Origin of the sequence: Cupriavidus pauculus, from assembly GCF_002858765.1 — a bacterium.
Lineage (GTDB): Bacteria > Pseudomonadota > Gammaproteobacteria > Burkholderiales > Burkholderiaceae > Cupriavidus > Cupriavidus pauculus_B.
Map to the genome: position 1 here is coordinate 56,139 of NZ_PJRP01000010.1, position 186,036 is coordinate 242,174.

At 64.7% G+C, this 186,036-nt stretch carries 191 protein-coding genes, 5 tRNA genes and 1 riboswitch (1 of these 197 cut by a window edge); of the genes, 96 read left to right on the forward strand and 100 right to left on the reverse strand.

The window, feature by feature from the left end; translation table 11 throughout:
* The 20 genes from CYJ10_RS20220 to CYJ10_RS20315 form a co-directional block, all read right to left on the reverse strand.
* Nucleotides 1-170: the beginning of an NADH-quinone oxidoreductase subunit M gene (locus tag CYJ10_RS20220; RefSeq protein WP_101683256.1), read on the reverse strand. It extends 1,297 nt beyond the left edge of the window; only the first 170 of its 1,467 coding nucleotides appear in the window; the start codon lies at nt 168-170; its stop codon lies off the left edge, out of view.
* 27 nt (nt 171-197) lie between these two features.
* Nucleotides 198-2,282, reverse strand: a complete 2,085-nt coding sequence (gene nuoL, locus CYJ10_RS20225; protein WP_101683257.1) for an NADH-quinone oxidoreductase subunit L — start codon at nt 2,280-2,282, stop codon at nt 198-200.
* Between the two features lie 59 nt (nt 2,283-2,341).
* Nucleotides 2,342-2,647 carry an NADH-quinone oxidoreductase subunit NuoK gene (gene nuoK, locus CYJ10_RS20230; RefSeq protein ID WP_029050842.1) on the reverse strand — a complete coding sequence of 102 codons (306 nt, stop codon included), beginning with the start codon at nt 2,645-2,647 and terminating at the stop codon, nt 2,342-2,344.
* A gap of 17 nt (nt 2,648-2,664) precedes the next feature.
* A complete protein-coding gene (locus CYJ10_RS20235) occupies nt 2,665-3,306 on the reverse strand; it encodes an NADH-quinone oxidoreductase subunit J (RefSeq protein WP_101683258.1) in 642 nt (213 codons plus the stop codon).
* 164 nt (nt 3,307-3,470) lie between these two features.
* Nucleotides 3,471-3,962 carry an NADH-quinone oxidoreductase subunit NuoI gene (gene nuoI, locus CYJ10_RS20240; protein ID WP_101683259.1) on the reverse strand — a complete coding sequence of 164 codons (492 nt, stop codon included), beginning with the start codon at nt 3,960-3,962 and terminating at the stop codon, nt 3,471-3,473.
* A gap of 73 nt (nt 3,963-4,035) precedes the next feature.
* Nucleotides 4,036-5,100, reverse strand: a complete 1,065-nt coding sequence (gene nuoH, locus CYJ10_RS20245; protein WP_101683260.1) for an NADH-quinone oxidoreductase subunit NuoH — start codon at nt 5,098-5,100, stop codon at nt 4,036-4,038.
* Between the two features lie 18 nt (nt 5,101-5,118).
* Entirely contained in the window at nt 5,119-7,491 is a 2,373-nt protein-coding gene (gene nuoG, locus CYJ10_RS20250) for an NADH-quinone oxidoreductase subunit NuoG (RefSeq protein WP_101683261.1), read from the reverse strand.
* 13 nt (nt 7,492-7,504) lie between these two features.
* Complete coding sequence (nuoF, locus tag CYJ10_RS20255; protein WP_101683262.1) at nt 7,505-8,800, reverse strand: NADH-quinone oxidoreductase subunit NuoF; 1,296 nt, start codon at nt 8,798-8,800, stop codon at nt 7,505-7,507.
* 1 nt (nt 8,801) lies between these two features.
* On the reverse strand, nt 8,802-9,302 hold the full coding sequence (nuoE, locus tag CYJ10_RS20260) for an NADH-quinone oxidoreductase subunit NuoE (protein ID WP_066739034.1): 501 nt from the start codon (nt 9,300-9,302) through the stop codon (nt 8,802-8,804).
* Nucleotides 9,303-9,525: 223 nt separating this feature from the next.
* Nucleotides 9,526-10,779, reverse strand: a complete 1,254-nt coding sequence (locus CYJ10_RS20265) for an NADH-quinone oxidoreductase subunit D (protein ID WP_101683263.1) — start codon at nt 10,777-10,779, stop codon at nt 9,526-9,528.
* Nucleotides 10,780-10,789: 10 nt separating this feature from the next.
* A complete protein-coding gene (locus CYJ10_RS20270) occupies nt 10,790-11,389 on the reverse strand; it encodes an NADH-quinone oxidoreductase subunit C (RefSeq protein WP_101683264.1) in 600 nt (199 codons plus the stop codon).
* 1 nt (nt 11,390) lies between these two features.
* On the reverse strand, nt 11,391-11,873 hold the full coding sequence (locus tag CYJ10_RS20275; RefSeq protein WP_008643342.1) for a NuoB/complex I 20 kDa subunit family protein: 483 nt from the start codon (nt 11,871-11,873) through the stop codon (nt 11,391-11,393).
* 6 nt (nt 11,874-11,879) lie between these two features.
* Nucleotides 11,880-12,239, reverse strand: a complete 360-nt coding sequence (locus CYJ10_RS20280) for an NADH-quinone oxidoreductase subunit A (RefSeq protein ID WP_029050851.1) — start codon at nt 12,237-12,239, stop codon at nt 11,880-11,882.
* 170 nt (nt 12,240-12,409) lie between these two features.
* Nucleotides 12,410-12,494, reverse strand: a tRNA-Leu gene (locus CYJ10_RS20285).
* A gap of 209 nt (nt 12,495-12,703) precedes the next feature.
* Entirely contained in the window at nt 12,704-13,072 is a 369-nt protein-coding gene (gene secG / locus CYJ10_RS20290) for a preprotein translocase subunit SecG (protein WP_101683265.1), read from the reverse strand.
* Between the two features lie 50 nt (nt 13,073-13,122).
* Nucleotides 13,123-13,860: a triose-phosphate isomerase gene (tpiA, locus tag CYJ10_RS20295; RefSeq protein WP_101683266.1), complete on the reverse strand. Its 738-nt coding sequence runs from the start codon at nt 13,858-13,860 to the stop codon at nt 13,123-13,125.
* Between the two features lie 144 nt (nt 13,861-14,004).
* Entirely contained in the window at nt 14,005-15,009 is a 1,005-nt protein-coding gene (locus CYJ10_RS20300) for an NAD(P)H-quinone oxidoreductase (RefSeq protein WP_101683267.1), read from the reverse strand.
* A gap of 157 nt (nt 15,010-15,166) precedes the next feature.
* Nucleotides 15,167-17,335 (reverse strand): polyribonucleotide nucleotidyltransferase, encoded by a 2,169-nt coding sequence (gene pnp, locus CYJ10_RS20305; protein ID WP_101683268.1) that lies wholly within the window; start codon nt 17,333-17,335, stop codon nt 15,167-15,169.
* A 444-nt stretch (nt 17,336-17,779) separates the two neighbouring features.
* Complete coding sequence (rpsO, locus tag CYJ10_RS20310) at nt 17,780-18,043, reverse strand: 30S ribosomal protein S15 (RefSeq protein WP_101683269.1); 264 nt, start codon at nt 18,041-18,043, stop codon at nt 17,780-17,782.
* A gap of 165 nt (nt 18,044-18,208) precedes the next feature.
* Nucleotides 18,209-19,477: a branched-chain amino acid ABC transporter substrate-binding protein gene (locus tag CYJ10_RS20315; protein WP_180862998.1), complete on the reverse strand. Its 1,269-nt coding sequence runs from the start codon at nt 19,475-19,477 to the stop codon at nt 18,209-18,211.
* A gap of 130 nt (nt 19,478-19,607) precedes the next feature.
* Between CYJ10_RS20315 and CYJ10_RS20320 the strand changes: the two genes are divergently transcribed.
* Nucleotides 19,608-20,147 carry a hypothetical protein gene (locus CYJ10_RS20320; protein WP_101683270.1) on the forward strand — a complete coding sequence of 180 codons (540 nt, stop codon included), beginning with the start codon at nt 19,608-19,610 and terminating at the stop codon, nt 20,145-20,147.
* Between the two features lie 140 nt (nt 20,148-20,287).
* Here the strand turns inward: CYJ10_RS20320 and CYJ10_RS20325 are convergent, their stop codons facing one another.
* From CYJ10_RS20325 to CYJ10_RS20355, 7 genes are all read right to left on the reverse strand, one after another.
* Nucleotides 20,288-21,829 carry a 2-isopropylmalate synthase gene (locus CYJ10_RS20325; RefSeq protein WP_101683271.1) on the reverse strand — a complete coding sequence of 514 codons (1,542 nt, stop codon included), beginning with the start codon at nt 21,827-21,829 and terminating at the stop codon, nt 20,288-20,290.
* Nucleotides 21,830-22,113: 284 nt separating this feature from the next.
* Nucleotides 22,114-22,617, reverse strand: coding sequence for a peptidoglycan-binding protein LysM (gene lysM / locus CYJ10_RS20330; protein ID WP_101683272.1), 504 nt, complete (start codon nt 22,615-22,617; stop codon nt 22,114-22,116).
* 71 nt (nt 22,618-22,688) lie between these two features.
* The gene (gene pssA, locus CYJ10_RS20335) at nt 22,689-23,591 is read right to left on the reverse strand and encodes a CDP-diacylglycerol--serine O-phosphatidyltransferase (protein ID WP_101683273.1); all 903 of its coding nucleotides are present in this window, start codon (nt 23,589-23,591) and stop codon (nt 22,689-22,691) included.
* Between the two features lie 31 nt (nt 23,592-23,622).
* Nucleotides 23,623-24,276, reverse strand: coding sequence for a phosphatidylserine decarboxylase (locus CYJ10_RS20340; RefSeq protein ID WP_066738990.1), 654 nt, complete (start codon nt 24,274-24,276; stop codon nt 23,623-23,625).
* A gap of 277 nt (nt 24,277-24,553) precedes the next feature.
* Nucleotides 24,554-25,570 (reverse strand): ketol-acid reductoisomerase, encoded by a 1,017-nt coding sequence (ilvC, locus tag CYJ10_RS20345; RefSeq protein ID WP_101683274.1) that lies wholly within the window; start codon nt 25,568-25,570, stop codon nt 24,554-24,556.
* Nucleotides 25,571-25,702: 132 nt separating this feature from the next.
* Nucleotides 25,703-26,194, reverse strand: a complete 492-nt coding sequence (ilvN, locus tag CYJ10_RS20350) for an acetolactate synthase small subunit (RefSeq protein WP_008643328.1) — start codon at nt 26,192-26,194, stop codon at nt 25,703-25,705.
* Nucleotides 26,194-27,957 (reverse strand): acetolactate synthase 3 catalytic subunit, encoded by a 1,764-nt coding sequence (locus CYJ10_RS20355; protein ID WP_101683275.1) that lies wholly within the window; start codon nt 27,955-27,957, stop codon nt 26,194-26,196. The genes ilvN and CYJ10_RS20355 overlap by 1 nt, the downstream gene beginning before the upstream one ends.
* A gap of 388 nt (nt 27,958-28,345) precedes the next feature.
* Between CYJ10_RS20355 and CYJ10_RS20360 the strand changes: the two genes are divergently transcribed.
* The 8 genes from CYJ10_RS20360 (at nt 28,346) to CYJ10_RS20395 (ending at nt 34,635) form a co-directional block, all read left to right on the forward strand.
* Nucleotides 28,346-28,912 (forward strand): RNA polymerase sigma factor, encoded by a 567-nt coding sequence (locus tag CYJ10_RS20360; protein ID WP_101683276.1) that lies wholly within the window; start codon nt 28,346-28,348, stop codon nt 28,910-28,912.
* Nucleotides 28,909-29,352, forward strand: a complete 444-nt coding sequence (locus CYJ10_RS20365) for a DUF3619 family protein (RefSeq protein WP_101683277.1) — start codon at nt 28,909-28,911, stop codon at nt 29,350-29,352. Before CYJ10_RS20360 ends, CYJ10_RS20365 begins: the two co-directional genes overlap by 4 nt.
* Before the next feature lies 1 nt (nt 29,353).
* On the forward strand, nt 29,354-30,154 hold the full coding sequence (locus CYJ10_RS20370) for a DUF3106 domain-containing protein (RefSeq protein ID WP_101683278.1): 801 nt from the start codon (nt 29,354-29,356) through the stop codon (nt 30,152-30,154).
* Between the two features lie 130 nt (nt 30,155-30,284).
* Entirely contained in the window at nt 30,285-30,824 is a 540-nt protein-coding gene (locus tag CYJ10_RS20375) for an RDD family protein (protein ID WP_101683279.1), read from the forward strand.
* On the forward strand, nt 30,821-31,822 hold the full coding sequence (locus CYJ10_RS20380; protein ID WP_101683280.1) for an esterase/lipase family protein: 1,002 nt from the start codon (nt 30,821-30,823) through the stop codon (nt 31,820-31,822). The genes CYJ10_RS20375 and CYJ10_RS20380 overlap by 4 nt, the downstream gene beginning before the upstream one ends.
* A gap of 109 nt (nt 31,823-31,931) precedes the next feature.
* Entirely contained in the window at nt 31,932-32,927 is a 996-nt protein-coding gene (locus CYJ10_RS20385; protein ID WP_101683413.1) for a UDP-2,3-diacylglucosamine diphosphatase, read from the forward strand.
* 165 nt (nt 32,928-33,092) lie between these two features.
* Entirely contained in the window at nt 33,093-34,211 is a 1,119-nt protein-coding gene (locus CYJ10_RS20390) for a glycosyltransferase family 4 protein (RefSeq protein WP_101683281.1), read from the forward strand.
* Complete coding sequence (locus CYJ10_RS20395) at nt 34,138-34,635, forward strand: diacylglycerol kinase (RefSeq protein WP_101683282.1); 498 nt, start codon at nt 34,138-34,140, stop codon at nt 34,633-34,635. Before CYJ10_RS20390 ends, CYJ10_RS20395 begins: the two co-directional genes overlap by 74 nt.
* A gap of 96 nt (nt 34,636-34,731) precedes the next feature.
* On the opposite strand, the gene CYJ10_RS20400 is transcribed toward CYJ10_RS20395, so the two are convergent.
* From CYJ10_RS20400 to CYJ10_RS20435, 8 genes are all read right to left on the reverse strand, one after another.
* Nucleotides 34,732-35,316: an LOG family protein gene (locus tag CYJ10_RS20400; RefSeq protein ID WP_101683283.1), complete on the reverse strand. Its 585-nt coding sequence runs from the start codon at nt 35,314-35,316 to the stop codon at nt 34,732-34,734.
* A complete protein-coding gene (locus CYJ10_RS20405) occupies nt 35,313-36,023 on the reverse strand; it encodes a TetR/AcrR family transcriptional regulator (protein WP_101683284.1) in 711 nt (236 codons plus the stop codon). The genes CYJ10_RS20400 and CYJ10_RS20405 overlap by 4 nt, the downstream gene beginning before the upstream one ends.
* Before the next feature lie 94 nt (nt 36,024-36,117).
* Complete coding sequence (locus CYJ10_RS20410; protein WP_101683285.1) at nt 36,118-36,720, reverse strand: DUF924 family protein; 603 nt, start codon at nt 36,718-36,720, stop codon at nt 36,118-36,120.
* Nucleotides 36,707-37,126 carry a group II truncated hemoglobin gene (locus CYJ10_RS20415; RefSeq protein WP_101683414.1) on the reverse strand — a complete coding sequence of 140 codons (420 nt, stop codon included), beginning with the start codon at nt 37,124-37,126 and terminating at the stop codon, nt 36,707-36,709. The genes CYJ10_RS20410 and CYJ10_RS20415 overlap by 14 nt, the downstream gene beginning before the upstream one ends.
* A gap of 6 nt (nt 37,127-37,132) precedes the next feature.
* Nucleotides 37,133-39,688, reverse strand: a complete 2,556-nt coding sequence (locus CYJ10_RS20420) for an ABC transporter permease (RefSeq protein WP_101683286.1) — start codon at nt 39,686-39,688, stop codon at nt 37,133-37,135.
* A gap of 27 nt (nt 39,689-39,715) precedes the next feature.
* On the reverse strand, nt 39,716-40,327 hold the full coding sequence (locus CYJ10_RS20425; RefSeq protein ID WP_101683287.1) for a DUF4126 domain-containing protein: 612 nt from the start codon (nt 40,325-40,327) through the stop codon (nt 39,716-39,718).
* Between the two features lie 59 nt (nt 40,328-40,386).
* A complete protein-coding gene (locus CYJ10_RS20430; RefSeq protein WP_101683288.1) occupies nt 40,387-41,484 on the reverse strand; it encodes a substrate-binding domain-containing protein in 1,098 nt (365 codons plus the stop codon).
* Nucleotides 41,485-41,663: 179 nt separating this feature from the next.
* Nucleotides 41,664-42,614, reverse strand: a complete 951-nt coding sequence (locus CYJ10_RS20435) for a LysR substrate-binding domain-containing protein (protein WP_101683289.1) — start codon at nt 42,612-42,614, stop codon at nt 41,664-41,666.
* Nucleotides 42,615-42,892: 278 nt separating this feature from the next.
* Here CYJ10_RS20435 and xdhA point away from each other — a divergent pair, with 278 nt between their 5' ends.
* The 7 genes from xdhA to CYJ10_RS20470 all read left to right on the forward strand — a co-directional run bounded on the left by xdhA (nt 42,893) and on the right by CYJ10_RS20470 (nt 52,648).
* A complete protein-coding gene (xdhA, locus tag CYJ10_RS20440) occupies nt 42,893-44,407 on the forward strand; it encodes a xanthine dehydrogenase small subunit (protein WP_101683290.1) in 1,515 nt (504 codons plus the stop codon).
* 11 nt (nt 44,408-44,418) lie between these two features.
* Entirely contained in the window at nt 44,419-46,797 is a 2,379-nt protein-coding gene (xdhB, locus tag CYJ10_RS20445) for a xanthine dehydrogenase molybdopterin binding subunit (RefSeq protein ID WP_101683291.1), read from the forward strand.
* A 41-nt stretch (nt 46,798-46,838) separates the two neighbouring features.
* Complete coding sequence (gene xdhC / locus CYJ10_RS20450; protein WP_101683292.1) at nt 46,839-47,843, forward strand: xanthine dehydrogenase accessory protein XdhC; 1,005 nt, start codon at nt 46,839-46,841, stop codon at nt 47,841-47,843.
* Between the two features lie 43 nt (nt 47,844-47,886).
* Nucleotides 47,887-48,951, forward strand: coding sequence for an adenosine deaminase (locus tag CYJ10_RS20455; protein WP_101683293.1), 1,065 nt, complete (start codon nt 47,887-47,889; stop codon nt 48,949-48,951).
* Between the two features lie 83 nt (nt 48,952-49,034).
* On the forward strand, nt 49,035-50,378 hold the full coding sequence (gene guaD / locus CYJ10_RS20460) for a guanine deaminase (RefSeq protein WP_101683294.1): 1,344 nt from the start codon (nt 49,035-49,037) through the stop codon (nt 50,376-50,378).
* Between the two features lie 174 nt (nt 50,379-50,552).
* A complete protein-coding gene (locus CYJ10_RS20465; RefSeq protein ID WP_101683295.1) occupies nt 50,553-51,752 on the forward strand; it encodes a fatty acid desaturase in 1,200 nt (399 codons plus the stop codon).
* Between the two features lie 68 nt (nt 51,753-51,820).
* A riboswitch (yybP-ykoY riboswitch) is annotated at nt 51,821-52,042 on the forward strand.
* 30 nt (nt 52,043-52,072) lie between these two features.
* Nucleotides 52,073-52,648, forward strand: a complete 576-nt coding sequence (locus tag CYJ10_RS20470; RefSeq protein WP_066739011.1) for a TMEM165/GDT1 family protein — start codon at nt 52,073-52,075, stop codon at nt 52,646-52,648.
* Nucleotides 52,649-52,770: 122 nt separating this feature from the next.
* On the opposite strand, the gene CYJ10_RS20475 is transcribed toward CYJ10_RS20470, so the two are convergent.
* A complete protein-coding gene (locus CYJ10_RS20475) occupies nt 52,771-54,006 on the reverse strand; it encodes a urate hydroxylase PuuD (RefSeq protein WP_101683296.1) in 1,236 nt (411 codons plus the stop codon).
* Nucleotides 54,007-54,037: 31 nt separating this feature from the next.
* Nucleotides 54,038-54,391, reverse strand: a complete 354-nt coding sequence (gene uraH, locus CYJ10_RS20480; RefSeq protein WP_101683297.1) for a hydroxyisourate hydrolase — start codon at nt 54,389-54,391, stop codon at nt 54,038-54,040.
* A gap of 346 nt (nt 54,392-54,737) precedes the next feature.
* Between uraH and CYJ10_RS20485 the strand changes: the two genes are divergently transcribed.
* From CYJ10_RS20485 to CYJ10_RS20510, 6 genes are all read left to right on the forward strand, one after another.
* Nucleotides 54,738-55,481, forward strand: coding sequence for a GntR family transcriptional regulator (locus CYJ10_RS20485; protein WP_101683298.1), 744 nt, complete (start codon nt 54,738-54,740; stop codon nt 55,479-55,481).
* Between the two features lie 208 nt (nt 55,482-55,689).
* Nucleotides 55,690-57,096: a nucleobase:cation symporter-2 family protein gene (locus CYJ10_RS20490; protein WP_101683299.1), complete on the forward strand. Its 1,407-nt coding sequence runs from the start codon at nt 55,690-55,692 to the stop codon at nt 57,094-57,096.
* Between the two features lie 219 nt (nt 57,097-57,315).
* A complete protein-coding gene (gene puuE, locus CYJ10_RS20495; protein WP_101683300.1) occupies nt 57,316-58,260 on the forward strand; it encodes an allantoinase PuuE in 945 nt (314 codons plus the stop codon).
* Nucleotides 58,257-58,778 carry a 2-oxo-4-hydroxy-4-carboxy-5-ureidoimidazoline decarboxylase gene (gene uraD / locus CYJ10_RS20500; protein ID WP_101683301.1) on the forward strand — a complete coding sequence of 174 codons (522 nt, stop codon included), beginning with the start codon at nt 58,257-58,259 and terminating at the stop codon, nt 58,776-58,778. Before puuE ends, uraD begins: the two co-directional genes overlap by 4 nt.
* A gap of 206 nt (nt 58,779-58,984) precedes the next feature.
* Nucleotides 58,985-60,061, forward strand: coding sequence for a porin (locus tag CYJ10_RS20505; protein WP_101683302.1), 1,077 nt, complete (start codon nt 58,985-58,987; stop codon nt 60,059-60,061).
* A 241-nt stretch (nt 60,062-60,302) separates the two neighbouring features.
* Complete coding sequence (locus CYJ10_RS20510) at nt 60,303-60,548, forward strand: hypothetical protein (protein ID WP_029051014.1); 246 nt, start codon at nt 60,303-60,305, stop codon at nt 60,546-60,548.
* A gap of 176 nt (nt 60,549-60,724) precedes the next feature.
* On the opposite strand, the gene CYJ10_RS20515 is transcribed toward CYJ10_RS20510, so the two are convergent.
* Complete coding sequence (locus CYJ10_RS20515; RefSeq protein WP_101683303.1) at nt 60,725-63,046, reverse strand: NADP-dependent malic enzyme; 2,322 nt, start codon at nt 63,044-63,046, stop codon at nt 60,725-60,727.
* Nucleotides 63,047-63,254: 208 nt separating this feature from the next.
* Nucleotides 63,255-63,926, reverse strand: coding sequence for a DUF4136 domain-containing protein (locus CYJ10_RS20520; RefSeq protein WP_374703285.1), 672 nt, complete (start codon nt 63,924-63,926; stop codon nt 63,255-63,257).
* Between the two features lie 182 nt (nt 63,927-64,108).
* Between CYJ10_RS20520 and pepN the strand changes: the two genes are divergently transcribed.
* Entirely contained in the window at nt 64,109-66,802 is a 2,694-nt protein-coding gene (pepN, locus tag CYJ10_RS20525) for an aminopeptidase N (protein WP_101683305.1), read from the forward strand.
* A gap of 88 nt (nt 66,803-66,890) precedes the next feature.
* Complete coding sequence (locus CYJ10_RS20530) at nt 66,891-67,907, forward strand: class 1 fructose-bisphosphatase (protein ID WP_101683306.1); 1,017 nt, start codon at nt 66,891-66,893, stop codon at nt 67,905-67,907.
* A 117-nt stretch (nt 67,908-68,024) separates the two neighbouring features.
* Here the strand turns inward: CYJ10_RS20530 and CYJ10_RS20535 are convergent, their stop codons facing one another.
* The 6 genes from CYJ10_RS20535 to CYJ10_RS20560 all read right to left on the reverse strand — a co-directional run bounded on the left by CYJ10_RS20535 (nt 68,025) and on the right by CYJ10_RS20560 (nt 73,724).
* Nucleotides 68,025-68,948, reverse strand: coding sequence for an aldose 1-epimerase (locus tag CYJ10_RS20535; protein ID WP_101683307.1), 924 nt, complete (start codon nt 68,946-68,948; stop codon nt 68,025-68,027).
* A gap of 72 nt (nt 68,949-69,020) precedes the next feature.
* Nucleotides 69,021-70,304 carry a TRAP transporter large permease gene (locus CYJ10_RS20540; RefSeq protein WP_101683308.1) on the reverse strand — a complete coding sequence of 428 codons (1,284 nt, stop codon included), beginning with the start codon at nt 70,302-70,304 and terminating at the stop codon, nt 69,021-69,023.
* Nucleotides 70,295-70,867: a TRAP transporter small permease gene (locus CYJ10_RS20545; RefSeq protein ID WP_101683309.1), complete on the reverse strand. Its 573-nt coding sequence runs from the start codon at nt 70,865-70,867 to the stop codon at nt 70,295-70,297. Before CYJ10_RS20545 ends, CYJ10_RS20540 begins: the two co-directional genes overlap by 10 nt.
* Before the next feature lie 31 nt (nt 70,868-70,898).
* A complete protein-coding gene (locus CYJ10_RS20550; RefSeq protein WP_101683415.1) occupies nt 70,899-71,849 on the reverse strand; it encodes a TRAP transporter substrate-binding protein in 951 nt (316 codons plus the stop codon).
* A gap of 135 nt (nt 71,850-71,984) precedes the next feature.
* Nucleotides 71,985-72,872, reverse strand: a complete 888-nt coding sequence (locus CYJ10_RS20555) for an SMP-30/gluconolactonase/LRE family protein (RefSeq protein WP_101683310.1) — start codon at nt 72,870-72,872, stop codon at nt 71,985-71,987.
* A gap of 15 nt (nt 72,873-72,887) precedes the next feature.
* The gene (locus CYJ10_RS20560) at nt 72,888-73,724 is read right to left on the reverse strand and encodes an NAD-dependent epimerase/dehydratase family protein (RefSeq protein WP_101683311.1); all 837 of its coding nucleotides are present in this window, start codon (nt 73,722-73,724) and stop codon (nt 72,888-72,890) included.
* 693 nt (nt 73,725-74,417) lie between these two features.
* Here CYJ10_RS20560 and CYJ10_RS20565 point away from each other — a divergent pair.
* The 17 genes from CYJ10_RS20565 to CYJ10_RS20635 all read left to right on the forward strand — a co-directional run bounded on the left by CYJ10_RS20565 (nt 74,418) and on the right by CYJ10_RS20635 (nt 86,314).
* Nucleotides 74,418-75,479 (forward strand): porin, encoded by a 1,062-nt coding sequence (locus CYJ10_RS20565; RefSeq protein ID WP_101683416.1) that lies wholly within the window; start codon nt 74,418-74,420, stop codon nt 75,477-75,479.
* Between the two features lie 297 nt (nt 75,480-75,776).
* A tRNA-Thr gene (locus tag CYJ10_RS20570) sits at nt 75,777-75,852 on the forward strand.
* Nucleotides 75,853-75,925: 73 nt separating this feature from the next.
* The gene (locus tag CYJ10_RS20575; RefSeq protein ID WP_101683312.1) at nt 75,926-76,921 is read left to right on the forward strand and encodes a tyrosine-type recombinase/integrase; all 996 of its coding nucleotides are present in this window, start codon (nt 75,926-75,928) and stop codon (nt 76,919-76,921) included.
* The gene (locus tag CYJ10_RS20580; protein WP_101683313.1) at nt 76,918-77,367 is read left to right on the forward strand and encodes a hypothetical protein; all 450 of its coding nucleotides are present in this window, start codon (nt 76,918-76,920) and stop codon (nt 77,365-77,367) included. Before CYJ10_RS20575 ends, CYJ10_RS20580 begins: the two co-directional genes overlap by 4 nt.
* A gap of 185 nt (nt 77,368-77,552) precedes the next feature.
* Entirely contained in the window at nt 77,553-77,828 is a 276-nt protein-coding gene (locus tag CYJ10_RS20585) for a hypothetical protein (protein ID WP_146002080.1), read from the forward strand.
* Nucleotides 77,829-77,891: 63 nt separating this feature from the next.
* Entirely contained in the window at nt 77,892-78,743 is an 852-nt protein-coding gene (locus tag CYJ10_RS20590; RefSeq protein WP_180863000.1) for a toprim domain-containing protein, read from the forward strand.
* On the forward strand, nt 78,740-79,918 hold the full coding sequence (locus CYJ10_RS20595; protein ID WP_101683316.1) for an AAA family ATPase: 1,179 nt from the start codon (nt 78,740-78,742) through the stop codon (nt 79,916-79,918). The genes CYJ10_RS20590 and CYJ10_RS20595 overlap by 4 nt, the downstream gene beginning before the upstream one ends.
* A gap of 210 nt (nt 79,919-80,128) precedes the next feature.
* Nucleotides 80,129-80,317: a hypothetical protein gene (locus tag CYJ10_RS20600; protein ID WP_101683317.1), complete on the forward strand. Its 189-nt coding sequence runs from the start codon at nt 80,129-80,131 to the stop codon at nt 80,315-80,317.
* On the forward strand, nt 80,314-80,772 hold the full coding sequence (locus tag CYJ10_RS20605) for a hypothetical protein (RefSeq protein ID WP_101683318.1): 459 nt from the start codon (nt 80,314-80,316) through the stop codon (nt 80,770-80,772). Before CYJ10_RS20600 ends, CYJ10_RS20605 begins: the two co-directional genes overlap by 4 nt.
* A gap of 179 nt (nt 80,773-80,951) precedes the next feature.
* Nucleotides 80,952-81,449, forward strand: a complete 498-nt coding sequence (locus tag CYJ10_RS20610) for a hypothetical protein (RefSeq protein ID WP_101683319.1) — start codon at nt 80,952-80,954, stop codon at nt 81,447-81,449.
* 330 nt (nt 81,450-81,779) lie between these two features.
* Nucleotides 81,780-82,010, forward strand: coding sequence for a hypothetical protein (locus CYJ10_RS33825; RefSeq protein WP_146002081.1), 231 nt, complete (start codon nt 81,780-81,782; stop codon nt 82,008-82,010).
* A 58-nt stretch (nt 82,011-82,068) separates the two neighbouring features.
* Nucleotides 82,069-82,656, forward strand: coding sequence for a hypothetical protein (locus CYJ10_RS20615; protein WP_101683320.1), 588 nt, complete (start codon nt 82,069-82,071; stop codon nt 82,654-82,656).
* Nucleotides 82,653-83,168, forward strand: coding sequence for a hypothetical protein (locus tag CYJ10_RS20620; protein ID WP_101683321.1), 516 nt, complete (start codon nt 82,653-82,655; stop codon nt 83,166-83,168). The genes CYJ10_RS20615 and CYJ10_RS20620 overlap by 4 nt, the downstream gene beginning before the upstream one ends.
* 134 nt (nt 83,169-83,302) lie before the next feature.
* Nucleotides 83,303-84,598, forward strand: a complete 1,296-nt coding sequence (locus CYJ10_RS20625) for a phage major capsid protein (protein ID WP_180863001.1) — start codon at nt 83,303-83,305, stop codon at nt 84,596-84,598.
* Nucleotides 84,599-84,733: 135 nt separating this feature from the next.
* The gene (locus tag CYJ10_RS20630; RefSeq protein ID WP_101683323.1) at nt 84,734-84,988 is read left to right on the forward strand and encodes a hypothetical protein; all 255 of its coding nucleotides are present in this window, start codon (nt 84,734-84,736) and stop codon (nt 84,986-84,988) included.
* A gap of 85 nt (nt 84,989-85,073) precedes the next feature.
* Nucleotides 85,074-85,658: a hypothetical protein gene (locus tag CYJ10_RS33830; RefSeq protein ID WP_146002082.1), complete on the forward strand. Its 585-nt coding sequence runs from the start codon at nt 85,074-85,076 to the stop codon at nt 85,656-85,658.
* 32 nt (nt 85,659-85,690) lie between these two features.
* A complete protein-coding gene (locus CYJ10_RS20635; RefSeq protein WP_219621487.1) occupies nt 85,691-86,314 on the forward strand; it encodes a HEPN domain-containing protein in 624 nt (207 codons plus the stop codon).
* A gap of 449 nt (nt 86,315-86,763) precedes the next feature.
* Here the strand turns inward: CYJ10_RS20635 and CYJ10_RS20640 are convergent, their stop codons facing one another.
* The 4 genes from CYJ10_RS20640 to CYJ10_RS20655 form a co-directional block, all read right to left on the reverse strand.
* Complete coding sequence (locus tag CYJ10_RS20640; protein WP_101683325.1) at nt 86,764-87,153, reverse strand: hypothetical protein; 390 nt, start codon at nt 87,151-87,153, stop codon at nt 86,764-86,766.
* On the reverse strand, nt 87,150-87,491 hold the full coding sequence (locus CYJ10_RS20645) for a hypothetical protein (protein ID WP_257993434.1): 342 nt from the start codon (nt 87,489-87,491) through the stop codon (nt 87,150-87,152). The genes CYJ10_RS20640 and CYJ10_RS20645 overlap by 4 nt, the downstream gene beginning before the upstream one ends.
* A gap of 186 nt (nt 87,492-87,677) precedes the next feature.
* Nucleotides 87,678-88,109, reverse strand: coding sequence for a response regulator transcription factor (locus CYJ10_RS20650; RefSeq protein ID WP_180863002.1), 432 nt, complete (start codon nt 88,107-88,109; stop codon nt 87,678-87,680).
* A gap of 373 nt (nt 88,110-88,482) precedes the next feature.
* Nucleotides 88,483-90,096: a DUF342 domain-containing protein gene (locus CYJ10_RS20655; RefSeq protein ID WP_101683326.1), complete on the reverse strand. Its 1,614-nt coding sequence runs from the start codon at nt 90,094-90,096 to the stop codon at nt 88,483-88,485.
* 239 nt (nt 90,097-90,335) lie between these two features.
* On the opposite strand from CYJ10_RS20655, the gene CYJ10_RS20660 reads away from it, so the two are divergent.
* Nucleotides 90,336-91,181 carry a class I SAM-dependent methyltransferase gene (locus tag CYJ10_RS20660; RefSeq protein ID WP_101683417.1) on the forward strand — a complete coding sequence of 282 codons (846 nt, stop codon included), beginning with the start codon at nt 90,336-90,338 and terminating at the stop codon, nt 91,179-91,181.
* 30 nt (nt 91,182-91,211) lie between these two features.
* Here CYJ10_RS20660 and CYJ10_RS20665 read toward each other — a convergent pair whose 3' ends face one another.
* The 3 genes from CYJ10_RS20665 to CYJ10_RS20675 are packed head-to-tail and all read right to left on the reverse strand — an operon-like array spanning nt 91,212 to nt 93,785.
* Nucleotides 91,212-91,784 (reverse strand): DUF1415 domain-containing protein, encoded by a 573-nt coding sequence (locus tag CYJ10_RS20665; RefSeq protein ID WP_101683327.1) that lies wholly within the window; start codon nt 91,782-91,784, stop codon nt 91,212-91,214.
* Nucleotides 91,785-91,786: 2 nt separating this feature from the next.
* Entirely contained in the window at nt 91,787-93,409 is a 1,623-nt protein-coding gene (locus tag CYJ10_RS20670) for an NAD(P)/FAD-dependent oxidoreductase (RefSeq protein WP_101683328.1), read from the reverse strand.
* Entirely contained in the window at nt 93,393-93,785 is a 393-nt protein-coding gene (locus CYJ10_RS20675; RefSeq protein WP_101683329.1) for a hypothetical protein, read from the reverse strand. Before CYJ10_RS20675 ends, CYJ10_RS20670 begins: the two co-directional genes overlap by 17 nt.
* A 179-nt stretch (nt 93,786-93,964) precedes the next feature.
* Here CYJ10_RS20675 and CYJ10_RS20680 point away from each other — a divergent pair, with 179 nt between their 5' ends.
* Both CYJ10_RS20680 and CYJ10_RS20685 read left to right on the forward strand, forming a co-directional pair.
* Entirely contained in the window at nt 93,965-95,446 is a 1,482-nt protein-coding gene (locus tag CYJ10_RS20680) for an aminotransferase-like domain-containing protein (RefSeq protein WP_101683330.1), read from the forward strand.
* 162 nt (nt 95,447-95,608) lie between these two features.
* Nucleotides 95,609-97,102 (forward strand): sensor domain-containing diguanylate cyclase, encoded by a 1,494-nt coding sequence (locus tag CYJ10_RS20685; protein ID WP_101683331.1) that lies wholly within the window; start codon nt 95,609-95,611, stop codon nt 97,100-97,102.
* Between the two features lie 104 nt (nt 97,103-97,206).
* Here CYJ10_RS20685 and lpxO read toward each other — a convergent pair whose 3' ends face one another.
* From lpxO to CYJ10_RS20700, 3 genes are all read right to left on the reverse strand, one after another.
* The gene (gene lpxO / locus CYJ10_RS20690; RefSeq protein WP_101683332.1) at nt 97,207-98,109 is read right to left on the reverse strand and encodes a lipid A hydroxylase LpxO; all 903 of its coding nucleotides are present in this window, start codon (nt 98,107-98,109) and stop codon (nt 97,207-97,209) included.
* Nucleotides 98,110-98,254: 145 nt separating this feature from the next.
* Nucleotides 98,255-98,566, reverse strand: a complete 312-nt coding sequence (locus CYJ10_RS20695) for a hypothetical protein (protein WP_101683333.1) — start codon at nt 98,564-98,566, stop codon at nt 98,255-98,257.
* 44 nt (nt 98,567-98,610) lie between these two features.
* A complete protein-coding gene (locus tag CYJ10_RS20700; RefSeq protein ID WP_101683334.1) occupies nt 98,611-100,023 on the reverse strand; it encodes a DUF2252 domain-containing protein in 1,413 nt (470 codons plus the stop codon).
* Between the two features lie 256 nt (nt 100,024-100,279).
* On the opposite strand from CYJ10_RS20700, the gene CYJ10_RS20705 reads away from it, so the two are divergent.
* Together CYJ10_RS20705 and CYJ10_RS20710 are read left to right on the forward strand one after the other, a co-directional pair.
* On the forward strand, nt 100,280-100,570 hold the full coding sequence (locus CYJ10_RS20705) for a hypothetical protein (protein WP_101683335.1): 291 nt from the start codon (nt 100,280-100,282) through the stop codon (nt 100,568-100,570).
* 69 nt (nt 100,571-100,639) lie between these two features.
* Nucleotides 100,640-100,903, forward strand: coding sequence for a hypothetical protein (locus tag CYJ10_RS20710; protein ID WP_101683336.1), 264 nt, complete (start codon nt 100,640-100,642; stop codon nt 100,901-100,903).
* 114 nt (nt 100,904-101,017) lie between these two features.
* On the opposite strand, the gene CYJ10_RS20715 is transcribed toward CYJ10_RS20710, so the two are convergent.
* From CYJ10_RS20715 to CYJ10_RS20730, 4 genes are all read right to left on the reverse strand, one after another.
* A tRNA-Met gene (locus CYJ10_RS20715) sits at nt 101,018-101,094 on the reverse strand.
* 116 nt (nt 101,095-101,210) lie between these two features.
* Nucleotides 101,211-101,456 (reverse strand): hypothetical protein, encoded by a 246-nt coding sequence (locus tag CYJ10_RS20720; protein ID WP_101683337.1) that lies wholly within the window; start codon nt 101,454-101,456, stop codon nt 101,211-101,213.
* 185 nt (nt 101,457-101,641) lie between these two features.
* Complete coding sequence (locus CYJ10_RS20725) at nt 101,642-101,920, reverse strand: hypothetical protein (protein WP_101683338.1); 279 nt, start codon at nt 101,918-101,920, stop codon at nt 101,642-101,644.
* Nucleotides 101,921-102,125: 205 nt separating this feature from the next.
* A tRNA-Arg gene (locus tag CYJ10_RS20730) sits at nt 102,126-102,202 on the reverse strand.
* Nucleotides 102,203-102,326: 124 nt separating this feature from the next.
* Between CYJ10_RS20730 and greB the strand changes: the two genes are divergently transcribed.
* A complete protein-coding gene (gene greB, locus CYJ10_RS20735; protein WP_101683418.1) occupies nt 102,327-102,893 on the forward strand; it encodes a transcription elongation factor GreB in 567 nt (188 codons plus the stop codon).
* Between the two features lie 35 nt (nt 102,894-102,928).
* Here the strand turns inward: greB and CYJ10_RS20740 are convergent, their stop codons facing one another.
* From CYJ10_RS20740 to CYJ10_RS20755, 4 genes are all read right to left on the reverse strand, one after another.
* Nucleotides 102,929-105,352 carry a RelA/SpoT family protein gene (locus CYJ10_RS20740; protein WP_101683339.1) on the reverse strand — a complete coding sequence of 808 codons (2,424 nt, stop codon included), beginning with the start codon at nt 105,350-105,352 and terminating at the stop codon, nt 102,929-102,931.
* Nucleotides 105,353-105,665: 313 nt separating this feature from the next.
* Nucleotides 105,666-105,869, reverse strand: a complete 204-nt coding sequence (rpoZ, locus tag CYJ10_RS20745) for a DNA-directed RNA polymerase subunit omega (RefSeq protein ID WP_006578656.1) — start codon at nt 105,867-105,869, stop codon at nt 105,666-105,668.
* An 85-nt stretch (nt 105,870-105,954) separates the two neighbouring features.
* Nucleotides 105,955-106,605, reverse strand: a complete 651-nt coding sequence (gmk, locus tag CYJ10_RS20750; RefSeq protein WP_101683340.1) for a guanylate kinase — start codon at nt 106,603-106,605, stop codon at nt 105,955-105,957.
* Nucleotides 106,606-106,609: 4 nt separating this feature from the next.
* Nucleotides 106,610-107,545, reverse strand: a complete 936-nt coding sequence (locus CYJ10_RS20755) for a YicC/YloC family endoribonuclease (protein WP_101683341.1) — start codon at nt 107,543-107,545, stop codon at nt 106,610-106,612.
* Here CYJ10_RS20755 and CYJ10_RS34205 point away from each other — a divergent pair.
* From CYJ10_RS34205 to hemW, 6 genes are all read left to right on the forward strand, one after another.
* Nucleotides 107,532-107,729 (forward strand): hypothetical protein, encoded by a 198-nt coding sequence (locus CYJ10_RS34205; RefSeq protein WP_180863007.1) that lies wholly within the window; start codon nt 107,532-107,534, stop codon nt 107,727-107,729. The two genes, CYJ10_RS20755 and CYJ10_RS34205, sit on opposite strands and share 14 nt — an antisense overlap.
* A gap of 37 nt (nt 107,730-107,766) precedes the next feature.
* Nucleotides 107,767-108,858: a serine/threonine protein kinase gene (locus CYJ10_RS20760; protein WP_101683342.1), complete on the forward strand. Its 1,092-nt coding sequence runs from the start codon at nt 107,767-107,769 to the stop codon at nt 108,856-108,858.
* 27 nt (nt 108,859-108,885) lie between these two features.
* A complete protein-coding gene (locus CYJ10_RS20765; RefSeq protein ID WP_101683343.1) occupies nt 108,886-109,800 on the forward strand; it encodes a PP2C family protein-serine/threonine phosphatase in 915 nt (304 codons plus the stop codon).
* Between the two features lie 84 nt (nt 109,801-109,884).
* Entirely contained in the window at nt 109,885-110,601 is a 717-nt protein-coding gene (rph, locus tag CYJ10_RS20770; RefSeq protein WP_101683344.1) for a ribonuclease PH, read from the forward strand.
* Between the two features lie 19 nt (nt 110,602-110,620).
* Nucleotides 110,621-111,235 (forward strand): RdgB/HAM1 family non-canonical purine NTP pyrophosphatase, encoded by a 615-nt coding sequence (gene rdgB, locus CYJ10_RS20775; RefSeq protein ID WP_101683345.1) that lies wholly within the window; start codon nt 110,621-110,623, stop codon nt 111,233-111,235.
* On the forward strand, nt 111,232-112,482 hold the full coding sequence (hemW, locus tag CYJ10_RS20780) for a radical SAM family heme chaperone HemW (RefSeq protein WP_101683346.1): 1,251 nt from the start codon (nt 111,232-111,234) through the stop codon (nt 112,480-112,482). Before rdgB ends, hemW begins: the two co-directional genes overlap by 4 nt.
* A gap of 126 nt (nt 112,483-112,608) precedes the next feature.
* Here the strand turns inward: hemW and CYJ10_RS20785 are convergent, their stop codons facing one another.
* On the reverse strand, nt 112,609-113,148 hold the full coding sequence (locus CYJ10_RS20785; protein WP_101683347.1) for an outer membrane lipoprotein: 540 nt from the start codon (nt 113,146-113,148) through the stop codon (nt 112,609-112,611).
* Between the two features lie 357 nt (nt 113,149-113,505).
* Here CYJ10_RS20785 and CYJ10_RS20790 point away from each other — a divergent pair.
* Nucleotides 113,506-113,593 (forward strand) — tRNA-Ser (locus CYJ10_RS20790).
* Between the two features lie 251 nt (nt 113,594-113,844).
* A complete protein-coding gene (locus CYJ10_RS20795) occupies nt 113,845-114,741 on the forward strand; it encodes a DNA-methyltransferase (protein ID WP_101683348.1) in 897 nt (298 codons plus the stop codon).
* 1 nt (nt 114,742) lies between these two features.
* Here CYJ10_RS20795 and CYJ10_RS20800 read toward each other — a convergent pair whose 3' ends face one another.
* Nucleotides 114,743-115,495 carry a ScaI family restriction endonuclease gene (locus CYJ10_RS20800; protein WP_101683349.1) on the reverse strand — a complete coding sequence of 251 codons (753 nt, stop codon included), beginning with the start codon at nt 115,493-115,495 and terminating at the stop codon, nt 114,743-114,745.
* A 262-nt stretch (nt 115,496-115,757) separates the two neighbouring features.
* Between CYJ10_RS20800 and CYJ10_RS20805 the strand changes: the two genes are divergently transcribed.
* A complete protein-coding gene (locus tag CYJ10_RS20805) occupies nt 115,758-115,955 on the forward strand; it encodes a hypothetical protein (RefSeq protein WP_101683350.1) in 198 nt (65 codons plus the stop codon).
* A 246-nt stretch (nt 115,956-116,201) separates the two neighbouring features.
* On the opposite strand, the gene CYJ10_RS20810 is transcribed toward CYJ10_RS20805, so the two are convergent.
* Genes CYJ10_RS20810 through CYJ10_RS20825 form a run of 5 tightly spaced genes read right to left on the reverse strand, consistent with a single transcriptional unit; the run spans nt 116,202 to nt 118,245 of the window.
* Nucleotides 116,202-116,459: a hypothetical protein gene (locus tag CYJ10_RS20810; protein WP_101683351.1), complete on the reverse strand. Its 258-nt coding sequence runs from the start codon at nt 116,457-116,459 to the stop codon at nt 116,202-116,204.
* Nucleotides 116,459-116,635, reverse strand: a complete 177-nt coding sequence (locus CYJ10_RS34210) for a hypothetical protein (RefSeq protein ID WP_180863003.1) — start codon at nt 116,633-116,635, stop codon at nt 116,459-116,461. Before CYJ10_RS34210 ends, CYJ10_RS20810 begins: the two co-directional genes overlap by 1 nt.
* On the reverse strand, nt 116,632-117,078 hold the full coding sequence (locus tag CYJ10_RS20815; protein WP_101683352.1) for a hypothetical protein: 447 nt from the start codon (nt 117,076-117,078) through the stop codon (nt 116,632-116,634). The genes CYJ10_RS34210 and CYJ10_RS20815 overlap by 4 nt, the downstream gene beginning before the upstream one ends.
* Nucleotides 117,075-117,506 carry a DUF5681 domain-containing protein gene (locus CYJ10_RS20820; RefSeq protein WP_101683419.1) on the reverse strand — a complete coding sequence of 144 codons (432 nt, stop codon included), beginning with the start codon at nt 117,504-117,506 and terminating at the stop codon, nt 117,075-117,077. The genes CYJ10_RS20815 and CYJ10_RS20820 overlap by 4 nt, the downstream gene beginning before the upstream one ends.
* Nucleotides 117,507-117,540: 34 nt before the next feature.
* The gene (locus CYJ10_RS20825) at nt 117,541-118,245 is read right to left on the reverse strand and encodes a hypothetical protein (protein WP_101683353.1); all 705 of its coding nucleotides are present in this window, start codon (nt 118,243-118,245) and stop codon (nt 117,541-117,543) included.
* Nucleotides 118,246-118,473: 228 nt separating this feature from the next.
* Here CYJ10_RS20825 and CYJ10_RS20830 point away from each other — a divergent pair, with 228 nt between their 5' ends.
* Nucleotides 118,474-118,914: a hypothetical protein gene (locus tag CYJ10_RS20830; RefSeq protein WP_101683420.1), complete on the forward strand. Its 441-nt coding sequence runs from the start codon at nt 118,474-118,476 to the stop codon at nt 118,912-118,914.
* Nucleotides 118,911-119,231: a hypothetical protein gene (locus CYJ10_RS33835; protein WP_146002083.1), complete on the forward strand. Its 321-nt coding sequence runs from the start codon at nt 118,911-118,913 to the stop codon at nt 119,229-119,231. Before CYJ10_RS20830 ends, CYJ10_RS33835 begins: the two co-directional genes overlap by 4 nt.
* Nucleotides 119,232-119,434: 203 nt before the next feature.
* Here CYJ10_RS33835 and CYJ10_RS20835 read toward each other — a convergent pair whose 3' ends face one another.
* The 8 genes from CYJ10_RS20835 to gudD all read right to left on the reverse strand — a co-directional run bounded on the left by CYJ10_RS20835 (nt 119,435) and on the right by gudD (nt 127,601).
* Nucleotides 119,435-120,805: an AAA family ATPase gene (locus CYJ10_RS20835; protein ID WP_101683354.1), complete on the reverse strand. Its 1,371-nt coding sequence runs from the start codon at nt 120,803-120,805 to the stop codon at nt 119,435-119,437.
* 155 nt (nt 120,806-120,960) lie between these two features.
* On the reverse strand, nt 120,961-121,167 hold the full coding sequence (locus CYJ10_RS20840) for a helix-turn-helix transcriptional regulator (protein WP_101683355.1): 207 nt from the start codon (nt 121,165-121,167) through the stop codon (nt 120,961-120,963).
* A 261-nt stretch (nt 121,168-121,428) separates the two neighbouring features.
* A complete protein-coding gene (locus CYJ10_RS20845) occupies nt 121,429-122,685 on the reverse strand; it encodes a tyrosine-type recombinase/integrase (RefSeq protein ID WP_101683356.1) in 1,257 nt (418 codons plus the stop codon).
* Nucleotides 122,686-122,995: 310 nt separating this feature from the next.
* Nucleotides 122,996-123,652 (reverse strand): DUF799 domain-containing protein, encoded by a 657-nt coding sequence (locus CYJ10_RS20850; protein WP_374703287.1) that lies wholly within the window; start codon nt 123,650-123,652, stop codon nt 122,996-122,998.
* Nucleotides 123,649-124,092: a DUF4810 domain-containing protein gene (locus tag CYJ10_RS20855; RefSeq protein ID WP_101683358.1), complete on the reverse strand. Its 444-nt coding sequence runs from the start codon at nt 124,090-124,092 to the stop codon at nt 123,649-123,651. Before CYJ10_RS20855 ends, CYJ10_RS20850 begins: the two co-directional genes overlap by 4 nt.
* A 28-nt stretch (nt 124,093-124,120) precedes the next feature.
* Nucleotides 124,121-124,753, reverse strand: coding sequence for a CsgG/HfaB family protein (locus CYJ10_RS20860; protein ID WP_101683421.1), 633 nt, complete (start codon nt 124,751-124,753; stop codon nt 124,121-124,123).
* Nucleotides 124,754-125,146: 393 nt separating this feature from the next.
* Nucleotides 125,147-126,175, reverse strand: a complete 1,029-nt coding sequence (locus CYJ10_RS20865; RefSeq protein WP_101683359.1) for a Bug family tripartite tricarboxylate transporter substrate binding protein — start codon at nt 126,173-126,175, stop codon at nt 125,147-125,149.
* A gap of 67 nt (nt 126,176-126,242) precedes the next feature.
* Nucleotides 126,243-127,601 (reverse strand): glucarate dehydratase, encoded by a 1,359-nt coding sequence (gene gudD, locus CYJ10_RS20870; RefSeq protein WP_101683360.1) that lies wholly within the window; start codon nt 127,599-127,601, stop codon nt 126,243-126,245.
* Nucleotides 127,602-127,879: 278 nt separating this feature from the next.
* On the opposite strand from gudD, the gene CYJ10_RS20875 reads away from it, so the two are divergent.
* Nucleotides 127,880-128,629, forward strand: a complete 750-nt coding sequence (locus tag CYJ10_RS20875) for a FadR/GntR family transcriptional regulator (protein WP_101683361.1) — start codon at nt 127,880-127,882, stop codon at nt 128,627-128,629.
* A gap of 214 nt (nt 128,630-128,843) precedes the next feature.
* Nucleotides 128,844-130,421 (forward strand): aldehyde dehydrogenase (NADP(+)), encoded by a 1,578-nt coding sequence (locus tag CYJ10_RS20880; RefSeq protein ID WP_101683422.1) that lies wholly within the window; start codon nt 128,844-128,846, stop codon nt 130,419-130,421.
* Between the two features lie 199 nt (nt 130,422-130,620).
* Here the strand turns inward: CYJ10_RS20880 and CYJ10_RS20885 are convergent, their stop codons facing one another.
* Genes CYJ10_RS20885 through CYJ10_RS20900 form a run of 4 tightly spaced genes read right to left on the reverse strand, consistent with a single transcriptional unit; the run spans nt 130,621 to nt 134,165 of the window.
* Entirely contained in the window at nt 130,621-131,841 is a 1,221-nt protein-coding gene (locus CYJ10_RS20885; protein WP_257993435.1) for an osmoprotectant ABC transporter ATP-binding protein OsmV, read from the reverse strand.
* A complete protein-coding gene (locus CYJ10_RS20890) occupies nt 131,838-132,488 on the reverse strand; it encodes an ABC transporter permease (RefSeq protein ID WP_101683362.1) in 651 nt (216 codons plus the stop codon). The genes CYJ10_RS20885 and CYJ10_RS20890 overlap by 4 nt, the downstream gene beginning before the upstream one ends.
* Nucleotides 132,489-132,498: 10 nt before the next feature.
* Nucleotides 132,499-133,440 carry a glycine betaine ABC transporter substrate-binding protein gene (locus tag CYJ10_RS20895; RefSeq protein ID WP_101683363.1) on the reverse strand — a complete coding sequence of 314 codons (942 nt, stop codon included), beginning with the start codon at nt 133,438-133,440 and terminating at the stop codon, nt 132,499-132,501.
* Nucleotides 133,441-133,448: 8 nt separating this feature from the next.
* Nucleotides 133,449-134,165, reverse strand: a complete 717-nt coding sequence (locus CYJ10_RS20900) for an ABC transporter permease (protein WP_101683364.1) — start codon at nt 134,163-134,165, stop codon at nt 133,449-133,451.
* Between the two features lie 291 nt (nt 134,166-134,456).
* Here CYJ10_RS20900 and CYJ10_RS33840 point away from each other — a divergent pair, with 291 nt between their 5' ends.
* The 7 genes from CYJ10_RS33840 to CYJ10_RS20930 all read left to right on the forward strand — a co-directional run bounded on the left by CYJ10_RS33840 (nt 134,457) and on the right by CYJ10_RS20930 (nt 141,332).
* On the forward strand, nt 134,457-134,684 hold the full coding sequence (locus tag CYJ10_RS33840) for a hypothetical protein (protein WP_146002084.1): 228 nt from the start codon (nt 134,457-134,459) through the stop codon (nt 134,682-134,684).
* A 147-nt stretch (nt 134,685-134,831) separates the two neighbouring features.
* On the forward strand, nt 134,832-135,740 hold the full coding sequence (locus tag CYJ10_RS20905) for a pirin family protein (protein ID WP_101683365.1): 909 nt from the start codon (nt 134,832-134,834) through the stop codon (nt 135,738-135,740).
* 299 nt (nt 135,741-136,039) lie between these two features.
* Nucleotides 136,040-137,608, forward strand: coding sequence for an ABC transporter ATP-binding protein (locus CYJ10_RS20910; protein ID WP_101683366.1), 1,569 nt, complete (start codon nt 136,040-136,042; stop codon nt 137,606-137,608).
* Complete coding sequence (locus CYJ10_RS20915; protein WP_101683367.1) at nt 137,601-138,695, forward strand: ABC transporter permease; 1,095 nt, start codon at nt 137,601-137,603, stop codon at nt 138,693-138,695. Before CYJ10_RS20910 ends, CYJ10_RS20915 begins: the two co-directional genes overlap by 8 nt.
* A gap of 18 nt (nt 138,696-138,713) precedes the next feature.
* The gene (locus tag CYJ10_RS20920) at nt 138,714-139,634 is read left to right on the forward strand and encodes an ABC transporter permease (RefSeq protein WP_101683368.1); all 921 of its coding nucleotides are present in this window, start codon (nt 138,714-138,716) and stop codon (nt 139,632-139,634) included.
* Between the two features lie 91 nt (nt 139,635-139,725).
* On the forward strand, nt 139,726-140,865 hold the full coding sequence (locus tag CYJ10_RS20925) for a BMP family ABC transporter substrate-binding protein (RefSeq protein WP_101683369.1): 1,140 nt from the start codon (nt 139,726-139,728) through the stop codon (nt 140,863-140,865).
* Nucleotides 140,866-141,038: 173 nt separating this feature from the next.
* Nucleotides 141,039-141,332, forward strand: a complete 294-nt coding sequence (locus CYJ10_RS20930; protein ID WP_101683370.1) for a YkvA family protein — start codon at nt 141,039-141,041, stop codon at nt 141,330-141,332.
* A 91-nt stretch (nt 141,333-141,423) separates the two neighbouring features.
* Here CYJ10_RS20930 and CYJ10_RS20935 read toward each other — a convergent pair whose 3' ends face one another.
* Genes CYJ10_RS20935 through CYJ10_RS20945 form a run of 3 tightly spaced genes read right to left on the reverse strand, consistent with a single transcriptional unit; the run spans nt 141,424 to nt 143,564 of the window.
* Nucleotides 141,424-141,843: a methylglyoxal synthase gene (locus CYJ10_RS20935; RefSeq protein WP_101683371.1), complete on the reverse strand. Its 420-nt coding sequence runs from the start codon at nt 141,841-141,843 to the stop codon at nt 141,424-141,426.
* Complete coding sequence (locus CYJ10_RS20940) at nt 141,843-142,631, reverse strand: SDR family oxidoreductase (RefSeq protein ID WP_101683372.1); 789 nt, start codon at nt 142,629-142,631, stop codon at nt 141,843-141,845. Before CYJ10_RS20940 ends, CYJ10_RS20935 begins: the two co-directional genes overlap by 1 nt.
* A 45-nt stretch (nt 142,632-142,676) precedes the next feature.
* Entirely contained in the window at nt 142,677-143,564 is an 888-nt protein-coding gene (locus CYJ10_RS20945) for a DMT family transporter (RefSeq protein ID WP_101683373.1), read from the reverse strand.
* Nucleotides 143,565-143,825: 261 nt separating this feature from the next.
* Here CYJ10_RS20945 and CYJ10_RS20950 point away from each other — a divergent pair, with 261 nt between their 5' ends.
* The 3 genes from CYJ10_RS20950 (at nt 143,826) to CYJ10_RS20960 (ending at nt 145,874) form a co-directional block, all read left to right on the forward strand.
* A complete protein-coding gene (locus CYJ10_RS20950; RefSeq protein WP_101683374.1) occupies nt 143,826-144,842 on the forward strand; it encodes a Bug family tripartite tricarboxylate transporter substrate binding protein in 1,017 nt (338 codons plus the stop codon).
* 103 nt (nt 144,843-144,945) lie between these two features.
* Nucleotides 144,946-145,596: a uracil phosphoribosyltransferase gene (gene upp, locus CYJ10_RS20955; RefSeq protein WP_101683375.1), complete on the forward strand. Its 651-nt coding sequence runs from the start codon at nt 144,946-144,948 to the stop codon at nt 145,594-145,596.
* A gap of 125 nt (nt 145,597-145,721) precedes the next feature.
* Nucleotides 145,722-145,874: a DUF3149 domain-containing protein gene (locus tag CYJ10_RS20960; protein WP_101683376.1), complete on the forward strand. Its 153-nt coding sequence runs from the start codon at nt 145,722-145,724 to the stop codon at nt 145,872-145,874.
* Between the two features lie 71 nt (nt 145,875-145,945).
* Here CYJ10_RS20960 and CYJ10_RS20965 read toward each other — a convergent pair whose 3' ends face one another.
* Complete coding sequence (locus tag CYJ10_RS20965; RefSeq protein ID WP_101683377.1) at nt 145,946-147,481, reverse strand: helicase HerA-like C-terminal domain-containing protein; 1,536 nt, start codon at nt 147,479-147,481, stop codon at nt 145,946-145,948.
* 282 nt (nt 147,482-147,763) lie between these two features.
* Between CYJ10_RS20965 and CYJ10_RS20970 the strand changes: the two genes are divergently transcribed.
* From CYJ10_RS20970 to CYJ10_RS21025, 12 genes are all read left to right on the forward strand, one after another.
* Nucleotides 147,764-148,489, forward strand: a complete 726-nt coding sequence (locus CYJ10_RS20970; protein ID WP_101683378.1) for a YebC/PmpR family DNA-binding transcriptional regulator — start codon at nt 147,764-147,766, stop codon at nt 148,487-148,489.
* An 85-nt stretch (nt 148,490-148,574) separates the two neighbouring features.
* Nucleotides 148,575-149,843, forward strand: coding sequence for a phosphoribosylamine--glycine ligase (gene purD, locus CYJ10_RS20975; protein ID WP_101683379.1), 1,269 nt, complete (start codon nt 148,575-148,577; stop codon nt 149,841-149,843).
* A gap of 145 nt (nt 149,844-149,988) precedes the next feature.
* Nucleotides 149,989-150,900: an oxygen-dependent coproporphyrinogen oxidase gene (gene hemF, locus CYJ10_RS20980; protein WP_101683380.1), complete on the forward strand. Its 912-nt coding sequence runs from the start codon at nt 149,989-149,991 to the stop codon at nt 150,898-150,900.
* A gap of 5 nt (nt 150,901-150,905) precedes the next feature.
* Entirely contained in the window at nt 150,906-151,640 is a 735-nt protein-coding gene (locus CYJ10_RS20985) for a nicotinate-nucleotide adenylyltransferase (RefSeq protein WP_101683423.1), read from the forward strand.
* Between the two features lie 20 nt (nt 151,641-151,660).
* Nucleotides 151,661-152,446 carry a ribosome silencing factor gene (gene rsfS, locus CYJ10_RS20990; RefSeq protein WP_180863004.1) on the forward strand — a complete coding sequence of 262 codons (786 nt, stop codon included), beginning with the start codon at nt 151,661-151,663 and terminating at the stop codon, nt 152,444-152,446.
* A 44-nt stretch (nt 152,447-152,490) separates the two neighbouring features.
* On the forward strand, nt 152,491-152,970 hold the full coding sequence (rlmH, locus tag CYJ10_RS20995; RefSeq protein ID WP_101683382.1) for a 23S rRNA (pseudouridine(1915)-N(3))-methyltransferase RlmH: 480 nt from the start codon (nt 152,491-152,493) through the stop codon (nt 152,968-152,970).
* Nucleotides 152,971-153,147: 177 nt separating this feature from the next.
* Complete coding sequence (locus CYJ10_RS21000) at nt 153,148-153,753, forward strand: Maf family protein (protein ID WP_101683383.1); 606 nt, start codon at nt 153,148-153,150, stop codon at nt 153,751-153,753.
* Nucleotides 153,754-153,859: 106 nt separating this feature from the next.
* On the forward strand, nt 153,860-155,317 hold the full coding sequence (gene rng / locus CYJ10_RS21005) for a ribonuclease G (RefSeq protein WP_101683384.1): 1,458 nt from the start codon (nt 153,860-153,862) through the stop codon (nt 155,315-155,317).
* Nucleotides 155,318-155,570: 253 nt separating this feature from the next.
* Nucleotides 155,571-156,425 (forward strand): phosphonate ABC transporter ATP-binding protein, encoded by an 855-nt coding sequence (gene phnC, locus CYJ10_RS21010; protein ID WP_101683385.1) that lies wholly within the window; start codon nt 155,571-155,573, stop codon nt 156,423-156,425.
* 61 nt (nt 156,426-156,486) lie between these two features.
* Nucleotides 156,487-157,482: a phosphonate ABC transporter substrate-binding protein gene (gene phnD, locus CYJ10_RS21015; protein ID WP_101683386.1), complete on the forward strand. Its 996-nt coding sequence runs from the start codon at nt 156,487-156,489 to the stop codon at nt 157,480-157,482.
* 78 nt (nt 157,483-157,560) lie between these two features.
* Nucleotides 157,561-158,373: a phosphonate ABC transporter, permease protein PhnE gene (gene phnE / locus CYJ10_RS21020; protein WP_101683387.1), complete on the forward strand. Its 813-nt coding sequence runs from the start codon at nt 157,561-157,563 to the stop codon at nt 158,371-158,373.
* Nucleotides 158,370-158,927, forward strand: a complete 558-nt coding sequence (locus CYJ10_RS21025) for a phosphonate degradation HD-domain oxygenase (RefSeq protein WP_101683388.1) — start codon at nt 158,370-158,372, stop codon at nt 158,925-158,927. The genes phnE and CYJ10_RS21025 overlap by 4 nt, the downstream gene beginning before the upstream one ends.
* A 329-nt stretch (nt 158,928-159,256) precedes the next feature.
* Here the strand turns inward: CYJ10_RS21025 and CYJ10_RS21030 are convergent.
* From CYJ10_RS21030 to phnF, 5 genes are all read right to left on the reverse strand, one after another.
* Nucleotides 159,257-160,425, reverse strand: a protein-coding gene (locus tag CYJ10_RS21030; protein WP_101680030.1) for an IS3 family transposase whose coding sequence is annotated in 2 segments (ribosomal slippage) — nt 159,257-160,158 and nt 160,158-160,425 — 1,170 coding nt in all. Because the reading frame shifts where the segments join, the coding sequence is not laid out codon by codon here.
* Between the two features lie 115 nt (nt 160,426-160,540).
* Nucleotides 160,541-161,107 (reverse strand): phosphonate metabolism protein/1,5-bisphosphokinase (PRPP-forming) PhnN, encoded by a 567-nt coding sequence (phnN, locus tag CYJ10_RS21035; protein WP_101683389.1) that lies wholly within the window; start codon nt 161,105-161,107, stop codon nt 160,541-160,543.
* Nucleotide 161,108: 1 nt separating this feature from the next.
* Nucleotides 161,109-161,858: a DUF1045 domain-containing protein gene (locus tag CYJ10_RS21040; RefSeq protein ID WP_101683390.1), complete on the reverse strand. Its 750-nt coding sequence runs from the start codon at nt 161,856-161,858 to the stop codon at nt 161,109-161,111.
* Nucleotides 161,855-163,057 (reverse strand): alpha-D-ribose 1-methylphosphonate 5-triphosphate diphosphatase, encoded by a 1,203-nt coding sequence (locus tag CYJ10_RS21045; RefSeq protein ID WP_101683391.1) that lies wholly within the window; start codon nt 163,055-163,057, stop codon nt 161,855-161,857. The genes CYJ10_RS21040 and CYJ10_RS21045 overlap by 4 nt, the downstream gene beginning before the upstream one ends.
* A 128-nt stretch (nt 163,058-163,185) precedes the next feature.
* Nucleotides 163,186-163,920 carry a phosphonate metabolism transcriptional regulator PhnF gene (gene phnF / locus CYJ10_RS21050; protein WP_101683392.1) on the reverse strand — a complete coding sequence of 245 codons (735 nt, stop codon included), beginning with the start codon at nt 163,918-163,920 and terminating at the stop codon, nt 163,186-163,188.
* A gap of 183 nt (nt 163,921-164,103) precedes the next feature.
* Here phnF and phnG point away from each other — a divergent pair, with 183 nt between their 5' ends.
* The 8 genes from phnG to CYJ10_RS21090 all read left to right on the forward strand — a co-directional run bounded on the left by phnG (nt 164,104) and on the right by CYJ10_RS21090 (nt 170,818).
* On the forward strand, nt 164,104-164,592 hold the full coding sequence (gene phnG, locus CYJ10_RS21055) for a phosphonate C-P lyase system protein PhnG (RefSeq protein WP_101683424.1): 489 nt from the start codon (nt 164,104-164,106) through the stop codon (nt 164,590-164,592).
* A gap of 22 nt (nt 164,593-164,614) precedes the next feature.
* The gene (gene phnH, locus CYJ10_RS21060; protein ID WP_101683425.1) at nt 164,615-165,235 is read left to right on the forward strand and encodes a phosphonate C-P lyase system protein PhnH; all 621 of its coding nucleotides are present in this window, start codon (nt 164,615-164,617) and stop codon (nt 165,233-165,235) included.
* Nucleotide 165,236: 1 nt separating this feature from the next.
* Nucleotides 165,237-166,376 (forward strand): carbon-phosphorus lyase complex subunit PhnI, encoded by a 1,140-nt coding sequence (locus CYJ10_RS21065; protein ID WP_101683393.1) that lies wholly within the window; start codon nt 165,237-165,239, stop codon nt 166,374-166,376.
* Nucleotides 166,373-167,296: an alpha-D-ribose 1-methylphosphonate 5-phosphate C-P-lyase PhnJ gene (locus CYJ10_RS21070; RefSeq protein ID WP_101683394.1), complete on the forward strand. Its 924-nt coding sequence runs from the start codon at nt 166,373-166,375 to the stop codon at nt 167,294-167,296. The genes CYJ10_RS21065 and CYJ10_RS21070 overlap by 4 nt, the downstream gene beginning before the upstream one ends.
* Entirely contained in the window at nt 167,293-168,069 is a 777-nt protein-coding gene (gene phnK, locus CYJ10_RS21075; RefSeq protein ID WP_101683395.1) for a phosphonate C-P lyase system protein PhnK, read from the forward strand. Before CYJ10_RS21070 ends, phnK begins: the two co-directional genes overlap by 4 nt.
* Nucleotides 168,070-168,071: 2 nt before the next feature.
* A complete protein-coding gene (gene phnL / locus CYJ10_RS21080; protein ID WP_101683396.1) occupies nt 168,072-168,800 on the forward strand; it encodes a phosphonate C-P lyase system protein PhnL in 729 nt (242 codons plus the stop codon).
* Nucleotides 168,801-168,845: 45 nt separating this feature from the next.
* The gene (locus tag CYJ10_RS21085; RefSeq protein ID WP_101683397.1) at nt 168,846-170,057 is read left to right on the forward strand and encodes an alpha-D-ribose 1-methylphosphonate 5-triphosphate diphosphatase; all 1,212 of its coding nucleotides are present in this window, start codon (nt 168,846-168,848) and stop codon (nt 170,055-170,057) included.
* 263 nt (nt 170,058-170,320) lie between these two features.
* Nucleotides 170,321-170,818, forward strand: coding sequence for a hypothetical protein (locus CYJ10_RS21090; RefSeq protein WP_374703288.1), 498 nt, complete (start codon nt 170,321-170,323; stop codon nt 170,816-170,818).
* Between the two features lie 66 nt (nt 170,819-170,884).
* Here the strand turns inward: CYJ10_RS21090 and CYJ10_RS21095 are convergent, their stop codons facing one another.
* Nucleotides 170,885-171,490, reverse strand: a complete 606-nt coding sequence (locus CYJ10_RS21095) for a peroxidase-related enzyme (protein ID WP_101683398.1) — start codon at nt 171,488-171,490, stop codon at nt 170,885-170,887.
* Between the two features lie 87 nt (nt 171,491-171,577).
* Nucleotides 171,578-173,347 (reverse strand): lipid A export permease/ATP-binding protein MsbA, encoded by a 1,770-nt coding sequence (gene msbA / locus CYJ10_RS21100; protein WP_101683399.1) that lies wholly within the window; start codon nt 173,345-173,347, stop codon nt 171,578-171,580.
* A gap of 89 nt (nt 173,348-173,436) precedes the next feature.
* Here msbA and CYJ10_RS21105 point away from each other — a divergent pair, with 89 nt between their 5' ends.
* On the forward strand, nt 173,437-174,210 hold the full coding sequence (locus CYJ10_RS21105; protein ID WP_101683400.1) for a glycosyltransferase family 2 protein: 774 nt from the start codon (nt 173,437-173,439) through the stop codon (nt 174,208-174,210).
* Here CYJ10_RS21105 and CYJ10_RS21110 read toward each other — a convergent pair.
* The gene (locus CYJ10_RS21110) at nt 174,152-175,402 is read right to left on the reverse strand and encodes a glycosyltransferase (protein ID WP_101683401.1); all 1,251 of its coding nucleotides are present in this window, start codon (nt 175,400-175,402) and stop codon (nt 174,152-174,154) included. The genes CYJ10_RS21105 and CYJ10_RS21110 overlap by 59 nt on opposite strands.
* Nucleotides 175,395-178,898, reverse strand: coding sequence for a DNA polymerase III subunit alpha (dnaE, locus tag CYJ10_RS21115; protein WP_101683402.1), 3,504 nt, complete (start codon nt 178,896-178,898; stop codon nt 175,395-175,397). Before dnaE ends, CYJ10_RS21110 begins: the two co-directional genes overlap by 8 nt.
* Before the next feature lie 218 nt (nt 178,899-179,116).
* On the opposite strand from dnaE, the gene CYJ10_RS21120 reads away from it, so the two are divergent.
* Nucleotides 179,117-179,974 carry a sulfurtransferase gene (locus CYJ10_RS21120; protein ID WP_101683403.1) on the forward strand — a complete coding sequence of 286 codons (858 nt, stop codon included), beginning with the start codon at nt 179,117-179,119 and terminating at the stop codon, nt 179,972-179,974.
* Nucleotides 179,975-179,977: 3 nt separating this feature from the next.
* On the opposite strand, the gene CYJ10_RS21125 is transcribed toward CYJ10_RS21120, so the two are convergent.
* The 5 genes from CYJ10_RS21125 to rpsP form a co-directional block, all read right to left on the reverse strand.
* Nucleotides 179,978-180,658 (reverse strand): CoA pyrophosphatase, encoded by a 681-nt coding sequence (locus CYJ10_RS21125; protein ID WP_101683404.1) that lies wholly within the window; start codon nt 180,656-180,658, stop codon nt 179,978-179,980.
* Nucleotides 180,659-180,806: 148 nt separating this feature from the next.
* A complete protein-coding gene (gene rplS / locus CYJ10_RS21130) occupies nt 180,807-181,199 on the reverse strand; it encodes a 50S ribosomal protein L19 (protein ID WP_101683405.1) in 393 nt (130 codons plus the stop codon).
* 68 nt (nt 181,200-181,267) lie between these two features.
* Nucleotides 181,268-182,050 (reverse strand): tRNA (guanosine(37)-N1)-methyltransferase TrmD, encoded by a 783-nt coding sequence (gene trmD, locus CYJ10_RS21135; RefSeq protein WP_101683406.1) that lies wholly within the window; start codon nt 182,048-182,050, stop codon nt 181,268-181,270.
* Between the two features lie 31 nt (nt 182,051-182,081).
* Nucleotides 182,082-182,750, reverse strand: a complete 669-nt coding sequence (gene rimM, locus CYJ10_RS21140; protein WP_101683407.1) for a ribosome maturation factor RimM — start codon at nt 182,748-182,750, stop codon at nt 182,082-182,084.
* Nucleotides 182,751-182,809: 59 nt separating this feature from the next.
* Nucleotides 182,810-183,061 (reverse strand): 30S ribosomal protein S16, encoded by a 252-nt coding sequence (gene rpsP / locus CYJ10_RS21145; RefSeq protein WP_101683408.1) that lies wholly within the window; start codon nt 183,059-183,061, stop codon nt 182,810-182,812.
* 175 nt (nt 183,062-183,236) lie between these two features.
* Here rpsP and CYJ10_RS21150 point away from each other — a divergent pair, with 175 nt between their 5' ends.
* From CYJ10_RS21150 to CYJ10_RS21160, 4 genes are all read left to right on the forward strand, one after another.
* A complete protein-coding gene (locus tag CYJ10_RS21150; protein ID WP_374703286.1) occupies nt 183,237-184,373 on the forward strand; it encodes a PQQ-dependent sugar dehydrogenase in 1,137 nt (378 codons plus the stop codon).
* A 186-nt stretch (nt 184,374-184,559) separates the two neighbouring features.
* Entirely contained in the window at nt 184,560-184,973 is a 414-nt protein-coding gene (locus CYJ10_RS21155) for a hypothetical protein (protein WP_101683409.1), read from the forward strand.
* Between the two features lie 236 nt (nt 184,974-185,209).
* Nucleotides 185,210-185,359: a hypothetical protein gene (locus CYJ10_RS34215; protein ID WP_180863005.1), complete on the forward strand. Its 150-nt coding sequence runs from the start codon at nt 185,210-185,212 to the stop codon at nt 185,357-185,359.
* 65 nt (nt 185,360-185,424) lie between these two features.
* Nucleotides 185,425-185,928: a TM2 domain-containing protein gene (locus CYJ10_RS21160; protein ID WP_101683410.1), complete on the forward strand. Its 504-nt coding sequence runs from the start codon at nt 185,425-185,427 to the stop codon at nt 185,926-185,928.
* Nucleotides 185,929-186,036 lie beyond the last annotated feature (108 nt).

A 186,036-nucleotide genomic window follows, 5' to 3' on the forward strand; every position in this document is an offset into this window, starting at 1 on the left:
GCAGCCGTCGACGTATCGAAATGGAAGACCAGCGGCAGCGTCACGACGAAGCTGGCGATGGCACCGAACAGCGACATCCAGCGCACGAAGCACTTGCTGTTGTCGGAGCCGAACATCAATACCAGCAGGCCGAAGAAGATAGGCAGCCAGATTGCGAGAGACAGAACCATTTGTTTGTTTTCCTTACTCGGTGCCTATCACTTGGTGCCTATCACGCCAGTGATCGTCAGCGTCAAAAGCACCAGCATGCCGATGATCATCGCGAAAGCGTAATGGTAGATGTAGCCGGACTGCAGGTAACGGCTGGCCGCGGCGAACGATGCCACCACGCGGGCCGAACCATTGACGAACAGGCCGTCGATGAGGCTCTGGTCACCGCCCTTCCACAGGCCGGTACCCAGCAGGCGCGCACCGCGGGCAAACACTGCCTCGTTGATCGCGTCCATGTAGTACTTGTTCTCGAGCAGGTTGTAGAGACCCGAGCAGCGTTGCTTGATGGCAGCCGGAATGTCCGGGCGCTTCATGTAGAAGAACCACGACAGCACCACACCGGCAATGGCCAGCCACAGCACCGGCGTCGTCAGCGAGTGGATCGCCATCGGCACCCAACCGTGGAACGCTTCCTTCAGCTCTTCCATGGCGTGGTGGTTCTCGCCGACGAAGATCACGTCCTTGAACGCCAGGCCATGCTTGAAGAAGTCACCGAAGAGCATCGGCTCGATGGCGATGGCGCCAATGATCACCGACGGGATGGCCAGCAGCACCAGCGGCAGCGTCACTACCCAAGGCGTCTCGTGCGGCTTCTCGCCCGGCGCCAGACCATGGTGGTGGTCGTCGCCATGCGATTCCTCTTCTTCCTCGTGGTGGTCGTGGTGCGCGTGCGGCTTGCCGAAACGCTCTTCACCGTGGAACACCAGGAAGTACATGCGGAACGAGTAGAAGGCGGTCACGAACACACCAGCCAGCACCGCGAAGTACGCGAAGCCCGAACCGGCCAGGTGCGACTCGGCCACCGCCTCGATGATCGAATCCTTCGAGTAGAAGCCCGAGAAGAACGGCGTGCCGATCAGCGCAAGCGAACCCACCAGCGACGTGATCCACGTGATCGGCATGTACTTGCGCAGGCCGCCCATGTTGCGGATGTCCTGGTCATGGTGCATGCCGATGATGACCGAACCGGCGGCCAGGAACAGCAGCGCCTTGAAGAACGCGTGGGTCATCAGGTGGAACACGGCCACCGAGTAGGCCGAAGCGCCCAGTGCCACGGTCATGTAGCCCAGCTGCGACAGCGTGGAGTAAGCCACCACGCGCTTGATGTCGTTCTGGATGATGCCCAGGAAGCCCATGAACAGCGCGGTGATCGCGCCGATGATCATCACGAAGGACAGCGCGGTGTCCGACAACTCGAACAGCGGCGACATGCGCGACACCATGAAGATGCCGGCCGTCACCATGGTTGCCGCGTGAATCAGTGCCGAAATCGGGGTCGGGCCTTCCATCGAATCAGGCAGCCACACGTGCAGCGGGAACTGCGCCGACTTGCCCATCGCGCCGATGAACAGGCAGATGCAGGCCACGGTGATCATCAGCCAGTCGGTGCCCGGGAAGATCACGGCTGCCAGCTGTTCACGCTGCGAGAACACATCCGTGTAGTTCATGCTGCCGCTGTACGCCAGCAGCAGGCCGATACCGAGGATGAAGCCGAAGTCGCCCACGCGGTTGACCAGGAACGCCTTCAGGTTGGCGAAGATCGCCGTCGGACGCGTGTACCAGAAGCCGATCAGCAGGTACGACACCAGACCCACAGCTTCCCAGCCGAAGAACAGCTGCAGGAAGTTGTTGCTCATCACCAGCATCAGCATCGAGAAGGTGAAGAGCGAGATGTAGGCGAAGAAGCGGTTGTAGCCGGGGTCCCCTTCCATGTAGCCGACGGTGTAGATGTGCACCATCAGCGAAACGAAGGTCACCACGACCATCATCATCGCGGTCAGGGAATCGACGAGGAAGCCGACTTCCATCTTCAGCGAGCCGATGGTCATCCATTCGTACACGGTGGCGTTGTAGCCGGCGCCGTTCATGACGTCGAGCAGCACCATCACCGAGAGGACGAACGAAACGGCGACGCCGAGGATCGTTGCCGAGTGGGCCATGATCCGGCCACCGCGCGTGTCCGAGGAGAACGTGCCGAAGAACTTGGTACCGAACAGACCGGCTATCGCGGCACCGGCGAGCGGTGCCAGCGCAATCGCCAGCAGCAGGTTGGGGTTGAGCGTGGTTGCCATAGGACGCTTAGTGGTGTGCGGTCGGGATGCAGTCTTGGTTCATGTCGCGAGCGTTCATGTCAGCCCTTGAGGGTATCCATGTCGTCCACATTGATCGTGTCCAGGTTACGGAACAGCACGACCAGGATTGCCAGACCGATTGCCGACTCGGCGGCGGCCACCGTAAGGATGAAGAAAACGAAAACCTGTCCGGCCAGGTCGCCCATGTAGTGCGAGAAGGCGACGAAATTCATGTTCACCGCAAGCAGCATCAGTTCGAGCGCCATCAGCAGCACGATGACGTTCTTGCGGTTCAGGAAGATGCCAACGATGCTGATCGCGAACAGGATGGCACCGAGGACGAGAAAGTGAGCGAGAGACAGCACAGCGGGGTTCTCCGGGCTTAGTTCTTGTTGGCGGACGCAGCAGCATCCGCTTCGGCCCGGCCCTCGGCCGGCATCTTCACCATGCGCACGCGCTCGTCGCGGCGCACACGCAGCTGGGCACCCACATCCTGCGCCTTGACGTCCTTGCGGCGACGCAGCGTCAGGGCCACGGCGGCCACGATCGCCACCAGCAGGATGATGCCGGCCACTTCAAAGGCGTACACGTAGTCGGTGTAGATCAGCTTGCCCAGCGCAGCGGTGTTCGAGTAGTTCGGGTCCTGCGCGCCCGGCGGCACCACGGCGTTGGTGGTGCCGATGAAGTTGCGCACCAGCACGATGGCCATTTCAGCGATGATCAGCGCGCCGACGATCGATGCCATCGGCACGTATGTCCAGAAGTCGCGGCGCAGGTGCTCGATATCGATATCGATCATCATCACCACGAAGAGGAACAGCACCATCACCGCACCTACGTAGACCAGCACGAGCAGGATGGCGAGGAACTCGGCCTTCAGGATCATCCAGATCGCCGCGGCGGTAAAAAACGCCAGGACGAGGAACAGTGCCGAATGCACCGGGTTCTTTGCCGTGATGACTTTCAGTGCGGAAAGCACCAGCACCAGGGCAAAGGCATAGAAGATGGCTGTCGTGAGTTCCATGGTCCCTATCGGATCCTCTTTGGGCCGCGCCGGTCCGGACTGCCCTTCGGGGCGCCCGCGCCTTGCGCGACTTGCTTCTCTTGGTTGTGCCCCTTGCGGGGCCACTTCAAATTCATTGCCGGGAACAGCACACCAGGTGCCCTGCTCCCGTCCTGCCGGTACGCTTAGCGGTACTTCGCGTCCGCGGCCTTGGCTGCGGCGATCTGCGGCTCGTAGCGGTCGCCCACTGCCAGCAGCATGTCCTTGGTGAAGTACAGGTCGCCACGCTTCTCGCCGTGGTACTCGAAAATATGCGTTTCGACGACCGCGTCGACCGGGCAGGCTTCTTCGCAGAAGCCGCAGAAAATGCACTTGGTCAGATCGATGTCGTAGCGCGTGGTACGGCGGGTGCCGTCGTTACGCACATCCGATTCGATCGTGATGGCCAGCGCCGGGCACACCGCTTCGCACAGCTTGCACGCGATGCAACGCTCTTCCCCGTTCGGGTAGCGGCGCAGTGCGTGCAGGCCGCGGAAACGCGGCGACATCGGCGTCTTCTCTTCCGGGAACTGGACAGTTACCTTCCGGGCGAAGAGATAGCGGCCGGTAAGTGCCATGCCCTTGAAGAGTTCCTTCAGGAGCAGGCTGTTAAAAAAGTCCTTGATGGCGATCAGCATGACGATTGCTTCCTAAGTATTTCCGCGCGGTGCGCGCTGCCCGTTCGGGCGGCGCGCACCGTCGCCTGGCCTCTTAGTGCCAGATGTTCCACGGCGACTTGATCCAGATCGCCACAATGATCAGCCACGCCACGGTCAGCGGAATGAAGATCTTCCAGCCCAGACGCATGATCTGGTCATAGCGGTAACGCGGGAACGACGCACGGATCCAGATAAACACCGACAGCAGCAGGAAAACCTTGAACACCAGCCAGAAAAAGCCCGGAATCGCATTGGTGATCGCGCTCGAGAACGGCGGCGCCCAGCCACCGAGGAACATCAGCGAGGTCATCGTCGAGATGATGATCATGTTGATGTACTCGGCCAGGAAGAACAGCGCGAACGTCATGCCCGAATATTCGATCATGTGGCCGGCCACGATTTCCGATTCACCTTCCACCACGTCGAACGGATGGCGGTTGGTTTCCGCCACGCCCGAGATGAAGTACACGGCGAACATCGGCAGCAGCGGCAGCCAGTTCCACGACAGGATGTTGATGCCCATGTCCGCGAAATAGCCCACGTTCTGGCTATTCACGATGGTCGACAGGTTCAGGCTGCCGGCCACCATCAGCACGGTCACCAGCGCGAAGCCCATCGCGATTTCATAAGACACCATCTGCGCCGCGGCGCGCATCGCACCGATAAACGCATACTTCGAGTTCGATGCCCAGCCCGCCAGGATCACGCCGTACACGCCCACCGAGCTGATGGCCATGACGTACAGCAGACCGGCGTTGACGTCCGCCATCACCACTTCGGGCTGGAACGGAATCACGGCCCAGACGGCTACTGCGGGAACCAGCACCATCAGCGGCGCAACCAGATACATCACCCGGTTGACCTGCGACGGGAACATCACTTCCTTCAGCAGCAGCTTCAGCACGTCGGCAATCGGCTGCAGCAGGCCCAGCGGGCCCACGCGGTTCGGGCCGATACGGACGTGCATCCAGCCAATCAGCTTGCGCTCCCAGAGAATCAGGTAGGCCACGCACAGCAGCACCGGCACCACAATGACCACGGCACGGATCAGGATCCAGATCAGCGTCCAAGCGCTGCCGAAAATGGCCTGGCCCTGCGAGGTAATGAGATCGATCATGTTGCTATCTCGCTCTTCTTATACGGTGGCCGTTGCGGCGGCACCCTGGCCGGCCGACAGGTCGATGGCTTTCTCAACGGTGACGGTCCCGAACAGCGCGCCCAGCGTTGCAGCGGCCACGGTGGCAGCCGGCACGCGCACGGCGTTGGCCGGCAGCGTCTTTTCCAGCGCCGCGGGCAGCACCACATTGGCGCCATCCTGCGTCACGCGCACCGGGTCGCCAGCCTGCACGCCCAGCTTCGCGAACAGTTCCGACGACAGACCCACCGTCATCGCGCGGCGCGCGGCAGCGGTCAGCTGCAGCGAGTCGGCACGACGCACGATCGGGTCGGCGTGGTAGATCGGCACATCGGCGATACGCTCGATACCGTTGGCGGCGGCTGCCGTCACACGGATCGCGGCGTCGGTGGCGTTGTTCAGTTGATCCGGGGCCAGCTTGACCAGCGCGGCATCGCGCACGGCTTCGGCGGTCTCGAAGTCAAAGCCCGGCACGTCGAGCAGATTGCCCAGCACGCGCAGCACCTTCCAGCCCGGGCGCGATTCACCCAGCGCACGCACCACGCCGTTGAAGCTCTGGGCACGGCCCTCGGCGTTCACGAACGTACCGGCGCTCTCGGTGAACGGCGTGATCGGGAGGATCACGTCGGCGTATTGCATGGCGGCTTCCGAGCGGAACGGCGACAGCACCACGACGGTACCGGCCTGCTGCAGCGCGGCCAGGGCCTTGCGTGCATCAGCGGTATCGAACTCGGCTTCGGCGTTCAGCACGACGTAGGCCTTGCGCGGCGCATCGAACATTGCCTGGGCGTTCGCACCACCCTTCTGCGGCAGTGCGCCGGCGATGTAGCCACCGACGGTGTTGGCCGCTTCGGTCAGGAAGCCCAGCGTGGCGCCCGTTTCCGTGGCGATCCACTGAGCCAGCGCGTGCAGCGCCGAGAATTGCGGGTGACGCACGGCTTCGTTGCCGAGGAACACCGCACGGCGCTCGCCCGACAGCAGCGCATCGGCCACCGCCTTGGCAGCGTCGCCGCCATCGAAACCATCGGTGCCAGCCGGAGCAGCCACGCCCTTGGCAGCAGCCACGGCACGTGCCACGCCTGCCAGTGCAGCAGTCCAGCCCGACGGCACCACGTCGATACGTGCGGCCACCGGCATCAGCAGGTCTTCACCGCCGGTGCCGATCACGGCCACGCGGGCACCCTTCTTGACAGCCTGACGCAGACGCGAGGCCAGCAGCGGCTGATCCTTGCGCAGCGATGCGCCAATCACCAGCGCGCGTTGGAGCGTGGTGACATCGGCAATCGGCATACCCAGCCACGGCGCACCCTTCAGCGCGGCCGAGAAATCAGTCTGGCGCAGACGGAAGTCCACATTGTCGCTGCCCAGGCCGCGCACGAGATTGCCCAGCAGGAACAGTTCTTCCAGCGTGCTGTGCGGGCTGGCGATGGCGGCGATCTGATCGGCGCCATGATCGCGCTTGATGCTCGCCAGGCCGTTGGCCACGTATTCGAGCGCGGTCTGCCAGTCCGTTTCCATCCATTCGCCACCCTGCTTGAGCAGCGGGCGGGTCAGACGGTCGGCGCTGTTCACACCTTCGTACGAGAAGCGGTCCTTGTCCGAGATCCAGCACTCGTTGACGTCTTCGTTTTCCAGCGGCACCACGCGCATCACACGCTGGTTCTTGGTCTGGACCACGAGGTTGGCGCCGACGCCGTCGTGCGGCGACACCGACTTGCGGCGTCCCAGTTCCCACGTACGGGCCGAATAGCGGAACGGCTTGCTGGTCAGCGCGCCAACCGGGCACAGGTCGATCATGTTGCCGGACAGTTCCGAATCCACGGTCTGGCCGACGAACGTCGTGATTTCCGAGTGCTCGCCGCGGTTCAGCATGCCCAGCTCCATCACGCCGGCCACTTCCTGGCCAAAGCGCACGCAGCGGGTGCAGTGAATGCAACGGGTCATCTCCTCCATGGAGATCAGCGGGCCCACGTTCTTGTGGAACACCACGCGCTTTTCTTCCTTGTAGCGCGACTCCGATGCACCGTAGCCCACGGCCAGATCCTGCAGCTGGCATTCGCCGCCCTGATCGCAGATCGGGCAGTCGAGCGGGTGATTGATCAGCAGGAATTCCATCACGGACTTCTGGGCCTTGACGGCCTTTTCAGAGTTCGTGAAGACCTTCATGCCGGGCGTCACCGGGGTGGCGCAGGCGGGAAGCGCCTTGGGCGCCTTTTCCACTTCGACCAGGCACATGCGGCAGTTCGCCGCGATGGACAGTTTGCGGTGGTAGCAGAAATGCGGGATGTAGGTGCCCAGCTTGCGAGCCGCTTCCATCACGAGGCTGCCTTCCGCAACCTCAACCTTCTTGCCGTCGATCTCGAGTTCAACCATGTTCTGCCACGCTTCAGGAATGGGCCGGGACCATGCACTGCTTGTGTTCGACGTGATACTCGAACTCTTTCCAGTAGTGCTTGAGCATGCCGCGTACCGGCATCGCCGCGGCATCGCCGAGCGCGCAAATCGTGCGACCCATGATGTTTTCCGCGACGTTATTGAGCAGGTCCAGATCTTCCTGGCGGCCTTCTCCGTGTTCAATACGATTCACCATGCGATAGAGCCAGCCGGTGCCTTCACGGCACGGCGTGCACTGGCCGCACGATTCTTCAAAGTAGAAATACGACAGGCGCAGCAGCGACCGCACCATGCAGCGCGTTTCGTCCATGACGATCACGGCGCCCGAGCCCAGCATCGAGCCGGCCTTGGCGATCGAGTCGTAGTCCATGGTCGACGCCATCATCAGGTCGGCCGGCACCACCGGTGCCGACGATCCGCCAGGGATCACGGCCTTGAGCGCCTTGCCACCGCGCATGCCGCCCGCCAGCTCCAGCAGCGTGGAGAACGGCGTGCCCAGCGGGATTTCGTAATTGCCCGGGCGCTCGACGTCACCAGAGATCGAGAAGATCTTGGTGCCGCCGTTGTTCGGCTTGCCCATCTTCAGGTATTCGTCCGGGCCCACGGCCAGGAGGAACGGCACCGCGGCGAACGTCTCGGTGTTGTTGATCGTGGTCGGCTTGCCGTACAGGCCGAAGCTGGCCGGGAAAGGCGGCTTGAAGCGCGGTTGGCCTTTCTTGCCTTCCAGCGATTCCAGCAGCGCGGTTTCCTCGCCGCAGATGTACGCACCGTAGCCGTGGTGGGCATGCAACTGGAAGTTGAAGCCCGAGCCCAGGATGTTGTCGCCCAGGAAACCGGCGCGGCGCGCTTCTTCGAGTGCTTCCTCGAAGATCTTGTATTCGTTCCAGATTTCGCCGTGGATGTAGTTGTAACCCACGGTGATACCCATCGCGTACGCCCCGATGGCCATGCCTTCGATCAGCGCATGCGGGTTGTAGCGGATGATGTCACGGTCCTTGAACGTGCCCGGCTCGCCCTCGTCGGTATTGCAGACGAGGTACTTCTGGCCCGGGAACGAACGCGGCATGAAGCTCCACTTCAGGCCGGTCGGGAAACCCGCACCGCCACGACCACGCAGGCCCGACGCCTTGACGTCGGCAATCACCTGCTCGGGCGTTACCTTCTGTTCGAGGATACGGCGCAGCTGGGCATAGCCACCGCGCTTGACGTAGTCCTCGAGGTGCCAGTTCTTGCCGTCCAGGCCGGCCAGGATCAGCGGCTTGATGTGACGGTCGTGCAGAGAGGTCATGTTACTTGTCCCCCTTGGCGGCGGCTTCGGCCTTGAGCTCGTCGACCAGGGCGTCGAGCTTCTGGTCGCTCATGAAGCTGCACATGCGGGTGTTGTTGACGATCATCACCGGTGCGTCGCCGCAAGCGCCCATGCACTCGCCTTCCTTCAGCGTGAAGCAGCCGTCAGCGGTGGTTTCGTTGTAGTCGATCCCGAGCTTGCGCTTCAGGTATTCGCCAGCCCGGTCGCCGCCCGACAGCGCGCACGGCAGGTTGGTGCAGACGGTGAGCTTGTACTTGCCCACCGGCTTGGTGTCATACATGTTGTAGAACGTGGCCACCTCTTCCACCCACACGGGCGGCATTTCCAGGTAGCTGGCGACGAACTGCATGACTTCGGGGGAAACCCAGCCCACCTCGCCCTGTGCCACGGCGAGTGCCGCCATCACGGCCGACTGCTTCTGGTCGGTCGGATACTTCGCGATCGCGCGATCGATTTCCTTGAGAGCTTCTGCTGATAGCATGGTCATTGCAGTAATACGGCGAAGACCTGCCCTTTAAGCCGGGCTTCGCTGGTTTGCAGCCGTCGCTGCCATGTTCTGCCGGCCCGGAACGCTCCAGCGCATTCCTTGCCAGTCCGTCGCAGGCCGGAGCCTGCTGCCACCATTACCGCCGGGGCCGGCCGAACACGCCCGGATCGTCGTCCGGACAACGGCCTGTAACGGGACACCTTTCTGCCGGTATCCCTTAGCGGTCGATCTCGCCGAACACGATGTCCTGTGTCCCGATGATCGTGACCGCATCCGCAATCATGTGTCCCCTGGCCATCTCGTCAAGCGCGGCCAGGTGGGCAAAGCCCGGAGCACGGATCTTCAGGCGGTACGGCTTGTTCGCACCGTCCGAGATCGCGTAGATACCGAACTCGCCCTTCGGGTGTTCCACTGCCGCGTAGGCTTCGCCCGGCGGTACGTGAATGCCTTCCGTGAAGAGCTTGAAATGGTGAATCAGCTCTTCCATGTTCGACTTCATGTCCACGCGCGACGGCGGTGCCACCTTGTGGTTGTCGGAAATCACCGGGCCCGGATTGCGGCGCAGCCAGTCGATACACTGCTTGATGATGCGATTCGACTGGCGCATTTCTTCCACACGCACCAGGTAACGCGAGTAGCAGTCGCCGGCCGTACCCACCGGGATGTCGAAGTCCATCTTGTCGTAGACCTCGTACGGCTGCTTCTTGCGCAGATCCCATTCGATACCCGAGCCACGCAGCATCGGACCGGTGAAACCCATCTGCAGCGCGCGCTCGGGGGTGACCACGCCGATATCCACCAAACGTTGCTTCCAGATACGGTTATCGGTCAGCAGCGTCTCATATTCATCCACGTACGTCGGAAAACGGTTCGTGAAGTCCTCGATGAAGTCCAGCAGCGAGCCCGAACGGTTTTCGTTCATGACCTTGATGGCCTTCTCGTTGTGGATCTTCGACGCACGGTACTGCGGCATCGTGTCCGGCAGGTCGCGGTAGACACCGCCCGGACGGTAGTAGGCAGCGTGCATGCGCGCGCCCGACACCGCCTCGTACATGTCGAACATGTCCTCGCGCTCGCGGAACGCGTACAGGAACACGGCCATCGCCCCAACGTCCAGCGCGTGGGCGCCGATCCACATCAGGTGGTTCAGCAGGCGGGTGATCTCGTCGAACATCACGCGGATGTACTGCGCGCGGATCGGCACCTCGATGCCGAGCATCCGCTCGATCGCCATCACGTAGGCGTGTTCGTTGACCATCATCGACACGTAGTCGAGACGGTCCATGTAGGGAACGCTCTGGATCCAGCTCTTCTGCTCGGCCAGCTTTTCCGTGGCACGGTGCAGCAGGCCGATGTGGGGATCAGCACGCTGGATGACTTCGCCGTCCAGCTCGAGCACCAGGCGCAGCACGCCGTGTGCCGCAGGGTGCTGGGGACCGAAGTTGAGGGTGTAGTTCTTGATATCTGCCATGACGCCGTTCTCAGTGCTTCGTGCCGCCGTAGTTTTCCTCGCGAATCACGCGCGGCGTGATTTCGCGCGGCTCGATCGTCACCGGCTGGTAGATGACCCGCTTCTGCTCGGGGTCGTAACGCATTTCCACGTAGCCCGAGACCGGGAAGTCCTTGCGGAACGGATGGCCCACGAAACCGTAGTCCGTCAGCAGACGGCGCAGGTCGGGGTGGCCTTCAAACACGATGCCGTAGAAGTCGAACGCTTCGCGCTCGAACCAGTTCACCGAGTTCCACACGTCGATCAGCGACGGCACCACAGGCATGTCGTCGTCCGGCGCGAACACGCGCAGGCGCAGGCGCCAGTTGTGCTTGACCGACAGCAGGTGCGTGACAGCCGCGAAGCGCAGGCCGTCCCAGGTGCCTTCGGCATAGTCGGAATAATCGACGCCGCAGAGGTCGACGGCCTGCTCGAAATGCAGCGACGGGTCGTCGCGCAGCAGGCGTGCAGCGTCGAGGTAGTCGGCAGCCTTGACGATCAACGTCAGTTCGCCCGTGGCCTCGGTCAGGTTCTGCACGCGCTTGCCCAGAACTTTCTCGAGGGCGGCCTTGAGGGTATCGAGGTTCGCCATGTCAGCCCTTGCGCGCGATGGTGTTGGTACGCTTGATCTTGTTCTGGAGCTGGATCACGCCGTAGATCAGCGCTTCCGCCGTCGGCGGGCAGCCCGGAACATAGATGTCGACCGGCACGATGCGATCGCAGCCACGCACCACCGAATACGAGTAGTGGTAGTAGCCGCCGCCGTTGGCGCACGAGCCCATCGAGATCACCCAACGCGGTTCTGCCATCTGGTCGTAGACCTTGCGCAGCGCGGGAGCCATCTTGTTGCACAGCGTGCCTGCCACGATCATCACGTCGGACTGACGCGGCGACGGGCGGAAAATCACGCCGAAACGGTCCATGTCGTAGCGTGCGGCGCCGGCGTGCATCATTTCCACTGCACAGCAGGCCAGACCGAACGTCATGGGCCACAGGGAACCCGTACGGGTCCAGTTGATCAGCTTGTCAGCGGTCGTCGTGACAAAGCCTTCGTTGAGAACGCCTTCGATTGCCATTTCACATCACTCCCAATCGAGCGCGCCCTTTTTCCAGATGTAGACGAAGCCCACGATGAATTCCAGCAGAAACACGCCCATGGCGATGAATCCCGGCCAACCGATGTCCTTGAGGGCAACGCCCCACGGAAACAGGAAGGCAGTTTCGAGATCGAACAGGATAAAGAGGATGGCGATGAGGTAGTAGCGCACGTCGAACTTCATGCGCGCATCCTCAAATGCTTCGAAGCCGCACTCGTACGGCGACAGCTTCGCTGCGTCAGGATTGTTTGGACCGAGAATCCGACCAATGGACATCAGCGCTACACCGAGCACGATGCCAAAGAGGATGAAGACGAGGACGGGGAAGTAGGCTTCGAGTGTCAAGGTACGGCCAGCCTTATCTGGAATGTTGTCAACAGCACCAGCTAGCGGCGACCTGTTGCCCACCCCAGGCGCCATCCCGTCTTAGCACGGCGCCGCCTTGCGGACTGCCGGAGAATCATGGTGCGATCCGTGCATGACACAGATGCGACAATGACTTCCGATCAATTGTTTGGTGCCGACGGCGAGACTCGAACTCGCACAGCTTTCGCCACTACCCCCTCAAGATAGCGTGTCTACCAATTTCACCACGTCGGCTGGGGGAGAAACAATATTGCCTTGCGCCGGGTTTTTACACCCTACGAAGCGTAGTCAGTGAAGTCTGTCCACTGGCTTTCGCCCCGCGCTGGGGAATCGTTTCAAGCCTTGCATTCTAACTCATGATTCCTGATTTGTTCAATGCACAACTGCAAATTAAATCAGGAATCCGCGAACACACTGTTCGATTATTGCGCTGATGCCGAAACTTACTTCGGCACTGCAGGCGCGGCAGGTGCCGAGGCGGCAGCCGCTGCAGGAGCCGAAGCGGACGGCGCCGAAGCCTGGGTAGCCTGGGGCTGCTGACCCGCGGCCATCACGCCCAGCGAAGCCTGCGGCTTGTAGTTGCCAAGCAACGTCAGGCCGAGCGTGCAAGCGAAGAACAGCGCCGCCAGGACGGCCGTGGTACGCGACAGGAAGTTTGCCGAGCCCGATGCACCGAACAGACTGCCCGATGCGCCGGAACCGAACGCCGCGCCAACATCGGCACCCTTGCCGTGCTGCAGCAGCACCAGGCCGATCACGCCCAGCGCGGACAGAACCTGCACGACGACCAACAGAGTCTTGAAAATTGCCATTTGGTTAAATTCGTTTCGTACTTGCCTGATCAGACAGTCGCATCCGGCATTCAGGCGTTGCCGATCGCGAGGAAATCATCCGCCTTCAGCGAGGCGCCGCCAATCAGCCCCCCGTCGATGTCGGACATGGAAAACAGTTCTGCCGCATTGTCCGGCTTCACGCTGCCGCCGTACAGAATGGCGATGCGTTGTGCCACGCCCGCATCCTTGCCAGCGACCTGCGCACGCAACACAGCGTGTACGGCCTGCGCCTGTTCGCTGGTTGCGGTCTTGCCGGTACCAATGGCCCAGACGGGCTCATAGGCCAGGACAATGCAATACAATTGCTCGATAGACAGCGCATCGAGCACGGCTTGCAACTGACGCCCCACTACGGCCTCGGTCTGCCCTGCCTCGCGCTCTGCCAGCGTTTCGCCGACGCAAACCACAGGGACCAGACCCGACTCCAGTGCACGCAGCGCCTTGGTGGCCACCGTCACATCGGATTCAGCGTGATAGGTGCGGCGTTCGGAGTGACCCACCAGCACGTAGGCGCAGCCAAATTCGGCCAGCATCGGCGCCGCGACTTCGCCCGTAAAGGCACCGCGCGTCTCCGCGGACGTGTCCTGGGCACCCCACGACACCTGGGTACCGGTGAGCAGCGACTGGCACTGGGCAAGATAGGGGAACGGTGCGCAAACGGCCAGTTTCGCCTTGGCCGGCGCTGCCTTGATGCCTTCCAGCAGGGCCGCGTTGGCGGTAAGGCTGCCGTGCATCTTCCAGTTGCCGATGACCAGCTTTTGTCTCACAAGGGTCCCCTCTCAAATCAAACCCGCTATTGTAGCGTGGTCAAGGGGGTGCCGCCAGCGCGTGGCGGACAATTGCAGACACCCAGTGGTCACCGGCCCACAATTGCACCGGCAATGGCGCAATTGCGGATCCACGAACGAAATTTACCAGGTCAGCACGATCTTGCCGGTGTGCTCGCTCGACTCCATCAGTCGATGGGCATCGGCAGCCTGCGCGGCAGGGAACACCTTGTAGATGACCGGCTTGATCTTGCCCGATGCCAGCAGCGGCCAGACGCTCTGATGCAGCGCCTGCGCGATCGCGCCCTTGAACGATGCCGGACGCGGGCGCAGCGTCGAACCGGTGACGGTGATGCGCCGACGCAGGATATCGCCCAGCGGAATCTCCGCCTTGCCACCACCCAGCAGCGCGATGATGACGATGCGACCATCGTCTGCGATGCACGACAGTTCGCGCGCCAGGTACGAACCGGCCACCATGTCGAGAATCACGTCGACGCCCTTGCCCTCGGTCAATGCCTTGACCTCGGCGGCGAAGTCCTGCGTCTTGTAGTTGATCGCGCGATCGGCGCCCAGCGCCTCGCAGGCCTTGCACTTGTCGTCGCTACCCGCCGTGACGAACACCTTGAAGCCCATCGCCTTGGCGATCTGGATCGCCGTGGTGCCGATGCCGCTCGAACCACCCTGGATCAGCAGCGTTTCCGCCGCGCCGCGCGGGCCCTTGCCCAGCTGGCCGCGGTCAAATACATTGCTCCAGACCGTAAAGAACGTCTCTGGCAAGGCCGCGGCTTCAATATCGCTGAGGCCCTCGGGCACCGGCAGGCATTGTTCGATCGGCGCCGTGCAAAGCTCGGCATAGCCACCGCCCTGCACGAGCGCACACACCCGGTCGCCCACCTTCAGCCCGAAGCGGTTCGCCGGATTCGACAGATCGCCACCCACCACCACACCAGCCACTTCCAGACCCGGCAGGTCCGAGGCACCCGGCGGCACCGGATAGTTGCCCGTACGCTGGAACACATCGGGACGATTGATACCCGCAGCCGCCACGCGGATCAGGATCTCTCCGGCCTTCGGCTCCGGGTCGGGACGCTGCGTTGCCTGCAGGACTTCAGGGCCGCCGTATTCACGGATCTCGATGGCTTTCATGATCGCTCCTCATCAATGTCGTATGTCGCATCGCGCGCCGCAAGAATGCGCGCGCCAAGCGCAGGTAAAAGACTGACCGGCAGTGTAAACAAAAAAGCGGCTGGACATCGCCAGCCGCTTTCACGGGTACTGCTATCGATACCGCGTACCGTTCAGCTTACTGCTGCTGCTCCGGCGAGGTCGGTGCAGCCGGCGCATCGCCTTGCGGGGCGATCGGGCTGATGCTGCCACCCTCTTCGGCCAGCGCAGCCTTCAGCGACAGACGCAGACGACCCTTCTCGTCGGCCTGGATCAGCTTCACGCGCACATGCTGGCCTTCCTTCAGCCAGTCCTTGATGTCCTTCACGCGCTCGTTGACGATCTCGGAGATATGCAGCAGACCGTCCTTGCCCGGCAGGATGTTCACGATGGCACCGAAGTCCAGCAGCTTCAGCACGGTACCGGCGTAGATCTTGCCCACTTCGGCTTCGGCGGTGATGCCTTCGATGCGGCGCTTGGCTTCGGCCATGCCGTCGGTCGAGGTCGACGCGATCGTGATCGTACCGTCTTCCTGGATGTCGATGGTCGTGCCGGTTTCCTTGGTCAGCGCCTGGATGGTCGAACCGCCCTTGCCGATCACTTCACGAATCTTGTCCGGATGGATCTTCATCGTGATCATGCGCGGTGCGTGCTCCGACAGCTCGGTGCGGGCGTGGCCCATCGCTTCCTGCATCTTGCCCAGGATGTGCATGCGGCCTTCACGGGCTTGCGCCAGTGCCACCTGCATGATTTCCTTGGTGATGCCCTGCACCTTGATGTCCATCTGCAGCGCCGTGATACCCGAATCGGTACCCGCCACCTTGAAGTCCATGTCGCCCAGGTGATCTTCGTCACCCAGGATGTCGGTCAGCACGGCAAACTTGTTGCCTTCCAGGATCAGGCCCATGGCCACACCGGCCACGTGCGCCTTCACCGGAACGCCGGCGTCCATCAGTGCCAGGCAGCCGCCGCACACCGAGGCCATCGACGACGAGCCATTGGATTCGGTGATTTCCGATACCAGGCGGATCGTGTAGGCGAATTCGTCTTCCTTCGGCAGCACCGGGATCAGTGCGCGCTTGGCCAGGCGGCCGTGACCGATTTCACGACGCTTCGGGCTGCCCACGCGACCCGTTTCGCCGGTGGCGAACGGAGGCATGTTGTAGTGGAGCATGAAGCGGTCGCGGTATTCGCCGGCCAGCGCGTCGATGATCTGCTCGTCGCTCTTGGTGCCCAGCGTGGCCACTGCGAGTGCCTGCGTTTCGCCACGCGTGAACAGCGACGAACCGTGGGCGCGCGGCAGTACCGACGAACGGATCTCGATCGGGCGCACGGTGCGCGTGTCGCGGCCGTCGATACGCGGCTCGCCGGCCAGGATCTGGCCACGCACGATCTTGGCTTCCAGATCGAACAGGACGTTGCCGACTTCCACCTTGTCGGCTTCCACGCCGGCTTCGGCCAGCTTGGCCTGCACGGTTGCGTAGACTTCCTTGAGCTTGGCGCTACGGGCCGACTTCTGGCGCAGCTGATACGTTTCCTGCAGCAGCGGCAGGCCGATCTCGCCGACCTTGGCGATCAGTGCCTCGTTCTTGGCGGCCGGCGCCCAGTCCCATTCCGGCTTGCCGCCTTCACGGACCAGTTCGTGGATCGCGTTGATGGCGGTCTGCATCTGCTCGTGGCCATACACCACGGCGCCCAGCATCACGTCTTCCGACAGCTGGTTGGCTTCCGATTCCACCATCAGCACGGCACGCTCGGTACCGGCGACGACGAGATCCAGTTCCGATGCGGCGATCTGCGAACGGGTCGGGTTCAGCAGGTATTGGCCGTCCTTGTAGCCAACGCGGGCGGCGCCCACCGGGCCGCTGAACGGAATGCCCGACACGGCCAGCGCGGCCGACGAGGCGATCAGGGCCGGGACGTCGGCCGGCACTTCCGGGTTGATCGACAGCACGTGGATAACCACCTGCACGTCGTTGTAGAAACCTTCCGGGAAGAGCGGACGCAGCGGACGGTCGATCAGGCGCGAAGTCAGCGTCTCGTTTTCCGACGGACGGCCTTCACGCTTGAAGAAGCCACCGGGGATCTTGCCGGCGGCGTAGGTCTTTTCGATGTAGTCGACGGTCAGCGGGAAGAAGTCCTGGCCCGCCTTCGGGCTCTTGGCTGCCACCACGGTGGCCAGCACCACGGTGTCTTCCACGTCGACGATCACGGCACCCGATGCCTGCCGGGCGACTTCGCCGGTTTCCATGCGGACCGTGTGCTGGCCCCATTGGAATTCCTTGACGATCTTGTTGAACATGGTCATGAGCGTTCCTTGATTCATGCTTGCCTGCCGTAAACAGATACGGCGGGCCGACGCCTGCGCTCGCAGCGGCAGGCGGACTGCCGGAATTTGCCCCGGGCCGCAGTCTCAGGGAAGTGCTATGCCATTCCATCGCGCCACCGTCCGGCCCAGCATGAGGACGATGCGATACGCGATGGAATGACACAAAACCCCGTTTCGTTGGCCGGTTCCGGTGTCAGAAAGAGCGAGGTAACTTACTCCGTCGCACGGCATGGCGCAACGGCGTACGGACAAATCGCCCGATTTTAATGTGAAATAAACATCACACTGAACGCTGCCCAGCCAAAAATCGCCGGTGCAGAAAAGCAAAATGCCTGCTCCAGCAGTGCTGGCGCAGGCATCGTGGCCTCACGTGAAATCGTGCTTGAACAACGCTTGCAGGATTCGTGCTGCCATCCGCAGACCTTACTTGCGCAGGCCCAGGGCTTCGATCAGGGCACGGTAACGATCAGCGTCGTTGGCCTTGAGGTAGTCCAGCAGACGACGACGACGGCTCACCATGCGCAGCAGACCGCGGCGGCTGTGGTGATCCTTCATGTTGGCCTTGAAGTGCGGGGTCAGTTCGTTGATGCGGGTGGTCAGCAGAGCGACCTGGACTTCGGGGCTACCCGTGTCGTTGGCGGCGCGGGCGAACTTCTGGATGACTTCGGACTTGTTGGCAATTGCCATGATGTTTTCCTTTCACTTGCGAACGCTGCAGCGCGGAATGCGCCACTTGCGTCGTGCCTTGCTTTGACTCGGCATCTGCCTTCCACAGCCAGGTGGCGTGCGGACGACAGCCGCGGATTATAGCTGAATTCCGCCCAGCGGCGAAGCCCGCCATCGGACAATGGCTCAATTCCGCGCCGGGCGCTCCATTCGGCAGGTGGTAGGCAGCGTGGTCTGGGCCGACTTCAGCTTCTTGACGGTCCGGAATCCGTATCCCGAGCCCTCGTTGTCGAATCGCACCTCGCCGCCCTGCTTCGCCATCATCGAGACATAAAGCGGCTGCAGCACCTGGTGGTCGTCGGCGCGCACCGTGGCCTCGTGGAACCCGTTCGTGAAGCGCATGTTCTCCAGCGCATAGGCCACCGCCACGGCATCGGTGCCGCCGGCCTGCTCGATCGCGCGGGCCAGCATTTCCACCATCATCTGCATGCGCAAATGCACGTAGTCGTCGCGCGGATCGGGATAACGGGCGCGGAACGCCTTGTAGAACGCATCGGACGCCGCGCCGCCCACGTTCGGATGCCATTCGGCTACGGCAAGCACCCTGCCCACGCCTGCATCGCCCATGGCGGCCGGCGCGCCAAGGCCGTTGCCGTAGAACGTATAGAAGCGCGCCTTGAGCCCGCCCTCGCGCGCGGCCTTGACCATCAGCGTCAGGTCGTTACCCCAGTTGCCGGTAATCACCGCATCGGCGCCACTGGCCTTGATCTTGGCGATATACGGCGCGAAGTCCTTTACCTTGCCGATGGGATGAAATTCGTCGCCCACGACCTGGATATCGGGCCGCTTGGCCGCCAGCATCTCGCGCGCCGAACGCGCCACCTGGTGGCCGAAACTGTAGTCCTGGTCGATCAGGTAGACCTTGCGCACCGCGTGCTCGCCACGGATGGCCTCGGTCAGTGCCTGCATTCGCATGTCCGCGCTGGCGTCAAAGCGGAAATGCCAGAAACTGCAATTTTCGTTGGTCAGCGTGGGATCGACGGCCGAATAGTTCAGAAACAGCACGCGGACATCGGGTTGGCGCTGGTTCTGGCGATTGATCGCCGCCACCAGGGCGCTGGCCACCGCCGAGCTGTTGCCTTGCAGGACAAACGGGATGCGCTTGTCGACCAGACCACGAAACTGGATCAGGCTCTCATCGACGTTGCCCTTGCTGTCGAACGTCACCAGTTCCAGCGGATGGGCACCATCGGGCAGCTTTACGCCGCCCTGGGCATTGATCCGCTCGATCGCCATCCGCAGGTTACGCACCACGGCTTCGCCGGCATTGGCGAAGGGGCCGGACAGCCCGTCGATCATGCCCAGCCGGATCGGCGCGCCCGACGGCTGCTGCGCCATCGCGGCCGTTGCGGCACAGCACAGGGCCGCAGCCAGCCAGGCCCGCAGCCGGCTCATGCACCCGCTTGTTCGGATTCCGCCCATTCGAGACTTCCCTTCTTCTGCGCAAAAGCCGCGATGGTACACACATTGCGCCCGTGCCCGCTACACTACGCCAAACGCACTTTTTTGCGATGGATCACTGAACATGACGACATTCCCGAAAGTCGCCCGGCACTGGATTGCCGCCGTGACACTGGCCGCCGGCGCCCTGGCCGGCTGCAGCGGCCTCGGGCCCGCACTGGCCCCCGTCAGCACGGGCCTCAAGCTGGTTGGCCAGCCACAGAGCGCCGTGGAAGCGACGTTCGGCAAGCCCACCGACGTGTACCGGCTCGACGACGGTACCACGCGCTGGTTCTACTCGAAGCAGCCGCTTGGCGAATATTCCTATGCGGCCGATTTCGATCGGGATGGCAAGCTGACGAATTTCCGCCAGATGCTGACCACGACCGAGCTCTACAAGGCCAAGATCAACGAGTGGACCAAGAAGGACGTGCTGGAGCACTTCGGCGCGCCGCGCGAGCCGATCGAGTACTACCCGCGCCTGAAACAGGAAGCCTGGAGCTACCGCTTCCTGCACGAAGACCAGTGGTACTCGATGTTCAACTTCATGTTCGACGATGCGGGCGTGCTGCGCCGGACGCTGGTCACCCCCGATCCGCTGCGCGACCGCCCCGACCCGCGTTGAGCGGCATCAGACCGGCATTGAGCCGCGCACAAACGACAAACCGCCCGGCCCCGCGGGATACGCAGCGGGCCGGGCGGTTCATGACAGCCGGGGCCTTGTAAGCCCCGCCATCGCATCGCAGGAATCAGGTCAGATAAAGGTCAGATCTGCGGATTGATCTTCTGCACGGCCTTGTCGTGCAGCTTGTTCAGTGCGGCCAGGTAAGCCTTGGCCGATGCGGCGACGATATCCGGATCGGTACCCACGCCATTGACGATGCGGCCGGCCCTGGACAGGCGCACGGTCACTTCGCCCTGAGCCTGCGTACCGGCCGTGATGGCGTTCACCGAATACAGCACCAGTTCGGCACCGCTGTTCACGCAGCCTTCGATGGCGTGCAGCGTGGCATCCACCGGACCATTGCCTTCGGCCTCGCCAGCGTGCTCGGAGCCATCGATGTTGAACACCACGCGGGCATGCGGACGCTCGCCGGTTTCCGAGCGCTGCGACAGCGACACGAAACGATAGTGCTCGTTGGCGTTTTCCTGCTCTTCGTCGGAAACGATCGCCATGATGTCTTCGTCGAAGATCTCGGCCTTCTGGTCGGCCAGTTCCTTGAAGCGGGTGAACGCGGCGTTGACTTCGGCTTCGCTTTCAAGCGCGATGCCCAGTTCCTGCAGGCGCTGCTTGAATGCATTGCGACCCGAAAGCTTGCCAAGCACGATCTTGTTGGCGGTCCAGCCCACGTCCTCCGCGCGCATGATCTCGTAGGTGTCGCGCGCCTTGAGCACGCCATCCTGGTGGATGCCCGAGGCGTGGGCAAACGCATTGGCGCCCACCACGGCCTTGTTCGGCTGCACCACGAATCCGGTGACCTGCGACACGAGCTTGGATGCCGGCACGATCTGCGTGGTGTCGATGCCAACGTCCATATTGAAGTAGTCGCGGCGCGTCTTCACGGCCATCACCACTTCTTCCAGGCTCGTGTTGCCGGCGCGCTCGCCCAGACCGTTGATCGTGCATTCGATCTGCCGCGCGCCGCCCAGCTTCACCGCAGCTAGCGAGTTCGCCACGGCCATACCCAGGTCGTTATGGCAATGCACCGACCAGACCGCCTTGTCCGAATTCGGAATCCGCTCACGTACCGAACGGATCAGTTCCGCATAGCCTTCCGGCACGGCATAGCCCACGGTATCGGGCAGGTTGATCGTGGTCGCACCTTCGGCAATCACGCCTTCGAGCACGCGGCACAGGAAGTCCATGTCCGAGCGGCTGCCGTCTTCGGGCGAGAACTCGATGTCGTCGGTGAACTGGCGCGCGAAGCGCACCGCCAGGCGGGCCTGTTCGTAGACCTGGTCCGGCGTCATGCGGAGCTTCTTCTCCATATGCAGCGCGGACGTGGCGATGAACGTGTGGATACGGAACGAGTTGGCCGGCTTCAGCGCCTCGGCCGCACGCGCGATGTCCTTGTCGTTGGCGCGGGCCAGCGAGCAGATCGTCGAATCCTTAACGACCTGGGCAATCGAGCGGATCGCCTCGAAATCGCCGTTGGAGCTGGCCGCAAAGCCGGCCTCGATCACATCGACCTTCAGGCGTTCCAGCTGACGCGCAATGCGGATCTTCTCCTCGCGGGTCATGGACGCACCGGGCGACTGCTCGCCGTCGCGCAAGGTGGTGTCGAAAATGATGAGTTTGTCAGACATTTTGTGGAGCTCCTGGGCTGTACTTATGTGCTGGTCCGCCGTCCCGCTATCACGACACCGGGCATTCAGATCGGAATGCAAAACGCCCCGGCGTGCATGAATGCAGGCCGGGGCGTTTTCAAAATCCTGGTGATTTCCGCGCCAGGGCGGTAACCGATTCCCTTAGCGCGCGCGCGTCCCGACCTGATGGCCTAGTAGGCCACCTAGGGTGGTGCGAGCGATTAGGGTCTGGCGCGAAATCATGTGGGCGACTATAGCCGGTTTGCCGTGGGTGCGCAACCGGGTTATTTCGGAGGAATACGCAGTTTTTGCCCCGGGTAGATCTTGTCCGGGTGCGTCAGCATCGGCTTGTTGGCCTCGAATATCTTGTTGTATTCGGCGCCATTGCCGTACGCGGCCTGGGAAATCGCCCACAGCGTGTCCCCCTTCACCACGGTATGCCACTGCGACTCGGCCGTCTCCACGTTGACCGACATCTTGTCCTCGACCGAATCCACGCCCTCCACATTGCCGCAGCACAGGATGATCTTCTCGCGCGTGGCCTGATCGGGCGCCACGCCGAATACGGAGACCTTGCCCTGCGAGCCGTCCACGGTCACGGTCAGGCCGGTGGCCGACAGCCCCATCTGGGCGATATAGGCCTCGATGGCATCGCCGGCCGCACGGTTCGCCGCCTCGGCCTTGTCCGCGGCCGACGGGTCCGCGGCGGCAGCTTCCTGTGCCGCCTTCGCCTCGCCCTTGCCGAACAGTTTCTCTCCCGCTTCCTTGATGAAGTCGAACATGCCCATGACATTCTCCTGAGGTTGTGGAACGGAAAAACAAAAGGGCGCCCGATGAGCGCCCTTTCTTCAAAACCCGGTCAGTTGCCGCTGCCCGCGCCGTTGCCGTTGCCACCGGCACGCGCCTTGGCCACCCCACCCGGATGGCCGTGCAGCGCACGCCAGGCCCATAGCAGGTAGCCCGAGATCGCGTAGGCCACGAACAGGCCAAACAACGCCACCGGCGGATCCGACGATACGATCACGAACAAGACCAGAACCAGCACCATCATGCCGAACGGCACGCGGTAGCGCACATCGAGCGCCTTGCCGCTATAGAACGGCGCGTTCGACACCATCGACAGCCCCGCATAGAGCGTGATCGCAAAGGCAACCCACGGCATCCACAGCTCCTTCACGGGCAGCTTGTTGTCGATGGCCAGCCAGACGAAGCCGGCTACCAGCGCGGCCGCGGCCGGGCTCGGCAGGCCCTGGAAGAAGCGCTTGTCGACCACACCGATATTGGCGTTGAAGCGGGCCAGCCGCAGCGCGGCGCAAGTGCAATAGACAAAGGCAGCAATCCAGCCCCACTTGCCCAGGTCGTGCAGGATCCACTCGTACATCACCAGCGCCGGCGCGACGCCGAACGACGTCATGTCCGACAGCGAATCGTACTGCTCGCCAAACGCGCTCTGCGTATTGGTGATGCGCGCCACGCGGCCATCCATGCCGTCGAGCACCATGGCCGCGAAAATGGCGATGGCCGCCACGTCGAAGCGCATGTTCATGGCCTGCACGATCGCGAAAAAGCCCGCGAACAGCGCCGCCGTGGTAAACGCATTGGGCAGCAGGTAAATGCCGCGCCGGCGCGGCCGGACGTACTCGATGTCGTGCTCGTCGCCCTCGTAGGCGGCGTCGTTGCGCAGCTGGTTATGACGGAACGGACGCAGGTGCGTCACGTTGCCATTGCTCACACGCTTGTTGCGTCGGTTGAAGGCACCCATGCCAGGTCTCCTGTCGCGGACCGGTCCGGCCTCAGGCCTGGACGTCCAGCTCGGCGAGCACGGTCGACGAGGCCGACACCTTCTCGCCGATCGTCACGCGCGGGCGGGCATCGACGGGCAGGTACACGTCAACGCGCGAGCCAAAGCGGATGAAGCCATAGCGCTGGCCGCGCGACAGCGTGTCACCCACCCGGGTGTAGCACAGGATACGGCGTGCCACCAGGCCAGCCACCTGCACCAGCGTGACGAGCTGGCCATCGGCCGCACGGCGGATCACCACCGCGTTGCGCTCGTTTTCCAGCGATGCCTTGTCCAGGTCCGCGTTGACGAACTTGCCCGGGAAGTATTCGAGCTTCTCCACCTTGCCGTCCAGCGAAGCACGGTTCGAGTGGACGTTGAACACGTTCATGAACACGCTGATCTTCAGTGCCTCGCGGCCAGCATACGGGTCCTGCGTCTTCTCGACCACCACGATGCGGCCATCGGCCGGCGCCAGGATCGCGTTCGGTGCCGACGGAATCGGCCGCGGCGGGTCGCGGAAGAACTGCAGCACGAAAATCGTGATGATCCACAACGGCAACGCCCACCAGAAGCCCGCGCTGACATGCACCAGCAGCGAGATGATGAAAGCGCCGGCCAGGAACGGCCAGCCTTCACGGGCGATAAGCGGATGAGGATAGTTCATGCAAGCGTTGTTCTGTTGTTCGCACAGCGTGTGCAAATCCTGTCGCAAAGCCAGCCCGCAGCGTACCGCGTGCCATGCATTCAGGATATGTCGGCGCGAGAGATAAGAAAAAATCAGGCCTGTGCCTGAAAAAGTCCGACAAGGATAACAAAAAGCCGCCCAGTCACCGCCGAAATGTCTTGTGCAATCACAAAAGACCGGCGGCCGACTGGACGGCTGCGGCACTGGCGGGGCACCTGGCCGCATCGGCCGGGTGCCCCGCTTCTGCCCGTACTGCTTAGTTCTTCGACTGGTCGACCAGCTTGTTCTTGGCGATCCACGGCATCATCGCGCGCAGCTTCGCACCCACTTCCTCGATCTGGTGCTCGGACGTCAGGCGACGGCGCGAGATCAGCGTCGGGGCGCCGGCCTTGTTTTCCAGCAGGAAGCTCTTGGCGTATTCGCCGGTCTGGATGTCGGTCAGGCACTGCTTCATGGCCTTCTTCGTCTCTTCCGTCACGACGCGCGGGCCGGTGACGTATTCGCCATATTCAGCGTTGTTCGAGATCGAGTAGTTCATGTTGGCGATGCCGCCTTCGTAGATCAGGTCGACGATCAGCTTCAGTTCGTGCAGGCACTCGAAGTAGGCCATTTCCGGAGCGTAGCCGGCTTCCACCAGCGTCTCGAAGCCAGCCTTGATCAGCTCGACGGTACCGCCGCACAGCACGGCCTGCTCGCCGAACAGGTCGGTTTCGGTTTCTTCGCGGAAGTTCGTCTCGATGATGCCGGCACGGCCGCCGCCGTTGGCGGTGGCGTACGACAGCGCGATGTCACGGGCAGCGCCGGACTTGTTCTGGTGCACGGCGATCAGGTGCGGCACGCCGCCACCTTGCGAGTACGTCGAACGCACCGTGTGGCCCGGGGCCTTCGGGGCGATCATGATCACGTCCAGGTCGGCGCGCGGGATCACGGCACCGTAGTGCACGTTGAAGCCGTGGGCGAAGGCCAGTGCGGCGCCTTCCTTGATGTTGGCGTGCACTTCGTTCTTGTACACGTCGGCGATCTGCTCGTCCGGCAGCAGGATCATGACCACGTCCGCGCCCTTCACGGCTTCGGCCACTTCCTTGACCTGCAGGCCTGCATTGGCGGCCTTGTTCCACGACGCGCCGCTCTTGCGCAGACCGACCGTCACGTTCACGCCCGAATCCTTCAGGTTCAGCGCGTGGGCGTGGCCTTGCGAGCCGTAGCCGATGATGGTGACGTTCTTGCCCTTGATGAGGGAGAGGTCGGCGTCCTTGTCGTAAAACACTTTCATGATAGTTCCTTCAATTTCTCAAATCTTCGTATTGGGGTGGCGGCGCAACGCCTGACTGTTGTTGGGGTCGTCGCGCCGCTTCGGGATACTGCGTGTCGGCTTGTGGCCGTGCTCTGTTGCCGGGGGCGCCGGTCAGACCTTCAGGATGCGCTCGCCACGGCCGATGCCGGAGCCGCCCGTACGGACGGTTTCCAGGATCGCGGTGCGGTCGATGGCATCGAGGAACGCATCCAGCTTGCCGCCGTTGCCGGTCAGCTCGATGGTGTACGTCTTTTCGGTCACATCGATGATGCGGCCACGGAAGATGTCGGCGGTGCGCTTCATTTCCTCGCGCTCCTTGCCCACGGCACGGACCTTGACCAGCATCAGCTCGCGTTCGATATGCGCGCCTTCGGTCAGATCCACCACCTTGACCACTTCCACCAGGCGGTTCAGGTGCTTCGTGATCTGTTCGATCACGTCGTCCGAACCGGTGGTGACGATGGTCATCCGCGACAGCGACGCATCTTCGGTGGGAGCCACCGTCAGCGTCTCGATGTTGTATCCACGGGCCGAGAACAGGCCCACCACGCGCGACAGCGCGCCGGGTTCGTTTTCCAGCAGGACCGAAATGATGTGACGCATTACAGGTCCTCCACGCCGAGCAGCATCTCGGAGATGCCCTTGCCGGCCTGGACCATCGGCCACACGTTTTCGGTGGGGTCGGTCTGGAAGTCCAGGAACACGGTGCGATCCTTCAGGCGGAACGCCTCGCGCAGCGCCGGTTCGACGTCTGACGTCTTCTCGATGCGCATGCCCACGTGGCCATACGACTCCGCCAGCTTCACGAAGTCGGGCAGTGCCTGCATGTAGGAATGCGAGTAGCGGTTGTCGTACTCGATTTCCTGCCACTGGCGCACCATGCCCAGGTAGCCGTTGTTCAGCGAGCAGATCTTCACCGGGGTGTCGTACTGCAGGCAGGTCGACAGTTCCTGGATGCACATCTGGATCGAGCCTTCACCGGTGATGGTGACGACTTCCTTGTCCGGGAACGCCTTCTTGATGCCCATTGCGTACGGCAGGCCCACGCCCATCGTGCCCAGGCCGCCGGAATTGATCCAGCGGCGCGGCTCGTTGAACTTGTAGAACTGCGCGGCCCACATCTGGTGCTGGCCCACGTCGGAGCAGATGAACGCGTCGCCCTTGGTCAGTTCCCAGATCTTTTCCACCACGTACTGCGGCTTGATGATCTCGGAATTGCGGTCGTACTTGAGGCAGTCCACCGAACGCCATTGCTCGATCTGGTCCCACCACTTCGCCAGCGCCTCGCGCTTGGGCTTGACGTCGCTGGTCTTGATCTGGGCGATCAGTTCCTGCAGCACGTCCTTGACGTTGCCGACGATGGGGATGTCCACCTTGACCCGCTTCGAGATCGACGACGGGTCGATGTCGATGTGGATGATCTTGCGTGCCTGCGAGGTGAAGTGCGACGGATTGCCGATCACGCGGTCGTCGAACCGGGCGCCGATGGCGATCAGCACGTCGCAGTTCTGCATGGCCATGTTGGCTTCATACGTGCCGTGCATGCCGAGCATGCCGACGAACTGCTTGTGCGTGCCCGGGAACGCGCCCAGACCCATCAGCGTGTTGGTCACCGGATGACCGGTCAGTGCGGCCAGCTCGCGCAGCTCGTCGCTGGCGTTGGCCAGCACCACGCCGCCACCCGAATAGATGTACGGACGCTCCGCGGCCTGCAGCAGTGCCACAGCCTTGCGGATCTGGCCCGAGTGACCCTTGTTCACGGGGTTGTACGACCGCATGTCGACGGCCTTCGGGTACTCGTACTTGCAGGCGTTGCGCGACACGTCCTTCGGGATGTCCACCACCACGGGGCCGGGACGGCCGGTGGCGGCGATGAAGAACGCCTTCTTGATCGTCGCAGCCAGGTCGCGCACGTCCTTCACGAGGAAGTTGTGCTTGACGATCGGGCGCGTGATGCCGACGGTGTCGCATTCCTGGAACGCATCCTGGCCAATGGCGTGGGTCGGCACGTTGCCGGTGATCACCACCATCGGAATCGAATCCAGGTAGGCGGTGGCGATGCCGGTCACGGCGTTGGTCACGCCCGGGCCCGAAGTCACCAGTGCCACGCCCACCTTGCCGGTCGCGCGGGCATAGCCGTCAGCGGCATGCACGGCGGCCTGCTCGTGGCGCACCAGGATGTGTTCGAATTTTGTTTGCTTGTGGAGCTCGTCGTAGATATAGAGCACTGCGCCGCCGGGGTAACCCCAGACGTATTCGACGCCTTCTTCGGCAAGTGCGTTGACGAGGATTTCCGCTCCGATCATTTCCCGACCGGAGGATGAATTGCTGTCTGCGTGGGAGAATTCCGCGCTGGGCATGTTCATTTCTGTCCTTTGCAATTTTCGGCAAAAAATTGTTTGGATGCTCTCTGCCGGGCTTGTGGCTCGGGTTCAAGCGGTGCGCGTCTGCATGAAGAGACCGCCTTATAAGCGGTCTGATGAGACAACCACTGATGTCGTGTGAACCGTCGATGATACTGCAATGCACCAGCGCGGTAAATGAATCGGCGGAACTTTTTGCAAGACCGCACCGGCACGGGGCAAACTCGCGACAATCGCGTATGGCGTCACGAAGCCAGCATGTCTGCACTTGAATACAGGAGTGGCAGAAGGCAGCTGTTTTTTGCTAGGATCGCAGACATTTCCGGGGTGCCACAGGACGAGTCCGGCACATTCGGCTTGGCCTGACCGCCCAACTGCTGTTTTCGCCTGCATGGCCACCGACAAGGAACTCTCAGACTTTCTCGCCAGCGTCGAACGTCGCGCCTTCAAACAGGCCGTGTTCGCCGTGCGTGACGATGAAGCTGCGCTGGACATCGTGCAGGACGCCATGATCAAACTGGCGGAAAAATACGGCGACAAGGGGGCCAACGAACTGCCGCCCCTGTTCCAGCGCATCCTGCAGAACACCATCCACGACTGGTTCCGGCGACAAAAGGTCCGGAACACCTGGGTCACCCTGTTCTCGAACCTCCGTGACGACCGCGACGGCGACGACAGCGACCTGCTGGACACGCTGGAAGCCCAAAGCGGCACAGAGATGGCTGAAAGCAGCGCCGACAAGGTCGAGCGGGCCCAGGTCATGCATATCATCGAGCAGGAAATCCAGCGATTGCCCACGCGTCAACGCGAGGCTTTCCTGATGCGTTACTGGGAGGATATGGACGTCGCCGAAACCGCAGCCGTGATGGGCTGTTCGGAAGGCAGCGTCAAGACGCACTGTTCCCGCGCCACGCATACGCTGGCGCAAGCGTTGCGTACGCGGGGAATCCGACTATGAGCAGAAACGAACGAGATATCCAGGAACGGCGCTTCGCCCATGAGATCCGGGTGGCACTCGATGCCTCCGCGGAGGCGCTGCCGCGGGACATTTCCGAACGGCTTGCCGCCGCGCGGCGCATGGCGCTGGCCGCCAAGAAGGCAGAAGTACGCGCTCACGTGCCGCAACTCGCGCTGCCGGGCGCACCGCATGGCTACGCCTTCGATGACGAGGACGACACCCCGCTGCACCGCGCTGGTGCGTGGCTGCGCAAGCTGGCGCTGGTGTGGACGCTGATCGCGCTGGGTGCCGGCCTGATGGGTATCTATCACTGGCAGCAGCAGAAGCGCGTCGAGGAACTCGCCGATGTCGACGCCGCGATGCTGCTCGACGACCTGCCTCCGACGGCATACGCCGACCAGGGCTTCCACGTGTTCCTGAAGCGGGACCGCGACCAATAAGATGGCCTGCGCACCTTCCCGTACCGACGCATTCCGTCGCCGGCTCGCCGCTCTTTGCGCTGCCGGCGCAACCCTTGCTGCACTTTCCATCCATTCCGTGATGGATGAGGCCCACGCACAGGGGCCGCAGGCCCAGTCGGCCAGCCAGCCGGCGGCGCGCCCGGTCATCAACGCCCACCCGACCTGGCAGGAACTGTCCGCATCGCATCGTCAGATCCTGGCGCCGCTGCAACCGCTCTGGGACACCATCCCGGAACTGAACCGCCGCAAGTGGCAGCGCATCGCCGATCTTTACCCCACGCTCAAGCCCGAAGAGCAGCAGCGGCTGCAGGAACGGATGACCGAGTGGGTCCGGATGACGCCGCAGCAGCGCCGCCTGGCACGCGAAAACTACCAGATCACGCGCCAGCTGCCGGCGGAAAAGAAAGCGGAAGCGTGGGATCGCTATCAGCAACTGCCTGAAGAGCAGAAGAAGAAACTGGCCGCCGCCGAAAAGGTGCCGCGCCGCCCGGGCGCCGTGAGCGCGTTGCCATCGGGCAAGCGCCCGCCGGCCGATACGACCCGGCAGCTCCATCATCAGGGCCGCCCGGCCAGTGCACCGGAAGCCACGCCGGCCTCCGCGCCTGCGGCACCGGCATTGGCGGGAGCATCGGCGGCAACCGCGCCGGTGGCTCCAGCCCCCGCGCCAGCCGCGCCGGTTGCCGCGATGCCGGCCTCGCCCGCCCAGGCACCGACGCTTTCGCCGCCCGTGACGGGCGAAGCGGCCACTGACTTCAACCAACCCGAATCGCAGCGCCCGTAATACCCCCGCCGGGCACCTGGCCCACCCTTGTCAGGTTCCGCGCCCCCTGGCCTTCCCCGCCAAGACATCCCGCAATGGCCAGCGATGCGCCGTTTGGCATAATGGCCGCTTCCCCGATCCGTCACGCGCCATGCCTGCCGCCACGCCAGCCGCTTCCGCCCAGACTCCAGCCACGCCACCACGCACGCCCCCGCTGGGCCGCCGCCTGCTTTGCATGCTCTATGAAGGCGTGCTGCTGTTCGGCGTGCTGATGCTCGCCAGCGCCGTCTCGGTCCTGGCCCGCCCGCTGCTGGTGCAGCTTGGGCTGAATCACGTGTACGTCGACCAGGTCTGGATGTTCGTCGTCCTCGGGGTCTACTTTTCGTGGTTCTGGCAGCGCAACGGCCAGACACTGGCGATGCAGACCTGGCGCATCCGCCTGGAGACGGGCGCCGGCCAGACGCCGGGCTGGCCCAAGGCGATGCTGCGCTACGTGCTGGCCTGGCTGTGGCTGCCGCCTGCGGCAGCCGTGGGACACGCGATGGGCCTCACCCTTTGGCCATTCATCGGCGTACTGACCGCCGGGCTGTTCATTTGGATGTCTCTGGCCTGGCTCGATCCGAGCCGCCAGTTCCTGCACGATCGCCTGGCCGGCACCCGCCTGACCGACCTGCGCCCGCTGCAGCCATGAGCCTGACGGCCGCCGCCCTGCGTCGCGTCGCCGTGCTGGTACAGACGACGGCGGCGTGCGGATTGGCGGCCTGGCTGGCACTGGGCCACGGCTGGGCATGGGCGCCGGCACTGGCCGCAGGTCTGGCCGCCGTCCTGCTGGCCTTCGGCGCCAGCGTTGCGATGGCATTCGGCACCACGCTTGGCGGCCTCGGCATCCCACGCAGAGACCGGCTACCGCTACCGGACCAGGCGCCCGCGCGTCACCGCCTTGGCACAGGCGCCGCGCTGCGCTGCTATCTGGCCGAATGCCGGGCTGTCTTCCGCATGTTCAACTGGCTGCAGCCATTCCGCTCGCGGCTGACCCTTGCGCAGCCGCCTCGGCCCCTGCCCGATACGCCTCACGTATTGCTGGTACACGGCTACGGCTGCAACCACGCTGTCTGGCTCGACATGGCGCCGGCGCTAGCCGCCGCAGGCTACTGCTGCGAAGCCATCGATCTGACGCCGGTGCTTGGCGACATCGACGACTACGCCCCGCCGCTGCTGGCGCGCATGCGCGAGATGCAGGCGCGCACGGGCCAGGCCCCACTGCTGGTGTGCCACAGCATGGGCGGACTGGCCGCACGCGCCGCGCTGGTGCTGGCGGAACAGGCCGGCGGCGGCGCGCCCTGCGCGGGCATCGTCACGCTGGGCAGTCCGCACCAGGGCTGCGCGCTGGCGCGCTTCGGCAGCGGCGTCAATGCGCGGCAGATGCGATGGCAGAGCCCATGGCTGACCACTCTGGCCGCCGCCGAGACCCCGGCGATGCACGCGCGCATCGTTTCGGTTTTCAGCTGGCACGATTCCATCGCCGGCCCGCCGGGCACGTCGTGGCTGGACGGCGCGCAGCACCTGGCGCTCGACGGCATCGGCCATGTGTCGCTGCTGCGCGACCCGCGCGCCACGCAGGCCACGCTTGCGGCGCTGGCCATGCTCCAGCGGCAACCCGCCGCCACAGCCATCGGCGCGACCCACTAGCCGTCGCGGCGCGCCACGGCCCGCAAGCTTCATGTGACATTCATGTTTCCGTCACGGCTCCGTCATGCGGCGCTGGCTCAATGCAGCCATCGCCGACACCGGGGCCACCATGGTTCAAGCCATCCGATCTGCACGCGGGAGTTTGTCGAGGGTTGCGCAGCGTTTGCGCGGCAAGCCTGACACGACGCTCTCGATGTCTGCCGCCTTTGCGGCGTTCATGCCGCCGCAAGCCGATCTGCCCCCTGCCCGCGCCACCCCCCTGCAAGACACCGCCGACGCCGGCACCCGCCCCGTGGCCGCCGGAGAACCTTCCGCGCACCGCTACCGCGCCATCTGGCTGTCCGATATCCACCTGGGCACGCCGGGCTGCCAGGCCACCTATCTGCTCGACTTCCTCAAGCACAACGACTCGGACGTGCTCTACCTGGTGGGCGACATCATCGACGGCTGGCAACTGCGCCGTGGCTGGTACTGGCCGCAGAGCCACAACGACGTGGTGCAGAAGCTGCTGCGCAAGGCGCGCAAGGGCACCGAGGTGATCTACATCCCCGGCAATCACGACGAAGGCGCCCGCCAGTTCGACGGCCTGGCCTTCGGCGACGTCAGCGTGCGCGAAGACGCCGTGCATGTGACGGCCACCGGCAAGCGGCTGTGGGTGGTGCATGGCGACCTGTTCGACGGCGTGGTCCAGCATGCCAAATGGCTGGCCTACCTGGGCGATTCGCTCTACACGATGATCCTGGCGCTGAACCGACACTTCAACCGCGTGCGCGCCCGGCTGGGATTCGACTACTGGTCGCTGTCCCAATACCTGAAGCACCAGGTCAAGAACGCAGTGAGCTACATCAACTCGTTCGAGCACGCGATGGTGGACGAGGCGCGCCGCCGGGGCTGCGATGGCGTGGTCTGCGGCCACATCCACAAGGCCGAGATCCGCGAGGTGGACGGCCAACTCTACTGCAACGACGGCGACTGGGTGGAAAGCCTTTCGGCGCTGGTGGAGACCATGGAAGGCGAACTGAAGATCGTCTACTGGACCACGCTGATCGATCCCCCGGAGCCGGCCACCCGCCGGCGTCGCCGGACTGCCGAGATTGCGGCCTGATCGCGGTCTGATCGCCGCCCGATCGATGCCTGATGAAGCCTGACGGTGCCGGGTGCACGGTCCCGTCAGGTACGCGAGCCACCGCCAGTCCGCAGCGCCCCGCGGCCTGCCTGGCGTGGGCCGCCACCCCACAACACCACGGCGCAGCCGCCCCAAGGAGCCTCAATGAGAGTCATGATTGTCACCGACGCGTGGGAACCGCAGGTCAACGGCGTGGTTCGCACGCTGAAGTCGACCCGCCGCGAACTCGAAGCCATGGGTCACACGGTGGATCTGCTCACCCCGCTGGAATTCCGCACGGTGCCCTGCCCGACCTATCCGGAGATCCGCCTGTCGATCCTGCCGGCCACCAAGGTCCGCCGCCGCATCGACACCTTCCAGCCGGATGCCCTGCACATCGCCACCGAAGGCCCGCTGGGGCTGGCCGCGCGCGCCTACGCCCTGAAGCATCGGCTGCCGTTCACCACCGCCTATCACACGCGGTTTCCGGAATACGTGCAGGCGCGCTTCGGCATGCCGCTGGCATGGACCTATCGCTTCCTGCGCTGGTTCCATGGCCCGGCGCGTGCCGTCATGGCCCCGACCCCGGTGGTGCTGAAGGATCTGCACGACTACGGCATCACGCACGGCGTACTGTGGACGCGCGGCGTGGACCTGGACGTCTTTACCGCGCAGCGAGCAAACGTTTTAAACACCGCACATCCGATCTTCCTTTACGTGGGCCGCGTTGCCGTCGAAAAGAACGTCGAAGCCTTCCTGCAGCTCGACCTGCCCGGCTCCAAGTGGGTGGTGGGCGATGGCCCTGCGCTGGCCACGCTGAAGGCGCGCTATCCCACGGCCAACTACCTCGGGGTGCTCAAGCAGCCTGAACTGGCGAAGGTGTATGCTTCGGCAGACGTCTTCGTGTTTCCCAGCAGGACCGATACCTTCGGGCTGGTTCTGCTGGAAGCACTGGCCAGTGGGCTGCCTGTGGCGGCGTACCCGGTGACGGGTCCGATCGACGTACTGGGTGACAGCCCCGCCGGCGTGATGCACGAAGACCTGCGGGAGGCCTGCCTGGAAGCGTTGCGCATCGACCGCGCAACCGCACGTGCCCATGCGGAGAAGTTCTCGTGGCGCGCGGCATCCGAGCAGTTCCTTGCGCATCTGCGTCCGTTGCCCAGCGCGGCGGACGAATCCGACCACCCGGAATCTTCCGTCGCACCCGCTCATGGCCAAACCCCAACCCACGCTACCGCCCGATCCGTCGCTGCATCGGCCGACCGCCACCCGGGTGGCGGCTGAAGTGGAAACCGAATATTCGATCGCCAACAATCCGCACAAGGGCAACCGCGGCCTGACGCGCGCCTGGCATGCCGCGATCAACTCGCTGTCGGGCCTGCGCTACGCGGTGCTCGAAGAAAGCGCGTTTCGCCAGGAACTGACGCTGGTGGTCATCCTGACGCCATGCGCGTTCATCCTGCCGGTGTCCGTGGTCGAACGCGTGATGCTGCTGGGCACGCTGTTGCTGGTGCTGATCGTGGAACTGCTCAATTCGAGCGTGGAAGCGGCCATCGACCGGATCTCGCTGGAACGCCACAGCCTGTCCAAGCGCGCCAAGGACTTTGGCAGCGCCGCGGTGATGCTGGCACTGATCCTGTGCGGCGGCACGTGGATAGCGATCGGCGGCCCGCACGTGGTGCGCTGGATCGGGATGCTGCTGAACTAGCGCGCCTGAACCGGCCCGTCTCAACTCGCTGTTTCGCCAGAAAGCAGAACGCCGCCATCGCTGGCGGCGTTTTCTTATCCGGATGGGCTGTCAGGCTTACGTCTTCTCGCGTCCTGCCTGCCACTTGTCCACGCGCACGCGCGGCGCGGCGGCCAGCTGGCCGAGCAGATCCTGCGACGATGCCGATACGTGCAGCATGTCGGCGTGTACCTGCTTCAGGAATCCCTCGCCCACGGCGTGATTCAGGAAGGCCAGCATGCCGTCGTAGAACCCGGCCACGTTGAGCAGGCCCACCGGCTTGTCGTGATAGCCAAGCTGGGCCCACGTGAAGGTCTCGAACAGCTCCTCGAACGTGCCCACGCCGCCGGGCATGGCGATGAAGGCGTCAGAGCGGTCAGCCATCATCTGCTTGCGTTCGTGCATGTTGCGCACCACGTGCAGCTCGGTCAGGCCGCGATGGCCCACTTCCTTCTGCATCAGCGCGTCGGGAATCACGCCGATGGCCGTGCCGCCGTGCGCCATCACGCTATCGGCCACGATGCCCATCAGCCCCACCTTGCCACCGCCGTAGACCAGCGCCAGGCCCTGCTCGGCCATGGTCTGCCCCAGTGCCTTGGCCGCTTCGGCATATTCCGGCCGGAAGCCGGGGCTGGAACCGCAATACACGCAAACGGATTTCACTTTTTGTCCTTTTCGGCCTTGGCCGCCTCGGCCGCCGCCTTTTCCGCGGCGTATTCACGCGCCAGCTGGTCGAACGCTTCGCGCGCCTTGCCGCGCAGGTACGGCGCCAGGATCGAGAAGATGTGATAGCTCGACCCGTGCAGGTAGCCACGAATCTGCTCCGGATCGTTGTACTGCCGCGGATGCTGCACGAACTGGAACGACAGCCAGTACGTGGCAATTACAACAATATTGGTACACACCGCGTCGACCTGCTCGGGCGTTGCTTCCATGTCGCCGTCCTCCTGGAACTGGCGGCAGATCTCCAGCGCGAAGCGCTTTTTCTGGTCGACGATGCGCTTGAAGTTGGTCTCCAGCATCCGGTTGCGCGCCAGCAGGTCGTTGATGTCGCGATACAGGAAGCGGTAATTCCACAGGAACTCGGACATGTACTGCAGGTAGCCCCAGCTCTCGCCCAGCGTGGCCTTGTGGTCTTCCGGCATCTTCAGGCGGCGCTCCATCTCCTGCTCGAAGCGCACGAAGATCGAGTTGATGATGTCGTCCTTGTTGCGGAAGTGGTAGTACAGGTTGCCAGGGCTGATATCCATGGCTTCCGCAATCGTCGTGGTAGTGACGTTGGGCTCGCCAAGTTCATTGAACAGGCGCAGCGACACGTCGAGGATGCGGTCTCGGGTACGGCGCGGACCGGCTTGCGGTTTGGCTTCCATGAGTATCGGAAAGACTGTGGATCGGCAGGATTGGGATTATAAGCACACCGGGCCAGGCACCCCCCAAAGGCGGCGCCCAAGGCACTCCATGCGCCTAGAAGCGCGATCCGGGCTGCTTCAGGAATGCCAGTTCTTCGGCGCTGCTCTCGCGCCCCAACATCGCGTTCCGGTGCGGGAAGCGGCCAAAGCGCGCGATGATCTCGTGGTGCTTGACCGCCCACTCCACGACATCGACCCGGCCTGCCGTGTCCACGCGCAGCGCGGTGGTTTCGCGCACGGAGATATTCTGGTCCGCCAGCGACTCGGCATGCTCGAACGGCAGATAGCAGAACTCGCGATGCCAGCCCGTGGGCAACTGCCGGTCCCAGCCTTCGGCCAGCATGCGCCGCGCCACGGCCAGCGCCTGCGCATCGGTGGCAAAGCTGCGCGCTTCGCCACGGAACATGTTGCGCGGGAACTGGTCCAGCAGCACGATGCGCGCGCAGGCGCCCTCGGGCGTCACCGACCAGTCATCGTCGGCCCCGTCATGCGCGGCCTGCCAGGCCGGCAGGAATTGCGCGCGGATCCTGGCATCGAAGTCGTCCGACTTGGCGAACCACTCGCGCCGCGACACATCCCATTCGGGCGACCCGGGCAAGCCGAACCAGAACGCGAGCACGGCCTGCGCCGTCGCCGGCAGCGCCTTAGCGCTGGACATTGCGCATCCAGTCGGCGGTCTGGAACAGCGCCTGCATCAGGCGCATCTGCAGCGACTCGGGCAGTCCCACGTCCTGCATGGCCAGCGCCATGCAGCGCATCCACTGGTCGCGCTCGCTGGTGCCGATCTCAAACGGCATGTGGCGCGCCCGCAGGCGCGGGTGGCCGAAGCGCTCGATAAAGTAGTTCGGGCCGCCCAGCCAGCCGCACAGGAACCAGAACAGCTTGTCGCGCGAGCCGTCCAGTGTCGGCGGGTGCAGCGCGCGCAGCCCGGCGAATTCGGTTTCCAGGTCCATCAGGTCATAGAAACGGTCCACCAGTTCGCGCACGCGCCCTTCGCCGCCAATCAGTTCGTAGGCGGTGATGTCTTCGCGGTTCTCTTCGGGTTCTGCAGGTTCGGTAATCATGGCCAATCAGTTCACATCGCGCAGCGTGGCCAGCGCCGGCTGCCGCAGCACCTCGCGCAAGCCGAGCCAGCCGCCGGCAAAAGCGCACAGCATGCCAGAAACCACGCCGACCGGCACAATCCACGCGTTGAAGCGATACGGGAAGTCGAACACGAACTGCGACAACCCCCAGCCTATGGCAATCGCGCCCAGGCTGGCCAGGAAGCCCGCCAGGCCGCCCACCACCAGGAATTCGGCATACTGGGTCTGCCTCACCAGCGACGCCGGCGCGCCAAGCGCCTTGAGCAGGCCGGCGTCTCGCTTGCGCTCGTCGCGCGCACCGGACAGTGCGGCATAGAGCACTGTCACGCCGGCCAGCAGCGTGAAGACGAACAGGAACTCCACGGCCGCGATCACCTGATCCAGCACATTCTGGATCTGGCGCAGGATCAGGTCGGTGTTGACCACGGTGATGTTCGGAAACGCGGCGGTCAGCTGGTTGCCCAGCGCCGCCTTGGCCGGCGGCAGGTAGAACGATGTGATGTACGTCTCGGGCAGCCCCTGCATCTTCGCCACCGGCAGGATCACAAAGAAATTGACGCGCATCGAGCCCCATTCGAGCTTGCGCAGCGATGTCACCGGCGCCTCGACGATCTGGCCCGCCACGTCGAAGCGCAGCGTATCGCCCAGCCGGATATGCAGCGTCTTGGCGATGCCCTCCTCCACCGACGCCCCGCCTTCCCACCGGCCGGCCACCACTTCGTTGCCGTCAGGCATCTTGTCCATGTACGACAGGTTGAACTCGCGCTCCACCAGATTGCGCGCACGGCCGTCGGGGTAGCTGCTGGCCTGCACCGGCCGGCCACCGATCTGGATCAGGCGCCCGCGCACCATCGGAAACAGCAGGTCATCGACGTCGCTCTTCGCCAGCATCGCGCGCAGTGGCTCGCGCTGGTCAGGCTGGATATTGATGATGAAGCGGTTCGGCGCGTCAGCCGGCGTGGCGTTGCGCCAGGAATCGATCAGGTCGTTGCGCGTCATGCCCAGCAGCAGCAAGGCCATCAGCCCCACCGCCAGCGCCACGGTCTGCAGCACGGTCACGCCACGGCGCCGCTCCAGCACCGCCAGCGCAAAGCGCCAGCCCACGCTGCCACGGGCGCGCCCGCGCATCGTGCGCGACAGCGCCATCAGCAGCCCCAGCGCCAGCAGCGCAAACACCACTCCGGCCCCGGCGAATCCGCCCGCCGTGGTCAGCCCCAGCTTGAGATCGCGCGCCGCCACCATCAGCAGCGCCACAAAGGCGCCCAGGCCCAGCGCATAAGCCACCCAGGTGGAAATGGGCGGCACGCCCACGTCGCGCCGCAACACGCGCAGCGGCGCGATGCGTGTCAGCGCCAGCAGCGGCGGCAACGCAAACCCCGTCAGCAGCACCAGCCCGGCCGCCACGCCCACCAGCGCCGGCACCCACGACGGATGCGGCAGCGACACCTGCAGCAGGCCGCCCAGCGACATCAGCAACCCGTAGTGCGCCGCGTAGCCCAGCGCCACGCCCACCAGCGCGCCACCCAGTCCCAACAACAGGAATTCGATGCTGAACGCCGCCAGGATCTGGCCGCGCGACAGGCCCATGCACTTGTACACCGCGCAGGCATCGGTGTGGCGCTGCATGTAGCGGCGCGCGGACATCGCAATGGCCACCGCGGCAATCATCGACGACAGCACCGCCACGAGCGACAGGAACCGCTCGGCGCGATCCAGCGTCGCGCGCATTTGCGGCTGCCCCGACTCCAGCGATTCCACGCGCGTATTGCGCAGGTGGCGCTGTTCGATCTCGGCGATGGCCCATTTGCGGTAGGCGTCGCCTGCGGCGTCGGGGCCCGCCACCAGCAGGCGATAGGTCACGCGGCTGCCCCAGCCGATCAGCTTCGTGGCATCCAGGTCCGACATCGGCAGCAGCACGCGCGGCGCGAAGTTCATGAAGCCGGCGCCCCGATCCAGTTCCTGCGTGATGATCCGGTCGATGCGGAACGTCTTGGTGCCAAGCTGCAGCCCGTCGCCAACCCGCAGGTTCAGGGCGATCAGCAGCGCCTCGTCCACCCACACCGTACCGGGTGCCGGCACACCTTCCGCGTTCGATTCCGGCCCGCCCGGCGTCTGCGTGACCTTGAGCCGGCCGCGCAGCGGATAGCCGTCGGTCACGGCCTTCAGCGCGCCCAGCTGGCTTGGGGCTTCGCCCTGCGCCGGCGCGCCGCTGGCGCGTGCCGTGGCCATGCTTGGGAAGGTGACGGTCTGCGCCACCTGCAGGCCGTCGCGCCGGGCACGGTCACTGAAAGCGGCGTCGAATGGCTGGTCGGAGATCAGCAGCACGTCGGCGGCGATCATCTGCCGCGCATCGCGCTCCAGGCCCAGGCGCATACGGTCTGCCAGGAAGCCGACGCTGGTCAGCGCGGCCACGGCCAGCACCAGCGCGAACAGCAGCAGCGTCAGTTCGCCGGCCAGCCAGTCGCGGCGTGCCATGCGCAGGGCCTGGCGCCACGCGGAAAACCTTGCTTGAGGAACAACGGAATCGGAGGCAGTCGACATGTTCGGCTGACAGTTGGAAAAAAGGGCTCAGGGACGATGCGGCGGCCGGGGCTCCGGTTGCGCCTTGTCGCGCAGGCTGGCATGCAGGCGCCGTGCGCCGCGCCACAGCTTGGGCACCAGCCATGCGGCAAGCACCAGGAACAGCACCAGCAGGATCAGGAAGACCACCGGCAGGAAGAACGCCAGCAACAGCCCGCCCACCGTGCCGACATCCTCGGTGAATGAGGCCACCCAGTTGGAAAAAGGTTCGGGCGACACATTGATCAGCGCCCGCGTGCCGGCCTTGGCGGCGTGGGCGGTGCCCGCCAGCGTGCCGCCGATCAGGCCAGCGGCGACCGTCCACTGCGGGTCCATGTGGCCAAACGCGGCGGCTGCCAGGATCGCCCCTGCCGGAATGCGGATAAAGGTCTGGATGCCGTCCCAGACGGTGTCGAAGCCGGGCACCTTGTCGGCCACGAACTCGGCCACCGTCATCGCCGCGGCAACCCCGATCACCCACCAGGACGACAGCACGTGCAGGCCCGATGGCAGGTCAAGCCAGCCCAGGCGGGCCAGCACGCCCGCCGTCAGCACGGCCAGGTACAGGCGCAGGCCACTGGCCCAGGACAAGCCCGCAGCCAGCGCAGCGGTTTCCAGCATGGAAGCTCCTCGCGATCGCGCGCGCGTTCAACTTCCGGTGAGTGTAACGCCAGCTGCGGTCAGGGGCCTTCCTTGCCGTCCGGGCCGTACCACGGCAGCGCCTCCTGCGGCGTCAGGACGCCCGTCGGCTCGGCCGCACGATAGCCGGGCAGCTGTTCCAGCCGCCGCGCAAAGGCCGGGTCGGACAGCAGCGACAGCAGCCCCTGCATCCACGGCGCGGTCTGGTCGTTCTTGCGGATGGCCAGGTAGTAGGCCTCGTGCGTGAGCGGCACGAACGTCAGCCCGCGTGCCTCGGCATTCATGCGCAGGCCAAAGCCCACCTGCGCACGCCCGGCATGTACGGTTTCGGCCACCTTCTCGTTGCTGAACTCGGTTTCGTCGTACCCGTTGATCTGGTCGGGATACAGGCCTTGCGTCGCCAGCAGCTGGTCGAACAGCATGCGCGTGCCCGAACTGCGCTGGCGGTTCACAAAGCGCGCGCCGGTACGCGGCAGGTCGCGCAGTTCCCGCAGCTCGCGGGCCAGGTCCGGCGCCACGATCAGGCCCTGCTCGCGCCAGGCCAGGCGCACCAGCCGCACGGTTGCCGGGCGCAGCCACTTGCGCAGCGTCACGTGTGCCACCGAGCCCGCCGTCTGGATTGGCGATACATAGAAGCCGGCCAGTTCGGACTGGCGCTCCTGCAGGCAGACCAGTGCTTCGACGCTGCCGCAGAACACGGTGTCCAGTTGCAGCGGCATGGGCTTTTCGCGCAGCGCAGCGGCCAGGGTCTCAACGGCCGGGTCGTGGCTGCCCGAAAAATGCAGCACGGTCTGCGGCGCCGCCGCGTCGTCGAGTTCGCTCAGGAATTCCACCATGGCCCGCTGCATGGCCGGATCGATCGTTTCGCGCAGGCGCAGTTCGGCTCGCAGCAGGCGCTCGCCGAAGCGCGTCAGCGATGCGCCCCGGCCGCGCTCCATGTCGAGCATGGGCCGGCCCAGCATGTCTTCCCATGTGCGCATCACGCCCCACGCGTGACGATAGGACAACCCGATTTCCTGAGCCGCGCGGTGCAACGACCCCGTTTCACGCACCGCCTTGAGCAGCTGGAACACCTTGCCATTGGCGCGCGGATTGTCGTCAGCGGCGATCACCGGAAACAGGTCGAAACGGAATGTCATATGTTCTGCCTTGCATAACTACGCGACTATGTGGCTCGATGACAAGCGTTTGCCCCGGTTTCCACGACGATTTTGGCCATTCTCCATGGCAATCGCCGCGATGGCAATTATGATACTTTCAGCATAAGTACAGACGCACCGGCCCCGCGCAAGTACAGCGCAAGGCACATCGGCCAGGCTTAGCTGGCCGGTGCGGATTCCAGGCGGGGAAGCTGGGGCAGGTCGGAGGCCACCTCGGCGATCATGCGGCGCAGCCACATCACGTCCGGGGCGGCATGGCAGCGCTCGTGCCAGAGCTGGTAGAAGCGCATGCGCGGGAACGGCACCGGCGTCGGCACCATGCGGATGGGCAGGTATTGCGCGTAATGGGCGGCAAACTGGCGGCCCGTGGTGAACACCATGTCGGTCTTCATCAAAACGTAGGGCACCAGGCCGAAATACGGCAGCGTGACCTGGATGTTGCGCTTGTAGCCCTGCTCGGCCAGCGCCTGGTCGATCATGCTGCGTTGCATCGACGCATACGGCGCGGGCGCCAGGTGCGGCATTTCCAGGTAATGGCGCAGCGTCAGCCCGTGGCGGGCCAGCGGGTGCTGGGCGCCCAGCATGCAGACCACCTCGTCGTCGAACAGCGGCGAGATGTGCAGGTGCTCGGGCGGCGACAGCCAGTTGCCGACCACGATGTCCAGATGGCCCTGCTCCAGCGCATCCAGGAAATCCGTGGACTGCGTCATCGGATGCACGAACAGCTTGGCGCCAGGCGCCAGCCGGCGCACGCGCTCGACGATATTGGGCAGGAAGAACGCGTCCAGGTAGTCGGGCGCGCCCAGGTGGAACGTGCGCGTGGTGGTAGCGGGATCGAACTGCTGCGGCGGACGGGCGATGCGATCCATCGCCGCCAGGCTCTGCTCGGCCAGCAACAGCAGTTCGCGGCCGCGCTCGGTTGGCACCATGCCGCTCTTGCCGCGCACCAGGATGGCGTCGCCGGTGATTTCGCGCAGCCGCTTGAGCGTGTTGCTGATGGCCGGCTGCGACTGGCCCAGGCGGACGGCGGTGCGGGTCACGCTCTGCTCGGTCAGCAGGGTGTGCAGTACCCGCAGCAAATAAGTATCGAGATGGTCGCGTCCGTGCATGGCAGATGCCACCGTGCTCTTTTGGCTGGGCGCGGGTGGCGTGGGGGAAGGGAACGGCGCATAGTGTAAGACAGCCACCCCCGCTGCGGTCAAATCCGGGCCCTCGTCCCAATGCACTACGGGTAGACCCGTAGATCGCCGCCAGGCCGCCCCGGGGCTGCGATTGCGGGGACGCGACGCCGATGGGCACGCGCCTTGATGGGGCATATCACATGGGCCAAATATTGCAGGAAATGGCCCGGTGCTATGTTTCCGCCATCCCCGAAAGAGAGAAGACCATGGAGACGCAAACCATCCGCTTTTTCCACCGCGGCCAGGTCCAGGAAGTATCCGACGCCCCCGTGACCCGTACCGTGCTGCAGTACCTGCGTGAAGACGTACGCTGCACGGGCACCAAGGAAGGCTGCGCCGAAGGCGACTGCGGTGCCTGCACCGTGGTGATCGGCGACCTGAAGGCCGACGGCAACGTCGAATTCAAGGCCGTCAACGCCTGCATCCAGTTCCTGCCGACGCTGGACGGCAAGGCCCTGATTACCGTCGAGGACCTGCGCCAGGCCGACGGCGCCCTGCACCCGGTGCAGGAAGCGATGGTCGAATGCCATGGCTCCCAGTGCGGCTTCTGCACACCCGGTTTCGTGATGTCGCTGTGGGCCCTGTACCAGCAGCACACGCCCGGCGGCGAACCGCCCGCGCGCCAGGAAATCTGCGACGCCCTGACCGGCAACCTGTGCCGCTGCACCGGCTACCGCCCGATCGTCGACGCCGGCCAGCGCATGATGGCCCTGCCTGCCCCGACGGCCAGCCGCCTGAACCCGAAGCAGATCGCCGACACCCTGCGCAACCTGAAGCGCGGTGAAACGTTCCACTACAACGTGGCCGGCCAGCACTTCTACGCCCCGCGCACCGCCGCCGAGTTCGGCGCGATCAAGGCCGCCGAGCCTAATATCCGCATCCTGGCTGGCAGCACCGACGTGGGCCTGTGGGTCACGAAGCAGTTCCGCGAGCTGGGCAACCTGCTCTACGTGGGGCAGGTGGAAGACCTGAACACCGTTGCCGAGCGCGATGGCTTCATCGAGATCGGCGCCGCCGTGACGCTGGAAAAGGCCTACGCCGCGCTGAACGACGCCCATCCCGAACTTGAGGAACTGTGGAAGCGCTTTGCCTCGCTGCCGATCCGCAATGCCGGCACGCTGGGCGGCAACGTCGCCAACGGGTCGCCGATCGGTGATTCCATGCCCGCGCTGATCGCGCTGGGCACCGAGGTGGTGCTGCAGCATGGCACCGTGCGCCGCACGATGCCGCTGGAAGACCTGTACCTGGCCTACCAGAAGACGGCCATGGTCGAAGGCGAGTTCGTGGCGGGGCTGCGCGTGCCGGTCAAGGGCCCGCAGCATTTCCGCACCTACAAGCTGTCGAAGCGTTTCGACGAGGACATCTCCGCCGTGTGTGCCGCCTTCGGTATTACGGTCGAGAACGGCATCGTCACCGCCGCGTGCATCGCCTTTGGCGGCATGGCCGCCACGCCAAAGCGCGCCGCGCTGGCCGAGGCCGCGCTGACCGGCCAGCCCTGGAACGAAACCACCGCCCGCGCCGGCATGGCCGCGCTGGGCCAGGACTACACGCCGCTGACCGATATGCGGGCCACCGCCGACTATCGCAGCCGTGGCGCCGCCAACCTGCTCTATCGCTTCTGGCTGGAAACGCGCGATGGCGCGCTGCCCGCCGCCATGGTCAACGTCCGCGCGCCGGGGGCCGGAAGCCCCATGGATGCCGGTGAAACCGTGAGCGCCTGAGGAGAGCCAGCATGAACAAGCAAACCGAACCCTTCCTGCTCGACGCCAGCGTGGCCGCCGAATCCACCCCGGTGGTCGGCATCTCGCGCCCGCACGAATCGGCCCACCTGCACGTGGCCGGCACCGCCACCTACACCGACGACATCCCGGAACTGGCGGGCACGCTGCACGCCGCGCTGGGCATGAGCACCAAGGCCCACGCCCGGCTGAAGACCGTCAACCTGGACCGCGTGCGCCGCGCGCCCGGCGTGGTGACCGTGCTGACCGTGGACGACATTCCCGGCGTCAACGACTGCGGCCCGATCATCCATGACGACCCGATCCTGGCCAAGGATCTGGTGCAGTTCATCGGCCAGCCGATCTTTGTCGTGGTGGCGACGTCGCACGACGCCGCGCGCCGCGCTGCCCGCCTGGCCGACATCGACTACGAAGACCTGCCGCCGGTGCTGACGCCCGAGGCCGCGCATGCGGCGGGCAGCTACGTGCTGCCGCCGATGCACCTGACACGCGGCGAGCCGGTCAGCCACCTGGACGCCGCCAAGCACCGCAACAGCGCGAAGGTCCAGCTCGGCGGCCAGGAACAGTTCTATCTGGAAGGCCAGATCGCCTACGCCGCGCCGCGCGAGAACGACGGCATGCACGTCTGGTGCTCGACGCAGCACCCGACCGAGATGCAGCACGCCGTGGCCCACATGCTGGGCTGGCACGCGCACCAGGTGCTGGTGGAATGCCGCCGCATGGGTGGCGGCTTCGGCGGCAAGGAATCGCAGTCGGCCATGTTCGCGTGCTGCGCGTCGCTGGCCGCCTGGAAGCTGCTGTGCCCGGTCAAGCTGCGCCCGGACCGCGACGACGACATGATGATTACCGGCAAGCGCCACGACTTCACGTTCGACTTCGACGTGGGCCATGACGATGACGGCCGCATCGAGGGCGTGCGCGTGGAAATGGTGTCGCGCGCCGGCTTCTCGGCCGACCTGTCCGGCCCGGTGATGACGCGCGCCATCTGCCACTTCGACAACGCCTACTGGCTGCCGAACGTACAGATCGACGGCTACTGCGGCAAGACCAACACCCAGAGCAACACCGCGTTCCGCGGCTTCGGCGGCCCGCAGGGTGCGTTCGCGATCGAGTACATCCTCGACAACGTGGCGCGCAACGTGGGCAAGGATTCGCTGGCGGTGCGCCGCGCCAACTTCTATGGCAAGGGCGAGCGCAACGTCACGCCGTACGGCCAGCTCGTGGAAGACAACGTCATCCACGAGCTGATCGACGAACTGGTGGCCACGTCCGACTACCAGGCACGCCGCGCCGCCACGCGTGAATTCAACGCGAAGAGCCCGGTCCTGAAGAAGGGCATCGCCATCACGCCGGTCAAGTTCGGCATCTCGTTCAACGTGGCGCACTACAACCAGGCGGGCGCGCTGGTGCACGTCTACAACGACGGCTCGGTGCTGGTGAACCACGGCGGCACCGAAATGGGCCAGGGCCTGAACACCAAGGTGGCGATGGTGGTGGCACACGAACTGGGCATCCGCATGGAGCGCGTGCGCGTGACCGCCACCGACACCAGCAAGGTGGCGAACACATCGGCCACGGCAGCATCCACGGGTGCCGACCTGAACGGCAAGGCCGCGCAGGACGCCGCGCGCCAGATCCGCGAGCGCCTGGCGGGTTTCGCCGCCCGCAAGGCTGGCGTGGACCCCGATGCGGTGCGCTTCAACGACGACCTGGTGATCGCCGGCGAACTGCGCCTGTCGTTTGGCGACCTGGCTCGCGAGGCCTACGTGGCGCGCGTGCAGCTGTGGTCGGACGGCTTCTACACCACGCCCAAGCTCCACTGGGACCAGAAGGCGCTGCACGGCCGGCCGTTCTACTACTACGCCTATGGCGCCGCGTGCTCCGAGGTGATCGTCGACACGCTGACCGGCGAATGGAAGCTGCTGCGCGCCGACGCGCTGCACGACGCCGGCAAGTCGCTGAACCCGGCCATCGACATCGGCCAGGTGGAAGGCGCGTTCATCCAGGGCATGGGCTGGCTTACCACCGAGGAACTGTGGTGGAACCAGAGCGGCAAGCTGATGACGCACGCCCCGTCGACGTACAAGATCCCGACGATCAACGACTGCCCGGAAGACTTCCACGTGCGGCTGTTCCAGAACAGCAACGTCGAGGACAGCATCCATCGGTCGAAGGCCGTGGGCGAGCCGCCGCTGCTGCTGCCGTTTTCGGTGTTTTTCGCGATCCGCGACGCGATTGCAGCCGTGGGTGACTACCAGGTCAACCCGCCGCTGCGCGCCCCCGCCACCAGCGAAGCCATCCTCGATGCAGTGGAAGCCGTGCAGGCCGTAATGGCCACGCAGGCCACCACCACCGAAGCCGTACCCGCCTGACGCCAGGCACGCCAGACAGCCAGAGAGCAAGAGAGATCACCATGCAGGACGCCCCGCTCAAACCGTTCCGCTTCGCCGATGCCGCCCGCTGGGTGCGCGCCGGCGTGCCCGTGGCGATGGTCACCATCGTCGAGGTCAAGGGGTCCGCGCCGCGCGAGCCCGGCATCCGCATGCTGGTCACGGCCAGCGATCTGGTAGGCACCATTGGCGGCGGCCATCTGGAATGGCGCGGCATGGATATCTCGCGGGCGATGCTGGCGAACCGCCATGTGCGCGGCAATCCGCATCGCCGCATCGAACGCATTCCGCTGGGCCCGGCCCTGGGCCAGTGCTGCGGTGGCGTGGTGAAGCTGGCATTCGAGGTACTGGGCGAAGCCGACCTGGCGTGGCTCGATGCCGTCGAGACCGCTTTCAGGACAGGCCGCGCGCTGCAACGCACGGTGCCGCCGGCCGGCGCGATCACGGTCGAAGCCAGCCGCGCGCTGTTGCCCACCGCCGTGCTGCGGGCCGACGATACATGGACCGACACGCTCGTACCCGACGACATGCACGTGGTGCTGTTCGGCGCCGGTCACGTGGGCCATGCGTTGGTCAAGGTGCTGTCGACGCTGCCGTGCCGCGTGCACTGGGTGGACGAACGCGACACGCTGTTCCCTGGCGGGCTGCCCGACAACGTGGAAGCCGAAGCCACCGACACGCCCGAGGCCGTGGTCGACCAGGCACCGGCCGGGTCGTACTTCATCGTCATGACGCACAGCCACGCGTTGGACCAGCAGCTCTGCGAGCGGATCTTCCGCCGCACCGATTTTGCCTATTTCGGCCTGATCGGCTCGAAGACCAAGCGCGCCAGGTTCGAGCACCGCATGGTGGAGCATGGCGTTGACCCGGCGCGCCTGCCGGAAATGACGTGTCCGATGGGTGTCGCGGGCATCACCGACAAGGCACCGGCTATGATTGCGGTTGCCATCGTCGCCCAGCTGTTGCAGGTTCGCGAGCAGCGCATCGCCGCGCTGCGTGCCAACCGGCTGGAGGCGGTGCTTCCGTAACAGCACAGCCGTGATCCGGCTGTCAGCATAGAAAAGAGGCCCCATGACCATCGATGCCGCGCTGGCGGACAAGATCCGCCGTACCCCCAAGGCCGAACTGCACGTGCATATCGAAGGCACGCTCGAACCCGAGCTGATCTTCCGGCTGGCCCAGCGCAACAACGTCAAGCTGGCCTACCCCGACGTGGAGGCGCTGCGCACGGCCTACGCATTCACCGATTTGCAATCGTTCCTGGACATCTACTACGCCGGCGCCAGCGTGCTGCTGACCGAGGAAGATTTCTTCGACATGACGATGGAATACGTCAAGCGCGCCGTTGCCGACAACGTGCGCCATGCCGAGATCTTCTTCGATCCGCAGACCCATACCGAGCGCGGCGTGCCGATCGGCACCGTGATCGACGGCATTGCCGACGCACTGGCGCAGGCGCGCACCGAATACGATTTCTCCAGCAGCCTGATCCTGTGCTTCCTGCGCCATCTGTCCGAGGAAGACGCGTTCGCCACGCTGGAAGCCGCGCTGCCCTTCCGCGACCGCTTTGTCGGCGTGGGCCTGGATTCGTCCGAACGCGGCAACCCGCCGGAGAAGTTCGCGCGCGTGTTCGCCAAGGCAAAGACGCTGGGCCTGCACCTGGTGGCGCATGCCGGCGAGGAAGGCCCGGCCCAGTACGTGACCGACGCGCTGGACATCCTCAAGGTCGAGCGCATCGACCATGGCGTGCGTGCCATCGACGACGAAGCGCTGGTGCAGCGGCTGGCGCGCGAACGCATCGCGCTGACCGTGTGCCCGCTGTCGAACCAGAAGCTGAAGGTGTATCCGGACCTGCGCGACCACTCGCTCAAGCAGCTGCTCGATGCCGGCGTGGCCGTGACGCTGCACTCGGACGACCCGGCGTACTTTGGCGGCTACATGAACGCCAACTGGGAAGCCACGTTCGACGCGCTGCCGCTGGATGCCGCCGATGCCCACAAGCTGGCCCGCAACAGTTTTGAAGCGGCCTTCCTGCCTGCCGTGCAGAAGGCCGAATTCCTGGCGGAGGTCGACCATTTCTGGTCGACCACGCCCATGTCCCCGCCCGCGACGGCCCACGTGAGTTCCACGAGCTAAGCGGGCGCATACCCAGAACGCCGGATGCCGCGCCCGCTGCCAGACAGGCACGGGCGGGGCGCCGGCCGCCCCGAGACAAGACGATGACGACGACTTCCCCTGCTTCCCGCACCAATGGTGCCGTCACCCGCGCCATCCGCGGCCGCATCCTTCATTTCCTGCGCGACCCGCAGTTTCATGACGATGCCTATCAGTATTGGGAAGACGGCCTGCTGATCGTGACGGCAGGCCGCGTTGCCGCCGTCGGATCGTACGACAGCCTGGCGGGCGAGATTCCCGCCGGTGCCGACGTAATCGACCATCGTGGCAAGCTGATCGTGCCGGGCTTCATCGACACGCACATCCACTATCCGCAGACCGACATCATCGCGTCGCCGTCGCCGGGCCTGCTGCACTGGCTTGACACGTACACGTTCCCCGAGGAGCGCCGCTTCAGCGACGCCGCCTACGCGCGCGGCGTGGCCGACTTCTTCACCGACGAACTGCTGCGCAACGGCACCACCACGGCGATGGTCTGGAGCACCGTGCATGCCGCGTCGGCCGACGGCCTGTTCGCCGCCAGCCAGGCGCGCAACATGCGCATGATCACCGGCAAGGTGCTGATGGATCGCAACTGCCCCGACTTCCTGCGCGACACCGCCGAGTCCGGCGCGCGCGAATCGGCCGACCTGATCTCGAAGTGGCACGGCAAGGATCGCCTGGCCTATGCCATCACCCCGCGCTTTGCCCCGACATCGACCGAGGCGCAGCTGGCCGCCTGCGGCGAGCTGGCCCGCGCCCACGACGACGTCTTTATCCAGACGCACGTGGCCGAGAACCGCGACGAGGTGAAGTGGGTGGCCGAGCTGTTCCCTGACGCGCGCAGCTACCTGGACGTCTACGACCGCTACAGCCTGCTGCGTCCGGGCGCGTTCTACGGCCACGCGATCTACCTGGACCCCGAGGACCGGCGCCGCCTGGCCGACAGTGGCGCGGCCGTGGCGCACTGCCCCACGTCGAACCTGTTCCTGGGCAGCGGCTTCTACGACTTCCACCAGTCCGACGCCAACCGCCTGAACGTGACGCTGGCCACCGACGTGGGCGGCGGCACCTCGTTCTCGATGTTCCGCACGATGAACGCGGCCCACAAGGTGGCCCGCATGGGCGGCTATCACCTGACCGCGCTGCGCATGTTCTACCTGGCCACGCGTGCCGCCGCCGAGGCGCTGGGCTGGCAGGACCGTATCGGCAGCTTCGAGCCGGGCTGCGAAGCCGATTTCCTGGTACTGGACCCCGAGGCCACGCCGCTGATCGCCCGCCGCAGCCACCGCTCCGAATCGCTGGAAGCGCAACTGTTCGCGTTTGCGATGCTGGGCGACGACCGCGTGATCGACAGCGTCTACATCATGGGCGAGCAGGCCACGGCCGGCGCGCCGGTGGCAGCCTGAGAACGGCTGTCCACTTCGACAAGGGGCTTTCCGGGCGCATGCGAACGAAAAGCCCCTTTTAGAGGTCTTGTATTGACCGGAATCAACACAATCGTCATCAAACCCTTCTAGCCTGTCGCATCCGTGCGCCCTCGAAGACTGGGCGCCACCGCACTCCGACTCGCTGGACCATCGATGACTGCCCGATCCGACACTCTTTCCGCTGCCGATGCCGACGCTATCGGCGCGGCGGCCGCCCCCGGCCAAGCCCGCCAGACCCACCAGGCGCGCCAGACGCGCCCTTCCGGCAACGTTCCGCTGCCCGAACCCATCGCCTTCGAGGCCCCGTTCCCCAATCGCAAAACCATCCGCAGCTGGCTGATCCCGCTGGGCCGCCGTAGCACGTCGCGCGCGCTGTTCCTGTTTGCGTTCGACTACGCGCTGTTCGCGGCCGTGCTGGCCGGCGTGGTGCTGCTCTCGGCGTGGTGGGCCAAGGTTGGCCTGGGCGTACTGGCTGGCCTGATCATCGCGCGGCTGTTCATCATCGGCCACGATGCCTGCCACCAGAGCCTGACCGACAATCGCGGCCTGAACAAATGGCTGGGCCGGCTGACCTTCCTGCCGTCGCTGACGCCGTACAGCCTGTGGGAAGTGGGCCATAACGTCGTGCATCACGGCTACACGAACCTGAAGGGCTTCGACTTCGTCTGGGCGCCCTACTCGCTCGAGGAATTCCGCGCGCTGCCGCGCCGTCGCCGCGTGATGGAGCGCATCTATCGCAACGGCTTTGGCGCCGGGCTGTACTACCTGATCGAGATCTGGTGGTTCAAGCTGTTCTTCCCGAGCAAGCGCCAGATGGCCACGCGTCGCGCGATCTTCATGTGGGACTGCGCGCTGGTGGCGGCCTTCGGTGCGCTGTGGATCGGCGCGATGGCGTGGCTGGCCATGGCCACGGACCAATCCGTACTGCTGATGATCGGCACCGGTTTCGTGCTGCCTTTCCTGGTCTGGAACACCACGGTCGGTTTTGTGCTCTATGTGCACCACACGCATACGAGCGTGGCCTGGTACGACACCAAGCCGGTGTGGGCCAAGGCCCAGCCGTTCGTGTCGACGACCGTGCATCTGCGCTTCGGCATGGGCATCGGCGCGGCACTGCATCACATCATGGAGCACACGGCACACCACGTGGACATGAGCGTGCCGCTGTACCAGCTCAAGCGCGCCCAGGCGCTGCTCGAACACGCGCTGCCGGGGCGCATCATCATCGAGAACTTCTCGTGGCGCTGGTACTTCCAGACGGCGCGCCGCTGCAAGCTCTACGACTTCAAGGCGCTCTGCTGGACGGATTTCCGCGGTCGCCAGACCAGCGAAAACAGCCCCGTGCCGGCCTGAGAATCATTCTCGAAAGCATCGTAAAAAAGCCAGATTTGTGGACATTGCCCACCGGTCTGGCTACAATGCGGGCTTCCATTGGGGAGTAGCCGCCCTGATCTCACCGCGCCGCGCAATGCGGCATCCGGAAGACAGGGGCGCACGTCAACAGACTTGACCAAATGCCAACGTGGCAGGCGGTTATGGCGTGCGCAGCCAAGGACCTTGTGTCCGACGCCTGGCGAGACCGATGACCATACCTTTCTGGCCGGGCCGGGAAAGGTGTGCGTCATTGGCATCTCGCGAGATGCGTTTGCGGCCCGGTTATTGCACCTATAAAAATGGAATCGTTCCTCGTCTCCACAGGTATCGTCGCGCTCGCCGAAATGGGCGACAAGACGCAGTTGCTGTCGCTCGTCCTGGCCGCACGGTATCGCAAGCCCCTCCCCATCATCCTCGGCATTCTGATCGCCACGCTGGTCAACCACGGCTTTGCCGGTGCGCTTGGCGGCTGGATCACCGGCGTGCTGGGTGCCAACCTGCTGCGCTGGATTCTTGGCCTTGGCTTTATTGCGATGGCGGGCTGGATGCTGATTCCCGACAAGCTCGACGACGCCGAGGAAGCCAAGCCGGTCAAGGGCGCACTGGGCATCCTGGGCACCACGATCGTGGCGTTCTTCTTTGCCGAGATGGGCGACAAGACGCAGATCGCCACGGTAGCGCTGGCGGCGCGTTTCCACGGTGAAGTGCTGGCCGTGGTGGCCGGCACGACATTCGGCATGATGCTGGCCAATGCACCGGCCGTGCTGCTGGGCGACCGCTTCGCGAACAAGATGCCGATCGCGCTGGTTCACAAGATTGCCGCGGCGATCTTCCTGGTGCTGGGCCTGCTGGCGTTGTTCAACGTTGGCGGCTGACCCATATCGGCAGCAGACATAAAAAAACGGGGCCGAAGCCCCGTACAAACCCTCGCCGGTCCGGTACAGCCGGCTGCTGACTGCGCAGCCTCCGGACCGTCGATCACCGATGCCCGGTCAAATTAGTTGGTCGTCTTGGCGCCGCCCTCGAACCACTGGCCCAGCAGCGCGCGTTCGTCGTCCGTGATCTGGGTGGCGTTACCCAGCGGCATGGTCTTCTGCTGCACGGCCTGCTGATAGATCAGCTGGGCGTGCGACTTGATGCTATCCGCGCTATCGAGCTTGATGCCCTTGGCGGCCGTCGGCATCATCTTCGGCTGCTCGGCATGGCACTGCACGCAGCGCGTGTTCATGATCTCCTGCACCTTCACGAAGCTCACGGCCGTTGCGGCGGCGTCGCCATCGGCGCCCTTCGCTACTTGCGGACGCGGCTGCGGCTGCGGCTGCGGCTGCGGCTGCGGCGCGATCATGAAAGCCACCAGTCCCAGGCACGCCACGCCGGCGGTCGGCCATGCGAAGTTGATCTTGCCCTTGTGCTTCAGGATGAAGAACTGACGGATCAGCACGCCGGCCAGCATGACCATGATCAGCACCAGCCAGTTGTTCTTGGCGGCGTAGGTCATGCTGTAGTGGTTCGACAGCATCGCGAACAGCACCGGCAACGTGAAGTAGGTGTTGTGCACGCTGCGCTGCTTGGCGTGCTTGCCGTGGATCGGGTCCACCGGCTGGCCGGCCTTCAGTGCCGCCACCACCTTGCGCTGGCCCGGGATGATCCAGAACAGCACGTTCGCGCTCATGATCGTGGCGATCATCGCGCCGGTCAGCAGGAATGCCGCGCGGCCCGAGAAGATATGGCAGGCCGCGAAGGCTGCCACGGCCACGTACACCGCCACCAGCATGCCCACGGTCTTGTCGCTCTTGCCGAAGATGCGGCAGATCGCGTCATAGACCACCCAGCCAACGATCAGGTACGTCACGGCAAAGCCCACGGCTGCGCCGGGCGACATGTCGTAGACGTTCTTGTCGATCAGGAACGTGCTGGCGTTGAACAGGTACAGCACCACCAGCAGCGCAAAGCCGCTCATCCAGGTGGAATACGACTCCCAGTAGAACCAGTGCAGGTTCTCGGGCAGCGACTTCGGCGCGGTCAGGTATTTCTGCGGATTGTAGAAGCCGCCACCGTGCACGGCCCACAACTCGCCATCCACGCCCTTGTCCTTCAGGCCGGTATCGATGGGGCGCGTCAGGCTGTTGTCCAGCCAGACGAAGTAGAACGACGAACCGATCCAGGCGATCGCCGTGATGACGTGCAGCCAACGCAACAGCAGATTGGCCCAGTCGAGAATGTAGCCTTCCATGACTTGTCTCCTTGTTCCCGTCCGCCTTGACTCAGCTGCCGCGGTAGGTCGAATACGACCACGGCGACACCAGCAGGGGCACGTGGTAGTGCGCGTTCGTGTCGGCAATGCCGAAACGCAGCGTCACCACATCAAGGAATGCCGGCTCGGGCAGCTTCAGGCCCTGGGCGCGGAAGTAGGCGCCTGCACCGAAATCGAGTTCGTAGACGCCGGGCTGCAGGTCGGCCCCCTCCAGCAGGGGCTGGTCGGCGCGGCCGTCATGGTTGGTCTGGATCGACTTCAGGGTCTCGCGCCGATTGTCGACAATTTTATGCAGGGTAACCGACATGCCGGCACCGGGCGTACCCGCGGCAGTGTCGAGAACGTGAGTGGTCAAGCGTCCCATCCTGTTCTTCCTTTGGAATGTGGGTTGTGAGGGGCGCCGCTGCCTTCACTAGCACCATTTGTGGGAAATGGTGCCCGCTCGGTACGTGTTTCAACGCATCCCGGCGCTGGATTGGTGCGAGGCGACAATGCGCCTGCCCTATCCTGATGACAACTCGGTAAATACCCGTAGTTGTCGAAAACCTGGGTCGGTTTTGTTGACAATGGTGCTTGCATATCCAAATAATTGTCAACAATTTTTAGATCGGCGCAGCCAAATGATCGACATCAAGACCCTTGATGTTGCTGCATGAACGGCTCGCTACGATCGCTGACCATTGCCTCTTCCGCTTTTACGAGTGCCCAGGATGTCAAAGAATCTCAAGCTGATTGCCGCCGCCGACGCGCTGCCCGCGTCCACCGATAACAAGCCCGCCCGCAAGGGGTCGGTGGAAGAGCGCATGTATCACGAGATCTACGACGCGATCATGGAGCACCGCCTGCCGCCGCGCACCAAGCTGACCGAGCATTCGCTTTGCGAAATCTATGCCACCGCACGTCACACGGTGCGCAAGGTGCTGTCGCGCCTGGCCGCCGACGGCATGGTCGACCTGGAGCCGAATCGCGGCGCGTTCATCGCCAGCCCGTCCACCGACGAGGCCCACGACATGTTCGAGCTGCGCCAGATGCTGGAACGCGCGGTGCTGGAAAAGCTGGCCGCCATGTCCAACGTGCGCAGCGTGATCGCCCCGCTGCGCAAGATGGTCAACGATGAGCGCCAGGCCTTCCTGACCCACGAGCGTCCGACCTGGATCCGCCTGTCCGCCGAATTCCACACCGCGCTGGCCGAACTTTCCGGCAACGAGCTGCTGGTGACGATGATGCGCCGGCTGGTGTCGCGCACCACGCTGATGATTGCCAGCGTCGAAGCGCCCGGCCACAACGCCTGCTCGTTCGACGAGCACGACGACATTCTCGACGCACTGGAACAGGGCGATGCCGCACTGGCCCAGTCACGCATGGCGCACCACCTTGGCGCCTGCGCGGACCGCGTGCAGCCGGACGAGCCCGGCAACTTCGATCTTCGCACCGTGCTGGGCCGCTCCACCTAGCACGATGTTCCCGCCGCCGGGCAACAGAGATTCCCTGTTGCCGATGCAGGCCCACCGGTTTTCCGTCGCTGATCAAGCCCGCCAGAGGCGCGACTGAAACCGGACAAGAACCGTCAACAAACGCCCACGACAAGAGGCAACGACAAGGCGGTCAAGGGTGGAACCCGGCGCGCGTTCCCATCGAAACCAAAGGAGAGGAGACACACCCATGAATTCCGCAAGCACCACGGTCCCCACGGATCTGACAAACGAGCGGCTGCCCTCCGGGCGGTTGCTGGCGCTGGGCCTGCAGCACGTGCTGGTGATGTACGCCGGCACCGTTGCCGTCCCGCTGATCGTCGGCGGTGCACTCAAGCTCCCCAAGGACCAGCTCGCCTTCCTGATCAACGCCGACCTCTTCGCGGCCGGCCTGGCCACGCTGATCCAGGCCATCGGTTTCTGGAAATTCGGTATCCGCATGCCGGTGATGATGGGCGTCACGTTCGCGTCGGTGGCGCCGATGATCGCCATCGGCAACGACCCCAACGTGGGCCTGCTGGGCATCTATGGCGCGGTGATCGCGTCCGGGGTGTTCGGCATACTGATTGCGCCGATGATGGGCCGCATGCTCGGGCTCTTTCCGCCCGTGGTCACAGGCACGGTGATCACACTCATCGGCGTGTCGCTGATGCGCGTGGGCATCAACTGGGCCGGCGGTGGCCAGCCTACCACCCGCGCCGTAATCGACGGCGTGGTCAAGGACGTGCCGAACCTGGCCTATGGCGACCTGGGCAACCTGGCCATCGCAGGCCTGACGCTGCTGGTCATCCTGGCGCTCACCCGGTATGGCCGTGGCCTGGTGGCCAACTGCGCGGTGCTGCTCGGCATCATCGTCGGCACGTTCGTGGCCATGGCATTCGGCAAGGTTTCGTTCGAGGGGCTCCATGACGCCAGCTTCGTGGCCGTCATCACACCGCTGCACTTCGGCATGCCGACGTTCCAGCTGACCGCCATCCTGTCGATGTGCATCGTCATGCTGATCACGCTTGTGGAATCGACCGGCATGTTCCTGGCCCTGTCCGACATCACGGGCCGCAAGCTGAGCACGAAGGACTTGACGGCCGGGCTGCGCGCCGACGGCCTGGGCACCGTGATCGGCGGCATGTTCAACACGTTCCCGTACACGTCGTTCTCGCAGAACGTGGGCCTGGTCACGGTGACCGGCGTGCGCTCGCGCTACGTGGCGGCGGCCGGCGGCCTGATCCTGATCGCCTTCGGCCTGTTCCCGAAGATGGCCCACGTGGTGGCCTCGGTGCCGCAGTTCGTGCTGGGCGGCGCGGGCATCGTCATGTTCGGCATGGTGGCGGCAACGGGCATCCGTATCCTGGGCGCGTGCGACTTCAACCGCAACCGCCACAACCTGTTCATCGTGGCGATCTCGGTCGGCTTCGGCATGATCCCGACCCTGTCGCCCACGCTGTTCCAGTACCTGCCCAAGTGGACCGATCCGTTCACGCACAGCGGCATCGTGCTGGGCACGATCGTGGCCGTGGCGCTGAACCTGTTCTTCAACGGCATCCAGTCGGCCGAAGAAGCCATGCGCAACGCCGCCGCGAACACCCACGGCACGGAGTAACGCCACACGCCAACGAAGAACAATCGGCCCTCGACAATCGGACTCGACAATTGCGCACAGACAATCCCACAACACGGTGCGCACGGTTGTCAAGTCCTTTGCCGGAACTCTGGCACGCGCTTTGCGTAAGCCATTGCGCTCCAGGTTCCGGCCAGGCCCTCGCCCGATAACGGTCGGGGGCAGCAGTTTGGATTTCTCTCCTGAAGCAAACACAACGAGATGACACACGATAACTATCCACGCGATCTTATTGGCTATGGCGCCCAGCCACCGCACGCCCGCTGGCCGGGCGGCGCGCGTATCGCGCTGCAGTTCGTGCTCAATTACGAAGAAGGCGGCGAGAACTGCGTGCTGCACGGCGACGCCGCGTCCGAGCAGTTCCTGTCCGAGATCGTCGGTGCCGCGGCCTATCCCGCCCGGCACATGAGCATGGAGGGCATCTATGAATACGGCTCGCGTGCGGGCGTCTGGCGCATCCTGCGCGAGTTCGAGCAACGCAAGCTGCCGCTGACGGTCTTTGGCGTGTCGATGGCCCTTCAGCGGCATCCGGAGTTGACGCGCGCCTTCGTCGAACTGGGTCACGAGATCGCCTGCCACGGCTGGCGCTGGATTCACTACCAGAACCTGGACGAAGCCACCGAGCGCGAGCACATGCGCATCGGCATGGACATCATCAAGGAACTGACCGGCGAGATGCCGCTGGGCTGGTACACGGGCCGTGACAGCCCCAACACGCGCAAGCTGGTGGTGGAACATGGCGGCCTGCTGTACGACGCCGACTACTACGGCGACGACCTGCCCTTCTGGACCGAGGTGGAAGTCACCGGCGGCGAGAAGAAGCCGCACCTGGTGGTGCCCTACACGCTCGACTCCAACGACATGCGCTTTGCCACGCCGCAGGGCTTCAACACGGGCGAGCAGTTCTTCCAGTACCTGAAGGACGCGTTCGACGTGCTGTACGCCGAAGGCGATCCGCGCGGGCTCGACCAGCCGAAGATGCTGTCGGTAGGCATGCACTGCCGCCTGCTGGGCCGCCCGGGACGCTTCCGCGCGCTGCAGCGGTTCCTGGACTACGTGCAATCGCACGACAAGGTATGGATCTGCCGGCGCGTCGACATCGCGCGCCACTGGATCGACACCCACCCGTACCGGAGCCAGGCATGAGCCAGAACACCTACACCATCACCCAGCTGAATGCGATGCCCGAAGCCGAGTTCATCAAGGTACTCGGTGGCATCTACGAACACTCGCCGTGGTTTGCAGAAGCCGCCGCGAAGCAGCGCCCCTTTGCCAACACCGCCGACCTGGCTGCCGCGCTGCGCGAGGCCGTCGACGCCGCTGGCCAGGAAGCCCAGATCAAGCTGGTGCGCGCCCACCCGGAGCTTGCCGGCAAGGCCGCCGTCCGTGGCGAACTGACCGCCGAATCCACGCGCGAACAGGCCGGAGCCGGCCTGGACCAGTGTACGGCGGAGGAATTCCAGCGGCTGCAGGACCTGAACACGGCCTACAACCGCAAGTTCGGCTTCCCGTTCATCCTGGCCGTGCGCGGCTATGACCGGCACGGGATCATCGACGCTTTTGCAAGGCGTATCGAGAACGAGCCGGCGGTGGAGTTGCAAACATGCATCAACCAGATTCATCGCATTGCGCAGTTCCGCCTGAACGACTTAGTATCCGCCTGAAAAAATCCACGGCAGTAAAGAGAGAGAGAAATTCAGGAACGTTCAGCGACCCAGCATCGCTGTAAAACAAGTACCCGGCCGCGCCGGTCCCCACTGCACTGACAGACTTCCGTGCGCGGCCGAGGGACAAAGCAGAAGAAGACCCCGCCAGGGTCCCGGCACACAAGAAAACGTTCTGAGCAGCATCACAACCACGGAGGTCTTACATGACGAAGCAGTACAAGCCGGCTCTCAAGCTGGCGGCAATCGCGGCCACCCTTTTCTCCGGCGCAGCCATGGCCCAGTCCAGCGTCACGCTGTACGGCATGGCTGACGCTTTTGTCGGAGGTGTCAAGGCACCGGGCTCGGGTGACCGTGCCTACGTTGTCAATTCGGGTGGCATGCAAACCTCGTACTGGGGCATCAAGGGTACCGAGGACCTGGGCATGGGCACGAAGGCCATCTTCGACCTGAACGGCTTCTTCCGCCCTGACACCGGCAGCACGGGCCGCTTCACCGGCGACTCGATGTTCAGCCGCAACGCGTTCGTCGGCCTGACGAACGACAACTACGGCACGCTGAAGCTGGGCCGCAACACGACGCCGTACTTCGTGTCGACGATCCTGTTCAACCCGCTGGTGGACTCGTACACCTTCAGCCCGATGATCTTCCATACGTACTTCGGTACGCCGGGCACGGGCCTGTACGATCCGGGCATCATCGGTGACTCGGGCTGGAACAACTCGCTGGTCTACTCGACGCCGAACTTCGGCGGCCTGACCGCCAACGTGATCTACGGCATGGGCGAGTCGGCCGGCAGCAACAGCAAGAACAAGTGGGGCGGCAACCTGACCTACTTCTCTGGCAACTTCGCCGCCACGGTGGCGTTCCAGCAGGTCAAGTTCGACGTTGCCCCGTTCGATCCGCAGAACCCGGCGCTGGCCAACCTCGACAAGCAGTCGGCCGTCCAGGCTGGCGTGACGTATGACTTCAAGTTCGTGAAGGCATACCTGCAGGGCCAGTACATCAAGACGAACTTCACGACCAGCACCACCGGCGACATCAAGCACATCGATGGCCAGGCCGGTGTGTCGGTGCCCGTCGGCGCGGGTAACGTGCTGGCGTCGTACACGTTCGGCCGCGTGCTGAACGAAGTGACCAGCATCAAGCGCAACACGTTTGGCGTGGCTTACGACTACAACCTGTCGAAGCGCACCGACGTGTACGCCGCGTACTACTACGACAAGGTCACGGGCGTCGAGCACGGCGATACCTTCGGCGTGGGCGTTCGCCACCGCTTCTGATCGCCGCAGTCGGTCACACCCGCGGAACTGAAGCCTGCCCTTGCGGCAGGCTTTTTTCTTGCGCGCGACAGTCACCCTTGCGCCACAATGCTGCGCCGCAGCGCGACCTTGCGCAGATGCAGCAGGATCGGAAGCCATTGCTCCATAGGCCGATTCAATTGGCGACTCCCCCCTGTTCTACCTAGATTGGTCTTCCGGACTGTGTGCCGGACCACGTAAACCAGGACGAGTGAGGTGACGCATGCGGCGCTATGTGAAATCCCGATCGGAACTGATGGCCATCCTGAGCCAGTGCCTGGATAACAACCCGGAATGCGGCGAGGTGGAATTGCATGCGATGCGCGTGCATTCGCCGGACCACACAGGTTGCAACTGGAGCGCTGAGGTTGATTTTCGCCAGGACACCTTCGACGATCTGGCACAGCAGATGGCCGCGGCCCGTTCGATCATCGTGGTGATGCGGGAGCAGTACAACGTGCTGCAATAGCCAGGAGAGTATTGGCAGGCGCGCACGAACCTGTGCGTACTGACCCGCCGACGCGCTGACACCCCGGCAGACGTGCCAGCGCACCGACAAAAAAACCGGGCCGCGAGAGTCTCTCGCGGCCCGGTTTCTTTTTCCGACCATCAGATCTGCAAAACGCTCAGATCTGGATGCAGTGCTTAGCGAATCGCACCAGCCTCCGCCACAGCCACGGCCGTCATGTTGACGATGCGGCGGGTGGTGGCCTGCGGGTTCAGGATGTGCACCGGCTTGGCGGCGCCCAGCAGGATCGGGCCCACCGTCACACCCTGACCGCCCGTCATCTTGAGCAGGTTAAATGCGATATTGGCCGAGTCCAGCGTCGGCATGACCAGCAGGTTGGCGCTGCCGGCCAGCTTGGTGGTCGGCAGGAAGTGACGGCGCACGTCTTCGTCCAGCGCGGCGTCGCCCTGCATTTCGCCTTCCACTTCCAGTTCCGGGGCCACGCGGGCCAGGATCGCCGCGGCTTCGCGCATCTTGCGGGCCGACGGACGATTCGACGAACCGAACATCGAGTGCGACATCATGGCCACCTTCGGATGCAGGCCGAAGCGTGCGATTTCCTTGGCGGCCAGCTGCGTGATCGCAGCCAGTTCCTCTGCGCTCGGGTCATCGTTCACGAACGTGTCGGTGATGAACAGCGTGTGCTTTTCCAGCATCAGCGCGTTCATGGCGGCGAACACCTTGGCGTCCCGGGCCAGGCCGATCACGTCGCGCACGTGTTCGAGGTGAGCCTCGAAGCGGCCGACGGTGCCGCACAGCAACGCATCGGCGTCGCCCATGTGCATCAGCATCGTACCGATCAGCGTGTTCGAGCGGCGCAGCGCCACCTTGGCCATGTCCGGCGTCACGCCGTCACGGCCACGCAGCGCGTGGTATTCCTCGTGATAGGCGCGGTAGCGCGGATCGTCTTCCGGGTTGATCAGCTCGAAGTCGACACCGGGGCGCAGGCGCAGGCCAGCCTTCTCGATGCGCATCTGGATCACGTGCGGACGGCCGATCAGGATCGGACGGGCCAGGCCTTCGTCCACCACACCCTGCACGGCGCGCAGCACGCGCTCTTCCTCGCCCTCGGCGTAGGCCACGCGCTTCGGCGCGGCCTTGGCGGCCGAGAACACCGGCTTCATGATCAGCCCGGTGTGGTAGACGTAGCTGGTCAGCTGCTGGCGGTAGGCTTCCAGGTCCTTGATCGGACGCGTTGCCACGCCCGACTCTTCCGCAGCCTTGGCCACGGCCGGCGCAATCTTCTCGATCAGGCGCTGGTCGAACGGCGTCGGGATGATGTAGTCGGGGCCGAACTTCAGTTCGCGGCCGCCATAGGCAGCAGCAACGGCATCGTTCAGCTCGGCTTCGGCCAGCTCGGCGATGGCCTTGACGCAGGCCAGCTTCATTTCTTCCGTGATCTTCGTGGCGCCGCAATCGAGCGCGCCGCGGAAGATGTACGGGAAGCACAGCACGTTGTTCACCTGGTTCGGATAGTCCGAACGGCCGGTGGCGATGATGCAGTCTGGACGCGCGGCCTTGGCCACTTCCGGGCGGATTTCCGGTTCCGGGTTGGCCAGCGCCAGGATGATCGGACGGTCTGCCATGGTCTTGACCATGTCGCCGGTCACCACGCCCGCGGTGGAGCAGCCCAGGAAGACGTCGGCGTTCTTGATGATGTCGGCCAGCGTGCGGTCCGTCGTGTCTTGCGCGTAACGGGCCTTGTTGGCTTCCATGTTCGCGTCGCGGCCCTGGAAGATCACGCCCTTCGAGTCGACCACGTAGACGTTCTCGCGCTTCACGCCCAGGCTCACCATCGTGTCCAGGCAGGCGATGGCAGCGGCGCCGGCGCCCGAGACCGCCAGCTTGACCTTGCCGATCTCCTTGCCTACGACCTTCAGGCCGTTCAGCAGTGCCGCGGCCGAGATGATGGCGGTGCCGTGCTGGTCGTCATGGAAGACGGGAATGTTCATGCGCTCGCGCAGCTTCTTCTCGATGTAGAAGCACTCGGGCGCCTTGATATCTTCCAGGTTCACGCCGCCCAGCGTGGGTTCCAGCGCGGCGACGATTTCAACGATCTTGTCCGGGTCGCGCGCATCGAGTTCGATGTCGAACACGTCGATGCCGGCGAACTTCTTGAACAGGCAGCCCTTGCCTTCCATCACCGGCTTGCCGGCCAGCGGACCGATGTCGCCCAGGCCCAGCACGGCAGTACCGTTGGTGATCACCGCCACCAGGTTGGCACGCGAGGTGTACTCGGCGGCCATGGCGGGATCCTTGTGGATCTCCTCGCAGGCGTAGGCCACGCCCGGCGAATAGGCCAGCGACAGGTCGCGCTGGTTGGACAGCGCCTTGGTGGCCGTTACCTGGATCTTGCCCTTGGTCGGGCTGCGATGGTATTCCAGCGCTGCCAGACGCAGTTGCGCTTCGGGGCTGTTCGGGGCATGTTGCGGTGCATCACCGCTGGTCTTGCTGCTCATTCTGCTTGTCCGGAAAGAGAAGGCGAAAAAATCGAGCAGCCATTCTATGCCCAGCCATCCCCTGCCGGAAGACCTTTGCAACGGTCCAGACAGTGTTTTTACGGCGCGGACTCGGAAAACCTGCCTTACCTCGCGGTAGCCCGTGCGATTCGTCCCCCGGCGCCCCCTGCCGGTGGACGAATGTCGACGAATGCATGCCGGTTTCTCGCTACTTTTGGTCCTTCTGGACTTCAAGCGTGATGCGCTGCGGGCGTCCGCTTTCGCCCGGGAAATTGGCAAACGCGCTGCGGATCATGTAGGGCATCACCGCCGTCAGGTCGCCGCCCTCGGTCGTGTTGCGGGCTGTCACCTGATACACCCGCTTGCCGCTTGCGGCATCCTTGAAGAAGACACGCAGGTTCGAGAACGTCACCGGCACGTCGCGCACCACGGTCTGCGGCGGCCAGTAGCCCGGGCCCCAGCCATACGGCCCCCACGGGCGATACCCGCCGTACGGCCCCCAGTACGGGCCCCACGGGCCATACCAGGGGTCGGGGTAGACGGTTTCCGCCACCCGTACGAAACCGGGGGCGGCGTCATAGTCCATCGTCACCAGGTAGCGCGCCTGCTTGGCAGGCGCCTGATCAAAGCCGATGCCGGACAGGACCTGGGACAGCCACAGCTCATAGGTCTGGCGATCGAGCTGCGCGTCCTGCTGCGGTGCGTGGTCGAATGCGTAGGTACGCGGCGCGTCGTTGGTCCAGCCTGCGTCGCGGAACGCGGTGACCTCGGTGGTGACGGTGCTGGCGCATCCCGCCAGCCATAGCGCGCCGAGCGCCATCAGCACACCCAGCCGATCCCGGCCACGCCGCTTTCCCCATGAAACCGCTGCTTGCCACATCGCGATACCTCGTTATTTTTGATTCGGTCACGTTTCCTCAGACACGATCGGGGCAGCCGGATTCCCTTGCCAGCCCTGGCGCAACGCAGGCCTGAAACCGCTTGGCTACAATGGGGGCTTCAGGGCCGGTTGTCACCGTTCACGGCCCGCCGCCCCCGGTCACCCGAAGACAGGATCTCCCCATGCTGCGTACCGACACGCCCGTTACCGTCTATCGCAAGGACTATACTCCGCCCGCGTTTGCCATCGACCACGTCGACCTTGTGCTCGACCTGGACCCGCAGCGCACCATCGTCACCAGCACGCTGAAGCTGCAGCGCACCGGCGCCGCCGATGCCCCGCTGGTGCTCAGCGGCGAAGCGCTGGAACTGGTCGGCATCAAGCTGGACGGCCAGCCGTTCACTGCCTATCGCGCCGAAGACGACACGCTCACGCTGACCGGCCTGCCCTCGCAGGGCACGCTGGAAATCACGGTGGCCTGCAACCCGGCCGCCAACACCACGCTGTCGGGGCTCTACGTCTCCAATGGCAATTTCTTTACGCAGTGCGAGGCCGAAGGCTTCCGCCGCATCACGTATTTCCTGGATCGGCCGGACGTGATGACCACGTACCGCGTCACGCTGCGCGCCGACCGCGCCGCCTGCCCGGTGCTGCTGTCCAACGGCAACCTGCTGTCGCAAGGCGACCTGCCGGACGGCCGCCACGAAGCCGTCTGGGAAGACCCGTTCCGCAAGCCTTCCTATCTGTTTGCACTGGTGGCGGGCAAGCTGGAACGCATCGAAGAGAAGATCCTGTCGGCGTCGGGCAAGGAAAAGCTGCTGCAGGTCTGGGTGGAGCCGCAGGACCTGGAAAAGACGCGCCATGCCATGGATTCGCTGATCCATTCGATCCGCTGGGACGAGCGGCGCTTCGGCCTGGAACTGGATCTCGACCGCTTCATGATCGTTGCCGTCGGCGACTTCAACATGGGCGCGATGGAAAACAAGGGCCTGAACATCTTCAACACGAAGTACGTGCTGGCCAATGCGCAGACCGCCACCGACGTGGACTTTGCCAATATCGAATCGGTGGTGGCGCACGAGTACTTCCACAACTGGACCGGCAACCGCGTGACCTGCCGCGACTGGTTCCAGCTGTCGCTCAAGGAAGGCCTGACGGTGTTCCGCGACCAGGAATTCTCGGCCGACATGATGGGCTCCGAATCGGGCCGCGCGGTCAAGCGCATCGAGGACGTGCGCGTGCTGCGCCAGGTGCAGTTCCCCGAGGATGCCGGCCCGATGGCCCATCCGGTGCGCCCCGACAGCTACGAGGAAATCAACAACTTCTACACGGTCACGGTCTACGAGAAAGGCGCCGAGGTCGTGCGCATGTATCAGACCCTGCTGGGCCGCGACGGCTTCCGGCGCGGGATGGACCTGTATTTCAAGCGCCATGACGGCCAGGCCGTGACCTGCGACGACTTCCGCGCCGCCATGGCCGACGCCAACGGCCGCGACCTCAAGCAGTTCGGCCTCTGGTACAGCCAGGCCGGCACCCCGGTGGTGTCCGCCCGGACGCAGTGGGATGGCGCCGCCGGCGCCCTCACGCTGACGCTGACGCAGCGCTGCCCGAAGGTGGGTATCGAAACTAAGGCCGGCACGCCGGACAAGCAGCCGTTCCACATCCCGTTCGCGCTGGGCCTGATCGATGCCGCCGGCAACGACCTGCCGCTGCAACTCGACAGCGAAAGCCAGGCTGCGGGCACCACGCGCGTGCTCGATTTCACGCAGGCAGAACAGACGTTCCGCTTCGTCGGCCTGCCCAAGGGCGCCCGCGCACCGCTGCCGTCGCTGCTGCGCAATTTCTCGGCGCCGGTGATCGTCGACTATGAATACACCGATGCCGAGCTGACCTTCCTGCTGGCGCACGACACCGATGCGTTCAACCGCTGGGAAGCCGGCCAGCGCCTGGCCACGCGTGCGCTGCTGCAACTGGTAACCGATGCGCAGGCGCAGCGCGAACTGAAGCTCGATCCGGCCCTGGTGGCGGCCTTCCGCACCGTGCTGACGGACGGGTCGCTGAACCCCGCGTTCCGCGAGCAGGCCCTGATGCTGCCCGCCGAGGGCTATCTGGCCGAGCGCATGGGCGTGGCCGATCCGGCCGCCATCCATCGCGCCCGCCTGTTCATGCGCGAAGGCCTGGCCCGCGCGCTCAAGGCCGAATGGCTGGCCGCCTACCAGGCCAACGCCACGCCGGGCGACTACAGCCCCGATGCCGATGCCATGGCCAAACGGGCACTGCGCAACCTGTCGCTGGGCTACCTGGCCGACAGCGGCGACGCCGACATGCAGGCGCTGGCGGACCAGCATTACCAGCAGAGCGACAACATGACCGACCGCTTTGCCGCGCTGTCGGCGCTGGTCAACAGCTTCGCGCCGGGCCGCGAGCATGCGCTGGCCGATTTCTACGAGCGCTTCGAGGACGACGCCCTGGTCATCGACAAATGGTTCTCGCTGCAGGGCATGCAGCGTGGCGAGGTGGGTCCGCACGCCGGCAAGCGCACGATCGACACGGTGCGCGCGCTGATGGAGCATCCGGCCTTCAACCTGCGCAACCCGAACCGGGCGCGGTCGCTGATCTTCAGCTTCTGCTCGGGCAATCCGGCCCAGTTCCATGCCGCCGATGGCTCGGGCTACGCGTTCTGGGCCGATCAGGTGCTGGCCCTCGACGCGATCAACCCCCAGGTGGCGGCCCGCCTGGCACGGGTCATGGACCGCTGGCAAAAGTACGAGATCCCGCTGCGCGACCGCATGCGTGCGGCGCTGGAACGCGTTGCGGCGGCCCCCACGCTGTCGCGCGACGTGCGCGAGATCGTCGGCAAGGCACTGGCAAGCTGATGTGTACATGAAGGCGCCCGGCGGGCCGAAAACGGCCTGTCCGCAGCGCCAGCCCTGTAGAATGGCGGCCATCCAAGGAGAACCCACCATGACACGCATCAGCCTCACCCGCTATCTGGTCGAGGAGCAGCGCAAGCACAACACGATTCAGCCAGAACTCCGGCTGCTGATCGAAGTGGTCGCGCGCGCCTGCAAGGCCATTTCCAACGCCGTCAGCAAGGGCGCCCTCGCGGGCGTGCTGGGCTCGGCCGGCACCGGCAACGTCCAGGGCGAAACGCAGCAGAAGCTCGACGTGATCGCCAATGAAGTGCTGCTGGACGCCAACGAATGGGGCGGTCACCTGGCGGCCATGGCGTCCGAGGAAATGGACTCGTTCTACGAGATCCCGAACCGCTACCCGAAGGGTGAATACCTGCTGCTGTTCGATCCGCTCGACGGCTCGTCGAACATCGACGTGAACGTGTCGATCGGCACGATCTTCTCGGTGCTGCACATGCACAAGCCGGGCGAGACCGTCACCGAGGCCGATTTCATGCAGCCGGGCACGCACCAGGTGGCGGCCGGCTATGCGGTGTACGGCCCGCAGACCACGCTGGTGCTGACGGTCGGCAACGGCGTGCACATGTTCACGCTGGACCGCGAGGCCGGCAGCTTCGTGCTGACGCAATCGGACGTGAAGATCCCCGAAGACACCAAGGAATTCGCGATCAACATGTCCAACATGCGCCACTGGGCACCCCCGGTGCGCCAGTACATCGACGAGTGCCTGGCCGGCGACGAAGGCCCGCGCGGCAAGAACTTCAACATGCGCTGGATCGCGTCGATGGTGGCCGATGTGCACCGTATCCTGACGCGCGGCGGCGTCTTCATGTATCCGTGGGACAAGCGCGAGCCCGAGAAGCCGGGCAAGCTGCGCCTGATGTATGAAGCCAACCCCATGGCGTTCCTGGTCGAACAGGCGGGCGGCGCGGCCACCAACGGCCACGAGCGCATCCTGGACGTCACACCGACCAAGCTGCACCAGCGCGTGTCGGTGATCCTGGGCTCGAAGAACGAGGTGGATCGCGTCACGCGCTACCACCAGGAAGCGGCCAGCAAGGCCTGATCCGCGGCATCACTGCGGACTTCCACGCAAACAGGGCGCCTCGGCGCCCTGTTTTCTTTTCCCCCTCCCCTGCCATCCCCCCATCCCCTTCCATGCCCTGCCCGGCTTCCGCAGCCGTCAGAGGGATACCTGCCACTGCATGCGCCAGGTCGCCGTGTCGCCCGGAATCAGGCGGCGTAGTCCGGTGCCTTCCCAGCCGCGCACGGACAGGTTGACCGCATCGGCCACATGCGACACTGGCTCCAGGCACACGAAATCACAGCCGCCCGGCGCGTGGAGCACCAGATGGTCGAGCCCATCCCCGGCGCGCAGCGTCAGCGCGGCACCATCGGGCCGCTTCAGCGTGGCTGCTCGCTTCCAGCCACTGTAGTAGACGCTCAGATCGGCATCGGGCAGGTGGCGCTCGCGCAGGAAGCGCTCACGATCCCCCACCACCGTGCGCCCCGTGGCCACGCCACCGGCGTCCGCCGGCCACATGTGCAGGGCATCGAACCGCAGCCGCATACCCGGCACGCGCGCGAAAAAGGGATGAAAGCCGCCCCCCACCGGCATGGCCGTTTCGCCATCATTGTGGATCGTCAGTTCGGCTTCGAGGCCCGCTTCGGTCAGACGGAGCGTCTGCCGCGCGTGCATCGCCCAGGGCCAGTCACCGCCGGCCGGCTCGTGCGCCAGCCCCATGACAATGCGGTCGCTGCCCTGCTCCACGACTGTCCAGGCGCGCGCATGCCCGAATCCGTGCATCGCATGGGCCTGGCCCGGATGCGCGGGCAGATCGACGTCGCGTCCGTCCCAGCGGAAGCGGCCCTCACGGATGCGGTTGGAGAACGGCAGCAAGGGATAGCTGCCGGCCTTGGGCCACTGGAACGCGTCGAAACCTTGCTCCAGCGCCGGCCAGGGCAGCGGCGCCAGCCAGTCGATCACCTGGCCATCGGCGCGCGTGGTACTGAACGTCGCCATGCGTCCGCCGGCGGCAGGTGCCACCCTGAGCGTATGCGTGCCCGCATGCAGCGTGTGAAGGGGGCCGGCTGGAAGCCAGGGCATGATTGTCCTCGACGAGTCGACTCCCCTCTCCCGCGTGCGGGAGAGGGCAGAAACCGACGGTGCTCGCACCGCCTACTTCAGCAGCACGTCCGGCAGCCACAGCGAGAACGCCGGCACATACGTCACCAGCAGCAGCGCGGCCAGCAACGCACCGTAAAACGGCCAGATGGTGCGCATGACCTGCCCCACCGACACGCCGCCAATCGCGCAACCCACGAACTGCGTGGTGCCTACGGGCGGTGTATTGAGACCCAGCGCGCAGTTGATCAGCATCAGCATGCCAAACTGCACCGGGCTCATGCCGTAGTGCATGCAGATCGGCAGGAAGATCGGCGTGCAGATCAGGATGGTGGCGGCCATGTCCAGGAAGGTGCCCAGGATGAACAGCATCACGTTCACCAGCAGGAAGATCACCCACGGGCTGGTGGACACCGAGCTCAGGAACTGGCCCGTCAGCTCCGCCACGCCATAGAGGCTGATCATGTAGCCGAACGTGGCCGAAATGCCAATCAGCAGCAGCACCACGCCGGTGGTCTTCACCGCCTTGGCCGCGGCCTTGATGAACTGTTCCTTTGTCAGCGAGCGGTACAGGAACACGGTCAGCGTCAGCGCATACAGCACCGCCACGGCGGCCGATTCCGTCGCCGTGAACACGCCGGACAGAATGCCGGCCAGGATCAGTACCACCACGAACAGACCCGGCAGCGCGGCGGCCAGCGAATGGCCCACGATATGCCAGCCCGGGAACGTGCCGGACGGATAGCCGCGGCTGCGCGCCACGAAGTAGGCGGCGGCCAGATTGCAGATCGTCAGGATCAGCGCCGGCAGCACGCCCGCCAGGATCAGCGCGGCAATCGACACCTTGCCGCCCGCGGCCAGCGTGTAGATGATCATGTTGTGGCTGGTCGGCATCAGCGCACCCACCAGTGCCGCATGCGTGGTCACGTTGACGGCGTAGTCGGCGTGATAGCCCTCGCGCTTCATCATCGGGATCATCACCGCGCCCATGGCCGACACGTCGGCCACCGGCGACCCCGACACGCCGCCGAACAGCGTGCAGGCCACCACATTGGACATGCCCAGGCCGCCACGCACGTGGCCGGCCATCGACTTGGCGAAGTTGACGATGCGCTCGGCAATGCCGCCGTACAGCATCAGCTCGCCGGCGAAGATGAAGAACGGGATGGCCAGGAACGAGAACGCGTTCATGCCCGACGTCATCTGCTGGAACACCACGGCCAGCGGCAGGCCCTCGTACAGGATCGTGGCCACGGCCGACAGGCCAATGGCGAATGCCACCGGCACCCCGAGAATCAGGAAGCCGAAGAAGCAGACGGTAAGAATGATCAGTGCCATGCCGGCTCCACTTCCGTGCCTTTCAGCACCGCGATGATGTGTTCGATCGAAAACAGCACGATCAGCGTGCCGGCGATGACGGGCGGCAGGTAGCGCCAGCCTTCGGAAATGCCCAGCGTCGGCAGCTTGTAGTCGGCCACCGAATGCGCCAGGAAGGCGCAGTTGTAGGCCATGACGGCGCCGAACACGCCGACCAGCACGTGGATCAGGATCTCCAGCTTGGTGCGCAGATGATCGGGCAGCAGGATCAGCAGCGATTCCAGGCCGATGTGGCCGGCGTCGCGCACGCCCACGGCGGTGCCCAGCATCGTCACGTACAGCACCAGCAGCATGGCGATGGATTCGGCCCATGTGGGCGTGTCGTTCAGCACGTAGCGGCCGAAGACCTGGTACAGCACCGCGATGACCAGCAGCATCAGACCGAAGATGCCCAGGCCCAGACAGGCACGGGCCAGGGCGGCACAGAAACGGGTGTAGAAGTTGGCGCGCACGGCGCCCGCGTCAGCGGCGGGGCCGTGGGCGCCATCCGCCGGCCTGGCCGGCGTGGGGGATGGCGAAAGCATGATGAATTCCCTGCAACCTGAGGTCGGCGGATTACTTCGTTTCCTGCGTGCGGCGCACCAGGTCCTTCATCTGCGCGCTGGTGATGAAGCGGTCATACACGGGCTTCATTGCGGCCTGGAACGAGGTCTTGTCAACCTGGATGATCTGCACGCCCGAAGCCTCGACGAGCTTGCGCGACTTCTGCTCACGCTCGTCCCACAGCTTGCGCATGTACGGCACCGAATCCTTGGCGGCCTGGCGCACCATGGCCTGGTCTTCCTTCGACAGGCGGTCCCACGCCACCTTCGAGAACATCAGCATTTCCGGCGCCATCGAGTGCTCGGTCAGCGAGTAATACTTGGCCACCTCGAACTGGCGCGAGCTTTCGTAGCTGGGCCAGTTGTTCTCGGCGCCATCGACCAGGCCGGTCTTCAGCGCGGTGTAGACCTCGCCCCACGGCATCGGCGTGGCATTGGCATGCATGGCTTCGAGCAGCGACACCCACAGGTCTGACTGCTGCACGCGGATCTTCATGCCCTTGGCGTCGGCCAGCGTCTTGATCGGGCGCTTGGTGGTGTACATCGAACGCGAGCCGCTGTCATACCAGGCCAGGCCGATGAAGCCGTTCTTTTCGCACGACTTCAGGATGTCTTCGCCGATCGGGCCGTCCAGCACGTGGCGCATGTGGTCGGTGGAGCGGAACAGGAACGGCATCGTCGGCACGATGGTGGCTTCGCAGATGTTGTTCATCGCGGCCGAGTTCACGCGCACCATCGACAGCGCGCCGATCTTGGTCTGCTCGATGGTGTCCTTCTCGCTGCCCAGCGAGCCTTGCGCGAAGACCTTGATCGACATCTTGCCGTTCGAGCGCTGCTTGAGCAGATCGCCCATGTAGCGCACGGCCTGCACGGTCGGGTAGTCGTCGGGATGGATGTCGGCGGAACGGAAATCCGCGGCGTGCGCGCCGACCGGCAACGCCACGGCAGTTGCAAGTGCGGCCATCAGGGTACCCAGGCGGGTACGTGCGAAGTGTTTTTGAAACATGTGTCTTGCCTCCAGCGTTATCAGAGTTATTTGTCGTTCAAGTCAACACATTGCCCGGCCCGCCCGGCTCGGCGGGCCGTCTTCGGAACCGGTTCAGTCACGCAGCACGGGCTCGGGCGTGCCGCGCACACCGGGGCGCAGCGCCACCACCGCGCCGGACAGCGGGTCGGTGTCGTCGGTGCGGATCGATGTCACATAGAGCGTGTCCAGGCCGCTGCCGCCGAACGCACACATGGCGGGCTTGGCAAACGGCACCGCCAGGCTGCGGTCCAGCCGGCCATCGGGCGTGAAGCGATGCACCTGGCCGGCGTCGTTGCCGCAGATCCAGTAGCAGCCATCGGCATCGACCGCCGCGCCATCGGGTCGCCCCGGGTAGCGGTTCATGTCGATGAACACGCGGCCATTGGCCGGTGTGCCGGTATCGATGTCGTAGTCGTAAGCCCACACGGCCTGCCGAGCCGGATGCGAATCCGACACGTACATCGTGCGGCCATCTGGGCTGAAGGCCAGCCCGTTCGGCGTGATCATCTCGTCGCGGATCACGTCCAGCGCGCCAGTGCGGGCGTCGAAGCGATACAGCTTGCCGTCGGTGGCGGCCAGCGACATGTCCATCACCATCGTGCCGGCCCAGAAGCGGCCCTGCCGGTCACAGCGGCCATCGTTGAAACGCATGCCTTCGCGCGCATGCGCCACGCTTGCCACGCGCTGCGGCACCGGTGCCGGCTGTCCGGGCACCAGACGGCCGATTCGGAAAATTCCGGTCTCCATCGCCAGCAGCCAGCCACCGTCGGCCGTCATGGCCATGCAGCCGGCCATCTCGGGCACGGCCCAGTGGTCGATGCGGCCGTTGGCCGGATCAACCCGCCACAGCGTGCGATTCGGGATATCGGTCCAGTACAGGGCGGCTTCGGCTGCGTGCCAGACGGGGCTTTCGCCCACGCCGCAGCGCATGTCGCCAATACGTTCAAAGGTGTCGGTCATCGCGATCGGCCCCGTTCAGTCGCCGAAAGGGCCGGCCTTGACGAAGGCCCCGCCCTGGTACCAGCCAGCAGGATCATCGGCCGGCAGCGGCGGCACCGATTCCACCTTGGCGCGGAACTGCTCGGAAGACTCCACGGGCTGGAAGCCCAGGCGCGCGGCCTTGCTGTTGTCCCACCAGCTGTCGCGATTGGCCGAAGCGCCATAGACAATCAGGAAGCCGACGTTCGGCACGAAGATGGCGCGTTTGATCAGCTGCTCCAGGTCGTCGTAGCCGAGCCACGTCACCATCATGCGGCGATCCTTGGCCTCGGGGAACGACGAGCCAATGCGCAGCGCCACCGTGTCGATACCGTAGCGGTCGCTGTAGAAGCTGCCCATCTGCTCGCCGAATGCCTTGCTGACGCCGTAGTAGCCGTCGGGCCTGGCCGGCGTATCGGCATCGAGCACTTCACCCTGCCTGTAGTAGCCGATGACGTGATTCGAGCTGGCAAACACGATCCGGCGCACGCCGTGGCGGCGCGCAGCCTCATAGATGTTGTACGTGCCCTGGATGTTGGCGGGCAGGATTTCCTCGAACGGGCGCTCCACCGACACGCCGCCAAGATGGACGATCGCGTCGACGCCTTCCAGCAGCGCATGCACGGCCTTGGGGTCGGAGAGGTCGCACGTCACCACCTCTTCCTGCTCGCGGGCTTCGCCCAGGCTGGCGATATCCGAAACGCGCACCACATCGGCATAGCGCTTCAGGCGATCACGTAGGACTTTTCCGAGATTGCCGGCGGCGCCGGTCAGGAGAATGCGATGGCAACGGGTGGTGACGCCGTCGAGCGGGTCTTTGGAGGTCTGAGACATGGTGTCGGAGCTGCACAGGCGCGCGATACCAGCTCGACGCGCGCAAATGACTGAATAGGGTGTTATTGATCGGTCGTCATACAACGCAACTGGAATCTAAACGCGTACCCCATTCCGGTCAAGGTGACATCGTCTCAGTAAATTCCCTAGAAGTTTTAAGATGCATACATGCAGACGTTAATTGCTGCCATGCGGATTTTTCTCACTCAAACGCGTTAGTTTCTCTATTTTCATGGTCTGGAATTTCTCCCTTTTCGAGCGGCGCCAATCCGCCATAGAAAACGCTTTCCCGTTGAATTTAAATAACTTACGCGAAACTGACACGCATTTGCTGCATTGCAAATTAAGCAAATACAGAATTCAGAAATGCACCAAATTGGAACCGAATGAGAGCGTATTTGATATGGCGCTCTAGTGTTGTGGATCCACCCAATGTCTCGTCGTATGTCTTGCCTCGTTATTTTTCTGTAAGGTACGATGTCATAGGACATCAGATCACATCGATTGCCTTTCCCAATCGATTTGGACTGCGTGTCCCGGCGCCTGGGAATCACTTCCCTGCGCGCCTCCCATGCACGCCGGTGAGGGAAATGCACAAGCCGATCCACTTCGGCAGCAGAAGTCGAACAAGCATTTGGCACCGGCTCTTCCGCAGCAAAAACGAAATAACAAGCCAGGATGGAGACCTACATCATGAAGCGAGCCCTTGCGCCCTTCGTCACGACAGCAGCGCTAGCAGCCATCGGTGCCGCGGCACCGGCCCAGGCCCAGTCGAACGTCACGCTCTACGGCATCGTCGACACGACGATCCGCTACACAACGAACGAGAGCGCTGCCGGCAACGGCAAGGTGCAGATGACCGACGGCGTGCTGACCGGCAGCCGCTGGGGTCTCTATGGCGTGGAAGACCTGGGGCGCGGCTACCAGGCGCTGTTCGTGCTCGAATCGGGCTTCTCGCCCGATGCTGGCCAAAGCCTGCAAGGCAACCGCCTGTTCGGCCGCAAGGCGTATGTCGGCATGCAGGGCGACTTCGGCACCATTACGCTGGGCCGGCAATTCACGGTGATCCACGAGGTCATCGCCAGCTACGACGCCATGGCACTGGCCAACCTGGCCATCGTCGGCTTCCAGGGCGGCAACTACACTGGCGGCGTGCGCCAGGACAACATGGTCAAGTACGCCGGCAAATTTGGCGGCTTTACGATTGCAGCCCAGCATGCCTTCGGCGAGCAACCAGGCAGCGTGGCGCGGTCGTCGTCGACGGGCGGCAGCCTGACCTACGCGACGGGTCCGTTCATGATGGCCGGTGGCTACCAGATCATGAAGGACACCACGAGCTACTACGGCGTGACCGTGCCGAACAGCGACCAGAAGGTCTGGACGCTCGGCGGCACGTACACCGCGGGTCCGGCCACGATCTACCTCGGCTACACGAACAGCAACGTCGACAACGCCGGCTACAAGAACCAGGCCGGCTACCTGGGCGCCAAGTACCAGTTCGATCCGGCATGGTCGCTGCTGGCCATCGGTACCTACGACCACCTCAAGCATGCCGGCGATTCGGGCAACCGCTTCACCGGCGCGCTGATGCTCGACTACGCGTTCAGCAAGCGTACCGACGTCTACCTGGAAGCCGACTACACGACGCTGACCGACGCGTGGCGCACGCTGGGCGCGCAGCCGACGTTCCAGACGCCGTTCTACGGCCACGGCAGCCGCGTGGGCGTGATGGCCGGCCTGCGTCACAAGTTCTAACCACGGGACGGCGTCACACGGCGCCGGGTCAATCCGGAAAAGGGGGCGGCTTCGCCCCCTTTTTGCGTCAAGCGATCCGCCTTGCCTGTGCGATCCTTACGCCTGTTGTCGCAGCGCTGTCCCGGCTGCCACGCAGCGCCCCGGGCCGCCCGCCCTGCAGGATTCGATAAAAAACTGCACTAAGGGCTTCACAAACCCGGAAGTCGCTGATATTATCGCTGGCTCTATCCGATTCGCTGCAAACGCAGCAACAGCGCGGATCCCAGCGATAGAAACAGGTTTTGCAAGTCAGGTTTCGCCGGTGTAGCTCAGTTGGTAGAGCAGCGCATTCGTAATGCGAAGGTCGTAGGTTCGACTCCTATCTCCGGCACCAAATTCAATGTCGGCGCGGGTTTCCGGGCGTTCTCAGCAGCAAACGAGTTTTATGCTCTTGAGGAACCCCGAAAATGCCACATTCCGCACCAGTAGCAAGGCGCACGGCCTACGCCGTGACGCCGCTGCGCCCGTCCAGCGCAACCCGTCGTGAGCGCCTCACCGTGCGTGAGGTCGCCGATGCGTTCATGGCCCAATACACTGGGAACGATCCCGCCCGTCTGCAAGTTGTCGCCCGTTGGTGCGCCTATCTTGGCGACTTGTGGATCGACGAACTCGACGCCGAAATCATCGCCGCCGCTCTCGACGACATGGCCCAAACCCCCATTCGTCGATTCATGGGCCGCGACGCATCCGGCCAACCCCTCTACAAAGAATTGAACTTGCCAGCCCCGGCCACCGTGTCGCGCTGGCGCGCCATCTTTTCAGCCATCCTGACCTTTGCCGTACGCCGTCGCCTTGTGCCCAGGGGCTGGCGCAACCCTGCGCGCGACATCGAACTAGAAGCCGTCCGCAATGCCCGCGTTCGGTTTCTGACCCGCCCCGAAGGCAAACGGCTGCTCAAGGTCAGCCGCCTGTCATCGTGGCCGAAGCTGTATCTGCTGATTTTGATGGCGCTGTCCACCGGCGCGCGCAAGTCCGAACTCATGGGCCTGCGCTGGCGCGACCTCGACTTGAAAGCCGCCCAACCCGCCGCACACGTCTACAAGACCAAAAACGGCGACGACCGCGTTTTGCCGCTGACCGAGGAAGTCGTTACCGAAGTCATGCGCCAGTCGCGCGGCGCCTCGCCCGATCACCTGATCTTTTGCCGCACCGGCTACCCCGACCGCCCGTTCAATTTCACCAAGCCATGGCAACAGGCATTGTGTGATGCCCGCATCGAAGACTTCAAGTTCCACGACCTGCGGCACACCTGCGCAAGCTGGCTCGCGCAAGCCGGTAAGGGTTTGCACGACATCGCCAACGTGCTCGGGCATCGCCAATTGGACGTGACGCGGAGATACGCACATTTGACCGTCGATCACAAGGCCAACATCGTGCAAGCGGTGTTGGGTAACGTCGCATGACATCTCAGCGCCAACAGAAAAAGAAACGAATCCGACTGAAGCCAGCCGAAGTGCTGAAGCAGGCAAGAGTTCGTGAACTGATCCGCGAACGCGCGTCTGACCTTGCCCATGACGCGGCGGAAGACTTCGGCCTCGATGACGGCCAACAGTGGCAATACGAATCTGATTTGGATTTGGCGCTTCGGGATTTCGCAGACGAAGTACGCGAAATCTACTCGCCACGCCGGAATCCGAAGAGGCGACGCCACACCGGCACTGTCACGCCAGAAGAGGTTGAAGGTTGGTACGCGATGGCACGCGAAATCTACGCGCGCGATGGCTGCACCGCTTGGGCCGCCGCACAGGAAATCCATTCGCGGCTTGCGGCTGACCCAACAAAGCAGCAGCGTCATCCCGACACCATAGAAACCTGGCTCAACAAGATGGATCGTTCACCCAAAGACTAGATTCACCCGCCCAATATGCACACACACTAGGAACGGCTATGCCCGTTCCTTTTTTTTTCGGCGAAATCTAGGGGCGCTCATATGTGACCACTGGAACGAAGCCACAGCATGCACCAATCATTCCCCTTGAAACGCGACCGGACATCGCGCCGACATTGCAAACCAGCATCACATGGGGAATGAACATGAGTGAACCGATGGTTGTCATCAACATCTACGGCAAGAAAAGCTGGCGGGACCAATACGCACGCGCCGCGTTCAGGTCGGACCCGGCCTTGCGCTGGCATCTGATGCAAGGGAACAACCGCACCGAACTCATCGCGAAGGGGCTCATCTTCACGCGGGGCCATAACTTGATGACCGCCGAACCGCAAGCCCTGCTCGTTGCCATCATCGATCAAGTCAAGGACGCCTCACGCAAATCGGTTTCGGCGACTGTCTCAAACGCTACCGCCGCGTAAGGGGACGTCATGTCCGACTTTCGCGACTTTGCGGTAAGTCACGGGTATGACATTGGCGACCCGGTGCCCGACGGCAAGGTGCATCGCTTTCGCACCGAGGAAGACCGCCCCGGCCAGCGTTCTGGCTGGTACGTCTCCCACGGCCAGCGCGCCACGCTGGGCGACTTTCGGCGAGGCGACTGGTGTGCCAACTGGCATGCGTCCGTCCCCCTGCCGTCACCGCTGCGCCGCGCCCGCGTGACACAGATTCGCGCCAATAGCATTGGCCGCGTCCAGCCCACGCCAGACACGCGTTTTGCCGAGCGCTTCCGTGCCGCCACGCAGGTATGGCACCGGCACGATTATCTGCGCCGCAAGGGCGTCAACGCGGGCGGCCTGCTGCGCGTCGAAGGTCAATTGCTCCTAGTGCCGTTGCGGACCATGACCGATGACATCGCCGGTTTGCAGACCATCGACCCGACAGGCAACAAGCGATTCGTGCCGGGCTCATCCATCAAGGGCAACGGTTTCCAGATTGGCCGCATCGACACGCGCGACACCACCCCGCATGCGCCGCGCCTATTGATCTGCGAGGGCGTCGCCACCGGGTTGTCACTGCACGCCTGCACCGGCCTATGTACCGTGGTGGCCATGAATTGCGGCAACCTGCTACACGTCGCGTTGCGCTGGCATGCGCTCTACCCCGGCGCGGTCATCGTGGTCTGTGCCGATGACGACGACCCGACGAGCACCGGTAAATCAAACCCGGGCATAACTCACGCGCTGGCCGCCGCATCGGCCATCGGTGGCCGCGTCTGCTGGCCCGTGTTCTCGTTCCCCGTGACAGGCAAAAGCGATTTCAACGATATGCACCTCGACGAAGGCGCCGCGAGCGTCGCCGACCGCGTGTTTGCCGTCGTGGAGGGTTTGCAATGACCACGCCCGAACATATCGAACAAGCCCGGCTACTGGACGAAGCCCGCGACGGCCGCCGCTTGGCGAACGGCCACGACTATGGCGGCGCCCCAGCACTGGATGACGAAGCGCCCCGCCTGTATCCGCTACTCACAGCGGGCGAGATGGCCGCCAAACCCCTGCCGCGCTGGCTGGTGCGCAACCTGATCAACGAAACGGGCGTTGGCATGATCTACGGCGAAAGCGGCAGTCTGAAAAGCTATCTCGCGCTGCATCTGGCCTATGCCGTGGCCGATGGTGATCCGCACTGGTTCGGCTTCAAGGTCAAACAAGCGCCAGTGATTTACCTCTGTCTTGAGGGCAACGCAGGGTTTGGCATGCGCATTCGCGCGATGCAGGCGACGCGCCATGGCGATCATGAAAACCTGCGATTCCTGGATGGCGGCACGTTCTGTCTTGACGACGACGAAAACGTGCTACGTCTCGCGCAATCGATCAAGGCCGCGCACTGCGCGCCCGGCACGCTCGTCATCATCGATACGCTGGCCTGCGCAAGCGGCATGGCCGACGAGAACTCAACCCGTGACGCCCGTATGCTGATCCAAGCCGCTAGGCGGCTGGCATGGTCTGTGGGCGGTTTCGTCCTGATCGTGCATCACACCGGTAAAGACGTCGCCAATGGCCCGCGTGGTGGGTCGAATTTCCGCGCCGACACCGATGTTGTGATTCGCGTCGTGAAGGCCAGCGAGGAAAGCAACGGCGTCGGCTACTGGGAATCGGTCAAGGTCAAGGACGCCCGCGACGGGGGACGTTTCGGATTCGTAGTCGAATGGTCCGTGGTGACTCGCGATGACGAAGGGCAGGACGTCACGAGCGGCGTAGTAGTGCCCACCGACCAACCGGTGGAGATGAAAGACACCGGGGAACCAAAGCACCGACGCGGGCGCCCGCCTGCTGGTGGCGAGAACCAGAAGCTCGTACTTAACACCATCCGCACAGCGATGGGGAACCGGACACAGATCCACCAGACCGCCGCCATTTCTGCCGCAGTCCAGGCGCTGCAGTTGGCCGACAAGCCCCGCCCCGGCGATCGTGCCCGCGAAGCCATCAAAAGCCTGTGCGACTCCGGCGCCCTGACCCGCGATGGCGAATTCTTTTGGCTTGGGGAAAACACGCAACCGGGGGTTGAATCATGACCCCCCTTCCCGAGATATTCCCTTGCCCATATTCCGGGGTCCACCCTCCACCGCTTTCACCCCCCCGAACCCGAAATAATTCCCACCCCCACAAGGGGTGGGAATTATTTCGGGTTCGGGGTGTGGGGATGTACCCGGAAATGGTCTGGTCCCCGAAAAAAGAAAAGCATTAGTTCGGGGTTTGAACGCTGATTTATTCGGGGACCGTCCATGCGCTGCTGTGAAGACTGCCACCACTTTACCGGTCGTGATCGCCACGGCTGGCCGGGCTGTTCCGTGAAGGGTGAAACCGAAGCCAGCCGCATCGAACAAAGCCGGGCGTTGAAAGGCACGAACGCCCTGAATCGCTGCCCGTTGTTTGCACCGCCCGAGCACGACGAACCGGAGAACGATCAATGACCACCCCCTTGCAACACATCGGTAATCGCTTGGCCCGTCTGCGCCGCGATGCCCTCGTGCATTTCCGCCGCCATGGCATGCGCGACTATCCCTCGTACCAAACGCGATTGCTGGGTAATCGCTTGCGGGTCATCAGCGACGATGCCGAGCGGCTGGGCCTGGCGCTGGCCGACCTGCTCATGCTGCTGGGCACGAACGTCGCCGATTGGCAGGACGCCGCCGAGCATATGGATGGCCGCTGCGCAACCCTCTTTGCCCTGTCGTTCGTCGGCATGGAATGGTCGGCCACGCGCAGGCGCGACGAGTGGAACACGTCCACGAGCGCGCCGTTGCTGTACTGCGCGGGTAGCCTGATCCTGGAGTCTGTGAACACCGACGAGGGCGAGATTGCCTATCGCCCGATCTTCGCATCGGTCGGCATGAGTGGGATGGACGACGAGCAAGAGCAACGCTGACGCCTTGACCCCGGTGATCGTGGAAGCGAAGTCGCCGGGCGGGCGAGTCGCGCGAGGCCCCGGGGGGCACTCCGGGAGTAGAGCGATTGCCGCCGACCGAGTGACGGTCACCGGAGGTGTGCACTGCCCGGGGTTTTCCGGTACTGGAAAGCCGGAAAATCTGCGGCTATAACCGACAAATGATCGGGCCTATCCTGCCGCTGATCGCCGCCAACCCGGAGGCCACCATGCGCCGCAAAGTCGCAGCGAACGTCGAGGCCAGCGCCTCGCAGACAAGCGAATGGCTACCGCCCCCACACCTACCGCCCGCCGCCGCCACGATCTGGCGCGAGACGCTGGCGGCCCTAGCGCCCGGGCATTTCGCCGCCGCCGACGAAGCGCTATTCGCGGACTATTGCCATCAAGTCGCCATGCTTCGCGAGTTGCGCTCGGTGCAAGCGCGGGTCAGGCGGCGCACGACGACGCAGCAAGCCGCCGCCCGGGCCATCGATACCGACGTGGATCGGGCTATGCGTGGCATGTTGGCCCTCTGTCGCGCGTTGAGATTGAGCCCCCTCGGGCGTAGGTCTGAAACCGACACCTCGTTGCCGCCGACGAACGACAACCGCCAGCGCCATAGGCTGGCACCTGTCCACACTTTCGAGCGTGAAGCCGGGCCTAACCCGTACCTGCCGTGAGACGCAATGCGCCGAGTTGGCTCGAACTCTGCGGCGCCGTCGAAAAGGCGCCGCCGCCGAGCCTGCCAAAGCGTAGGGCTGATCCTGACCCGCTGCCCGTGCGGCAACGCTGGCGGCACGGTGCCCGATGGGTCGTGGCCCCGGCCTGTGCTTGGGATGCTGGGCGCCTCGACGTGCTTGTAAACCTCGGTAATCGGGACTAGTCTTCCGACCATAGGCAAGCGCGTTGCGCGATGGCCCCGCCCCCTTCGGTGTCATTTCCGAATCGGTGCGGCGAGCGCCCCGCCATCGTTGAGCGCGCTTCCCGCATTCCATCCACCCCGAGCGCCTATGACCACCGCGCCCGCTTCTATCCCAGACGAACCGCCAAATCTGCGACAGGAACGCGTGCACGTTTGGCGCGTTCTCGGGTCATTCCAACGCGGTTCGCCGTTCTGGTTGCTGACAAAGGTTTGTCGCCTGCCCGCTGGCACTGTGCGACGCGCCCTGCGCCAACTCACCGCCGACGGCGACGTGATCGCCGAATCTGGGCGCGGCGAAATCCGCTATCGCATCGCGTGACTTCGATTTGCCCCGGCGCGCCCGTAGTCGCCGCCGCCCTTCACGTTTGGAGGCCATCATGCAAGGCTGGTACTCGTTGCGAGAAATTCGCGGCCACGCACGCCACCTGTTGCAGCAAGCCATTGCCACGTGCGATGCCCGCTATGCCGCGTTGCCGACCACCGCCCGCGCGGCTGACGCCGACGGCGTCGATGCCAAGTTGGCCGCAACCGAGGCCGACGTCTGGAAAAACGCCGACGCCGCTGCCCGGTCAATCGTCTGCCTGAAATCCATTGCCGACCATTTGCGCCACGGCGTGCCGATCAAGGACGCCGCCCGCGAGCCCGACCTCTCGAATGCGGCGATGATGCTGCGCCAAGCGCGTATGAGCGGCGCCATGGGTCAGGAACGAGTTGACGCGCTGGCCGCCGAACTCGATAACGCTGTGCGTGACGGGACGAATTTCGCAACCCGCCTTGTGGCCGAACTCAAGGGACTCGCCCTCACGCTCGCCATGGCCCGCGCAAATCAGCGCATGCAATGGCTTCGCCGTTGTGCCCAGGCAAACCCGGACGCCGATCTATGCGGCGAGATTCGCGACGCTGAAAAGCACTATGCCGCCGCAAAACTCGCCGTCAACACGCACAGGAGCGAGGCCCGGTCATGACGCAACAACCTCGATACGTTGGCGGCCTCGCTGCCCCGCAACGCCAGACCACGGCGACCCGCGCAAGCTCGCGCGAAATCGAAGCGCTGCATCACGACGTCGACGCACTGTGGCAAGAAATCGCCCGGTTGCAGCAACCCAGCGCGCCGCCCGATTTCACCCGGCTCGTGGCGGGACTTGAAAGCGGACTGCGTGACCTCACCAAGCGCATAGATGAACTCGAAAAGGGTTTGCCTTCGCAAATCAAAAAGGCCGTCGACCATACTGCCGAAGCCTATTCACTGGGCGTGGCGGAAGCCATGCGCGATCACTTCTCACCGCTAGTGAACGGCCACGCCGAACGCATAGACGCCCTCGAATCGGCCAGCGCCCAACAGGCCCGCACGTTTGACGAAACGATTGCCGAACAGGCCAAGCGCCATCGCGAAATCGCGGTGCTGGCCGAATGGCAATTGAGCACCGCATGTGAACGACTGGTAGCGGAATTCCGTCGCCACGTAGCCGAACATTGATTTGCCCGATGGGAGGCCGTCTGCCTCATGCCGGGTTTGCAAGTCCGCGCAAATCGGCGCACCTGTCAGTGCGGCTCACGTCTGAGTCGGGCCGACACGAATGGGAGAGCATCAATGCCAATCGGATGAAAATCATGGACAACTTCGTTATTCAAAAGCAACTCACCACCGCCCGCGAGCAACTACAGGCCGCGCTTGACCGAGGCGACGATGCCGCCGCCGATGCGCTTATGGCACGCACCAAGGCGCTACAGCAAGAGGCCGACGCGGGCCACGTCACCACCACGGCCACGCCCACCACGCGCAGCGCTGCAAAGGCGTCGCCCACCATCGAAGCGAAAGCCCTGCCGCTATGGCGTGGGCTTGCGGTGCAAGTCGTGGCCGCGCTCGAACGCAAGACGCCTGCCGAGATTGCCGCTGCGCGTTATGGCAGCCTCGGTCGCAAGGATGCCGATGCGTTGGGCGTCATCATGAAGGCCGTGCAAGACCCGGCCACGACTAACGTTCCCGGCTGGGCACAGGAATTGACGCGCGAGGTGCAAGGCGCGTTTCTCGCCGAACTTGCAAAGCTCAGCGTCTTCGCATCGCTGCCGCTCGTGACCGAGAATTTCAACGGCGCAACCTCGATCACGATCCCGAGCCGCGACACGACCAACGCGAATCCCAACCTCGCCGCAGGATGGCGTAAGGAAGGGGCACCGATTCGCGTGGGCGCGATCAAGGTCAAGGGGACGAAGTTGACGCCCTATGCCCCCGCCGTGATTGGCACCTTCACGCAGGAACTCGCCCGCCGCTCGACACCACGCATTGAGCAAATCATTCGCGAGGCCATCGTCTCCGACAGTGCCGCGATGTTCGATGCGAAATTCCTGAGCGCGGATGCCGCCGTGCCTGACGTGAGCCCCGCTGGCATTCTCGATGGCCTGCCTGCGGCGAACTCGATCCCGAGCACGGGCGCCACGCCTGCGGAGATCGCCGCCGATTTGAAACATATGGCCGGCCTGCTGTTGAAAAGCGGGCTCGACGCGAGCGGGTTTGCGTGGTGCATGTCGCCGTACAACAGCATGGCGCTATCGATGCTGCTGACCGCCACGGGCGCATTGCAATTCCCCGAGATGGCTTCGGGGCGTCTGATCGGTCTGCCGTTCGTCGTGAGTGCAAACGTGCCGGATGACAGTTTGTTTTTGATCGATGGCGGATCGATTGCACGCGCGCTGCCCGCCCCGGAATTCAGCGTTAGCGTCGAAGCATCGATTCATGAGGAAGACACAACGCCGCTGCCGATTATCGATGACGCGGGCATGGTGGCACCGCCGACGCGTTCGTTGTTCCAGACCTATAGCGCCGCGCTGCGTGGCGTCTATGACGGCCTCTCGTGGGGCGCGCTGCGTCCGGGTGCCGTGGCGCATTTGACGGGCGTTGCTTGGTGAATCGCTTTTCAGCGAGTGCGGCCCGTGCTGGTGTGTGCGCTGGTGCGCGTGTCGCATTTTTGGACGCCGGGGGGCATGTTACGGCAGGTGACATGCCCCCCGGATTTTTTTCAACGAGCCCGATAGAGGACGATTATGGAAAACGACGCTGAATATTTTTCGCCCGAGGCCATCGCCGAGGCCACGCATTGCTTGTGGTACGTGCGGCTTTCCAGCAAGGGCACGCTATGGCGAAGCATCACGCCAGCGCTGCGTGCCGGACTCGACAGTGCCGCTATCGTTCAGAACGCCTACTTCCAGTTGTATCGGCTAGAGCGAGTGGTAAACGAAATCCTCGACGAATATCCCCACTTGGAGCCGCAGGTCTCCGCCGCTCTGCGTCGCATCTAGGGCACCCCCTACCAAAGAGGGGCGGCGATGAGACGTGTTGCCGGTATTCTGCCCCGGTCAACCTTCACCGATAGGGCCTAGTGCGATGAACGCCGTAGAAGCAATCCAACACGTACGAGATGTACTCTCTGAAACCAAGAAACGTGGCGTGGATGCTGTGCAAATAGAGGCCTTCGATAACTTTCTAGAGGACTTCAGTAAAGGTGCTCCAACGATGGGGGCTGAGGAAGCAAAACGACGCACCACGGTGGACATTGAGCGTTGGAAGATTCAGAACACGTTTGAAGTAGAGATGTTCAAAGCCGTAATAGAGGCCGGGCAAACAGCGCTTAAATCTGCACTGTTGATCAATGGGGGGGCCGCTGCTGCGTTGCTGGCGTTCCTCGGCAATTTACTAACGAAGACTCCATCGGCAAATAGCGCGACGCTTGTGTCCGGCGTAGGGTTTGCCTTGCTGATTTTTGTCTGTAGCCTCGGATCGGCGGGGGTGGCTTCCGGCTTCCGATATCTCTCACAGTTTTGCTATGCAAACCAAAATGGTGACTGTGCAAATAGTTGGATTGCTGCAGGTCACGTAATGAACTTCACATCTGTTGCTCTTGGTGTGGCGTCCTTCGGTGGATTTTTTTGGGGTGGCTACATGGCATATCGATCGCTCATTGCAATGTAGTACCACGGCATTCTCGCAAACAGAGGTTAGGCATGGTCAACAGAACGTCACCGATGGATGGTGGAGCGGAAGATAGCCCCCCCGAGGGTCATAAATGGCTAAAGGTTAATGGGGTCGTCGTCGGCACTGTACCTATCACCGGTGATCCCGAAATGGACCTGATAGTCGCCAGAGAATTTCTCGACAAGCGTGGCTTACGGCCTCCGCCGCCCACGAAATTGCAGAGCATGTTTCGGCAGGCGATTGCGTTTGCCACCGTCTCACGAGACTGCCATGAGATGTTGAATCGGCAACCACGTAACCCTGTGTATGCAGCGCCGTTCGTTGTCAACATTGCCTTTTCGATTGAACTGTATCTAAAGACTCTTGCCGAGGCTCACGGTGTCACCCCTTGGGGACACGACCTTATGAAACTATATGAGGGCTTGCCCGGCGCCGCGCTTGCCGCCTTAAGCAAGGTGACTCCCCACGTGGCGCAAAGCGAGGGACTTGCCGAGACGTCCGATGTTGGCGACGCTCTGGCCAACCTCAGGACGGCTTTCGTTGATTGGCGGTACTTGTACGAAAAGGAAAGCACTGAGATGGTTCACATCCCAAGTGCGATTTTTGTGGCACGAGCCCTGCACGAGGCGTGCTTGGCCTCCGGCATCAAATAGAGCACTGCCTAGCCCACACCGCGTCGCCAGAATCGTTTTTCAGAGCCCCGAACCGCCCAAGCTAACCCATGCCCCCGTTCGGCAATTTTGACGCGGCCACCGCGAAGGGGTCGGTTCCCCGGAACCCGTTTCACCCCGAGGCAAACCCGCTGCTTAACCATCGGGTTTGCTCGTTGCCCGGTGCCAGCTTCGCCGCACATTGTCGTGGAGTGGCTCAAGCGGTTCATGTAGAGTGCGTGTCTGTTGATGTATGATGCGGGTTCGCTGAGGTACGTCCCGGATTCGTAATGCGAAGGTCGTAGGTTCGACTCCTATCTCCGGCACCATCACTTGAAGTAGGAAGGGCAGCCCATTCGGGTTGCCCTTTTTGCTTTGGTCCCCAGACGTCTCCAGCAATCTTCCGGCAGTTCAGGTCATCGCGTTGACTAGCGCCCTGGGCCGCGCGATCGTCATCCACCGCACTGCCTCACGATCATCGCCGCATTGGCCACCGCCCCGAGCATCTGCCCACGATCCACTTCGGCCTCGATGCGATAGTCCGCCTGCAGCCGCAGCAGCCTGCCTCGATTGAGCATCCGCGCCAGGGCGATCGATCGCCAGTAGCCCGGATGCTCGCGACGCACGCCCGGATGGTATAGCTGGTTGACGAGCGTCTCGTGCTTGCCAGTCTTGCGAAATCCGCCGCTACCCGGCGCAGGCAGCGCGCAATGCCATGCATAGGCAGCGTGATAGGCCGCGTAGTAGCAGCGGCTGATGGCCGACCGGAAATTGGCCTCGCCATGCGCGGCCTCGGCGATGACGGCCGCGCACCGGAGGATCTCGCCCGCACCCACACTCATGGCTGAAATACGACGTCGAGTTGTGCGGACGGCGTGAGGCCGCGGGCCAGTTGCAGCGCCGTCAGCGCCTCGTTCAGCGCGTAGGTATCGAAACCCTCCCCCACACGCACCACATAGAGCACGGCATCGTCTTCCACGTCGAGACCAGCGCATTCGCGCGATACCTGGCAGTCCGCCAGCGACCGGCCATGCCGACGCAGCAGCGCGTCTGCGGCATCGAGATGCAGCGCCTCCAACGCGGCCCCATCGCGGGCCTTCGCGCGCCCGGCGTCGCGCGACGCGTCACCGTGCAAGTACGACAGCACGGACGACCGCGCCACGTTTCCCGCCGCATCCACGGCACCCACTCCTGCAGCGCCGTCAGCACCCGCAGCTTCCCTCACCATTCCCATCATCAAGTCCTCCTTCTCGCTGGATATCCGGATTGGATGACGGAAATTCTAGGCACGAAACGCCGCGAAAAACCGTGGCGCCTGCTAAATCGGATTTGTCTCAATAAGGTTTTGAGGGCCGGTGCCGGCCCGTTACGACACCACGCGCGGATGGTAGGCCGGCTGCCATACCTCGGCGATGCCGCCGCGCATCGGCACGAATCCGTCGCAGCCCAGCATCTGCAGCACCACCGCTTCCATACGCTCGATCGATGCCGACTTGGGCAGATGTTCGACGACGCCACAGCTTTCCAGCGTATCCGGCACGCGCAGCCACATGTTGTCGGACAGCAGCAGGATGCGCGCGTGGGGCAGCGTCTGGTGCAGCCGGCGCAGCAGGTACCAGTTGTCGCTGGCGTCGCCGGTCATGCCATAGAGCACGATGGAGGTCACCAGGCTGGGGTCCAGCGCCAGGATGCCGGCCGGGTCCAGGGCACGCACGGCGCCGATGCCCGGCATCCGCTCCAGCAGCCGCTGCATGCCCAGCCGCACCAGCGGTTGGTCTTCGATCACGAGTGCGGTCATGTTGCGTCTCCCCTGACGTCTGGTTTTGATACGGGAGACTGAGCAAACGGCGTGCCAGACAATTTCTGGCCAGTCACGCAGAGCGCGTGCAACCGCAAATTTGGCTGAAATGCTGGCCGGACAGCGTAGTTTTGGAGGCCGCGCGTGGCCATCGTACGAAAAGCCAAGGGCAAGCGTGCAACCGTCCGGGTGTTACGGGTGACGTAACGTGTCACCCTGACCGTAACAGACGCCCCCGGATACGAAATTCTGCGCGAAATGGCGAACCGGATGAACGAAGCTGGCCGAGCGAACCCGCCGAACGAATCGGCCAAACGAATCGGCCAAACGAACCGGCCGCCAGTCCATGGCAGCCAGCCCGAATCCGGCGGAATCAGGTCACCGTGATGCGGTCGTCGATGACCCGCACCTGACCGCCGGTCTTGTCTTCCATGACCGCCATCACCTTGTGCCCCACCTGCAGGGTCACACCGCCATGGATGCGGCGGCCCACCGCGATCATGGCCTCGTCCGACGGCTTGATCTGTTCGGTCAGCTTCGCGATCTCGGCATCAAGCTCGAACAGGTCGCGATTGATCTTGTACATGGTGGCCCGCGCCTTCTCGCGGACGTCGCCCTGGGCGCGCTCCGGGTTCTTGGCAAAGAAGGCCACCAGTTGCTGCAGCTTGGCCTGGTCATCCAGCACCTTGCGGCGACGCGCTTCCAGCTCGGCCTTCTGCTGGTCCGCAAACGGGTTCAGGCCAACCTGCACGGCAGTGGCCGATCCCGCCGGGGCGCCCAGCGTTGCCACGCTGACCGATTGCAGCGCGCGCGTACGGCCGCCACTGATGCTGCCCTGGGACGTGGGCGTGCCTACCACCACGCGCTCGCCCGCCGACACGTCGCTCTGGCGGATGCCGCTTTCCACGACCACCTCGGTCGCCGCCTCGACAATCGCATTCTGGATGTAACGCGCATGCACCGCGCCCTTGGTGCGCACGCTGGCCACCTCGTTGGGGTCGCCGCCATGGGCCGAATCCGCCTTGCCGATGATGCCGCCCTTGACGATCACGTCGCCGCCAGCTTCCACATGGGCGGCCTCGATGGTGCCCTGCACCACCACGTCGCCCGTGACGCGCACCGACATGCCCGTGCGGATATCGCCCGACACGCGCAGCGAGCCATCGAAATTGACGTTGCCCGAATGCAGGTCCACCGCGTCCACGTCGACCACGGGGCTGACGATCACGCCGTTGGGCAGCACGCGCGGCGATCCGGCGATCACCGCCAGCAGCAGGTTCGGGTCGTTCGGGTCCGCGGCCACGCCGGTCAAGTCTGCCGCATAAGGCGTGTCGACCACGGGATCGGCGGCAATCGGCTTGCCCAGCACGTCCATGCCGTCCTTGCCAGACCTGGCAGGCGTGCGGCGCATCAGCGCCGTGCCGGGGTTCACCAGCAGCAGGCTGCCGAGGTCGCGCAAGTCAACGCGCTCGTCCTCGTTGTCCGCCTGTGCCGGCCGTTGCTGCTGCACCATGCTGTCGAAACGGGCCGTCTCGCCCTGCACGGGCGCCACGCCGCGTGCGATCTCGCGGCCTTCGCAACTGCCTGCCTCCAGGGCTACGCCGATGGCAGCCGAATCGAGCAGCGCCACCACGCCCATCGACGCCGCGGCGGCAGCGATATCGCTTTCGTCGATGGTGCGCCCGCCCTCGGGCGGCATCAGCGTCAGCAGCAGCTGCAGCTTGTCGGCGGAGATCTCCAGCTCGAAGGCGCCGTCCAGTACCGTGCCGATCACCGCATCGATTTCACGGTCGGTCAGCTGGCACTGGGTCAGGAATCCTGTCACGGCGGCCTGGTCCAGGCGCGCCCCCTGCCAGCCGTGCTCGGCCAGCGATGCTTCCAGCGCCGCCCGGTCCGGCGGCACCCGGCCGGTCTCTGGCGTAAAACACGCCCTTACCTGATCGCCCGGCTGGTTGAGTTCCAGGCGTAATCCCACGTCCGCGTTCATGGCTCCCCGCTTTCTCGTTCTGCATGGCGCCATGCCGGCTGGGGTTCGTGCCCCGGGTCCTTCCGCTTGGACGGCCGTACCTGCGCCAACTCTGCTTGTCGTGATCGAAGGTATAACGGCAAGCGGCAGAGTGAGCTTTAGCCCACAAAAGTGGGGTAGCCATGTTCTGGCGGTGGTTTGGCGGCGAATTCGGTAAACTGTCGACCTTTCCGAAGCATTCAAAGCCCCACCCTTTCCCGATGTCCAGCACCCACGAAGTCCGTCCCGGCCAGTCCATCGAGCTGCTCAAGGAACTCCATATCCTGACGCGCGACGGCAAGATGAACCAGGACAGCCGCCGCAAGCTCAAGCAGGTCTATCACCTGTTCCAGTTCATCGAGCCGCTGCTGCGCGAGGTCAAGGACGCCAAGGATGTCGTGTCGCTGGTGGATCACGGCGCGGGCAAGTCCTACCTGGGCTTTATCCTCTACGACCTGTTCTTCAAGGACCTGAAGGACATTTCGCATATCTACGGCATCGAGACGCGCGAGGAACTGGTCACCAGTTCTACCGCCCTGGCCGAGCGCCTGGGTTTTCCGGGGATGTCGTTCCTGAACCTGTCCGTGGCGGACTCGATCACATCGCCGGCGCTGCCGGAGACCATCGACGTTGTCACGGCGCTGCACGCGTGCAACACCGCCACCGACGACGCCATCCACTTCGCGTTGGCCAAGCGCGCGCAGCATATCGTGCTGGTGCCCTGCTGCCAGGCCGAAGTGGCCTCGGTGCTGCGCAAGCACAAGGGCCGCCTGCTGGCCGGCAATCCGATGACGGAAATCTGGCGCCACCCGCTGCACACGCGCGAATTCGGCAGCCAGCTGACCAACGTGCTGCGCTGCCTGCAGCTGGAAGCGCACGGCTATCAGGTCAGCGTGACGGAACTGGTGGGCTGGGAACACTCGATGAAAAACGAGCTGATCATCGCCCAGTACAAGGACTTGCCGCGCCGGCGCCCGGCCGAGCGGCTGCAACAGGTGCTGGAGTCCGTGGGGCTGGAGGAACTGGGCGAACGCTTCTTCACGTCCGCCACGGCCACGCCCACGTAAGTGGGCACGTGAGCCGGCGCGGGGATCGCCTCAGAGATCGCTCTTGCCCGCCATCCACTTGAGCCAGCCGGCGTGGCCAAGCTGGCGCAGGGTTTCCATGTTCCGCTCGTAGATGTCCTCGGCCTCGGGGAAGGCCTCCGCCGCACGGGCGATGCTGTCCTCGCGCAGCAGGTGCAGGATCGGATACGGCGCGCGGTTCGTGTAGTTCTCGATATCGTCCGGCGCCGTGCCCTCGAACTGGTATTGCGGATGGAAGCTCGCAATCTGCAGCATGCCTTCCAGCCGCAGGCTGCCGAGCAGCCGGTCCGCGAAATACAGGAAGTCGTTGTACGCCAGGAAGTCGGCCAGCGCATGCGGCACGATCAGCAGCGTGGTATCCACCTGCTCGGGATCGGCCTCGGCCAGCCCGCGCAATTCGCGCTCCAGGTCGTCCAGCACGTCCTCGTCACGCGTGGCCTGGCTGACCACATACCGTACCTGCCCCTTCACATGCACGCTCTTGGCGAACGGGCACAGGTTCAGGCCGATCACGGCGCGCGTGAGCCAGTGGCGTACGTCGGCAACGACGCGGTCGTCTTCCGGGCGGGCGGCCTGCTCCGTCATGGTCACTGCCCGTTCGCGATGTGCAGCGCCACGGCCTCGGCCACTTCGATGCCGTCGATGGCCGCCGAATAGATGCCACCCGCATAACCGGCGCCCTCGCCGGCCGGATACAGGCCGCGCACGTTGATGCTCTGGTAGTCGTCGCGATTGCGACGAATGCGCAGCGGCGACGACGTACGCGTCTCCACCCCCGTCAGCACGGCATCGTGCATGGCAAACCCGGCAATCTTCTTGTCGAGTTCCGGCAGGGCCTCGCGGATGGCGTTGATGACGTAGTCCGGCAGCGACGTGCTCAGGTCGGTCGGCGTTACGCCCGGCTTGTACGACGGTTCGACGGAACCCAGCGACGTGGACGCGCGTCCGGCAATGAAATCGCCCACGAGCTGGCCCGGCGCGCGATAGTCGCTACCGCCCAGTTCAAACGCTCGCTCTTCCCACTTTCGCTGAAATGCGATGCCCGCCAGCGGGCCGCCGGGGAAGTCCTCCTCCGGCGTGATGCCCACCACGATGCCCGCGTTGGCGTTGCGCTCGGCGCGGTAATACTGGCTCATGCCGTTCGTGACCAGGCGCCCCGGCTCGGACGCCGCCGCCACCACGGTGCCGCCCGGGCACATGCAGAAGCTGTACACGGCACGGCCGTTGCTGGCGTGGTGCACCACCTTGTAGTCGGCGGCGCCCAGCAGCTTGTTGCCCGCGAACTTGCCAAAGCGGCTGCGGTTGATCAGGCCCTGCGGGTGCTCGATCCGGAATCCCAGCGAGAACGGCTTGGCCTCCATGAACACGCCCCGGTCATGCAGCATGTGGAACGTGTCACGCGCGCTGTGTCCCACGGCCAGGATCACGTGGTCGCACGCCAGGTAGTCGCCGTTGGAAAGCTTCAGGCCGCGCACCTGGCCGTTGTCGATGTCGAAATCGTCCACGCGCGTCTCGAAGCGGATCTCCGCGCCCAGTTCCAGCATTTCGGCGCGCATCTTCTCGACCATGCTCACCAGCCGGAACGTGCCGATGTGGGGCCGCGCCTTGTACAGGATGTCCTCCGGCGCGCCGGCGCGCACGAACTCTTCCAGCACCTTGCGGCCGTAGTGCTTCGGGTCCTTGATCTGGCTGTACAGCTTGCCGTCCGAGAACGTACCCGCGCCGCCCTCGCCAAACTGCACGTTCGATTCGGGGTTCAGCACGCTCTTGCGCCACAGGCCGAACGTGTCCTTGGTCCGTTCGCGCACTTCCTTGCCACGCTCCAGGATGATCGGGCGGTAGCCCATCTGCGCCAGCAGCAGGCCGGCCAGCAGGCCGCACGGCCCCAGGCCGATGACGACCGGACGCGACTTCGGGCCGCCTTCGGGCGCCCTGGCCACGAAGTGGTAAGCCATGTCCGGCGCCACGCTCCAGTTCGGTTTGGCACCCATGCGCTTGACTGCCGCGGCCTCGTCCTTGACCTCGATGTCGATGATGTAGGTCAGCTTGATATCGTCGCGCTTGCGGGCATCGTGCGCGCGGCGGAACACCGTAAATCCGACAAGGCCGTCGCCCTTGACACCGATCTGGGCCAGATGGCTGCGCACGGCAGCCTCGAGGTCGCTCTCGACGTGGTCGAGCGGCAGTTTGACTTCACTGAGACGTAGCATGGGGTACCGATTCTTCTGCGGCCTGGATGTCTGGTGGCCGGGCGTTACCCAGCAGGAGGCCAGAACGGCCGAGCCGCGATTTTAGCAGCGACCACAGCCCCGGGCGCGCCGCCGGCGTCATGATCCGCAACTGCACCGGCCCCCGCGCCACCAGCTGGTGCCAGCCTGCCGTATCCATCACACGGACACCCCCGGCGCACATGTTCCGCGGCACCTGGCACATCTGTTCGGCCAGCCAGCGCGGCGCGCCCGCCACGACCACCCGACCCTGCTGCACATGCACCACGGCGCCGGCCTTCAGGTGCAGCGTCAGGCACTGGCCGGAAGCCAGGACGATGGTCTGGACGCCTTCGGAAAGGATCTCTGGGGATGACATGGCGGCACTCCTTCACAAATGAAAAACGTGCCACCAGCGTATCGGCGCGCCCGCCAGGCCAACAGGCACAAGCGTTTGCGCCCCCGACCAGAACAGATGCGAAACTTTGGCGCTGTTACGATACAGCGGCGTACCATCTGTATCTGTTCCAACCGTCGCGCACGCGCGATGATGCCGCCATGTCTATCGTTGCCTCAGCGGTTGCCCCCGCCGCCCGCCCCACCCCACCGTCTTCGTCCGGCCCGCTCTACCAGCAGCTGGCGGGCCACTATCGCCAGGCGATCTCGGCGGGCACGCTGGTGCCTGGCGATCGCATGCCGTCGGTGCGGGCGTTGATGGGGCTGCACGCCGTGAGCCTGTCCACCGCGCTGCAGGCGTGCCGCGAACTGGAAGCCGCGGGCCTGCTCGAAGCGCGGCCCCGTTCGGGCTACTTCGTCTGCGCGCCGGCGCAGCCGGCCCTGGCACCCATCGAGGAGCCCGTGCCCGGCCTGCCGGACCCCGCGCAGTACGTGGGCATCCACCAGCGTATTTCGGCCATCCTGGCGCGTAGCAAGCAGCACCGGATCAACCTTGGCGGCGCCTGTGGGGCGCCCGAGCTGTACCCGACCGATGCGCTGCGCAACGCCGCCGTGCGCGCCTTGCGCCGCTACCCGGAACTGTTCGGCACGTCGGTCGAGTCCGATGGCCACCCGGCCTTTCGGGCCGCGCTGGCGCGTCACGCGCTGCGGTCGCGCATCAGCGTGTCGCCCGAGGAAATCGTGGTCACGCACGGCGCCACCGAGGCGCTGACCTTGGCCCTGCGCGCGGTGGCCGGCCCCGGCGATGTCATCGCCGTGGAATCACCTACCTATTACGGTCTGTTGCAGATCCTGGAAAGCCTGGGCATGCGAGCGCTGGAGATCCCGTGCAGCCCGCAGACCGGCATCTCGCTCGAGGCGCTGGAACTGGCCGCCCAGACCTACGCCAATATCAAGGCCGTTTGCGTGGTGCCGAACCTGCAGAATCCGCTCGGATGCGTCATGCCCGACGCGCACAAGCAGCGGCTGGTGGCGTGGTGTGCCGCACGCGGCCTCGCCATGATCGAGGACGACTGCTGCTCGGCCACGTTCGACGACGATGCGCCGCTGTCGGCAGCCAAGTCGTGGGACACCACTGGCACGGTGATCCATTGCGCGTCGCTGCACAAGGTGCTGGCCCCCGGCATGCGGCTGGGCTGGATCACCGCCGGCAAGTGGCAGGCCCGCGTGGAGATGCTGAAGTTCGGCCTGTCGCGGCCCAACGAGACACTGGCCCAGATCGCGGTGGCCGAGTACATGGGCACCGGCGCCTTCGACCGCCACCTGCGGCGGCTGCGCACCCAGTTGCGCGTGCAGCGCGAATGGGTAGCGCAGAAGGTGGCCACCACCTTCCCGGCCGGCACGCGGCTCACGCTGCCGCGCGGCGGCCTGCACCTGTGGGTGGAAATGCCCGGCGGCGTGTCGTCCGAGGCGGTGTTCGAGCAGGTGCTGGGCGACGGCATCCGCGTGATGCCGGGCGCCATGTTCTCGAACTCGAACCGGTTCAACCATTTCCTGCGGCTGAACTGCGGCAACCTGCGGACGCCGGAACTCGAACGTGCGCTCGACACCGTGGCCGCGGCGGCACGCAGGCTGGCTGGCTGACTGGCGCCGGAAGCTGGCGGGATCCCCAGCCGGCGTGTGGCGTACACGGACCACACCGCACCCCAGCCACATCGTCGTTTCCTTAGATTTCTCCCCACAAGCGGCGCGCGCTCGCCTATCCTAGTGCGCGGTACGCCATCCATCACAAAAAGGGAGAACAACTTGGGGCACGCAACCGCCGCCGCGCGGCTCGACAACGACGATCAGACCCTGTTCCAGCTGGCGCCCGTGTCGCTCTGGCTGGAAGACTTCAGCGCGGTGCGCCAGGCGTTTGAACAACTGCGAGCCGATGGCGTGACCGACCTGCGCCGCCACCTGCGCGACAACCCCGCCGAAGTGGCGCGCTGCTCGGCGCTGATCCGCGTGCTGGACGTGAACCAGCGCACGCTGGACCTGTTCCGCGCCGGCGATGTAGCCGACCTGGTGGCCAACCTCGACAGCGTCTTCCGCGACGACATGTTCGACCAGCACGTGGAAGAACTGGGCCAGCTCTGGGACGGCGGCAACCATTTTTCCAGCCAGACCGTCAACTACACGCTGGACGGCGAACGGCTCGACATCCGCCTGGAAGCCACGGTGATGCCCGGCCACGAGACCGACTGGTCGCGCGTGCTGCTGTCGATCGAGGACATCACGGCCCGCGTGCGCACCGAGCGCGACCTGCGCCGCGCCCAGCAGTATGCGGTCGGCCTGTTCGAGCATTCGCCCGTGTCGCTGTGGGTGGAGGACTTCAGCGCCGTCAAGATGCTGCTGGACGAAGTGCGCGCGGCCGGCATCACGGATTTCCGTACCTTCCTGAACGTGCATCCCGATTTTGTGTCGCGCTGCATGCAGGAAATCCGCGTGCTCGACGTGAACCAGCAGACGCTGACGATATTCGGCGCGCCGAGCAAGGAAATCCTGCTGTCCCGCCTGGGTGACGTGTTCCGCGACGACATGCGCATCCACTTTGCCGAGCAGCTGATCGACCTGTGGCACGAAAAGCTCTGGCAGCAACGCGAGGTCATCAACTACGCGCTGGATGGCCGCTCCGTGGACGTCTTCATGCAGTGGTCGGTGTTTCCGGGCCACGAGAACGACTGGGACCAGGTGCTGGTGTCGCTGACCGACATCACCGCGCGCAAGAAGGCCGAGGCCTATGTGGAATTCCTGGGCAAGCACGACGTGCTGACCAAGCTCTACAACCGCGCCTATTACGAGGACGAACTGGCGCGCCTGGGCCGCAAGGGCCCGTGGCCGGTCAGCGTGGTCGCCGTCGACCTGAACGGCCTGAAGTCGATCAACGACCAGTTTGGCCACGGCGATGGCGATGCGCTGCTGCGCCGCACGGGCGAGGTGCTGAAGAAGGCCGTGGGCGAGCAGGCGTGCGTGGCGCGCATTGGCGGCGACGAGTTCATGGTGCTGCTGCCGGGCCGCGACGAGCGCGGTGCGGCAACCGTGGTCGAGCAGATCCAGGAAGTGGTGGGCCTGAACAACCAGTTCTATCCTGGCGCGCGGCTGTCGTTCTCGATTGGCGCGGCCACCTGCACCCAGGGCGACCGGCTGACCGACACGGTGAAGCTGGCCGACCATCGCATGTACGAGGCCAAGCGGGCGCACTACGAGGAACTGGGCAACGAGCGGCGGCAGCGGGAATCCGATCGCGCCGACGGCTGACGGCTGAGGACGGAAATCGTGGACGAAAAAAAAACCGGCAGGTGACTGCCGGTTTTTTTGTTTGCCACGCTGCCGCCCGATCAGGGGATCGGGGGTTCAGCGGATCACAGGAACACGATCAGCGCCACGCCGCCGATGATCAGGCCGAACTTGGTCACGTAGTACGCACTCTTGTTCCAGGCCTTGAAGCGACGGCGATACTGGCCGCCCAGCCACACGAAGCGGAACAGCTTGTTGATCGCGCCAGTCTGGTCGTTTTCGTCGTTCGGCGAGCTGGCAGCCGTCATCACCTTGCGGCCCATCCAGTGGTTGACCGCCGCGGCCCAGCGATAGCGCATCGGACGCTCGATATCGCAGAACAGGATCAGGCGGTCTGTCTCGCTCTTGTTCTCGGCCCAGTGCAGATAGGTCTCATCGAACACTACGCCCTGGCCGTCGCGCCAGCTGTGGCGCTCGCCGTCCACTTCGATGAAGCAGCGGTCGTCGTTCGGCGTGGACAGGCCCAGGTGGTAACGCAGCGAACCGGCGAACGGATCGCGGTGCGGATTGAGCTTGCCGCCCGGCGGCAGTTCGGCAAACATCGCCGCCTTGACCGACGGCATCTCGCGCAGCAGCGCCACGGTGTTCGGGCACAGCGTTTCGGCCGACGGATGCTGGGCCTCGTACCACTTCAGGTAGAACCGCTTCCAGCCATACTTGAAGAACGAGTTGAAGCCTGCGTCATCGTTCTTGTCGGCAGCCTTGATCTTGCGCATCGCGACCAGGGCCAGGCCCTCATCGCGAATCTGCGGCCACGCGGCACGCAGTTTCTCCAGTTCAGGAAAACGGTCGATACCGATGTACGGCGTGCGCGGCACGCCCGAGAACATGTACATGAAGCAATTGACCGGCGCCACCAGTGCCGAATGGTCAAGCACCTGGCGCATGAACGGCAGCCTGACCTTGCCGCGGAAATGCACATACAGGATCGCCCCCACGTAGGCGGCGACGATTATCCATTTGATCACCCGACATCCCTCCAGGACAAACCCCGCCCCCGGCGTGACCGGATGGCCGTCAGCGACGGCATGGGAGCGGAAAACGCGCTATTTTAGCCAAACAGCGACGCTCACGCATCGTGTGATGCATGAGCCTCACCAAAGGCGGGCGCGTTCAGGGCTTGCCGCGCGACTGCCGGGCAATGCGGTCAATCAGCACGCGGGCATCCTCCGCCTTGCCCTGCAGGGTCAGAAGCCGGGCATTGAGCACGATGTTTTCCAGCACCAGCTTGGCCGTCGACGCCCAGAGCGTGGCCAGCAGCGCCTCCTGCGACAGGCCCGAAGTCTCCAGTTCGGTGGAGCGCTCGGCAATGATCTTGCAGGCCAGGGCGCGCAACTTCTCGTCATCGAAGGGCAGGTTCGCGTAGTCGATGGGATCGGCCTTTTCCACCTCCACCATCAGTTGCAGCAGCATATCTTCGGTCATCGGCACACTCCTGGGGGCTTGGGGATTCGGTCAGTCAGTCACGGTCATACGCGGAAGTCGGCGGCCATGTCGGCATCGGTGCGCGCCTCGAGCCGGCCCGAGCGGCACGCCTTGACGAAGGCGTCGTAGTCGCGCTCCACCTGGTCGGCATAGGCGTTGGAATAGGCAACCAGGGATTCGGCCATGCGGTCGTTGCTGCCCAGGTAGCCGCTGACCTCCGCCGCCAGCCCGCCGGCCTTGGCATGGGCACGCGCGAGGACCCACCCGCACACGCGGGCATAGGCCGACAGCACGTTGACGTCCATCAGTTCGATGTCGGCCGAAAACTTCATGTCGCGCAACTGCCGGATATAGAAATGGCGCGCAAACGGCCCCTTCGACCAGCCCAGGAAGAGATCGCTGGCGGCCTGCATCAGGCGCTGCCCCTCCACCACGCGGCGCCCTTCGTGCGAAACCGCCGCCGACTTGAAATAGCGCGCCACCACCGACTTGGTGGCCTCCTTGACCTGGAGGAACAGCGGCTTGCCATGGCTATCGATCATCAACTGGATCAGACAGCGCGTGCCGACGCTGCCTACGCCCACCACCTTGAAGGCCATGTCGTGCAGCTTGAAGTGCGACAACAGTTCGCGGCGGTCGCGGGCCAGCGTGGAAACATAATCGCTAAAGCACTTCTCGACGATTTCGCGCGGATTGTCGACGGCAAGCCAGTCATCCTTGGCATTGAACAGCGTCTGCGCCCCGCGCACGTGGAACACGGCGGGCGGCGCGTCAAGAATGCGCCAGCGTTCGCCATCGTGTTCGGAAAGCTTCGGCAGCAGGGTTTCATGCGTGCGCTCCGCCGCGCGCTCCATGGCACGCCGGACCCGCTTCTGGATATCGGGATCGTCCGTGCTGTCCAGCAGGCGCTCGAACGTGATGCGGTCGTACCAGGTCTCCAGGATGCCCATCTCCGCATACTCGGCCATGCGCTCGCGGTAGCTGGTGACCACCTCGAAGACGAGGTGGTCGGCGGCCTCGGTGCCATGGCGCAGATGGCGCGCCGCCACCACGAAGCTGGCGGTCAGACGCTTCAGGTCCCATTCCCATGGGCCTGGACTGGTTTCATCGAAATCATTGACGTCGAACAGCAGCGCGCGCTCTGGCGTAGCGAATCCGCCAAAATTCGACAGGTGGCAATCGCCGCAGATCTGGTGGATCAACCCCGTGTTGGAGGTGCCGGCCAGGTCATGTGCCTGGATGATGGCGCTGCCACGATAGAACGTGAAAGGCGACGCGATCATGCGCCCGTAGCGCAGGGGGATCAGGCGCTCTACCCGCCCGGCGCTGCTTTCCTGCAGCAGGCGAACCGGGTCGCGATCGACATTGCCGATCGACTCATGCGCGCGGCGCGGCACCTTCTGTCGCAACGCCCTGCCATGCTCCAATCGCTTTTCCAGCTCTGCCACGTTTTCCACACTTGCCTCCACGCCCAGCGGGCCCAGGACAACGTTAGATTTTGTGCAGCATATGCAACCACGCTAAGACAACCGCAACAGCTTGTCAATTTGACACCGTACATGGCCGAAAGCGACGTCTACGCCATCATGCAGCGCCTTCATCACATGTGAGCGTGCGCGGAGAGAAAATCAGACGCGAGCCTACAAAACCGTCACAACTATCCGTGTAAGCTGTGGTCTCAATTTCGCATCGCCAACGAGAAGAGCAGCATTCATGACCAAGCGATTTCTTGCTGCCATGCGTCAATACGTGTGGTTCAAAGGGGTAAAGCACCATGTGGTCCAGGGCGTCGAAGCACTGGCCGACCTGCTGAAATCCCCGTCTGTCGCGGCCCGTGCAGTGGCCGCCATCGTGTCCGAAACCGAACACGGCGTGCAGGTATGGGTATCCTATTTCGGCAAGCCGATGGACCCGCATACCAACTACGTTCTGTGGCCGACCCGCGCGCTGAAACCCGCGCGACGACGCATCGTGGCGCCGCCGCAGTTGCCGCCGCGCTTTTAAGCCGCGCCGGTCGAGGACCCCTTCCGATATTCCGATTTCAGTGTTTTCGTTGCACGCCAAGGAGCCGCCATGCCCGAACCGCAACATGATGAAGCACTGGTCAACACCTTTCTGGAGCGCGTGTCGGCCTTGTCCGTCAGCGCTTTCGACGGCGCCGACGTGAACCAGGAACTGACACAGGTGATGAACGAGGCCGCGCGCGCATGCGGCGCAGGTGGCAATCTTGCCGTCCTCACATCCCGACTCAAGGCGCGCGCCGAAGCTGCCGACCGCGAAGGCCAGCCGCAAGTACGCGATACGTTCGTTCGCGCTGCGTCGTTGATCAAGAGCTGATTTTCTGGCTGTCCATGGGGGCCGCGTTGAACGGGCCTGGACTGCGAGAGAAGAAGACTGTGGAAGGCAGAAAAACAAAAGGGCTACACATCATGTGTAGCCCTTTTGAGTATCTGGTTGCGGGGGCAGGATTTGAACCTGCGACCTTCGGGTTATGAGCCCGACGAGCTGCCAGACTGCTCCACCCCGCGTCTGAAGAAAAAGATTATGCAACAATCTGGGGCGCATGGCAAGCGTTTTATGCACCACGACGAAAAAAGCCGCTGACGGCATGCCGTGAGGCCTGCCCCAAGATCCATTGCGCAATCTACGCGATACGTCGCAGCGGCTTCGCCGCGTCGACTTCCAGGTCCTTCACCGCTTGCGACACGAAGCGGTTGACGTGATCGAGCGCCTCGAGCTTGGTATCGAACGGCTGACGCGGAAACGGATTGTGACGCCCCATCAGAACCTCGCCATCCTTGCGACGAATGATTTCGATCATGATGGCCCACTTGTCCTTGGGCAGGATGATCACTTCGTAGACGATCTTTAATCCATCGTATTCGGGCATGGCGCGCTCCTTTTTCTAACTGCTGGCGCGCACCGCGGCGCGCCTCAGTCCCAGACTAGGAGCCATCCCCCGATCCACGAATGATCTGGATCAAGTCAAAACCAATGAAGCCGGAATCGGCCTGTGATGCGCCATTGCACGCATCGCAAGGAACTTTGCAGCAGGGCGCGGCCGGACGCCCCAGGCTATTGCGCCGGGCCGACCAGCTTGTCGATCAACGCATAGGCTGCCGCAAATGCCGCGACTTCCGCCGCGTGCCGCGTCGCGAAGACATGTGCGCCACTGGCAAGTCGCTCGGTGTCCCCGGCATCGGCAGGGTCCATGCCCTCTTGCGCCACGCGCACTTCGTACCCCCAAGTCTGCGTATCGCGCACGGTGCCCGCCACGGCATCGTGATTCGATGTCACAAGCACATACGCATCCATGCCGCGATAGCCCTCCACGCGCCAGTCTTCCTGTTGCATGTGTTGCCTCCGTGTGTAGCGATCAGGATTGAGGTTGGAGCCAGCCAGCGCGCAGGTGTTCCGGCCGCCCGTGCATACAGCATAGACAGCGAACATAGCGCGAAGGAAACGAAGGGAGGAAAGACGAGAGACCCGCGGAGCGACAAGGCGGGAGAGGGAATGAAAAAAGGGCTTCCGTTTCCGGAAGCCCTTTTTTCGTATAGGTTGGCGCGGCTGGCAGGATTCGAACCCACGACCCCTTGGTTCGTAGCCAAGTACTCTATCCAACTGAGCTACAGCCGCAACCGAGAAAAGAGATTATATAGAAGTTTTCAGTTTTGTGAAGCCCCCTCACGCATTTTTTTCATCGGCGGGGGTCGAGGAGCGCAACTTCCTATAATTGAAGCCTCATGAAGTGATCCGGAACATGAACAAGGCATTTGTCAAAGAGTCGTCCAACGATGACGACGAAGATCTTCCCGAAGGCGCGACCCCGCTGCCCGCCGGCACCAAGAACTACATCTCCGCCGCCGGCTACAAGCGACTGCGCGACGAACTGATGCATCTGATCGATGTGGATCGGCCGGACATCGTGCAGATCGTGTCATGGGCGGCGTCCAACGGCGACCGCTCGGAAAACGGCGACTACCTCTATGGCAAGAAGCGCCTGCGCGAGATCGATCGCCGCATCCGCTTCCTGACACGGCGGCTCGACAAGGCCGAGGTGGTGGACCCATCGCTACAGGGCGACAACGACCAGATATTCTTCGGCGCCACGGTCACGTACGCAAACCAGGCAGGCGAAGAGACCACGATCACGATCGTCGGCATGGACGAGGTGGATCTGGACAGCAACCACGTGAGCTGGATTTCACCGATCGCCAAGGCGCTGATCAAGGCGCGCGAGGGCGACACCGTGCCGCTGCGCACGCCGGCCGGCATCGAACAGATCGATATTCTGGAAGTGAAATACCCGGCGAAAACCGTGCAGTAGCGAAGTGGACGCCAGGATCGTTTTCCTGGCGCCTCTTAACCGTCGTTCCGGTCGCGGAAGATCCGGATCACATCCGGATTCCGGCGCAGCGCGCGCATGACGTTGGCCAGGTGCAGACGGTTTTGCACCTGGAGCACGAACTGCATGTAGGTGGCTTCCTGATGCCCCGCCACCTGCTGCTGCTCCATCGCCACGTGCGCAACGTTGGCATCGGCGGCGGTCAGGTCGGCAGCCACGCGGGCGACAATGCCCTTTACGTTGCGCACCATGACCTTGATCGACACATCGAACGCGCGCGTCGTCTTCTTGGCCCACATGACCTCGATCCAGTGCTCGGGGTCCTTGCTGTGCAGGCGCTTGGCCACCTTGCAGTCCTGCACGTGGATCTGCAAGCCTTCGCCCTTGCCCAGATAGCCGACGATCGAGTCGCCCGGGATCGGACGGCAGCACGCCGAGAAGATCATCGACATGCCTTCGTCGCCGGTGATCGGCACGGCCGGGGCTTCCTCGCCGGCGAACGTCTGCACTGCTGCCAGCAGCGCGCTGTCCACATCGCCGGACAGCTCCTGCAGCAGGATCTCCATGCGGCGTGCCACCACGGCCGGCACGCGTCGGCCCAGCGCCAGGTCGGCGAAGATGTCTTCGCGCAGCTTGTTGCCGGTCCACTGGATCATGCGCTCCCACACCGACTGCGGCACCGCCTTCAGATCGATGCCAAGCTGGCGCGCGGACTGGTCCAGCAGGCGTTCGCCCAGCTGGATGGCTTCGTCGAGCTTGGTGGTCTTCAGGTAGTGGCGGATCGCCGCACGCGCCTTGCCCGTGCGCACGAACGCCAGCCACGCCGGGTTCGGCTTCGAGTACGGCGCCGTCACCACCTCTACGATATCGCCGCTCTTGAGCTCCGTGCGCAAGGGCAGCAGCTCGTTGTTGATCTTGACCGCCACGCACTGGTTGCCCAGGTCGCTATGCACCGCGTACGCGAAGTCCAGCGCCGTGGCGCCACGCGGCAGCGCGCGGATATGGCCCTTGGGCGTGAACACGTAGACGGCATCCGGGAACAGGTCGATCTTGACGTGCTCCAGGAACTCCTGCGAATCGCCAGTCTGGCTCTGGATATCGAGCAGCGACTGCAGCCACTGGTGGGCCTGTTGCTGGATATCGTTGGCATGGTCGGCCTGATGCTTGTACATCCAGTGCGCGGCCACGCCCGCTTCGGCAATCTGGTGCATGCCGCGCGTGCGGATCTGGAATTCCACCGGCGTGCCGAACGGACCCACCAGCGTCGTGTGCAGCGACTGGTAGCCGTTGATCTTCGGAATCGCGATGTAGTCCTTGAACTTGCCCGGCATCGGCTTGTACAGGCCGTGCAGCGCGCCCATCGCCATGTAGCAGTGCATCTGCGTTTCCACGACCACGCGGAAGCCGTAGACATCGAGCACCTGCGAGAACGACAGCTGCTTGTCGTGCATCTTGCGATAGATGCTGTACAGCGTCTTCTCGCGGCCCGACAGTTCGGCCACGATGCCAGCATCGCCCAGCGCGCCTTGCGCTGCCTCAAGAATGCGCCGGACCACCTCGCGACGATTGCCGCGCGCGGCCTTGACGGCCTTCTCCAACGTGGCGTAGCGGAAGGGGGATCCAACCTTGAACGACAGCTCCTGCAGTTCGCGGTAAATCGTGTTGAGACCCAGCCGATGCGCGATCGGCGCGTAGATCTCCATCGTTTCCAGCGCGATCCGGCGCCGCTTTTCCGGCGGCACGAAATCGAGCGTACGCATGTTGTGCGTGCGATCGGCCAGTTTGACCAGGATCACCCGCACATCGCGCGCCATCGCCAGCAGCATCTTGCGGAAACTTTCCGCCTGCGCCTGCTCGCGGCTCTGGAATTCGAGCTTGTCCAGCTTGGTCAGGCCATCGACCAGTTCCGCGACCTTGGGCCCGAATTTCTCAGCCAGCTCGCTCTTGGTGATGCCCTGGTCTTCCATCACGTCATGCAGCAACGCCGCCATGATGGACTGCACATCGAGCTTCCAGTCGGCGCACAGCTCGGCCACGGCCACCGGGTGCGTGATGTACGGCTCGCCGCTCTGGCGGTACTGCCCCAGGTGCGCCTCGTCCGAAAACTGGAAGGCCTCGCGCACCACCGCCTGGTCAGCCGGCTTCAGGTAAGCCAGCTTCTCCATCAGCCGCGCGATCGAGATGACCTGCTGCCGCGGCGGCACCGCCGGCTGCGACGTCGGGCCAAAGAAGTGACGGTATGACTGCGCCAGCACGGCGTCGATGAACAGATCGCCGCCCCGCGTGGCGGGCACGGTGCCAGCCACGGGTTCGGCTACCAGTTCATTGGCCAGCGCCGCACGCGCCTTGCCCTGCTGCATCGGGGGCACGACGGCACGCTCGCCGACGACGTTGTCGCCGAGCGGATCGGGCAGATTGGGAGCACCGGTACGGGCTGTCACGGGAGGAAGTCCGGGACGCTTACGGCCGGCAGGCGCGGAAGGCGCCGGAGGCAGGGATGTGGAAACCGGTACGACACCGGGCAGCGGTGCGCCGGGCGCCACAGGCGTGGCGACCGCACCGGCCGGTGCCGGCACGGCGCCAGGACGCTTCGTCGTCGGCAATGCACGCGAAAACCCAACCCCGGCGTTGGCCGGGGGAGCAATGGCGGGATCGGTCGGCGACGAAGGCATGGCAGCCCCTGGAATTCAACCGGATGCGCGGCGGGATGCGTACGCACGCGAAGCATGAATGAACCACGGGCCGCCCTGGCAATCAGGTCGGTACCTTCTTCAGCATCTCGATGCCCACCTGGCCGGACGCGATCTCGCGCAGCGCCACCACAGTGGGCTTGTCCTTGGCCTCGACCTTGGGGGTGTGGCCTTGCACGAGCTGACGTGCTCGGTAAGTCGCCGCGAGCGCCAGCTCGAAGCGATTCGGGATGTGTTTCAGACAATCTTCGACGGTAATACGCGCCATATCAAATCCACCTTGGGATAAAACCTGTTCGACAGGCCGGTATTTTACAGCACGCCGCCGGAACCTTCCGGCAACGTGCCTGTAATCAATGAATGCCGAGCTCGATAAACAGCTCGGCGTGACGGGCCTTCTGCGACGAAAACCGCAAACGGGTCGCGTGAACGACGTTCTGGAGCTGCTTCAGCGCGTCCTCGAACACCTCGTTGATGATCACGTAATCCGACTCCGAAGCATGGGCCATTTCGCTACCCGCTGCCAGCAGCCGGCGCACGATCACGTTCGGCTCGTCCTGGCCACGCTTTTTGAGGCGATCTTCCAGCGCGGTCAGCGACGGCGGCAGGATGAAAATCTCCATGGCGTTGGAAAAGCGCTTGTGAACCTGCTGCGCGCCCTGCCAGTCGATCTCCAGCAGCACGTCGTTGCCCTGGGCCATCTGCTGCTCGATCCAGACTTGCGAGGTGGCGTAGTAGTTGCCATGCACTTCGGCCCATTCCAGGAATTCGCCGCGATCGCGCGCGGCACGGAATTCCTCGACCGTGGTGAAGTGGTACTCGCGACCGCTCTGCTCGCCGGGGCGCGGCTTGCGGGTGGTGTGCGAGATCGACAGGCGGATGGACTTGTCCTGCGCCAGCAGCGCGTTGACCAGCGTGGATTTGCCGGCCCCGGACGGTGCCACCACCATGAACAGGTTGCCCGGATAGGCGGTATCGATGGCGGTGTGGGTGGTGTCGCTCATGATCTTATTCGAGGTTTTGAATCTGTTCGCGCATCTGCTCGATCAGGAGCTTCAGCTCCATCGACGCATCGGCGAGTTCCTTGGCGGCGGCCTTCGAGCCCAGCGTGTTGGCCTCGCGGTTGAGCTCCTGCATCATGAAATCCAGGCGCTTGCCGACCTGGCCGCCCTTCTTCAGGATATGCCGGGTTTCGTTGAGGTGGGCCTGCAGACGCGACAGCTCTTCGGCAATGTCGATGCGGATGCCGTACACCGTGGCTTCCTGGCGGATACGCTCGGCCACCTCTTCGCGGGTCATCGACGGCATGCCGTTCGGCGCGGCCAGGTTGAAGGCTTCCTGCAGGCGTTCGGTCAGCTTTTCCTGATGGTGGGCGATCAGCTGGGGGATCGTCGGCGTCAGGCGCTCGACGATGGCCAGCATGGCGTCGATACGCTCCTCCAGCGTGGCCTTGAGCGCGGCGCCCTCGCGGCTGCGGGCCTCCAGCAGTTGCTTCAGGGCCTCGCGTGCGGCGCCGGTCACGGCCTCCCGCAGGGATTCCTGCGACAGCTCAGGCTCCACGAGCACGCCCGGCCAGCGCAGGATCTCGCCCATGCGCATGGTGCCGGCGTTGGCAAACGTGGCCGTCACCGTCGATTCCAGGGCGCGGATCTGGTCCAGCAGCCCCTGGTTCAGCGCCAGCGTGGCGCCGCCGGTGTCGGTGCGCTGCAGGTTGATACGGCATTCGAGCTTGCCGCGCGACAGCTCGCCCATCAGCATTTCGCGCAGGGCCGGCTCGAAGGCGCGGCATTCTTCCGGCGCGCGGAACAACAGGTCGAGAAAACGCGAATTGACAGTGCGGAATTCCACGGAAACCGAAGCCGTGCGGCCGCTGGGTTCGCCCTGGGCGTTGGTCAGCGGTGCCTGGCGGGTAGCCAGGCCATAGCCTGTCATGCTGTGGATCATCGTCGTTTATCTCGCGAAAGAGTCGAAAATTCAGGATTCGGTACGAAGCCGGGGCCGGCGGCCCGGCCAGCGCGGCCGTGCAGGCGGTAAATCGCCCGAAAAATCAATGGGAAAGCGGTGGTCGGAAAGCGCGGAGTTTTGGCAACAGTCCCCGCTAATGATTTCTTTACAAGTGACCGATTAGACCGGAGAATCCGGGAGCAAATGAGGTCCCGAATCCTATGACAGAGTCCAAGGGCGCCAACCAGACCAAGAGCGCGCCGCTCCCTATCGGCACGCTGCTTGCCAACTACCGTATTGTAAAGAAGTTGGCCAGCGGGGGGTTCAGTTTCGTCTACCTTGCCACCGACGAGACCGGCGCACCGGTTGCCATCAAGGAATACCTGCCGTCTTCGCTGGCCCGCCGCAGCCCCGGCGAGCTGATTCCGGTCGTCCCTGACGAGAACGCTGCCTCATTCCGCCTAGGCCTGAAGTATTTCTTCGAGGAAGGCCGTTCGCTGGCGCGTATCTCGCACCCGAGCGTGGTTCGCGTGGTGAATTTCTTCCGCGAGAATTCCACGGTCTACATGGTGATGAACTACGAGCTGGGCAAGACGCTGCAGGAGCATATCCTGCAGGCCCGGCAGCAAGGCAAGCCCAAGGTGCTGCGCGAGCGCTTCATCCGCAAGGTCTTCCACGACCTGATGAGCGGTCTGCGCGAAGTGCATATTCACAAACTGCTGCACCTGGACATCAAGCCCGGCAACATCTACCTGCGCGAGGACGAATCGCCGATCCTGCTGGATTTCGGCGCCGCCCGGCAGATCCTGACCATGGAAAACGCGCGCTTCCAGCCGATGTACACCCCCGGCTTCGCGGCGCCCGAGCTCTATGGCAAGCATTCCGACCTGGGCCCGTGGACCGACATCTACAGCCTGGGCGCCACGCTGTACGCGTGCATGGCCGGCATGCCGCCGCAGGAGGCCAACCAGCGCGAGAAGGACGACCGCATGGCCGAATCCTTCACGCGGCTGCGCGCCACCTACACCAACGGCCTGGTCGATCTGGTCGAGTGGTGCCTGCGCCTGACGCCGTCCGAACGGCCGCAAAGCGTGTTCCGGCTCCAGAAAGAGCTGCGCGACCAGAGCAACGCGCTGGGCGAGCAATCGGCCGCCGCGGCGGCCAGCGCCCCGCCGGCGGGGCCGGCGAACGAACGCCTCAATGCCACCAGCCGCTTCATGACGCTGCTGCGCCGCCGCGAAGACAAGAACATCGACAAGCCGACCGCCGCAAAGCCCGTTCACGCCGAAGAAACCGGCCGAAGCGGCGACTAACGCACGAACCCGACACGAATTACCGCAATGCGATTCTCCGTCTACCAGGAAAGCCGGAAAGGCGGCCGCCGGATCAACCAAGACCGCATGGGCTACTGCTTCACACGCGATGCCCTGCTCATGGTCCTGGCCGACGGCCTTGGCGGCCATGCCTTTGGCGAAGTCGCCGCACAGCAGGCGCTGCAGACGCTGGCCCGCCAGTTCCAGTCGCAGGCCCGCCCATCGATCCGCAACCCCGCAGACTTCCTGCAGGACACGATCATGCTGGCGCACCGCGAGATCCATCGCTACGCCGAAGCCAACAAGCTGGCCGATGTGCCCCGTACCACGGTGGTCTGCTGCCTGATCCAGAACGGCCAGATCCACTGGGCCCACGCCGGAGACTCCCGCTTCTACCTGATGCGTAAGGCGGCCCTGCTGACGCGCACGCGCGACCACTCCAAGATCGAGAATCTGCTTCAGCAGGAACGCGTGCTGCCCATGGAAGTGGCCAACCACCCGGAGCGCAACAAGCTCTACAACTGCCTGGGGTCGCCCAACCTGCCGCTGATCGATATCGGCGGCCCGGTGCGGCTGGAGCCGGGCGATGTGGCGCTGCTGTGCTCGGACGGTCTCTGGGGCGTGCTGGACGAAAAGGTCATTGTCGACAAGGTGACCCACCTGTCGGTGGTCCACGCCATCCCCGACCTGATCGAGCAGGCGCTGGCCAATGCCGGCGAAGGTGCCGACAACACCACAGCCATCGCCATGATGTGGGAAGCCGACGCCACCGTGCCCAACGAGGAGGCGGTGATGACGGACACGCTGCCGCTGAACGCCTTCACGACGTCGATCCTCGAACGCACCGGCACCGAGACCGACCTGCTGTCCGAGGAAGAAATCGAACGCTCGATCGCGGAAATCCGCGCAGCCATCGACAAGACGTCCAATTTGATGCGTTGACGGCACCGGGGGACACCGGCAGGCGCACGATGCGCCCGCCGGCGTTAGAATCGCGGTCTTACCGATTCCAACGAAAGATTCCCCATGCGACCCAGCGGACGCGCGGCCGATGCGCTGCGACCTATCAGCCTGACCCGTCACTACACCCGCCACGCCGAAGGCTCGGTGCTGAGCGCCTTTGGCGATACCAAGGTGCTGTGCACGGCCAGCGTGCTGGCCAAGGTGCCGCCGCACAAGAAGGGCAGCGGCGAAGGCTGGGTCACGGCCGAATACGGCATGCTGCCCCGTGCCACGCACACGCGCTCCGACCGCGAGGCCGCACGCGGCAAACAGACCGGCCGCACCCAGGAAATCCAGCGACTGATCGGCCGGGCCATGCGCTCGGTGTTCGATCTGGCCGCGCTTGGCGAATATACGATTCACCTCGATTGCGACGTGCTGCAGGCCGACGGCGGCACGCGCACGGCCGCCATCACCGGCGCCTTTGTGGCCGCCCATGATGCCATCAGCACCATGCTGCGCGAAGGCGTGATCCAGACCAGCCCGATCCGCGACTTCGTGGCGGCGGTGTCGGTCGGCATGGTCGATGGCGTGCCGGTACTGGACCTCGACTACGCCGAGGACAGCACATGCGACACCGACATGAACGTGGTGATGACGGGCAGCGGTGGCTTCGTCGAAGTCCAGGGCACGGCCGAGGGTGCGCCCTTCAGCCGCGCCGACCTCGAAGCCATGACGCGCTTGGCCGAAGCTGGCATCGCCGACCTGGTGCGCCACCAGAAGCAGGCGCTTGGCCTCTGAAACGCGGGAGGGATTGACGATGCAACGCCTGGTCCTGGCCTCCAACAACGCCGGCAAGGTGCGCGAATTCAGTGCGCTGCTGTCGCCGCTCGGGTTCAACGTCGTGCCGCAGGGCGACCTGGGCATTCCTGAAGCCGAAGAGCCGTTCGTCACGTTCGTGGAGAACGCGCTGGCCAAGGCACGCCACGCCAGCCGCCTGGCGGGCATGCCGGCGCTGGCCGATGATTCGGGCATCTGCGTCGACGCCCTCGATGGCGCGCCCGGTGTCTATTCGGCCCGCTACGCGCAAATGGTGGGCAAGCCGAAGTCCGATGCCGCCAACAACGCCCACCTGATCTCGCAGCTGGCCGGCAAGCTGAACCGCCACGCCCACTACTACTGCGTGCTGGTGCTGGTGCGCCATGCCGACGATCCGCGCCCGATCATTGCCGAAGGCACCTGGGCGGGCGAAGTCGTGGACGCCCCGCGCGGCGCGGGCGGATTCGGCTACGACCCGCACTTCCTGCTGCCCCGGATCGGCAAGACCGCGGCCGAACTGAGCGCGGACGAGAAGAACAACATCAGCCATCGCGCGCTGGCCCTGCAGGGGCTGGTGGCACGGCTGCAGGCAGCGAGTCTCAAGGTAGGCGCATGATCCCGATCATTCCCGCCGGCAGCAGCAAGCCGGCTGACGTGTCGCCGGCCGGCAACCAGCAACTCTGGCTCAAGCCGGGCCAGATCGCCCTGCCCGGTTCGCCGCCACTGTCGCTGTACGTCCATATCCCCTGGTGCGTGCGCAAGTGCCCGTATTGCGATTTCAACTCGCATGCGGCACCGGGCAAGAACGACAGCCACGACATCCCCGAAGACATCTATCTCGATGCGCTGCGCGCCGACCTGGAGCAGTCGCTGCCGCTGGTGTGGGGCCGACCCGTGCATACGGTGTTCATTGGCGGCGGCACGCCCAGCCTGCTGTCGGCAGCGGGCATGGACCGCCTGCTGTCCGACATCCGCGCGCTGCTGCCGCTGGACGCCGATGCCGAGATCACGATGGAAGCCAACCCAGGCACGTTCGAGGCCGAACGCTTCGCGAGCTACCGGGCCAGCGGCATCAACCGGCTGTCGATCGGCATCCAGAGCTTTGACGACCGGCACCTGCAGGCGCTGGGACGCATCCATGGCGAGCGCGAGGCGCGGGCGGCGATCGACATCGCGCTGAAGCACTTCGACAACGTCAATCTGGACCTGATGTACGCCCTGCCCGGCCAGACCATCGACGAATGCGTGCGCGATCTGGAAGCGGCGCTGTCCTATGGCACCACGCACCTGTCGCTCTACCACCTGACGCTGGAGCCGAACACGCTGTTCGCGAAGTATCCGCCGGCCCTGCCCGACGAGGACATCGCCTACGAGATGCAGGACATCATCGAGGCCCGTACGATGCAGGCAGGCTTTCGTCACTACGAAACGTCGGCCTATGCCCAGCCGCACCGCGAAGCCAAGCACAACCTCAACTACTGGCGTTTCGGCGATTACCTGGGTATCGGTGCCGGCGCGCACGGCAAGCTGTCGTTCCCGAACCGTATCCTGCGCCAGATGCGCCACAAGCATCCGGCCACCTATATGGAACAGGCCATGGCCGGCAATGCCGTGCAGGAAGTCCGCGAAGTGGGTGCCGACGAGCTGCCGTTCGAGTTCATGCTCAACGCGCTGCGGCTGACCGATGGCGTGCCCGCGTCGAGCTTCCATGACTACACCGGTCTGCCCTTGCACACGATCAGCAAACAGCTGGCCGCGGCGGAAAAGAAGGGCTTGCTCGAAGCGGACCCCACCACGATCAAGCCGACTGAACTGGGGCGCCGATTCCTCAATGACCTGCAGGAGATGTTCCTGAAGGATTAGGCTCGACGTAGTATTTCGACGATACCAAAGCAAAAGCGCCACACCCTCGACAGGTGTGGCGCTTTTGCTATGTGACCGCGATTGCGGCGGCGACTGGGATTGCGGCGGCGACTGGGATTGCGGCGATCAGTACGGCGTCGCCATGTCGTTGGCCACGCGTGCGCGGTCGCCCACGCGCAGGTTGCCCAGATTGCTTTGCGTCACCGTGGCCATGCGGCCATCGTCAAGCCGCACGTTCACGCGGTACGCCGTCGACGTATTGCTGCCTGCGCGCTTCTCGATCTGGTTGCCCGCCACGGCGCCACCCACGGCACCCACGATCGTGGCCGCGGTCTGACCGCGCCCGCCGCCGACCTGGTGGCCCAGCAGGCCGCCTGCCGCGCCGCCGATCACGGTGCCCAGCAGGCCCGAGCTGCCCTGCGTCGACTGGATTGGCTCGATCGACTCCACGCGTCCGGTAAATACCGAGCCGGTCGGCGCCTGGTAGCTGTTGGTGCCCGGCTGCTGATAGGCCTGCGGAGGCGGGGCCGTGTTGTAGTTGCCATAGCCGCCATAGCCCGGCTGCGCGCAGCCGGCCAGACCGGCAGCCAGCGCCAGTGCGCCCAGGCTACCAAGCGCCAGCCACGACCTGGAAGTGTCCTTGTTGTCCTTGTGTTGTTCCTGCATGAGCAATTCTCCTCTAATAGCTGATTGAGGCTGTTTGAAGGGTCAACCCGCGAAGCACACGCGCAAAGCGGGCCAATAAATCGACCCTCCTAGGAACCTTACAGCGCCAACATGGTTCCGCGCTGTCCGACAAACACCGACAATTTCGCCAGCGCCTGTCGCATTCCGGCCGACGCCATCCCGCACAGGCCAACCATGCCACCTGGCATGTGCATGACAAGCAGCGCCCTGCCCGACGCTGTGACCTTGTATAATGCGCGGCCGGGCATGGCGGATGACACGCCGCCGCGCCCGGCATCCAACCCGAAAGGAAGCGTGGCCGAGTGGTTTAAGGCAGCAGTCTTGAAAACTTTCGTAGGAAGCGTGGCCGAGTGGTTTAAGGCACTGGTCTTGAAAACCAGCGACGGGCAACCGTCCGTGAGTTCGAATCTCACCGCTTCCGCCAATAAAAACAAGCATTTAGGGCCACGTCGGCTGCCTAGGTGCGCGGACAATATCGAACGAAGAGCCCCCCGCACTGGGGGGCTCTTTGCTTGGCGCATGGACTCGTGCCGTAAGCAGAACGTAAGCGGCAGCGCAACAGACTGTCTACGATCCCCGACACGCTCCGACCGTCCCTTGGGAAGCCTGCCGAGCTCGTGTAAATTCTTGGAAGCAGTGCCCCATCGGGAGCAGCGCGCGAAACCACAACAAGCTATGAATCAGACGATCGACACCGTTCAGCCCGCTGAGCAAACCGTAAGCTCAGAAACTGCCGCACAGGCGAGATTTGAAACCCTTCTAGCGGCCCTTGGCTCTCCGTACGCTCGCGGCGAGCGGCACGCCATCTACAACGGCGATTGCCTCGACCTGCTAGCCAGCATTCCAGCGCACAGCCTGGACCTGACGTTCACTAGTCCTCCGTACAACATCGGAAAAGAGTACGAGGACGTCCTCCCCGTAGAAGCCTATATCGACTGGTGCGGGCGGTGGATCAATGAGGTACATCGCGCAAGTCGGTCAGACGGCGCGTTCATGCTAAATGTGGGGTACGTATCGCTCGAAGGGCGAGCAAAGTCCATTCCGATTCCCTACTTGCTCTGGGATCGAGTTCCTTTCCTACTACAACAGGAAATCGTGTGGAATTACGGCGCGGGTGTAGCTGCCCGCAAGTTTCTGTCGCCACGCAATGAAAAACTGATGTGGTACGTCAAGAGTGCCGACAACTATTGTTTCAACTTGGATGAAATTCGCGACCCCGATGTCGCGTACCCCAACCAAAAGAAGAAGGGCAAACTTCGCTGCAACACCATCGGCAAAAATCCGTCTGACGTGTGGCAAATCGCCAAAGTGACATCGGGCCAGGGACGTGCATCGAAAGAGCGCACGCCCCACCCCGCACAGTTCCCGCTTGATCTCTGCGAGCGCGTTATCAAAGGTTTTTCGCCCACGGATGGCATCGTGCTTGACCCCTTCCTCGGATCGGGCTCCACAATTGATGCATGTCTGCGCTGGGGACGCTACTCAATAGGCTTTGAGGTTCGCGAAGATTACTGCGCCATAGCAGCAGAGCGGATTGAAGATTCCCTTCGACAATCCACGTCACTATTTTAATTTAATAGAGGCCTTGGTACTGCTGGCGGGCGACTACTTGGTGTTTTTGGTATTTGAGCGGTAGATTCGTAGCTCGAATCAAATCGTCAATCGTGTTGACCCCGCCAGCGGACAATTCCTCCGCAGCCTTCGCACCAACACCATCAACCAGTTGCACAGGGCCCTTGAGTATGTACGGCCCTCCGATCTGCAATAGCTTGTGTTGATAGACCTGCGGGGACAAGCCAGCCATCTGACCTGTGGGCGATTTCTGGGCCTGCCAATCGGTCGAGTCAATCCAGCCGAATCGCAACAGCGTCAGCGTCCGGCCGTAGAAGTTGACTGTGATGTAGAAACCAGACTTGTCTTTCTTCGCTGCGTCAGCGTTCTCCAGCACTTGCCCATAGCTGCGGTTCCCATAGATTTTGTAGCCCAACTGCCCCGATGCCTTCATCTCTACCGACATCATTTCGTCGGTCAAGCAGTGCAGGTCTTTTTCCGAGCCGACACCACCGCGCCAAGCGCCTGGTAGCCGCACAGCCAGTTCTTTGGCAAACAGCTTTTCAAACATGTAGCCGATCACGGTCGCCGGTGGATCAATATCGGCAAGCGGGAAGCCTATGTTGGCGTCTCCAACCCAAGTGTTCCAAAGGCGCGACCATGACAGCAAAGCGGCGTCAAGAATTAGGTCGCGTGTGAGCGGGTGTTGTTCGACAATGTTCCGCGTGATCTGAGCCCACTGATCCACATGGGCTCCTTGGTAAGGGGATGCCATCTCAGAATCGTCTTGTTGTTTGTAGACTTGAGATTGTCTCAAACAACGAGCGCCGATGAAACTCCCACCTACAGAGGGTTACGCTGGGCTTACGCACAGCACCCAGGGCCTAGTTGGCCGCCCGAAAACAGCAGCGATTTGCCGCCCGGACGGAGTAATTCAGGGTTTGCCGTACCTTGTAGACTGCACTGTTGCTGACGTTGACATCAGCAACGGCTTGGCCGATTCTTAGCACGTCACACAACGCAAATAGGGGTCAGTTATGGGTGAATGGTCGGAATACTTCGAGGACTTCCCGGAGGAGAACTCCGCGAACTACGTTAATGGCAGGTTCGACCCGAAAGGCGCCGAGGCACTGAGAACGGCAGAAGCCAAGCGCAGGCAGGACCAGGCCAACCTAGACGCGGAAATCCGCGCAATCGTCCAGAAGCACCGCCCACCCGCTGCTGACAAGAAATAGCGAACAACTAGGCCGCGGGCTGTGCTGCCCGTACCTTAGCCACGGCCCTGTGGTGATCGCGGCCCCAGCCGCCCGCTATCGCCCCGCAGCCGCACAAGCGACAACGGGTGCCGCATGGCACCCGCTGAAGGCAGCATCGGCAGCGCATGGACTGCCCTGCTGCTGGGTCCGTTGAATTAACGAGCGACGGTTTCCTACGGCTCGACTGCGTCAGTGCCGCCTCAAAAGGCACTGACGTTTCTCAGTTCATTCTCCACCGACCGCTATGCCGTGCATAAACGCACTCAGCTTGTACCGGTGCGTCACGTCGTTGTGGTTAGCGACGGGAGGCGGCTCGGGTAAGCGCTCTTGACCACACAGCCGCGCGAGGTACTCCGTCGCTTCGGCTTCCCACTCATCGACGCCCATCATGGGCGGCCATTCACCGCGCGGACGGTTCACGCTGCGGGCCTGCTCAACCCGATCAAGCCGCCGCAATGTGGTCAGACTGAGTCGCGCGCGCATTATCGAATCTTTGGCAGTGAAGCGGTTATCCGCAGCAAGGCGAGGTCATGTGCCCGCTGCTCCTGACGCGCCTCCATTTGCTCGAAAAATAAATTGACGAGGCGTGTACGATCTCTCGCGGTCAGCCCGCGCTCGTCCTTGGGCTCCGCCTTGTGGTCATTTTCATTTCGCGTCATTGCATTTTCCTTGGCGGGATGTACCCGATGGACTGGAGCAGATGTGCAGCCTGCATACGAACAGCTGGGTCGTCGCAATCACGGATCGCCTCATAGCAGCCTTGAACGATCACCGCGTAGGTGGTCGCCATCTCCTCCACGTCGATGGCGCCACCGCCTTTTCTGACCACACGAGCCTGCTGCGCAGTAATCGGGCTCAAGGTCGCGTGGGGCGCAAATGCAGGGTTGCTGTCCGTTGCGTCGAACTCTTCAATGAGCCTGTGCACGAGCACGCGTGCCGCCGCCATGCTCTTCTTCAGCGAGCCATGGTTCACCACATAGTTATGGACATCGAACACCAGGTGCACGGCCACAGCGCCGGGTACGCTCGGCATAGCGTGGATACGGCGGTCGCGCTGCACACGCCTGTACTCAGCACTGTCAAAGGAAACGAAACGCGTCATCGCTTTCCCTCCAGCGCTACGAGCCGCGCCTCAAGCTCATCAATCTGACGAACTCCAGCGAGCGCAGAAATCGATTCGATGATCTGCTTGCCCATGTCCGGCGCAACGTGGCCGTCAGCTATGGCCTGCAATACCTGCTCGACCTGCTGCGTAAGCGGTGCCTGCGCATCGAACGAGAAGGTGACGCGCTCGGCCTGAGCCTTCAACGCAGGGGCGACGCGTGACAACACAAGCGACGCGGCCTGAATATCACCATCAAGCGCGGCGTCGATTACCACACGTGCGATGGAGGGAGCGTCATCAGCCAGCGCCTGGGTCACCCGCATTCGCTTGTCGATGACGCCCTTAGGACGACCGAAAGGGTTCGGGCTAGCACCGCCCTTCTTCCAATCTGGATTTCCGCGCGACTTGCCAACTGGTGTGCTCATGATGCCAACATCCATTGATCAAATGACCGCCAGGTTATTGCTGCGGAAGAGCGAACGCGGCCTTGGACTTGTTCGCCGCCTGTCGTGCAGCGCTGACCTTCGCCCACGACCCACCGATTGCCCTCTCCAGCTCGCCGTGTACCAGCGGGCCGCGCTGCTCAAGCAGCTCCTTTGCCTTCGTCATAATCGCGAGGCGTGCGGACAGGTCCGGATTGGCCTTGCTGTGGTAAGCGCGTGTGTGGACTTGCTTCTCCACTTCCGTCAGTCCAGACAGGTACGACGGAGCGCCAAGCACAGCAGTAATGGTCTGGGTGTCGCCCGCCTTCAACGCGTCGTTCATGAAGGAAGCGCGCTCTCCTTGCTTCATCGCTTTCACGTGAGCCCTGATTTCTGCCGCCACAGGAGCGGCCGCAGCCTGCTGGACCGGCGCAGTGAGTTTGGACTCGTGGTCGCGCACAGCAAGCGTCAACCGTGCAACGGCTCCGTCGAACTTGCGGAATAGCTTCTCCGACTGCTTTTCCGCGAAGTCCCCCATTGCGAGCAGCTTCGCGGTATCAGTCATGGTCGGATCGTCCGCAACCGCACGGCGCGCATCGTGGATGGCGGCCAGCGTCTTGTAGGTCTCGTCGAATGTATTGCGTGCTTCGACAACGAAGGCCATGTGCTGCTCGTAGCCATCGACCGCTTCGATGACGGATGGGTGGAGGGATGGGGTGACGTCAGCGTTGATCTGGTCCATGTTGAATCTCCTGTTAAAAGGGTACGTGCTTACCATGGGCTAACGTTACGATTGAAAACTGCTGAAAGCAGCTTGATCCGCGTTGTTTTTCACTTGTAAAACAGCAAACAACATATTTGTTGTTCGAGCTTTCGTCGACCGTTTCCAACACTCCACGAAAGTCGTTGCCGGCCTTCGGAGAAGCGTCATAGCGTTACCCCGTCCTCAATGACCACAGGGAGCAACGACATGACGACCAAGACCTACACAAAGCGCGAGAACGCGAAGCGTGCTGCAATTGCAGCAGGCGTTCCCGCCGAAGTGGTGCAAATCACGGTTCACAAGAACGGTGACGAGGTGCGCTTCGGCTGGAAGACCAAAGAAGCACCAGTAAATGGGCCGCACAAGGGCGCGCAGGGTGCTACCAGTACCCCAGCGGCGACCGCTACCCGATCGCGGCCCGTAGCAGCACCTGCCGCCGCGCAGCGCGAAGAGCGCAACGGGGTCAAGCGCCCACGCGCAGGCGGCCTCTGTGCGCAGGTATGGGACTGGCTGGACGCCCACCCCACAGCGACGGTCAAGGAGGTCAAGGCTGCCGCACCCGCGCAAGGCTGGAACGAGAACAATGTCTCCTGCGAGTTCTATGCGTGGCGCAAGTTCAGCGCGCCGGTGAAGGGAGTGGCAGCATGAATACCAACATTGTTCCCGCTACCTCTGGCCAGCGCGCAGTAGACGTTTGGGTAAGCCATGCCACCGGCAGAATCGAGGTGTCCCATCGGGTGACAGCAATCGTCGCCTGGGAGATCGCTTACAGCTCGCGCACGGAAGCATTGCAAGCAAAGCCAATTGTTCACGACCAGCGCGGCGTACTCGGAGTCTTGTCGGGCACGGACTCCGTACAAGCAAATGGCTGCGACTTCCCGTCGATCCCTCAGTTTGTCCAACATGTCATTGAACTTCACCGAATCGACAGCACAACCGGCCCGCAGTGGTTCATTTCGACCTGACCACAGCGTGGCCCACCACCCCCCCCCCATTTTCCCAAGAGACTGCCGCTATGGTGTGTGGACCTATGCCCGAGCAGCTTGGTGCGTTTCCCTATAAGGGCTAACGCAGCAACGCACCAAAACGTGCGTTGCATGCAGCCCTAACTCTTGCGGCGTTTAACGCAGCACAACGCCCCAAAAACGCAGCGACGCACCGATCCCAATCATGCCGGTGTAACTGCGACAATTGCGCGCAAATACGCGTGCGCACCGCCTCGCTGCCCTGTGGTCATCGGGCGCACCTCTTCCACCCGACCTTCGGCCTTCAACCACGCGATTGCATTGCGAAGGCTCTTCTGCGCAATGCCGTGGTCAAGGGCTTCCAATGACCTACCGGTCGGCCTGCGACCTGCATCGACCTCATCCTTGATGATCTGCCACACTCTGTCCGCTACCGCCGCAATAGCCGAACTGCTCTTGCCCGAAGGTTCAAATCGCGTGAACAGGTGCCCGACGCGCTTAATGTAAATGGGCGGCTGTGGAGGTGCGTGACTAATCTTGGGCCGCGCGAGTGTAAGCGCGCTTTCGCCTTCAGCCAGCGCGTCGCCCGTAATGGAAAGCCACTCCTGCGCATCCATGGCCTTTAGCACATGGACCATGCGGCTGCCGTCTGCGAACGCGCTGCCACCGCGACCCGCATATTGATCGGTCGCTTTATCGCGGGCACTCTGTTTGCCAGTGTGGTGAATGAACATTACGGCGCATTTCAGAGCGTTGCGTATGCGTCTGCCTGCCTCGATAAGCCCTTGTTCAGCATCGTTGACCCTGCTCTCGCCAACACCGAAGGACACCGCTGGGTCGATGAATACAACGGCGGGATGCAACTCCGAAGCTGCCCGGATGAATCTTTCAACGTTCTTGCCGGGCACCACCACATCCCTTTCCACTGCGGTCAGTTTAAAGCCGTGGCCCGACACGTCGGCAATGACGACCGACTGGCGAATTGCTTCAATCTCGGTCTGGCTGAGCTGCATCTGGGAGGCAATTGTGCGCAGCCGTGCGACTAGCATATCTCGGCTATCTTCCGCCGTGAAAATGACGACCGGACCCGCGTTCTCGACTGGGTGACCGAAGAGTTCGAGCCCAAGCACAATGTGAATCGCTTCGTACAGCATGAGAGTCGTCTTGCCGGTGCCACCGGGCGCCACGAAGATGCCGACATCCTCATAGAGAAACTTGTCGACAACGCAGTTTGGCGTGAGTCGTGCGTGAGACCATTCCTCCTCGCTGATTGCAGGGGGCAAGGTGAACGCGGTTACTCGGTCTGCCTCATGCGCAATCTTCTTGATGAATGCATCCGTAAACACCGCTGCCACTTTCTCAACAGCGGATGGCGGGGGGCTGTCCCAGAACAGACCCAGAGCGGGATTGGCAGTGGGCGCCTGCTGGGCGGCTGGGGCCGTTTGTGCGGGGTGGCCGGTGTTGGGGTAGTTGCTGGCGCCGATCGCGGCCTGTGCCGACTGCTGTGCGCTTGGCTCCTGCGAAGCCTGATAGCCCGGAGGTGTGGTCACCGTGGGTACAATGTTCCCTGTCATAGGTATTCCTTCTGAGCGGCAAGGTGTGCGAACCATGCCGCTTTTTTGTCGACTGAGTTACGCTGGGCTTGCACGCATGCCTGTGGGAAGCGCGCTTCCGGTGGCTGCATTGGGTCTGTGAGGTGACGACCAGCTCTTTGTGTGTTTGGCGGTCGTTAGACGGACGCGAGCTGTCCTGGCTGCTGGCTGGTGCTGGTGCGTGTTTGTGCATCGAGCCAAGCGAGAACGTCAGCTTCGGCATAGCGCACGGCTCGACCGATCTTGCGGTAGACCGGCCCTTTTCCTTGGGTGCGCCAGATTTCGAGGGTGTTACTACGAAGGCCGAGCAGTTCGGCGGTCTGCATATTGGTGAGCAGCTTCATGGTGTGGTCTCAATGGACCCACCGTGCGCACAAATGAAAATGGGCAGCACGGAGGAACAGCAAGCACCGTATTTCTCAGTGCTGGTTCCGCCGTCTGCCCTTGCAGACTCTTTCGTTGACCACTGGGGTCGCGCCCCGAAGGGCGATTCGCCTACCTTGGCAAGACCAAGACTCAGCGAAGAAGCGAAGTTAGTTGCTGCAACTTTACACTGATCTTTGCAGCTCTAGCAACACCTGATGCTTGCACGCTACAGCCTCCCATCACGCGCGCAACGCCACCACGTTTGCCCCTGTGGCCACGGCATCAGCAACCCTACCCTGCTCGACGATCCAGTCCGCAATGCGCTGCACCTCAGGCAGCAGATATTGCAGGTGCGACGTTTCGAGGTAGTGACGAGCAGTGACACCGCGCGGAACGTGGTTCGTCAGCAGTTCGATCTTGTGCAAGTCGATACCGCAGACCGCCACGCCGATTGTTGTGAAGGTGCGCCGCAGGTCGTGGGGTGACAAGTGGGTGCCCGCCACCTCGGCAACCTTCTTCATCGTGTCGCGCGGGTCTTTGAGATGCCCGCTCTTACCCCAAGACGTGAACACGTAGGGACTGCCATTAACGCGCTGCCGTGTGGTCAGCAAGTCCACCGCCTGCTTCGACAGCGGCAGCCATACGGGGTTGCTGTTCTTCGGGTCGGGAATGTGCCACCAGCCTTCTTCGAGATTGACGCGATCCCACGTGAGCGCCGACGCCTCGCCAATGCGCGCGCCAGTCAGCATCAGGAACATGACAAGGTCGATACTCGCCAGCGTGTCACGGTTGTAAGCGGAGTCACGGGATTGGGAGAGCAGTGACCACACCGCCCCGACCTTGCCGTCAGGGATTCGCCGCGTGCGGGGCTTGAGTGGCGCCCACTTCTTGTAGAGCACATCGACAGGGTTGTCCGTCAGCACAGCGGAACCGTCAGGCTTACGATACTCGCGGATGGCGTAGTTGATCAGCGCACGCAGGATCGAGAAGGCCTGATTGGCCTGTGCCGGCGCAGGGCCGTCACCGCGCAAACCCTTGGTCTTGACCTCGTTGAAGCGCTTCGTGACCGCCTCCCGCGTGACCGATGCAATTGGCTTCTTCAGCCATGCATCGAACGTTGTGGTTACATGCCGCTCAATCTCGCCCTTACTGCTTTCCTTCAGTGGACGGTCGCGGAGGTAGGCATCGGCCACATCGCGCAGCGTCACCTTTGCGACTGCTTCCTCCTTTGCTACCTCACGCGGATCAGTCCCCAGACGCATGCTGCGGAGGTGCTCCCGCGCAACCTCCCGCGCCTGATCGACTGTGAACACGCCGTGCGGGCCGATGGTGATGCGTGCGGACTTCCCGTGTATCCGGCCCTGGACGATGTAGGTGACCTTCCCCGCAGCCGTACAGCGCAGGCCGAACCCCTTGGTTTCACTACACCAGTGCAAGTCGTAGCCGGTTGCTGGAGGCACCAGCTTGTCAACGAAGGACTTCGTAAGCCTTGCCATTCTTGTTCTCCCTAGACGCGTCGTAAGCATGTGGTAAGCGGTCTAGGTAAAGCTACGACAACCTACGCCAAACGCGCAACGGCATTATGCCATTGATTCACAAGGGAATATCTGGCTTACTCGGTCCTGAGAAAGCAGCGTAAAGCTAACCTACGAGTTACTTGAAAACTGCCGATGGGGTGACCCATCCGTGAGTTCGAATCTCACCGCTTCCGCCAGAACAAATGAAAAATGCCGCAGCACCGCTCCGATCTGGAGTTAGTGCTGCGGCATTTTTTTTGGCCGCCCGGAGGCGGCCAAATCAGTCCACTCAGTCCGATTGATACTTCGGCGAACGCGGGCCGTACAGTAGGCCGTTGGGCTTCCCGGCCGACAGCAGGCGCAGGCTGGCCGTCTCGGCCACCTTGTAGGTGGCGTCGAACGCATGGTTCATGGCCTGGGCGATGGCAGCGCCGATCAGCGCGCCGATCAGGCCGCCACCTGCGTTGCCCGAACTCTCGTTCGTTGCCGTGGCCGTGCCGCTCCACAGTTCATTGCCCGTCTTCAGGTCCACCAGCTTCGCGCCGGCCGTGACCTTCGTCACGCTGCTCAGCACCTGGTATTGCGAACCGTAGCTGCTCACCGTCACATAGAGCGCCGCGTCTGCGCCGAAGATTTCGCGCAGCTTGGGCGTCGGCACCGTGTGGATGTCGCCGGGGGTGGTCAGGCCGTTCTGACGGAACGTCTCGTCGACCAGGGCCACGGGCAGCACGTAGTAGCCAGCTTCGGCCAGCGGCACCGTGGCTTGCGACAACATGCCGTACGTCGCCTTGACATCGGGCGACTCATTGAGCGGCGGCAGCACGACGATCGACCGCGGGCGCGCCTGCTTGTACGCGGAATAGTCGATCTGCTTCTGGGTGGCGCAGCCGGCGAACAGCATGGCGGCGCCGAGGGTGGCGATATAGGTCAGAATGCGACGCATTATTTGGTGCTCCCTGCAGTGACGTCAGACTTGGCCGCGGCCGTGGTTTCCGGCTTGGCCTGCGGGGCGGCGGCGCCCACTTCCTTGCGCGCGTCGGTCTTCACGTTGCGCAGCAGGAAGTCCATGTACGGCGTCGATTCCGGGAACAGCGTCTTTTCGGTCTGGAATTCCTTGACCATCTGATCGCCCTTGCCCACGTCCAGGTAGAGCATGCCAAGCTGGGCGTGATAGCCCGGCGGCACCACGCCACCCTTGGCCTTGATCTTCTGCAGGCCGCCTTCGAGCGCGGTGATCTGCGCTTCCTTCGACTCGCCCTTGAAGTACTCGTAGACCTGGGCCTGATAGCCCTCCCACTGGTACATCGGTTGCGGACCCGCACAACCGGCCAGCAAGCCGGCCGCCGACAAAAACGCCACATTGCGTAGCGTGACCCATTGCTTCATGGTTTTTCTCGCTTCTATTGGTAAAGACTTACTGCTGAACGGGCTTCCAGGCACCGCTTTCGATCGCGCTCACCAGGTTGTTCACAGCCTCGCGCATGGCCAGGTCCATCACCTTGCCGTTGAGCGTCGAATCGTAGCTAGCCGTTCCGCCAAAACCGATCACCTCGCGGTTCGACAACTTGTATTCCCCCGCGCCTTGCGTGGAATAGACAAGTTCCGAGGTGGTGATGTTGACGATGTTCAGGTTCACCTTGGCATACGCCACCTGCTCGCGGCCACGGCCCAGGATGCCGAACAGCTGCACGTCGCCCACTTCCTTGCGGCCGAACTCGGTGATATCGCCGGTCACCACGAAATCGGCGCCCTTGAGCTTCTGGGCCCGGTTCTTGATCATGGCCTCGCGCTTGATCTCGTCGAGGTTTTCACGCTCCAGCACGTTGAAGCGGTTGGTCTGCTGCAGATGGGTCACCAGGCTGGTCTTGGCCTGGCCGCTCAGGCGGTCGATGCCGTCTGAGAACACGCCGCGCATGTAGTTGGAGCGATTGTCGAACTTGCCCACGGCGATGGGGGTGCGCACGCCGTTGAACGGGCGGCTTGCGCTTTCCACCTTCTGCACCTGCAGCACGGTCGACGTTTCGGTCGCGCAGCCGGCCAGGCCCATGGCGGCCACGATGCCGGCCAGGCAGCAGCTCTTCAGATTCCTCACTTCAATTTCTCCAGGTAGCGTCAAAGGTCGGCGATTTGCCGACTCGGCAAAATGGACCAGCGGCCCAAATTCATCAATAGCAAAAGGGCGAAATTTTACTGACGCAGATCAAATTTGTCAGATTCTCGGCGTGCCATTGGCCTATTAGTGCCCAAATCGTTATCGGAAATGTCCCGCGATTGTTTAGGCCGGCGCCGGCACTCCCCCACTTCAGTCGGGATTCGGGCGAGCCCGCAGCCAGCAATCGGGCGCCAAAAGAAAAACCCCGCCATGCAGGCGGGGCCAATGTCCAACGACTTCCGTGGAGGAAATCGGTATTGCCAAGCCGCACGAGGGCGGCCGGCGCCGTTATTCGGCAGTGATCTTGCCTTGCTCGATCACGGTCTTCCAGCGCTTGAGTTCCTGGTTCTCGAACTCGGCAAACTGTTCTGGCGTATTGGCGACTACTTCAAAGCCCTGCTCGCTGAGCTTCTTCTGCATGCCTGGGTCCTTGAGCGCGCCGACGATGGCGCCATGCAGGCGGGTCTTGACGTCAGCCGGCAGCCCCTTGGGCGCGGCCACGCCCTGCCATGAATACACGTCCACGTCCTTGACGCCGCCCTCGACCATGGTCTGCACGTTCGGCAGCACCGACGACCGCTTGTCGGACGTCACGGCCAACGCCTTCAGCTTGCCCGTGCGGATGTGCTGCAGCACCGCGTTGATGTTCTGGAACGATACGTCCACCTGACCCGCCAGCAGGTCGGAAATGGCCGGGGCGCCGCCCTTGTAGGGCACGTGCAGGCCTTCGGTACCGCTCTTCTGCCAGAACAGCGCGGCGGTCAGGTGATCGGACGAACCGGCACCCGAGCTGGCAAACGACACCTTGCCAGGGTTCTTCTTCATGTAGGCCACCAGTTCCTGCAGCGACTTGGCCGGAAAGTTCGGATTGGCCACCAGCACGTTCGGCGCGCGCACCGCCACCGTCAGCAGGTCGAAATCCTTGGCCGGGTCGTACTGCAGGTTCTTCTGCAGGAACGGATTCACCGCAAAAACGCCAATCGAGGCCACCAGCATCGTGTACCCATCGGCCGGCGCACGCTTGACGAAGGTGGCACCGATGGCGCCGGTGGCGCCCGGGCGGTTATCCACCACGAACGGCTGGCCGAGCTTCTCGTTGAGCGGCTGGGCCAGCAGGCGCGCGATGGTATCGGTGGACCCGCCGGCCGGGAACGGCACCACGACCGAGACCGCCCGTTGCGGCCAGGCCGTGCCCGATGCCATGGCGGCGCCGCTGACCGTGATACCGGTCGCCAGCGCAACGGCCACGCCGGCAAGGCGGCGCAGCCACGTGGAAGCAAAAGCCGCGCGCGGGGCGGCCGTGAAGGTGTGATTCATGTTGTTGTCTCCTGCTTTGAACGAAAGCTGTCCTGCTTCCTTGAATGGCGAGGCGGCGGGGCGCCGGTCAGCGCACCATGCAAGGCATCTTGTTGTTGAACTTCCAGTTGGGGATCAGGAACTGCATGGCGATGGCGTCGTCGCGCGCGCCCAGGCCCTTTTCCTGATAGAGGCGGTGGGCACGCGCCAGCGCGTCCATGTCCAGTTCCACGCCCAGACCCGGCGTCTTGGGCACCTGTACCAGGCCGCCTTCGATCTTCAGCGGGTTGCGCGTCAGGTGCTCGCCGTCCTGCCAGATCCAGTGCGTATCGATCGCGGTGACGCGCCCCGGCGCGGCGGCGGCCACGTGCGTGAACATCGCCAGCGAGATATCAAAGTGGTTGTTCGAGTGCGAACCCCACGTCAGGCCCCATTCCGAGCACATCTGCGCCACGCGCACCGACCCCTGCATGGTCCAGAAGTGCGGATCGGCCAGCGGAATATCCACCGACTGCAAGCGCACCGCGTGGCCCATCTGGCGCCAGTCGGTGGCCACCATGTTGGTGGCGGTCGGCAGGCCGGTGGCAGCTCGGAATTCGGCCATGATCTCGCGGCCCGAATAGCCGTCTTCAGCACCGCAGGGGTCCTCGGCGTAGGCCAGGATGCCGTGCTTGTCGCGGCACAGGCGGATGGCGTCCTTCAGCAGCCAGCCGCCGTTCGGGTCCAGCGTGACGCGCGCCTTCGGAAAGCGCTCGTGCAGCGCGATGATGGCCTCCATCTCCTCGTCGCCGCTCAGCACGCCGCCCTTGAGCTTGAAGTCGTTGAAGCCGTAGCGCTCGTAGGCGGCTTCGGCCAGGCGCACCACCCCTTGTGCGTCCATCGCCACTTCATTGCGGACGCGGAACCATGCGTTGTCGGCGCCCGGCTCGGTACGGTAATCGAGCGTGGTCTTCTTGCGATCGCCTACGTAGAACAGGTAGCCCAGCATTTCCACGGCATCGCGTTGCTGACCTTCACCCAGCAGCGCCGCCACGGGCACCTGCAGGTGCTTGCCCAGCAAGTCCAGCAACGCGGCTTCGAGCGCGGTGACGGCGTGGATGGTGATGCGCAGGTCGAACGTCTGCAGGCCACGGCCGCCGGCATCGCGATTGGCAAACTGTTCGCGCACTTTGTTCAGGATGGCCAGGTACTGGCCGATGCCCTGGCCCACCACCAGCGGACGGGCGTCTTCCAGCGTCTGGCGGATGCTCTCGCCGCCGGGCACCTCGCCCACGCCCACGTTGCCGGCGCTGTCCTTCAGGATGACGATGTTGCGGGTGAAGTAAGGGCCATGTGCGCCCGACAGGTTCATCAGCATGCTGTCGTGGCCCGCCACGGGCACCACGGTCAGCTCGGTCACGACGGGCGTCGCGTGCGATTGGCCCATGGCCTGGGAAGTTGCGTTCATGTGGATGGTCTCCGAATCCTGATGTTTAGGCCGCCGGGGTCGCGCTCGCCGTCCATGTGTGCGGAAATGCGCCCTGCTGTCTGCTGCTCATACTCTAATATATTAGTCGACCTGTACGATGACGCTGTCGTGCTGCCACAACGATTCCACGGCTGCAAGTTCCTGTGCGTTATCGGTCGTCGTATGACTTATGACGCAGTATAATGAGCGCGTACCTGCGCGGTCAACATTGCCGCCGTCAGGGTCATCCCCACAATGGTTCCAACACCTGCCCGCCCATGTCCAACGCTTCGATGACTTCGCCCGCTCCCCTGCGCCGCCGTGGCCGCACGCTTGCTGAAGAAGTGGTCGGCAACCTGACCGAGAGCATCCAGCAAGGCCAGCTCAAGCCGGGCGACAAGCTGCCGACCGAATCCGAGATCATGGCCACGCTTGGCGTGAGCCGCACCGTGGTGCGTGAAGCGCTATCGCGCCTGCAGGCCAGCGGCCTGGTGGAAACGCGCCACGGCATCGGTACCTTCGTGCTGAATCGCCCCATCGAGACCCACTCGCCGTTCCGTATCGATCCGTCCGCGATGGTCACGGCCATGGACGTGCTGGCGATGCTCGAATTCCGCGTCAGCCTGGAAGCCGAGGCTGCCAGCCTGGCCGCCACGCGCCGCAGCGACGACCAGCTGCGTGCCATCCGCCGTGCGCTCGACGACATGAAGCGCAACGCCGCCGAAGGCAGCGACGCCGTGGGCTCGGACTTCGAGTTCCACCTGTCGATCGCCCGCGCCACCGGCAACCGCTATTTCACCGACATCATGGGCCACCTCGGCACCATGGTGATTCCGCGCAGCCGGCTCCAGGTGAGCCAGCCCGAGCGCGAGCAATATCTGGAGCGCGTGAATTTCGAGCACGAGAGCATTTTCGATGCGATCGAGCGACGTGATCCCGAAGCCGCCAAGGCGGCCATGCGCATGCACCTGACCAACAGCCGCGAACGCCTGCGCAAGGCGTCGGCGGCGGCCGGATCGCCGGCCTGAGCCCCATGCATCGCCTGACCGTTTCCCGGGCGGGCGATGCGGTTGCGAGCCGCCCCGCGATGTCATATGATGTCTTACGACGAGTTGCTTAGCGACAATTCCGGGGCGAGACGCACTGCTGCAGCAATTTCATGACAGCCACCCTTGGCTGCCTTTGCCTTGCGTGACGGTGTTCTGGCCGTCCTTTCCCAAATTTCCCGCAGGACCCAAGATCATGACGATGACTGGCGAAATGCTGATCGGCGCCTCCGCCGTTCGCGGCACCGAAACCACCTTTTACGGCATCAATCCGGCCACGGGCGAGAGCCTGGAACCCGCGTACCAGGGCAGCACCGCAGCCGATGTGGACCGTGCCTGCGCGCTGGCCGAAGCCGCGTTCGACACCTATCGCGCCACTTCCCCCGAGCAACGCGCCACGTTCCTGGAATCGATCGCCGCCGGCCTGGAGGCCCTGGGCGACGAGCTGATCCAGCGCGCGCACCTGGAAACCGCCCTGCCGATCGCCCGCCTGCAAGGCGAGCGCGGCCGCACCGCCGGCCAGCTGCGTCTGTTCGCACGCGTGCTGCGCGATGGCCGCTGGCAAGACGCCACGCTCGACAGCGCCCTGCCCGAGCGCACCCCGCCGCGCCCCGACCTGCGCATGCAGCGCATCGCCGTCGGCCCGGTGGCCGTATTTGGCGCCAGCAACTTCCCGCTGGCCTTCTCGGTGGCCGGTGGCGACACCGCCTCCGCGCTGGCCGCTGGCTGCCCGGTCGTCGCCAAGGCGCACCCGGCACACCCCGGCACGTCCGAGCTGGTGGGTCGCGTGATTCAGAAGGCCGTGGCCGATGCCGGCCTGCCCGAAGGCGTGTTCTCGCTGGTGCAAGGCGTGGGCAACGCCATCGGCACGTCGCTGGTGGCCCATCCGGTCATCCAGGCCGTGGGCTTCACGGGCTCGCGCGCCGGTGGCCTGGCGCTGATGAACGTGGCCAACAGCCGCCCGGTGCCGATCCCTGTCTACGCCGAAATGAGCAGCATCAACCCGGTGTACCTGCTGCCCGAGGCACTGGCTGCCCGCGGCGAGCAGATCGCCCGTGACCTGGTCGATTCGCTGGTGATGGGCGTGGGCCAGTTCTGCACCAACCCGGGCCTGCTGCTGGCCATCGAAGGCCCGGCCCTGGAGAAATTCCGCGCCACTGCGCATGGCGCGCTGACCGGCAAGCCGGCCGCCACCATGCTGACGCCGGGCATCCACGCCGCATTCGAGCGTGGCGTGGCACAGCTGTCGGAAATCTCCGGCCTGACCCGCGCTGCCTGCGGCGTCGACGCCACCGGCCCGAACCAGGCTCGCCCGGTATTCTTCGAGACGTCGGCAGACAAGTTCGTGGCCGACCACCGCATGCACGCCGAAGTGTTCGGCCCGTCGACGGTGCTGGTGGTCTGCAAGGACGCCGACGCGCTGGTGGACGTCACCCGCATCCTCGAAGGCCAACTGACCGCCACGGTGCAAGCCGATGCCGGCGACCAGGCCGTGGCCGCCAAGCTGCTGCCGGCGCTGGAGCGCAAGGTGGGCCGTATCCTGTTCAACGGCTTCCCGACCGGCGTCGAAGTGTGCTTCGCGATGGTTCACGGCGGTCCGTTCCCGGCCACGTCGGACACGCGCACCACGTCGGTGGGCACCACGGCGCTGGACCGCTTCCTGCGCCCGGTCTGCTATCAGAACTTCCCGGCCGCGCTGCTGCCGGAGGCGCTGAAGGACGGCAACCCGCTGAACGTGTGGCGCCTGAAGGACGGCGAGCTCGGCCACGCCTGATCTCCCGGTTCCTGCCCAATGAAAAACGGCCACGATGTGGCCGTTTTTTTATGGTCTCGCGCAGCTGGCGCCTACTCTCTCGCTCAACCCCTCTCCCGCACAGCGTGAGCCCGAGCAAGCCGCGAGGTTGCGAGGCGCCCCCGGTGTTCGCCCCGCCTCTCCCGCAATCGGGAAAGGGACGGGCGAGAGAGCCGGCCGTTCAGGCCGCGACGCGATCCTTCTGGGGTGCGGCCGTCGGAGCGGGCCCGATGGTCGCCACCGGCGAACTGGCGGGCGGCTGGATCACCGGTGCCGTGCCGCGCGAACGGCCCGAACTCAGGTAATCGGCGATCGATTCCTGCGTGACCTCGCCCAGGTAGATGCCGTCTGCGTCGATCACCGGCAGCCAGCTCGTGTTGTGCTGGTACATGCGCGACAGCACGATGCGCAGGTGCTCGTCGAACGCGGCGGTGGTGGTGAACTGGCGCATCACATCGGCGCAGTTGCCGCCCTTGGCCAGCGCGTTGCGCACGTCGCGGCGCGTCACGTAGCCCAGCGCGCGCTGCGCGTCGTCCACCACCGGCAGGTGGCGCACGTCGGCGTCGTCCATCACACCGAAGGCGTCGGCCAGCGTCATGTCGGGGCGGCAGCTCGGCGGCAACGTGGCCGCATCGCCGGCGCGCACCAGCAGCAGGCGCTTGAGCGTGTTGTCGTGGCCCACGAAGGCCTGCACGAAGTCATCGGCCGGGTGCGCCAGCAGCGCATCGGGATGGTCGAACTGCACCAGCCGGCCGGCGCGGAACACGGCCACCTTGTCACCAAGCTTGATGGCCTCGTCGATGTCGTGCGACACCATGATCACGGTCTTGCCAAGCTGGCGCTGCATCTGGAAGAACTCGTTCTGGATGCTCTCGCGGTTGATCGGGTCCACCGCACCGAACGGCTCGTCCATCAGCAGCACGGGCGCGTCGGCCGCCAGCGCGCGGATCACGCCGATACGCTGCTGCTGCCCGCCCGACAGCTCGCGCGGATAACGCTTGAGCATCTTGTCCGGGTCCAGCTGCACCATGCGGATCAGCTCGCGCGCCCGTTCGCGGCACTGCTTCTTGTTCCAGCCCAGCAGGCGCGGCACGACCATGATGTTCTCTTCGATGGTCATGTTCGGGAACAGGCCAATCTGCTGGATCACGTAGCCGATCTTGCGGCGCAGCGTCACGCCGTCGATGCCGGTAGTGTCCTCGCCCTCGATGCGCACGGTACCCGACGTCGGCTGGATCAGCCGGTTGATCATCTTGAGCGTGGTGGTCTTGCCGCACCCGGACGGCCCCAGGAACACGCAGATCTCGCCGCGTGGCACGGTCATGCTGACCTCGTTCACGGCACGCACTTCGGTGCCGTCTTTCTGCGGAAAGGCCTTGGTGAGTTTGTCGAGTTCAATCATTGTCGGATTCCTTTCGGTGTCAGGGCACGCTGCAACGCCTGCAGCGCAACGTCGGCCGCGATGGCGAGCAGGCTCACGAGAACGGCACCCACGGCAAGCTTGCTCATGTTGCTCTGGCTGATCGCCTGCAGGATCAGCACGCCAAGGCCACCGGCGCCGATGATGGCGGCAATGGTGGCCACGCCGATGTTCATTACCACCGCCGTGCGCACGCCACCCAGGATCACGGGCACGGCCAGCGGCAGGTCCACCAGGCGCATGCGTTGCCAGGTGGTCATGCCGATGCCGCGCCCCGCTTCCTGAATGCCGTCGTCGACATTGGCCAGCGCGGTGTATGTATTGCGCATGATCGGCAGCAGCGAGTACAGGAACACCGCCGTCACGGCCGGCACGTAGCCCAGCGCGTGGCCGAAGCGCGCGAAGATCGGGATCATCAGCCCGAACAGCGCGATCGACGGCAGGGTCAGCACCACGGTGGCCATCGCCAGCAGCGGCGTGGCCAGGAAACGGTGGCGCGTGATCAGGATGCCCAGCGGCACGCCGATAACGATGGCCATGCCCACCGCCGACCCCACCAGCGCGAGGTGTTCGCCGGTGAGCCGCAGCAGCGTGGGCCAGCTATGGTGAAGGTAAGTCAGAAGATCCATGCGACGCTCCTCAGATCAGGCCGTGGCTGCGCAGGAATTCGCCTGCCACCTTGTCCACGGGCTGCTGGTCGATGTCGACCTTGTAGTTCATGTCGGTCATCGACGCGTTGTCGAGCTTGGCCGCCAGCGCGTTGAGCAGGCCGGCCAGTTCCGGATGCGCGTCCAGCACCGCCTTGCGGACCACGGGCGCCGCGTTGTACGGCGGGAAGAAATGCAGGTCGTCCTCCAGCAGCACGAGGTCGAAGCCCTTCACCCGGCCATCGGTCGTGTAGACCAGCCCCAGGTCCACCTGGTTGTTCTTGAGCGCGGTGTAGACCAGGCCCGGATCAAGCTGGATCACGTCCTTGCGCGTGAACGGCAGCTTGTACGCGCCCTTCAGCGGTTCCAGGCCGTCCGGACGCGCGGCGAATTCCATGTCCACGGCCAGCGGATGCTTCGTGTCCTCGCCTTCGGCGCGCATCTTGCCGGCGTAGGCCGACAGCGTGCGGATATCGCCGGCGCGCTCCTTCGGCATGGCGAACGCGTAGGTATTGTTGACCTGCGAGGCATCGAGCCAGACCAGGCCCTTGGCGGCGTCCAGCGTTTTCACGCGCTGGTAGCTTGCCGGACCGTCGAGCTTTTCCTCGACCTTGTTGAACACGATCAGCGCGGTGCCGGTGTAGTCCCACACCACGTCGAGCTGGCCCGACTCCATCGCCTGGCGCATCAACGTGCTGCCCAGGCCCGACGTGAGCGTCGTGTCGATGCCCTTGGCCTTCAGGTACTGCGTCGTCATCGACGACAGGATCAGCTGCTCGGTGAAGTTCTTGCCACCCACCCGCACCGGGCCCGCGCCTTCCTGCGCGCGCGCCGGGGCCGTGGTCAGCAGCAGCACGGCCAGCGCGATGCCGATGGCGGTGGCCAGCCAGAACACGCGGCCCTCCACCAGTCGATTCACGGATTTGAATTTCATACGATTCCTCACTGCGCCAGTCCGCGACGACGCAGATAGACGTGGCCGGCGGCGGCGAACAGCGCGTCCAGCACCAGGGCCAGCAGCGCGGTAGCGGCGGCGCCCAGCAACAGCAGCGGCTGGTTGTTCAGGTAGATGCCCGGGAAGATCAGTTCGCCCAGGCTGTTCGCGCCGATCAGGAACGACAGCGGCACGGTGCCCACGTTGATCACCAGGCTGATGCGCACGCCAGCCAGGATCACGGGCAGCGCGTTGGGCAGTTCCACGCGCACCAGGCGCTGGCACGGCGTCATGCCGATACCGCGCGCGGCTTCCTTGAGCGCGGGCGACACGGTGCGCAGCCCTTCGTAGGTGTTGCGCACGATCGGCAGCAGCGACGCCAGCCACAGCGCCAGGATCGCGGGGCGTTCGCCGATGCCCAGGACGGCCAGCGCCAAAGCCAGCACCGCCAGCGACGGCACGGTATTGCCGATGTTGAACACCTGCATGAGCCGGTCGGCCCAGCGGCGCATGCATGGGCGGCTGAGCGCGATGCCGGCCGGCACGCCGGTCAGCAGGGCCAGTGCCATCGAGATCGCCACAAGGCGCAGATGGTCGGCCACGTCGTAGAACAGGCGGTCCTGGTACTGATGGATGACGTCAACACCGATCCACGCGACCAATCCGGCCAGCGCAACGGCAACGACGCCCCCCCAGGCCAACGCCCGGATGGTTCGTTTTGACATATTTCCCCTCTCCAACTCCGGCGCGACGAACCATGCGAAATGCACGAATCACCACATCCCGGATGCGGAAAACAAAAGGGCCAGCGGAAATGTCGATGGGGGTGCCCGCCGGAGCCCTGGTTCAGATTGCCTTGCCGCCATGACCGGCACGATTGCCAGCGGACGGACTTTTGGGTGTGGCACCGGCCTGGAGGCCAGCGAAACACCCGATTGATGGGGTCCAGGCATGAAGCCCAAACCCGCAGGAGCGGCGCAACCCTCAGGGGTTGGCCAGTGGCGGCGACTGATGTCGTGTCAAAACGCGCTTTCGGTATGGCGCCGCCGGTCAATCGGCCGTTGCCAGACAACGGATCGCGGGGGTTCGGGATGCACACCGACCCACCGCAATTATTGGCAACGGATGACAAAGAGACCGCTATTCTACACAACTTCTGCGATCCTGTCAGCTTCACCGTTTCCATCCGCGAAATAACGGGATTTGGCGGGAAATTTCCGAGCATCGGTTCGTTGCATCCGTGAAACCGATAAGCGCATCGTCGTTCTATCGATGAAACAATCTGTTGCCCGCCGACCCTCTACCGCTTTATCACCAAACCCTTAAATTGAGGGGGTAGACACGACGGCCAGACGCCATCGCTTCCAGGCCGTCCCAACAGGAGATTTCACATGACCACCCGCATCGCCACCGTTCCGGCCACCGCCACGGAAACCGTGCAGCACTCGCGCACCGTGGATCGCGTGGTTCGCGGCATTGCCACGTCCGACGGCGCCGGCGTCAAGCTGACCCGCGTGTTGACGCAGAACCTGCAACGCCGGCTCGACCCGTTCCTGATGCTCGACGCCTTCGGCACCGACAACAAGGACGACTACATCGGCGGCTTCCCCGATCACCCGCACCGCGGCTTCGAGACCATCACCTACATGCTGGCCGGTCGCATGCGCCACCGCGACAGCGCCGGCCACGAAGGCCTGCTGGAAAACGGCGGCGCGCAGTGGATGGTGGCCGGTTCCGGCGTTGTGCACTCGGAATTGCCTGAGCAGGAAGACGGCCGGATGGAAGGCTTCCAGCTCTGGCTGAACCTGCCGGCGGCAGACAAGATGACCACGCCCTGGTATCGCGACATGCCGGCGGCGGCCATTCCGACCGTGGAACTGCCGTCGGGCGGCACGGTACGCGTACTGGCCGGTGCCTCGCATGGCGTGGCCGGTGCCGTGACGCGGCCGGTCACCGACCCGCTGTACCTGGATGTGCATCTGCCGGCTGGGCAGTCGTTCGCGCAGGCCCTGCCTGCCGGGCATAACGCGTTTGTCTACGTCTATCGGGGCGCCGTGACGATTGGCGATGCCGTGGTCGAAGCGCAGCGCATGGGCGTGCTGGACAACGCCGGCGGGTCCGACGGCGTGGTGGTGACCGCGGACGAGGACACCCGCTTCCTGCTGATCGCGGGCCAGCCACTGAACGAGCCCATCGCGCAGTACGGGCCGTTCGTGATGAACACGCAGGACCAGATCTACCAGACCTTGGCCGATTTCCGCGACGGCCGGTTTGCGACGATCCCTGCCAGCGCCGCCTGACACACGCCCTGATCGGGGTCAACCCTGACCGCCGCCCTGCCCTAGCCGGCAGCGCGGCGGTTTTTCTTTGCGGGTGTGGCCGGCACGCGACTTGCAACCTCCCGGTATCCGTTGTGGGGCACGGCTAGAGGGCCAAAGTGGTCCGCCCGACCCCCACGCACTTATATAATCCACACCAAATTCCGGGCATCACGCAATCATGATGATGACGACCTGCCGCGCGGCGATGCTGCGCCACGCACAACCGTCGTCACGTGCCTGAACAGAACGTTGCTGCCACAACAATTCGAGCCGCCTCAGTGACATCACAACTCCCCCCCAGGCTGGCGCTTGCGCATATCACCAAGCGCTATCCCGGCGTGACCGCCAATGACGACGTCAGCCTGACCGTCGCCCCGGGCGAGATCCACGCCGTTCTTGGCGAAAACGGCGCCGGCAAGTCCACCCTGATGAAGATCATTTTCGGCGCGGTACGTCCCGACGCCGGCGAGATGCACTTCAACGGGGCGCCCGTATCGATCGCCAGCCCCCACGATGCCCGCAACCTGGGCATCGCCATGGTGTTCCAGCATTTCTCGCTGTTCGACACGCTGACCGTGGCCGAAAACATCGCGCTGGGCCTGTCGCCCGCCGATGCCGGCAACATGAAGCAGCTATCGGAACGCATCCGCGCCACGGCCGAGCGCTACGGCCTGCCGCTGGAGCCGGACCGCCACGTGCATACGCTGTCCGTGGGCGAACGCCAGCGCGTGGAGATCGTGCGCGCGCTGCTGGCCAACCCGCAGCTGCTGATCCTGGACGAACCCACCTCGGTGCTGACGCCGCAGGCCGTGGAAACGCTGTTTGTCACGCTGCGCCAACTGGCGGCCGAAGGCACCAGCATCCTCTATATCAGTCACAAACTGGACGAAATCCGAGCCCTCTGCCACCACGCCACCGTGATGCGCATGGGCCGGGTGACTGGCAATTGCGACCCGCGCCAGCAGAGCGCGGCCGAGCTGTCGCGCCTGATGATCGGCGGCGAACCGCCGCGTGAAGCGCGCGTGGCCACCGAACGCGGCGCGGTAAAGCTGTCGGTGCGCAACCTGTCGATGCCGCCCGCGCACCAGTTTGCAACAGCACTGCAACACATTGCGCTGGACGTGCATGCCGGTGAAATCGTCGGCATCGCCGGCGTATCGGGCAATGGCCAGCAGGAACTGCTGGCGGCGCTGTCCGGCGAGGATGCCCGCACGGCCGGCACAGCCGTCGACCTGGACGGCAAACCCGTGGGCCGGCTCGATGCGCGCGGCCGCCGCCGCGCGGGCCTGGCCTTCGTGCCCGAGGAACGCCTTGGCCGGGGCGCGGTGCCGGGCATGAGCCTGGCATCGAACGTCTGGCTGTCGCACCAGACGCCGCCCTATGTGCAGGCCGGCATGGTGTCGCCGAAGGCGGCCGAGGGCCTGGCCGCCGGCATCATCAATCGTTTCCGCGTCAAGGCGAGCGGGCCTGCGGCGCTGGCGCGCAGCCTGTCGGGCGGCAACCTGCAGAAATTCATCGTCGGCCGCGAGATCGAGGCCGGCCCCAAGGTGCTGATCGTGGCGCAACCCACGTGGGGCGTCGATGTCGGCGCCGCCGCGCAGATCCACAACGAGATCCTCGCGCTCAAGGCCGCCGGCTGCGCCGTGCTGGTGGTATCCGAAGAACTCGACGAGCTGTTCGCCATCTGCGACCGCCTGCACGTGATCGCCAAGGGCCATCTGTCCCCGTCGATTCCGGTGGAAGCCGCCACGCGCGAGCAGGTGGGGCTGTGGATGAGCGGCCTCTGGGAAGGCGGGCCGGCCAGCCGGCACGACAACGCCGCCGCGGAGGTGCCGAGCCATGGCTAAAGTGCTATCTCCCGTTGTGCTGGCCCCGCGCGGCGTGCCGTCGCGCCCGATGGCCTATGCCTCGCCCGTGTTCGCGCTGGTGCTGACGCTGCTGTTCGGCGCGCTGCTGTTCCTGGCCCTGGGCAAGGACCCCGTGGCGGGTCTCAAGGTGTTCCTCATCGATCCGCTCAAGGACAAGCGCGCGATTGGCGAGGTGCTGCTCAAGACCGTGCCCCTGGTGCTGTGCGCGCTCGGGCTTTCGGTCTGCTATCGCGCCAACGTCTGGAATATCGGTGCCGATGGCCAGCTGATTGCCGGCGGCATCCTGGCCGGTGCCACGGTGCTCTGGTTCGATACCCCGGGCAGCACGTGGAGCGGCCCGGCCGTGCTGGTCATGGCGTCGATCGCCGGTTGCATCGGCGGCATGCTGTGGGCATCGCTCACGGCGCTGCTCAAGGACCGCTTCAACGCCAACGAGATCCTGGTGTCGCTGATGCTGACCTACATCGCCCAGCAGTTGCTGCTGTGGGTGGTCAATGGCCCGCTGAAGGACCCCAACGGCATGAACTTCCCGCAGTCGAAGGTGTTCTCGTCGATGTTCCTGCTGCCCAACCTGCTGCCCGGATCGCGCCTGCACGTGGGCTTTGCAGTGATGCTGGTGCTAGTGGCCGTCATGACCGTCTTCGTGTTCCGCAGCTTTGCCGGCTACCGCCTGCAAGTGGGCGGCACCGCGCCGCTGGCCGCGCGCTATGCCGGGTTCTCGTCGCGCAGCGCGCTCTGGACGGCGCTGATGATCTCGGGCGCCTTCGCCGGCCTGGCTGGCGCGTTCGAGGTAACGGGCCCGATCGGCCAGCTGCTGCCGTCGATCTCGCCCGGCTATGGCTTTACCGCGATCATCGTGGCGTTCGTGGGCCGGCTGCATCCGGTGGGTGCCGTGTTCGGCGGCATCGTGATGTCGCTGTTCTATATCGGCGGAGAGATGGCGCAATCGCGCCTGGGCCTGCCGTCGGCGCTGGGCTGGGTGTTCCAAGGCATGCTGCTGTTCTTCCTGCTGGCCTGCGACACGCTGATCGACAACCACCTGCGCTGGCGCGCACGTGCCGCCTGATCCGGAGCTGACAACAATATGGAACAACTTGCTCCCCTGATCGCCACCGCGATCAACGCCGGCACCCCGCTGCTGCTGGCCGCGCTGGGCCTGCTCGTCAACGAGCGCGCCGGCGTGCTGAACCTGGGCGCCGAAGGCATGATGCTGGTGGCCGCCGCCTTCGGCTTCATGGTCGGCTACCAGACGCAATCGCCACTGCTCGGCTTTATCGCCGGCGCCGGCGCCGGCATGCTGATGGCCACGCTGTTTTCGTGGCTGGCGCTGGTGCTGGCCACCAACCAGGTGGCCACGGGCCTGGCGCTGTCGATCTTCGGCACGGGCATGTCCGCGTTCATGGCGCAGCGCTTCGTCGGCCATGCGATGCCGGCCAAGGCCAGCGCCGTACCGGGGCTGGCCGACATCCCGTTCATCGGCCCGGCCTTCTTCCAGCATCACTGGATGGTCTATTTCAGCCTGCTGCTGTGCTTTGCCATCATGTGGTTCCTGTTCCGGACGCGCGCCGGCCTGACGCTGCGCGCCGTCGGCGAATCGCCAGAATCGGCGCATGCGCTGGGCTATCCGGTACGCTGGATCCGCTTTGGCGCGCTGCTGTTCGGCGGCGCCTGCTGCGGGCTGGCCGGGGCCTACCTGTCGTTGGTGTACACGCCGATGTGGGTGGAAAACCTGGTGGCCGGCCGTGGCTGGATCGCGCTGGCGCTGACCACCTTCGCCACCTGGCGGCCCGGCCGCGTGCTGGTAGGCGCGTGGCTGTTCGGCGGCGTGACCATCCTGCAGTTCTATCTGCAGGGGATTGGCGTGTCGGTGCCGTCGCAGTTCCTGTCGATGCTGCCGTACGCCGCCACGATCGTCGTGCTGGCCCTGATTTCGCGCAACCCGGCCTGGATCCGCCTGAACATGCCCGCGTCGCTGGGCAAGCCGTTCCGCCCGGGCAACGCCTGAACACCCCTGTACCGCATCACCGAAGTCTTAAAAAAAAGCAATATCCGAAGTACAACCACATCACAGAAGACGTCTTACTAGGAGAGATCGAATGATCGTGACACGCAGGACCACGCTGGCGGCCCTGGCCGCCACCGCCGTGCTGGCCCTGGCCGGCTGCGGCAAGAAGGAAGCCGAAAAGCCCGCCGAGACCGCACCGGCATCGGCCCCGGCTGCCGCCGCCAGCGAACCGCTGAAGGTGGCCTTCGTCTACATCGGGCCGGTGGGCGACGCCGGCTGGACGTACGCGCACGACGCGGGCCGCAAGGCCGTGGAAGCCAAGTTCGGCGACAAGGTCAAGACCACGTACGTGGAGAACGTGCCCGAATCCGCCGCCGATGCCGAGCGCGTGTTCCGCGACTTGGCCAGCCAGGGCAACAAACTGATCTTCGGCACCACGTTCGGCTACATGGAGTCGATGCTGAAGGTGGCCAAGGAATTCCCGGACGTGAAGTTCGAGCACGCCACGGGTTTCAAGACCGCCGACAACCTGGCCCAGTACGACGTGCGCACATATGAAGGCGCGTACCTGGCGGGCGTGGTCGCTGGCAAGATGAGCAAGACCGGCAAGATGGGCGTGGTGGCATCGGTGCCGATTCCCGAGGTGATCCGCAATATCGACTCGTTCACGCTGGGCGCGCGCTCGGTGAACCCGAAGGCCACGGTCAAGGTGGTGTGGGTCAACAAATGGTTCGATCCGGGCAAGGAACGTGAAGCCGCCACGACACTGATCGGCCAGGGCGTGGACATGCTGATGCAGAACACCGACTCCGCCGCCGTGGTGCAGACGGCGCAGGAAAAAGGCGTCTACGCGTTCGGCTGGGACAGCGACATGAGCAAGTTCGGCGAGAAGGCCCACCTGGCGGCATCGGTGATCTCATGGGGCGTCTACTACAACAAGGTGGTGGAAGACGTACTCAACAACCAGTGGAAGAACAGCACCATCTGGTGGGGCCTCAAGGAAGGCATGATCGACCTGAAGGGCTTCAACGCCGTGGTGCCGGAAGACGTCAAGGCGCTGGTGGAAGAGCGCAAGAAGGGCATCGTCGACGGCAGCGCGCCGATCTGGAAGGGTCCGATCAAGGACAACGCCGGCAAGGAACAGGTGGCCGGCGGCGCCGTGGCCGACGACGCCTTCCTGCACAACGTCAAGTTCTACGTCGATGGCGTGGAAGGCAATGTGCCGGGCTGATTGACGGCATCCGACCTTGTGCAGCAGGAACGCCAGCCTCCGGGCTGGCGTTTTTTTTGCCGGCCCGCGCGGCACACCGGCCCGCCACCTGGAACGCGGGAACTTGAATCGGCGCGCACCGGCCCAAGCTACTGGTTTACGCCCTGCTGAACGTGTGACCAAGGAGGCCCATCATGTGGAAGCGACTGTCAGCCCTGTGGACGCTGGTACGGCGCGACGGCCGGCTGTTCTGGTTTGCCCTGCGCCACCCCGACGCGCCGCCCTGGCTCAAGCCGGCCGCGTTCGGCCTGCTGTTCTATGCGATCTCCCCGATCGACCTGATCCCCGACGTGATTGCCGGCCTTGGCATCGTGGACGACGTGGTCATCATCCCGCTGGCCGTTCACCTGATCCTGAAGCGCCTGCCGCCGCACATCCTTCGCCAGGCGGAAATGCGCGCCACGGCCACCACGGTCAGGCCGCGCTGAAGCCGACATCCTCGCCAGGATCGCCCAAAGAAAAACCGCTGCCGAAGCAGCGGTTTTTTCATGCCTTCCACCGTAATGGGATGCCCGTGGTTCAGACCTTCGGCACGAAGCAGTGCCGCGCCAGTTCCACGACCAGCAACTCGGCCGTAGCCAGGTTGGTGGCGCACGGCACGTTATGGACGTCGCACGCGCGCACCAGCGCGTTGATGTCCGGTTCGTGCGGCTGCGGGGTCATCGGGTCGCGCAGGAAGATCACCGCCGTGACCTTGCCCTCGGCCAGTTGCGCGCCGATCTGCAAGTCGCCACCCCACGGGCCGGACAACATGCGGGTCACCTCCAGCCCGACCTCGTCCGCAATCCGGCCGCCGGTCGTGCCCGTGGCGAGCAGGTCGCACCGGACCAGGAAGTCGCGATGGCGGCCGGCAAAGGCCACGATGTCGTCCTTCTTGTGATCGTGCGCGATCAGCGCGATGCGCGGCCGAGGCTCCTGCACGGTTTCCGACGTACCCATCAGAACGTCCCCGGGTACGCGCCGCCGTCCAGCAGCACGTTCTGGCCCGTCATGAAGGCGGCCTGCTTGCTGCACAGGAACGCGCAGGTGGCGCCGAACTCGGCCGGCTCGCCAAAGCGGCGGCTCGGGTTGGCGGCAGCGCGACGCTTGGCCATTTCCTCGATGCTGATACCGGCCTTCTGCGCGCCGCCTTCCATCGTCTTCTTGAGACGGTCCGTGTCGAACGGCCCCGGCAGCAGGTTGTTCACGGTCACGCCATGCTGCGCCACTTCGCGCGCCAGGCCGGCCACGAAACCGGTCAGGCCCGAACGGGCACCATTCGACAGGCCCAGCACGTCGATCGGCGCCTTCACGGCACCGCTGGTGATGTTGATGATGCGGCCCCAGCGGCGCGCGATCATGCCGTCGATGGTCGACTTGATCAGCTCGATCGGCGTCAGCATGTTGGCGTCCAGCGCGGCGATCCACTCGTCGCGGCCCCAGTCGCGGAAGTTGCCCGGCGGCGGGCCGCCGGCGTTGTTCACCAGGATGTCCAGGTCGCCCAGCTTGGCCACGGCGTCCAGGGCCAGCTTGCGGCCTTCCGGCGTGGTGATGTCGGTCGCCACCGCGATCACGCGGCGGCCATGGCGGGCGCGCAGGTCGGCGGCGGCCTTCTCCAGCGCCTCTGCGCCACGGGCCACGATCACCACATCGACGCCTTCCGCCGCGAGCGCTTCGGCACACGCCAGCCCAAGCCCCTTGCTGGCGCCGCACACCAGCGCATGCTTACCGCGCAGTCCAAAATCCATGGCTTCTCTCTCCTTCCTTGGTTGGTTCTCTTTGAATTACGTGTTTCAGGCCTTCCGGCTCGACAACAGGTACATGCCGCCCAGCACCAGTGCGCTACCCGCCAGTTGCACGCCCGTGACCGGCTCGCCCAGCAGCCAGAACGCCAGCGCCAGCGTCGAGACCGGGCCGATCATGCCCGCCTGCGATGCCATCGGCGCCCCGATGCGCGCCACGGCGATCATCGTCAGCGACACCGGCAGCACCGTACAAAATACCGCGTTGATGACCGACAGCCACAGCACCGGCGCCGGCTGCGCCAGTTCGGCCAGCGGTCGGCCCAGCACCACGTACTGGATCACGCAGCACAGCGTGGAGACGCACATCGCATACGCCACCAGCCGCAGCGACCCCACGCGCTTGACCAGCTCGCCGCTCAGAATCAGATACACACCATACGACATCGCGCTGGCCAGCACCAGCGCGCCGCCCATCCAGACCTGGCCCCCGCTCACATCGAGATCGTGCGCGAACACCAGCACGATGCCGGCGTAGGCCAGCAGCAGCGAAATCCACTGCCGCACATGGATGTGCCGGCGAAACACCAGCGCCGTGACCAGCAGCACGAACGACGGCGTCAGGAACAGGATCAGCCGCTCCAGCCCGGCCGTGATGTACTGCAGGCCCAGGAAATCCAGGAAGCTCGACAGGTAATAGCCAATGAAACCGAGGAATACCACCCGGCCGCGATCCGCCCATGACAGTGGCGTCAGCTTGCGCGCCTGCCACCAGCCGATCGCCATGAACAGCGGCACCGCAAACAGCATGCGCAGCGTGATGACCATCACGGCATCGACGTTGTAGCGGTACATGAGCTTGGCCACGATGGCCTTGGCGGAAAACAGCACGGCGCCGACGGCCGCGGTGGCGAGTCCGACGCGCTGTACGACAGGCACTTCGGCGGACGGGGAAAGGGACTTCTGGGAAGCAGGCACGGGGATGCGGGAATCTGGACGCCGGGCCGTACGACAACGCAGGCGGTACGGCGGAACCCGCCGATTGTATGTCAAAAGGCGCCAGTGCTCCGGGCGTGGGCGCGGCGCCCCTGGGGCCTCCGGCGGCAATGCCTGCTTTCCCATACAATGGCTCGCGCCGGACGACGCACCGTCATGGTGCGCGGCCGCCATCGATAACAACATTCCGGAGACTCCCGAGCCATGTCGCTCCATCGCCTTGTCGCGCGCCGCCGCGTTTTTCTGTCCGTCACTGTTCGTACCGCGCTGGCCGCCTCCGCGCTGTCGCTGCTGGCCGGCACCGGCGGCGCCCTGGCCGCCGACGCGTTCCCCAGCAAACCCATCCGGTTCGTCGTGCCCTATGCGGCGGGCGGCACCACCGATCTCGTGGCGCGCACCGTCGGCCAGCGCGTGGCCGAGAAGCTGGGCCAGCCGGTGGTGATCGAGAACCGGCCCGGCGCCGGCGGCAACATCGGCATGGAAGCCGTGGCCAAGGCGCCCGCAGATGGGTACACGATCGGCTTTGGCGCCATCTCGACCAATGCGCTGAACCCGCACATCTACAAGCACGTGCCGTTCGATCCGCGCCGCGATTTCACGGCCATCAGCCTGCTGGGCACCTCGACCATCGTGCTGGAAGTGAACAACGACCTGCCCGTGAAAACGGTGCCGGAACTGATCGCCTATGCCAAGGCGCACCCCGGGCTGACCTATGCCACGGCGGGCACCGGCACGTCGATGCACCTGGCCGGCGCGATGTTCTCGCAGATGACGCAGGCCGGCCTGGTCCATGTGCCTTATAAGGGCAGCAGCCCGGCCATCAACGACATGCTGGGCGGCCATATCCAGGTGATGTTCGACAACCTGCCGGCGTCGCTGCCGCATATCCAGGCCGGCAAGCTGCGCGCGCTGGCCGTGGCGGGCAAGACGCGCTCGCCGTCGCTGCCCAACGTGCCTACGCTGGCCGAAGCCGGCCTGCCCGGCTACGCCGTCGAGCCGTGGTTTGGCGTCTACGGCCCGGCCAACCTGCCCGCGCCGGTGACCCAGGCCCTGAACGCGGCGTTCGTCGAGGCACTGGCCCGCCCCGACGTCCGCGACAAGCTGGCCCAGGCCGGCTTCAATCCGAAGGGATCGAGCGCCGCCGAACTGCAGACGCTGACGCAAAGCGAGTACGACCGGTTCGGAAAGGTCGCAAAATCGGCAGCCATCACGGTGGACTGACCGCCCGCCCGGCTCGCTCGGCCCGACGCGCATCCATTACAATCGCGCTGCATCGGGCCCTCTCGCCTCAGGGAGGGCCCCTACCGTATTTGCCGAGCCCACCATGAAACAGGATCCCCGCTTTCCCAACCTCTTCATCCTCGATCACCCGCTGATCCAGCACAAGCTGTCGCACATGCGCGACAAGGAAACGTCCACGCGCACGTTCCGCGAGCTGCTGCGCGAGATCACGCTGCTGATGGGCTACGAGATCACGCGCAACCTGCCGCTGACCACGCGCCGCATCGACACCCCGCTGGTGGAAGTGGACGCCCCCGTCATCGCCGGCAAGAAGCTGACGATCGTGCCGGTGCTGCGCGCCGGCGTTGGCATGAGCGATGGCCTGGTGGAGCTGATTCCGTCGGCCCGTATCGGCCACATCGGCGTGTACCGCGACGAACAGCACCGCCCGGTGGAATACCTGGTGCGCCTGCCTGACCTGGAAGACCGCTCGTTCATCCTGTGCGATCCGATGGTGGCCACCGGCTACTCGGCCGCCCATGCGGTGGACGTGCTCAAGCGCCGTGGCGTGCCCGACGAAGCCATCACGTTCGTGGCGCTGGTGGCCGCACCGGAAGGTGTCGAAGTGTTCCAGAAGGCGCATCCGGGCGTGAAGCTGTTCGTGGCTTCGCTGGACAGCCACCTGGACGAGAACGCCTACATCATTCCGGGCCTGGGCGACGCGGGCGACCGCCTGTTCGGCACCAAGAACTGACTGCCTGTCGACGCCGCGTGGCGTTGACTGACCCGGCGGCGCTTGATGCGCCTCAATGTTCATGGGGGCGGGCTGATCCAGACTGGTATGCCGTCTACGGCATATTCCAAGCAAGGAGCCACCCCATGGAAGCATTGAAGATCCTGACCTCCACGGCCACCGGCCTGGCCAGCCTGGCCGTCATCGCATTCATCATCGGCATGGCGGCCTTTTACGCCTGCCTGTTCGCCCGCAAGGCGCGCGAGGATGCGGAAGCCGCCAAGCGCGGCTCGGAATAATCCGGTCGCTGCCAATAAAAAACGCCCGCGCAATGCGGGCGTTTTCACGTGGCCGACCTGGGTGACTACGACTACTTGCGCTTGCCGCCGCCCAGCAGGCTGCCCAGCACACCGCGAATCAGCTCGCGCCCAACCTGCGACCCCACCGTCCGCGCCGCCGACTTGGCCACCGATTCCAGGATGGAGTCGCCGCGCCCGGTCTTGCCTGTGCCGCGCGTGAGCGAGCCCCAGACTTCACCGACCCAGCCGCCCTCTTCCTGTGCGGGAGCGCCGGGCTGGGCGCCGGGCTGCGAAGGGACCTTCGCATCGGCCGGTGCGCCGTTGGTGGCCTGCGCCACGCCGCCACGCAGCTTTTCGTAGGCCGATTCGCGGTCGATGGTCTGCTCGTAGGTGCCGGCCACCAGCGAACTGGCGATCAGCGCCTTCCGTTCTTCGTCGGTGATCGGGCCGATCCGGCTGCCCGGCGCCAGCACCCACGCGCGCTCGGTCACGCCCGGCGTGCCCTTGGCGTCGAGGCACGACACCAGCGCCTCGCCCACGCCCAGTTCGCCGATCACCTGTTCAAGATCCAGCTTCGGGTTGGCGCGCATGGTCGTGGCCGCCACCTTCACGGCCTTCTGGTCGCGCGGCGTGAAGGCGCGCAGCGCGTGCTGCACGCGGTTGCCCAGTTGGCCCAGGACGGTGTCCGGGATGTCCACGGGGTTCTGGGTCACGAAGTACACACCCACCCCCTTGGAACGTACCAGACGCACCACCTGCTCGATCTTGTCGAGCAGCGCCTTGGGCGCGTCGTTGAACAGCAGGTGTGCCTCGTCGAAGAAGAACACGAGCTTGGGCTTGTCGAGATCGCCGGCCTCGGGCAGCTTTTCAAACAGCTCCGACAGCAGCCAGAGCAGGAAGGTGGCATAGAGCCGCGGCGCGTTCATCAGCTTGTCGGCCGCCAGGATATTGACCACCCCCTGGCCCTTCTCGGTCTGGATGAAGTCGTCCAGGTTCAGCATGGGCTCGCCGAAGAACTTGTCGGCGCCCTGCGATTCCAGCGCCACCAGGCCGCGCTGGATGGCGCCAATCGATGCCGACGAGATATTGCCGTACTCGGTCGTGAACTGGCTCGCGTTGTCGCCCACGTATTGCAGCATCGCACGCAGGTCCTTGGCGTCGAGCAGCAGCAGGCCGCCGGCATCGGCAATGCGGAACACCAGGTTCAGCACGCCCTGCTGCGTGTCGTTCAGTTCCAGCATGCGCGACAGCAGCAGCGGGCCCATGTGCGACACCGTGGCGCGCACCGGATGGCCCTTTTCGCCGAAGACGTCCCAGAGCGTGGTCGGGCATGCGCCCCACACCGGCTCGGACAGGCCATGTTCCGCCAGGCGGGCCTTGAGCTTGTCGGAGGGCTGACCCGGCTGGGAAATGCCGGTCAGATCACCTTTTACGTCGGCCATGAACACCGGCACGCCCAGCCGCGAAAAGCCCTGGGCCAGGGTCTGCAGCGTGACGGTCTTGCCGGTGCCGGTGGCGCCCGTGATCAGGCCGTGCCGGTTGCCCATCTCGGGCAGCAGCACCAGTTCGTGGTCGGCATTCTTGGCGATGAGGATGGGATCGGCCATGGCGGGGTCTCGTCGGTCGGCGGTCAGGGCAGGAAACAGGTGCGGAACAGGTCCGGAACAGGTCCGGGCGGGGCAAACAACCCATACATGGCAATGCGGGGCGGCAGGGGCGCGTGATAAAATCCTGCGCTGATTATAGCCAGCAGATTGGCACATCAATCACATGGCGTGGCCGCCGGATCGGCAGGATTCGTCCCAGAGACCCATCCGGAACCGGCCCCGCCGGCGCAATGCCGCCGGGTTCCCACACCACACGACACGTTTTCCGCTTCGGAGAGAAACATGGCCGGTCATTCCAAATGGGCCAACATCAAACACAAGAAAGCTGCCGCCGACGCCAAGCGCGGCAAGATCTGGACTCGCCTGATCAAGGAAATCACCGTCGCCGCCAAGCTCGGCGGCGGTGACATCGACTCGAACCCGCGCCTGCGCCTGGCCATGGAAAAGGCCATGGACGCCAACATGCCCAAGGACAACATCCAGCGGGCAATCCAGCGTGGCGTGGGTGGCCTGGAAGGCGCCAACTACGAAGAAATCCGCTACGAGGGCTACGGCCTGGCCGGCGCCGCGATCATCGTCGACTGCCTGACCGACAACCGCACCCGTACCGTGGCCGAAGTGCGCCACGCGTTCTCGAAGCACGGCGGCAACATGGGCACCGAGGGTTCGGTGTCGTTCATGTTCACGCACTGCGGCCAGTTCCTGTTCGCGCCGGAAACGCCCGAGGACAAGCTGATGGACGCCGCGCTGGAAGCCGGCGCCGACGACGTGGTGACCAACGACGACGGCTCGATCGAAGTCACGTGCCCGCCCAACGATTTCGGCGCGGTCAAGTCCACGCTGGAAGCGGCCGGCTTCAAGGCCGAACTGGCCGACGTGGTGATGAAGCCGCAAAACGAGGTCAGCTTTACCGGCGACGACGCCCTCAAGATGCAGAAGCTGCTGGACGCGCTGGAAAACCTGGACGACGTACAGGAAGTCTTCACCAACGCGGCGATCGAGGAATAAGTCCTCCCGCCGCGCCCCACGGCGGCAGCCCGGATCTCAGTCCAGCTGCCGCTTTTCGCATGCGTTTCTTTTCTGGCAGTGGATCATGAAAGTTTTGGTTGTCGGTTCCGGTGGGCGTGAGCACGCACTGGCCTGGAAATTGGCCCAGTCGCCCAAGGTGCAGGTCGTCTACGTGGCGCCGGGCAACGGCGGCACGGCGCTCGACAAGCGCCTGCAGAACGTGCCGCTGACCGATCCCGAAGTGCTGGCCGCCTTTGTGGAACGCGAAGGCGTGGCCTTCACCGTGGTGGGCCCCGAGGCCCCGCTGGCCGCCGGCATCGTCGACGTGTTCCGCGCCCGTGGCCTGCGTATCTTCGGCCCGACCAAGGCTGCCGCGCAGCTGGAATCGTCGAAGGACTTCGCCAAGGCGTTCATGCATCGCCACGGCATCCCGACCGCCTTCTACAAGACGTTCTCGGACGCCGCCGGCGCCCATGCCTATATCGACGCGCAGGGCGCGCCGATCGTGATCAAGGCCGACGGCCTGGCCGCGGGCAAGGGCGTGGTGGTGGCGATGACGCTGGAAGAAGCGCACGGCGCCGTGGACATGATGCTGGCCGACAACAAGCTTGGCGATGCCGGCGCCCGCGTGGTGATCGAGGAATTCCTGGAAGGCGAGGAAGCCAGCTTCATCGTCATGGTGGACGGCAAGAACGTGCTGGCCCTGGCCACGAGCCAGGACCACAAGCGCCTGCTGGACGCCGACGCCGGCCCCAACACGGGCGGCATGGGCGCCTATTCGCCGGCGCCGGTGGTGACGCCGGCCCTGCACGCCCGCGCGCTGCGTGAAATCATCCTGCCGACCGTACGTGGCATGGAAAAGGACGGCATCCCGTTCACGGGCTTCCTCTACGCCGGCCTGATGATCGACAAGGATGGCAACCCGAAGACGCTGGAATTCAACTGCCGCATGGGCGATCCGGAAACCCAGCCGATCATGGCGCGCCTGAAGACCGACCTGGTCGACGTGATGGAAGCCGCCGTGGATGGCAAGCTGGACCAGGTCGAACTGGACTGGGACCGCCGCACCGCGCTGGGCGTGGTCATGGCCGCCTACGACTACCCGGAAAACCCGCGCCGCGGTGACGCCATCACCGGCATCCCCGCCGAAACCGACGACGCCGTGACGTTCCACGCCGGCACCACGCTGCAGGACGGTACGCTGCGTACCGCCGGCGGCCGCGTGCTGTGCGTGGTGGGCCTGGCCGACACGGTCAAGGCCGCGCAGAAGAACGCCTACGCCGCCGTGGAACAGATCCGCTTCGACGGCATGCAGTTCCGGACCGATATCGGCTACCGCGCCATCAAGCGCTGACCGGACCCGCCGCCTTGTCCTGCCGGTTTTCCGCGGATTCGCCCCGCGCCCCGTGGGGCGAATCCAGCCGGTACAATCGTGACACCGCGATGACGGCCGGCCCCGCCCGGCCGTCATCGCCACCGGCTACCCTCACCCGCCCATCATGATCGATTCCCAGGCAGTCCGTGACTATCTACTCGGCCTGCAAGACCGCATCACCGACGCCGTTGCCGGCATCGACGGCCAGGCGTTCCTGACCGACAGCTGGGAGAAACCGCCCACCGAACGCCTGCGCGGCAGCGGCCGCACGCGTATTCTGGAGGGCGGTGCGGTAATGGAGCGGGCCGGCGTGGGCTTTTCGCACGTGCGCGGCGACACGCTGCCGCCGTCGGCCAGCGCCAACCGGCCCGAACTGGCCGGGCGCAGCTTCGAGGCCATGGGCGTGTCGCTGGTGTTCCATCCGCGCAACCCGCATGTGCCCACCGTGCATATGAACGTGCGCTGCTTCATCGCCGTGAAGCCCGACGCCGAGCCGGTCTGGTGGTTCGGCGGCGGCATGGACCTGACGCCGTACTACGGCAATGCCGACGACTGCACGCACTTTCATCGTACCTGCCAGGCATCGCTGCAGCCGTTCGGCGCCGACCTGTACCCGCGCTTCAAGCAGTGGTGCGACGAGTATTTCTTCCTGAAGCATCGGGGCGAGGCACGCGGCATCGGCGGCATCTTTTTCGACGATTTCTCGGCCCCGGGCTTCGACCAGAGCTTTGCGATGATGCGCTCGGTGGGCGATGCCTTCCTGGACGCCTACCTGCCGATCCTGAACGCGCGCAAGGACACGCCCTATGGCGAACGCGAGCGCGACTTCCAGGCCTATCGCCGCGGACGCTACGTGGAATTCAACCTGGTGTTCGACCGCGGCACGCTGTTCGGCCTGCAATCGGGCGGCCGCGCCGAGTCGATCCTGATGTCGATGCCCCCGCAAGTGACCTGGCGCTACGACTGGCAGCCCGAACCTGGCACGCCGGAAGCGGCGCTCTACACCGATTTCCTGCCGGCGCGCGCGTGGGCCTGAACCTGATGACCGAAGCCTCGCAAGCCCCCGCCCATCCCGGCACCGCGCAGCGCCCCTACCGCCTGGGTATCCTCGGCGGCACATTCGACCCGCCGCACCGTGGCCACGTCGCGCTGGCGCAACTCTGCATCGACCACCTTGACCTGGACGAACTGGTCTGGATTCCGACCGGCCATTCGTGGCAGAAGGGTGCCCATGTGACCCCGGCGGCCGACCGCTTCGCGATGACCGAACTGGCCGCCGCGTCGCTGGTGCCGGGCCGCGCCAAGGTACGCGTAAGCCGCATGGAAGTGGACCGCGACGGCCCCAGCTATACCATCGACAGCGTGCGCCACCTGCGCGACGCCTACGGCCCGCATACGTCGATGGCATGGCTGATGGGCGCCGACCAGTTGCTGCGGCTGCACACCTGGCATGGCTGGGAAGCGCTGTTCGAGCAGGTTCACCTGTGCATCGCCACGCGTCCGGGCTTTCACCTGGAAGAACTGGGCGGGCCGGTGCTTGCCGCGCTGCAGGAACGCCAGGCGGACACGCACCTGATACAATGCACGCCCTCCGGACATATGTGGATCGACCAGACGCTGGCCGTCGACCTGTCGTCCACCGGCCTGCGCGAGCACCTGGCCGAAGGCCTGTTGCCGGACCAGACGGATGACCGACTGCCAGCCGGCGTGGCACACTACATCGCGCGTCACGGGTTGTACCGACACCCCTCGCCCGACGCGCCCCTACCCGAATGAAGCTGAACAAGAAAGACACCATGGATATTCGTAAACTGCAGCGCGCGATCGTCGACGGACTCGAGGATGTGAAAGCGCAGGACATCAAGGTGTTCGACACCACTCACCTGACCGAACTGTTCGACCGGGTGGTGATCGCCAGCGGCAGCTCGAACCGCCAGACCAAGGCGCTGGCGGCGTCGGTTCGGGACACGGTGAAGGACGCCGGCGGCCATATCGTGGCCGTGGAAGGCCTGGAAACCGGCGAATGGGTGCTGGTGGACTGCGGCGACGCCGTGGTGCACATCCTGCAGCCGCAGTTGCGCCTGTACTACAACCTGGAAGAAATCTGGGGCGACAAACCGGTCCGCGTGAAGCTGGCCGCCACCAAGGGCCTGGCCAAGGCCAGCGAGCCGGTGGACGACGAGGACGCCGAGCCGGCGCCGCGCGTGCGTCGTGCCTCGAACCTGCGCCCGGCGCTGGCCCGCCTGCCCGAAGGCATGAAGGAGCCGTCGCCGCCGATGGGCCGCGAGGACACCGATCCGGACGCCATCGCCACGATCCGCAAGCCGGTCCGCAAGACCACCAGCACCGGCACGGCCGCCAAGGCCCCGGCGCGCAAGACCACCACCGCACGCAAGACGTCGGCCGGCACCGCCGCGAAGACGCCGGCGCGCAAGACGGCTGCCGGCACCGCCACCAAGGCGCCGGCACGCAAGACGGCGACCGGCACGGCCACCAAGGCCCCGGCACGCAAGACGGCCGCCACCAAGACCGCAGCCGCCAAGACCGCCGCCCCGCGCAAGCGCGCCACGCGCTCGGCCTGAGCGCAAGCGGTCGATCCTGAAGGCGTTTCCACCGGGCATCCCACATGCAACTCGTGATCGTGGCCGTCGGCCACAAGATGCCCGCGTGGATCGAATCCGGCTTTGTTGAGTACACCAAGCGGATGCCGCCCGAACTGCGCATCGAGCTTCGTGAAGTCAAGCCCGAAGCGCGGTCGTCCAGCAATAACGCCGCCACGGTGATGCAGCGCGAAGCGCAGCGCATCGAGGCCGTGCTGGGTTCGCTGTCGAAGCAGTTGCGCATTGTCGCGCTCGACGAGCGTGGCAAGGACTGGACCACCGTGCAACTGGCCGAGCAGCTGACCGGCTGGCAGCGCGAAGGCGGCGACGTCGCCTTCCTGATCGGCGGTGCCGATGGGTTGGACCCCGCGCTCAAGGCGCGCGCCCAGACGTTGGTGCGCCTGTCCAGCCTGACCCTGCCGCACGGCATGGTGCGCGTGCTACTGGCCGAACAGCTATACCGCGCGTGGTCGGTCACGCAGAATCACCCCTACCATCGCGCCTGAGCCTCGCCGACGGTGCGCTCCCTTCCCCGTGTGGGAGGAGAGTGCAAAGCGGTTCAGAAGGCGACATCGGCAAGCAGGACCCCCGACACCCTCTTCTCCCCTCTCCCGCCATGCGGACGGGGGCGCAGGCCTGGCGCGCGTACAATCGCCGCAGTCCTGTTTGCGCACGTCAATCTCGTGACCCAATCCATTCTTTACCTTGCCTCCCAAAGCCCGCGCCGCCGCGAACTGCTGACCCAGCTTGGCGTGCAGTACGAACTGCTGCTGGCCGATGCCGGCGAAGACGCCGAGGCGCTGGAAGCCGTGCAGCCCGGTGAATCGCCCGACGCCTACGTGCAGCGCGTCTGCGCGCTCAAGGCCGATGCCGCATTGCAGCGGCGCCTGCGGCGCGGCCTGCCCGACGCCCCGATCCTGACCTCCGATACCACCGTCTGCCGGGGTGGCGACATCCTGGGCAAGCCGGCCGACGCCATGGATGCCGCACGCATGCTGGCCACGCTGTCCGGCACCACGCACCGCGTGCTGACGGCGGTGACGGTGGTATCGGCGCTGGGCCAGCGCCACGCGCTGTCGATCTCGCACGTCACTTTCCGCGCCATGAGCGCCGCCGAGATCGACCGCTACGTGGCCAGCGGCGAGCCGCTCGGCAAGGCCGGCGCCTATGGCATCCAGGGGCGCGCGGCCGAGTTCGTCGAGCGTATCGACGGGAGCTATTCGGGTATCATGGGCCTGCCCTTGTTCGAGACGGCGGCGCTGCTGCGCGAGGCGGGTCTGCGCTTCTGACCCCGCCCCCTCCGCCGCATCCGACCAGGGCATGCAGGGGTCAGATGCCCGGTCTCCCCGGGCGACAACAACAAGCGCCGGCAGACCGGCGACGGCATCCATGGCTATGACCGAAGACATCCTCGTCAATATCACGCCGCAAGAGACCCGTGTGGCCATCGTGCAGCAGGCGGCCGTGCAGGAACTGCACGTCGAACGCACGCTCACGCGCGGGCTGGTCGGCAACATCTATCTGGGCAAGGTCGTGCGCGTGCTGCCGGGCATGCAGTCGGCATTCATCGATGTGGGCCTGGAGCGCGCGGCGTTCCTGCACGTGGCCGACATCTGGCATCCGCGCGACGGCGAGAAGAACGGCCACACGGCCATCGAAAAGACCCTGTTCGAGGGCCAGGCCCTGATGGTGCAGGTGATCAAGGACCCGATCGGCACCAAGGGCGCGCGGTTGTCCACGCAGGTCAGCATCGCGGGCCGCACGCTGGTGTACCTGCCGCAGGACCCGCATATCGGCATCTCGCAGCGCATCGAGGGCGAAGTCGATCGTGAGGCGCTGCGTGCGCGCGTGCAAGGCCTGGTGCCGGCCGACGAACGTGGCGGTTTCATCGTGCGGACCATCGCCGAGGAAGCCAGCAACGAGGAGTTGAGCAACGACATCGCCTACCTGCGCAAGATCTGGGCATCGATCCGGCTGAACGCCACCACGCTCCCGGCGCCGAGCCTGCTGTACCAGGACCTGAACCTGGCCCAGCGCGTGCTGCGCGACTTCATCAACGACGCCACGGGCGTGATCCAGGTGGATTCGCGCGAGAACTTCGTGAAGCTCGTGGAATTCGCCCAGGAATACACGCCGGCGGTGCTGTCGCGCCTGTCGCACTACACCGGCGAGCGCCCGATCTTCGACCTGTTCAACATCGACGCCGAGATCGAGAAGGCGCTGTCGCGGCGGGTGGACCTGAAATCCGGCGGCTACCTGATGATCGACCAGACCGAGGCGATGACGACGATCGACGTCAACACCGGCGGCTATGTCGGCGCACGCAACTTCGACGACACGATCTTCAAGACCAACCTTGAAGCCGCGCACACCATCGCGCGCCAGCTGCGCCTGCGCAATCTGGGCGGCATCATCATCATCGATTTCATCGACATGGAGAACGTGGAGCATCGCGACGCGGTGCTCTCGGAACTCAAGCGCGCGCTGTCGCGCGACCGCACGCGCATCACCGTGAACGGGTTCTCGCAACTGGGCCTGGTGGAGATGACGCGCAAGCGCACGCGCGAATCGCTGGCGCATGTGCTGTGCGAGCAATGCCCGGTCTGTACCGGCAAGGGCCAGGTCAAGACCGCGCGCACGGTCTGCTACGACGTGCTGCGCGAGATCATGCGCGAATCCCGCCAGTTCAACCCGCGCGAATTCCGCATCCTGGCCTCGCAGGAAGTGATCGACCTGTTCCTGGAAGAGGAAAGCCAGCACATGGCCATGCTGGGCGACTTCATCGGCAAGCCGATTTCGCTGCAGGTGGAATCGACGTTCCATCAGGAACAGTACGACATCATCCTGATGTAAGGCCTTCTCGCCATGCATAACCGCCCCCCGCTCCGCGCTGCGGCGCCGGGGGCCGCATCCCCGGCCTGAAACCGCTTTCACGGCCCGCCTCCGCCCCGCCCCTGCCCCGCCTACGCCGTCTTCCCGCCTGGCGCCCCCGCCCTGCGCCCCATCGCGCACCCGGCCTCGCGCATCGAAAAACCTCTGCCTAACGTCATCGTTCTGTCATCCGCCCTCGCCAGAATGCGCAAGTCATTCAAGCAAGGGAGTCGACATGACGCATGCAATCGAAGTCCGCGGCCTGAGCAAATCGTTCCGCGCGGACCGCAAGGCGCTTGACGACGTCACGCTGCACATCGCCCCCGGCGAGATGGTTGCCCTGCTGGGCGCCTCGGGCTCGGGCAAGTCGACGTTGCTGCGCCACGTGGCCGGCTTTGTCGCTGGCGACACCGGTTCGGGCGAGATCCTCGTCAACGGCCGCACGGTGCAGCGCAACGGTCGTCTGGCGCGCGATGTTCGCAAGGTGCGCGCAGAGATTGGTTTTGTATTCCAGCAGTTCAACCTGGTGGGCCGCCTGCCGGTCATCACCAACGTGCTGGTCGGCTTGCTGACCCGCGTGCCCAAGTGGCGCAGCCTGATCCGCTATTTCAAGGCGGACGAAGTGCAGACCGGGCTGGATGCGTTGGCCCAGGTTGGTATAGACGACTATGCGTTTCAGCGCGCCTCGACGCTGTCGGGCGGCCAGCAGCAGCGTGCCGCCATTGCCCGCACGCTGGTGCAGAACGCAAGCGTGATCCTGGCCGACGAGCCGATCGCGTCGCTGGATCCGGAGTCGTCGCGCCGCGTGATGTCGCTGCTGACCCAGATCAACCGCACGCGCAAGGTGGCCGTGGTGGTGTCGCTGCACCAGGTGGATGTGGCCATGCGCTACTGCCCGCGTGTGGTGGCCCTGCGCAACGGCAAGGTGGTGTACGACGGCCCGTCCGCCGCGCTGACGCCGAAGATGCTGCGCGACCTGTACGGCACCGAGGCCGACGAACTGCTGCACGACAGCGTTCCCGACGAGCCGGCGCCGGCCGAAGGCGTGCCTGTTCCGGCCATGGTCAGGATGGACCTGGCCACCGCCTGATCGCACTTTTACGAATTACCCAGACCGCGTTTCCCATCAGTCTTTCCAAACGGAGTTTTCGATGCTTCGCAGAACTTTCCTCGCCGTGGTGGCCTCGGGTGTCGTGGCGCTGCCCGCCTTCGCCCAGGACGCCAAGACCCTGAACATCGGTTTCATCTCGACCGAATCGTCGTCGAACCTGAAGAGCGCCTGGCAACCGGTGATCGACGACCTGAGCAAGACGCTGGGCGTCCAGGTGAAGCCGTTCTTCGCCTCCGACTACGCCGGCATCATCGAAGGCATGCGCTTCAACAAGGTGCAGATCGCCTGGTTCGGCAACAAGTCGGCCATGGAAGCCGTGGACCGCGCCAATGGCGAAGTCTTTGCATCGGTGATCGACAAGGACGGCAACCCGGGCTACTGGTCGCTGCTGATCGTGCGCAAGGACAGCGACCTGAAGTCGGTCGAGGACGTGATCAAGCGCGGCCGCGACCTGTCGTACGGCGCCGGAGACCCGAACTCGACGTCGGGCACGGCCGTGCCGGGCTACTACCTGTGGACCGCCAACAAGGTGGACCCGAAGACGCTGTTCAAGGCCGTGCGTATCAGCAACCACGAAACCAACCTGCTGTCGGTGCTGAACAAGCAGGTGGACGTGGCCGTGAACAACACCGAGAACTTCGAGCGCTATCGCATCAACACGGGCAAGAACGCCTATGACGACGTGCGCGTGCTATGGAAGTCGCCGCTGATCCCGGCAGACCCGATGGTCTACCGCAAGGACCTGTCGCCCGAGATGAAGAAGAAGATCCAGGCCTTCTTCGTCAACTACGGCAAGGGCGCCAACGCTGCGCGCGAAAAGGAAACGCTGGCCGCGCTGACGTACCAGGGCTTCCGCCCGTCGAGCGATGCCCAGCTGGTGCCGATCCGCCAGATCGAACTGGCCAAGGAAAAGGCCAAGATCGAGACCGACACCACGCTGGCCGCCGGCGACAAGGAAAAGAAGCTGGCCGACGTGACGCGTCGCCTGGCCGACCTTGACAAGGCCGCCGCCGCCGCCGCCACCACGCAGCAGTAAGCCGTACCGGAGACCGGCGATGCCCACGCGGGCGTTGCCGGTCTTCCCCGTTTCAAGCCTTCAATTCCGGATTGCCCCATGACCGCCACCGCCAAGCCTGGCCTGCCCCCTTCGCCCCAAAGTACCGTTCGGCCGCCGCGCACGTCCCTGTCCGTGATGCTGGTCTGGGCTGTGCTGCTGGCCATGCTCGCCATGTCGTGGCAAGGCGCCGACATGCGCCCCCTGGACCTGCTGCGCGATTCCGGCAACATGGCAAAGTTTGCCGCCGATTTCTTCCCGCCCAACTTCCGCGACTGGCAGAACTATCTCGACGAGATGCTGGTGACCGTGCAGATCGCGCTGTGGGGCACCGCACTGGCCGTGCTGATGGCCGTGCCGCTGGGCCTGCTGTGCTCGGCCAATATCGTGCCGGTGTGGGTGTACCAGCCCGCCCGCCGCATCATGGATGCCTGCCGCGCCATCAATGAGATGGTGTTCGCGATGCTGTTCATCGTCGCCGTGGGCCTGGGCCCGTTCGCCGGTGTGCTGGCCATCTGGATCCACACCATGGGCGTGCTGGCGAAGCTGTTTGCCGAAGCCGTCGAGGCCATCGACCCGCGCCCCGTCGAAGGCGTGCGCGCCACCGGCGCCGGCCCCATCGAGGAAATCGTCTACGGCGTGATTCCGCAGGTGCTGCCGCTGTGGCTGTCGTTCGCGCTCTATCGCTTTGAATCGAACGTGCGCTCGGCTTCGGTGGTGGGTATCGTCGGGGCTGGTGGCATCGGCACCGTGCTGTGGGAGATCATTCGCAGCTTCCAGTACGCCCAGACCTGCGCGGTGATGATCATCATCATCCTGTTCGTGGTGGCCATCGACATGACGTCGGCCCAGATCCGCAAGGTGCTGGTATGACCGCCCAGACTGCGCCCGTCGCCCTGACGCTGCCCCGCATCGCCGCGCTGTTCGAGCACCACGGCACGGCCTACTACGGCGGCGAGGCCATCAGCCAGACCGCCCACGCGCTGCAATGCGCGCAACTGGCCGAGCAGGCCGGCGAGGATGAGGCACTGATCGTCGCCGCCCTGCTGCACGACGTGGGCCATCTGATGCTGGCCGAAAGCAGCACGACCGACATGCGCCACCAGGAGGCCGCCGCCGACGCGCTGGCCAGCCTGTTCGACCCCGCCGTCACCGAGCCGATCCGCCTGCACGTGGCCGCCAAGCGCTACCTGTGCGCCACCGACCCGGGCTACTTCGACACGCTGTCGCCGACCTCGGTCCACAGCCTGCAGTTGCAGGGCGGCGTGTACGACAACGGCCAGGCCGACGCGTTTGCCGCGCAGCCCCACGCGCTGGAAGCGGTGCGCCTGCGCCGCTACGACGACCTGGCCAAGGTGGTCGACCTGGCCACGCCGCCGCTGTCGCACTATCTGGACATGGCCGCGCGCTGGGTCCGCTCTGCCTGATGCACGCGCTGCCTGACGCCGGGCGCGTCAGGGGTTGAGACGCTGGCCCTCTCCCCCGCCCCTCTCCCCCACGCGGGAGAGCGGAGAACACCCAGGGAATATCGAACGCGATCTGGTTGCTTGCCGCGCCCGCACGTGGAAGAGCGGAGAACACCCAGGGAATATCGAACGCGATCTGGTTGCTTGCCGCGCCCGCACGCGGGAGAGCCGAGAACACCCAGGGAATATCGAACGCGATCTGGTTGCTTGCCGCTCCCGCACGCGGGAGAGCGGAGAACACCCAGGGAATATCGAACGCGATCTGGTTGCTTTGTAGTGGTCAAGTTTTTTCAGACAGGTATTAGGGTGGTCTGTTGGAACTTGTCCTCGTAGTCTGTTGGCGACGTGTAGCCCAGTGTCGAATGCAAGCGCACCGGGTTGTAGAAGCCCACGATGTACTGCGTGATGTCGCGCCGGGCTTCCGCCCGGTCGACGTACCGCCTCTGCCAGACGCGCTCCATCTTCAGGTTCAGGAAGAAGCGTTCGGCTACAGCGTTATCCCAGCAATCGCCGGCCCGGCTCATGCTGCAAACCAGGCCGTGGCGCGCCAGCAATCCCTGGTACTCCTCGCTTGCATACTGGCTGCCGCGGTCCGAATGCACAATCAGTCCGGGCGCCGGATTGCGCTGCAGGATGGCCATCTTCAAGGCCGACGCCACCAGCGCGGCGGGCATGGCCGCTGCGCTGGCCCAGCCCACTACCTTGCGCGAATACAGGTCCAACACCACCGCCAGATACAACCAGCCTTCCCCCGTGCGCACATACGTGATGTCCGACACCCAGGCCCGGTTGGGCTGTGCGGGCCTGAACTGCCTGCTCAGCACGTTCGGCGCCACCGGCCTCCCATGCCGGCTGTCAGTCGTCGCCACGAACTTGCGCTTCCACACCGGGTGCAGATTCTCCTGGCGCATCAGCGTGCGGGCCCGATAGCGCCCGATCTTCACCCCCTGCTTGTCCAAATCCTGCGCCACGCGCCGGCTGCCGTAGGTACGTCCGCTGGCCTCGAACGCCGCCCGCACATACACCGCCTGCCGCAAGGCCTTCTCCTTGGTGGCAGGCTCTCGCCCGGCCGCGTAATACCCCGCCCGGCTCACGCCCAGTACCCGGCATGCCCGACTGATGGAGATCGCCTCCTTCTGCAATCCGCTAACCACTCGATAGATCACTTGAGTTCGCGGGCGAAGAAGGCCGATGCCTTTTTTAGGATCAGGTTGTCCTCCTTCAGTCGGCGGTTTTCCTCTTCGAGCTGGCGGATGCGCTGCTGCTCAGGCGTCAGCGGCTTGCCCACTCCCTTGCCGCCAGCCACTTCAAGGTCGTATTGGACCAGCCAGCGCCGTAAGGCGGTCTCGCCAATCGCCATCGTGTGGCAAACCTCGGCGACCGATAGGCCCTGATCCCGGATCATCCGGACTACCTCCAGCTTGAAGGCAGCGTCAAACTTGCGGCGTTGCTTTGTCATGTCGTCTTTCCTCGTCGATCGTGATTTTCCACCTATCGACCTGTCTGAGGAAATTGGACCACTACACTCCCCTCTCCCGCGCGCGGGAGAGGGGCCGGGGGAGAGGGCGAGCCGGTCAGCCGGCGACCAGGCTCGCAAAGGCGTCCGCCGAATCCTGCAGCGCGCCGCTGTTGTCGATCTCGACCAGCCGGCAGCCCGCCGGCACATCGAACGGCTGTGTGGCGCGTTCCAGCCGCTTTGCAATCGCGATCTCGGTTTCCCGCCCGCGATTGCGCAGCCGCACCGCCAGCACTTCGGGCTTCACGCGCACGTGTACCGCGCACAGCTTCGGATAGCGCGCCGCCGCATCGGGCAGGTACTCGCGCGATCCGTTGACGATCACCTTCAGGCCCTGGGCCAGCCATTGCTCGATCTCCACGCCGATGCCGTAATGCAGGCCGTGGCTCTGCCAGTGCATGGCCAGGCAGCCCAGGTCGACGCGGCGCGTGAATTCATCTGCGGTCAGCGCCACCGAGGCCTCGTTGGCATCGGCGGCGCGCGTGATATAGCGATGGGCGATGACCACGGGGTCAGCCGGTTTCAGTCGTTCACGCAGCGCCCGCAGCAGCGAATCCTTGCCGCTGCCGGACGGGCCCATCACGTAGAACAGGCCGCTACCGTCGGTGTCAGGTCGGATATTCATGCTAGCCAAGCCAGGCCGCGCCCGCACCATCCAGGGTGGTGCCGTCGAAGCGATAGTGACGCGCGGCGACGAAATCGGCGCCGGCCTCGGGTTGCACGTACACGCTGACGCCATCCACGTGCAGCGGCTGCTCCAGCAGCCGGCCGCCAGCGGCGGACAGCATGTCGAACGCCGCGGCTTCATCCGCCGCATCGAGCATGCCGGTCAGCGTGATGTGGAAGGTGAACGTGTCGAACACATACGGGTAGCCCCACGCATCGAGATGCCGCCGTTGCGCCGGACTCAGCCGGGCCGGATCGCGGCGGGCAATCTCGGCCTCGGTGGGCGGCGCACGGAAGCGGTCGAACTCGGTGACGCAGGCATCGGCCAGCCCATGCATCCGGCGGCCGCCCTGACCGTCGGCATCGTCGAGACACCACGCCAGGAAGCCTCGCAGCGCACGCAGCGTCAGCGGGGCGTCGAACGGCTGGCGCGCGGCCGCAAAGGCGCGCATGGCGCCATCGAGCATGGCCGCGTCCGTGCCTTCGGCCAGCCGGAACGGCGGCTTCAACGTCGCATGCAGCGCGTAGTGCGCGGGCGCCTTGACCCATTCCTCGGGCCGCTGCGTGATGCCTTGCGGCAGCGGCAGTGCGGCACACGTATCGGCATCGCGGCCCAGCCACTGCGCGCCGAAGCTGCGAAATGGCTCGGCGGGCGCCAGGTAGATCGCGTAGCGATGGGCGGATCGGAAAGGTCGGGGAGCCTGGCTCATGCGGCCAGGCTGCCTTCGTCAGCCAGGTCGATCAGCGGCAGCGCCACGGCGGCATGACGCAGTTCGCCGTTGACGATCGTGCCGCACACGCGCGGCAGACCCGGCAGGCTGTCGTCGATCAGCACCGCGTCGGCACGCATGCCCGGCACCAGCGCCCCCCGGTCACGCAGGCCAGCGGCGCGCGCCGGGTTGCGCGACACCAGATGCCAGGCTTCAGGCAGGCTGCAGACACCCAGCTGCACGAGCTTGAATGCGGCCTGCAGCGGCGCGGGATAGTAATAATCCGAAGCCAGTACCGTACACAGGCCGGCGGCAATCATCTCGGTGGCGTTGGGCGCGCCGGTGTGGCTCTGGCCGCGCAACACATTGGGCGCGCCGAACACGGTTTCGTCGCCGATCTGGCGCGCCAGCGTGGCCACTTCTACAGTGAGCGGGAATTCGGCGATGGCGCAGCCCTGGCGATGGTAGTGCTGGCGCGTGGCCACATCGGGATCGTCGTGCGACGCTACCGGCAGCCCAGCCTCGCGGGCGGCGGTAACCAGTGTCGACACGGCGGCCGGCACGTCCTGCGCGTGGCGGCTGGCCGTGCGCAGCCGGCTGCGGAATGCCTCCATGTCGCATTCGGCGCGCTCGGCGTACTGCGCAAGCTTGCGCTCGTCGTTCATGCGGCGTGCCATGGTCGGCAGGTGGTCATTGATGGCCAGCAGGCTCACGCGGCCATCGCGCATCCATTGCAGGGCCGTCTCCACGCCGGCCAGGTGATAGGCCTCGAAACGCAGGTGGACCTTGTGCGACGCCCCCAGCACCGGCGCCAGTTGCGACAGCGCCTCGAACATGCGCACCGCGTAGGCTTCGCCGCGCAGGCCACCTTCCCAGGACAGCGTCACGCCGTGGAATTCGGTGGTGATGCCATGCGCCAGCAACTGGCGGTCCACATCGAGCAGTGCCGGGCCATAAGGAAAGCTGACGCCAGGGCGCGGCATCACCGAGCGCTCGAACGCATCGCCATGGATGTCGACGATGCCGGGCAGCACCAGCAGGTCTCCGGCGTCGATGCACGGGCCGCTACCGCCTGCCTGCTGCGCGATGTTGCCTTGGTCGAAACCCAGCGTGGCGGGGGCGATGTTGCCGGCACCCAGCACACGGCGGCCGGTAATGCCGCGCAGCGGGAGCGAATAGGTTTGGGTTGTCTTTTGCATGATGGGCGTTACGGGTTCACCAGCAAGTTAGCGCCGGCACATGACATACATATGTCTAGACCAATGCGGTTGAACTACCAGCTTGAGCCATGAGGCCGACTGTGCCGCCAGGGCACGCGGCCCGTCTGTCAGTCGTTGTCGGACACCGTAAGCTGCACCCAGTCGCCAGCAAACCGCGTCATGCTGTACTGCACGGGCACGCCGTCGATATCGATGTTGAGCGCCTCCACCTGCAGCACGGGGCGCGTCTTGGGCTGGTTCAGCAGCCGCGCCACCGGGGCGCTGGGCATGGCCGCCGTAATGCGCGACCACTTGCGCGTGTAGTCGGCAATGCCGAACTGCGCCAGCGCACGCGAAATGGACTGCGTGTCGCGCACGGCATCCTCCAGGCCCGGAAAGCGCTTCGGGTCGAAATAGTGCTCGGCCACGTCGATGGTGCGCGCTTCGGCCTTGCCCACCATCTGGATATGCAGGATGTCGGCCGTGCGCGGCAGGCCCAGGTGCTTGGCAATCTCCGGCGCGCGCAGCGTCTGGCTGTCCACGATCTCCAGGTGCCCACGCATGCCCTGCGCGGCCAGGTTCTGCGAAAAGCGCGTGCGGCGGCCGATCGCGTAGTCGATCGCATGCTCCTGCACGAAGGTGCCCCGGCCCTGCTCGATACGCACCAGGCCGCTCAGTTCCAGTTCGCCCATCGCCCGCCGGATGGTGTGCCGGTTCACGGCAAAGCGCGTGGCCAGTTCCGGCTCCGGCGGCAGCTGCTCGCCAGGGCCATAGAGTTTGTTGCGGATGTCATCCGCCAGCGCCTCGCCAATCTGGCGCCACACCGCCACGCCGGAACCCCGTTCCACTTCCCGATCAGACATCTTTCGCCCTGCCCTGTGTCATCAAGCCTTAATGGTTGCCGTGCGATTGTGCCCTAGTCCCGGCGCGCCGGTGGCGTGCCCGAGCAAGTCCCCGACCCGTCATGAAACGTTCATGTGGCTGTGGTCTAGTATCGCCGTGTTGTGTTAGTTTACATCTAAACGTATAGACGTATAGGGGTGATCATGCAAAATGAAACCGCCAACCCGGCCAATGCGGCACGTGCCGCGTGGCTGCGCGTGCTGGCGCTGACCCAGTCGGACGCGCTCGATGCGGCCTACGCCCGGCTGCAGGAAGCGGCCGCCCTGCCCGGCTACCGCCTGCTGCGCGAGCCGGAATCGGGCATGGCCATGGTGCGCGCCCGCGCGGGCGGCACCGGCGCCCAGTTCAATCTGGGTGAGATGTCGGTCACACGCTGCGCCGTGGTGCTCGACGAAACGCAGGGCGAAGCCGCCACGGCCGGCGTGTCGTATGTCCAGGGTCGCGGCCAGCGCCACGCCGAACAGGCCGCCGTGCTCGACGCCCTGCTGCAACGGCCCGCCTGGCACCAGCGCGTGCAGGACGTGGTCGTCGCCCCGCTGGCACAGGCGCTGACCGATCACGCCGCCCGCCAGGCCGCCACCGCCGCGCAAACCCGCGTGGAGTTCTTCACGATGGCCCGCGGAGAAGATTGAGATGTCGTTCCCACAGCATTCAATGCAAACCCCTGCCTCTGCCCCCAACGCCAACGCGGCCACCTCGCTGCTGCCCGGCTTCGACAATCCGGTTGATGACGCACAGGCCGTGTTCCGCGCCACGCTCCAAGCGTTCGCGCATCCGGGCCGCCTGGAAGCGCTGCCCGTCACCAGCGGCCAGCCCGAAGGCCTGTCTCCGGCCCTGACCGCGCTGCTGCTGACGCTGGCCGATCCCGACACCCCGGTGTGGCTGCCCGCCAGCGTGCCGGCCGCCGCGCGCGCCTTCCTGCGTTTTCACTGCGGCTGCCCGCTGGTCGACGCCCCCGGCGACGCCACCTTCGTGTGCGTGCCCGCCGGGCATCCCATGCCGGCGCTGGCCGACTGCGCGCAGGGCCTGCCCGCCTATCCGGACCGCTCCGCCACGCTGATCGTCGAGGTCGATTCGCTGCACGACGGCGACGCGCTGACGCTGCTCGGCCCCGGCATCGAAACCACGCAGGCGCTGCATGTGCGCGGCCTGCCCGCCGATTTCCGCCCGGCCTGGCGCGCCAACAACGCCCGCTTTCCGCTGGGCGTGGACCTGCTGCTGGCCAGCGGCAAGCAATTCTGCGCCCTGACGCGCACCACCCGCGTGGAGGACTGACATGTACGTAGCCGTCAAGGGTGGCGAGCGCGCCATCCTCAATTCGTACCAGATGCTGGACACCTACCGCCGTGGCGACACGTCGGTGCCCGAACTCACGCTGGCGCAGATCCGCGAGCAGATGCCGCTGGCCGTGGCGCGTGTGATGGCCGAGGGCTCGCTCTACGACCCGCACCTGGCCGCGCTGGCCATCAAGCAGGCCGCCGGCGACCAGATCGAGGCCATCTTCCTGCTGCGCGCCTATCGCACCACGCTGGCCCGCTTCGGTTACACCCAGGCGCTGGATACCGGCAGGATGAAGCTGCAACGCCGCATCTCGTCGACGTTCAAGGACGTCCCGGGTGGCCAGGTGCTGGGCCCGACGTATGACTACACGCAGCGCCTGCTCGACTTCACGCTCGAAGCGGGCCGCGACCCGGCCCCGCTGACGCCGTCGCCGGAGCCGCTGGCATCGAACATGCCGCGCGTGACCGGTCTGCTCGAAGCCGAATCGCTGGTCGAAGCCGACACGATTCCTGCCGGCGACCCGGCGCCGCCCGACCTCACGCGCGAGCCGCTGACCTTCCCGGCCGAGCGTCCCGCCCGCCTGCAGAACCTGGCTCGCGCCGACGAAGGCTTTCTGCTGGCCATGGGTTACTCGACGCAGCGCGGCTACGGCAATTCGCACCCGTTCGCTGCCGAGATCCGCTACGGCAGCACCGAAGTGGAAATGTTCATCGAGGAGCTGGGCTTTGCCGTGACCATCGGCGAAGTGGAACTGACCGAATGCCAGATGGTGAGCCAGTTCGCGGGCAACGCCGACGAGGCGCCGCGCCTGACGCGCGGCTACGGGCTGGTGTTCGGCTACAACGAACGCAAGGCGATGTCGATGGCGCTGGCGGACCGCGCCATGCGCGCCGAGGAACTGGGCGAAGCCGCCGACAACCCGGCCAACGACATCGAGTTCATGCTGTACCACAGCGACAACGTGGAAGCATCCGGCTTCGTGCAGCACCTGAAGCTGCCGCACTACGTGGACTTCCAGGCCAACCTGGAACTGCTGCGCCGGCTGCGCGCCGAGCAGGAAGCCCAGACCGCACCGGCCACCGCATCCCCCGACGCGCCGCAACCGTCGCCATCGCAAGAGGAGTCGCTGGCATGACCGCCGCCAACGCCAACACCGCCGCCGCAACCACCGCCACGACCGCCACCATCGCGCGCGACGACCACTACAACTTCGGCTACCTGGACGAGTCCACCAAGCGCATGCTGCGCCGCGCGCTGCTGAAGGCCGTGGCCATCCCCGGCTACCAGGTGCCGTTCGGCAGCCGCGAAATGCCGCTGCCGTATGGCTGGGGCACCGGCGGCATCCAGGTGACCGCCGCCATCATCGGCCGCCAGGACGTGCTCAAGGTGATCGACCAGGGGTCCGACGACACCACGAACGCGATCAACATCCGCCGCTTCTTCGGCCGCGTGACCGGCGTGCAGACCACCGAGCGCACCGCCGAAGCAACGATCATCCAGACGCGCCATCGCATTCCCGAGACGAAGCTGCGTGCAGGCCAGACCATGGTGTACCAGGTGCCCATTCCCGAGCCGCTGCGCTGGCTGGAACCCAGCGAGACCGAGACGCGCACGATGCACGCGCTGGCCGAATACGGATCGATGCACGTGAAGCTGTACGAGGACATTGCGCATCACGGCCATATCGCCACCACGTACGACTACCCGGTCATCGTCAACCAGCGCTACATGATGCGCCCGTCGCCGATTCCGAAGTTCGACAACCCCAAGCTCGACCGCAGCCCCGCGCTGATGCTGTTCGGCGCCGGCCGCGAAAAGCGTGTCTACGCCGTGCCGCCGTACACGTCGGTCAAGAGCCTGGACTTTGTCGACCATCCGTTCACCGTGGAGAAGTGGTCGAGCTGCTGCGCGCAATGCGGCGCCACCGACAGCTACCTGGACGAAATCATCACCGACGATGCCGGCACGCGCATGTTCGTGTGCTCGGACACCGAGTACTGCGCCGATCGCCAGGCCGCGCAAGCCGTCAAGACCGCCGCCGGAGGCCAACCATGAACGCCACGCCACTGCTTTCCGTCCGACAGCTCACGCACACCTGGGACGGCGTGCACGGCTGCCACGACGTCAACTTCGACCTGTACCCCGGCGAAGTGCTGTGCGTGGTCGGCGAATCGGGCTCGGGCAAGAGCACGCTGCTGCAGGCGCTGTCGATGCAGGTGAAAGCGCAGCGCGGCAGCGTCAGCTACGACATGCGCGAAGCGGGCCTGACCGACCTGGCCACGCTGTCCAGCGCGCGCATGCGCCTGCTGGCGCGCACCGACTGGGGCTTCGTGCGCCAGCACGCCCGCGACGGCCTGCGTATGCAGGTCAGCGCCGGTGCCAATATCGCCGAGCGGCTGATGGCCGTGGGCAACCGCCACTACGGCGACCTGCGCGAGATCGCCGGGGCCTGGCTGGAGAAGATGGAAATCGATCTGGCCCGCCTGGACGATGTGCCGAGCACGTTCTCGGGTGGCATGCAGCAGCGCCTGCAGATCGCGCGCAACCTGGTCACGCATCCGCGCCTGGTGTTCATGGACGAGCCCACCGCATCGCTGGACGTCTCGGTGCAGGCCCGCCTGCTGGACCTGATGCGCCGGCTGGTGACCGACCTGGGCCTGGCCGCCATCCTCGTCACGCACGACCTGGCCGTGGCGCGCCTGCTGGCCCACCGCACGCTGGTGATGCAGGGCGGCCGTGTGGTGGAACAAGGCCTGACCGACCAAATCCTGGACGACCCGCAGCATCCGTACACGCAGCTGCTGGTTTCCTCCATCCTGCAGGGCTGACCATGACGCAAGCAGATACCCGGAAGCTGATCGAGGTCCGTGGCCTCGGCAAGATGTTCACGTTGCACAACCAGGGCGGCATCCGCCTGCCCGTGCTGCAGGCGATCGACTTCGATGCGTCGCGCGGCGAATGCCTGGTGCTGTCGGGCCGCTCGGGCACCGGCAAGAGCACGCTGCTGCGCTGCCTGTACGGCAACTACCTGGCCACCGAAGGCACGATCCGCCTGCGCGATACCAGCGCAGCGGGCGAGCCGTGGGTGGAACTGACGAATGCCCCCGAACAGCACGTGCTGAAGCTGCGCCGCGACGTGATTGGCTATGTGTCGCAGTTCCTGCGCGCCATCCCGCGCGTCTCGGCGCTCGACGTGGTGGCTGATCCGATGCAGCAGCGCGGCGCCAGCCACGAGGAAGCCCGCGCCCGGGCGGCCGTGCTGCTCGAACGCCTGAACCTGCCGCGCCGCCTGTGGGACCTGCCGCCGGCCACGTTCTCGGGCGGCGAGCAGCAGCGCGTGAACATTGCGCGCGGCCTGATCGGCGGCCATCCGATCCTGCTGCTCGACGAACCGACCGCGTCGCTGGATGCCGACAACCGCGCGGTAGTGATCGCGCTGATCCGCGAAGCGCTGGCCGAAGGCCGCGCGCTGATCGGCATCTTTCACGACGAAGCCGTACGCGATGCCGTGGCCACACGTGCGCTGCCGCTGCAGCCAGCCGTGGCCGCCAACGCCTGACGGCGCCCCCGACAAACCTGCCCTGAACCTGAAACGGAACCGGACATGTCCACCACTTACCTGACGCACGCCACGCTGGTCCTGCCCGACCGCGTGCTGCACGACAGCGCCCTGCTGATCGCCGACGGCCAGATCGCCGCCATCGAACCCGAGTCGGCCCCCGCCCATGCCAACGTCATCGACCTGCGCGGCCATACCGTGATGCCAGGCCTGATCGACGTGCATTGCGATGCCATCGAGAAGGAAGCCGAGCCGCGCGCCAACGTGCTGTTTCCGCTCGACTTCGCCGTGGCGCAGGTTGACCGCCGCAATGCCGCCGCGGGCATCACCACGCCGTACCACGCGCTGTCGTTTGCCAGCAACCAGTTCGGCGTGCGCAACAACGACACCGCCGCCACGCTGGTGCGCACGGTGGCCGAGTACCGCAAGCACAGCCTGGTCGACAACCGCATCCACTGCCGCTACGAAGTCACCGACGCGGCCGCCGTGCCGGTGCTGGAAATGCTGATGGCCGAGGGCGTGGTGGATCTGCTGTCCGTGATGGATCACTCGCCGGGCCAGGGTCAGTTCAAGACGCTCGACGCCTACCTGTCGTACATGATGGGCAACCACGGCATGAGCCGCGACGAAGCGGCCGACGCCGCCGCCAAGAAGACCGCCGAACTCGACGGTGCCACCGAGCGCGTCAACCGCCTGGTGTCTAAGGCCCACGCGCTGGGCGTGCCCACGGCCAGCCACGACGACGATTCGCCACAACGCATTGCCGCCATGCACGCGCTGGGCGTACGCATGAGCGAGTTCCCGATCAACCTGGAGACGGCGCAGGCCGCCGCCGCGCATGCGTTGCCAACCATCCTGGGCGCGCCCAACGTGCTGCGCGGCAAGAGCCAGAGCGGTTCGATGCGTGCCATCGACGCCATCCACGCCAGGGTCGGCAACATCCTCTGTTCGGACTACCAGCCGTCGACGCTGATTGCCGCCGCCTTCGCCGCAGCACGCCTGGCGGACCTGCCGCTCAACGAGGCGCTGGCGCTGGTCAGTGCCAACCCCGCCGATGCCTGCCTGCTCGACGACCGTGGCCGCCTGCTGCCCGGCAAGCGCGCCGACGTGATCGCCGTGGCCAGCGTGGCGGGCCAGCCGCTGGTCACGCATACGTGGTCGGCGGGCCGGCTGGTGTTTGCCGCGGGCTACCCGGCCGTGCAGCGCGCCACCCCGCATGCCGCCTCGCACGCGGCCGAAGCGCAGGCCGTGGTCTGACGGACATGCCGACGCGCGGTCAAACGCGCGTTCGGCATCGTCCATCGTCAAACGAAAAAATACGGAAAGCGAAACGAAAAAGGCCGCGCATCGTCGCGCGGCCACATTCATTGACTATAGGCGTTGCGCGCGGTCCCCGCACGCTAGGGCTAGTCCCCATCACTGGCGGCTGGCCTTTGCACCGCTATCCCCTACTCTGAAGGTGAAGGTAGCGGGAGTTTGAAGGGGTCGACATGACGTCAATGCGGATCACGGTGCCAGCGATGCTGGCCATTTTTTTATGCGCGGGATGCGCCGATTTGTTACCGCAGAAGACCGATCGATCGCCGCCACTGGCCGGCCCACAGGTCAATGCCGACACGACTTACCCGCCCGCCCCGCAGGCGCGCCCCACGCCGATTCCTCCGCACGAGATCAACATGGCAGGTACCTGCAAGCGCACCGAGGAAGACGGCTTTCGTGAAGATGCCGTGGTACGCGTATCGCACAATGCCGTGGAGACGCTGACCTGGAAGCTATGGGTGTCGCGCAAGGGCTCATGCCACTTCGACCTGGACGAATTCAAACAGGTGCAGCAGACGCCGCATATCGAATTGCATGCCATCGACGGCAGCGGCTGCAAGCTGATGGTGTGGCAGGACCCCCGCCGCATCACGCTGGCCCACGCCCGGTGCGAGAAGCACTGCACGCCTGGCATTTACGAACAGGCCTGGCCGGTGCTGTTCGATCCACGCAACGGCAACTGCGCGCAGATCCGCTGAGCGGGCCTGTCCGGGCCCCTGGTGACGTGGGGCCCTCTGGCCGCCTGCTTCGGGCCGGCTTCCGGCCTACTTCGCCTTCGGCACGCGTCCCATCAGGAAGAACTCGTCGTTCGGCCGCATGCCGATGGTGTTGGCCATGCGGTTCGACAAGCCAAAGAACGCCGTGATGGCGGCAATGTCCCACGCGTCCTCATCATCGAAGCCATGCGCGCGCAGCGCGTCGAAATCGGGCTCGCCGATCGTATGCGATGCCTCGCAGACCTTCATCGCGAAATCGAGCATGGCGCGCTGGCGGGGGGCGATATCGGCCTTGCGGTAGTTGACCGCCACCTGATCGGCCACCAGCGGCTTCTTTTCGTAGATGCGCAGGATGGCGCCGTGGGCCACCACGCAGTACAGGCACTGGTTCGCGCCCGAGGTGGCCACGACGATCATCTCGCGGTCGCCCTTGGTCAGGTTGCCGGTTTCCTTGAGCATCAGGGCGTCGTGGTACGCAAAGAAGGCCCGGCATTCGTCCGGCCGGTGCGCCAGCGCCAGAAACACATTGGGTACGAAACCCGCCTTTTCCTGCACTTCCAGCACGCGCTGGCGCAGGTCATCGGGCAAGCCGGCAATCTCCGGAACGGGATAGCGGCTGATGGGGGGTCGTTTGGACGGTGATGCCTGGGTCATGTCTGTCTCCTCCGGGTATGTTTCCCGTGTGTGTACATGCCCGGCCATGGCGGGGTGCCACGGCCGTCGGAATCTTGCGTCAGCAGCTTACTCCGCCGCCGTGGCGAACTGGATCCGGTGCAGGCCGGCGTACAGCCCGTTGGCGGCCAGCAGCGCGCCATGGCTGCCCGATTCCGCTACGCGGCCGTGCTCCAGCACCACGATGCGGTCGGCGTTTTCGATCGTGGACAGGCGGTGTGCGATCACCAGCGTGGTACGGCCCACCATCAGGGACTCCAGCGCCGCCTGGACCTGGCGTTCCGATTCGGAATCGAGCGCCGACGTGGCTTCGTCCAGGATCAGGATCGGGGCATCCTTGTAGATGGCCCGCGCAATGGCCAGACGCTGGCGTTGGCCGCCCGACAGCTTCATGCCGTTATCGCCGATATTGGTTTCCAGCCCCTCGGGCAGCCCCTTGACCACGTCGGTCAGGTAAGCCGCCGCCAGCGCCCGTTCCACGCGCGCCATGTCGATCTGCTCACGCGGATGTACTCCATAGGCCACATTGGCGGCCACCGTATCGTTGAACAGCACCACGTCCTGGCTCACGAACGCGATCTGGCGGCGCAGGTCGTTCAGGCCGAACTGGTCGATCGGCTTACCGTCGAGCATGATGCGGCCTTCGGTCGGGTCGAAGAAGCGCGGCAGCAGGTTCACCAATGTGGTCTTGCCACTGCCCGACGGGCCCACCAGCGCCACCACCTCGCCCGGTGCGGCATGGAAGCTCACCCGGTTCAGCGCCGGGCGGGCTGCATCGCCATAGCGGAAACCGACGTTCTCGAACGCCAGGTCGCCCCGGGCGCGATCCAGCGGCAGCCCGTCGATCTGCGGTTCGACCGGTTCGTCGATCAGCCCGAAGATCATCTCGGCGGCGGTCAGACCGCGTTGCAGCGGCTGGTTCAGGTCGGTCAGATGCTTGAGCGGCGAAATCAGCAGCAGCATCGCCATCACGAAGCCGGTGAACCCGCCAATGGTGGTCTGGTTGCCCTGTGCCTGGATCATGGCGATGGTCAGGATCACCGACAGCGCCAGCGACGCCAGGAACGCCGTCACCGGCTGGTTCAGGCCACCGGCCACGGCCATGCGCATCGAATAGCCACGCAGACGGTCGGCCATCGTGGCAAACCGGGCAGTCTCGTATTCCTCGCCGCCGTGCAGCTTGACGACCTTGTAGCCGCCGGCCGCTTCTTCCACCACGTAGGCGGCGGTGTTGGTCAGCGCCTGGTGCTCGCGGTTCAGCCGGCGCAGGCGGCGGTTCACCTTCGACATCACGAAGCCGATGGTGGGCAGCAGCACGGCCACCACCAGCGTCAGGCGCCAGTTCGTGTAGAACAGGTACACCAGCAGCGCCAGCACGGTCAGCGAGTCGCGTACCAGCGTGATCAGCACGCCGGTCAGGATCTGCATGACCTGGTTGACCTCGAAGATCACGGCATTGATCAGCGATGCCGCGGTATTGCGGTGATAGAACAGCGCGGGCGCATGGAGCATGCGATCGAACATCTGCATGCGCATCTTCAGCAGCACCTTGTTCGAGATCAGCGACAGCAGGTACCCCGACGCGAACTGTGCCACGCCGCGCACCAGCGCCACACCCACCAGCAGTGCCGGCACATGCCAGAGCTTGCCGGCGTAGTTGCCGCCAAAGCCCTTGTCCAGCAGGTCATTGACCACCTTCGGGATAATGCCCTCGCTGGCCGCCACGAGCGCCATGGCCAGAATCGCCAGGACGAAATTGCGCATCTCGGGCTTCAGGTATGCCCAGACGCGCTTGAGGGTGTCGGTTTCCTGGGGCGTTTGCTTTTTGCTGTCTTTCACGTTGGCTCCACTTGCCGATCGGGGCCCGCACCGACTGCCGCTAGAATGGCGGGCAAATCCGGTCTGCGGGATCCATCGCAAGCATGTCTATGAAAATCTCTGTCGTACTGATTACAAAGAACGAGGCACACAACATCCGGGACTGCCTCGAAAGCGTCTCCTGGTGCGACCGCGCGATTATAGTGGACTCCGGCAGCACGGACGGCACGCTGGAGATTGCACGCGCCATGGGCGCCGAAGTCCATGAAACGGCCACCTGGCCCGGTTTCGGCCCCCAGAAGAACCTCGCCCTGTCCAAGGTCCAGAGCGAATGGGTGCTGTCGATCGACGCCGACGAGCGCGTCACGCCCGCACTGCGCGACGAAATCCTGGCCGCCATCGACTCCGGCCGCGCCGACGCCTACGACATGCCGCGCCTGTCGCGCTTCTGCGGCCGCTTCATGCGCCACAGCGGCTGGTATCCCGACCGCCTGACGCGCGTGTTCCGTGCCGGCCGCGCGCGCTTCACCGACGATATCGTCCACGAGAACGTGGTCACCGACGGCCCGATCGGCCATCTGCAAACCCCGCTGCTGCACTACACCTACGACGATTTCTCGCAGGTGCTGCGCAAGATCGACCAGTACTCCACGCTGGGCGCCCGGCAGGCATTCCAGCGCGGCAAGCGGGCCACCGTGTTCAGCGCCTGGACGCACGGCAGCTGGGCGTTCCTGCGCACCTGGCTGCTGCGCCGCGGCTTTCTCGACGGCCCTCAAGGGCTGGCTGTCGCGCTCATGAACGGCCAGGCCAGCTATTACAAGTACATCAAGCTCTGGCTGCTGCACCAGCAGGCGAAGAATCATCCGCCTGCGTCAGCCGATTGACCAGCGCGCCGAAGGCCTGACCCGTGGGCCCAAAGCCCATCTGTTCGATGTGGCGGGCAGCGTGGGTCAGCAGCGTCTGGCGCAATCCGGCATCCTGCAGGCCACTGCGCATTGCCTCGGCAAGCCCTTCCACATCGCCCACCGGCACAAGCAGCCCGGCGCGGCCATCGTCAAGAATCTCGCGGGGGCCGGTCGGGCAATCGGTGCTCACCACCACCTGCCCCACCGCAAGCCCTTCCAGCAGGACGTTGGGCAGACCTTCCATCTTCGAACTGAAGGCCATCAGGCGCGCCTGGCGAATCCAGGCATAGGGATTCGACTGGAAACCCGCGAACGTCACGCGATCGGCCAGGCCCAGCGATTGCGCCAGCGCTTCGAGCCGGGGCCTTGACGCCCCATCACCCACCAGCACCAGCCGCTCGCCAATCCCCTGCTCGACCAGCCGCGCATAGGCGTGCAGCAGCGACGTGAAGTCCTTCTGGCTTTCCTCCAGCCGCCCTACCGACACGATGAACGGCTCGGCGGGCACCAGCCCCGGCTCCAGCGGCTGCGCCGCCCGGACGCGAATATTGTCGAGGTCGATGGCGTTGTACAGGCGCACCAGCCGCGACGCCGCGTCGGGCATCAGCGCGCGGGCATCGGCCAGCATGCTGTCCGTGAGCATGACCACCGCGTCGTAATCCACCTTGCATTGATGCCGCAGCTTGCGCAGCTTGCGCCCGTGACCACGCGCCAGGTGCGCCACGCTGAAATGCTGGTAGCCGATCATCGGCACGGGCAGCGGCCCCGTGATGCGCGACAGCGACATGTCGTAGTCCACGACCATGTCGAAGCCCTGCTCCAGGATGGCCATGAAGCGCCGCCTGACGATCGGCTTGCGCACCGGCGGCAGCAGCGCCTCTTCGTAGATCTTGCCCAGCACGCCCAGCTTGCGCTGCTTCTTTAACTGGCGGCAATGCGACAGCCAGCGCTCGGGCGCCAGCACATGGACCTCCACGCTGGCCGGCAGCCGGGCGCGGAAATGGGACGCCAGTTCCGGCGAGGGGTACGTGACCGTCAGCGCCAGGTCGAACCTGTCCTGCAGCGACGACAGCAGCGAGACCAGCGAGGTCTCGATGCCACCGTGCAGGAAATGGGTGACGTGAAACAGAATGCGTGGCTTGCGCACGCCTGCCGCCGTGCGCTCAGGCATAGAGCACGCGCACGCTGTCGCCCAGCGCATCGCGCAGCGTCGTCAGCGCTTCCTCGGAAGGCGTGATCTGCCACTGAGCGCCCAGTGTGGCCTCGCACTGGGCCGACTTGTTGACGTAGCGGATGCGCACCGGCACGCCCGGCACCTGCGCCACATTGGCCAGGAACGGCGTCAGCAGCTCGCGCAGGCGTTCCGTCGACGCATTGCCGTTGATGCCCAGGCATACCGCATCGGCGTACCGGGCACGGGCGGTGACCAGGTCCATCACCGACTCGGCCGTGAAGCGCACGCCGCCGGTGAACGTGTCATGCCGCGCGTTGCCCTGGGCGATGATCAGTTCGTCCTCGCGGAACATGTGGCGATTGGCATCGTACAGTTCGTTGAACACGGTCATTTCGATCTGAGCCGTGCCATCGTCGATCATGACGATGATCAGCTTGCCGCGCTGCGTCATCTGCGTGCGGACGCCCATGATGACACCGGCGACCACCTTGCCGCGCACGTCGCGACCATAGCCACCGCCGTTGCCCTGCACTTCCTTTTCCAGCGCGCCCAGCGTGCCCTTCACGAACTTGCGCACCTCGTCGCGCGAGGCGTCGAACAGGTGGCCCGAGAAGTAGTAGCCCAGCGCCTGCTTTTCTTCCTGCAGGGTGCGCTTGGCCGTCCAGCGCGGTTCGTCGATCAACGCCGGGCGATGGGCGTCGCCGGCATCGTCCATGAGGTCGAACAGCGACACCTGGTTGGCCGACTCGGCCTTCTGCTCGGCCGCTTCCATCGCGATCGATACCGAGGCCAGCAGCTGCGCGCGGTTGTCGTTGAGGCTGTCGAACGCACCGGCGCGGATCAGCGCCTCGATCGTGCGCCGGTTGACCTGGCGGCGGTCCACCCGCTCGCAGAAATCGAACAGGTCCGCGAACGGCTTTTCTTCACGCGCGCGCAGGATGTCCTCGATCGCTCCCTGGCCCGACCCCTTGATGCCGCCCAGGCCGTAGCGAATGGTCTTGGCATCGGTCGGGGCAAAGCGGTACTCGCTGGCGTTGACGTCGGGCGGCAGCACCGCGATCTTGTTCAGGCGGCAGTCCTCGTAGAGGATCTTGACCTTGTCCGTGTCGTCCATGGCCAGCGACATGTTGGCTGCCATGAATTCGGCCGGGTGGTGCGCCTTGAGCCACGCCGTGTAGTACGCCAGCAGCGCATAGGCGGCCGCGTGCGACTTGTTGAAGCCGTAGCCCGCGAACTTCTCCATCAGGTCGAAGATGTCGTCGGCCTGTTGCGAACTCAGGCCGTTCTTGTCGGCGCCCTCGCGGAACAGCTCGCGGTGCTTGGCCATTTCCTCGGCCTTCTTCTTGCCCATGGCCCGGCGCAGCAGGTCGGCGCCACCCAGCGAGTAGCCGCCGATGATCTGCGCCATCTGCATCACCTGCTCCTGGTAGACCATGATGCCGTAGGTCTCCTTGAGCACCGGCTCCACGCGCGGGTCCGGATATTCCACCTTCTCCCGGCCGTGCTTCCGGGCGCAGAAGCTCGGAATCAGGTCCATCGGGCCCGGACGATACAGCGCCACCAGCGCGATGATGTCCTCGAAGCGGTCAGGCTTGGCGTCCTTGAGCATGCCCTGCATGCCGCGGCTTTCCAGCTGGAACACCGCCACCGTGTTGGCGCTTTTCAGGATCTCGAATGCGGGGCTGTCGTCGAGCGGGATCTGGCTGCAGTTCCAGTCGGCCTTGCTCGGGTCCAGGCGCCGGATGTAGCGTTCGGCCCAGTCCAGGATCGTCAGCGTGGTCAGGCCCAGAAAGTCGAACTTGACCAGGCCCGCCGCTTCCACGTCGTCCTTGTCGTACTGGCTCACCACACCGCTCATGCCGTCGGTGCCCTGCGTGTAGAGCGGGCAGAAATCGGTCAGGCGGCCCGGTGCGATCAGCACACCGCCGGCGTGCATGCCGACGTTACGCGTCATGCCTTCCACGCGCTGGGCAAGTTCCAGCAGCTGGCGGACTTCTTCCTCGTTGCGTTCGCGCTCGGCCAGCGCCGGCTCTTCCTTCTTGGCTTCCTCGAGCGTGACCAGCTTGCCCGGCTTGAACGGAATCAGCTTGGCCACGCTGTCGACAAAGCCATAGCCCAGGTCCAGCACGCGACCCACGTCGCGCACCGCCGCCTTGGCGGCCATCGTGCCGAACGTGGCGATCTGCGACACGGCTTCCTTGCCGTACTTTTCCTTCACGTACGTGATCACGCGATCGCGGCCGTGCTGGCAGAAGTCGATGTCGAAGTCGGGCATCGACACCCGCTCCGGATTCAGGAAACGCTCGAACAGCAGCGCGTACTTGAGCGGGTCGAGGTCGGTAATGCCCAGCGCGTAGGCCACCAGCGAACCGGCGCCCGAACCCCGACCCGGTCCCACCGGCACGCCGTTGTTCTTGGCCCAGTTGATAAAGTCCGCCACGATCAGGAAGTAGCCCGGGAAGCCCATCTTGATGATGGTGCCGGTCTCGAATTCCAGTCGCGCGTAGTACTCGGCGCGCTTCTGCTCGCGCTCTGCCTCGTCGGGGAACAGCACGCCAAGGCGCTTTTCCAGGCCATCCTTGGCCATGAATACGAGGTAATCGTCCAGCGACATGCCATCGGGCGTCGGGAACAGCGGCAGGCGCGGCTTGCCGAGTTCCAGCGTCAGGTTGCAGCGCTTGGCGATTTCGACCGAGTTCTGCAGCGCCGACGGGATGTCGGCGAACAGCGCGCACATCTCGTCCTGCGTCTTGAAGTACTGGTCGGTCGTGAACTTGCGGGTGCGGCGCGGGTTGGCCAGCAGTTCGCCCTCGGCGATGCAGACGCGTGCCTCGTGCGCGGTGAAGTCGTCCGGCGTCATGAACTGCACCGGATGCGTGGCCACCACCGGCAGTTGCAGCGCGGCGGCCAGTTGCACGGCCTGCTGCACATAGGCGTCGGTGCCCGGATGACCGGCACGCTGCAGCTCGATGTAGAACCGCTGCGGGAACACAGTGGCCCAGTGCCGCGCGGCGCGGCGCGCCCCGTCGGGATTGCCGTTCGCCAGCGCCAGGCCCACGTCGCCACCCATCGCGCCGGACAGCGCGATCAGGCCCGTGGCCAGTGGCAGGCCTTCCTCGCCCGGCTCCTCGAACCAGCCCGGCTCCAGCTCGGCGCGGCCGCGGTGCTGGTTGCCCAGCCAGGCGCGCGACAGCAGCGCGCAGAGGTTCAGGTAGCCGATGCGGTCCTGGACCAGCAGTTGCATGCGCGCAGGCTTGTCGCGGTCATCGGCGTTGGTCAGCCAGACATCGGCGCCGACCACGGGCTTGACGCCGCCGCCGCGGGCTTCCTTGTAGAAGCGGATCAGGCCGAAGGCGTTGGCCAGATCGGTCAGCGCGAGCGCGCCCATGCCATCCTTGGCGGCGGCCTTGACGGCGTCTTCGAGACGGACGATGCCGTCCACGACCGAGTATTCGGAGTGGAGGCGAAGGTGTACAAAGCGGGGTGCAGACATAGGGCGCCATTGTACCGGCTCCCCCCATCGCTCACTCTGAGAGTTTTCGCAAAGTAACACTCGGCATGCACGGAGCGGCACTCGCCCGGACGTGCGCGCGGCGGGTATCGGCGGCGGCGCCGAGCGGCTATAATTTCGCCTTTCCAATCAGGCAGTTACCGAGCGCGCTGGCGCGACCTGCAGCAAACCTGCAGCGCCCGGCCCGGCGGCATCCTCCCATGCAGATCGTCAACATTTCGGCTTACAAGTTCGTCACGCTCGACGATATCGAAACCCTGCGCGCCGCCATGCGCGAGCGCTGCGAGGCTGCGGAACTGAAAGGCACGATCCTGCTGGCGCCGGAAGGCATCAACATGTTCCTGGCCGGCACGCGCGAGCAGATCGACGGCTTCATGGCCTGGCTGCATGCCGATTCCCGTTTCGCCGACATCGCGCCCAAGGAAAGCCTGTCGGAAAACCAGCCCTTCAAGCGCATGCTGGTGCGCGCCAAGAAGGAAATCATCACCATGAAGATGCCGCTGATCCGCCCGGAATCCGGCCGCGCGCCGTCGGTGCGCCCGGTGGATCTCAAGCGCTGGCTCGACCAGGGCCATGACGACGAAGGCCGCCCGGTGGTGATGCTCGATACCCGTAACGATTTTGAAGTCGCGGTGGGTACGTTTGACCACGCGGTCGAGTACAACATCGCAAAATTCAGCGAATTTCCGCCGGCGGTGGCCGAAAACAGGGCGGCGCTGGAAGGCAAGACCGTGGTGTCGTTCTGCACGGGTGGCATCCGATGCGAAAAGGCGGCCATTCACATGCAGGAAGTGGGTATCGAGCGCGTGTACCAGCTCGAAGGCGGCATCCTGAAGTACTTCGAGGAAGTCGGTGGCAGCCATTACCACGGCGACTGCTTCGTGTTCGACTACCGGACCGCGCTGAACCCGAACCTGGAGCCTGCCGGCCCGGTGCAGTGCTTTGCCTGCCGCGCGGTGGTGACGCCCGAGGAACAGCAGCATCCGAAATACGTCGTGGGCCAAAGCTGCCCCCACTGCGCTGACACGACCGCCACCGCAGCCGCTGCCGCGGCGTGATCGTCAGGCCGCCAGCAGGTGGTAGAGATTTCGTAGCATCCCGGCCGTCGCCCCCCAGATGAAGCGGTGGCCGCCGCCCTCACGCGGATACGGCATCGAATAGAACTGCCGCTCGCCGCCTTCCCAGCGCAGCATCCGGCGCTCATGCCGCGACGGATCCATCAGGAACGCCAGCGGCACTTCAAAGATTTCGGCCACCTCGCCCGCATCGGGTTGCAGCGTAAAGCCGGAATGGACCAGACCAACCACCGGGCTCACATGGAAACCCGTGCCGGTGATGTAGTCCGGCAATGACCCCAATACCTCGATGAAGTCGCGTTGCAGACCAATTTCTTCCTCGGTCTCGCGCAGGGCCGTGGCGATCCGGTCGGCATCGAATGTTTCCTGGCTACCGCCCGGAAAGCTGATCTGGCCGGCATGCGCGTTCAGGTTGGCGTTGCGCTGGGTCAGCAGCACGGTCAGGCCATCGGGGTGTTCAACCAGCGGCACCAGCACCGAAGCCTGCCGCAGCCCGCGCGTGCGGTCGTAGACACGCGACTCGTCGGTCAGTTCGGGCTCCCAGGCCGGAGGCGAGAGCAGCCGGTGTCGGATGAAATCGGGTTGCATGCGCGGCGCACTGAGCGGCGCGCGACGGCCGTCGGTCTCGATGACCGGCAGCGTCTCAGGGTCGAATTTGGGGCGCATAACGCCGTCAAGTATGACAGAACGCCGCGATGTTGCATCGCAACATAAACGGACCACAGGGACAGTCTGAAATGCAAAAAGGACACCCGAGGGTGTCCTTCGCAATGCCGGCTCGACACCGGTTGCCCGGTGCCTGGCGCGAAAAAGCTTATTCTGCGGCGACGGCAGCGACCTTGGCCTTCGTCACCAGCTTTTCCTTGATACGTGCCGACTTGCCCGAACGCTCGCGCAGGTAGTACAGCTTCGCGCGACGGACGTCACCGCGACGCTTCACTTCGATGCCGGCGATCAGCGGCGAGTACAGCTGGAACGTACGTTCCACGCCTTCACCCGACGAGATCTTGCGCACGATGAAGGAGCTGTTCAGACCACGGTTACGCTTGGCGATCACCACGCCTTCGTAAGCCTGCACGCGCTTGCGGGTACCTTCCACCACGTTCACGTTGACGATCACGGTGTCGCCAGGTGCGAATGCGGGGATGGACTTGTTCGCGGTCAGACGCGCGATCTCTTCCTTCTCGATTTGCTCGATGAGGTTCATCGTTTTCTCCTTAACCATCTTACCGGCGTTATATACCCACTTTCGGGGCCCCGGCAGAGGATGGGGTTTCACTTGGCGGGAGCGAACTCCTGCCCTGCTTTCGTCGCCAGGGTCGACAAAAACTTCTCGTCGGCCTTGGACAACAACCCTTGCTCGCGCGCCGCCACGATCAGATCGGGACGCTTGCGCGCGGTATTGGCCAGCGCCTGCTGGCGCCGCCATTTTTCAATCTCGGCATGATGGCCCCCGAGCAACACATCGGGCACCCGCACACCTTCGTATTCTTCCGGCCGCGTGTAATGCGGGCAGTCGAGCAGGCCATTGACGAAGCTGTCCTGCACCGCCGACTGCGCATCGCCCAGCACGCCGGGCAGATGCCGCACCACCGCGTCGATCAGCGCCATCGCGGGCAGTTCGCCTCCCGACAGCACAAAATCGCCGAGGCTGATTTCCTCGTCCACGCGACGGTCGATCAGACGCTGATCAATCGCCTCGTACCGCCCGCACAGCAGCACCAGCCCGGGGCGCTGCGCCAGCTCCATGACCTTGGCATGGCTCAGCGTTGCGCCTTGCGGCGACATCAGCACCACGTGCGGCCTGTCGACACCGGCATCCGATTGCGCCGCGCTGGCCGCATCGATCGCATCTTCCAGCGGCTTGCCCAGCATCACCATGCCAGGTCCGCCGCCGTAGGGGCGATCGTCGATCGTCCGGTAGTTATCGACCGTGAAGTCGCGGGGATTCCAGGAGCGCAGCGCATAGCGCTGCTGCTTCGCCGCCCGGCTGGTAATGCCCCAGTCAGTCAGCGCGCGAAACATCTCGGGAAACAGCGTGATTACATCGAACTGCATCAGCGCCTCCCTCGACGGCAATTCAGGAACGTCAGTAGTCCAGCCCCCAGTCGACCACGATGCGCCGGGCCGAGGTATCGACCGAGCGCAGGAATGCGTCGACAAACGGGATCAGCCGCTCAGCGGCCTTGCCGTCCGGCAGCTGGTATGCCACCTGCAGAAGCTGGTGGGCGCCGTTATCGATCAGGCCGGTCACGTCGCCGAGCGCTTCGCCCTGCTCGTTGACCACGGCACAACCGATCAGGTCGACCCAGTAGAACTCACCTTCTTCCGGCGCGGGAAAATCCGCACGCCGGATCCAGACGCGGCGGCCCTTGAGCATTTCCGCCACATTGCGATCCGAAACGCCGGCGGCTTGCGCCACCACGGTACCGCTATGTTCCCGCGACTGGGAAATCTTGACGCTGACAGCTTCCGCCGCCTGGGCAGGCGCCGCTACCACGCCGGCAGCCGGCGCACGCAGCAGCCACCAACGGCGGGCATGAAGCAATGCGGAGGCGTCGTCCGCATGCGGCTGGACCTTGATCCAGCCCCGGATGCCATATGCCGCGCCCACGTACCCAACCTCGACGAGATCATCGGGCAGGCTGTCCGTGAACAACAGCGTGGCAGGCAGCTGCGCTGGCCGGCCGGCGGCACCACCTGGCGTGGCGGCAGTCGACAGGTTCAGCGGCTTACGGCCGGTGGCGTTGCCAGTCACGTTCGCGGAGCGTCTTTACGCGTCAGCGCGCACCGCAAGCGGATGCGCCTGAACAGCTATCAGGCAGCAGCCTTGCCAGCTTGCTTGACCAGACGGGCAACGGTCGGCGACAGTTGGGCGCCAACGCCTTGCCAGTAGGCCAGACGGTCTTGCGCAACGCGCAGGCCTTCTTCCTTGTCGGAAGCCAGCGGGTTGTAGAAACCAACGCGTTCGATGAAGCGACCATCGCGACGATTGCGCGAATCGGCAGCAACGATGTTGAAGAACGGGCGCTTCTTGCTGCCGCCGCGAGCCAGACGGATTACGACCATGTTAAATCCTCGAAAAAAACGGGGTGTGCGAACACGAAACGCAAGAGTATAGCCCACTTCCCGAGCCCAAACAAACACTTAGGGCTTTCCAGCAAGATACCGCCCCATCGAAGCGCTGTTGACGCAACAATTGCGGCATAGCATCGTGGCGAAAATAGCGAACCGGAGATATGCCGTGCGCCCAAATCGACACTTTTCAGGCCTGAGGGGCCTGACCCGCGTGATTGCTGCGATCGGGTTCGGTCTGTTCGCCTGCAGCCAGCATGTCCAGGCCGAGCCGCCGATCGACAGGATCAAGCTGCCGCCCGGTTTTCGCATCGAAGTGTTGACCGACAAGGTGCCGGGCGCGCGCGGCATGGCGCTGTCGCCGCAAGGCACGCTCTATGTGGGCTCACGTGGCGAAGGCAAAGTCTATGCGGTACCGTCGCCGCCGGCACCCAACGCCAAACCCCGCGTGGTGGCCACCGGACTCACCATGCCGGTCGGCGTGGCATTCCGCGACGGCGCGCTCTTTGTATCATCCACATCAAGTATCGTCCGCCTCGACGATATCGAGGCACGGCTCGATACGCCACCGAAGCCGGTGACCGTCAACGACACGTTTCCCACCGAGACGCACCACGGCTGGAAGTTTATCGCCTTCGGGCCGGACGGCTATCTGTACGTACCGGTGGGCGCGCCCTGCAACATCTGCGCACGCGATGAAAACCGCTACGCCAATATCATGAAGATGAAGCCCGATGGCTCCGACCTGCAGGTCGTGGCCAAGGGCGTGCGCAATACGGTGGGCTTTGCCTGGCATCCGGCCTCGCGCGAACTCTGGTTCACGGACAACGGCCGCGACTGGCTTGGTGACGACCAGCCCGACGACGAACTGAATCGCCTGACGCAAGCCGGCCAGCATTTCGGCTTCCCGTATTGCCACGCCGGCGATATCGCCGATCCCGAATTCGGCAAGCAACGTCCCTGCTCGGCATTCGTGCCACCCGTTGCCAAGCTGGGCGCGCACGTGGCCGCGCTGGGCATGCGCTTCTATACGGGCAACCAGTTCCCCGCCGAATATCGCCAGAACAACATCTTCATCGCCGAACACGGCAGCTGGAACCGTTCCGAGCGCAGCGGCTATCGTATCGTGCGGGTGGTGGTCAACGAAACCGGCCGCGTGGTGCGCCAGGAAGTGTTTGCCGAAGGCTGGCTGCACAACAGCAGCCCTTGGGGCCGCCCGGTGGACGTGCAGGTAGCGCCCGACGGCTCGTTGTTGGTCAGCGACGACATGGCCGATGCCATTTACCGCATCCGCTACGCGCCTTGAAACCACCCTCTAATGGCCGCCAGGCCCGGTGCCACACGGGATCCGGGCGGACGCGCCAAAGGTGGCAAAAATGACGAAACAATCCGTTACACCGGTAACGGGTTTCGCATAGGCCATCACAGCCTCCCTGCGTACCATGAACCCAACGCCTGACTCATCACCTGCTACAGGACATTGGGATTCGACATGCTTACCCGCCCCCACCTGCGCCATCTGGTGGCTGGTACCGTGGCCGTCATCGGCCTGGTTGGCACAGTCGCCACCAGCCACGCACAAGTTGCTTTCTGGCATCGCGCCTTCGCCGAACATCCGGTGCGCATGGGCCGTGTGGGCGCCGGCTGGGACGTTGCCAGCGTTCGCGCTGAGAACCGCGATCACGTACAGGCCCAGATCGATCGGATGGAACAGCGCGCGCGCAACGACGACCGGCTGAGCGGCCGGCCACCCGGCCCTGGCGGCCAGAATGACGAACGTGCAGCACGCCAGCCTGGCGGCGGCGATCGCAACAGCGGCGGCGACGCGTCAATGCGTGGCACCGAGATGCGCCCCGCCAATGTCGGCCCCGGCTGGCAGGCGCGCGGCCGCGACGGCGGACGCTAACGCACTTCCCGCATCCCTACCCCGAAAGGCCGGAACTTCCGGCCTTTTTTCATGGTCAGTCTTGACGTGCGGGCCAGAAAACGCCGCACAGGCTGTCGCCCGGCGCTGTCCTGGGACATTCAGCGTGCCGTTGTTGCGCAGACGGCAATCAAACTGACCTGCCTCTGCCCGGCACCCACTGAACGCGGCCCGGAGGCTGGGCGCGGCCTCCACAAGAACGACCGTCGAGGTTCATCATGTCTCCCCTTCTTCACGACCTGGCCCGACACGCGGGCCAGTTGTCGTTGTCATTGCTGTTCATGCTGATGCTGACGCTGGTGCTGTACAGCGAAACGCATATCTCCGAGCTGGCCGCAGGCGTGCTGGCGTCGATCTGGCCGTCCTGACGCTACAATGGGCGCCGATGCCGCCGGCATCGAAGGGATTTTCCGTTCGCCTAGCCTCGCCTACGATGCCTGCCGCCAGTCAAGCCCCCGCCATTGCCCGTGAACCCGCCCGCCCACCCCAGACGCGTGGCGGAAAATCCAAATTGATGACTGTCGCGTTGGCCTTCCTGCTTGGCAGCCTGGGCGCCCATCGCTTTTATCTGAAGGGCCTGCGCGACCTATTCGGCTGGGCTCACTTGCTGGCCACCGCCGCCGGTGCCGTTGGCGTGACATCGTTGATCGTGGGCACCGGCAACCCGGCGCTGAACTGGGTCTTCGCTGTGGCCGGTGGCGTATCGGTCATCAGCGCGTTCCTGACCGCCATCGTGTTCGGCTTGCGGCCGGATGACAAATGGGACGCCCGCTACAACGCCCAAGGCACGCCCACGCGCTCGGGCTGGCCTGTCGTGATTTTTGTCATCCTGTCGCTGATGATCGGTACAGGCCTCTTGATGGCAGGGCTGGCCATCAGCTTCCAGACCTTCTTCGAGTCGCAGGTCGAAGCCGCCAAGGCGCTGTCGCAGGAATAACGCCGGCCTGCCGCGATGTACTGGCGGGCAGCGCGTACAGCAACCGCCACGGCATTGACCGATCGCAAGCTTACGAGCAATAAGCCTTTCCCCAACTCGTAAAAGATC

What these genes read in the sequence shown, in the direction of transcription:
- CYJ10_RS20925 (WP_101683369.1), top strand. Translation starts at nt 139,726, where the DNA reads ATGATCGTGACACGCAGGACCACGCTGGCGGCCCTGGCCGCCACCGCC.
- CYJ10_RS20725 (WP_101683338.1), bottom strand. Translation starts at nt 101,920, where the DNA reads ATGCAACAGGAAGACTGGCGCGTGGAGGGCTATCGCGGCATGGATGCG.
- CYJ10_RS20665 (WP_101683327.1), bottom strand. Translation starts at nt 91,784, where the DNA reads ATGACGGAGCAGGCCGCCCGCCCGGAAGACGACCGCGTCGTTGCCGAC.
- phnE (WP_101683387.1), top strand. Translation starts at nt 157,561, where the DNA reads ATGACCGCCACCGCCAAGCCTGGCCTGCCCCCTTCGCCCCAAAGTACC.
- CYJ10_RS20410 (WP_101683285.1), bottom strand. Translation starts at nt 36,720, where the DNA reads ATGTCCAGCGCTAAGGCGCTGCCGGCGACGGCGCAGGCCGTGCTCGCG.
- CYJ10_RS20360 (WP_101683276.1), top strand. Translation starts at nt 28,346, where the DNA reads ATGGCCACCGACAAGGAACTCTCAGACTTTCTCGCCAGCGTCGAACGT.
- CYJ10_RS20615 (WP_101683320.1), top strand. Translation starts at nt 82,069, where the DNA reads ATGCAAGGCTGGTACTCGTTGCGAGAAATTCGCGGCCACGCACGCCAC.
- CYJ10_RS20405 (WP_101683284.1), bottom strand. Translation starts at nt 36,023, where the DNA reads ATGGAAGCCAAACCGCAAGCCGGTCCGCGCCGTACCCGAGACCGCATC.
- CYJ10_RS20235 (WP_101683258.1), bottom strand. Translation starts at nt 3,306, where the DNA reads ATGGAACTCACGACAGCCATCTTCTATGCCTTTGCCCTGGTGCTGGTG.
- CYJ10_RS20545 (WP_101683309.1), bottom strand. Translation starts at nt 70,867, where the DNA reads ATGCTTTCGCCATCCCCCACGCCGGCCAGGCCGGCGGATGGCGCCCAC.
- CYJ10_RS20810 (WP_101683351.1), bottom strand. Translation starts at nt 116,459, where the DNA reads ATGCGCGCGCGACTCAGTCTGACCACATTGCGGCGGCTTGATCGGGTT.
- CYJ10_RS20560 (WP_101683311.1), bottom strand. Translation starts at nt 73,724, where the DNA reads ATGTCTCAGACCTCCAAAGACCCGCTCGACGGCGTCACCACCCGTTGC.
- CYJ10_RS20550 (WP_101683415.1), bottom strand. Translation starts at nt 71,849, where the DNA reads ATGGCCGCACTTGCAACTGCCGTGGCGTTGCCGGTCGGCGCGCACGCC.
- CYJ10_RS20610 (WP_101683319.1), top strand. Translation starts at nt 80,952, where the DNA reads ATGATCGGGCCTATCCTGCCGCTGATCGCCGCCAACCCGGAGGCCACC.
- CYJ10_RS34205 (WP_180863007.1), top strand. Translation starts at nt 107,532, where the DNA reads ATGCTGTGGATCATCGTCGTTTATCTCGCGAAAGAGTCGAAAATTCAG.
- CYJ10_RS20800 (WP_101683349.1), bottom strand. Translation starts at nt 115,495, where the DNA reads ATGGCATCCCCTTACCAAGGAGCCCATGTGGATCAGTGGGCTCAGATC.
- CYJ10_RS21160 (WP_101683410.1), top strand. Translation starts at nt 185,425, where the DNA reads ATGCCTGCCGCCAGTCAAGCCCCCGCCATTGCCCGTGAACCCGCCCGC.
- uraH (WP_101683297.1), bottom strand. Translation starts at nt 54,391, where the DNA reads ATGGGACGCTTGACCACTCACGTTCTCGACACTGCCGCGGGTACGCCC.
- CYJ10_RS20375 (WP_101683279.1), top strand. Translation starts at nt 30,285, where the DNA reads ATGCCTGCCGCCACGCCAGCCGCTTCCGCCCAGACTCCAGCCACGCCA.
- CYJ10_RS20765 (WP_101683343.1), top strand. Translation starts at nt 108,886, where the DNA reads ATGCGATTCTCCGTCTACCAGGAAAGCCGGAAAGGCGGCCGCCGGATC.
- CYJ10_RS20960 (WP_101683376.1), top strand. Translation starts at nt 145,722, where the DNA reads ATGGAAGCATTGAAGATCCTGACCTCCACGGCCACCGGCCTGGCCAGC.
- rph (WP_101683344.1), top strand. Translation starts at nt 109,885, where the DNA reads ATGCGACCCAGCGGACGCGCGGCCGATGCGCTGCGACCTATCAGCCTG.
- CYJ10_RS20935 (WP_101683371.1), bottom strand. Translation starts at nt 141,843, where the DNA reads ATGGGTACGTCGGAAACCGTGCAGGAGCCTCGGCCGCGCATCGCGCTG.
- CYJ10_RS33830 (WP_146002082.1), top strand. Translation starts at nt 85,074, where the DNA reads ATGAACGCCGTAGAAGCAATCCAACACGTACGAGATGTACTCTCTGAA.
- gmk (WP_101683340.1), bottom strand. Translation starts at nt 106,605, where the DNA reads ATGAGCGACACCACCCACACCGCCATCGATACCGCCTATCCGGGCAAC.
- CYJ10_RS20825 (WP_101683353.1), bottom strand. Translation starts at nt 118,245, where the DNA reads ATGGACCAGATCAACGCTGACGTCACCCCATCCCTCCACCCATCCGTC.
- uraD (WP_101683301.1), top strand. Translation starts at nt 58,257, where the DNA reads ATGAGCCAGAACACCTACACCATCACCCAGCTGAATGCGATGCCCGAA.
- CYJ10_RS20435 (WP_101683289.1), bottom strand. Translation starts at nt 42,614, where the DNA reads ATGCACGGACGCGACCATCTCGATACTTATTTGCTGCGGGTACTGCAC.
- CYJ10_RS20485 (WP_101683298.1), top strand. Translation starts at nt 54,738, where the DNA reads ATGTCAAAGAATCTCAAGCTGATTGCCGCCGCCGACGCGCTGCCCGCG.
- CYJ10_RS21085 (WP_101683397.1), top strand. Translation starts at nt 168,846, where the DNA reads ATGTCCACCACTTACCTGACGCACGCCACGCTGGTCCTGCCCGACCGC.
- CYJ10_RS20465 (WP_101683295.1), top strand. Translation starts at nt 50,553, where the DNA reads ATGACTGCCCGATCCGACACTCTTTCCGCTGCCGATGCCGACGCTATC.
- CYJ10_RS21070 (WP_101683394.1), top strand. Translation starts at nt 166,373, where the DNA reads ATGACCGCCGCCAACGCCAACACCGCCGCCGCAACCACCGCCACGACC.
- CYJ10_RS20370 (WP_101683278.1), top strand. Translation starts at nt 29,354, where the DNA reads ATGGCCTGCGCACCTTCCCGTACCGACGCATTCCGTCGCCGGCTCGCC.
- nuoL (WP_101683257.1), bottom strand. Translation starts at nt 2,282, where the DNA reads ATGGCAACCACGCTCAACCCCAACCTGCTGCTGGCGATTGCGCTGGCA.
- CYJ10_RS20595 (WP_101683316.1), top strand. Translation starts at nt 78,740, where the DNA reads ATGACCACGCCCGAACATATCGAACAAGCCCGGCTACTGGACGAAGCC.
- CYJ10_RS21120 (WP_101683403.1), top strand. Translation starts at nt 179,117, where the DNA reads ATGCAGATCGTCAACATTTCGGCTTACAAGTTCGTCACGCTCGACGAT.
- nuoI (WP_101683259.1), bottom strand. Translation starts at nt 3,962, where the DNA reads ATGCTGATCGCCATCAAGGACTTTTTTAACAGCCTGCTCCTGAAGGAA.
- CYJ10_RS20720 (WP_101683337.1), bottom strand. Translation starts at nt 101,456, where the DNA reads ATGCCCGAATACGATGGATTAAAGATCGTCTACGAAGTGATCATCCTG.
- CYJ10_RS20265 (WP_101683263.1), bottom strand. Translation starts at nt 10,779, where the DNA reads ATGGCAGATATCAAGAACTACACCCTCAACTTCGGTCCCCAGCACCCT.
- phnN (WP_101683389.1), bottom strand. Translation starts at nt 161,107, where the DNA reads ATGAATATCCGACCTGACACCGACGGTAGCGGCCTGTTCTACGTGATG.
- phnD (WP_101683386.1), top strand. Translation starts at nt 156,487, where the DNA reads ATGCTTCGCAGAACTTTCCTCGCCGTGGTGGCCTCGGGTGTCGTGGCG.
- CYJ10_RS21155 (WP_101683409.1), top strand. Translation starts at nt 184,560, where the DNA reads ATGCTTACCCGCCCCCACCTGCGCCATCTGGTGGCTGGTACCGTGGCC.
- CYJ10_RS20540 (WP_101683308.1), bottom strand. Translation starts at nt 70,304, where the DNA reads ATGGCACTGATCATTCTTACCGTCTGCTTCTTCGGCTTCCTGATTCTC.
- CYJ10_RS20270 (WP_101683264.1), bottom strand. Translation starts at nt 11,389, where the DNA reads ATGGCGAACCTCGATACCCTCAAGGCCGCCCTCGAGAAAGTTCTGGGC.
- CYJ10_RS20505 (WP_101683302.1), top strand. Translation starts at nt 58,985, where the DNA reads ATGACGAAGCAGTACAAGCCGGCTCTCAAGCTGGCGGCAATCGCGGCC.
- CYJ10_RS20530 (WP_101683306.1), top strand. Translation starts at nt 66,891, where the DNA reads ATGACACGCATCAGCCTCACCCGCTATCTGGTCGAGGAGCAGCGCAAG.
- CYJ10_RS20565 (WP_101683416.1), top strand. Translation starts at nt 74,418, where the DNA reads ATGAAGCGAGCCCTTGCGCCCTTCGTCACGACAGCAGCGCTAGCAGCC.
- CYJ10_RS20680 (WP_101683330.1), top strand. Translation starts at nt 93,965, where the DNA reads ATGTCTATCGTTGCCTCAGCGGTTGCCCCCGCCGCCCGCCCCACCCCA.
- CYJ10_RS20860 (WP_101683421.1), bottom strand. Translation starts at nt 124,753, where the DNA reads ATGGGCCTGGCCGGCTGCGCGACCGAAACGTCGACCGTGCTGCAGGTG.
- CYJ10_RS20320 (WP_101683270.1), top strand. Translation starts at nt 19,608, where the DNA reads ATGACGACATTCCCGAAAGTCGCCCGGCACTGGATTGCCGCCGTGACA.
- CYJ10_RS20515 (WP_101683303.1), bottom strand. Translation starts at nt 63,046, where the DNA reads ATGAGCAGCAAGACCAGCGGTGATGCACCGCAACATGCCCCGAACAGC.
- xdhC (WP_101683292.1), top strand. Translation starts at nt 46,839, where the DNA reads ATGCAGGACGCCCCGCTCAAACCGTTCCGCTTCGCCGATGCCGCCCGC.
- CYJ10_RS21065 (WP_101683393.1), top strand. Translation starts at nt 165,237, where the DNA reads ATGTACGTAGCCGTCAAGGGTGGCGAGCGCGCCATCCTCAATTCGTAC.
- CYJ10_RS21045 (WP_101683391.1), bottom strand. Translation starts at nt 163,057, where the DNA reads ATGCAAAAGACAACCCAAACCTATTCGCTCCCGCTGCGCGGCATTACC.
- CYJ10_RS20355 (WP_101683275.1), bottom strand. Translation starts at nt 27,957, where the DNA reads ATGAACATGCCCAGCGCGGAATTCTCCCACGCAGACAGCAATTCATCC.
- CYJ10_RS34210 (WP_180863003.1), bottom strand. Translation starts at nt 116,635, where the DNA reads ATGACGCGAAATGAAAATGACCACAAGGCGGAGCCCAAGGACGAGCGC.
- CYJ10_RS33835 (WP_146002083.1), top strand. Translation starts at nt 118,911, where the DNA reads ATGAATACCAACATTGTTCCCGCTACCTCTGGCCAGCGCGCAGTAGAC.
- rlmH (WP_101683382.1), top strand. Translation starts at nt 152,491, where the DNA reads ATGCAACTCGTGATCGTGGCCGTCGGCCACAAGATGCCCGCGTGGATC.
- CYJ10_RS20535 (WP_101683307.1), bottom strand. Translation starts at nt 68,948, where the DNA reads ATGCCCTGGCTTCCAGCCGGCCCCCTTCACACGCTGCATGCGGGCACG.
- CYJ10_RS20940 (WP_101683372.1), bottom strand. Translation starts at nt 142,631, where the DNA reads ATGGATTTTGGACTGCGCGGTAAGCATGCGCTGGTGTGCGGCGCCAGC.
- CYJ10_RS20605 (WP_101683318.1), top strand. Translation starts at nt 80,314, where the DNA reads ATGACCACCCCCTTGCAACACATCGGTAATCGCTTGGCCCGTCTGCGC.
- gudD (WP_101683360.1), bottom strand. Translation starts at nt 127,601, where the DNA reads ATGAACGCAACTTCCCAGGCCATGGGCCAATCGCACGCGACGCCCGTC.
- xdhB (WP_101683291.1), top strand. Translation starts at nt 44,419, where the DNA reads ATGAACAAGCAAACCGAACCCTTCCTGCTCGACGCCAGCGTGGCCGCC.
- CYJ10_RS20425 (WP_101683287.1), bottom strand. Translation starts at nt 40,327, where the DNA reads ATGCTGGAAACCGCTGCGCTGGCTGCGGGCTTGTCCTGGGCCAGTGGC.
- CYJ10_RS20820 (WP_101683419.1), bottom strand. Translation starts at nt 117,506, where the DNA reads ATGAGCACACCAGTTGGCAAGTCGCGCGGAAATCCAGATTGGAAGAAG.
- nuoE (WP_066739034.1), bottom strand. Translation starts at nt 9,302, where the DNA reads ATGCTATCAGCAGAAGCTCTCAAGGAAATCGATCGCGCGATCGCGAAG.
- phnL (WP_101683396.1), top strand. Translation starts at nt 168,072, where the DNA reads ATGACGCAAGCAGATACCCGGAAGCTGATCGAGGTCCGTGGCCTCGGC.
- CYJ10_RS21095 (WP_101683398.1), bottom strand. Translation starts at nt 171,490, where the DNA reads ATGACCCAGGCATCACCGTCCAAACGACCCCCCATCAGCCGCTATCCC.
- CYJ10_RS20380 (WP_101683280.1), top strand. Translation starts at nt 30,821, where the DNA reads ATGAGCCTGACGGCCGCCGCCCTGCGTCGCGTCGCCGTGCTGGTACAG.
- phnH (WP_101683425.1), top strand. Translation starts at nt 164,615, where the DNA reads ATGCAAACCCCTGCCTCTGCCCCCAACGCCAACGCGGCCACCTCGCTG.
- CYJ10_RS20985 (WP_101683423.1), top strand. Translation starts at nt 150,906, where the DNA reads ATGACCGAAGCCTCGCAAGCCCCCGCCCATCCCGGCACCGCGCAGCGC.
- rsfS (WP_180863004.1), top strand. Translation starts at nt 151,661, where the DNA reads ATGGATATTCGTAAACTGCAGCGCGCGATCGTCGACGGACTCGAGGAT.
- phnG (WP_101683424.1), top strand. Translation starts at nt 164,104, where the DNA reads ATGCAAAATGAAACCGCCAACCCGGCCAATGCGGCACGTGCCGCGTGG.
- CYJ10_RS20815 (WP_101683352.1), bottom strand. Translation starts at nt 117,078, where the DNA reads ATGACGCGTTTCGTTTCCTTTGACAGTGCTGAGTACAGGCGTGTGCAG.
- CYJ10_RS34215 (WP_180863005.1), top strand. Translation starts at nt 185,210, where the DNA reads ATGTCTCCCCTTCTTCACGACCTGGCCCGACACGCGGGCCAGTTGTCG.
- CYJ10_RS20315 (WP_180862998.1), bottom strand. Translation starts at nt 19,477, where the DNA reads ATGAGCCGGCTGCGGGCCTGGCTGGCTGCGGCCCTGTGCTGTGCCGCA.
- CYJ10_RS20710 (WP_101683336.1), top strand. Translation starts at nt 100,640, where the DNA reads ATGCCCGAACCGCAACATGATGAAGCACTGGTCAACACCTTTCTGGAG.
- rpsP (WP_101683408.1), bottom strand. Translation starts at nt 183,061, where the DNA reads ATGGTCGTAATCCGTCTGGCTCGCGGCGGCAGCAAGAAGCGCCCGTTC.
- CYJ10_RS20575 (WP_101683312.1), top strand. Translation starts at nt 75,926, where the DNA reads ATGCCACATTCCGCACCAGTAGCAAGGCGCACGGCCTACGCCGTGACG.
- CYJ10_RS20875 (WP_101683361.1), top strand. Translation starts at nt 127,880, where the DNA reads ATGTCCAACGCTTCGATGACTTCGCCCGCTCCCCTGCGCCGCCGTGGC.
- CYJ10_RS20395 (WP_101683282.1), top strand. Translation starts at nt 34,138, where the DNA reads ATGGCCAAACCCCAACCCACGCTACCGCCCGATCCGTCGCTGCATCGG.
- CYJ10_RS20635 (WP_219621487.1), top strand. Translation starts at nt 85,691, where the DNA reads ATGGTCAACAGAACGTCACCGATGGATGGTGGAGCGGAAGATAGCCCC.
- hemF (WP_101683380.1), top strand. Translation starts at nt 149,989, where the DNA reads ATGATCGATTCCCAGGCAGTCCGTGACTATCTACTCGGCCTGCAAGAC.
- rdgB (WP_101683345.1), top strand. Translation starts at nt 110,621, where the DNA reads ATGCAACGCCTGGTCCTGGCCTCCAACAACGCCGGCAAGGTGCGCGAA.
- upp (WP_101683375.1), top strand. Translation starts at nt 144,946, where the DNA reads ATGAAACAGGATCCCCGCTTTCCCAACCTCTTCATCCTCGATCACCCG.
- CYJ10_RS20695 (WP_101683333.1), bottom strand. Translation starts at nt 98,566, where the DNA reads ATGACCGAAGATATGCTGCTGCAACTGATGGTGGAGGTGGAAAAGGCC.
- CYJ10_RS20340 (WP_066738990.1), bottom strand. Translation starts at nt 24,276, where the DNA reads ATGAACTATCCTCATCCGCTTATCGCCCGTGAAGGCTGGCCGTTCCTG.
- CYJ10_RS20830 (WP_101683420.1), top strand. Translation starts at nt 118,474, where the DNA reads ATGACGACCAAGACCTACACAAAGCGCGAGAACGCGAAGCGTGCTGCA.
- CYJ10_RS20915 (WP_101683367.1), top strand. Translation starts at nt 137,601, where the DNA reads ATGGCTAAAGTGCTATCTCCCGTTGTGCTGGCCCCGCGCGGCGTGCCG.
- CYJ10_RS20510 (WP_029051014.1), top strand. Translation starts at nt 60,303, where the DNA reads ATGCGGCGCTATGTGAAATCCCGATCGGAACTGATGGCCATCCTGAGC.
- nuoH (WP_101683260.1), bottom strand. Translation starts at nt 5,100, where the DNA reads ATGATCGATCTCATTACCTCGCAGGGCCAGGCCATTTTCGGCAGCGCT.
- CYJ10_RS20905 (WP_101683365.1), top strand. Translation starts at nt 134,832, where the DNA reads ATGACCACCCGCATCGCCACCGTTCCGGCCACCGCCACGGAAACCGTG.
- CYJ10_RS20755 (WP_101683341.1), bottom strand. Translation starts at nt 107,545, where the DNA reads ATGATCCACAGCATGACAGGCTATGGCCTGGCTACCCGCCAGGCACCG.
- CYJ10_RS20965 (WP_101683377.1), bottom strand. Translation starts at nt 147,481, where the DNA reads ATGGCCGATCCCATCCTCATCGCCAAGAATGCCGACCACGAACTGGTG.
- CYJ10_RS20795 (WP_101683348.1), top strand. Translation starts at nt 113,845, where the DNA reads ATGAATCAGACGATCGACACCGTTCAGCCCGCTGAGCAAACCGTAAGC.
- CYJ10_RS20655 (WP_101683326.1), bottom strand. Translation starts at nt 90,096, where the DNA reads ATGAACGCGGACGTGGGATTACGCCTGGAACTCAACCAGCCGGGCGAT.
- pnp (WP_101683268.1), bottom strand. Translation starts at nt 17,335, where the DNA reads ATGACCATGTTCAACAAGATCGTCAAGGAATTCCAATGGGGCCAGCAC.
- CYJ10_RS20385 (WP_101683413.1), top strand. Translation starts at nt 31,932, where the DNA reads ATGGTTCAAGCCATCCGATCTGCACGCGGGAGTTTGTCGAGGGTTGCG.
- trmD (WP_101683406.1), bottom strand. Translation starts at nt 182,050, where the DNA reads ATGCAGTTCGATGTAATCACGCTGTTTCCCGAGATGTTTCGCGCGCTG.
- hemW (WP_101683346.1), top strand. Translation starts at nt 111,232, where the DNA reads ATGATCCCGATCATTCCCGCCGGCAGCAGCAAGCCGGCTGACGTGTCG.
- rplS (WP_101683405.1), bottom strand. Translation starts at nt 181,199, where the DNA reads ATGAACCTCATCGAGCAAATCGAGAAGGAAGAGATCGCGCGTCTGACC.
- CYJ10_RS20900 (WP_101683364.1), bottom strand. Translation starts at nt 134,165, where the DNA reads ATGTCAAAACGAACCATCCGGGCGTTGGCCTGGGGGGGCGTCGTTGCC.
- rpoZ (WP_006578656.1), bottom strand. Translation starts at nt 105,869, where the DNA reads ATGGCGCGTATTACCGTCGAAGATTGTCTGAAACACATCCCGAATCGC.
- CYJ10_RS21025 (WP_101683388.1), top strand. Translation starts at nt 158,370, where the DNA reads ATGACCGCCCAGACTGCGCCCGTCGCCCTGACGCTGCCCCGCATCGCC.
- CYJ10_RS20625 (WP_180863001.1), top strand. Translation starts at nt 83,303, where the DNA reads ATGGACAACTTCGTTATTCAAAAGCAACTCACCACCGCCCGCGAGCAA.
- CYJ10_RS20865 (WP_101683359.1), bottom strand. Translation starts at nt 126,175, where the DNA reads ATGAATCACACCTTCACGGCCGCCCCGCGCGCGGCTTTTGCTTCCACG.
- greB (WP_101683418.1), top strand. Translation starts at nt 102,327, where the DNA reads ATGAACAAGGCATTTGTCAAAGAGTCGTCCAACGATGACGACGAAGAT.
- CYJ10_RS20805 (WP_101683350.1), top strand. Translation starts at nt 115,758, where the DNA reads ATGGGTGAATGGTCGGAATACTTCGAGGACTTCCCGGAGGAGAACTCC.
- ilvN (WP_008643328.1), bottom strand. Translation starts at nt 26,194, where the DNA reads ATGCGTCACATCATTTCGGTCCTGCTGGAAAACGAACCCGGCGCGCTG.
- CYJ10_RS21040 (WP_101683390.1), bottom strand. Translation starts at nt 161,858, where the DNA reads ATGAGCCAGGCTCCCCGACCTTTCCGATCCGCCCATCGCTACGCGATC.
- CYJ10_RS20365 (WP_101683277.1), top strand. Translation starts at nt 28,909, where the DNA reads ATGAGCAGAAACGAACGAGATATCCAGGAACGGCGCTTCGCCCATGAG.
- xdhA (WP_101683290.1), top strand. Translation starts at nt 42,893, where the DNA reads ATGGAGACGCAAACCATCCGCTTTTTCCACCGCGGCCAGGTCCAGGAA.
- CYJ10_RS21110 (WP_101683401.1), bottom strand. Translation starts at nt 175,402, where the DNA reads ATGCCTGAGCGCACGGCGGCAGGCGTGCGCAAGCCACGCATTCTGTTT.
- CYJ10_RS20620 (WP_101683321.1), top strand. Translation starts at nt 82,653, where the DNA reads ATGACGCAACAACCTCGATACGTTGGCGGCCTCGCTGCCCCGCAACGC.
- puuE (WP_101683300.1), top strand. Translation starts at nt 57,316, where the DNA reads ATGACACACGATAACTATCCACGCGATCTTATTGGCTATGGCGCCCAG.
- CYJ10_RS20300 (WP_101683267.1), bottom strand. Translation starts at nt 15,009, where the DNA reads ATGAAAGCCATCGAGATCCGTGAATACGGCGGCCCTGAAGTCCTGCAG.
- CYJ10_RS20520 (WP_374703285.1), bottom strand. Translation starts at nt 63,926, where the DNA reads ATGTGGCAAGCAGCGGTTTCATGGGGAAAGCGGCGTGGCCGGGATCGG.
- CYJ10_RS20885 (WP_257993435.1), bottom strand. Translation starts at nt 131,841, where the DNA reads ATGATTGAACTCGACAAACTCACCAAGGCCTTTCCGCAGAAAGACGGC.
- CYJ10_RS20760 (WP_101683342.1), top strand. Translation starts at nt 107,767, where the DNA reads ATGACAGAGTCCAAGGGCGCCAACCAGACCAAGAGCGCGCCGCTCCCT.
- CYJ10_RS20835 (WP_101683354.1), bottom strand. Translation starts at nt 120,805, where the DNA reads ATGACAGGGAACATTGTACCCACGGTGACCACACCTCCGGGCTATCAG.
- phnK (WP_101683395.1), top strand. Translation starts at nt 167,293, where the DNA reads ATGAACGCCACGCCACTGCTTTCCGTCCGACAGCTCACGCACACCTGG.
- purD (WP_101683379.1), top strand. Translation starts at nt 148,575, where the DNA reads ATGAAAGTTTTGGTTGTCGGTTCCGGTGGGCGTGAGCACGCACTGGCC.
- secG (WP_101683265.1), bottom strand. Translation starts at nt 13,072, where the DNA reads ATGGCAATTTTCAAGACTCTGTTGGTCGTCGTGCAGGTTCTGTCCGCG.
- CYJ10_RS20880 (WP_101683422.1), top strand. Translation starts at nt 128,844, where the DNA reads ATGACGATGACTGGCGAAATGCTGATCGGCGCCTCCGCCGTTCGCGGC.
- CYJ10_RS20430 (WP_101683288.1), bottom strand. Translation starts at nt 41,484, where the DNA reads ATGACATTCCGTTTCGACCTGTTTCCGGTGATCGCCGCTGACGACAAT.
- rpsO (WP_101683269.1), bottom strand. Translation starts at nt 18,043, where the DNA reads ATGGCAATTGCCAACAAGTCCGAAGTCATCCAGAAGTTCGCCCGCGCC.
- CYJ10_RS20420 (WP_101683286.1), bottom strand. Translation starts at nt 39,688, where the DNA reads ATGTCGACTGCCTCCGATTCCGTTGTTCCTCAAGCAAGGTTTTCCGCG.
- CYJ10_RS20845 (WP_101683356.1), bottom strand. Translation starts at nt 122,685, where the DNA reads ATGGCAAGGCTTACGAAGTCCTTCGTTGACAAGCTGGTGCCTCCAGCA.
- CYJ10_RS20895 (WP_101683363.1), bottom strand. Translation starts at nt 133,440, where the DNA reads ATGAAATTCAAATCCGTGAATCGACTGGTGGAGGGCCGCGTGTTCTGG.
- CYJ10_RS20840 (WP_101683355.1), bottom strand. Translation starts at nt 121,167, where the DNA reads ATGAAGCTGCTCACCAATATGCAGACCGCCGAACTGCTCGGCCTTCGT.
- CYJ10_RS20455 (WP_101683293.1), top strand. Translation starts at nt 47,887, where the DNA reads ATGACCATCGATGCCGCGCTGGCGGACAAGATCCGCCGTACCCCCAAG.
- CYJ10_RS20490 (WP_101683299.1), top strand. Translation starts at nt 55,690, where the DNA reads ATGAATTCCGCAAGCACCACGGTCCCCACGGATCTGACAAACGAGCGG.
- CYJ10_RS20950 (WP_101683374.1), top strand. Translation starts at nt 143,826, where the DNA reads ATGTCGCTCCATCGCCTTGTCGCGCGCCGCCGCGTTTTTCTGTCCGTC.
- nuoF (WP_101683262.1), bottom strand. Translation starts at nt 8,800, where the DNA reads ATGACCTCTCTGCACGACCGTCACATCAAGCCGCTGATCCTGGCCGGC.
- ilvC (WP_101683274.1), bottom strand. Translation starts at nt 25,570, where the DNA reads ATGAAAGTGTTTTACGACAAGGACGCCGACCTCTCCCTCATCAAGGGC.
- dnaE (WP_101683402.1), bottom strand. Translation starts at nt 178,898, where the DNA reads ATGTCTGCACCCCGCTTTGTACACCTTCGCCTCCACTCCGAATACTCG.
- CYJ10_RS21125 (WP_101683404.1), bottom strand. Translation starts at nt 180,658, where the DNA reads ATGCGCCCCAAATTCGACCCTGAGACGCTGCCGGTCATCGAGACCGAC.
- CYJ10_RS21105 (WP_101683400.1), top strand. Translation starts at nt 173,437, where the DNA reads ATGAAAATCTCTGTCGTACTGATTACAAAGAACGAGGCACACAACATC.
- CYJ10_RS20670 (WP_101683328.1), bottom strand. Translation starts at nt 93,409, where the DNA reads ATGCTACGTCTCAGTGAAGTCAAACTGCCGCTCGACCACGTCGAGAGC.
- CYJ10_RS20970 (WP_101683378.1), top strand. Translation starts at nt 147,764, where the DNA reads ATGGCCGGTCATTCCAAATGGGCCAACATCAAACACAAGAAAGCTGCC.
- CYJ10_RS20475 (WP_101683296.1), bottom strand. Translation starts at nt 54,006, where the DNA reads ATGGAAGGCTACATTCTCGACTGGGCCAATCTGCTGTTGCGTTGGCTG.
- pssA (WP_101683273.1), bottom strand. Translation starts at nt 23,591, where the DNA reads ATGGGTGCCTTCAACCGACGCAACAAGCGTGTGAGCAATGGCAACGTG.
- CYJ10_RS20920 (WP_101683368.1), top strand. Translation starts at nt 138,714, where the DNA reads ATGGAACAACTTGCTCCCCTGATCGCCACCGCGATCAACGCCGGCACC.
- CYJ10_RS33825 (WP_146002081.1), top strand. Translation starts at nt 81,780, where the DNA reads ATGACCACCGCGCCCGCTTCTATCCCAGACGAACCGCCAAATCTGCGA.
- CYJ10_RS20785 (WP_101683347.1), bottom strand. Translation starts at nt 113,148, where the DNA reads ATGCAGGAACAACACAAGGACAACAAGGACACTTCCAGGTCGTGGCTG.
- phnF (WP_101683392.1), bottom strand. Translation starts at nt 163,920, where the DNA reads ATGTCTGATCGGGAAGTGGAACGGGGTTCCGGCGTGGCGGTGTGGCGC.
- CYJ10_RS20390 (WP_101683281.1), top strand. Translation starts at nt 33,093, where the DNA reads ATGAGAGTCATGATTGTCACCGACGCGTGGGAACCGCAGGTCAACGGC.
- nuoG (WP_101683261.1), bottom strand. Translation starts at nt 7,491, where the DNA reads ATGGTTGAACTCGAGATCGACGGCAAGAAGGTTGAGGTTGCGGAAGGC.
- guaD (WP_101683294.1), top strand. Translation starts at nt 49,035, where the DNA reads ATGACGACGACTTCCCCTGCTTCCCGCACCAATGGTGCCGTCACCCGC.
- CYJ10_RS21090 (WP_374703288.1), top strand. Translation starts at nt 170,321, where the DNA reads ATGCTGGCCATTTTTTTATGCGCGGGATGCGCCGATTTGTTACCGCAG.
- CYJ10_RS20640 (WP_101683325.1), bottom strand. Translation starts at nt 87,153, where the DNA reads ATGAGTGTGGGTGCGGGCGAGATCCTCCGGTGCGCGGCCGTCATCGCC.
- lysM (WP_101683272.1), bottom strand. Translation starts at nt 22,617, where the DNA reads ATGGGCATGTTCGACTTCATCAAGGAAGCGGGAGAGAAACTGTTCGGC.
- phnC (WP_101683385.1), top strand. Translation starts at nt 155,571, where the DNA reads ATGACGCATGCAATCGAAGTCCGCGGCCTGAGCAAATCGTTCCGCGCG.
- CYJ10_RS20660 (WP_101683417.1), top strand. Translation starts at nt 90,336, where the DNA reads ATGTCCAGCACCCACGAAGTCCGTCCCGGCCAGTCCATCGAGCTGCTC.
- CYJ10_RS20325 (WP_101683271.1), bottom strand. Translation starts at nt 21,829, where the DNA reads ATGTCTGACAAACTCATCATTTTCGACACCACCTTGCGCGACGGCGAG.
- rng (WP_101683384.1), top strand. Translation starts at nt 153,860, where the DNA reads ATGACCGAAGACATCCTCGTCAATATCACGCCGCAAGAGACCCGTGTG.
- CYJ10_RS20600 (WP_101683317.1), top strand. Translation starts at nt 80,129, where the DNA reads ATGCGCTGCTGTGAAGACTGCCACCACTTTACCGGTCGTGATCGCCAC.
- CYJ10_RS20275 (WP_008643342.1), bottom strand. Translation starts at nt 11,873, where the DNA reads ATGGCAATCGAAGGCGTTCTCAACGAAGGCTTTGTCACGACGACCGCT.
- CYJ10_RS20415 (WP_101683414.1), bottom strand. Translation starts at nt 37,126, where the DNA reads ATGATTACCGAACCTGCAGAACCCGAAGAGAACCGCGAAGACATCACC.
- CYJ10_RS20650 (WP_180863002.1), bottom strand. Translation starts at nt 88,109, where the DNA reads ATGACCGCACTCGTGATCGAAGACCAACCGCTGGTGCGGCTGGGCATG.
- CYJ10_RS20580 (WP_101683313.1), top strand. Translation starts at nt 76,918, where the DNA reads ATGACATCTCAGCGCCAACAGAAAAAGAAACGAATCCGACTGAAGCCA.
- CYJ10_RS20555 (WP_101683310.1), bottom strand. Translation starts at nt 72,872, where the DNA reads ATGACCGACACCTTTGAACGTATTGGCGACATGCGCTGCGGCGTGGGC.
- CYJ10_RS20630 (WP_101683323.1), top strand. Translation starts at nt 84,734, where the DNA reads ATGGAAAACGACGCTGAATATTTTTCGCCCGAGGCCATCGCCGAGGCC.
- CYJ10_RS20890 (WP_101683362.1), bottom strand. Translation starts at nt 132,488, where the DNA reads ATGGATCTTCTGACTTACCTTCACCATAGCTGGCCCACGCTGCTGCGG.
- CYJ10_RS20675 (WP_101683329.1), bottom strand. Translation starts at nt 93,785, where the DNA reads ATGTCATCCCCAGAGATCCTTTCCGAAGGCGTCCAGACCATCGTCCTG.
- CYJ10_RS20470 (WP_066739011.1), top strand. Translation starts at nt 52,073, where the DNA reads ATGGAATCGTTCCTCGTCTCCACAGGTATCGTCGCGCTCGCCGAAATG.
- CYJ10_RS20585 (WP_146002080.1), top strand. Translation starts at nt 77,553, where the DNA reads ATGAGTGAACCGATGGTTGTCATCAACATCTACGGCAAGAAAAGCTGG.
- pepN (WP_101683305.1), top strand. Translation starts at nt 64,109, where the DNA reads ATGCTGCGTACCGACACGCCCGTTACCGTCTATCGCAAGGACTATACT.
- CYJ10_RS20705 (WP_101683335.1), top strand. Translation starts at nt 100,280, where the DNA reads ATGACCAAGCGATTTCTTGCTGCCATGCGTCAATACGTGTGGTTCAAA.
- CYJ10_RS20855 (WP_101683358.1), bottom strand. Translation starts at nt 124,092, where the DNA reads ATGAAGCAATGGGTCACGCTACGCAATGTGGCGTTTTTGTCGGCGGCC.
- CYJ10_RS20930 (WP_101683370.1), top strand. Translation starts at nt 141,039, where the DNA reads ATGTGGAAGCGACTGTCAGCCCTGTGGACGCTGGTACGGCGCGACGGC.